This is a genomic window from Paragemmobacter ruber, assembly GCF_009908315.1.
Taxonomy (GTDB): domain Bacteria; phylum Pseudomonadota; class Alphaproteobacteria; order Rhodobacterales; family Rhodobacteraceae; genus Paragemmobacter; species Paragemmobacter ruber.
Map to the genome: position 1 here is coordinate 1237072 of NZ_JAAATW010000001.1, position 225614 is coordinate 1462685.

At 66.0% G+C, this 225614-nt stretch carries 214 protein-coding genes and 2 tRNA genes (2 of these 216 only partly in view); 99 read left to right on the forward strand and 117 right to left on the reverse strand.

Annotated elements, in window-relative coordinates; translation table 11 throughout:
- Both rfbF and GU920_RS06050 read right to left on the reverse strand, forming a co-directional pair.
- Nucleotides 1-481, reverse strand: partial view of a glucose-1-phosphate cytidylyltransferase gene (gene rfbF, locus GU920_RS06045; RefSeq protein WP_161766032.1) — the 5' portion only. 287 nt of this gene lie to the left of the window's left edge; only the first 481 of its 768 coding nucleotides appear in the window; the start codon lies at nucleotides 479-481; the stop codon falls past the left edge of the window.
- A 69-nt stretch (nucleotides 482-550) separates the two neighbouring features.
- Nucleotides 551-1885: a glycosyltransferase family 2 protein gene (locus tag GU920_RS06050; RefSeq protein ID WP_235933082.1), complete on the reverse strand. Its 1335-nt coding sequence runs from the start codon at nucleotides 1883-1885 to the stop codon at nucleotides 551-553.
- A 20-nt stretch (nucleotides 1886-1905) separates the two neighbouring features.
- Here GU920_RS06050 and GU920_RS06055 point away from each other — a divergent pair, with 20 nt between their 5' ends.
- Entirely contained in the window at nucleotides 1906-2742 is an 837-nt protein-coding gene (locus GU920_RS06055; protein ID WP_161766034.1) for a glycosyltransferase family 25 protein, read from the forward strand.
- Here GU920_RS06055 and GU920_RS06060 read toward each other — a convergent pair.
- Entirely contained in the window at nucleotides 2735-3394 is a 660-nt protein-coding gene (locus tag GU920_RS06060; protein WP_161766035.1) for a peroxiredoxin, read from the reverse strand. The two genes, GU920_RS06055 and GU920_RS06060, sit on opposite strands and share 8 nt — an antisense overlap.
- Before the next feature lie 274 nt (nucleotides 3395-3668).
- Here GU920_RS06060 and GU920_RS06065 point away from each other — a divergent pair, with 274 nt between their 5' ends.
- From GU920_RS06065 to GU920_RS06075, 3 genes are all read left to right on the forward strand, one after another.
- Complete coding sequence (locus GU920_RS06065) at nucleotides 3669-5117, forward strand: aldehyde dehydrogenase family protein (RefSeq protein WP_161766036.1); 1449 nt, start codon at nucleotides 3669-3671, stop codon at nucleotides 5115-5117.
- A 183-nt stretch (nucleotides 5118-5300) separates the two neighbouring features.
- Nucleotides 5301-5627, forward strand: a complete 327-nt coding sequence (locus GU920_RS06070) for a DUF1330 domain-containing protein (RefSeq protein ID WP_161766037.1) — start codon at nucleotides 5301-5303, stop codon at nucleotides 5625-5627.
- A 130-nt stretch (nucleotides 5628-5757) separates the two neighbouring features.
- Nucleotides 5758-7737: an oxidoreductase gene (locus GU920_RS06075; RefSeq protein WP_161766038.1), complete on the forward strand. Its 1980-nt coding sequence runs from the start codon at nucleotides 5758-5760 to the stop codon at nucleotides 7735-7737.
- A 128-nt stretch (nucleotides 7738-7865) separates the two neighbouring features.
- Here GU920_RS06075 and GU920_RS06080 read toward each other — a convergent pair whose 3' ends face one another.
- The 8 genes from GU920_RS06080 to hspQ form a co-directional block, all read right to left on the reverse strand.
- Nucleotides 7866-8516, reverse strand: coding sequence for an RluA family pseudouridine synthase (locus GU920_RS06080; protein WP_161766547.1), 651 nt, complete (start codon nucleotides 8514-8516; stop codon nucleotides 7866-7868).
- A 5-nt stretch (nucleotides 8517-8521) separates the two neighbouring features.
- The gene (locus GU920_RS06085) at nucleotides 8522-9418 is read right to left on the reverse strand and encodes a homocysteine S-methyltransferase family protein (RefSeq protein ID WP_161766039.1); all 897 of its coding nucleotides are present in this window, start codon (nucleotides 9416-9418) and stop codon (nucleotides 8522-8524) included.
- 86 nt (nucleotides 9419-9504) lie between these two features.
- A complete protein-coding gene (locus tag GU920_RS19465) occupies nucleotides 9505-10314 on the reverse strand; it encodes a GFA family protein (protein WP_235933085.1) in 810 nt (269 codons plus the stop codon).
- Nucleotides 10314-10784 carry a GAF domain-containing protein gene (locus GU920_RS06100; RefSeq protein WP_201743978.1) on the reverse strand — a complete coding sequence of 157 codons (471 nt, stop codon included), beginning with the start codon at nucleotides 10782-10784 and terminating at the stop codon, nucleotides 10314-10316. The genes GU920_RS19465 and GU920_RS06100 overlap by 1 nt, the downstream gene beginning before the upstream one ends.
- A gap of 12 nt (nucleotides 10785-10796) precedes the next feature.
- Nucleotides 10797-12374 carry a gamma-glutamyltransferase family protein gene (locus GU920_RS06105; protein ID WP_161766040.1) on the reverse strand — a complete coding sequence of 526 codons (1578 nt, stop codon included), beginning with the start codon at nucleotides 12372-12374 and terminating at the stop codon, nucleotides 10797-10799.
- A 228-nt stretch (nucleotides 12375-12602) separates the two neighbouring features.
- The gene (locus GU920_RS06110) at nucleotides 12603-13013 is read right to left on the reverse strand and encodes an ATP-binding protein (RefSeq protein ID WP_161766041.1); all 411 of its coding nucleotides are present in this window, start codon (nucleotides 13011-13013) and stop codon (nucleotides 12603-12605) included.
- Entirely contained in the window at nucleotides 13000-13335 is a 336-nt protein-coding gene (locus GU920_RS06115; protein ID WP_161766042.1) for an STAS domain-containing protein, read from the reverse strand. Before GU920_RS06115 ends, GU920_RS06110 begins: the two co-directional genes overlap by 14 nt.
- An 81-nt stretch (nucleotides 13336-13416) precedes the next feature.
- Nucleotides 13417-13743, reverse strand: coding sequence for a heat shock protein HspQ (gene hspQ, locus GU920_RS06120; RefSeq protein ID WP_161766043.1), 327 nt, complete (start codon nucleotides 13741-13743; stop codon nucleotides 13417-13419).
- Between the two features lie 84 nt (nucleotides 13744-13827).
- On the opposite strand from hspQ, the gene GU920_RS06125 reads away from it, so the two are divergent.
- Both GU920_RS06125 and GU920_RS06130 read left to right on the forward strand, forming a co-directional pair.
- Nucleotides 13828-14709, forward strand: coding sequence for an AEC family transporter (locus GU920_RS06125; protein ID WP_161766044.1), 882 nt, complete (start codon nucleotides 13828-13830; stop codon nucleotides 14707-14709).
- A gap of 76 nt (nucleotides 14710-14785) precedes the next feature.
- On the forward strand, nucleotides 14786-15370 hold the full coding sequence (locus GU920_RS06130; RefSeq protein WP_161766045.1) for a transglycosylase SLT domain-containing protein: 585 nt from the start codon (nucleotides 14786-14788) through the stop codon (nucleotides 15368-15370).
- Between the two features lie 54 nt (nucleotides 15371-15424).
- Here GU920_RS06130 and GU920_RS06135 read toward each other — a convergent pair whose 3' ends face one another.
- Nucleotides 15425-16039 (reverse strand): LolA family protein, encoded by a 615-nt coding sequence (locus tag GU920_RS06135; protein WP_201744049.1) that lies wholly within the window; start codon nucleotides 16037-16039, stop codon nucleotides 15425-15427.
- A 354-nt stretch (nucleotides 16040-16393) separates the two neighbouring features.
- On the opposite strand from GU920_RS06135, the gene GU920_RS06140 reads away from it, so the two are divergent.
- Nucleotides 16394-17695 (forward strand): D-amino acid dehydrogenase, encoded by a 1302-nt coding sequence (locus GU920_RS06140; RefSeq protein ID WP_161766046.1) that lies wholly within the window; start codon nucleotides 16394-16396, stop codon nucleotides 17693-17695.
- A 181-nt stretch (nucleotides 17696-17876) separates the two neighbouring features.
- On the opposite strand, the gene GU920_RS06145 is transcribed toward GU920_RS06140, so the two are convergent.
- From GU920_RS06145 to GU920_RS06160, 4 genes are all read right to left on the reverse strand, one after another.
- Nucleotides 17877-18917 (reverse strand): lysine-2,3-aminomutase-like protein, encoded by a 1041-nt coding sequence (locus GU920_RS06145; RefSeq protein WP_161766047.1) that lies wholly within the window; start codon nucleotides 18915-18917, stop codon nucleotides 17877-17879.
- A 101-nt stretch (nucleotides 18918-19018) separates the two neighbouring features.
- Nucleotides 19019-22123 carry a DNA translocase FtsK gene (locus GU920_RS06150; protein WP_161766048.1) on the reverse strand — a complete coding sequence of 1035 codons (3105 nt, stop codon included), beginning with the start codon at nucleotides 22121-22123 and terminating at the stop codon, nucleotides 19019-19021.
- A gap of 11 nt (nucleotides 22124-22134) precedes the next feature.
- Entirely contained in the window at nucleotides 22135-23313 is a 1179-nt protein-coding gene (locus tag GU920_RS06155) for an aminotransferase class I/II-fold pyridoxal phosphate-dependent enzyme (protein WP_161766049.1), read from the reverse strand.
- A 134-nt stretch (nucleotides 23314-23447) separates the two neighbouring features.
- Nucleotides 23448-24779, reverse strand: a complete 1332-nt coding sequence (locus GU920_RS06160; protein WP_161766050.1) for an amidase — start codon at nucleotides 24777-24779, stop codon at nucleotides 23448-23450.
- Nucleotides 24780-24863: 84 nt separating this feature from the next.
- Here GU920_RS06160 and GU920_RS06165 point away from each other — a divergent pair, with 84 nt between their 5' ends.
- Nucleotides 24864-26093, forward strand: coding sequence for a UbiH/UbiF/VisC/COQ6 family ubiquinone biosynthesis hydroxylase (locus GU920_RS06165; RefSeq protein WP_161766051.1), 1230 nt, complete (start codon nucleotides 24864-24866; stop codon nucleotides 26091-26093).
- Here GU920_RS06165 and GU920_RS06170 read toward each other — a convergent pair.
- The 3 genes from GU920_RS06170 to trxA (GU920_RS06180) are packed head-to-tail and all read right to left on the reverse strand — an operon-like array spanning nucleotide 26090 to nucleotide 27846.
- Entirely contained in the window at nucleotides 26090-26272 is a 183-nt protein-coding gene (locus tag GU920_RS06170; RefSeq protein ID WP_161766052.1) for a Trm112 family protein, read from the reverse strand. The genes GU920_RS06165 and GU920_RS06170 overlap by 4 nt on opposite strands.
- Complete coding sequence (locus tag GU920_RS06175) at nucleotides 26269-26913, reverse strand: LON peptidase substrate-binding domain-containing protein (RefSeq protein ID WP_161766053.1); 645 nt, start codon at nucleotides 26911-26913, stop codon at nucleotides 26269-26271. The genes GU920_RS06170 and GU920_RS06175 overlap by 4 nt, the downstream gene beginning before the upstream one ends.
- A gap of 27 nt (nucleotides 26914-26940) precedes the next feature.
- Entirely contained in the window at nucleotides 26941-27846 is a 906-nt protein-coding gene (gene trxA, locus GU920_RS06180; RefSeq protein ID WP_161766054.1) for a thioredoxin, read from the reverse strand.
- Nucleotides 27847-27977: 131 nt separating this feature from the next.
- Between trxA (GU920_RS06180) and GU920_RS06185 the strand changes: the two genes are divergently transcribed.
- The 5 genes from GU920_RS06185 to rfbA are packed head-to-tail and all read left to right on the forward strand — an operon-like array spanning nucleotide 27978 to nucleotide 31976.
- Nucleotides 27978-28616 carry an SGNH/GDSL hydrolase family protein gene (locus tag GU920_RS06185; protein WP_161766055.1) on the forward strand — a complete coding sequence of 213 codons (639 nt, stop codon included), beginning with the start codon at nucleotides 27978-27980 and terminating at the stop codon, nucleotides 28614-28616.
- A 39-nt stretch (nucleotides 28617-28655) separates the two neighbouring features.
- Nucleotides 28656-29216: a dTDP-4-dehydrorhamnose 3,5-epimerase gene (gene rfbC / locus GU920_RS06190; RefSeq protein WP_161766056.1), complete on the forward strand. Its 561-nt coding sequence runs from the start codon at nucleotides 28656-28658 to the stop codon at nucleotides 29214-29216.
- Nucleotides 29213-30253: a dTDP-glucose 4,6-dehydratase gene (rfbB, locus tag GU920_RS06195; protein ID WP_161766057.1), complete on the forward strand. Its 1041-nt coding sequence runs from the start codon at nucleotides 29213-29215 to the stop codon at nucleotides 30251-30253. The genes rfbC and rfbB overlap by 4 nt, the downstream gene beginning before the upstream one ends.
- A complete protein-coding gene (gene rfbD, locus GU920_RS06200; RefSeq protein ID WP_161766058.1) occupies nucleotides 30250-31104 on the forward strand; it encodes a dTDP-4-dehydrorhamnose reductase in 855 nt (284 codons plus the stop codon). The genes rfbB and rfbD overlap by 4 nt, the downstream gene beginning before the upstream one ends.
- On the forward strand, nucleotides 31101-31976 hold the full coding sequence (rfbA, locus tag GU920_RS06205; protein ID WP_161766059.1) for a glucose-1-phosphate thymidylyltransferase RfbA: 876 nt from the start codon (nucleotides 31101-31103) through the stop codon (nucleotides 31974-31976). The genes rfbD and rfbA overlap by 4 nt, the downstream gene beginning before the upstream one ends.
- Nucleotides 31977-32139: 163 nt before the next feature.
- Here the strand turns inward: rfbA and GU920_RS06210 are convergent, their stop codons facing one another.
- The 7 genes from GU920_RS06210 to GU920_RS06240 all read right to left on the reverse strand — a co-directional run bounded on the left by GU920_RS06210 (nucleotide 32140) and on the right by GU920_RS06240 (nucleotide 39269).
- Nucleotides 32140-32376, reverse strand: a complete 237-nt coding sequence (locus GU920_RS06210) for a formate dehydrogenase subunit delta (RefSeq protein WP_161766060.1) — start codon at nucleotides 32374-32376, stop codon at nucleotides 32140-32142.
- The gene (gene fdhD, locus GU920_RS06215) at nucleotides 32366-33166 is read right to left on the reverse strand and encodes a formate dehydrogenase accessory sulfurtransferase FdhD (RefSeq protein WP_161766061.1); all 801 of its coding nucleotides are present in this window, start codon (nucleotides 33164-33166) and stop codon (nucleotides 32366-32368) included. The genes GU920_RS06210 and fdhD overlap by 11 nt, the downstream gene beginning before the upstream one ends.
- Nucleotides 33166-36045: a formate dehydrogenase subunit alpha gene (fdhF, locus tag GU920_RS06220; RefSeq protein WP_161766062.1), complete on the reverse strand. Its 2880-nt coding sequence runs from the start codon at nucleotides 36043-36045 to the stop codon at nucleotides 33166-33168. The genes fdhD and fdhF overlap by 1 nt, the downstream gene beginning before the upstream one ends.
- 1 nt (nucleotide 36046) lies before the next feature.
- Nucleotides 36047-36262 (reverse strand): DUF4287 domain-containing protein, encoded by a 216-nt coding sequence (locus tag GU920_RS06225; protein ID WP_161766063.1) that lies wholly within the window; start codon nucleotides 36260-36262, stop codon nucleotides 36047-36049.
- On the reverse strand, nucleotides 36259-37788 hold the full coding sequence (locus tag GU920_RS06230; RefSeq protein ID WP_161766064.1) for a formate dehydrogenase beta subunit: 1530 nt from the start codon (nucleotides 37786-37788) through the stop codon (nucleotides 36259-36261). The genes GU920_RS06225 and GU920_RS06230 overlap by 4 nt, the downstream gene beginning before the upstream one ends.
- Nucleotides 37788-38258 (reverse strand): formate dehydrogenase subunit gamma, encoded by a 471-nt coding sequence (locus tag GU920_RS06235; RefSeq protein ID WP_161766065.1) that lies wholly within the window; start codon nucleotides 38256-38258, stop codon nucleotides 37788-37790. The genes GU920_RS06230 and GU920_RS06235 overlap by 1 nt, the downstream gene beginning before the upstream one ends.
- 111 nt (nucleotides 38259-38369) lie before the next feature.
- Nucleotides 38370-39269: a LysR family transcriptional regulator gene (locus tag GU920_RS06240; RefSeq protein ID WP_161766066.1), complete on the reverse strand. Its 900-nt coding sequence runs from the start codon at nucleotides 39267-39269 to the stop codon at nucleotides 38370-38372.
- Between the two features lie 112 nt (nucleotides 39270-39381).
- Between GU920_RS06240 and GU920_RS06245 the strand changes: the two genes are divergently transcribed.
- The 4 genes from GU920_RS06245 to uvrC all read left to right on the forward strand — a co-directional run bounded on the left by GU920_RS06245 (nucleotide 39382) and on the right by uvrC (nucleotide 43366).
- Nucleotides 39382-40176 (forward strand): S49 family peptidase, encoded by a 795-nt coding sequence (locus tag GU920_RS06245; RefSeq protein WP_201743979.1) that lies wholly within the window; start codon nucleotides 39382-39384, stop codon nucleotides 40174-40176.
- A 37-nt stretch (nucleotides 40177-40213) separates the two neighbouring features.
- Complete coding sequence (locus tag GU920_RS06250) at nucleotides 40214-40369, forward strand: hypothetical protein (RefSeq protein WP_235933089.1); 156 nt, start codon at nucleotides 40214-40216, stop codon at nucleotides 40367-40369.
- A 1-nt stretch (nucleotide 40370) separates the two neighbouring features.
- Nucleotides 40371-41147, forward strand: coding sequence for an SDR family oxidoreductase (locus tag GU920_RS06255; protein ID WP_161766068.1), 777 nt, complete (start codon nucleotides 40371-40373; stop codon nucleotides 41145-41147).
- Between the two features lie 323 nt (nucleotides 41148-41470).
- On the forward strand, nucleotides 41471-43366 hold the full coding sequence (uvrC, locus tag GU920_RS06260) for an excinuclease ABC subunit UvrC (RefSeq protein ID WP_161766069.1): 1896 nt from the start codon (nucleotides 41471-41473) through the stop codon (nucleotides 43364-43366).
- A gap of 5 nt (nucleotides 43367-43371) precedes the next feature.
- On the opposite strand, the gene rbfA is transcribed toward uvrC, so the two are convergent.
- Complete coding sequence (rbfA, locus tag GU920_RS06265) at nucleotides 43372-43794, reverse strand: 30S ribosome-binding factor RbfA (RefSeq protein ID WP_161766070.1); 423 nt, start codon at nucleotides 43792-43794, stop codon at nucleotides 43372-43374.
- A 98-nt stretch (nucleotides 43795-43892) separates the two neighbouring features.
- Between rbfA and dapB the strand changes: the two genes are divergently transcribed.
- Nucleotides 43893-44702 (forward strand): 4-hydroxy-tetrahydrodipicolinate reductase, encoded by an 810-nt coding sequence (gene dapB, locus GU920_RS06270; protein ID WP_161766552.1) that lies wholly within the window; start codon nucleotides 43893-43895, stop codon nucleotides 44700-44702.
- A gap of 54 nt (nucleotides 44703-44756) precedes the next feature.
- Entirely contained in the window at nucleotides 44757-45182 is a 426-nt protein-coding gene (locus GU920_RS06275) for a dihydrodipicolinate reductase (RefSeq protein WP_235933091.1), read from the forward strand.
- Between the two features lie 33 nt (nucleotides 45183-45215).
- Here GU920_RS06275 and GU920_RS06280 read toward each other — a convergent pair whose 3' ends face one another.
- Nucleotides 45216-45395, reverse strand: coding sequence for a DUF1674 domain-containing protein (locus GU920_RS06280; protein WP_161766072.1), 180 nt, complete (start codon nucleotides 45393-45395; stop codon nucleotides 45216-45218).
- Nucleotides 45396-45464: 69 nt separating this feature from the next.
- Between GU920_RS06280 and GU920_RS06285 the strand changes: the two genes are divergently transcribed.
- On the forward strand, nucleotides 45465-46715 hold the full coding sequence (locus tag GU920_RS06285) for an RsmB/NOP family class I SAM-dependent RNA methyltransferase (RefSeq protein WP_161766073.1): 1251 nt from the start codon (nucleotides 45465-45467) through the stop codon (nucleotides 46713-46715).
- 52 nt (nucleotides 46716-46767) lie between these two features.
- On the opposite strand, the gene GU920_RS06290 is transcribed toward GU920_RS06285, so the two are convergent.
- From GU920_RS06290 to GU920_RS06310, 5 genes are read right to left on the reverse strand one after another with little or no spacing between them, the layout of a single operon-like run.
- Nucleotides 46768-47505 carry an SDR family NAD(P)-dependent oxidoreductase gene (locus GU920_RS06290; RefSeq protein ID WP_161766074.1) on the reverse strand — a complete coding sequence of 246 codons (738 nt, stop codon included), beginning with the start codon at nucleotides 47503-47505 and terminating at the stop codon, nucleotides 46768-46770.
- Nucleotides 47506-47526: 21 nt separating this feature from the next.
- Complete coding sequence (locus tag GU920_RS06295) at nucleotides 47527-48087, reverse strand: DUF3833 domain-containing protein (RefSeq protein ID WP_161766075.1); 561 nt, start codon at nucleotides 48085-48087, stop codon at nucleotides 47527-47529.
- Nucleotide 48088: 1 nt separating this feature from the next.
- Nucleotides 48089-49348, reverse strand: a complete 1260-nt coding sequence (locus GU920_RS06300) for an MFS transporter (RefSeq protein WP_161766076.1) — start codon at nucleotides 49346-49348, stop codon at nucleotides 48089-48091.
- On the reverse strand, nucleotides 49345-50097 hold the full coding sequence (locus GU920_RS06305) for a DUF1365 domain-containing protein (RefSeq protein ID WP_161766077.1): 753 nt from the start codon (nucleotides 50095-50097) through the stop codon (nucleotides 49345-49347). Before GU920_RS06305 ends, GU920_RS06300 begins: the two co-directional genes overlap by 4 nt.
- A complete protein-coding gene (locus GU920_RS06310) occupies nucleotides 50094-51389 on the reverse strand; it encodes an NAD(P)/FAD-dependent oxidoreductase (protein ID WP_161766078.1) in 1296 nt (431 codons plus the stop codon). The genes GU920_RS06305 and GU920_RS06310 overlap by 4 nt, the downstream gene beginning before the upstream one ends.
- Nucleotides 51390-51653: 264 nt before the next feature.
- Between GU920_RS06310 and GU920_RS06315 the strand changes: the two genes are divergently transcribed.
- The 3 genes from GU920_RS06315 (at nucleotide 51654) to GU920_RS06325 (ending at nucleotide 53929) form a co-directional block, all read left to right on the forward strand.
- Complete coding sequence (locus tag GU920_RS06315; protein WP_161766079.1) at nucleotides 51654-52199, forward strand: sigma-70 family RNA polymerase sigma factor; 546 nt, start codon at nucleotides 51654-51656, stop codon at nucleotides 52197-52199.
- A 14-nt stretch (nucleotides 52200-52213) separates the two neighbouring features.
- A complete protein-coding gene (locus GU920_RS06320) occupies nucleotides 52214-52858 on the forward strand; it encodes a ChrR family anti-sigma-E factor (protein WP_161766080.1) in 645 nt (214 codons plus the stop codon).
- A 138-nt stretch (nucleotides 52859-52996) separates the two neighbouring features.
- Complete coding sequence (locus GU920_RS06325) at nucleotides 52997-53929, forward strand: phosphatase PAP2 family protein (protein ID WP_161766081.1); 933 nt, start codon at nucleotides 52997-52999, stop codon at nucleotides 53927-53929.
- Here GU920_RS06325 and GU920_RS06330 read toward each other — a convergent pair.
- The 14 genes from GU920_RS06330 to GU920_RS06395 form a co-directional block, all read right to left on the reverse strand.
- Nucleotides 53926-54471, reverse strand: a complete 546-nt coding sequence (locus GU920_RS06330) for a HutD/Ves family protein (protein ID WP_161766082.1) — start codon at nucleotides 54469-54471, stop codon at nucleotides 53926-53928. The two genes, GU920_RS06325 and GU920_RS06330, sit on opposite strands and share 4 nt — an antisense overlap.
- Nucleotides 54468-55625, reverse strand: a complete 1158-nt coding sequence (locus GU920_RS06335; protein WP_161766083.1) for a DNA recombination protein RmuC — start codon at nucleotides 55623-55625, stop codon at nucleotides 54468-54470. Before GU920_RS06335 ends, GU920_RS06330 begins: the two co-directional genes overlap by 4 nt.
- On the reverse strand, nucleotides 55622-57469 hold the full coding sequence (gene mutL, locus GU920_RS06340; RefSeq protein WP_161766084.1) for a DNA mismatch repair endonuclease MutL: 1848 nt from the start codon (nucleotides 57467-57469) through the stop codon (nucleotides 55622-55624). The genes GU920_RS06335 and mutL overlap by 4 nt, the downstream gene beginning before the upstream one ends.
- A gap of 75 nt (nucleotides 57470-57544) precedes the next feature.
- Nucleotides 57545-58867: a M16 family metallopeptidase gene (locus GU920_RS06345; protein ID WP_161766085.1), complete on the reverse strand. Its 1323-nt coding sequence runs from the start codon at nucleotides 58865-58867 to the stop codon at nucleotides 57545-57547.
- On the reverse strand, nucleotides 58864-60201 hold the full coding sequence (locus GU920_RS06350; RefSeq protein WP_161766086.1) for a M16 family metallopeptidase: 1338 nt from the start codon (nucleotides 60199-60201) through the stop codon (nucleotides 58864-58866). Before GU920_RS06350 ends, GU920_RS06345 begins: the two co-directional genes overlap by 4 nt.
- 92 nt (nucleotides 60202-60293) lie before the next feature.
- Nucleotides 60294-60833, reverse strand: coding sequence for a DUF3035 domain-containing protein (locus GU920_RS06355; RefSeq protein ID WP_161766087.1), 540 nt, complete (start codon nucleotides 60831-60833; stop codon nucleotides 60294-60296).
- 53 nt (nucleotides 60834-60886) lie between these two features.
- Nucleotides 60887-61417, reverse strand: coding sequence for a signal peptidase II (gene lspA, locus GU920_RS06360; RefSeq protein WP_161766088.1), 531 nt, complete (start codon nucleotides 61415-61417; stop codon nucleotides 60887-60889).
- Nucleotides 61418-61430: 13 nt separating this feature from the next.
- Nucleotides 61431-63017 (reverse strand): bifunctional phosphoribosylaminoimidazolecarboxamide formyltransferase/IMP cyclohydrolase, encoded by a 1587-nt coding sequence (gene purH / locus GU920_RS06365; protein ID WP_161766089.1) that lies wholly within the window; start codon nucleotides 63015-63017, stop codon nucleotides 61431-61433.
- A 30-nt stretch (nucleotides 63018-63047) separates the two neighbouring features.
- Nucleotides 63048-64772 carry a heparinase II/III family protein gene (locus GU920_RS06370; protein WP_161766090.1) on the reverse strand — a complete coding sequence of 575 codons (1725 nt, stop codon included), beginning with the start codon at nucleotides 64770-64772 and terminating at the stop codon, nucleotides 63048-63050.
- Between the two features lie 123 nt (nucleotides 64773-64895).
- Nucleotides 64896-66041, reverse strand: a complete 1146-nt coding sequence (locus GU920_RS06375) for a saccharopine dehydrogenase family protein (protein ID WP_161766091.1) — start codon at nucleotides 66039-66041, stop codon at nucleotides 64896-64898.
- Between the two features lie 88 nt (nucleotides 66042-66129).
- The gene (locus GU920_RS06380) at nucleotides 66130-67179 is read right to left on the reverse strand and encodes a saccharopine dehydrogenase (RefSeq protein WP_161766092.1); all 1050 of its coding nucleotides are present in this window, start codon (nucleotides 67177-67179) and stop codon (nucleotides 66130-66132) included.
- 78 nt (nucleotides 67180-67257) lie between these two features.
- Nucleotides 67258-68046: an exodeoxyribonuclease III gene (locus GU920_RS06385; RefSeq protein WP_161766093.1), complete on the reverse strand. Its 789-nt coding sequence runs from the start codon at nucleotides 68044-68046 to the stop codon at nucleotides 67258-67260.
- Nucleotides 68047-68115: 69 nt separating this feature from the next.
- A complete protein-coding gene (locus tag GU920_RS06390; protein WP_161766094.1) occupies nucleotides 68116-68427 on the reverse strand; it encodes a hypothetical protein in 312 nt (103 codons plus the stop codon).
- A 281-nt stretch (nucleotides 68428-68708) separates the two neighbouring features.
- Entirely contained in the window at nucleotides 68709-69395 is a 687-nt protein-coding gene (locus tag GU920_RS06395; RefSeq protein WP_161766095.1) for a response regulator transcription factor, read from the reverse strand.
- 147 nt (nucleotides 69396-69542) lie between these two features.
- Here GU920_RS06395 and ribA point away from each other — a divergent pair, with 147 nt between their 5' ends.
- Genes ribA through GU920_RS06410 form a run of 3 tightly spaced genes read left to right on the forward strand, consistent with a single transcriptional unit; the run spans nucleotide 69543 to nucleotide 73099 of the window.
- Entirely contained in the window at nucleotides 69543-70649 is a 1107-nt protein-coding gene (gene ribA / locus GU920_RS06400) for a GTP cyclohydrolase II (RefSeq protein WP_201743980.1), read from the forward strand.
- Nucleotides 70650-70690: 41 nt separating this feature from the next.
- Nucleotides 70691-71155: a L,D-transpeptidase family protein gene (locus GU920_RS06405; protein WP_161766554.1), complete on the forward strand. Its 465-nt coding sequence runs from the start codon at nucleotides 70691-70693 to the stop codon at nucleotides 71153-71155.
- A 60-nt stretch (nucleotides 71156-71215) separates the two neighbouring features.
- Entirely contained in the window at nucleotides 71216-73099 is a 1884-nt protein-coding gene (locus GU920_RS06410) for an amylosucrase (RefSeq protein ID WP_161766096.1), read from the forward strand.
- A gap of 27 nt (nucleotides 73100-73126) precedes the next feature.
- On the opposite strand, the gene GU920_RS06415 is transcribed toward GU920_RS06410, so the two are convergent.
- Entirely contained in the window at nucleotides 73127-73780 is a 654-nt protein-coding gene (locus GU920_RS06415) for a YggS family pyridoxal phosphate-dependent enzyme (RefSeq protein WP_161766097.1), read from the reverse strand.
- Between GU920_RS06415 and GU920_RS06420 the strand changes: the two genes are divergently transcribed.
- Nucleotides 73779-73928 carry a hypothetical protein gene (locus GU920_RS06420; protein ID WP_161766098.1) on the forward strand — a complete coding sequence of 50 codons (150 nt, stop codon included), beginning with the start codon at nucleotides 73779-73781 and terminating at the stop codon, nucleotides 73926-73928. The genes GU920_RS06415 and GU920_RS06420 overlap by 2 nt on opposite strands.
- A 48-nt stretch (nucleotides 73929-73976) precedes the next feature.
- On the opposite strand, the gene GU920_RS06425 is transcribed toward GU920_RS06420, so the two are convergent.
- Both GU920_RS06425 and GU920_RS06430 read right to left on the reverse strand, forming a co-directional pair.
- A complete protein-coding gene (locus tag GU920_RS06425; RefSeq protein WP_161766099.1) occupies nucleotides 73977-74903 on the reverse strand; it encodes a porin in 927 nt (308 codons plus the stop codon).
- 559 nt (nucleotides 74904-75462) lie between these two features.
- Complete coding sequence (locus GU920_RS06430; protein ID WP_161766100.1) at nucleotides 75463-76395, reverse strand: porin; 933 nt, start codon at nucleotides 76393-76395, stop codon at nucleotides 75463-75465.
- 362 nt (nucleotides 76396-76757) lie between these two features.
- Here GU920_RS06430 and GU920_RS06435 point away from each other — a divergent pair, with 362 nt between their 5' ends.
- The 4 genes from GU920_RS06435 to holA all read left to right on the forward strand — a co-directional run bounded on the left by GU920_RS06435 (nucleotide 76758) and on the right by holA (nucleotide 81457).
- A complete protein-coding gene (locus tag GU920_RS06435) occupies nucleotides 76758-77312 on the forward strand; it encodes a DUF3576 domain-containing protein (RefSeq protein ID WP_161766101.1) in 555 nt (184 codons plus the stop codon).
- A 77-nt stretch (nucleotides 77313-77389) separates the two neighbouring features.
- Nucleotides 77390-79945 (forward strand): leucine--tRNA ligase, encoded by a 2556-nt coding sequence (gene leuS, locus GU920_RS06440; RefSeq protein WP_161766102.1) that lies wholly within the window; start codon nucleotides 77390-77392, stop codon nucleotides 79943-79945.
- Nucleotides 79932-80444 (forward strand): LPS assembly lipoprotein LptE, encoded by a 513-nt coding sequence (gene lptE, locus GU920_RS06445; protein ID WP_161766103.1) that lies wholly within the window; start codon nucleotides 79932-79934, stop codon nucleotides 80442-80444. The genes leuS and lptE overlap by 14 nt, the downstream gene beginning before the upstream one ends.
- Entirely contained in the window at nucleotides 80441-81457 is a 1017-nt protein-coding gene (gene holA / locus GU920_RS06450; protein WP_161766104.1) for a DNA polymerase III subunit delta, read from the forward strand. Before lptE ends, holA begins: the two co-directional genes overlap by 4 nt.
- Before the next feature lie 51 nt (nucleotides 81458-81508).
- On the opposite strand, the gene GU920_RS06455 is transcribed toward holA, so the two are convergent.
- On the reverse strand, nucleotides 81509-82522 hold the full coding sequence (locus GU920_RS06455) for an AbrB family transcriptional regulator (RefSeq protein ID WP_161766555.1): 1014 nt from the start codon (nucleotides 82520-82522) through the stop codon (nucleotides 81509-81511).
- 99 nt (nucleotides 82523-82621) lie between these two features.
- Here GU920_RS06455 and GU920_RS06460 point away from each other — a divergent pair, with 99 nt between their 5' ends.
- Genes GU920_RS06460 through tcuB form a run of 3 tightly spaced genes read left to right on the forward strand, consistent with a single transcriptional unit; the run spans nucleotide 82622 to nucleotide 85765 of the window.
- Complete coding sequence (locus GU920_RS06460; RefSeq protein WP_161766105.1) at nucleotides 82622-83290, forward strand: GntR family transcriptional regulator; 669 nt, start codon at nucleotides 82622-82624, stop codon at nucleotides 83288-83290.
- Complete coding sequence (gene tcuA / locus GU920_RS06465) at nucleotides 83287-84678, forward strand: FAD-dependent tricarballylate dehydrogenase TcuA (RefSeq protein ID WP_161766106.1); 1392 nt, start codon at nucleotides 83287-83289, stop codon at nucleotides 84676-84678. Before GU920_RS06460 ends, tcuA begins: the two co-directional genes overlap by 4 nt.
- A 1-nt stretch (nucleotide 84679) precedes the next feature.
- Nucleotides 84680-85765: a tricarballylate utilization 4Fe-4S protein TcuB gene (gene tcuB, locus GU920_RS06470; RefSeq protein WP_161766556.1), complete on the forward strand. Its 1086-nt coding sequence runs from the start codon at nucleotides 84680-84682 to the stop codon at nucleotides 85763-85765.
- 6 nt (nucleotides 85766-85771) lie between these two features.
- On the opposite strand, the gene GU920_RS06475 is transcribed toward tcuB, so the two are convergent.
- The 7 genes from GU920_RS06475 to GU920_RS06505 all read right to left on the reverse strand — a co-directional run bounded on the left by GU920_RS06475 (nucleotide 85772) and on the right by GU920_RS06505 (nucleotide 93675).
- The gene (locus GU920_RS06475) at nucleotides 85772-85957 is read right to left on the reverse strand and encodes a hypothetical protein (RefSeq protein WP_161766107.1); all 186 of its coding nucleotides are present in this window, start codon (nucleotides 85955-85957) and stop codon (nucleotides 85772-85774) included.
- 110 nt (nucleotides 85958-86067) lie between these two features.
- Entirely contained in the window at nucleotides 86068-87495 is a 1428-nt protein-coding gene (locus GU920_RS06480; protein WP_161766108.1) for an MmgE/PrpD family protein, read from the reverse strand.
- Nucleotides 87486-89096, reverse strand: a complete 1611-nt coding sequence (locus tag GU920_RS06485; protein ID WP_161766109.1) for a rhodanese-like domain-containing protein — start codon at nucleotides 89094-89096, stop codon at nucleotides 87486-87488. The genes GU920_RS06480 and GU920_RS06485 overlap by 10 nt, the downstream gene beginning before the upstream one ends.
- A complete protein-coding gene (locus GU920_RS06490; RefSeq protein WP_161766110.1) occupies nucleotides 89093-90604 on the reverse strand; it encodes an MmgE/PrpD family protein in 1512 nt (503 codons plus the stop codon). The genes GU920_RS06485 and GU920_RS06490 overlap by 4 nt, the downstream gene beginning before the upstream one ends.
- The gene (locus GU920_RS06495) at nucleotides 90601-92109 is read right to left on the reverse strand and encodes a tripartite tricarboxylate transporter permease (RefSeq protein WP_161766111.1); all 1509 of its coding nucleotides are present in this window, start codon (nucleotides 92107-92109) and stop codon (nucleotides 90601-90603) included. The genes GU920_RS06490 and GU920_RS06495 overlap by 4 nt, the downstream gene beginning before the upstream one ends.
- 33 nt (nucleotides 92110-92142) lie before the next feature.
- The gene (locus tag GU920_RS06500; RefSeq protein ID WP_161766112.1) at nucleotides 92143-92685 is read right to left on the reverse strand and encodes a tripartite tricarboxylate transporter TctB family protein; all 543 of its coding nucleotides are present in this window, start codon (nucleotides 92683-92685) and stop codon (nucleotides 92143-92145) included.
- 15 nt (nucleotides 92686-92700) lie between these two features.
- The gene (locus GU920_RS06505) at nucleotides 92701-93675 is read right to left on the reverse strand and encodes a Bug family tripartite tricarboxylate transporter substrate binding protein (RefSeq protein WP_161766113.1); all 975 of its coding nucleotides are present in this window, start codon (nucleotides 93673-93675) and stop codon (nucleotides 92701-92703) included.
- Between the two features lie 152 nt (nucleotides 93676-93827).
- Here GU920_RS06505 and GU920_RS06510 point away from each other — a divergent pair, with 152 nt between their 5' ends.
- Complete coding sequence (locus GU920_RS06510) at nucleotides 93828-95189, forward strand: MmgE/PrpD family protein (RefSeq protein ID WP_161766114.1); 1362 nt, start codon at nucleotides 93828-93830, stop codon at nucleotides 95187-95189.
- Nucleotides 95190-95224: 35 nt separating this feature from the next.
- On the opposite strand, the gene GU920_RS06515 is transcribed toward GU920_RS06510, so the two are convergent.
- Nucleotides 95225-95986, reverse strand: a complete 762-nt coding sequence (locus GU920_RS06515; protein WP_235933093.1) for an SDR family NAD(P)-dependent oxidoreductase — start codon at nucleotides 95984-95986, stop codon at nucleotides 95225-95227.
- A gap of 144 nt (nucleotides 95987-96130) precedes the next feature.
- Here GU920_RS06515 and GU920_RS06520 point away from each other — a divergent pair, with 144 nt between their 5' ends.
- The 11 genes from GU920_RS06520 (at nucleotide 96131) to GU920_RS06570 (ending at nucleotide 107592) form a co-directional block, all read left to right on the forward strand.
- A complete protein-coding gene (locus GU920_RS06520; protein ID WP_161766116.1) occupies nucleotides 96131-96838 on the forward strand; it encodes an FCD domain-containing protein in 708 nt (235 codons plus the stop codon).
- Nucleotides 96835-98220 (forward strand): MmgE/PrpD family protein, encoded by a 1386-nt coding sequence (locus GU920_RS06525; protein ID WP_161766117.1) that lies wholly within the window; start codon nucleotides 96835-96837, stop codon nucleotides 98218-98220. Before GU920_RS06520 ends, GU920_RS06525 begins: the two co-directional genes overlap by 4 nt.
- Nucleotides 98221-98235: 15 nt before the next feature.
- A complete protein-coding gene (locus GU920_RS06530; protein ID WP_161766118.1) occupies nucleotides 98236-99603 on the forward strand; it encodes an MmgE/PrpD family protein in 1368 nt (455 codons plus the stop codon).
- Nucleotides 99597-100358, forward strand: a complete 762-nt coding sequence (locus tag GU920_RS06535; protein WP_161766119.1) for a sulfite exporter TauE/SafE family protein — start codon at nucleotides 99597-99599, stop codon at nucleotides 100356-100358. Before GU920_RS06530 ends, GU920_RS06535 begins: the two co-directional genes overlap by 7 nt.
- Nucleotides 100359-100482: 124 nt before the next feature.
- A complete protein-coding gene (locus GU920_RS06540) occupies nucleotides 100483-100923 on the forward strand; it encodes a GAF domain-containing protein (protein ID WP_161766120.1) in 441 nt (146 codons plus the stop codon).
- Nucleotides 100924-100999: 76 nt separating this feature from the next.
- Nucleotides 101000-101902 (forward strand): LysR substrate-binding domain-containing protein, encoded by a 903-nt coding sequence (locus GU920_RS06545; protein WP_161766121.1) that lies wholly within the window; start codon nucleotides 101000-101002, stop codon nucleotides 101900-101902.
- A gap of 238 nt (nucleotides 101903-102140) precedes the next feature.
- The gene (locus GU920_RS06550) at nucleotides 102141-103304 is read left to right on the forward strand and encodes an ABC transporter substrate-binding protein (RefSeq protein ID WP_235933096.1); all 1164 of its coding nucleotides are present in this window, start codon (nucleotides 102141-102143) and stop codon (nucleotides 103302-103304) included.
- A gap of 81 nt (nucleotides 103305-103385) precedes the next feature.
- Nucleotides 103386-104393 (forward strand): ABC transporter ATP-binding protein, encoded by a 1008-nt coding sequence (locus GU920_RS06555; protein WP_161766122.1) that lies wholly within the window; start codon nucleotides 103386-103388, stop codon nucleotides 104391-104393.
- Nucleotides 104390-105334, forward strand: coding sequence for an ABC transporter permease (locus GU920_RS06560; RefSeq protein ID WP_101919528.1), 945 nt, complete (start codon nucleotides 104390-104392; stop codon nucleotides 105332-105334). Before GU920_RS06555 ends, GU920_RS06560 begins: the two co-directional genes overlap by 4 nt.
- Complete coding sequence (locus GU920_RS06565; RefSeq protein WP_161766123.1) at nucleotides 105324-106130, forward strand: ABC transporter permease; 807 nt, start codon at nucleotides 105324-105326, stop codon at nucleotides 106128-106130. The genes GU920_RS06560 and GU920_RS06565 overlap by 11 nt, the downstream gene beginning before the upstream one ends.
- A gap of 37 nt (nucleotides 106131-106167) precedes the next feature.
- Nucleotides 106168-107592, forward strand: coding sequence for a gamma-aminobutyraldehyde dehydrogenase (locus tag GU920_RS06570; RefSeq protein ID WP_161766558.1), 1425 nt, complete (start codon nucleotides 106168-106170; stop codon nucleotides 107590-107592).
- A 97-nt stretch (nucleotides 107593-107689) separates the two neighbouring features.
- On the opposite strand, the gene GU920_RS06575 is transcribed toward GU920_RS06570, so the two are convergent.
- On the reverse strand, nucleotides 107690-108832 hold the full coding sequence (locus tag GU920_RS06575; RefSeq protein ID WP_161766124.1) for a TIGR03862 family flavoprotein: 1143 nt from the start codon (nucleotides 108830-108832) through the stop codon (nucleotides 107690-107692).
- Nucleotides 108833-108888: 56 nt separating this feature from the next.
- On the opposite strand from GU920_RS06575, the gene GU920_RS06580 reads away from it, so the two are divergent.
- Entirely contained in the window at nucleotides 108889-109179 is a 291-nt protein-coding gene (locus tag GU920_RS06580; protein WP_161766125.1) for an HNH endonuclease, read from the forward strand.
- A 3-nt stretch (nucleotides 109180-109182) separates the two neighbouring features.
- Here the strand turns inward: GU920_RS06580 and GU920_RS06585 are convergent, their stop codons facing one another.
- Both GU920_RS06585 and GU920_RS06590 read right to left on the reverse strand, forming a co-directional pair.
- Nucleotides 109183-109788: an enoyl-CoA hydratase/isomerase family protein gene (locus GU920_RS06585; protein WP_161766126.1), complete on the reverse strand. Its 606-nt coding sequence runs from the start codon at nucleotides 109786-109788 to the stop codon at nucleotides 109183-109185.
- Nucleotides 109785-110531, reverse strand: coding sequence for an SDR family oxidoreductase (locus GU920_RS06590; RefSeq protein ID WP_161766127.1), 747 nt, complete (start codon nucleotides 110529-110531; stop codon nucleotides 109785-109787). Before GU920_RS06590 ends, GU920_RS06585 begins: the two co-directional genes overlap by 4 nt.
- 170 nt (nucleotides 110532-110701) lie before the next feature.
- Between GU920_RS06590 and GU920_RS06595 the strand changes: the two genes are divergently transcribed.
- From GU920_RS06595 to GU920_RS06605, 3 genes are all read left to right on the forward strand, one after another.
- A complete protein-coding gene (locus GU920_RS06595) occupies nucleotides 110702-112249 on the forward strand; it encodes a DUF2125 domain-containing protein (RefSeq protein ID WP_161766128.1) in 1548 nt (515 codons plus the stop codon).
- A gap of 155 nt (nucleotides 112250-112404) precedes the next feature.
- Nucleotides 112405-113748 (forward strand): TldD/PmbA family protein, encoded by a 1344-nt coding sequence (locus GU920_RS06600; protein ID WP_161766129.1) that lies wholly within the window; start codon nucleotides 112405-112407, stop codon nucleotides 113746-113748.
- Between the two features lie 4 nt (nucleotides 113749-113752).
- Nucleotides 113753-114535, forward strand: coding sequence for a 3'(2'),5'-bisphosphate nucleotidase CysQ (locus tag GU920_RS06605; RefSeq protein WP_161766559.1), 783 nt, complete (start codon nucleotides 113753-113755; stop codon nucleotides 114533-114535).
- A gap of 48 nt (nucleotides 114536-114583) precedes the next feature.
- Here the strand turns inward: GU920_RS06605 and GU920_RS06610 are convergent, their stop codons facing one another.
- Nucleotides 114584-117013 carry a DEAD/DEAH box helicase gene (locus GU920_RS06610; protein ID WP_161766130.1) on the reverse strand — a complete coding sequence of 810 codons (2430 nt, stop codon included), beginning with the start codon at nucleotides 117011-117013 and terminating at the stop codon, nucleotides 114584-114586.
- A 267-nt stretch (nucleotides 117014-117280) separates the two neighbouring features.
- Here GU920_RS06610 and GU920_RS06615 point away from each other — a divergent pair, with 267 nt between their 5' ends.
- The 3 genes from GU920_RS06615 to lpxK are packed head-to-tail and all read left to right on the forward strand — an operon-like array spanning nucleotide 117281 to nucleotide 119726.
- On the forward strand, nucleotides 117281-117526 hold the full coding sequence (locus GU920_RS06615) for a DUF4170 domain-containing protein (RefSeq protein WP_161766131.1): 246 nt from the start codon (nucleotides 117281-117283) through the stop codon (nucleotides 117524-117526).
- Nucleotides 117527-117540: 14 nt separating this feature from the next.
- Entirely contained in the window at nucleotides 117541-118737 is a 1197-nt protein-coding gene (locus GU920_RS06620) for a 3-deoxy-D-manno-octulosonic acid transferase (RefSeq protein WP_161766132.1), read from the forward strand.
- A complete protein-coding gene (gene lpxK / locus GU920_RS06625) occupies nucleotides 118737-119726 on the forward strand; it encodes a tetraacyldisaccharide 4'-kinase (protein ID WP_161766133.1) in 990 nt (329 codons plus the stop codon). Before GU920_RS06620 ends, lpxK begins: the two co-directional genes overlap by 1 nt.
- On the opposite strand, the gene GU920_RS06630 is transcribed toward lpxK, so the two are convergent.
- From GU920_RS06630 to GU920_RS06640, 3 genes are read right to left on the reverse strand one after another with little or no spacing between them, the layout of a single operon-like run.
- Nucleotides 119723-120850, reverse strand: coding sequence for a CaiB/BaiF CoA transferase family protein (locus tag GU920_RS06630; protein WP_161766134.1), 1128 nt, complete (start codon nucleotides 120848-120850; stop codon nucleotides 119723-119725). The genes lpxK and GU920_RS06630 overlap by 4 nt on opposite strands.
- Before the next feature lies 1 nt (nucleotide 120851).
- On the reverse strand, nucleotides 120852-121487 hold the full coding sequence (locus GU920_RS06635) for a DsbA family protein (RefSeq protein WP_161766135.1): 636 nt from the start codon (nucleotides 121485-121487) through the stop codon (nucleotides 120852-120854).
- Nucleotides 121488-121501: 14 nt separating this feature from the next.
- Nucleotides 121502-122026, reverse strand: coding sequence for a DUF721 domain-containing protein (locus tag GU920_RS06640; protein WP_161766136.1), 525 nt, complete (start codon nucleotides 122024-122026; stop codon nucleotides 121502-121504).
- A gap of 79 nt (nucleotides 122027-122105) precedes the next feature.
- Here GU920_RS06640 and GU920_RS06645 point away from each other — a divergent pair, with 79 nt between their 5' ends.
- Both GU920_RS06645 and GU920_RS06650 read left to right on the forward strand, forming a co-directional pair.
- Nucleotides 122106-123167 (forward strand): A/G-specific adenine glycosylase, encoded by a 1062-nt coding sequence (locus GU920_RS06645; RefSeq protein ID WP_161766137.1) that lies wholly within the window; start codon nucleotides 122106-122108, stop codon nucleotides 123165-123167.
- 70 nt (nucleotides 123168-123237) lie between these two features.
- Nucleotides 123238-124362 carry an alkane 1-monooxygenase gene (locus tag GU920_RS06650; protein WP_161766560.1) on the forward strand — a complete coding sequence of 375 codons (1125 nt, stop codon included), beginning with the start codon at nucleotides 123238-123240 and terminating at the stop codon, nucleotides 124360-124362.
- A gap of 15 nt (nucleotides 124363-124377) precedes the next feature.
- Here GU920_RS06650 and GU920_RS06655 read toward each other — a convergent pair whose 3' ends face one another.
- From GU920_RS06655 to GU920_RS06670, 4 genes are all read right to left on the reverse strand, one after another.
- Nucleotides 124378-125001 carry a TetR/AcrR family transcriptional regulator gene (locus GU920_RS06655; protein ID WP_161766138.1) on the reverse strand — a complete coding sequence of 208 codons (624 nt, stop codon included), beginning with the start codon at nucleotides 124999-125001 and terminating at the stop codon, nucleotides 124378-124380.
- Nucleotides 125002-125226: 225 nt separating this feature from the next.
- A complete protein-coding gene (locus GU920_RS06660) occupies nucleotides 125227-126351 on the reverse strand; it encodes a site-specific DNA-methyltransferase (RefSeq protein WP_161766139.1) in 1125 nt (374 codons plus the stop codon).
- A gap of 88 nt (nucleotides 126352-126439) precedes the next feature.
- A complete protein-coding gene (locus GU920_RS06665) occupies nucleotides 126440-127081 on the reverse strand; it encodes a ribonuclease HII (RefSeq protein ID WP_161766140.1) in 642 nt (213 codons plus the stop codon).
- 142 nt (nucleotides 127082-127223) lie between these two features.
- Nucleotides 127224-127769, reverse strand: a complete 546-nt coding sequence (locus GU920_RS06670; RefSeq protein WP_161766141.1) for a hypothetical protein — start codon at nucleotides 127767-127769, stop codon at nucleotides 127224-127226.
- A gap of 244 nt (nucleotides 127770-128013) precedes the next feature.
- Between GU920_RS06670 and GU920_RS06675 the strand changes: the two genes are divergently transcribed.
- The gene (locus GU920_RS06675; protein WP_161766142.1) at nucleotides 128014-128304 is read left to right on the forward strand and encodes a hypothetical protein; all 291 of its coding nucleotides are present in this window, start codon (nucleotides 128014-128016) and stop codon (nucleotides 128302-128304) included.
- The gene (locus GU920_RS06680; protein WP_161766143.1) at nucleotides 128276-128980 is read left to right on the forward strand and encodes a winged helix-turn-helix domain-containing protein; all 705 of its coding nucleotides are present in this window, start codon (nucleotides 128276-128278) and stop codon (nucleotides 128978-128980) included. Before GU920_RS06675 ends, GU920_RS06680 begins: the two co-directional genes overlap by 29 nt.
- Before the next feature lie 145 nt (nucleotides 128981-129125).
- Here GU920_RS06680 and GU920_RS06685 read toward each other — a convergent pair whose 3' ends face one another.
- Together GU920_RS06685 and GU920_RS06690 are read right to left on the reverse strand one after the other, a co-directional pair.
- Nucleotides 129126-129590 (reverse strand): DUF2214 domain-containing protein, encoded by a 465-nt coding sequence (locus GU920_RS06685; protein WP_161766144.1) that lies wholly within the window; start codon nucleotides 129588-129590, stop codon nucleotides 129126-129128.
- The gene (locus tag GU920_RS06690) at nucleotides 129590-129985 is read right to left on the reverse strand and encodes a DUF6152 family protein (RefSeq protein WP_161766145.1); all 396 of its coding nucleotides are present in this window, start codon (nucleotides 129983-129985) and stop codon (nucleotides 129590-129592) included. The genes GU920_RS06685 and GU920_RS06690 overlap by 1 nt, the downstream gene beginning before the upstream one ends.
- Before the next feature lie 226 nt (nucleotides 129986-130211).
- On the opposite strand from GU920_RS06690, the gene GU920_RS06695 reads away from it, so the two are divergent.
- The 3 genes from GU920_RS06695 (at nucleotide 130212) to GU920_RS06705 (ending at nucleotide 133575) form a co-directional block, all read left to right on the forward strand.
- Nucleotides 130212-131306, forward strand: coding sequence for a carboxynorspermidine decarboxylase (locus GU920_RS06695; protein WP_161766146.1), 1095 nt, complete (start codon nucleotides 130212-130214; stop codon nucleotides 131304-131306).
- 42 nt (nucleotides 131307-131348) lie between these two features.
- Nucleotides 131349-132587 carry a saccharopine dehydrogenase family protein gene (locus GU920_RS06700; protein ID WP_161766147.1) on the forward strand — a complete coding sequence of 413 codons (1239 nt, stop codon included), beginning with the start codon at nucleotides 131349-131351 and terminating at the stop codon, nucleotides 132585-132587.
- An 82-nt stretch (nucleotides 132588-132669) separates the two neighbouring features.
- Nucleotides 132670-133575: an HAD-IIA family hydrolase gene (locus GU920_RS06705; RefSeq protein WP_328799238.1), complete on the forward strand. Its 906-nt coding sequence runs from the start codon at nucleotides 132670-132672 to the stop codon at nucleotides 133573-133575.
- Between the two features lie 11 nt (nucleotides 133576-133586).
- On the opposite strand, the gene GU920_RS06710 is transcribed toward GU920_RS06705, so the two are convergent.
- Both GU920_RS06710 and GU920_RS06715 read right to left on the reverse strand, forming a co-directional pair.
- Nucleotides 133587-133745 carry a hypothetical protein gene (locus tag GU920_RS06710; protein WP_161766148.1) on the reverse strand — a complete coding sequence of 53 codons (159 nt, stop codon included), beginning with the start codon at nucleotides 133743-133745 and terminating at the stop codon, nucleotides 133587-133589.
- 100 nt (nucleotides 133746-133845) lie between these two features.
- A tRNA-Lys gene (locus GU920_RS06715) sits at nucleotides 133846-133921 on the reverse strand.
- A 132-nt stretch (nucleotides 133922-134053) separates the two neighbouring features.
- Here GU920_RS06715 and dapF point away from each other — a divergent pair.
- From dapF to GU920_RS06730, 3 genes are all read left to right on the forward strand, one after another.
- On the forward strand, nucleotides 134054-134857 hold the full coding sequence (gene dapF, locus GU920_RS06720; RefSeq protein ID WP_235933101.1) for a diaminopimelate epimerase: 804 nt from the start codon (nucleotides 134054-134056) through the stop codon (nucleotides 134855-134857).
- Nucleotides 134854-136119: a tRNA (N(6)-L-threonylcarbamoyladenosine(37)-C(2))-methylthiotransferase MtaB gene (gene mtaB / locus GU920_RS06725; protein WP_161766150.1), complete on the forward strand. Its 1266-nt coding sequence runs from the start codon at nucleotides 134854-134856 to the stop codon at nucleotides 136117-136119. Before dapF ends, mtaB begins: the two co-directional genes overlap by 4 nt.
- Nucleotides 136120-136215: 96 nt before the next feature.
- Nucleotides 136216-137253, forward strand: coding sequence for a methyl-accepting chemotaxis protein (locus tag GU920_RS06730; protein WP_161766151.1), 1038 nt, complete (start codon nucleotides 136216-136218; stop codon nucleotides 137251-137253).
- 3 nt (nucleotides 137254-137256) lie between these two features.
- On the opposite strand, the gene GU920_RS06735 is transcribed toward GU920_RS06730, so the two are convergent.
- From GU920_RS06735 to GU920_RS06745, 3 genes are all read right to left on the reverse strand, one after another.
- Nucleotides 137257-138288 carry a LacI family DNA-binding transcriptional regulator gene (locus tag GU920_RS06735; protein ID WP_161766152.1) on the reverse strand — a complete coding sequence of 344 codons (1032 nt, stop codon included), beginning with the start codon at nucleotides 138286-138288 and terminating at the stop codon, nucleotides 137257-137259.
- A gap of 222 nt (nucleotides 138289-138510) precedes the next feature.
- Nucleotides 138511-138780, reverse strand: coding sequence for a Txe/YoeB family addiction module toxin (locus tag GU920_RS06740; RefSeq protein WP_161766153.1), 270 nt, complete (start codon nucleotides 138778-138780; stop codon nucleotides 138511-138513).
- Nucleotides 138781-138783: 3 nt separating this feature from the next.
- The gene (locus GU920_RS06745) at nucleotides 138784-139038 is read right to left on the reverse strand and encodes a type II toxin-antitoxin system Phd/YefM family antitoxin (protein WP_161766154.1); all 255 of its coding nucleotides are present in this window, start codon (nucleotides 139036-139038) and stop codon (nucleotides 138784-138786) included.
- A 111-nt stretch (nucleotides 139039-139149) separates the two neighbouring features.
- On the opposite strand from GU920_RS06745, the gene GU920_RS06750 reads away from it, so the two are divergent.
- Nucleotides 139150-139225, forward strand: a tRNA-Arg gene (locus GU920_RS06750).
- Nucleotides 139226-139256: 31 nt separating this feature from the next.
- Here the strand turns inward: GU920_RS06750 and gyrB are convergent.
- The 16 genes from gyrB to GU920_RS06830 form a co-directional block, all read right to left on the reverse strand.
- Complete coding sequence (gyrB, locus tag GU920_RS06755; protein WP_161766155.1) at nucleotides 139257-141707, reverse strand: DNA topoisomerase (ATP-hydrolyzing) subunit B; 2451 nt, start codon at nucleotides 141705-141707, stop codon at nucleotides 139257-139259.
- A gap of 82 nt (nucleotides 141708-141789) precedes the next feature.
- Nucleotides 141790-142410 (reverse strand): LysE family translocator, encoded by a 621-nt coding sequence (locus GU920_RS06760; protein WP_161766156.1) that lies wholly within the window; start codon nucleotides 142408-142410, stop codon nucleotides 141790-141792.
- The gene (locus GU920_RS06765; protein ID WP_161766157.1) at nucleotides 142407-142841 is read right to left on the reverse strand and encodes a VOC family protein; all 435 of its coding nucleotides are present in this window, start codon (nucleotides 142839-142841) and stop codon (nucleotides 142407-142409) included. Before GU920_RS06765 ends, GU920_RS06760 begins: the two co-directional genes overlap by 4 nt.
- Complete coding sequence (gene recF, locus GU920_RS06770; protein WP_201743983.1) at nucleotides 142838-143941, reverse strand: DNA replication/repair protein RecF; 1104 nt, start codon at nucleotides 143939-143941, stop codon at nucleotides 142838-142840. The genes GU920_RS06765 and recF overlap by 4 nt, the downstream gene beginning before the upstream one ends.
- A 27-nt stretch (nucleotides 143942-143968) precedes the next feature.
- Nucleotides 143969-145087, reverse strand: coding sequence for a DNA polymerase III subunit beta (dnaN, locus tag GU920_RS06775; RefSeq protein WP_161766158.1), 1119 nt, complete (start codon nucleotides 145085-145087; stop codon nucleotides 143969-143971).
- Nucleotides 145088-145310: 223 nt separating this feature from the next.
- Nucleotides 145311-146480, reverse strand: coding sequence for an HlyD family efflux transporter periplasmic adaptor subunit (locus GU920_RS06780; protein WP_161766563.1), 1170 nt, complete (start codon nucleotides 146478-146480; stop codon nucleotides 145311-145313).
- Nucleotides 146481-146482: 2 nt separating this feature from the next.
- Nucleotides 146483-148642 carry an ATP-binding cassette domain-containing protein gene (locus tag GU920_RS06785; RefSeq protein WP_161766564.1) on the reverse strand — a complete coding sequence of 720 codons (2160 nt, stop codon included), beginning with the start codon at nucleotides 148640-148642 and terminating at the stop codon, nucleotides 146483-146485.
- A gap of 62 nt (nucleotides 148643-148704) precedes the next feature.
- Nucleotides 148705-150066, reverse strand: coding sequence for a TolC family protein (locus GU920_RS06790; protein WP_161766159.1), 1362 nt, complete (start codon nucleotides 150064-150066; stop codon nucleotides 148705-148707).
- Nucleotides 150067-150077: 11 nt separating this feature from the next.
- On the reverse strand, nucleotides 150078-152288 hold the full coding sequence (locus GU920_RS06795) for an Ig-like domain-containing protein (RefSeq protein WP_328799245.1): 2211 nt from the start codon (nucleotides 152286-152288) through the stop codon (nucleotides 150078-150080).
- A 24-nt stretch (nucleotides 152289-152312) separates the two neighbouring features.
- Entirely contained in the window at nucleotides 152313-153350 is a 1038-nt protein-coding gene (locus tag GU920_RS06800; RefSeq protein ID WP_161766161.1) for a BapA/Bap/LapF family prefix-like domain-containing protein, read from the reverse strand.
- Between the two features lie 208 nt (nucleotides 153351-153558).
- On the reverse strand, nucleotides 153559-154557 hold the full coding sequence (locus tag GU920_RS06805; protein WP_161766162.1) for an ABC transporter ATP-binding protein: 999 nt from the start codon (nucleotides 154555-154557) through the stop codon (nucleotides 153559-153561).
- An 11-nt stretch (nucleotides 154558-154568) separates the two neighbouring features.
- A complete protein-coding gene (locus GU920_RS06810) occupies nucleotides 154569-155597 on the reverse strand; it encodes a Gfo/Idh/MocA family protein (RefSeq protein ID WP_161766163.1) in 1029 nt (342 codons plus the stop codon).
- Entirely contained in the window at nucleotides 155594-156433 is an 840-nt protein-coding gene (locus GU920_RS06815) for a carbohydrate ABC transporter permease (protein ID WP_161766164.1), read from the reverse strand. The genes GU920_RS06810 and GU920_RS06815 overlap by 4 nt, the downstream gene beginning before the upstream one ends.
- Before the next feature lie 9 nt (nucleotides 156434-156442).
- Nucleotides 156443-157360: a carbohydrate ABC transporter permease gene (locus GU920_RS06820; protein ID WP_161766165.1), complete on the reverse strand. Its 918-nt coding sequence runs from the start codon at nucleotides 157358-157360 to the stop codon at nucleotides 156443-156445.
- 122 nt (nucleotides 157361-157482) lie between these two features.
- Nucleotides 157483-158733 carry an ABC transporter substrate-binding protein gene (locus tag GU920_RS06825; protein ID WP_161766166.1) on the reverse strand — a complete coding sequence of 417 codons (1251 nt, stop codon included), beginning with the start codon at nucleotides 158731-158733 and terminating at the stop codon, nucleotides 157483-157485.
- The gene (locus tag GU920_RS06830; protein ID WP_161766167.1) at nucleotides 158730-159650 is read right to left on the reverse strand and encodes an N-acetylmuramic acid 6-phosphate etherase; all 921 of its coding nucleotides are present in this window, start codon (nucleotides 159648-159650) and stop codon (nucleotides 158730-158732) included. The genes GU920_RS06825 and GU920_RS06830 overlap by 4 nt, the downstream gene beginning before the upstream one ends.
- Before the next feature lie 157 nt (nucleotides 159651-159807).
- Between GU920_RS06830 and GU920_RS06835 the strand changes: the two genes are divergently transcribed.
- From GU920_RS06835 to nagA, 4 genes are read left to right on the forward strand one after another with little or no spacing between them, the layout of a single operon-like run.
- Nucleotides 159808-160635 (forward strand): BadF/BadG/BcrA/BcrD ATPase family protein, encoded by an 828-nt coding sequence (locus tag GU920_RS06835; RefSeq protein WP_161766168.1) that lies wholly within the window; start codon nucleotides 159808-159810, stop codon nucleotides 160633-160635.
- Complete coding sequence (locus tag GU920_RS06840) at nucleotides 160635-161405, forward strand: GntR family transcriptional regulator (RefSeq protein ID WP_161766169.1); 771 nt, start codon at nucleotides 160635-160637, stop codon at nucleotides 161403-161405. Before GU920_RS06835 ends, GU920_RS06840 begins: the two co-directional genes overlap by 1 nt.
- The gene (locus tag GU920_RS06845; RefSeq protein ID WP_161766170.1) at nucleotides 161402-162424 is read left to right on the forward strand and encodes an SIS domain-containing protein; all 1023 of its coding nucleotides are present in this window, start codon (nucleotides 161402-161404) and stop codon (nucleotides 162422-162424) included. Before GU920_RS06840 ends, GU920_RS06845 begins: the two co-directional genes overlap by 4 nt.
- Nucleotides 162424-163542, forward strand: a complete 1119-nt coding sequence (nagA, locus tag GU920_RS06850) for an N-acetylglucosamine-6-phosphate deacetylase (protein ID WP_161766171.1) — start codon at nucleotides 162424-162426, stop codon at nucleotides 163540-163542. Before GU920_RS06845 ends, nagA begins: the two co-directional genes overlap by 1 nt.
- On the opposite strand, the gene GU920_RS06855 is transcribed toward nagA, so the two are convergent.
- Nucleotides 163539-164501, reverse strand: a complete 963-nt coding sequence (locus GU920_RS06855) for a magnesium transporter CorA family protein (protein WP_161766172.1) — start codon at nucleotides 164499-164501, stop codon at nucleotides 163539-163541. The genes nagA and GU920_RS06855 overlap by 4 nt on opposite strands.
- A gap of 68 nt (nucleotides 164502-164569) precedes the next feature.
- A complete protein-coding gene (locus GU920_RS06860; RefSeq protein WP_161766173.1) occupies nucleotides 164570-165199 on the reverse strand; it encodes a TetR/AcrR family transcriptional regulator in 630 nt (209 codons plus the stop codon).
- A gap of 122 nt (nucleotides 165200-165321) precedes the next feature.
- Here GU920_RS06860 and GU920_RS06865 point away from each other — a divergent pair, with 122 nt between their 5' ends.
- Nucleotides 165322-167358 carry an NADH:flavin oxidoreductase gene (locus GU920_RS06865; RefSeq protein ID WP_161766174.1) on the forward strand — a complete coding sequence of 679 codons (2037 nt, stop codon included), beginning with the start codon at nucleotides 165322-165324 and terminating at the stop codon, nucleotides 167356-167358.
- 138 nt (nucleotides 167359-167496) lie between these two features.
- Here the strand turns inward: GU920_RS06865 and GU920_RS06870 are convergent, their stop codons facing one another.
- Entirely contained in the window at nucleotides 167497-168114 is a 618-nt protein-coding gene (locus tag GU920_RS06870) for a TetR/AcrR family transcriptional regulator (RefSeq protein WP_161766175.1), read from the reverse strand.
- 118 nt (nucleotides 168115-168232) lie between these two features.
- Between GU920_RS06870 and GU920_RS06875 the strand changes: the two genes are divergently transcribed.
- Genes GU920_RS06875 through speB form a run of 6 tightly spaced genes read left to right on the forward strand, consistent with a single transcriptional unit; the run spans nucleotide 168233 to nucleotide 173612 of the window.
- A complete protein-coding gene (locus tag GU920_RS06875; RefSeq protein WP_161766176.1) occupies nucleotides 168233-169285 on the forward strand; it encodes an extracellular solute-binding protein in 1053 nt (350 codons plus the stop codon).
- Between the two features lie 31 nt (nucleotides 169286-169316).
- Nucleotides 169317-170144, forward strand: a complete 828-nt coding sequence (locus tag GU920_RS06880; protein ID WP_161766177.1) for an ABC transporter permease — start codon at nucleotides 169317-169319, stop codon at nucleotides 170142-170144.
- Nucleotides 170145-170147: 3 nt separating this feature from the next.
- A complete protein-coding gene (locus GU920_RS06885) occupies nucleotides 170148-170915 on the forward strand; it encodes an ABC transporter permease (protein WP_161766178.1) in 768 nt (255 codons plus the stop codon).
- Nucleotides 170912-171910 carry an ABC transporter ATP-binding protein gene (locus tag GU920_RS19880; RefSeq protein WP_161766179.1) on the forward strand — a complete coding sequence of 333 codons (999 nt, stop codon included), beginning with the start codon at nucleotides 170912-170914 and terminating at the stop codon, nucleotides 171908-171910. The genes GU920_RS06885 and GU920_RS19880 overlap by 4 nt, the downstream gene beginning before the upstream one ends.
- On the forward strand, nucleotides 171910-172641 hold the full coding sequence (locus tag GU920_RS06895) for an MBL fold metallo-hydrolase (protein ID WP_161766180.1): 732 nt from the start codon (nucleotides 171910-171912) through the stop codon (nucleotides 172639-172641). The genes GU920_RS19880 and GU920_RS06895 overlap by 1 nt, the downstream gene beginning before the upstream one ends.
- Nucleotides 172638-173612, forward strand: a complete 975-nt coding sequence (speB, locus tag GU920_RS06900; protein ID WP_161766181.1) for an agmatinase — start codon at nucleotides 172638-172640, stop codon at nucleotides 173610-173612. Before GU920_RS06895 ends, speB begins: the two co-directional genes overlap by 4 nt.
- Before the next feature lie 67 nt (nucleotides 173613-173679).
- Here the strand turns inward: speB and GU920_RS06905 are convergent, their stop codons facing one another.
- The 3 genes from GU920_RS06905 to GU920_RS06915 are packed head-to-tail and all read right to left on the reverse strand — an operon-like array spanning nucleotide 173680 to nucleotide 178785.
- Nucleotides 173680-176952 carry an efflux RND transporter permease subunit gene (locus tag GU920_RS06905; protein WP_161766182.1) on the reverse strand — a complete coding sequence of 1091 codons (3273 nt, stop codon included), beginning with the start codon at nucleotides 176950-176952 and terminating at the stop codon, nucleotides 173680-173682.
- Between the two features lie 13 nt (nucleotides 176953-176965).
- Nucleotides 176966-178135 (reverse strand): efflux RND transporter periplasmic adaptor subunit, encoded by a 1170-nt coding sequence (locus tag GU920_RS06910; protein ID WP_161766183.1) that lies wholly within the window; start codon nucleotides 178133-178135, stop codon nucleotides 176966-176968.
- Nucleotides 178136-178149: 14 nt separating this feature from the next.
- Nucleotides 178150-178785: a TetR/AcrR family transcriptional regulator gene (locus GU920_RS06915; protein WP_235933102.1), complete on the reverse strand. Its 636-nt coding sequence runs from the start codon at nucleotides 178783-178785 to the stop codon at nucleotides 178150-178152.
- 549 nt (nucleotides 178786-179334) lie between these two features.
- Between GU920_RS06915 and GU920_RS19305 the strand changes: the two genes are divergently transcribed.
- Complete coding sequence (locus GU920_RS19305) at nucleotides 179335-179772, forward strand: hypothetical protein (RefSeq protein WP_235933103.1); 438 nt, start codon at nucleotides 179335-179337, stop codon at nucleotides 179770-179772.
- Nucleotides 179773-180104: 332 nt separating this feature from the next.
- Nucleotides 180105-180563, forward strand: coding sequence for a hypothetical protein (locus GU920_RS19310; RefSeq protein ID WP_201743985.1), 459 nt, complete (start codon nucleotides 180105-180107; stop codon nucleotides 180561-180563).
- Between the two features lie 95 nt (nucleotides 180564-180658).
- On the opposite strand, the gene GU920_RS06930 is transcribed toward GU920_RS19310, so the two are convergent.
- Both GU920_RS06930 and GU920_RS06935 read right to left on the reverse strand, forming a co-directional pair.
- Entirely contained in the window at nucleotides 180659-181300 is a 642-nt protein-coding gene (locus GU920_RS06930) for a transglutaminase-like cysteine peptidase (protein ID WP_161766186.1), read from the reverse strand.
- A gap of 155 nt (nucleotides 181301-181455) precedes the next feature.
- Entirely contained in the window at nucleotides 181456-183357 is a 1902-nt protein-coding gene (locus GU920_RS06935; protein WP_161766187.1) for a heavy metal translocating P-type ATPase, read from the reverse strand.
- Between the two features lie 167 nt (nucleotides 183358-183524).
- Between GU920_RS06935 and GU920_RS06940 the strand changes: the two genes are divergently transcribed.
- The 3 genes from GU920_RS06940 to GU920_RS06950 all read left to right on the forward strand — a co-directional run bounded on the left by GU920_RS06940 (nucleotide 183525) and on the right by GU920_RS06950 (nucleotide 189779).
- The gene (locus GU920_RS06940; protein WP_161766188.1) at nucleotides 183525-187169 is read left to right on the forward strand and encodes a PAS domain S-box protein; all 3645 of its coding nucleotides are present in this window, start codon (nucleotides 183525-183527) and stop codon (nucleotides 187167-187169) included.
- Nucleotides 187170-187313: 144 nt separating this feature from the next.
- Complete coding sequence (locus GU920_RS06945) at nucleotides 187314-187709, forward strand: response regulator (RefSeq protein WP_161766189.1); 396 nt, start codon at nucleotides 187314-187316, stop codon at nucleotides 187707-187709.
- Nucleotides 187710-187739: 30 nt separating this feature from the next.
- Entirely contained in the window at nucleotides 187740-189779 is a 2040-nt protein-coding gene (locus GU920_RS06950; protein WP_161766190.1) for a PAS domain-containing hybrid sensor histidine kinase/response regulator, read from the forward strand.
- A 9-nt stretch (nucleotides 189780-189788) separates the two neighbouring features.
- Here GU920_RS06950 and GU920_RS06955 read toward each other — a convergent pair whose 3' ends face one another.
- Together GU920_RS06955 and GU920_RS06960 are read right to left on the reverse strand one after the other, a co-directional pair.
- A complete protein-coding gene (locus GU920_RS06955) occupies nucleotides 189789-190121 on the reverse strand; it encodes an Hpt domain-containing protein (RefSeq protein ID WP_161766191.1) in 333 nt (110 codons plus the stop codon).
- Nucleotides 190118-191071, reverse strand: a complete 954-nt coding sequence (locus GU920_RS06960) for a response regulator (RefSeq protein ID WP_161766192.1) — start codon at nucleotides 191069-191071, stop codon at nucleotides 190118-190120. Before GU920_RS06960 ends, GU920_RS06955 begins: the two co-directional genes overlap by 4 nt.
- Before the next feature lie 360 nt (nucleotides 191072-191431).
- Between GU920_RS06960 and GU920_RS06965 the strand changes: the two genes are divergently transcribed.
- Nucleotides 191432-192031 carry a TRAP transporter small permease subunit gene (locus GU920_RS06965; RefSeq protein ID WP_161766193.1) on the forward strand — a complete coding sequence of 200 codons (600 nt, stop codon included), beginning with the start codon at nucleotides 191432-191434 and terminating at the stop codon, nucleotides 192029-192031.
- On the forward strand, nucleotides 192028-193854 hold the full coding sequence (locus GU920_RS06970; protein ID WP_161766194.1) for a TRAP transporter large permease: 1827 nt from the start codon (nucleotides 192028-192030) through the stop codon (nucleotides 193852-193854). Before GU920_RS06965 ends, GU920_RS06970 begins: the two co-directional genes overlap by 4 nt.
- A gap of 66 nt (nucleotides 193855-193920) precedes the next feature.
- Here GU920_RS06970 and GU920_RS06975 read toward each other — a convergent pair whose 3' ends face one another.
- The 4 genes from GU920_RS06975 to GU920_RS06990 form a co-directional block, all read right to left on the reverse strand.
- Nucleotides 193921-195018 (reverse strand): TRAP transporter substrate-binding protein, encoded by a 1098-nt coding sequence (locus GU920_RS06975; RefSeq protein ID WP_161766195.1) that lies wholly within the window; start codon nucleotides 195016-195018, stop codon nucleotides 193921-193923.
- A 191-nt stretch (nucleotides 195019-195209) separates the two neighbouring features.
- Nucleotides 195210-196694: a heme biosynthesis protein HemY gene (locus GU920_RS06980; protein WP_161766196.1), complete on the reverse strand. Its 1485-nt coding sequence runs from the start codon at nucleotides 196692-196694 to the stop codon at nucleotides 195210-195212.
- A gap of 13 nt (nucleotides 196695-196707) precedes the next feature.
- The gene (locus tag GU920_RS06985; RefSeq protein WP_161766197.1) at nucleotides 196708-197865 is read right to left on the reverse strand and encodes a COG4223 family protein; all 1158 of its coding nucleotides are present in this window, start codon (nucleotides 197863-197865) and stop codon (nucleotides 196708-196710) included.
- Between the two features lie 68 nt (nucleotides 197866-197933).
- On the reverse strand, nucleotides 197934-198635 hold the full coding sequence (locus GU920_RS06990) for a uroporphyrinogen-III synthase (RefSeq protein WP_235933104.1): 702 nt from the start codon (nucleotides 198633-198635) through the stop codon (nucleotides 197934-197936).
- Nucleotides 198636-198707: 72 nt separating this feature from the next.
- Between GU920_RS06990 and tsaD the strand changes: the two genes are divergently transcribed.
- Genes tsaD through GU920_RS07010 form a run of 4 tightly spaced genes read left to right on the forward strand, consistent with a single transcriptional unit; the run spans nucleotide 198708 to nucleotide 201456 of the window.
- On the forward strand, nucleotides 198708-199802 hold the full coding sequence (gene tsaD, locus GU920_RS06995) for a tRNA (adenosine(37)-N6)-threonylcarbamoyltransferase complex transferase subunit TsaD (RefSeq protein WP_161766199.1): 1095 nt from the start codon (nucleotides 198708-198710) through the stop codon (nucleotides 199800-199802).
- Nucleotides 199799-200761, forward strand: a complete 963-nt coding sequence (locus GU920_RS07000) for an NAD(P)H-dependent glycerol-3-phosphate dehydrogenase (protein ID WP_161766200.1) — start codon at nucleotides 199799-199801, stop codon at nucleotides 200759-200761. The genes tsaD and GU920_RS07000 overlap by 4 nt, the downstream gene beginning before the upstream one ends.
- Nucleotides 200762-200764: 3 nt before the next feature.
- Nucleotides 200765-201037 carry a YciI family protein gene (locus GU920_RS07005; RefSeq protein WP_161766201.1) on the forward strand — a complete coding sequence of 91 codons (273 nt, stop codon included), beginning with the start codon at nucleotides 200765-200767 and terminating at the stop codon, nucleotides 201035-201037.
- Nucleotides 201037-201456, forward strand: coding sequence for an EVE domain-containing protein (locus GU920_RS07010; protein WP_161766202.1), 420 nt, complete (start codon nucleotides 201037-201039; stop codon nucleotides 201454-201456). Before GU920_RS07005 ends, GU920_RS07010 begins: the two co-directional genes overlap by 1 nt.
- A 224-nt stretch (nucleotides 201457-201680) precedes the next feature.
- Here the strand turns inward: GU920_RS07010 and GU920_RS07015 are convergent, their stop codons facing one another.
- Entirely contained in the window at nucleotides 201681-202022 is a 342-nt protein-coding gene (locus GU920_RS07015; RefSeq protein WP_161766203.1) for a DUF2853 family protein, read from the reverse strand.
- A gap of 186 nt (nucleotides 202023-202208) precedes the next feature.
- The gene (gene ahcY, locus GU920_RS07020) at nucleotides 202209-203597 is read right to left on the reverse strand and encodes an adenosylhomocysteinase (protein WP_161766204.1); all 1389 of its coding nucleotides are present in this window, start codon (nucleotides 203595-203597) and stop codon (nucleotides 202209-202211) included.
- Between the two features lie 109 nt (nucleotides 203598-203706).
- On the opposite strand from ahcY, the gene GU920_RS07025 reads away from it, so the two are divergent.
- A complete protein-coding gene (locus GU920_RS07025) occupies nucleotides 203707-204315 on the forward strand; it encodes an HD domain-containing protein (RefSeq protein ID WP_161766205.1) in 609 nt (202 codons plus the stop codon).
- Here GU920_RS07025 and GU920_RS07030 read toward each other — a convergent pair.
- Nucleotides 204300-204452 carry a hypothetical protein gene (locus tag GU920_RS07030; RefSeq protein ID WP_161766206.1) on the reverse strand — a complete coding sequence of 51 codons (153 nt, stop codon included), beginning with the start codon at nucleotides 204450-204452 and terminating at the stop codon, nucleotides 204300-204302. The genes GU920_RS07025 and GU920_RS07030 overlap by 16 nt on opposite strands.
- A 98-nt stretch (nucleotides 204453-204550) precedes the next feature.
- On the opposite strand from GU920_RS07030, the gene GU920_RS07035 reads away from it, so the two are divergent.
- Complete coding sequence (locus GU920_RS07035) at nucleotides 204551-205426, forward strand: LysR family transcriptional regulator (RefSeq protein ID WP_161766207.1); 876 nt, start codon at nucleotides 204551-204553, stop codon at nucleotides 205424-205426.
- Here GU920_RS07035 and GU920_RS07040 read toward each other — a convergent pair whose 3' ends face one another.
- The 3 genes from GU920_RS07040 to GU920_RS07050 all read right to left on the reverse strand — a co-directional run bounded on the left by GU920_RS07040 (nucleotide 205427) and on the right by GU920_RS07050 (nucleotide 207048).
- Nucleotides 205427-205741, reverse strand: coding sequence for an H-NS histone family protein (locus GU920_RS07040; protein ID WP_161766208.1), 315 nt, complete (start codon nucleotides 205739-205741; stop codon nucleotides 205427-205429). It abuts the gene before it with no gap.
- 69 nt (nucleotides 205742-205810) lie between these two features.
- A complete protein-coding gene (locus GU920_RS07045) occupies nucleotides 205811-206365 on the reverse strand; it encodes an ActR/PrrA/RegA family redox response regulator transcription factor (RefSeq protein WP_161766209.1) in 555 nt (184 codons plus the stop codon).
- A gap of 71 nt (nucleotides 206366-206436) precedes the next feature.
- Nucleotides 206437-207048, reverse strand: a complete 612-nt coding sequence (locus GU920_RS07050) for an SCO family protein (protein WP_161766210.1) — start codon at nucleotides 207046-207048, stop codon at nucleotides 206437-206439.
- A 92-nt stretch (nucleotides 207049-207140) separates the two neighbouring features.
- Here GU920_RS07050 and regB point away from each other — a divergent pair, with 92 nt between their 5' ends.
- The 8 genes from regB (at nucleotide 207141) to trxA (GU920_RS07090) (ending at nucleotide 218700) form a co-directional block, all read left to right on the forward strand.
- Nucleotides 207141-208529, forward strand: a complete 1389-nt coding sequence (gene regB, locus GU920_RS07055; RefSeq protein WP_235933105.1) for a sensor histidine kinase RegB — start codon at nucleotides 207141-207143, stop codon at nucleotides 208527-208529.
- A 170-nt stretch (nucleotides 208530-208699) separates the two neighbouring features.
- Nucleotides 208700-209833 carry a PAS-domain containing protein gene (locus tag GU920_RS07060; protein ID WP_235933106.1) on the forward strand — a complete coding sequence of 378 codons (1134 nt, stop codon included), beginning with the start codon at nucleotides 208700-208702 and terminating at the stop codon, nucleotides 209831-209833.
- A gap of 58 nt (nucleotides 209834-209891) precedes the next feature.
- Nucleotides 209892-210368 (forward strand): tRNA (adenosine(37)-N6)-threonylcarbamoyltransferase complex ATPase subunit type 1 TsaE, encoded by a 477-nt coding sequence (gene tsaE / locus GU920_RS07065; RefSeq protein WP_201743986.1) that lies wholly within the window; start codon nucleotides 209892-209894, stop codon nucleotides 210366-210368.
- Nucleotides 210365-211381 carry an aminoglycoside phosphotransferase family protein gene (locus GU920_RS07070; RefSeq protein WP_161766213.1) on the forward strand — a complete coding sequence of 339 codons (1017 nt, stop codon included), beginning with the start codon at nucleotides 210365-210367 and terminating at the stop codon, nucleotides 211379-211381. Before tsaE ends, GU920_RS07070 begins: the two co-directional genes overlap by 4 nt.
- Entirely contained in the window at nucleotides 211357-212055 is a 699-nt protein-coding gene (locus GU920_RS07075; RefSeq protein WP_161766214.1) for a nucleotidyltransferase family protein, read from the forward strand. The genes GU920_RS07070 and GU920_RS07075 overlap by 25 nt, the downstream gene beginning before the upstream one ends.
- The gene (gene addB, locus GU920_RS07080; protein ID WP_161766215.1) at nucleotides 212052-215012 is read left to right on the forward strand and encodes a double-strand break repair protein AddB; all 2961 of its coding nucleotides are present in this window, start codon (nucleotides 212052-212054) and stop codon (nucleotides 215010-215012) included. The genes GU920_RS07075 and addB overlap by 4 nt, the downstream gene beginning before the upstream one ends.
- Nucleotides 215009-218314, forward strand: coding sequence for a double-strand break repair helicase AddA (addA, locus tag GU920_RS07085; protein ID WP_161766216.1), 3306 nt, complete (start codon nucleotides 215009-215011; stop codon nucleotides 218312-218314). Before addB ends, addA begins: the two co-directional genes overlap by 4 nt.
- A gap of 59 nt (nucleotides 218315-218373) precedes the next feature.
- The gene (gene trxA / locus GU920_RS07090) at nucleotides 218374-218700 is read left to right on the forward strand and encodes a thioredoxin (RefSeq protein ID WP_161766217.1); all 327 of its coding nucleotides are present in this window, start codon (nucleotides 218374-218376) and stop codon (nucleotides 218698-218700) included.
- Nucleotides 218701-218776: 76 nt separating this feature from the next.
- On the opposite strand, the gene GU920_RS07095 is transcribed toward trxA (GU920_RS07090), so the two are convergent.
- Nucleotides 218777-220591 (reverse strand): calcium-binding protein, encoded by a 1815-nt coding sequence (locus tag GU920_RS07095; RefSeq protein ID WP_235933107.1) that lies wholly within the window; start codon nucleotides 220589-220591, stop codon nucleotides 218777-218779.
- A 171-nt stretch (nucleotides 220592-220762) separates the two neighbouring features.
- Here GU920_RS07095 and hslV point away from each other — a divergent pair, with 171 nt between their 5' ends.
- The 3 genes from hslV (at nucleotide 220763) to GU920_RS07110 (ending at nucleotide 223794) form a co-directional block, all read left to right on the forward strand.
- On the forward strand, nucleotides 220763-221320 hold the full coding sequence (gene hslV / locus GU920_RS07100; protein ID WP_161766219.1) for an ATP-dependent protease subunit HslV: 558 nt from the start codon (nucleotides 220763-220765) through the stop codon (nucleotides 221318-221320).
- A 3-nt stretch (nucleotides 221321-221323) separates the two neighbouring features.
- A complete protein-coding gene (gene hslU, locus GU920_RS07105; RefSeq protein WP_161766220.1) occupies nucleotides 221324-222622 on the forward strand; it encodes an ATP-dependent protease ATPase subunit HslU in 1299 nt (432 codons plus the stop codon).
- 71 nt (nucleotides 222623-222693) lie between these two features.
- A complete protein-coding gene (locus tag GU920_RS07110; RefSeq protein ID WP_161766221.1) occupies nucleotides 222694-223794 on the forward strand; it encodes an alpha/beta hydrolase in 1101 nt (366 codons plus the stop codon).
- Between the two features lie 21 nt (nucleotides 223795-223815).
- Here GU920_RS07110 and GU920_RS07115 read toward each other — a convergent pair whose 3' ends face one another.
- The 3 genes in view from GU920_RS07115 to GU920_RS07125 are tightly spaced (each overlapping or abutting the next) and all read right to left on the reverse strand, a layout consistent with a single transcriptional unit that may run on beyond the window.
- The gene (locus tag GU920_RS07115) at nucleotides 223816-224430 is read right to left on the reverse strand and encodes a Smr/MutS family protein (protein ID WP_161766222.1); all 615 of its coding nucleotides are present in this window, start codon (nucleotides 224428-224430) and stop codon (nucleotides 223816-223818) included.
- On the reverse strand, nucleotides 224430-225449 hold the full coding sequence (gene mltA, locus GU920_RS07120) for a murein transglycosylase A (protein ID WP_161766223.1): 1020 nt from the start codon (nucleotides 225447-225449) through the stop codon (nucleotides 224430-224432). The genes GU920_RS07115 and mltA overlap by 1 nt, the downstream gene beginning before the upstream one ends.
- Nucleotides 225449-225614 carry the final stretch of a Tim44/TimA family putative adaptor protein gene (locus tag GU920_RS07125; RefSeq protein WP_161766224.1) on the reverse strand. It continues 500 nt past the right edge of the window, so only the last 166 of its 666 coding nucleotides appear in the window; the start codon falls outside the window, past its right edge; it ends in the stop codon at nucleotides 225449-225451. Before GU920_RS07125 ends, mltA begins: the two co-directional genes overlap by 1 nt.

Below are 225614 nucleotides of genomic sequence, written 5' to 3' on the forward strand. Positions count from 1 at the left end.
CGCCATAGCGACCGGGGGGCTGGATCGCGGTCACCGTGGCGGCACAGCCCTCGGCACGGTGATGGGCGACCAGCGCGGTCACATCCACATCCGCCACCCCATCGCCGTAGGTCAGGCAGAAGGGGCCGTCGATGTAATCCGCAACCCGCCGCAACCGCCCGCCGGTCATCGTGGCCTCGCCCGTATCGACCAGCGTCACCCGCCAGGGTTCGGCCTTGCGGTGATGCACCTCCATCCGATTCTCGGCCATGTCGAAGGTGACATCGGACATGTGCAGGAAGTAGTTGGCGAAGTATTCCTTGATGACATAGCCCTTGTAGCCGCAACAGATCACGAAATCGGTGATCCCATGCGCGCCGTAGATCTTCATGATGTGCCACAGGATCGGCCGCCCCCCGACCTCGACCATCGGCTTGGGGCGCAGGTGCGATTCTTCACTGATCCGGGTTCCAAGGCCCCCGGCAAGGATTACGGCTTTCATCTCCGACTAGCCCTAGCATCTATGGGCTGCGCCGTCGCCAGAGCAGGCGAAAACACAGCTGGATTACAGTTACACGCGCTCTGACCAAGCTCGAAGCACCGTACGGCACAGCCTGTACGAATGAGAAGCAACCGAGCTTGTAGGACTGGGCGCCCCCTGCCCTGCGACCAGATGATCTACAAAGTTAGCCGCCTTGGAGATGTCCTGCATATGCGCACCTCCCGCCAATCTCAGCGAAGTTAGACGAAACTTCCTGCTCTCCGCTTCGGCTTCAGGCGATTTTTCTACATTGTTAGTGGTGGCGGCGTTCTCTGGCGGTATCACAATCTCTTCCCCCAGATGAGGATCACCAAGAAGTTCTCTGGCGAATTGAATGTGCTTGCCGACATCTGCAGGGGCGAGTCCCATGATGTCCCGTTTGACCCGCGACCACCAAGCTTGAGTATTTATCTCATCAGGAAAGCCATGACGCCGACACACATGCAAGAATGCATCAAGCTCCATCAGTGAAACCGAACGGCAGCCAGCAGGAAGAAATGAACCAATCTTGTCGCTTGCGGCCTCGGAAACAAACCTTGCAAATTCGCCACTCCCCTTCAGGTTGCTTGGCTGGACTCCGTCAGCGCCATTAGACCGCGGCGATGCGCCGCCTATTGAAATAGGAAATTTTGCGCGCACCATTCTGTTCTCTGCAAAGAACAGGTTTTGAAAGGATGCATAAACGTCAGGAACAACCGCATGAAAATAGGGCGCGCCATCTTTTGACACAGCCTGGTCTATCAGGCTTCGCGAAACAAATCCGTGATAAACATTTCCTCCAACGTGATAGTCAAAGAAATTGGCATCCCGTACACGCTGAATGATCTGGGCTGTGTTCACCGCTTCATAAAGACCGGTGACTTCTGCAAATCGAATCTTGATCGTACCACCGCTCTTTGGTGGCCAAGAATAGTTCATTTGGGGCCACTGAACGACAAGCGCATCGGTCGCATCAAGCAGAGCGTCCAAATAAGCCAGTCCATTGACGCTCACGGCATCATCGTCGCCGATTATGCATACATGGCTCCCAGTCGATGCGTCGAGAGCCCGCTCAAAGTTTGCCCGCATGGAAAGACGCTGCTCGGACCGGAGCCATCGCACATGCGTCGAACGAAAGCCCTCCATGACTTCGGCTGTTTCGTCCTCGCTGGCGTTGTCCGCGACAACCACCTCGAAGTCGCACCCTGACTTCCGGCCCGCGATCAAGGCAGATGTGATCGCGTGCCCAAGATATGCTGCCCGCGAACGCGTCGGTATCAGGATGCTGTACTTCCGACTGGACACCGAAACCTCCGACCTGAACGGGCTAGCCTGTGGACGGCCCACGGCTTCCTTACTACACAGGTTTTCCGGACGAGCAAACATCGGGCTGAGCGGAGGCCGAAATGACAGCGGGATATGTCTTCATCAACCTTGACCGCGAAGTGGACCGTTGCGCCCTGATGCTTCGCAGCGCGGCCGCTCTTGGGCTTCGCTTTGATCGCGTTTCTGCATGCGACCTCGCCACGCTTTCCACAAAACCGCCCATGGAATACGTGCCTTTCCAATTCAGAAACGAACGCTGGGCCCTGCGCCCATTCGAAACTGCGGTCTTTGAAAGTCACCGAAAAGCGTGGAAGGCCTTCCTGAGCACCGACAATCTCTTTGGTGTCATCATGGAAGATGACATCCTGTTCTCCCGGAACTTCGCCGATGATATGAAATCAATCACAAGTTCGGGTTTTGACTTTGACGTATTGAAAATCAACCACTCGATCCAGACACGCCGTATGGGGCCGCCACGGGCCATGGCAGGGGGCTTGAGTGTGCGCATGATTTACGAAAATATTGCTGACGCTGGCTGTTACATGTTGACCAGAAAGGCGGCAGAAGCGCTTCTTTCACAATCCCGAACCTATTCCTCTCACCTGGACGACTTCGTTTTCTCGCCTGATCGGAAATTGAAGACGTTTCAACTCTTTCCACCGAACTGCGCCCAGCTGATCTACTTTGACTCGGAACATCAGTCTCCTCAGATCTCAATAAGCACGCGCCTAAAGATTAAGGAAAGCATGCCGAAGGGTCCGCTGACCTTCCGTGTCTGGAAAGAACTTCGCCGTTTGGGTAAGCGCAGCCTGATCCGGCTGCGCTCATCACTGAACGGTGGAGAGGCCGTCGATCTCGCCGCGCTCCTGTCGGAATTCAAACCGATACAGACAGAACACGGCGAGCGGCTTACTTGACCCCCACCTTCGCAAACCGCAGATACGGCAGCTTGATATCCAGCGCGCCGAACCGCTCCTGCGCCTGTTCGTTGTTCAGGGACAGCGCAACGATCATGTCCTGACCGGGCACCCAGTTGGCAGGCGCGGCCAGCGGCACGCCGTCGGTCGCGCGCACCGCATCCAGCGCGCGCAGGATTTCGGCGAAGTTGCGGCCCACGCTCATCGGATAGGTCATGGTCAGCCGAACCTTCTTGTCCGGCCCGATGATGTAGACGGTCCGCACCGTGGCCGAATGGGCGGGCGTGCGCCCCTCGGTCGGCAGGTAGTAATCGGCAGGCAGCATGTCATAGGCCTTGGCCACCGTCAGGTCGCTGTCGTCGATGATCGGAAAATCCGCAGGCGCGCCGCCGAAGGCCTCGATGTCGCGCTTCCATTTCTCGTGGTCGGCCTTGCCGTCCACGGACACGCCGATCACCTTGGTGTTGCGCGCGGTCCATTCAGCGGCCAATTGCGCCACGGCGGCGAATTCGGTCGTGCAGACGGGGGTGAAGTCGCGCGGATGGCTGAAGATGATGCCGTAGCTGTCGCCAAGCCATTCATGGAACCGGATGGTCCCGGCGGTGGAGTCGGCGGTGAAGTCGGGCGCGGTGTCGTTGATGCGAACGGCCATGGGATTTCTCCTGTCGGTGTGACTGGCCCTTTAGATACGCGATAAGGAACAAGGTTTCACCCCCTGCCACCATCTTACCGCCAAAATAGGAAGGCGTTCCATGATTGATGCCCCCGGTAGACCATCCTTCTCTCTCCCCTCCGATGCAACGGGCCAACTTTCACGCCGCCCGGCACCTGCGCCATAGCCAGTCCGTCCGCGACAGTTTCTGTCGGTCTGCGGCTTGCCTCTGCCGCACCGCCCTGCCACCTTCCGCCCAACCCCGGAGGATTCCATGCTCATCAAGCGCGATTTCTACATCAACGGTCGCTGGACCGCCCCCCTCGCCCCGAATGACTGCGCGGTGATCGACCCCTCGACAGAAGACACCTGCGCCATCATCTCGCTTGGCTCGGCGGCCGATACCGATGCCGCCGTCGCCGCGGCCAAGGCCGCCTTCCCGGCCTGGGCCGCCACACCGCCCGCCACCCGCAAGCGTTATGTCGAGGCGATCCTCGCCCAGTACGAGGCGCGGGCCGAGGAAATGGCGCAGGCCATCTCCCTCGAAATGGGCGCCCCCATCGACATGTCGCGCAGCGATCAGGCGCCCTGCCTGCCGTGGCACCTGAAGAACTTCCTCACGGCCTTCGACCATATCGAATGGGTGCGCCCCCTCGGGCCCCATGCGCCGAACGACCGGATCGCGCTGGAACCCATCGGCGTGGTGGGCCTGATCACCCCGTGGAACTGGCCCATGAACCAAGTCACGCTGAAGGTGATCCCGGCGCTTCTTGCCGGATGCACCTGCGTGCTGAAACCGTCCGAGGAATCGCCGCTCTCCTCGCTCCTCTTCGCGGAATTCGTCCATGATGCGGGCGTGCCCGCGGGCGTGTTCAACCTTGTGAACGGCGATGGCATGGGCGTCGGCGCGCGGCTGTCGGAACACCCGGATGTCGAGATGATCTCCTTCACCGGGTCCACCCGCGCGGGCAAGGCGATCAGCAAGGCGGCGGCAGAGACGCTGAAACGCGTCACGCTGGAACTGGGCGGCAAGGGGGCGAACCTGATCTTCGCCGATGCCGATGACCGCGCGGTGGAACGCGGCGTGCGGCATTGCTTCAACAATTCCGGCCAGTCCTGCAACGCCCCCACCCGGATGCTGGTGGAACGCCCGGTCTATGACCGCGCGATCGAGATCGCCAAGCAGGTCGCTGAAAACACAAAGGTCGCCTCGGCCCATGAACCCGGTCGCCATATCGGCCCCGTGGTGAACAAGCGGCAATGGGATCAGATTCAGGGCTACATCCAGAAGGGGATCGAGGAAGGCGCGCGCCTCGTCGCCGGTGGCCTTGGCCTGCCCGAGGGGATGAACAAAGGCTATTTCGTGCGCCCCACCGTATTCGCCGATGTCAAACCCGGCATGACGATCGAGAAAGAGGAAATCTTCGGTCCCGTCCTGTCGATCATCCCCTTCGACACCGAAGCCGAGGCCGTCCAGATCGCCAATGACACGCCCTACGGCCTGACCAACTATGTCCAGTCGCAGGATGGCGCCCGCCGCAACCGTCTGGCCCGACAACTGCGCGCGGGCATGGTCGAGATGAATGGCAAATCCCGCGGCGCAGGGTCCCCCTTCGGCGGGGTCAAGGCCTCAGGCCGCGCCCGCGAAGGCGGCGTCTGGGGGATCGAGGAGTTTCTGGAGGTGAAGGCCATCTCCGGCTGGGACTCGGCGGTCACGCCCTGATCCGGCCCCTGCCCGCACAGGACATAAGGGCGCGGCCACAGCCCGCCCTCCACCCTATACGGTAGGATATGGACCATTCATCATCATTGAAAAAAGCTGCGGTTGCGCTTTGATTCGCCTCCGCTGGCCGCCACAGGCTGGTGATCAGACCAGCGCCCTTGAAACAACGGCAGGGAGCCGCCCATGGTCACTGTTCTGGCTTTCGTCACGCTTGCGGAAGACGCCCCCGAGGCACTCGCGGCCTATTTTCGCATCACCGACCCGCTCCTGAAACAGGTCGGCGCCAGAATCGTGAAACGCTTTGCCATCAACGATGTCGTCATCGGGAAAAAGCCGTCGCAAACCGTCGTCATGGTCGAATACCCGGATCGCGATGCCGTCGACAGGGTGTTCGGAAGCCTGGAATACGCCGCCGCGATCAAATACCGCGATCGCGCCTTTCTGGATTACGCCATCACCGTCATCGACGATCTCGATACGCCCCCGCTGCAGCAGCCCGCCACCCCCTGACGCGCGGCTTGCAGCCCTGTCCTGCGCCACCCATGCTGGCGTTTTCCGCCATGCGATGTCGCCCGCGCCCCTCACGCTGCGCCCGAACCCTCCGCTAGGCTGACCGCGCCCGCGACAAGGACGCCCCGTCATGCCCAGCCAGCACCCCCACCTCACCTCGCCCATCACGCTGCGCGGCACCACGCTGCGCAATCGCATCGTCTTTGGCGCGCATACCAACAACATGTCCGACATGGGCCTCCCCGGCCCGCGCACGCGGGGCTACATCACGGAACGCGCCAAGGGCGGCGCGGGGATGATCGTGATGGAACCCGTCCCCGTCCACCGCACGGGCGTCCTGACCCGTGGTAACTACCTGCATGGCACCGACGACATCATCCCCGCCTTCCGCCAGGTGACCGAGGCAGCAAGGGCCGAAGGCACCGTCATCCTGCAACAGCTCTACCATATCGGCGCCCATGGCGATTCCGATCTGTCCTTCCAACCCCACTGGTCCCCCTCCGGCCATGCCAGCTACCATGACAGCGACGGCTCCCACCGCATGACGGAACGCGAGATCGAGGAACTCATCGACGCCCACATCACCGCCGCCATCCGCTGCCAGAAAGCGGGTTTTCAGGGCGTCGAAGTCTGGGCCGCCTACCATTCCCTGCTGGATCAGTTCTGGACGCCGTGGTCCAACACCCGCGATGATCAATGGGGCGGCAGCCTTGAAAACCGCACCCGCTTTTCCCGTCGCATCATCGACGGCATCCGCCGCGCCTGTGGCGAGGATTTCATCCTAGGCCTCGCCGTCTCCACCTCCGATGCGCATGACGTGACCCTGTCTGTGGAAAGCCTCACCGAAATCGTCGCCCTCCACGATGCGACAGGCCAGATCGACTATGTCACCTGCGGCCATGGCGGATACCTCGATTTCGAACGGCTCATGCCCACCTTCCTCTTCGCCGAAAAACTCACCGCCCCCGTGACCGAAATCCTGAAAGGCGTGGTCAAACACGCCAAGATCACGTCCGAGGCGCATGTGCGGACGCCGGACAATGCCGAAACCATCCTCGCCTCCGGTCAGGCCGACATGGTGTCGATCGTGCGCGGCCAGATCGCCGATCCCCACCTCGCCGCAAAAACCATGGCAGGGCGCACCGATGACATCCGCGCCTGCATCTCCTGCAACCAGATGTGCTGGGGCCGCCGCTCGCGCGACTACTGGATCTCCTGCCTCATCAACCCCAGCGCGGGCCGCGAATGGGAATGGGGCGGCGACCGCTTCACCCCCGCCGCGCAACCCCGCCACATCCTCATCGTCGGCGCCGGCCCCGCGGGGCTAGAGGCCGCCCGCGCCGCCGCCGAACGCGGCCACCGGGTAGACATCGCCGAGGCCGCCCCCCAGATCGGCGGCCAGTTCCGCCTCGCGGGACTGCAACCCCGCCGCGCCCAGATCCTCGACCTCATGGGCTGGTACGAACGCCAATTCGCGCGCCTCGGCGTCACCCTCCACCTCAACACCTTCCTCGACACGGCCGACATCGCCAATCACCCAGCCGACACCGTCGTCCTCGCCACCGGCTCCCTCCCCGATCCGAACGCGAAACAGCGCTGGCTCCCCGCCCTGCCCCGCCTTCCCGGGCTTGAGAACGGCAATGTCTGGTCGGCCGAGGATGTGATGCGCCGCGAGGCCCGCCTTGGCGACACCGTCATCCTCTATGACGAAGGCGGCAACTGGCGCGGCGTGGGTACGGCCTGGCACATGGCCGAACAGGGCAAGAAGGTCATCCTCGTCACCCCCGATCCTTATGTCGGTAAAGAGATCACCCGCACCTCCGCCGACGCCCCCGCCCGCCAGCGCCTCGCCCGGCTTGGCGCGCAATTCGTCACCGAACATGTCATCACCCGCTGGCACGGCAATGGCGCAACCCTGCGCTCCGGCCTGACGGGCGAGGAAACGGTGATCCCCGCCTCCGCCCTGGTGATGGCCACGACCAACATCGCCTTTGACCCCTTCCCCGAAACCTTCGCAGGCAAACACACCCACCGTATCGGCGATTGCGCCGCGCCCCGGCAGGCCGCTTTTGCCTTTCATGAAGGCCGGAAACTCGCCCTTACCCTGTGACCTTCATCTTGGCCCAAATACCCAAACCCGCCGCGGCCACCCCCACCTCGGTCGCCTGAAGGCGCCCTCCCCTCCCCCGGATCCGGGGGAGGGGCTGGGGGAGGGGGCTGCGGGAGGGGGAATTCGCCTCAGAACGGGCAATCCGCCGCGAATTCCACCCATCCCCCGCCATCGGGATGATGCAGCCCCAGCCTCTCCGCATGCAGCATCAGCCGCGCGTGATCCCGCGCCGCAACCTCGGCATAGATCGGATCGCCAAGGATCGGATGGCCGAGCGACAGCATATGCACCCGGAGTTGATGGCTTCGCCCGGTCAAGGGGAACATCCGCACCCGCGTCTCCCCCTCGCCCCGCGACAGCACTTCCCACTCCGTCACCGCAGGCCGCCCCCGCTCAAAATCCACCTTCTGGCGCGGCCGATACTCCCAATCCGCGCAAAGCGGCAGGTCCACCCGGCCCCGATCCGGCCCCATCACCCCGGCCACCCGCGCGACATAGCTCTTCTTCGCCCGGCGCTTTTCGAATTCCTGCCCCAGAAACCCCTGCGCCGCTTTGTCCCGCGCAAAGATCATCACCCCCGACGTGTCGCAATCCAGCCGATGCACCAGCAGCGCGCCGGGGCGGAACGCCTCCAGCCGCGCCATCAGGCAATCCTCCCGCCCCTCCAGCTTTCCCGGCACCGACAGCAGCCCTGACGGCTTGTCCACCACGATGATCCGGTCATCCTCGAACAGGATCACTGGATCGCCGGCAGGCGGGTCATAGCTGAACTCGGGCAGCAGGCTCACACCACCCGATGCCCCGCGGCCCGCAGAGCCGCCGCCAGCGCGCTGATATGCGCAGGCCCCACCTCGCAGCAGCCGCCCACGATCGTCGCCCCCTGCGCCACCCAGCCCATGGCGAAATCCACGTATTTCTCGGGCGTCAGGTCATGGCGATGGGTCAGCGCCGCCACCGTCGGCGCATCCTCCAGAAACCCGTCCGAAATATGGGTGAACCCGTTCGCATAGGCGCCAAAGGGCAGGCCGAAACCCTTCACCACCTCCATCGCCGCCGCCATCGCCTCGGGCACCGAACAATTCACCAGCACCGCCGCCGGACGGTATTCGTCCACGACCCGCTTCAGATCAGCCAGCGGCTCCTCCGACCGCAGGCGCGTGCCGTCCCGGTCATGCACGGTGACCGACAGCCAGACGGGCTTGCCCCCCGCCTGCGCGCCCTTCACGGCGCCTTCCGCCTGCGTCACGCTGGCCATCGTCTCGCACAGGATCACATCCACCTGCGGGCCAAGGATCGCAGCGATTTCGGCGTATTTCGGCGCGGCCTCCTCCACCGGCAGGGTCACGTCGGCCCGATAGGTGGCGACCAGCGGCCCCATCGACCCGGCCACCTGGCCCGATCCATGCGCCGCCCGCGCCGCCACCGCCTCGGCCACCGCCTTGTGATGCAGATCGCGGAACAGGTGATCCAGATCGAACCGCTCCAGCCGGTCATGATGGATGGCATAGGTATTCGTCGTGGCCACCGTCGCGCCCGCCGCGAAGTAATCGTCGTGGATCGCCCGCACCAGATGGGGATGGTCCAGCATCACTCGCGTCGCCCACAGCGGCGTCGGCTCATCCCCCGACCGCGCCACCAGTTCCTGCCCCATGCCCCCGTCCAGAAGCGTGATATCCGCCATGCTGCCATCTCCAGTGCTTTGTGCCACCTATCCCCGGCACGGGCCTGAGCGCAAGCCGCCACATCGGCGGGGGATGCGGGCGCAGATCAGCCCCAGCCCCCGAACTGTGGCAGGCCATCATCCAGCGCGTAATACGCCCCCTTCTCGGCCACGAAGATATGCGCCACCAGCCGCCCGCCCGTCGGCCCGTCCACCGCCCCCGCCTCTACCGAAAAGCCGCCATCCCCCGCACGGAACCACAGGCTCGACCCGCAGCCGGAACAGAACCCCCGCACCCCGCCGCCCGGCGTGCGATACTCGGCCAGCCCCTCCCGCGACACCCATTCCACCGCCGCCTCCTCCACATCGAACGACGCCGAATAATGCCCCGAAAGGCTGCGACACTGGTGGCAATGGCAGGCCGTGACATCCCCCGCAGGCCCCGGCAGGCTGAACCGGCAAGCCCCGCACAGGCAGGACGCCATCAGACGATCCGGCGCCACCGATGTCTTCGGGGGCGGCCCCTCGGGCGCATAGTAATCACCGGCATCCTCTGGATAGATATGGCCAGACACCCGGATGCCTGCCTCCCCCTCCAGCGCGCCGGGCGAAAAGCTGATCGCGTGCTCCTCGGGGGCGCCCCAGTCAAAGACCGCATCCGCCTCCGGCAGCCAGAACAGCGTCGCCCCACAGTCCCCGCAGAACCCCCGCTGGGCTATAGGCGAGGACCGATACCACCGCAGCCCCCGCGCCTCTGTCACCCGCCAGCGCGCCACGGGAACCGACGCCGCCGCCCAGTAATGCCCGCTCACCTTGCGGCACTGGCTGCAATGACAGGCCAGCGCATCGCGGATGGGTCCCTCCACCTCGAACCGCACCGCACCGCAGTGGCACCCGCCGGGAAAGACCTGCCCCATCAGACCGCCTCCCGGAACACCTCGGCCAGCAGGGGGACAAGCCACGCCTCGTCCGCCGCGGTAAAGGCCGCCGGCGTATCGCTGTCCAGGTCGAGCACGCCCAGCAACACCCCCGCCCCGTTCCAGACCGGCAGCACCAGCTCCGACCGGGTGGAAGACGAACAGGCGATGTGATCGGGAAACGCCTCCACATCCGGCACGTTCTGAACCTGCCCAGTTCGCGCCGCCGCCCCGCAGACGCCGCGCGAAAACGGGATGACCAGACAGCCATGCCCGCCCTGATACGGCCCGATCTTCAAAAGCTCCGGCCCGACCACGCGGTAAAACCCCGTCCAGTCGGCATAGGGGTGGTGATGGTGGATCTCGCACACCACCGTCGCCATCAGCGCCACCGTATCCGTCTCGCCCGCGCACAGCGCCCGGATGGCCGTCGTGATCGCCTCATAATCCACCTTGTTGCCGTCCAGCATCCGAAGCCCCCGTCAATAGCCCAGCGCGCAGCCATCCTTGCGGGGGTCCGATGCCCCCACCAGCACCCCATCCGCCCCGATCAGGATCGCCTGACAGCCCCCGATCGGCTCTTCCGGGATCGACACGGCATGGCCCATCTCCGCCAGCCGCGCGCGCACGGCATCGGAATAGCCCCGCTCTACCAGCATCCCATCCACCCCGGTAAAGCAGCGCGGCGCATCGTTCGCCTCCTGCGGTTCCAGACCGTAATCCACCATATTGGTGACAAAACGCGCATGTCCGCAGGGCTGATAGGCCCCGCCCATCACACCAAAGGGCATGATCACCCGCCCGTCGCGCTTCAACATGCCAGGGATGATCGTGTGCATCGGCCGCTTGCCCGGCCCGGCCTCATTGGCATGGCCCGCCTCCAGCGTGAAGCCCGCCCCCCGGTTCTGGAAATTGATCCCGAACCGATCCGACGCCAGCCCCGACCCGAACCCCCAGAAGATCGAATAGATCAGGCTGACCGCCATCCGATCCTTGTCCACCACGGTGATATAGATCGTGTCCTTGTGCACCGCCTCCGTCAGCGGCGCAGCCGCGGGCATCGCGCGATCCATGTCGATCAGCGCCGCCAGCCGCGCCGCCGTTTCGGGGGCAAGCATATGGGCCAGCCGTGTGGTGTGATCGGGGTCCGCGATAAAGCGGTTGCGCGCGTCATAGGCCAGCTTGGTGGCCTCGGCCTCGATATGGGCGCGCTCGGCCCCGAACGGGTCCATCGCGCCCAGATCGAAATGCTTCAGGATGTTCAGCATCAGGATCGCCGTCGCGCCCTGCCCGTTCGGCGGATGCTCGACCAGATCCACCCCCTTGTAATCGCCGATCACGGGGCTGGTATAGTCGCAGGCCACGCCCGCGAAATCCTCCAGCGTATGGCTGCCGCCCAGCGCGCGAAGCGACGCGACCATGTCCTCGGCCACCTCGCCCTCATAGAACCCCTTCCGCCCGTCGCGCGCGATGCGGCGCAGCACCTCGGCCTGTCCGGGGGCGCGGAAGATCGCGCCCACCTTGGGCGCGGCCCCGTCGATCAGGTAATGCTTGCGCGCCGCGCCCTGCAGGTGGTCGGAATCGCCCGCCCAGTCAAAGGCCACGCGCGGGGCGACCGGCACGCCCTCTTCGGCATAGCGGATCGCCGGCGCCAGCACGGCATCCAGCCCCAGCTTGCCCCAATCCGCCGACAGGCGGCAAAAGGCATCCACCGCGCCGGGCAGGGTGACAGCCTCCACCCCATTCGTCGGCACCACCGTCATGCCTTTGGCGCGCATCGCCTCTGCCGAAAGGCCCGCCGGGGCGCGGCCAGACCCGTTCAACGCGATCACATCCTCGCGCCCTGCGGGTTTCAGCAGGACAAAGCAATCGCCGCCGATCCCCGTCATCTGCGGCTCGCAGATGCCCAGAAGCACCGCGCCTGCAATCGCGGCATCCACCGCATTGCCGCCCCGCTCCAGCACATCGACCGCCACCTTCGCCGCCAGCGGGTGCGACGTCGCGCACATTCCGTTGGCGGCATGAACGGCCGACCGGCCCGGCATCTGAAAATCGCGCATCCTGTTCCTCCTCATCTTGAGGGAAACTAGGCCCCGCGCGCCGGGATGCCAAGCCGAAGATCAGGCCCCCGTTCTGGCCCCCGTTCTGGGCCGCTTACTGGGCCGCTTACTGGCCGGGATTGCCGCTTCCGCATCTGCCACCCGACAGCCATCCCCTGCCGCCTGCCAGACCGCACAGATTACGCCGCCCTTTCACCCGCCCATCCCCACGTCACGGCGGGATGCCCGTTACAGGCGCGCCGGCCGCACCTGCACCGTCACTACGTTGAACCCCCCTCGGCGCCGCAGTTCCAGCCGGTCCGTCAACGCCCGGATCAAGGGCCAGCCAAAGCCGCCCTCTGCTGCCACCTCGGGCATGGCCGCGCCAAGACAGGCGGATGGCGGCGGATGCAGGGCGCGATCCACGATCCGCCAGTCCCGCCCACTGCGCTGCAACCCGGGGCTCACCCCGATCCATCCCGGATCGCCGCCATAGCCGTGTTCCACCACATTGTTCAGCACCTCTGCCAGCACCAACAGGGTGCAGTCCCGCTCCTCCTCGCTCAGACCGGCGAGCTCGGGCCCCTCCGCCAGCGCCGTCAGCAGGGCGCGCACGGCCCCGGGGTCGGCGGCAATGACGTGACGCTCACGCCGTCGCACGCAGCGCATCGCCCAGCCCGGCGTGGATGGTGAACATGCGGTCCATCCGCGTCAGCCGGAACACCCGCTCCACCGCCGTGGTCAACCCGGCCAGTTCCAGCACCTGCCCCTGTCGCAGGAACCGCTGCACGGCGACCACCGCGCCCAGCCCGCTCGAATCCAGAAATCCCACGGCCGACATGTCCAGCACCACCCGGGCCTGTCCCGCCTCCAGCGCCGATTTCATCGCATCCTTGAACATCACCGCCGCCATGGCATCCAGCCGCGCCCCGGCCGGGCGCACGATGGTGACCGCCCCTTCACTCGTGACAGAAAGCTCCATCCCTCAGCCCCTTTGATCGCATCGGGGACAGCAAAACCGGAAATGATGAAAAGCTGGTAAGCGGCCCCGGGCGGCGCGCGATCAGTTCAGCTGGAACTGCAGGGGATAGCGCCCATCCTCGAAATCGCCGAACAGATCGGGCAGATCGGGATGGCCAACCGGCTCGCCCGTCTCGTCGGGCAGAAGGTTCTGCTCGGACACATAGGCGATGTAATAGCTCTGCTCATTCTCAGCCAGAAGATGATAGAAGGGCTGATCCTTCGAAGGACGGCTGTCCTCGGGGATCGCGTCATACCATTCCTCGGTGTTCGAAAACCGCGGATCGACATCAAAGATCACGCCGCGGAAGGGATGCTTCCGATGCCGGACCACCTGCCCGATGTGAAATTTTGCCGCCGCAGTGAACATGACATTGCTTCCCTTGAATTCATTTACTAATCCCTCACCCGGTCGCTTGTCCATCCGGCAGGTGGACCAGCAGGGAAACAGTCTGTGAACCTTGTCCTTACAGTGCTCGAGATCGTGGCCCCCGTGGGGCTGCTTGGTCTGGTAGGCTTTGTCTGGGTGCGCGCAGGCTTTGAATACCGGATGGAGTTCATCACCCGCCTGTGCATGACGCTCTCCGTCCCGGCCCTCGTCTTCACCGCGCTGATGAAGACCGAGATCGACCCCGCCGCCCTGACCTCGGTCGTCTTTGCCGCCGCGCTAGCCTATGGCGCGCTGACGCTAGCCTTCTGGGGGCTGACCGCGATCATGGGGCTGGATCGCCGCACCTTCCTCGCCCCGCTCATCTTCGGCAATACGGGCAATGTCGGCCTGCCGCTCGCGCTTTTCGCCTTCGGGCAGACGGGGCTCGGCTACGCGGTCGTCGTCTTCGCCGTGATGATCCTGTGGAGCTTCACCTTCGGCGTCTGGATCGTGGCCGGGGGCGGATCACCCGCGCGCCTGTTGCGCGAACCGATCATGGGCGCCACGCTGCTGGGGGGCCTGTTCCTCTGGCAAGGCTGGCAGACACCCGCCTGGCTGACCAACTCTCTCGATCTGATCGGCCAGATCGCCATTCCCCTGATGCTGATCACGCTGGGCGTCGCCGTGGCCCGGCTGAACGCGCGCCGCCTTGGCCACGCGCTCTGGCTCTCGGCCCTGCGCTCGGCCATCTGCCTTGGCATCGCGCTTGGCGCGGGGCTCCTCTTCGGCCTGCCGCCGGTGGCTTTGGCCGTGCTGATCCTGCAAGTCACCACCCCGGTTGCGGTGACCTCCTACATGCTGGCCGAAAAATACGGCGCCGATGCCGAATCCGTGGCAGGCCTTGTCATCGCCTCCACCCTCCTGTCGGTGATCACACTTCCGCTCACTCTCGCCTTTCTGATCTGAAAGGCCGCGATCCGGCATTCCCCCCGGGCGGCTTTTGCCTTATTCTCCCCGCAAAATATAAAAGTGCGAGGGGCAAATGAGCAGACTTCTTCGCGCGTCGATCCTGTTGATGTTGCTGGCCTCCTGCGGGGGCGGCAACTATTCGGCGCCACGCAACCTGGACAACGCCTGCGCCCTCGTGGCCGAGCGTCCGGCCTATTTCCGCGCCATGAAGGATACCGAACGCCGCTGGGGCATCCCGGTCCATGTCCAGATGGCGACCTTCCATCAGGAATCCAAATTCATCGGCAATGCCCGCACCCCCCACCGCTATGCCTTGGGCGTCATTCCGATGGGGCGGCAATCCTCGGCCTATGGCTACAGCCAGGCGCTCGACGGCACATGGGAAGAGTATCAGGAGGAACAGCGCAGGTTCCGCGCGCGCCGCGACCGGATCGACGATGCCGCCGATTTTATGGGCTGGTACATGAATGCCTCTACCGAACGGCTGGGCATTTCCAAATGGGATGCACAGGCGCAATACCTCGCCTATCACGAAGGGCGCACGGGTTACGCCAACCAGTCCTACCTGAACAAGCCATGGCTGATGGACGTGTCGGCCCGCGTCGCCGAACGGGCCGAGATGTACCGCGCCCAACTGGCCAGCTGCGGACGCGCCTAAGAACGACGCCTGAACCCCGGGGCCTCAACCCCGGGTGCTCCCCCGCCCAGTGGATCAGCGCGTCTTGCGCCGGTCCACCTCGGCCGCGATGTTGAACAGCGACGGCGGCAGGTTGCCGCCCAGAACCATGCGGTCCAGCACGACGGTCGTCCGGCTGCCCAGATCATCGGTGATGATCCACTGCGCCAGCGTGACGGGATTGTTCAGAAACACCAGCTCGATCGTCCCGTATTCGGGATAGTCGGGATCCTGCGCCACCACGCGCGTGGTGTTGTCGGCCTCGTAATGCCCCACCACCATCCGCGCCCGCCCCAGATCCACCCGCTCCGCCAGGATCAGGTTCAGCGGCGTCCGCCGCAGCGGATATTGCTCGGGCGGCTGGTTCGACTTGGAATCGAAGATCGCCACCTGCCCGCCCCCGGCCAGCACAAGGCTGCGATCCGGCGGGGCATATTCAAACCGCACCCGTCCCGGGCGCCGGATATACAGCTTCCCCTGCGACCGCGACCCGTCGGCATTCACCTGCGTGAAATCGGCCTCGGCCGTCGTCAGGCTGTTCAGGTAATCGCTCAAGGCCGCAAGCGGAACGGGTTCCGCCCGGGCGGGAAGGCCAAGCATGGCAAGGGCAAGCGGGGCGAACGGGGCCACAAGGGCAGTACGACGGTTCATCATCATGCCTGCAATATATCGCCTCGGCCCCGCGCTTGCATCCCCGGCAGGCGGGATGTTGCGATCTTGTGCCGATGCTGTGAAGCGGCGTGACACCAGATGTTCGGCAGTTTTCACGCGCGATTGCCGATTCTCTGGGCAGATTATGAACGCAGAAACATCCGCCAAGACCGACATTCGCCGCAGATCGTTCGCGAATTTATGGCTTAGAATGAAGATTTCTTCGACTATTACTGAAAATTAGATGAATTTCTTGCATCCACCCCCTCTCCGCCCCCAATTTTCACAAGCACCTTCCGCATCGCCTGCGGCATCTTCTGTCCATCCCGGAAACCCCTTGATGGAGCGGCGAAGATGAAGGTCGTGGTACTTGGCGCAGGCGTGATCGGCGTGACTTCGGCCTGGTATCTGGCGCGTGCCGGCCATGACGTGACGGTGATCGACCGTCAGCCCGGCCCGTCGCTGGAAACCTCCTTCGCGAACGCGGGCGAAATCAGCCCCGGCTATTCCTCGCCCTGGGCCGCGCCCGGCATCCCGATGAAGGCCATCAAGTGGATGTTCATGAAACACGCCCCCCTGATCATCCAGCCGCGCCCCGATCTGCACAAGCTGGGCTGGATGGCGCGGATGCTGGCCAATTGCACCACCGCCGCCTATCAGGAAAACAAGCGCCGCATGGTGCGCTTGGCCGAATATTCGCGCGATTGCCTGATCGACCTGCGCGCCGAAACCGGCATCACCTATGACGAACGCACCCAAGGTACGCTGCAACTGTTCCGCACGCAGAAGCAGGTGGACGGCGCCGCCAAGGATATCGAGGTGCTGCGCGCCGATGGTGTCCCGTTCGAGGTGCTGGATCGTGACGCCTGCATCAAGGCCGAACCCGGCCTCGCCGCCGCCCGCGACAAGATCGCCGGGGGCCTGCGCCTGCCGGGCGATGAAACGGGTGACTGCTTCAAATTCACCAACGCGCTGTCGGACATGGCCGCCGCCCTTGGCGTGACCTTCCGCTACGGCGTCTCCATCGACGGGCTGGAACAGGAGGCAGGCCGCATCAGCGCCGTCCACACCTCCGCGGGCCGCATTACCGCGGATGCCTTTGTCGTGGCGCTGGGCAGCTATTCGCCCTTCCTCGTCGCGCGCTTCGGGATCAAGCTGCCGGTCTATCCGGTCAAGGGCTATTCGATCACCGTCCCGATCGTGGATGCAGACCGCGCCCCCGTCTCCACCGTGATGGACGAAACCCACAAGATCGCCATCACCCGGCTGGGCGACCGTATCCGCGTGGGCGGCATGGCTGAAATCGCGGGCTTTGATCTGTCGCTGAACCCCAAGCGCCGCGCGACGCTGGAACATTCCGTCGAAGACCTGTTCGGCGGCGCGGGCGATCAGTCGCGCGCCAGCTTCTGGACGGGCCTGCGCCCGATGACGCCCGATGGCACCCCCATCGTCGGCCGCTCCACGATCCCCAACCTGTTCCTGAACACCGGCCACGGCACGCTGGGATGGACCATGGCCGCAGGGTCGGGCCGGGTGCTTGCCGATATCCTCTCGGGCAAGATGACCGAGATCGAAAGCGCCGATCTGGGTTACGGGCGCTATCTCAAGGCCCGCGCGGCAAAGCCCGCGGGCTTCGGGGCGGCTCAACCGGCCTGACCCTTTCCCCGCGCGCAGCGTTTCCCCATCGCGCCCCTCCCTCCCCCGGCACGGGGGAGGGTCGGGGAGGGGGTATCAGCATCCCCGCGACCAGTTTAACCTTTACGCGCCCTTCGACCACCGCCCGCTGCGTGCATACGCTTTGCTGCACTGCGCTGCTGCACCAGTGGCTGCACGCCCGTCACCGCTCGGGATCGTGGTAAACATGCACGCCACCCTGCCAGTCGGTGATCCGCCAGCGCCCCCCGCCCAAGGGCTCCGCATGATCCCGCACCAGCGGCACTTTTCCAAAACCACCGGGGATATCAATCACATAAGTCGGCAACAGCGTCCCGCTCACCCGCCCCCGCAGCCCGGCCATCAGGGCCTGCCCTTCGGCAATCGTGGTGCGAAAATGCGATGTCCCCTTCGCCAGATCGCAATGGTGCAGATAATAGGGCTTCACCCGACACCCGATCAGCTTCCGGAACAACCCTTCCAACGCCGCCACGCTGTCATTCACCCCACGCAGCAGAACCGATTGGGAAAGCAGGGGAATTCCCGCCTCTACCAGCCGGGCCAGCGCCGCCTCGGCGCACGCGGTGATCTCTTGCGCATGGTTCGTATGCACCACGATCCAGACCGAAGCCCGCCCCTTCAGCGCCGAAACCATCGCATCCGTTACCTTTTCTGGCGCGACGACGGGTATCCGCGTGTGAATCCGCACCACATCGACATGGGCAATATCGCCCAGCCGATCCATCAACCCCTTGATACGGCGTGCAGAAAGCACCAGCGGGTCACCGCCCGTCAGGATCACCTCGCGGATCGCCGGATTAACCGCGATGTAATCCAGCGCGGCCATAAGGTCACTTTCCGGCAGGCTCCCCTCTTCACCCACCGCCTCACGACGAAAACAGAAACGGCAATAGACCGCGCAGGTCTTGGTCACATGCAGGATCACGCGATCCGGGTAACGATGTGTTAACCCTTTCACCGGGGCATGGGCCTCGTCGCCGATGGGATCGGCCAATTCCTCGTCGCGGATGGTCAGTTCCGCGACATCCGGCACGAACTGCCGCGCCACGGGATCATCCGGCGCGGCCATGGCGGCCTGCATCGCGCCGGTCACCCGGATGCGGAAGGCCGCCTCCACGGGTGCAAGGGCCGGCGCGGCGGTGGCCGGAACCAGCCCCGCCCCCACCATGTCCTCCAGCCCGTTGATCGCCCGCAAGACCTTCATCGCACGCCCTTTTCCTGCAAGCGCCGCACCTAGCAACAGGTCAGGAAAAGCACAAGGCCGCCCCGAAGGACGGCCCTGTGTTAACGAATCCTTAATGGATTTCAGGCCTCCGGCACCAGAATCTCGCGCTTGCCCACATGGTTCGCGCGGGTCACGACGCCCTGCTCTTCCATCTGCTCCACCAGACGCGCGGCCTTGTTATAGCCGATCCCCAGCTTGCGCTGGATGTAGCTCGTGGAACATTTCCGATCCTTCGCCACGATGGCCACGGCCTGATCATACAGCGCGTCATCCCCGCCGCTTTCCCCGCCCCCAAGGCCGAGGACAAGGTCAATGTCATCCGCACGGTCATCCTCGGGCCCCTCAACGACGCCCGACATATAGGCGGGCGGACCGAAGCTCTTGAGGTGATTGACGATTTCCTCGACCTCTTCATCGCTCACAAACGGCCCGTGAATGCGGGTGATCCGCGCCCCACCCGCCATGTAGAGCATGTCGCCCATCCCCAGCAGCTGCTCCGCCCCCTGTTCGCCAAGGATGGTGCGGCTGTCGATCTTGCTGGTTACCTGGAACGAAATCCGGGTGGGGAAGTTCGCCTTGATCGTGCCGGTGATCACGTCCACCGAAGGCCGCTGCGTCGCCATGATCAGATGGATGCCCGATGCCCGCGCCATCTGCGCCAGACGCTGGATGCAGGCCTCGATCTCCTTGCCCGCGACCATCATCAGATCGGCCATTTCATCAACGATCACAACGATATAGGGCAGGGTGACGGGGGCAAACTCCTCGGTCTCGAAAACCGGCTCGCCGGTATCCTCGTCAAACCCGGTCTGGATCGTGCGCTTGAACATCTCGCCCTTGGCCAGCGCCTCGCGCACCCGGCCGTTATAGCCTTCGATGTTCCGCACGCCCATCTTGGACATCTTGCGATACCGTTCCTCCATCTCGCCCACCACCCATTTCAGGGCGACGACGGCCTTCTTCGGATCCGTCACGACGGGGGAAAGGAGATGCGGAATCCCGTCATAGACCGACAGTTCCAGCATCTTCGGGTCGATCATGATCAGGCGGCATTCCTCGGGCGTCAGCTTGTAGAGAAGCGACAGGATCATCGTGTTGATGGCCACCGACTTGCCCGAACCCGTGGTCCCGGCGATCAGAAGGTGGGGCATCTTGGCAAGGTTCGCCACCACCGGCTCGCCCCCGATATCCTTGCCCAGCGCAAGCGGCAAACGCATGTTGCTGTCGCCAAAGTCCCGCGCCGAAAGGATTTCCCGCAGCACGACCTTTTCGCGATGGGCGTTCGGCAATTCGATCCCGATCACCGTGCGGCCGGGAACCGTGGAAACGCGGGCCGACAGCGCCGACATGGACCGCGCGATGTCATCGGCCAGCCCGATCACGCGGGATGCCTTCAGCCCCGGCGCGGGTTCCAGTTCGTACATCGTCACCACAGGGCCGGGGCGGACACTGACGATCTCGCCCTTCACGCCGTAATCATCCAGCACGCTTTCCAGCATGCGGGCGTTTTCTTCCAGCGCCTCATCCGACAGGGCGGAACGCTCTGCCTTGACCGGCGCGGTCAGCAGCGACAGGGGCGGCAGTTCATAGACGGATTGCGTGTCTTCAAAGCGCAGGCGCGGCTGCGCCTCTGCCATGGCCTGACGCGACGGGGCGACCGGCTTTTTCGCCACATGCTGCACGACAGGGCGGCGGTCGGCCACCACAGCCGCGCGCGGGGCCGGGGCGGCGATGTAGTCCGGCTCGATCTCATCATCGAATTCGGGCGACCAATCCTCGGCCAGTTCATCGCGGAACATGTTTTCTGCGGTCGGCCAGTCCTCGGCCTCTGCCTCGGGCACCTGTGCGGGATTGGAAACGGGCATGGGCATGTCCATGCCTCGCAGCGCGGCGCCAAGCGGCGGCACGACAGGGGCGGCCGCGACGGCCCCGGCAAAGACCGGCGGTTCGGGCGGCAGGGGCAAGGATGCGGCCTGCGGCTCGGGCTTGAAGATCAGCGGCTGCGGGCCGCGCCGCAGGGCGGGCTCGCGCCGCGCAACGGCGGCCTGCACCGCCGAAACAGGGCCGCCGGGGTTGCGGATGCGCGACTTGATCACATCCGAGATGCGGGCGCGGATCCGATCCTCGTCAGGCTGGAAGTCGTCGGCATAGGCGATATGGGCAGGTTCCACCAGTTCCGGCTCGGGCTCGGCCAGACGGCGCATCAGGTTAGGCATGCGGGCCAGAAGGCCAAGCTTTTCCCGCGGCGGCGCGTAATGCGGCGCCTCGGCCAAGGGCGCGGCATAGCGCGGCTCGGCCCTCAGTTGCACCGGGCGGCCCCAATCGGCAGAGCCCTGTGCCGGGGGTGCGGCGGGTTCGGGCATCGGGCGGCGGACCATGCCGCCGCGCGGCAGCGGCTGCGGTTCGGCCATCGCCGGGGCGTTCATGGGGGCATTCATGGGGGCGTGGCGGCGCGCGTCGGCCGCCTGCTGGCGCATTGCCATCGTGGCGCGGCGGCGATCCTGCATCGCTTGCGCCGCGCGGGCGGTGGATTGCGCGCCACGACCGGCCAGCGCCATGCCCTGCGAATAGGCCAGCACCGATCCCACCATCAGGAAACGCCCGATCTGGCGCAGCTCGGGCAGGTCGAACCCGGTCACGAACAGAAGCATGGCGATCATGCCCAGCCCGACCAGCAGCGACACGATCTTCAGGCTGATCCCGGCACCGCCCGGCACGATCCCGATCAAGGCGCCCAGCACCGTATCGCCGAACAGGCCACCCAGACCAAAGGAATGGGGCCAGCCCGCACCCGGCACGAGCGACGCAGCATAGACCGAACACATCGCCACCGCGATCACCGCGAACACGATCCGGCCCAACGCCCGTTCCGACCCGCGATGCAGCAGGAACCGCAGCCCCCACGCCCCGATGATCAGCGGCACAGCCCAGACACCACGCCCCGCGATGATGATCAGCGTCGAAGACAGCGCCGCGCCGAAACGGCCCAGCGCGTTCTTGGCCGGTTCATCGGTCGCCACCATCCAGCCCGGATCATCCGGCGAATAGGTCCACAGCATCAGCACGAAACAGAACGAGACGACCAGCAGCACCAGCCCCAAAAGCTCGCGCCCGCGCCGTTCCAGCATCGCCTGCATGTTCTGATCCAGAAGGGGATCCCGCTGCCGCGCCTGATAGGATGCCATACTGTCGTCCCTCACCCATATAGGCAGTCGCGAAGCCGGATCAGGCCGCGCTGCATCTCGTCTTTTGGGGCCACCAAGGCGACCCGGATATATCCCTTGCCGGGGTTCTGCCCCCCAGCGTCGCGCGAAAGATAGGCGCCGGGCAGGACGCGCACGCCCGCCTGCTGCCACAGCTTCAGCGCTGCCGCCTCGCCATCTTCGACCGGCAGCCAGAGGAAGAAGCCGCCTTCGGGGTTCTGGAACCCCTGCACGCCGGCGAAAACCTCATCCGCGATGCGGAACTTTTCCTGATAGAGCGCCAGATTGGCCGCCACATGCGCCTCATCACCCCAGGCGCGTTCGCTGACGCGCTGGATGGGCAGGGGCAGCGGCGCACCGGCAAAGGCGCGCAACTGGCGGATACGGGCGATGCTCTGCACCCCACCCGCGACGAAACCCGACCGCAGGCCCGGCAGGTTCGACCGCTTGCTCAGGGAGTGGAACACGCAGAGCCGCTCAGGGTCCGCGCCGATCTCTTGCGCCACCTCCAGCCCGCCCGGGGGCGGCGCATCGCGCCAGATCTCGGAATAACATTCGTCGGACAGGACGCGGAAATCATGCGTCTCGGCCAGCCGCAGCAGCGTTGCCAGATAGGCGCGCGACGCGATCGCCCCCTGCGGATTGGCGGGCGAGCAGAGATAGGCAATCGCCGTGCGATCCAGCACCTCGCGCGGCAGGGCGGCGTAATCGGGCAAAAACCCGGTCGCCGCCGTGGCCAGCACATAGACAGGCTCTGCCCCCATCGCCAGCGCGGCCACTGCATAGACCTGATAGAACGGGTTCGGCATGAGGACGACCGGCCGCTTGCCGCCCTTGGTTTCCGGGCACAGCGCGACGGCGGCGTTGAACAGCCCCTCGCGCGTGCCGTTCAGCACCATCAGCCGCTCCTCGCCCAGCGTCACGCCATAGCGGCGCGCGATCCAGCCCGAAATCGCGGCCAAAAGCTCGGGCGTGCCATCGTTCGGCGGGTAGATGCCAAAGCCTGCGTTGTTCTCGGCCAGGACGGGCGCCACGAAATCCGGCATCGGATGGCGCGGCTCGCCGATCGTCATGGTAATGGGATCGGCCCCCGGCGCGTGGGGGTCGAGCAATTTCCGCAAACGCGGAAATGCGTAATCCGGCAGGCTCGAAAACCGCTCAGGAAACTGCATTCATGCCTCAATATCGGGGTCGTATCGCCCCGTTTGGTGTCACGATAACCAACCGGCGCGCGGCGGTCCAGAAAAAGGCAAGCGTCGGGGCCACTTGGCCCGGGCGGCTGTGGCTTTTCCGACCCGTCCGCCGCCTAGCGCAGCGCGCGCGATGCCGCCGCGCCCAACCGCAAGAGGCGCTCTTCCTGCAGGGGCGCGCCCAGAAAACTGATCCCGCAGGATGGCTGCATCGTCGGCAGCGTCAGCCCGCACAGCCCCATCAGGTTGCCGATCCGGGTATTGCGCAAGGCGAGCAGGTTTTCGGTCACATAGTAATTGTCATCCGTCATCAGCCGATCCGCCTGCGGTGGCAGGATGGGCGATGTGGGCAGGATCACTGCGTCATAGGCCGCCGTCCTGTCTGCCCACAGCTTGCGCAGCACCTCCAGCCGCCGCCAGCCGGCGACGTAATCCGCGCCAGAGAAGGCCGCGCCGGACCGGAACCGTTCGAGGATGCGGGGAAACATCTTCTGCGGGGCCGCTTCGATTGCGTCACGCCAGATCCCATAAGCCTCGGCCGTGAACAGTGCTGCGGCGAGACCCATCGCCTCGGCCACCTCGGGGATCTTGGCGTGGTGCAGGGTGGCCCCCGCCGCCGAAAGGCGGGCGCAGGCATCCTCAAACCCTTGCGCAGGCCTGTCGCGCAGATCGTCCAGCGCCACGGTTTCCAGCACCAGAAGCCGCGCGCCCGACAGGCTTGCCCCGCCCAGATCGGTGGGCCGCCCGCCCTCCATCGCTGCCAGAAGATGGGCGCAATCCTCTACCGTCCGGGCAATCGGCCCCACCGTATCGAACCTTTCGCACAGCGGCACCGCGCCGCGCAGCGACAGGCGGCCCGCCGTCGTCTTCAACCCCACCAGATCGTTCCACGCGGCCGGGATGCGTACCGATCCGCCCGTGTCGGATCCGATCGCCGCCGGGGCCAACCCATAGGCGACCGAAGCCGCCGCCCCCGAGGATGACCCGCCCGGAACCGCCGCTTCGTCATTGATGCAGGGCGGCGTGGCCGTCACAGGGTTCAGGCCAAGGCCGGAAAAGGCCAGTTCCGACATATGCGTCTTGCCAAGACAGACCAGCCCGCTTTGCGTGGCCACTTCCAGCACCTCGGCATCGCGGGCGGGGGTGCGGCCTTTCAGAAGCGCCGATCCCGCCTCGGTCGGCACGCCTGCCGTATCGAACAGGTCTTTCCAGCTGACCGGCACACCATCCAGAAGGCCGCGCCGAAAGCCGCGCCGGGCGCGGCCATGGGCGGCCATCGCCTCGGCCCGGGCGCGGGTGGCGGTCAGGCGCGCATAGATCCGGTCAGCATGGGGGTGGCGGTTGATCGCCTCAAGATGCAGTTCGGCCAGATCGACGGGGTTGATCCGCCCGGCCCCGATCTCGCGCCCCAGTTCCGCTGCCGTCAGGTTCTGCCAGCTTTTCGCCATGCGCCCTTGCCCCCCTCGTTTCACAAGGACCGTAGCGGCAAGGCGGCGCATGGACAATCCCGCCCGCCCGGCCATATTTGGCCCATGACACCCGATGCCGATATCCTGATCGTTGGCGGTGGCCTGAACGGCCCCGCGCTTGCCCTTGCCCTTGCCCAAGGGGGCCTGCGCGTGGCCGTGATCGACAACCGCCCTGCCCCGGCGCGCGCCGAGGCGGGTTTCGACGGGCGGGCCTATGCGCTGGCCATCGCGTCCAAACGGTTGCTGACGGTGACAGGCATCTGGCCGCGCGTCGGCGACAAGGCCCAGCCGATCCACAAGATCAAGGCAACCGACGGGCTGGCCGGTCAGGGCCCGGCGCCGTTCTTCCTGACCTTCGACGCCGCCGAGATCGAGGAAGGCCCCATGGGCTTTCTTCTGGAGGACCGCTTCCTCTACGCCGCGTTCTGGCAGGCGATGGCCGAGACGCCGAACATCACCCTCTTGTCAGGGGAAAACGTGGTGGCGCAGGAGACGGGCGCGCAGGGCGCATCCGTCACGCTGGCCAGCGGCAAGACGCTGACCGGGCGGCTTTTGGTGGGGTGCGACGGGCGCGGCAGCGGCACCGCCGCGCGGGCCGGCATCCGGCGCGTGGGTTGGGGCTATGGCCAGACCGCGCTGGTGACCGCGATCCGGCACGACGGCGACCATCAGGGGATCGCACATCAATTCTTCATGCCCGAAGGTCCGCTTGCCATCCTGCCGCTGAAGGGCGGGCACCATTCCAGCATCGTCTGGAGCGAGACCACCGAAAATGCCGCGCGGATTCAGGCCCTGCCGGATGCGGACTATCTGGCCGCGCTGCGCCCGCGTTTCGGCGATTTTCTGGGCGAGATCGCGCTGGCCGGGGACCGCTTCACCTATCCCTTGTCGCTGTCACTGGCCGAGCGCTTCATCGCGCCGCGCGTGGCGCTGGTGGGCGATGCCGCTCATGGCGTGCATCCCATCGCCGGGCAGGGGTTGAACCTTGGCCTGCGCGACGTTGGTGCCTTGGCGCAGGTGGCGATCGAGGCCGCCCGTCGGGGCGAAGATATCGGCAGCCAGACAACGCTCGAGGCCTATCAGCGCTGGCGCCGCTTTGATGCCACGACGCTGGCGCTGGGGATGGATACGGTCAACCGGCTGTTTTCCAACGACAACCCGATCCTGCGCGCGGGGCGCGACCTTGGCCTTGGCATCGTGAACGCCCTGCCGGGCCTGCGCCGCCGGTTCATCCGGCAGGCGGCGGGGTTGCAGGGCGATCTGCCGCGCCTCTTGGCCGGGCAGGCGATCTAGTCGATCTTCCGCGCCTCGCCCACCAGCATGATGGGGATGCCGTCGCGGATGGGAAAGGCCAGCGCCGCCGCCTTGGAGACAAGCTCCTGCCGGTCCGCATCATAGGTCAGCGCGGCCTGCGTGACGGGGCAGACCAGCGCCTCCAGCATGCGGCGGTCGATCACGGTGGCGTCGGTCATTGCATCATCTCATCACCCGAACCGCCGCGCAGGGCGAATTCGATCAGTGTGACCAGCGTTTCGCGCCGGGTGGTCAGTGACGGCGCCTCCAGCAGCGCCTGCTTGTCCTCGGGGCTGAAGGGGCAAAGCATGGAGAGCGAATTGATCAGCAACTCCGTCTCGGCCTCCTTGAGGCTGGACCAGTCAGTGGACAGGTTCATCGCGGTGAAATACCGCCCCAGCAGCGCGAGGAAATCCGCGCGCTGGAAACCTTGGTCTTCCTCCACCGGGCCAAGATCGCGCTGGAACCCCGCCCAATCCACCGTGCAGCGGCGATAGGGCGTGAAGCCCTGCACCTCTTCGCGCACACGAAAGCGCGACACACCCGCCAGCGTGATCATGTAGCGCCCATCATCGGTTTCCGAAAAACCGGTCAGACGGCCCGCACAGCCGATGGCATTCAGCCGCTTTTCGCCCGTTCCCGGCACCTCGCGCGGCTGGATCATGCCGATCAGGCGATGCTTGGTCTTCATGCAATCCTCGATCATCGCCAGATAGCGCGGTTCAAAGATGTGCAGGGGCAGTCGGCCACGGGGCAACAGCAATGCTCCGGGCAGCGGGAAGACGGCGATCGTTTCCGGCAGGTCGGTCACTTTCATCATGACTGTGGACTTAGGCCGCCCCGGGGATCAGGCAAATATCATCGACGAAAGCCTGCGCCGGCCCTTCAGAACGATGGGATCGGTGGGCTTGAGCGCGTCGAAGATCGTCATCAACTGCGCCTTGGCGGCGCCGTCGTTCCATTCCCGGTCCAGCCGGAACAGATCGAGCAAGGCATCCACTGCCTCATCCACCTTGCCGGCGGCGTGCAGCGCCAGCGCAAGATCGAACCGCGCCTGCCGGTTCTGGGGGTCCGCCTCGACCGCGGCACGCAATTCCTGCTCCGGCCCCGCACTGGCGGCCTGCCGCGCCAGTTCCAGTTGCGCCCGCGCGGCCTCGATCTCCTTGGCGCGGGCCATGGCGGCGGGGGTGGCACCCAGCATCGCCTCGGCCTCGTCCAACTGGCCCAGCGCCAGATGGCAGCGGATCATCCCGGCATAGGCGACGGCGTTCTCCGGTTCTTCGCCCAGAATTGCGGCGAAGGTTTCGGCGGCATCGGCCACCGCACCCTCGGCCAACATCTGCTCGGCGGCTTCCAGCGCCTCGGCCAATCCACCATCATCGCCGGTCAGGGCGGAAAGCTTGTCGACGAAGACCTTGATCTCCGACGCCGGGATCGCACCTTGGAAGCCATCCACCGGCTGGCCCTGCCAGAAGGCATAGACCGTGGGGATCGACTGGATCCGCAGCTGCGCGGCGATCATCTGGTTCTTGTCGACATCGACCTTTACCATCCGCACCTTGCCCTTGGCGGCCTTGACCGCCGCCTCCAGCGCGGGGCCCAGCGTGCGGCACGGACCGCACCATGTGGCCCAGAAATCGACGATCACAGGCACCTCGCGGCTGGCCTCGATCACATCCTGCATGAAGGTTGCTTCGGTGCCGTCCTTGATCAGGTCGCCCTGCGGCATCGTCTTTTCTTCCATACCGAACATCGCAATCCCCGTCGCGTCGCTGTCGCCGCCCTTATATGCGCGCCGGGGATGCAAAGGCCAAGGGGCAAAGCCGCTTTACCTGCGGCGATGCGCGCCATAGCCTGCGCCCCGATCCCGACCAAGGAGCCGAAATGCCCGTTCTTCTGACCTTTGGCGACAGCAACACCCATGGCACTCCACCGATCATCGACCGCGCCGAATACCGCCGCTTCGGCCCGGGCATCCGCTGGCCGACGGTGACGCAGGCCGCGCTTGGCGCGGGCTGGGACCTGGTCGAGGAAGGCCTGCCCGGCCGCACCGCGCAATATGACGACCCGGTGATGGGGGCCATCATGAACGGCCGCCCGGCCCTGCGCATGGCGCTGCAATCCCATGGCCCGATCGACGTGATGACGCTGATGCTTGGCACGAATGACGTGAAGACACGGTTCGCGACATCGCCCGAGCAGGTGGTGGCGGGGGTGGCCGGGCTGATCGACGTGGCGCAGTCGCTGGAATATCAGACGCGCCATGGCGGCTTCCGCATCCTGCTGATCTGCCCGCCCCCCGTGGTGGAAACCGGGCCGATCCGGCTGGAATTCTGGGGCGGCGCGGCGCGGTCACAGGCGCTGGCCCCGCTCTATGCCGATCTGGCGCAATCGCGCGGGGTGGGTTTTCTGGATGCGGGACAGGTGATTTCCGTTAGCCCCGTCGATGGCGTCCATTTTGACGAATCTGCCCATGCCAAGCTTGGCCACGCCGTGGCAGATGCCATCAAGGCGCTGATCTAATGCCCAAATCCTGCCCTTAAGAGATGCGACCTGCTGCCCATGATGATTGAACCCACAGATTTGCCCGGTGTCCTGATCCTGACCCCGCAGCGCTTTGGCGATGCACGGGGGTGGTTCACCGAAACATGGAACGCCGCGCGCATGGCATCGGCGGGCCTCGATCTTGCCTTCGTGCAGGACAACCATTCCTTCTCGGCCCAGGTCGGCACGCTGCGCGGCCTGCATTATCAGGCCCCGCCCCGCGCGCAGGACAAACTGGTCCGCTGCTCCCGCGGTGCGATCCGCGACATCGCGGTGGACGTGCGCCGGGGATCACCCAGCTATGGCCGTTGGGTCGCCGTGGACCTGACGCCAGAGAATGGGCGTCAGCTGCTGGTCCCCAAGGGTTTTCTCCACGGCTTCGTCACGCTGCTGCCCGATACCGAGGTGCAGTACAAATGCACCGATGTCTATGCGCCGGATTGCGATGGCGCGGTGCGGTGGGATTCGCTTGGCATCGACTGGGGCCTGACGGCCGATCCTGTCCTGTCTGCCAAGGACACCGCCGCCCCCGCCTTTGCCGACTGGACCTCACCCTTTGCCTATGAAGGTGCTGCATGAAGATTCTTGTGACGGGTGGTGCGGGATTCATCGGATCCGCCGTCGTCCGGCTGGCCATCGCGCGGGGACATTCGATCGTGAATGTCGATACGCTGACCTATGCCGCCTGCCTTGAAAACGTGGCCTCGGTCGGAAACGCGCCGGGCTATGCCTTTGAAAAGGCCGATATCCGCGACCGCGCCGCGATGGACCGCATCCTTGCCGCGCACGATCCCGACGCCGTGATGCACCTTGCGGCCGAAAGCCATGTCGACCGGTCAATCGACGGGCCGTCGGATTTCATCGAAACCAATGTGAACGGCACATTCACGCTGCTGGAGGCAACGCGGGCCTTCTGGCAGGCCAAGGGGCGGCCCGCCGATTTCCGCTTCCACCACATCTCCACCGACGAGGTCTTCGGATCGCTCGGCCCCACCGGCAAGTTCACCGAAGACACGCCCTATGATCCGCGCAGCCCCTATTCGGCCTCGAAGGCGGCGTCCGATCACCTTGTCCGGGCGTGGCACGAAACCTATGGCCTGCCGGTGGTCCTGACGAATTGTTCCAACAATTACGGCCCCTTCCACTTTCCCGAAAAGCTGATCCCGGTGGTGATCCTGAACGCGCTGGCGGGCAAGCCCATCCCCGTCTACGGCAAGGGCGAAAACGTGCGCGACTGGCTTTATGTCGAAGATCACGCCGATGCCCTGCTGACCGTGCTTGAGAAGGGTCCGGTCGGGCGCAGCTACAACATCGGCGGCGAGAATGAGGCGCGCAACATCGACATCGTCCGCACCATCTGCGCCCTGCTCGACGAGATGCAGCCAGCGGGCGCGCCGCATGACCGGCTGATCACCTTCGTGACCGACAGGCCCGGGCATGACCTGCGCTATGCCATTGATCCCACGCGCATCCGCACCGAACTGGGCTGGCGCCCGTCGGTGACGCTGGAAGAAGGCCTGCGCCGCACCGTGCGCTGGTATCTCGACAACGAGGCGTGGTGGCGCCCCCTTCAGGCGCGGCAGGGCGTCGGGCAAAGGCTGGGGGTCAAGGCGTGAAGCTTCTGGTCTTTGGGCAAACCGGGCAGGTGGCCCGGGAACTGGCCCGCAGGTTGCCCGCGGGGGCCGAGGCGGTGTTCTTGGGCCGTGACCGGGCCGACCTAAGCGATCCCGCCGCCTGCGCCGCTGCCGTTGCGGCACATCCGGCAGATGCCGTGATCAACGCCGCCGCATGGACGGCGGTGGACAAGGCCGAGGCAGAGGAGAACGCGGCCACCGTGGTGAACGGCGAAAGCCCGGGCGCCATGGCGCGGGCCTGCGCGGCGCGGGGCCTGCCGTTCCTGCACATCTCGACCGATTATGTTTTTGATGGGCAGGGCAGCGCAGCCTTCACCCCCGATCACCCGACCGCGCCGCTGAACGCCTATGGCCGGTCAAAGCTGGCGGGGGAAAACGCGATCCGGGCCAGCGGTGCGCGGCACCTGATCCTGCGGACAAGCTGGGTGGTGTCGGCGCATGGCCAGAACTTCGTGAAAACCATGCTGCGGCTCGGGGCGGAACGGGCCAGCCTGAACGTCGTGGCCGATCAGATCGGGGGCCCAACCCCCGCTGCCGCCATTGCCGACACGCTGTTCGTGGCGGCAACGGCGCTTTGCGACGGTGCGGCTGGCGGGACGCATCATTTCGCGGGCGCGCCCGATACCAGCTGGGCCGATTTCGCCCGCGCCATCATGGCAGACGCCGGACTGGACTGCACGATCAACGATATTCCGTCATCGGCCTATCCCACCCCCGCCGCGCGCCCGCGCAACTCGCGGCTCGATTGTTCCCGCCTGACCGAAAGCTACGGCATCCCCCGGCCCGACTGGCATCAGGGCCTTGCCGACATCCTCAAGGAGCTTCGCACATGACCAGACGCAAAGGGATCCTGCTGGCCGGCGGATCAGGCACGCGGCTCTGGCCCATCACGATGGGCGTGTCAAAGCAGTTGCTGCCGATCTATGACAAGCCGATGATCTACTACCCGCTTTCGGTGCTGATGCTGGGCGGTATCCGCGACATCGCAATCATCACCACGCCGGAAGATCAGGCGCAATTCCAAAGGCTTATGGGCGATGGGGGCCAGTGGGGCCTGTCCTTCACCTATATCGTCCAGCCCTCGCCCGACGGGTTGGCGCAGGCCTATCTTCTGGCGCGCGACTTCCTTGCCGGGGCGCCGTCGGCCATGGTTCTGGGCGACAACATCTTTTTCGGCCACGGCTTGCCGCAGGCGCTGGCCACGGCGGATGCGCAGGCGACGGGGGGCACCGTCTTTGGCTACCGCGTCGCCGATCCTGAACGCTATGGGGTGGTGGATTTCGATACCGATGGACAGGTCCGCGCGATCATCGAAAAGCCGGCGCAGCCGCCTTCGAACTATGCGGTGACCGGGCTTTACTACCTTGACGGGCGCGCGCCAGAGCTTGCCGAAAGCATCCGCCCCTCGGCGCGGGGCGAACTGGAAATCGTTGATCTGCTTGAAAAATACCGCGCCGAAGGGTCCCTTCAGGTGGAACTCATGGGGCGCGGCTATGCTTGGCTGGATACAGGAACGCATGGGTCCCTGCTGGATGCCGGGAACTTCGTGCGCACCCTGACCGACCGGCAGGGATTGCAGGTGGGCAGCCCGGATGAAATCGCCTGGCGGGCCGGTTTCATCACCCGCGACGATCTGCTCAAGCGGGCAGAAACCTTCCGCAAGAATGATTACGGGCGCTACCTGCTGGGGATCGCGTCCGAGTAATCACCCGGTCAGCACGGGGTGCAGACGGCCAGTGCAGCAAAGCGTCTGCACGCCGCGCCCCCCGTCTTCAGGCCGCGTTAAGGTTAACGCCCCCTGCACACAGAGGAGGCGCGCAGGCGGCCCGCGACTGAAGGGGAACGCGGCGGAACGCCGCTCCGCCGGATCAGGCGTGTTCGGGGGTGGGACGGCGGATGCTGCACGTGGCTTCCAGCACCAGCGGGCGCAGGCCCGCGCCACCGGCATCCACCACCTCGAACAGGTACCGCCGCATCCGGGGTTCCCAGAAATCGTTGATATGGGCGGCGATGCCCGCCACGCCTTCGGCATGGGGCTTGGATTCGAAGAATTTCGAAATCTGGTTCGCCATGTAGATCAGCTTTTCATGCGCATCAGCGGACATGGGCGGTCTCCATCAGTCGGTCGGAATGGGTGAAAACCTCGAACCGGTCAGGCCGGGCGAGGGCGATCAGGGTCAGACCCGCCTCTTCGGCAAGGTCCACGGCAGGGGCCGTGGGGGCCGACACGGCGATCAGGATCGGTGCGCCAAGGGCGCAGACCTTCTGCACCATGTCGATGGACACACGGCTGGTCAGCACCACTGCGCCCTGGGCATAGCCTGCGCGGATCACATGGCCTGCCAGCTTGTCCAGCGCGTTGTGGCGGCCCACGTCTTCGCGGGCCACGACGATGCCTTCCGCCGTCCAATAGGCGGCGCAATGGGCGGCGCGGGTGTAGTCGTGCAGCGGCTGCCGATCGGTCAGCGCGGCCACCGCCCGCATCACCTGCGCGGGCGTCATGCGCAGGGGGGATGGCGCGATCTGTGCCACGGGGCGCATGGCCTGTTCGATGCTGTCGATCCCGCAGAGGCCACACCCCACCGGCCCCGCCATGCTGCGGCGGCGCGCGGCAAGGCGCTGTTCGGCATCGTCCCTCAGCCAGATCTGCACGTCGATCCCGTCACCGGCGGGGACGATCTCGACACTGTCGATCTGATCGGGGGTGGCGATGCCTTCGGTCAGGGCGAAGCCATAGGCGAAATCCACCAGATCATCCGGCGTGGCCATCATCACCGCCTGCGTGGACCCGTTGAAGGAGAGCGCGACCGCCACCTCTTCGGGCAGGGGGCGCGACCCCTGCTCGATGCCGCCAGAGGCAAAGCTCAGGCGCGGAAGGCGGCGGGCGGTCTCCATCACTCGGCCGCCAGGATGCGGCGCGAGGCTTCGGCCTGTGCGGCGTATTCCTCTTGCCATTCGGTGGGCCCGTTGGAGGGCGACACCTGCACCGCTGTCACCTTGTATTCCGGGCAGTTGGTCGCCCAGTCCGAGAAATCGGTGGTGATGACATTGGCCTGCGTCGTCGGGTGGTGGAAGGTCGTGTAGACCACACCGGGCGAGACGCGATCCGTGATCTTGGCCCGCAGCGAGGTTTCGCCAGAGCGGGACGCAAGTTTCACGAATTGCCCATCGCGCACGCCGCGCAGTTCGGCATCATGGGGGTGGATTTCCAGCACATCCTCGGCATGCCAGACGACATTCTCCGTCCGCCGCGTCTGCGCGCCCACGTTGTATTGCGACAGGATCCGCCCTGTCGTCAGCAGCAGCGGGAAGCGCGGGCCGGTCTTTTCATCCGTCGCCACATATTCGGTGACGATGAACTTGCCCTTGCCGCGCACGAACCCGTCGATGTGCATCAGCGGCGTGCCTTCCGGCGCCTTCTCATTGCAGGGCCATTGCACCGATCCCAGTTCTTCCAGCCGCTCATAGCTGACGCCCGCGAAGGACGGGGTCAGCAGGGCGATTTCGTCCATGATCTGGGACGGGTGGGTATAGTGCCAGTCGGCGCCCATGGCTTGGGCGAACATCTGCGTCACTTCCCAATCGGCATAGCCCTGACGGGGCGCCATCACCTTGCGCACGCGGTTGATGCGGCGTTCGGCATTGGTGAAGGTGCCGTCTTTTTCCAGGAAGGAGGAACCGGGGAAGAAGACATGGGCATAGTTTGCCGTCTCGTTCAGGAAGAGGTCGTGAACGATGACGCAATCCATCGCCGCAAGGCCCGCCGCCACATGTTTCGTGTCGGGGTCGGATTGCAGGATGTCTTCACCCTGGCAGTACAGGCCCTTAAAGGTGCCTTCCACCGCCGCATCCAGCATGTTGGGGATGCGCAGGCCGGGTTCGTTGTCGATCTTCACGCCCCAGAGGGATTCAAAGACTTCACGGACCTGATCGTTCTTCACATGCCGATAGCCGGGCAGTTCGTGCGGGAATGACCCCATGTCGCAGGAGCCTTGCACGTTGTTCTGCCCGCGCAGCGGGTTCACGCCCACGCCGGGGCGGCCGACATTGCCCGTCAGCATGGCAAGGTTGGCGATGCCGATGACGGTGGTGGAGCCTTGGGAATGTTCCGTCACGCCAAGGCCGTAATAGATCGCCCCATTGCCGCCCTTGGCATAAAGCCGGGCCGCGGCGCGCAGTTCATCCGCCTTCACGCCGGTCAGGAATTGCGTGGCTTCGGGCGAATGGCGGGGGTCAGAGACAAATTCGGCATAATCCTGGAATTCATCCCAGTCGCAGCGGTCACGGATGAAGGCCTCATCAAACAGGCCTTCGGTGACGATGACATGGGCCAGCGCGGTGACCACGGCCACATTGGTGCCCGGCGTCAGGGCCAGGTGTTGGGCGGCCCGAATGTGGGCGGAGTTATCGACAAGGTCGATGCGGCGCGGGTCGATCACGATCAGCTTGGCGCCTTGCCGCAGCCGCTTCTTCAGGCGGCTGGCAAAGACCGGGTGGCCGTCGGTCGGGTTCGCGCCGATCAGGATGACGACATCGGTCTGTTCGACGCTGTCGAAATCCTGCGTGCCGGCGCTGGTGCCGAAGGTCTGGCCCAGACCGTATCCGGTGGGCGAATGGCAGACGCGGGCGCAGGTGTCGGTGTTGTTGTTCTGGAACACCGCACGGGTCAGTTTCTGGACGAGATAGGCCTCTTCATTCGTGCAGCGGGACGAGGTGATGACGCCCACCGAATGACGCCCGTATTTCGCGATGATGCCTTTCATGCGGTTGGAGGCGAATTCCATCGCCTCGGCCCATGTCACCTCTTGCCACGGGTCGTTGATGCTGTCGCGGATCATGGGCGACAGGATGCGGTCCTTGTGGCTGGCATAGCCATAGGCGAAGCGGCCCTTGACGCAGGAATGGCCACGGTTGGCCTTGCCGTGCTTGTAGGGCGTCATGCGGACCAGTTCATCGCCGCGCATTTCCGCCTTGAAAGAGCAGCCGACGCCGCAATAGGCGCAGGTGGTGATGACCGACCGGTCGGGGGTGCCGATGTCGATGACGGATTTCTCTTGCAGGGTGCCGGTCGGGCAGGCCTGCACGCAGGCCCCGCAGGAGACGCAGTCGGAGGTGAGGGCCGTGTCGGTCTTGGCGCCGAAGGACACGCGGCTGTCGAAGCCGCGGCCTTCGATCGTCAGGGCGAAGGTGCCCTGGATTTCCTCGCAGGCGCGGACGCAGCGCGAACAGACGATGCATTTCGCCGGGTCATAGGCGAAGTAGGGGTTGGAGTCGTCCTTGGGCAGCCAGTTGGGGTTCTTTTCGCCCGAGGTGTTGCGAACCTCGAAATGGTTTTCGCCCGCCTCATAGCGCACGTCGCGCAGGCCGACGGCGCCTGCCATGTCCTGCAATTCGCAATCGCCATTGGCGGCGCAGGTCAGGCAGTCGAGCGGGTGGTCGGAGATATAAAGCTCCATCACGCCACGGCGCAGCTGTTTCAGCTTGGCATTCTGGGTGTGGACCTTGATCCCCGGGGCGACAGGCGTCGTGCAAGAGGCGGGGGTGCCGTTGCGGCCTTCGATTTCCACAAGGCAAAGGCGGCAGGAGCCGAAGGCATCGAGGCTGTCGGTCGCGCAGAGTTTCGGGACGGAGATCCCGATTTCGGCGGCGGCGCGCATGATGGAGGTGCCTTCGGGGACCGTGACGTCGAAGCCGTCGATGGTGAGGGTCACCATGGCCTTGGATTTCGCGGCGGGTGTGCCGAAATCGCGGTCGGGGATGATGAAGTCTTTCATCTCAGGCACCCTTCTTCTTCTGGGCAAGCTGGTGGGCGACGATGGCATTGGCATGGCCGTGGCCCATCGCGTGGGTTTCCTTCAGGAAGGAAACGATCTGCATATGCGGGCGGTCCAGCATCGCGGCGATCTGGTCGAACCAGTGCTGCATCGGCTGGCCGTATTTCGCCTCGATGGAAGGGAAGTAGGACGCGGGTCCCTGCACCTTTTCGGTCATTCCGCCGCCTCTTTCATCGCGGGGCTGAAGTCGTCGGGGAAGTGGGTGAGCGCGGACATCACCGGATAGGGGGTGAAGCCGCCCAGCGCGCAGAGCGAGCCGGATTTCATGGTGTTGCAGAGATCGGTCAGCAGCGGGATCGCGCCCGTGTCGCCCTTGGCGATGCGGTCCACGGTTTCCACGCCGCGCACGGCGCCGATGCGGCAGGGGGTGCATTTGCCGCAGCTTTCGATGGCGCAGAATTCCATCGCGAAGCGCGCCTGTTTCAGCATGTCGGCGGTTTCGTCAAAGATGACGAGGCCGGCATGGCCGATGAGCCCCTCTTTCGCGCCGAATTCTTCATAGCCGAAAGGGGTGTCGAACAGGCTGCGGGGGAAATAGGCACCCAGCGGGCCACCCACCTGCACGGCCTTGACCGGGCGGCCCGTGGCGGTGCCCCCGCCGATCACATCGACGATCTCACCCAGGGTCAGGCCGAAGGCCACCTCGAACAGCCCGCCATGTTTCACGTTGCCCGCGATTTGCAGCGGGATGGTGCCGCGCGACCGGCCAAGGCCGAAATCCTTGTAGAAGCCTGCGCCCTTTTCAAAGATCACCGGGATGGTGGCCAGCGAGATGACGTTGTTCACCACCGTCGGCTTGCCCATGAAGCCTTGCAGCGCGGGCAGCGGCGGCTTGGCGCGGACGATGCCGCGCTTGCCTTCCAGCGAATTCAGAAGCGAGGTTTCCTCGCCGCAGACATAGGCGCCCGCGCCGGTGCGGATCTCCATGTCGAAGGCCTTGCCCGAACCGAGGACGGAGGGGCCGAGGAGACCTGATTGCCGGGCGATTTCAACGGCGGCGGTCATCACCTCGATCGCATCCGGGTATTCGGAGCGGAGATAGACGAAGCCCTTGGTCGCGCCGGTGCCAATGCCTGCGATCGCCATGCCTTCGATCAGGGTGAAGGGGTCGCCCTCCATCAGCATCCGGTCGGCAAAGGTGCCGCTGTCGCCTTCATCCGCGTTGCACACGATGTATTTCCGGTCGGCCTTCGCCTCGGCCACCGTTTTCCACTTGATGCCGGTGGGGAAACCCGCGCCGCCCCGGCCGCGCAGCCCGCTTTCGGTGACCTCGGCCACGATGGCGGCGCTGTCCATCGTCAGCGCGCGGCGCAGGCCGACAAGCCCGCCGTGGGATTCGTAATCCGCCAGCGACAGGGGGTCGATCACGCCGACGCGGGCGAAGGTAAGGCGGGTCTGTTTCGCCATCCAGGGCAGCGCCTCGGTCAGGCCGAGCGCCTTGGGGTGCTGCGCGAGATCGGCAAAGAGCGCGGGCACATCGGCGGGGGTCATGGGACCAAAGGCAAGGCGGCCGGCATCGCTGGCAACCTCGACCAGCGGTTCCAGCCAGACCATCCCGCGCGATCCGTTGCGGATGAGTTCGACGGGGATGTTGCGCTTTCCCGCCTCGGCCAGAATCGCGGCGGCGACGTCATCGGCACCAAGGCCACGGGCGGCGGCGTCGCGGGGGACGTAGATCTTCATCAGCGCACCCCTTCGATGATCGCGTCAAGGCGGGCCTCATCCACGCGACCCACCACCTTGCCATCCACCAGCGCGGCAGGGGCGCAAGCGCAAAGGCCAAGGCAGAACACAGGTTCCAGCGTAATGCGGCCATCCTTGGTGGTTTCGTGCCATTCGATGCCGAGGCGGTTCTGTGCGTGTTGCGCCACGCGGTCGCCGCCCATGGCCTGGCAGGCCTCGGCCCGGCAGAGCTTCAGCACATGCTTGCCCGCCGGATCTTCGCGGAAGTCGTGGTAGAAGGACATCACGCCATGCACCTCGGCCCGGGTCAGGTTCAGCCGTTTGGCGATGATGGGCAGGGCGTCGCGGGGCACATAGCCATAGGCGGCCTGGATGGCGTGGAGGATCGGCAGAAGCGCGCCCTCCACCCCCTCATGCGCGTCAAGGATTTCCCCCACCCGCGCGGCGATTTCGGTGCTGGTCTGCGTCATCGGCGGCCTTCCTCGGTAGCTGTATACCGGGATATACCAAGCGATAGGGAAATCAATATAGAGTTCCCGTTGTTTGATAGATGCTGTCTATCAAATCCAGGCTGGGGTTTGTCAGTTGGAAGGGTTGGTTGTCTTGGCGAAGCGCTCTGCCTCGGCGATCAGGGCGGCGAGGACGGGGGTGAGGGGGTCGCGGCGGGCGGTGATCAGGCCCACCAGATGTTCCACCTCTGGCTCCACGATGGGGATGGAACGGAGCTGCCCCCCCGCCGTGAACATCTGCGCGAGTTGCCGTGGCACGATGGAGGCCCAGCGCCCGGTCAGCACATGGCTGGTCAGCGCGATGGTGGAGTTCGATTCGATCTGCGGGACCACGGCCGCCCCGGCCTCGGCCAGATGCTGGTTGACGATGCGGCGGTTCTGCATGTCGCCCGTCAGCAGGCAGAGCGGTTGTTCGGTCACTTCCGACCACGACACCTGATCGCGGTCGGCCAGCGCGGTGCCGGGGGCGCAGAGATAGCGGTAGAATTCGGCGTAAAGCGGCACCTGCGCCACCCGCCCCAGCGGTTCGTTGTCGAGATAGGTGATCCCGGCATCCAGATCGAGGGATTCGATCCCGGTGAGGATTTCGGCACTGGTGCGCGACAGGATGGAGACGCGGACATTCGGATGCCGCGCGGTGAAGGGGGCGGTCAGGCCCGCGACCATGGGCAGGGCCGTGGGGATGACGCCCAGCCGGAGGTTGCCCGACAGCCCGGCGCGGACGGTGCGCATTTCGTCCTTCAGCGCGCGCATGTCGCCCACGATGCGGCGGCCCCAATCCAGCACGCGCTGGCCTTCCGGCGTCAGCCCCTGAAAGCGGCTGCCGCGAAAGACAAGCTGCACGCCCAGCTGATCCTCTAGTTGCCGGATGGCGGAAGAGAGGGTGGGTTGGGTCACGCCGCAGGCTTCGGCTGCGCGGCCGAAATGGCGTTCCTGGGCGAGGGCGATGAACATTTCCAGCTTGTCGATCATGTGACGAGCCTGCCGTCATTCGCCCCCGCACTGCAAGCGCCCCTTGAGCAGCCCGAAAGCGCCCCTCAACCACCCCTTGTCCGCATGGCGGGGGAGGCTTAGCTGTTGGGACATGAAACGCTTCATCCCCTTTATCCCGAAACCGGCCATGGTTCCCGTGATCCGCCTGCAAGGCGCGATCGGCATGGGGACGCGGGGCCTGAACGACCAGACGGTGGCGCCGCTGATCGAGCGCGCCTTTGCGCGGGGCAAGCCTGCGGCGGTGGCCTTGGTCATCAACTCGCCCGGCGGATCGGCGGTGCAGTCGTCGCTGATCGCGGCGCGGGTGCGGCGGCTGGCGGAGGAGAAGAAGATCCCCGTCCATGCCTTTGTCGAGGATGTGGCGGCATCGGGCGGCTATTGGCTGGCCTGTGCGGCGGATGACATCTGGGTGGATGCGTCCTCCATCGTGGGGTCGATCGGGGTGAGCTTTGCGTCCTTCGGATTTCCTGAATTCATGGCGCGGCAGGGGATCGAGCGGCGGGTGGTGACGGCGGGCAAGTCGAAAAGCTTTGCCGATCCCTTCCTGCCCCAGAAGCCCGAGGATGTGGAGCGGCTGAAGCGGTTGCAGGAGCCGATCCATGCCGCCTTCATCGACCATGTGAGGGCGCGGCGCGGGGCGCGGCTGGATATGACGGCAGACCTGTTCAACGCCGATGTCTGGGTGGGGCAGAAGGCGGTGGAGGTGGGGCTGGTGGATGGCGTGGCCCATCTGCGGCCCAAGCTGATGGAAATGTACGGCGAGAAGGTCCGTCTCGTTCCCTATGGTCAGAAGCGGGGGTTGTTGCAGCGCCTTGGCATGGCGGCGACGGACGGGCTGCTTCAGGGCGTGGAAGAGCGCGCGCTTTGGGCGCGGTTCGGGCTGTAGGATGCTGATCAAGGTCTTTATCCTGTTTCTGGGGGGCATGGCGCTGATCGGGCTGATCGGGAAATGGCTGTTTCCCGGGGCGATAAACCGGGCGATTTCAAAACGGGCCGTTCTTGCGAAACCCTCTCGCTGCCGGGACTGCGGGCGCTATCTCATCGGCAAGGGCGGATGTGATTGCGGCAAGAAGGGCTGAGATGCGGGCATTGGTAACGGGGGCGGGGCGTCGTCTGGGGCGCGCGATGGCGCTGTATCTGGCGCAGCGCGGGCATGATGTGGCGGTGCACTATGCCGGAAGCGCCACCGAGGCCGAGGCAGTGGCGGCCGAGATCCGCGCGATGGGACGGCAGGCCGTGACGCTGGACGCCGATATCCTGATCGAGGCGCAGACCGAGGCGCTGGTCGGGCGGGCGGCGGCGGCGCTGGGCGGGCCGCTGAGCGTGCTGGTCAACAATGCGTCGATCTTTGAACATGACAGCTTCGAGACGGCGACGCGCAGCAGCTGGGACCGGCATGTCGAATCCAACCTGCGCGCGCCGTTCGTCCTGATCCAGCGCTTTGCCGCGCAGGCGCCCGATCCCGTGACGGATGCGGCGGGGGAACCCGTGGCGCAGGCGCTGGTGGTGAACATGGTGGATCAGCGCGTCTGGAAGCTGACGCCGGAATTTGCCAGCTACACGGTTGCGAAAGCCGGGCTGTGGGCGCTGACACAGACGGCGGCGCAGGGGCTGGCGCCACGGGTGCGGGTCAATGCCATCGGCCCGGGGCCGACGCTGCAGGGCGGCCGCCAGACGGCCGAGGCCTTTGCCCGCCAGCGCGCGGCGACGGTCCTGAGGCGGGGCGCGAACCCCGGCGATATCACGGCGGCGCTTGGATTTTTCCTCGATGCACCCGCCGTGACGGGGCAGATGATCGCGGTGGACGGGGGGCAGCATCTGGCGTGGCAGACGCCCGATGTGGTGGATGTGGAGTAGGCATGACAGCGGGTTGTCAGGTGACTTTGGCAAAGTTGTCCACTTCTCTCGATATGGTTACTGATCCGTTACAAAATCCCTAAGTTTTTCAGGTATTTGCCGCCCGATCAAAATTCTTTCATTTGATTTCAATAGGTTAAGTTTTTGCCCTTTTTTTAGGCAGATCTAGGAATCCAGCGAAAAACAAGGGAAAATCCGCCATGCCAAAAACTTTCCCGCAGACTTATCCACAAAAAGCGTGGACAGCTTTGCTCTTGCTCTTGGCCCTTGGCCGTTGCAGCGAGAACGCAGAATCGTTGCCATCGGAATAGACTGTAAACCCCATGTCGGACGAACCGCAGGACAGCGCATCGGCAGAGATCGAAGCGGGCCAGAAGGTGCCGCTCGGCCATGATGTGATCCAGGGCTATCTGCGCACGCTGGACGCATCGCCGGGCGTCTATCGGATGCTGAACGCCAAGGCCGAGGTGCTTTACGTCGGCAAGGCGCGCAACCTGAAGGCGCGGGTGTCGAACTATGCGCGCCCGTCGGGCCATTCGGGGCGCATCGCGCGGATGATTTCAGAAACCGCGTCGATGATGTTCCTGACCACGCGGACAGAGACCGAGGCGCTGCTTCTGGAGCAGAACCTGATCAAGCAGCTGAAGCCGCGCTACAACGTGCTTTTGCGGGATGACAAGTCTTTCCCGAACATCCTGATCGGCAAGGAACATACCTTTCCCCAGATCAAGAAGCATCGCGGCAAGCGGAGCGAGAAGGGAAGCTATTTCGGCCCCTTCGCCAGTGCGGGGGCGGTGAACCGCACGCTGAACCAGTTGCAGAAGGTGTTCCTGTTGCGGAACTGTTCGGATGCGATGTTCGAAAGCCGCACGCGGCCCTGCCTTCTGTTCCAGATCAAGCGCTGTTCCGCGCCCTGCGTGGGGCGGGTGACGCCTGCGCAGTATCAGGCGCAGGTGTCGGATGCCGAACGGTTCCTTGAGGGCAAATCGACCGAGGTGCAGGCGCAACTGGCCAGCCAGATGGCCGAGGCGTCAGAGGCGATGGAATTCGAACGCGCAGCGGCCTTGCGCGACCGCATCCGCGCGCTGACGCAGGTGCAATCGGCGCAAGGCATCAACCCGCGCGGGGTGCCCGAGGCAGATGTGATCGCGCTGCATCTGGAAGGCGGGCAGGCCTGCGTGCAGGTCTTCTTCATCCGGGCGAACCAAAGCTGGGGCAACCGGGATTTCTATCCGCGCACGGGGTCAGGCGCGGAGGAGAGCGAGATCCTTGAGGCGTTCGTCACCCAGTTCTACGACGACAAGGATCCGCCGCGCCTGATCCTGCTGTCGCATCCCGTGGAGAATGAGGATCTGGTGGCCGCCCTGCTGGCCGAACGGGCCGGGCGCAAGGTGGAACTTGCGGTCCCCCAGCGTGGCGAGAAGGCCGAGCTGGTGGAAAACGCCGCGCGCAACGCCAAGGAATCGCTCGCGCGGCGGATGGCCGAGGGGGCGGCGCAGTCCAAGCTGCTGGCCGGGCTGGCCGAGGCCTTTGATCTGGACGCACCGCCCCGGCGGATCGAGGTTTATGACAACGCGCATATCCAAGGGGCGGATGCCGTGGGCGGCATGATCGTCGCGGGGCCGGACGGGTTCAACAAGGGGCAGTATCGCAAGTTCAACATCAAGGGCGCGGCGGGCAAGGCGGGCGACGATTTCGGCATGATGAAGGAAGTGCTGACCCGGCGCTTCGAGCGGCTGCTGAAAGAGGACCCGGAGCGCAAGACGGAAGGCTGGCCCGATCTGCTGCTGATCGACGGCGGCGCGGGGCAGGTGTCGGCGGTGGGCGAGATTCTGGCCGAACTGGGCGTGGACGATGTGCCCTATATCGGGGTGGCCAAGGGGATCGACCGCGATGCCGGGAAAGAGGAATTCCACCGCCCCGGCGAGCCGCCCTTTGCCCTGCAGCGCAATGACCCGGTCCTGTATTTCGTGCAGCGTCTGCGGGACGAGGCGCACCGCTGGGCCAATGGCGCGCATCGCGCCAAGCGGGCAAAGGCGGTGGGTGCCACGCCGCTGGACGAAATCCCGGGGGTGGGCGCGACGCGCAAGCGGGCGCTTCTGGCGCATTTCGGCAGTGCGAAGGCCGTGTCGCGGGCGGGGCTATCGGACCTGATGGCGGTGGACGGGATCAGCGAAGCGATGGCGCAGGCGATCCACGACTTCTTTCACGACAGGTGACGGGGTTACGCTTCGGGCTCGTCGTCCTCGGGCGCGGCGAGATCGCGTTTGACCTTTTCATCCGAAAAGAGGCGGCGGGTTTCATCCAGCCGGTCAAACGTCTCATCGGGCCGGAAGCGCAGGTCGGGGGCGTATTTCAGCGTCATCTCGGCGCTGACGCGGCGGCGCAACTCGGCCTTGTTGCGGGCCAGCGCGGCGATGGCATCCTCGACCGGGACAGAGCCCATCAGGGGCATGACATAGACTGTCGCCACCTTGAGGTCGGGGGAACAGGACACCTCGCCCACGGTGATGGACATGCGGTTCAGGTCGGGATCGTGAATCTCGGCCCGGTTCAGCACATCCGACAGCGTGCGGCGAATAAGTTCGCCCACGCGAAGCTGGCGTTGCGAAGGGCCATTGCCCGAGGTGAAGCGCTTGTTCGACATAAGGCCCCACATAGGCGCTTTGCGATGCGCCCGCAACGGCGGGCTTTCACGGGGGGCGATCAGCGGCTAAAGGGGCGGGAAATGCCGTGGAGGATGTGATGGCCGATCTGCCGGGAATCGTGGTGACGGGCGCCTCGGGGCGCATGGGGCAGATGCTGGTGCGCACCATCGCGGCGTCCGGCAAGGCGCGGCTGGTGGGCTGTGTGGAACGCGCGGGGCATGGCTGGATCGGGCAGGATATCGGGGTGGCCATGGGGGGCGGGCCGCTGGGCGTGGCGGTGACGGATGACCCGCTGGAGGCCTTTGCCCGGGCGCAGGCGGTGATCGACTTCACCGCCCCCGCCGCGACGGTGGAATTTGCCGCGCTGGCCGCGCAGGCGCGGGCGGTGCATGTGATCGGCACAACAGGGCTGGAAGCGGCGCATCTGGCGAAGATCGAGGCAGCGGCGCGCCATGCGGTGGTGGTGCGGGCGGGGAACATGAGCCTTGGCGTCAACCTTCTGGTGCGGCTGACGCAGAAGATCGCCGCCGCACTGGACGAGGATTGGGATGTGGAAATCGTCGAGGCGCATCACAGGATGAAGGTGGATGCGCCGTCTGGCACGGCGCTGATGCTGGGCCGGGCGGCGGCCGAAGGGCGGGGCGTCGATCTGGACGCGGCAATGGACAGCGGGCGGCACGGGATCACCGGCGCGCGGCAACGGGGCGCGATCGGAATCGCCGCCGTGCGGGGCGGCGATATCGTGGGCGAACATGACGTGATCTTCGCCGCCGATGGGGAACGGGTGATCCTGCGCCATGTCGCGACCGACCGGGCGATCTTCGCGCGCGGGGCGCTGCGGGCGGCGCTGTGGGGACAGGGCGCGAAGCCCGGGCAGTATGACATGATGGATGTGCTGGGGCTGTAGGCCGACATAAACCTTCACTACAGCGTGAAATTGACAGGTCATGCGGATCGGATATTGATCCGCTCACAAGCCCGCGTCGTAACGCCTTGGTCCTATGTGTTCGGAGCCATCGCCATGCTGAACCGCGTCTTCGTCTCTGCCCTGATCGCCTGCGCCGGGATGCCCGCGCTGGCCGAAGGCTTTTCCCGGATCAGCGACCGTTCCGAATTCGTCCAGACCGTGCAGGACAAGGAACTGCGTCTGGGGATGTTCGGCATCTCGCTGACCGTGGAAGAGGATGGCGAAATCAAGGGACGCGCCCTGGGCTGGGATGTGACCGGCACCTGGGAATGGCGGGATGGGTATTTCTGCCGCGAGATGGATTGGTCGGGCTATCCGATCCCGCAGAACTGCCAGCTGGTCGAGGCGCGCGGCGGGGAAGAGATCCGCTTTACCGTAGACAAGGGCGCGGGCGATTCGGCGTCGTTCAAGTTGCGCTGACGCAGGCCGGGCCGCTGCCGGGCAGGCCTGCGATCAGAAGTCGATGGCCAGGCCCTTCTTTTCCCAATCGCCATAGCGCACGGGTTCCGGCCCATCGCGCCCGCCCAGTTCGGTAGGCAGGGGCTGTGTCTTGGCGTTCTTGCGACGCTCTTCCGCTTCGGCAAGGGCGCGGAGCGCTTCGGGCGGAAGGTCGGGGCGCGCGGTGTCGGTCATGGCAAGGGTTCCCTGTTCGTCATGGTTGATATACGCCCGAACGCCAAGGGAACAAGGGGCGCCGGGGTCATGGCATCAGAGGGTTTGGCGGCACGTATGGCAGCGGTGGGTCTGCTGGGGGCCGTGTTGGGCGAAGGGCGGCTGATGGCGCAGGTTCTGGCCGATCCGCAGGGGCCGCTTGCCGGCCTGCCGCCGGGGGATCGCGCGCGGGCGCAGCGCCTTGCCCTTGCGGTGCTGCGTCATGTGGAACCTGCCGATCAGGTGCTGGCCCCCCATCTGCGCAAATCCCCTCCACGTCTGGTGCGGGATGCGATGCGGCTGGCGGTGGTGGAAATCGCCCTTGGCGGCGCGGCGCATGGCGCGGTGAACGCGGCGGTCGAGATCGTGCGGCGCGGCAAGCGCACCGCGCCTTTTGCCGGGCTGGTGAATGCCGTGCTGCGCAAGGTGCCTGCCGATCCCTTCGCGGGATTGCCCCCGCAGCGGATGCCGCGCTGGCTGCGCCAGCCGCTGGTTCACGCCTATGGGCGGGACGGGGTGACCGCGATGGAGGCGGTGCAGGCCATGACGCCCCCGCTCGACCTGACGCTGCGCGCGGGCGCCGAGGCGCCGGAGGGTGCGGTCCTGCCGACCGGCACGCTGCGGCTGGAGGAGAAGGGGCAGGTCTCTGCCCTGCCCGGTTATGCCGCGGGCGGCTGGTGGGTGCAGGATGCCGCGGCGGCGCTTGCGGTGGGGCTGCTGGCACCGCAGGCGGGCGAGCGGGTGCTGGACCTGTGCGCGGCACCGGGGGGGAAGACGCTGCAACTCGCCGCGGCCGGCGCGGCGGTGACGGCGGTGGACCTGTCAGAGCCGCGCATGGCCCGGCTGCGCGAGAATCTGTCGCGCTGCGGGCTGGCGGCGGACCTGATCACCGCGGATGCGTTGGAGTGGCAACCCGATCAGGCCTTTGACGCGGTGCTTCTGGATGCGCCCTGCTCGGCCACTGGGACGATCCGGCGGCATCCCGATCTGCCCTTTGTGAAGGACGGATCGGAACTGCCCGCGCTGGTGGAGTTGCAGGCGCGGCTGCTGGACCGGGCGCTGGGGATGGTGCGGCCCGGGGGGCGGGTGGTGTTCTGCACCTGCTCGCTGCTGCCTGACGAGGGCGAGGGGCAGCTTGCGGCGGCGCTTGCACGGCATCCGGGGCTGCGGGTTGAGCGCGTGGCGCTGCCGGGGGTGGATGAGGCGTGGTGGACAGCCGAAGGCGGGCTGCGCCTGCGCCCCGATCTGTGGGCGGATCGGGGCGGGATGGACGGGTTCTTCATGGTGCGGCTGGGCCTGTGAAGGCCAAAATCCTTTGAAGGATTTTGCAAATTTCTTCGAAGAAATTTGGTCCTTACTTGGGTGCAAAGAGGCGGTAATAGGCCCAGTTCGGCAGGAATTGCGACAGCCGGAATACCCAGGCGAAGGGCACGGGAAAGCTGTTGGAGAAGTGGTCGGTGGTCATGTGTTCATACATGATCTGCGCCGCCTGCCCCGGTTCCATGATCTGCGGCATGCGGAAATCGTTCTTGTCGGTCAGGCGCGTCTTGATGAAGCCGGGATTGCACAGCTGCACGTCGATCCCCGATCCGCGCAGGTCGCAATACATCGACTCCGCCAGCGACATGGTGCCAGCCTTGGACGCGCAGTAACCGATGGCGCCCGGCAGGCCGCGAAAGCCCGACAGCGACCCGGTGATCACGATATGGCCCGATCCCCGCGCCACCATCTGCGGCACCACGGCGCCCATGACGCGGGCGCAGCCCGTCAGGTTGATGTTGCACATCGCCTCGACCGCGTCGGCATCCCATTCCTGCGCCTTGGTGGGCCAATAGACCCCGGCCAGAAAGACCACCCCATCCACGGGGCCGATCTGATCCGCCGCCTTGCGGACGGAGTCCGTCGATCCGACATCGACCGGGACAGGAATGGCACGACCGGGCAGAAGGGCGATCGCCTCGGCCAGACGGTCACCCGAACGTGCCGACAGGACAAGATCCGCCCCCGCATTCGACAGGCGCTGCGCCAGAGCAAGGCCCAGCCCTTCGGACGCCCCCACGAGCCAGTAGCGTTTGCCGCGAAACTCTCTCATCCCAGAACCCCTTTGCCTTGGTCAGCGCGGCACGCGCCGCATCGTGGCCACCAGTTCCGCCACGGTGATGCCGAACTTGGTGAACTGGCTGCGATTCATGATGGTGCCGTTCTCCATCAGATACATCCAGTCGGTCACGTTCAGGACATGGCCTCCGGCCTCGTCATCCAGCTTGATGCGGTAGCGCAGTTGCACGCCTGCGCCCTCTGCCCGCCCTTCGCCGGGACCGACGACATCATCCGCCTCGGCCCGGATCATCCCGTCATTGGACAGCATCAGCCGCCATTCCCGGTCTTGGATCCGGCCGGAATCGTAGTGGAATCGTTCCTTCAGCACGCCGGAGTTGCCCTCCCACACCCCTTCCATCTCGGCCACGAAGCGGGATGCCACGCGCCCCGTGGGGCCGTAGATCACCCCTTCGCACAGGATCGGACCGGAAAGATGGGTGCGCAGGTCAAAGCGGGGGGCCGTTCCGGCCAGATCGGCAGGCCGCTGGCTGCGAAAGCCGATATAGCGGCTTTTGACCGCCAAAAGGGCCAGTGTCAGCAGAACGCCAAGAAGCACAAGCATCGTCGATGTCATCTCAGACCTCAGGGATCCTGGTGGCCGCCAAAAGCGCGATGGCCAGCAATTTCAGCGCGCAGGGAACCAACGCGTAAAAGGCAGATAGGGCGAAAAGCGCATCCGGCGCGTTTTCCGCGCCCGGCGTGAAGCCGGCCGCCTGAAGCGCGGGCAGCAACGTCGCCGCGGCGAGCGCCAGCGAGAGTTTCGAGACGAAAGACCACAGGCCGAAGGCGGCCCCTTCGCCGCCCTGCCCCAACTCGCCCAGACGCCGGGCAAAGATCGCGGGCAGAAGCACCATATCCGCCCCGAGGGCCGCGCCTGAGGCCGCGCAGATCACGGCGAAGGCCAGCGTGTCGCCCGCCCCCAGCGTGGCCGCCCAGAGAAAGCTCGTGATCGCAAGGACCATGCCGCACAGAAGCGCGGGACGGGCGCCAAAGCGCTGTGCCGCGCGCGACCAGAGCGGGGTGGATATGGCGGCGGACAGGAAGAACAGCAGAAGGAGCGGCCCCTCCATCCCAGCGGCCATCAGGCGGCTTTCGACGAAGAAGAGGAACAGCGTGGATGTCACCGCCACCGGCGCGGCGTTCAGCAGCGCGATCAGCAGCAGGCGCCGCGCCAGCGGGTCGGCCAGCGCCGGGCGGAACACGGCCAGCGGGTTTGACACGGCCGCGCCACCGCCCGCCCATTGCCCGCGCATGGCCAGCGTGGCGGCCACCGCCAGCACGGCGAAGATCAGGGCGAACACGGTGAAGGGCTGATCGGTCAGGGCGGCCAGCGCGACAGGGGCGACGGCGGCAAGGCAGACCCCGGCCAGCGATCCACCCTCACGCCAGGCGGCCAGCCGCAGGTGCCCCTTTTCGCCAAGCGTGGCCGCCTTGGCCACGCCTTCGGCGTAGAAGGCGATGGTCAGGAAGGAGAAGGCCGAAAACAGCAGGGTCAGCGTCAGCGCGAACCACAGAAGCGGGGCCACTGGCGGCGTCACGGCGAAAAGCCCGATCATCGCCAGCGCCATCAGCGCGGCAGCGATGGCGACAAGCATGCCGCGCCTTGCCCGGCCCACCTCGGCCAGCCAGCCGAGCAGCGGGTCCTGCACCACGTCGATCAGCCGCAACAGCGCCAGCACCCCGCCCAGCGCGGCAAGGCTGGTGCCGTAGGTATCGACATAGAATTTGGGTGCGTGGATATAGATCGGCAGGCCTGCCATCGCGATCAGCGCGGCAAACAGGCTCCACCCCGCAAGCCCTGCCCGGGGCGCGGAAACAGGCAGGACGGCGGTCATCTGGTCACTTCCTCGGGCGGCGGGGTCGGGCGGTGGCGGAACTTCACGCCCTTTACCGCCAGCTTCAGCGCCTGCCAGTGGATCAGCGCCAGCACGCGGCGGCTGCCCAAGGGGCGGCGGAGCGTGGCGCGCAGGATCTCAAGATTGGTCAGCGGGACGCGCGGGCCGATCAGGTTGGTGAACAACCCGCCATCCTGCGTGGAATAGTCGATCCAGATGCCCACCCGATCCGGCCGGATGTCGAAGCGGAAGGCATAACCCCCTTCGATCGGCTGAAAGGGCGAGACGTGGAAGATCTTGCGCGCGGTGATCGTGTCGCTGCGGGTGATCGGGGCCAGATCATCGCGGTGGCACAGATAGGAATGGCGGTCGCCATAGGTGTTCGTCACCTCGGCGATGACGGTGCGCAGCTGGCCCCGGTCATCGTGGCAGAGCCAGAAGCTGACCGGGTTGAAGACATGGCCAAGCACGCGCGGCTGGCCGAGGAGCAGGATCTGATCCGCCCCCGGCAGGCCATGCGCGGCCAGCACCTCGCGCACCCAGGCCGTGCCGCGGCCCTGCCCCGGCGGGCCGCCGAAATCGGCGTCATGGATCGCGGTCAGGTTGCCACGGTTGCGCGAGAAAAGCCCCGGCCCCTCGGCGCGGTCGGGATCGAGCAGCACATAATCCACGGTGTAGCGAAAGCTGTTCGCGACCGCGCCCTTACGGCCATGAAACGTCTCACCCCGGATCAGTTCGACGGCGCTCATGCCGCCAGCGCCCTTTCACGGGCGGAGGCCCGCATCGCATCGACCACATCCACCGCTGAGGCGAAGCCATCCTCGTGAAAGCCGTTGCGCATCCAGGCCCCGGCGAACCACGTGTTCTGCGTGCCGTTCATGGCCCGCACCTTCGCCTGCGCCTCGATCGCGGCCAGATCGTAGACCGGGTGATCGAAGGTCACTACGTCGTCGATCAGCCGTTCATCGATGCCGCCGTTGGAGTTCAGCGTGACGAAAAGCGGATCGTCCATCGGGATGGGTTGCAGCGAGTTCATCCAATAGGTCAGGTCGATCCGCCCGCGCGGCCCGCCCGCCGCTTCCACATAGACCCACGAGGACCAGCATTTGCGATTCTTCGGCATGACCGACGGATCGCGGTGCAGGATCGCTTGGTTCGGCTGATAGCGCACGGCACCCAGCGCGGCGCGTTCCGCAGGGGTGGCATCGGACAGGAGCGACAGGCTGATGTCGGAATGGGTGGCGAGGATCACCTCATCGAAGAGTTCCCACTCATCCCCCTGCACCCGCACCATGACGCCGCCTTCGGTGCGCCGGATGCCCGCGACGGCCGCGCCGAGGCGGATATCGACCCCCCGGCCGACGAGCGATGCCTGCAGGCGGCGGACATATTCGATGGATCCACCCTTCACGGTGTACCATTGGTGCTGGCCTTCGTAGTCAAGAAGGTTGTGGTTTTCAAAGAACCGCACGAGGGCATGGGCAGGGAAATCGAGGATGCCCTTGGTGGGCGTGGACCAGATCGCCCCGGAAAACGGCGTGATGTAGTAATCGCGGAACCAGTCGCCCGTGCCCAGCGCCGCGAGGAGATCGCGGATCGTCATGTCCGGGCGCACCACCGACAGGGCGTTCTTGTTGAAGCGCAGGATATCGGTGAGCATCCCGAGAAAGCGGGGCGACAGGGCGTTCTTGCGCTGTGCGAAGATCGTGTCGAGCGAGGCCAGCCCGTATTCCAGCCGCCCCCCGCCGATGGATGCGCCGAAGGACATGCTGCTTTCGACGTAAGGCACATCGAGACGGTCGAACATCCGCAGCAGGTTTGGATAGTTCACCTTGTTGAAGACGATGAAGCCCGTATCGACCGGCTGATCCTTGTTCTTGCCCGCGATCACGGTGCGGGCATGGCCGCCCAGCCGCGGTTCGGCTTCGAAAAGGACCACCGTGTGATCATCGGCCAGAAGATGCGCGGCGGCCATGCCAGAGATGCCCCCCCCGATGACAGCGACACGACGGGGAACGGAACCGAGGGTTTCGAAAGGCATGAATAGGCGCACTCCTGCTGGTCTTTGGCGGTTCTACGCGACCGCGAACGGATTGGATCAACCTGTCAGCATTTCTTTACATTGATAGGTTGACATCGGTTTTCGTCAGAACATTTAGCCCTGTGTGATCCATCCGACAGCATGTCACGTAAATGTTCCATGATGTTCGATGTACACAGGGCCGAAATTATCGGATGCGCCTTTGATCGCGTGGCAATATGCTGCGACGGAACAGAAGGTTAGGCGCCGGAAGGAAAGCTCTGCGTGCAGGCGGATGAGGTTGACACGGATTGGGCGGCACTGGTCAGTCGTGTGCGCGACCATCAGGACAAGGCGGCGTTTGCCGCCCTGTTTAGGCACTTTGCCCCAAGGGTGAAGGCCTTTCTGATGAAGTCGGGCGCCGATGCAGCGCTGGCCGAGGAATGTGCGCAGGATGTCATGGCGACGCTGTGGCAGAAGGCGGCGCTCTTTGATCCGTCGCGGGCTTCGGTGGCGACCTGGGTCTTCACCATTGCCCGCAACCGGCGAATCGACGCGTTGCGCAAGGCGCGGCGGGCCGAACCGGAAGAACTGCCCTGGGGGCCCGAGCCTGAACCCGATCAGGCAGAGGTGCTCGAGGCGCAGCAGGATACTGAACGGCTGGGAGCCGCGCTCTCTCAGTTGCCCGAAAAGCAGCGCGCCTTGATCGAAAGGGCCTTCTATGGCGATCTGTCGCATAGCGAGATCGCCGCAGAAACGGGCCTTCCACTGGGAACGATCAAGTCGCGCATTAGATTGGCGTTGGAGCGGCTGCGCCAGCAGATGAGTTGAAGGCAAGACGACGGATGACGATCAGGCACCACCTTACCGACCAGCTCCTGATGGCCTATGCGGCAGGCGAACTGCCCGAAGCCTTCAATCTGGTTGTGGCCACCCATGTGTCACTTTGCGACGAATGTCGCGCGAAGCTGGCCGCGTTCGAAGCGGTTGGCGGCGCGATGATGGAAATGACCGACACGGTGGCGATGTCGGATGATAGCCTCGCGGCCTGTCTGGACCGGATCGACGGGCTTTCGCAGGCGAATGCGCGGCGGCCCCTGCGGCGGGCTGGGGTGTTTCCGGCGCCCCTCGCCGATTATGTCGGCGGTGGGCCGGAGAAGGTGAAATGGCGGGCCGTCGGGATGGGCGTGAAGCAGGCCATGCTGTCCACCGGGCGCGGTGCGTCTGCGCGGCTTTTGTACATTCCCGGGGGGCAGGCCGTGCCTGACCACGGGCATCGCGGGATGGAACTGACGATGGTGCTGCAGGGTGCCTTCCGCGACGAGACCGACCGCTTCGGTCGGGGCGATGTGGAAATCGCCGATGCGTCGATGCAGCACACGCCGATCGCCGAGAATGGCGAGGTCTGCATCTGCCTTGCGGTGACGGACGCCCCGCTGCGGTTCAACGCGATCATCCCGCGTCTGGCGCAGCCCTTCCTCGGGATCTGATCCGGCGCGCGCGCGCGCCCCGTGCCTTTGGGCAGGGGTCGGCCTGTAAGGCGCGCGCGCTGCCCTGTTAGCGAGTGAAAGAGGGTATCCTTTTCGCACGCAGACGGGGTCATGCTTTTATTCTCGGCGCGATATGTGATGTTTGCATTGGCCTATTGGGCCTTTGCATCGCTTATCTATTTCCTGTGCTTTGGCACCGTCGCGAATTTCTCGGCCAGCTTTGTTGAAAGCGCGTCCAGTGTTTTCGACATCGGCCCCGTGGTCGCCGCGACAGGGCTTGGCTTGCTTCTCTTCTGCATCTTGCGCGGGTTCTTTGATCGGCGGCGGCTGCTTGCCGTGCTGATCATTGCCAGCGCGCAGGTGCCGTTCTTTGCCGGCTTCCACATGATCAAGGTCTGCATCCCGCAGATCACGGTCTTCTGGGCGGATGACGCCTTTGCCCGGCTGGACCGGGTTCTGCATGGCAATCAGGATGCGTTCTTCCTGTATCATGGGCTGCTGGGGGAGGTGATCCCCAACGCGGCGGTGGTCACGGCGTATTTTCCCGTCTGGCTGACGATTGCCTATGTCTATCCCGCCATCGTCGCCGCCTTCGAGCCGAATGAGGCCCGCGCCATGCACCATATCCGGCTGCATTTCATCAGCTGGGTCATGCTCGGGACGGTGGTGGCGCTGATCTTTGCCTCTGCCGGGCCGATCTATGTGGCGCTGCTGACCGGCGCGGATGATTTCGCCTATCTGGATGCATTCCTGCAGGCGGATCAGGCCGCCTTTGCGGGGGTGATCCATCTGCAGATGGAGTTGTGGACCGAACATTCGACCGGCGCGCTGGGATCGGGTATCAGCGCCTTTCCCAGCCTGCATGTCGCGGCGGCCACCTTGCCCGTGGTCTGGATGGTGGAACGCTTTGGCCGGTATGGCCTGATCAGCGCCCTTTTTCCCGCGGTGATCCAGTATGGCTCTGTCCTGACCGGGTTTCACTATGCGGTGGACGGGTATGCTTCGGTGATCGTGGTGGTGCTTTGCCATGTGCTGATCCGGCAGCATGGCGGGCGGGCGGTAGTGGCCTAGGGATATCCACCCGGCGGCAGCCCCTGCAGGCGCACCAGAAGCGCAGGGCCGGGGGTTTCCATCTCCAGCGGGCCTGCGGCAAGGATCAGGTCATGCCGGCCCAGCGCGCGGCCTGACAGGCGAAGCGGCGACAGCGCCAGCAGCGCCAACAGCCCGCCCGCGGCAATCGGCCCGGCCCCGTTCAGGACCTGCACATCCGGGCGCAGCAGATGGCGCGCCGTCATCACGTTGAAATCTTCGGACACCTGCCCGCCCGTGCCTTCCGCCGCCACGGCCACATCGCCCGGAAAGGCGACAGGCCCGAACGGCAGGCAATCCAGCGACAGGCCCGCCCCCACCAGCCGGAAGCCGGGGCCAGAGATCACGGTCAGATTGCGTTCGATGCCGGGGAAAAGGGAGAAGGGCCCGTCTTCGGCCACCGTCGCCATCGACAGCCGCCACAGCAGATCGCCCCCCGCATCGGCCCGGGCGAGTTCGACGGTCACGCCCTTGCCGTTCTTCCAGGGCTGGCGGATGTAATCGGCGGGGGTGAGGTGCTTCATTCCGCGGCCTGCGGTCCGATCAAGGGGCCTGTGTCCGACGCGATCTCTTCGAAATCGAAGTTGTCCAGCCGCCGCGCGCGCCGCGTGGCCTTTTCGCTGGAGATGCGGATTTCCTCGATATCCTTTGCCGCCTGACCGAAATGCCGATCCAGGTTTTCCACCCGCGCGCCCAGCCGTTCCACATCGGCGTAAAGCAGGGCCAGTTCCTTGCGGATCGCCCCGGCCTGTTCGCGCATCCGCGCGTCTTTCAGAACGGCGCGCATGGTGTTCAGCGTGGCCATGCAGGTGGTGGGCGACACGATCCAGACCTTGGCGGCAAAACCTTCGCGCACGACATCGGGGAAATTGGCATGCAATTCAGCATAGACCGCCTCGGACGGCAGAAACATCAGCGCGCCGTCGGCGGTTTCGCCTTCGATGATGTAGCGTTCGGCGATGGCGCGGATATGGGCGCGCAACGCCCCCCGCATCAGACGCTGTGCCTCGGCCAATTGCTGCGGCGTATCGGCGCGGCGCAGCGCCTCATAGGCCTCCAGCGGGAATTTCGCGTCGATCACGATGGCGCCGGGGGGTTTCGGCAGGTGGATCAGGCAATCCGCCCGCCGCCCGTTCGACAGCGTGGCCTGCATGGCATAGCTGTCGGGCGGCAGCGCCTTTTGCACGATGTCGTGCAACTGAATCTCGCCAAAGGCGCCGCGCGTCTGCTTGTTCGACAGGATATCCTGCAAGGACAGCACATTTCCCGACAGCTTTTCGATATTCGCCTGCGCGCGGTCGATCGTTTCCAGCCGCTGTTGCAGATCGCCCAGACTGCGCGCCGTGCGGGTAGAGGTGCCGTGCAGCGCCTCGGTCATCTGGCGCTGCACATCGGCCAGCCGCTGTTCCATCAGCTTCAGCATCGACGACTGGCTGACGGCCTGCGCTTCGGACACATGATGCAGGCCGCCGGCCAGCCGTTCCTGACCGTCAGACAAGGATTGAACGCGGTGCGTCATCCATTCCATCTGCCGCATCAGGGGTGCCGCCATGCGCGCCGACCGCACCGCCGCGCGCAGCGTCAGCAGCAGGATCAGCAGGACGGCACCCAAAACCGCCCCGCCGATCAGCACGACCGGATCGTTCCACGCATAGGGGATGCCGCCGATGGTGATCATCGCCGCCCGAACAGCCGTTCGATATCGGCCAGCTTCAGTTCCACATACGTGGGCCGCCCATGGTTGCACTGGCCGGAATGGGGGGTTTCCTCCATCTCGCGCAAGAGGGCGTTCATCTCTTCCGCCCGCATCTGGCGCCCGGTGCGCACCGATCCATGGCAGGCCATGCGCGACAGCACGGCCTCGATCCGGGCCTGCACAAGCTGGCTGTCGCCAAGATCGGCCAGTTCGTCCAGCACATCACGGATCAGCGCAGCGCCGTTCACCGCGCCAAGGATCGCGGGCGTTTCGCGGATCGCGATGGCCGATCCGCCGAAGGCTTCGATCACCAGCCCCATCCGGGCCAAGGGCGCGGCGTGATCGAGCAAGCGCGCCGTATCGCCGGGCGACAGATCGACGATCTCGGGGATCAAAAGCGCCTGCGCCGCGATGCCGTTCTCCACCATCTGCCGCTTCAGCGTTTCATAGACCAGCCGTTCATGTGCGGCATGGCTGTCCACGATGACGATCCCGGTTTCGGTCTGGGCGATGATGTAATTCTCATGCACATGCGCGCGGGCAGCACCCAAGGGACGTGCGGCAGCGTCATCTGCGGGGTGGGCCGGTTCCACCCGGGCGGCAGGCGCTTCGGCAAAGCCCAAGGGCGCGGCGGCAGCCCCCGCCAAGGGGGCCTGAAAGGCGAAGCTGCGCGCAAGGCCGGGCTGTGAGGGGCGATCCATCTGATAGATGCGCGGCGCCTCGGGGCGCAGGGCGGCCAGCGTGGCATCGGCGACCGTGCTGCTGGCGCGGTGGCCCGCACCCGACAGGGCCGCGCGCAGGCCCCCGATCATCAGGCTGCGCACAGCTTCGGGCTCGCGGAAGCGGACCTCGGCCTTGGCGGGGTGGACGTTCACATCCACGCGTTCCGGATCACAGGAGATCGTCAGCACCGCCGCCGGGTGGCGATCCCGGCTGAGGAAATCGAAATAGGCGGCCCGCAGCGCGCCGAACAGCATGCGGTCCAGCACGGGCCGCCCGTTGACGAAGACAAACTGCTGGACCGACGATCCGCGCGAATAGGTGGGCAGGGCGGCAAAGCCCGTCAGCCGCAGGCCATCGCGTTCGACATCAATCCGCAGCGCGTTGTCGATGAATTCGGCCCCCAGAACGCCGGCCAGACGGGCATGGAGGGCATCGAAGAAATCCCCGCCATTCGGATCGGCGCGGAACATGACCCTGCCCTCCCCGCCGCCCGACACGTCGCGCAGGGTGAAGCCCACGGTCGGCTCGGCCATGGCCAGACGTCGCACCACATCGGCAATCGCCTGCGCCTCGGCCCGGTCAGAGCGCAGGAATTTCAGCCGTGCCGGAGTGGCGAAGAACAGATCGCGCAACTCGACCACCGTGCCGCGCGTCAGCGCGGCGGGTTTCACGCCGGAGGCGCGGCCCCCGGCCACGGTCAGGGTGGCGGCCTCGGCCCCTTGTGCGCGCGAGGTGATGGTCAGGCGCCCCACCGCGCCAAGGCTGGGCAGGGCTTCGCCGCGAAAGCCGAAACTGTGGATGTTCAGCAGATCGGTGCCGTCGATCTTGGACGTGGCATGGCGCGACAGGGCCAGCGGCAGGTCATCCGGGGCCATCCCGCAGCCGTCATCGGTGACACGGATCAGCGTCTTGCCACCGTCGGCATAGTCCACGGTGATCCGCGCCGCCCCGGCATCAAGGGCATTTTCCACCAGTTCCTTCACCGCCGATGCCGGGCGTTCCACCACCTCGCCCGCCGCGATGCGGTTGATCGCCGCCTCATCCAGCTGGCGGATCACGGGGCGGCCGGAGGGGCCGGTTATCTTGGGGGCGGGCGCATTCATGCGCCTATATCTAGCACCAGACCGGCGGCAGGACCACAGATTCGGGGCCGATCCCGCCACATCCCATCGCAGGCTTCAGTTCGTGCCGGTCACGCCCACGGGTTCGCCCACGATGACAAAGCGCAGGTCATCGGCGCGGAACAGCGTGGCGGCCACGCGTTTGACATCCTCGATCGTCACCGCGTTGACCTTGTCATTCCTTGTCTTGGGATAATCGGCGGGCAGACCGATCAGCTGCATGTTTACCATGATCTGCGCAAGCGGCCCGTTGCCATCGAACCGCAGGGGATAGGCCCCGGTCAGATAGGTTTTCGTCGCGGCGAGTTCCGCTTCGGTGATCCCGTCGCGGGCGATGCGCGCCCATTCAGTGCGGATCACCTCGACCGCCTCGGCCACGCGGTCATTCGCCACGGCGGCCTGTCCCATCACCAGCTCGGACCGGTCATATCCCACAAGCGACGTGCCGATCCCATAGGTCAGCCCGCGCTTTTCGCGGACCTCGGACATCAGCCGCGAAGAGAAGCGGCCACCGCCGAGAACCTCGTTCAGGATGGTGGCGGCAAAGAAATCGGGATCGTCCCGCTTGATGCCGGAATGGCCGAACAGGACCACCGATTGCGGGCCGGGAAAGGCCTCGACCGTGATGCCGCCGGTCAGGGCGGGCGCAATCTCGGGGGGCAGGGCGGGGCCGGTCGCCGGAAGATCGCCCAGAAGCGTGTCGAGCAGCGTGCCAAGCTCTTCGGCCGAGATGTCCCCCGCCGCCGCGACATAGACACGGTCGCGGGTCAGCGTCGCCTTGTGCGCGGCCATCAGATCGTCGCGGGTCAGCCCGGGCACCGTATCCAGCCGCCCGTCGCCGTTTTCGGCATAGGGATGGCCGGCAAAGGCCTGCTGCCGCAAAAGGCGGTTGGCGATGCTGCCCGGATCCTTTTCATCCGACCGCAACCCCGCCAGAACCTGCCCGCGCACCCGTTCGATGGCATCGGGATCAAAGCGCGGCACGGTGATCGCCTGCCGCAGCAGGGCCACGGCCTGATCGCGGTTCTCGGTCAGAAACTGCGCCGACACGGCAACCGTGTCGATATCGGAGGAAAACCCGAAAGACGCCGCCAGCCCGTCCCGCGCGGCGGCAAAGGCCTGCGCGTCCATGTCGCCCGACCCTTCCTCGATCAGCGCGGTCATCAGGTTGACCGCGCCTTCCTTGCCCGCGGGATCAAGGCTCGATCCGCCCCGGAAGCGGATTTCCAGCGCGGTGAAGGGCAGTTTTTCCTCTTGCACCAGCCAGGCGGTGATGCCCCCGGGCGAGGTTACGGTCTGGATGTCCACCGCCGCGCGCACCGGCAGGGCGAAAAGCAGCAGGGTCAGGGTGGCGGGGATCAGGCGGGAAAGCAGGGTCATTGGGCGGCCTCTTCACGCATCAGATAGCCGGTCACGGCCTTGCGGCGATCCAGCACAAGTTTGGCGGCCGCCACCACATCTTCGGGCGTGACCGCGTTCAGAACCTCTGGCCAGTTTTTCACATCCTCGATCGACAGGCCGTTTGCCAGACCTTCGCCATAGCGGCGGGCCAGACCGTTGGAATCGTCGCGGGCATAGATTTCCGAGGCGCGGATCTGCGTCTTGATACGGGCAAAGGCATCGGGATCGGGGCCATTCGCGATGAAATCGGCAATCGCCGCGTCCATCGCCGCCTCGGCCTGTTCCAGCGTGGTTTCGGGCGTGGGCACCACGATGAAGTTGAAGGTCGTGTCGTCCACCGTCGATCCGTCATAGAAGGCCGCCGTATAGACCGCCTTCTGCTGGTCGAACTGCAAGGCGCGGGCAAGGACGGACGTCGTGCCGCTGCCACCCAGAAGTTCGGCAAGGATCGTCAGCGCGGCGGCGGTCTCCTGATCGCCCGGATCGCGCTCTGGCGCGAGATAGCTGCGCGAGATGTAGGGTTCGGACACGCGCGGATCCGCCATGGCGATCCGCCGTTCGGCCAGTTGCGGCGGTTCCGCCACCCGGTTGCGCGGGCGCAGATCGGGCGCGGCGGGAATCGGGCCGTAATGCTTTTCCGCCAGCGAGCGCACCTGATCCGGGGTCACGTCGCCGGCCACGACCAGCACCGCGTTGTTCGGGGCGTAATGCGCCTTGTAGTGATCAATCGCGTCCTGCTGGGTCAGCCCTTCCATCTCGTGCCGCCAGCCGATGATCGGGATGCCGTAAGGGTGATTGAGGAACTGCGCCGCCCGCATCTGTTCGCCCAGCAGCGCGCCGGGGCTGGAATCGGTGCGCTGGCTGCGCTCTTCCAGAATGACCTGCCGTTCGGTGGCGACATCCTCTGCGTTCAGTTGCAGATCGGTCATCCGGTCGGCTTCCATCTGCATCATCAGATCCAGCCGATCCGCCGCCACGCGCTGAAAATAAGCGGTGTAGTCATAGCTGGTGAAGGCGTTGTCATTGCCGCCCTGCGCTTCGACGATCTCCGAAAACTCGCCGGGGCCAAGCTCATCGGTGCCTTTGAACATGAGATGTTCAAGGAAATGCGCGATGCCGGATTTGCCGCGCGGCTCGTCTGCCGATCCCACCTTGTACCACAGCATCTGCACCACGACGGGGGCGCGGTGATCTTCGATCACCACCACCTGCAATCCGTTTTCAAGGGTGAAGCCCGTCACGTCTTCGGCGGCCCGCAGGGGTGCGGCCATCAGCAGCACCCCCATCAGGGCAAGGCCCGGCAATTTCGGCATCCTGTCCTCCGCTAGGGTCTGCGGCAGCAGGCCCGTTTACAGCGCAAGGTGTGCCGCGCAGGCGGCAGGCGCAAGCCGCCCCTACGCGCTTGTTACTCGTCCTCGCCCGCTTGCGGAGGGGGTGCCGACGGCGTGGCCGCACCGGCACGGCGCCAGCGCCACAGTTCGGCCTGCTGATCCAGCGACTGATCTTCATAAGCGCGGTAGTAGACGTTCACGTTGAACAGCCGTTCAAGCAGGCGGCCATTGTTTTGGCGGCGGTATTCCAGATCCTCGGCCGCCAGCGTCTGGCGGATGTCCTGCGTCACGCCGTACCGCGCGGCATAGGCGTAAAGGCCCGAATGTGCGCTGTTCACGCCCTCACGCGGGCCAAGGTTGCCGCCCAGCGCAGCCACGGCTTCGGCCTGCGGATCGCGGTCGGTGCGGTTCAGACCGCCCGGCGTCGGTTCGGGCAGCGCCGCCAGATCCTGCGGCAGTTCCAGCGGCTTGGGCGGGATGATCCCGAATTCGTCAGGGCCCGCGGTGGTAGAGCGCACATTCATCAGCGACGGCACCGCGTCCCGGTCGCCGCATGCTGCAAGCGTCAGCACCATCGCCATTGCGATGGCGGGGAAACGCCGTTTTGCCTGCATGCCTGCCTCCGTCATCCGTCTTGCCCCCGTCTTAGCGCATGTCGGCGCGCGCGTCACGGGGTCTTTCCCGTGCCCCTGCCCCGCGCCGATTTCCGCGCCGATTTCCCCCCGGCATCGGGTTTGTCCTTGCCCCCGGTAAAGAGGACCAGACCGAAGGCCCCGGCAAAGATCGAGATGTCGGCCACGTTGAAGGCATAGGGATTCTCGATCCCGCAGCAGGACATGTTCAGGAAATCCGCCACAGCCCCGTAGACGATCCGGTCGATCACATTGCCCAGGGCGCCACCGATCAGGAGACCGGCCGAAATCTGCGCCCAGCGCCCCGCCCCTTCGCGCCGGATCCAGATCCAGACCCAGGCGGAAATCACCAGCGCCACCACGATCAGCACCCAGCGCATGAAATCGGCCTGATTGCTAAACAGGCCGAAATTGATGCCCGTGTTCCACGCCATGCGGAAGGTCAGGAAGGGGGGCAGAACCTCGATCACGCCGCGTTCGATCAGGTTCATCCACTGCACGACGATCAGCTTGGTCACCTGATCAAGCACGAAGATGATGGCGGCCGTCACAAGGGTTATGCGCATCGCCATCCCCCCGTCAGTGCCGGAAATGCCGCATGCCGGTGAAGACCATGGCAAGGCCTGCCGCATCGGCGGCGGCGATCACCTCGTCATCGCGCATGGATCCGCCCGGCTGGATGATCGCGGTCGCGCCTGCCTCGGCCGCGGCCAGAAGACCGTCGGCAAAGGGGAAGAAGGCGTCTGATGCCACCACCGAACCGTGGGTCAGCGGCGCGGGCAGACCCAGCGCCTCGGCCATGTCCTGCGATTTGCGGGCAGCGATGCGGGTGCTGTCGATCCGGCTCATCTGGCCTGCGCCCACGCCCACGGTCGCGCCCTGCCGGACATAGATGATGGCGTTGGATTTCACATGCTTTGCCACCTTCCACGCGAACAGAAGATCGGCCAGCTCGGCGTCAGACGGGGCGCGTTTGGTTACGACGCGCAGATCGGCGGGCAGCAGCGATCCGGCATCCCGGTCCTGCACCAGAAAGCCGCCCGCCACCTGTTTGAACGCCGTGCCCTTGGCGCGCGGATCGGGCAGCGCGGCGGTCGTCAGAAGGCGGAGGTTCTTCTTAGCGGCAAAGATCGCCCGCGCCTCTTCGGATGCGCCGGGTGCGATGACGACCTCGGTAAAGATCTCGGTGATGCGTTCCGCCGTCGCCGCATCCAGCGGCTGGTTCAGCGCGACGATGCCGCCAAAGGCAGAGGTGCGGTCACAGTCATAGGCGCGGGCATAGGCCTCGGCCAGCGTGGCCCCGGTGGCCACGCCGCAGGGATTGGCATGTTTGATGATCGCGCAGGCGGGGGCGCCGCCGCCAAATTCCGCCACCAGTTCGAAGGCGGCGTCGGTGTCGTTGATGTTGTTGTAAGACAACTCCTTGCCCTGCCACTGCCGCGCGGTGGCCACGCCTTCGCGGCGCGATCCATCGGTGTAGAAGGCCGCCCCCTGATGCGGGTTCTCGCCATAGCGCAGACCCTGCGCCAGCTTGCCCGCGAAAGACCGATAGCGCGGCGCGGTCTCACCAATCTCGCCCGCCAGCCAGTTCGACACGGCGGAATCATAGGCGGCGGTGCGGGAATAGGCGGTCAGCGCCATCTTCTGGCGGAAGGCCAGCGTCGTGGCACCATCATGCGCGGCCAACTGATCCAGCAGCGGCTGGTAATCGGCGGGATCGGTCAGCACGGTGACGAAACGGTGGTTCTTCGATGCGGCGCGGATCATGGCCGGGCCACCGATATCAATATTCTCGATGCAGGTGGCGTGGTCGGCGCCTTTCGCCACGGTTTCCTCAAACGGGTAGAGGTTCACGATCAGAAGGTCGATCGGTTCGATCCCATGCGCCGCCATGGCCAAGAGATGTTCGTCATCGTCCCGCAGGGCCAGCAGCGCGCCATGCACATTCGGGTGCAGCGTCTTGACCCGGCCATCCATCATCTCGGGGAAGCCGGTCACATCCGATACATCCCGCACTGTCAGCCCGGCCGTGCGCAGCATCCCCGACGTGCCGCCGGTGGAGATCAGCTCCACCCCCCGCGCGGCCAGCGCGCGCGCAAGGTCAAGCAGGCCGGACTTGTCGGAAACCGAAATCAGCGCGCGGCCGATGGGAACAAGGTTGGTCATGGGCGGAACCCCTTGGGTCTACGGATACGGTCAGTCCGGAACCGCCAATTCCTCACGGTCCAGATCGCGGATGGCGAGCGGAGTATCCTGTGCCTTGGCCAAGGTCCAGCCGATCCGGGTTTCAAAGCCCACCGCTGCGCTGGAAAGCACGATTTGCCGCGCCGCACGCGGCTGCAATCGCCCTTTTTCCAGATAGACCGATGGATCAAGCGTCAGTTTGCCAATCCCGTCGTGGCGAAAGACCCAGATCTCGCCGGATTTCAGCGCCATGGAAACGGCATTCCCGCCCATGTCCAGCGCCACATCCACATCGGGGTGCAGATGGAAGCGGATCGCGAAACCGATCCCTTCGGGCTGCTGGGCCAGTATGGCGGCAAGCCGCCGGCGATCGCCCGCACCGCGCGCCTCGAGCATGTCGGTGCCGGTCACGCGCCGCCCCTGCGGATCCAGCGTCAGGATTCGGGCATGGATCAGCCCATGGCTGGCCTGCCATCCGGCATGGGCCACCGACAGGTGATGGCCGCCCGCATCCTGCGCCATCTGCACCTGCGTGACCATGGCACGCGCCACGAATTCCGGGCCCTCCTTGCCCAGCCGCGACGATGACGATCCGTCCAGCGCAAGGGTGGAATGGGACGCGGTCGCCCGGCCCGCCAATTGCCAATCCGCGCCGAACGGCTGGCCCGACCCGCAGCTGACGATCATCGGGCGGCGGCCCGAGGTCAGTTCGAACGCAAGGGTGGAGGCGTGCGCCTCGCCCCCGGCGCGGCCTTCGGGGGGGGCGGCGGCGTCGATGATCACGCTGGTGCGGCCAGAGGCCAGCCGCGCGAAGCCCATGGCAGGCCGCCCCTGCACCGCCGGGGCCTTGATCCCCGATGCCGCCAGCGCGGCGTCCAGACGCCCCTCGATCCCGCGCCCGCCGCCATGGAACCGCGCAAGCCCGCCATCGGCATGGCGCAGCGCCCGCAGCGTGGGCGCGATGCGGGCGATGGCTTGCGTCACCGCGGGTGGAATATCGCGGCCTGCCTCGCGCAGGGCCTGCGACGCCCAGTTGAGCAGGGTGAACACGTCCAGCAGATGTTCGGGATTGCGCGTCGGGATGCCGCCTTCGGCATCCACCTCGCTGCGGCAGTCGCGCGCCAGCGCGGCAATGGCGGACCGCACCAGCCCTGCCTTCCCCTCCAGCGCCAGCGCCGCCACGATCAGCCCGGTCAGCGCCTCGAACCGGGGCAGGCCGGGCGCCGCGCGCGACCAGCGCCGCGCCAGATAATGCGTCTGCACCGTCAGCGCGCGGAAATAGGCATCCGCCGCCGCCTTGTCCTGCCCCTGCAGCAAGAGCATCGCGTGGTTGACCCAGCGGATCAGGCGCCGCCCCGTCAGATCGGGCGTCCAGCCCGGCCCCTGACCCCGCCCGAACCGCGCGATCCAGCCCTGCGTCCAGTCCTGCGCACGCTTGCGCGCAGCGCCGTCACCGAAGGCCGCCAGATCATCCAGCCAGACAAAGCCATGCATCTCGGCCGAAAAGGCCGCATCCGGGGCCGCCACGTCCCAGATCACCGTGCCGGGGGCCTGCACCAGCTTGCCCGCAAAGAGGAAATTGCCGGCAACGATCTGCCGCCCGCGCGCGAACAACCCGATGGAGCGTGGTTCCGGCTGCGACCGAAACGCCAGCGCCGGGCGGGCAAGACCGGCCCGCCACACGGCAAGGCGGTTGCCAAAGCTTCCCGTCGGTCTGTCATGCGTGATGACGGCCATGCCTCGCCCGTATCTTCGTGCTGCCCGGTCTTGCGACTCTGCCCGGCTGTCCCCCGGATCTTGGCAGCAGTGTACCCGGGCCGGGGGGCGGATGTCACCTCACATCCGCCCGACCCTGACCCGTCACTTCGCCAGATGATCCACCCGCTCCAGATACTGGGCCAGGCCGCGGATCTGCCCCATCCAGGCGTCGATCAGCCGGGGATCATGCGGCGCGGCGTGCACGCCTGCCGGAATTTCGCGCGCAAGCACCGATTCGACCGCCATCGACACCGGCACCGACACCAGCCGCGCCATCGCCGTGCCGCGCGCGTCGCCCCAGGCATCCATCGCCCATTCCTCGTGCCAGACCACCCGCCCGTCACGCTCTGCCTTCAGCGCAACGAAAAGAACCACGCGATCGGGTTCGCCTTCGTCATAGGAGTTTTCGGCCCAGAACTGCGCCGCCATCTCGGCCAGGCGGGCATCGCCTGCGGGGCCTTCCAGCGTTTCGATCTCGCGGAACACCGGCCCCCACGCCTCGGCCCAGCCGTTCAGGCGGATCGTGCCGCGCACGAAATCGCGCACCTGCCAATCGGGATCAAAGCGGTAATCCGCCATGAAGGGATAGCTGTCGCGGTTGGGATAGACCTCAAAACTTTCAGGGGTGGGCAGCGGCGCGTCATAGGCGGTGATCGCGTCCCATGGCCGGTTGACCCGCAATTCGCTGAAATTCCGCAAGCTGCGCGACGGCGAGCGCAGCGCCTTGAGCACACCCAGCGGCGACCAGCTGAACTTGTAGCGGAAGGCGTTCGGGATCTTTGGCACCCCGCCGCAATAGGAGGTGAAGGAAAGCACATTCTTCGCGTCATAGGCCGCGGCAGCGCGGTAGCGGGCCACAAGATCATGCGCCATCAGATGGTCGATGCCGGGGTCAAGGCCCACTTCATTGACCGAACACAGGCCCTTTTCGCGAAACTCCCCATCCAGCGCCCGCATCTCCGGCGCGATGTAGGAGGAAGAGACGAAATGCGCCCCCCGCGACAGGCAGGCCTTGGCGATACCCACATGCTGATCGGCAGGCAGCATGGAGATGGCCAGATCGCCGGGTTCCAGCGCGGCGGTCAGCGCCTCAAGGCTGTAGGGGCGGATGTCCTGCGTCAGATCGCCCACCGCCTCGCGCGCCTTCTCGACCGTGCGGTTCCACACCACCACCTTTTGGCCGCCCTCGATCAGCCGCCGCAGGCCGGGAACCGAGGAAAGCCCTGTGCCGCACCAATGGATCGTCATCTCTTCACCCTCCTGCGCGGGGCGCCTGCCCCGCAAAAATCTTCAAAGATTTTTGCAAATTCCTTGAACGGAATTTGTTCCCCAAGCGTCACAGCCCCGCGCTGTGCCGGTCGTATTCGGCCTTTGCCCGCCCCCAGACGCCCGCCGACAGGTCGGTCAGCGTCCGAAGGCTGGGCAAAAGCTGGCCTGCGTAATCCTCGCTGCTTTCCACCGGCAGGAGCGAGGGCAGGTTGTCGATGGCCGTCACATCCAGCGGCGGGTTGTCGGCCACGCGCAGGGCGGGCGCCGCCCAATCCGTGGCGCGGTCATACACCTTGATGGGCGAGAAGTCCGACGTCGGATCGCAGGCGATATCCCCGATCACGGTCAGCTTGCGCGGGGCGGTCTTGGCGGTTGCGGGCACGAAGACCGGGCAACCGGGGCGCGCAAGGATGCAGTTGAGGAAAATCTCATGCTCCAGCACCTGCGGGAACGGGCCGCCGCTGGCGGTTTCGGCCATGTCCCATTTCGTCACCGCGACACCCATCTGGGTGCAGAGGTCCGCCGCCCCCGTCCCCACGCGCCCCAAGGCACCGATGACGATGGCGCGTGGCCGCGCCATGCCCGCCAATTCCTGCGTCAGATCGGCGATCAGCGCCGCGCGGCCAGGATATTTGGCAACCGGCCCGGCGATGCCGCCCCGCTGCTGCGCCGCCCAGCATTTCAGGCTGACCGCCGCCCCCGCGAACCCCGCCCAATAGCCAAAGGCCGCCACGCGCCGCCCATTTTCATCGACCAGATATTCCAGATCATACAGCGTGCCGCCCCCGGCCTTGAACCGCTTCAGCAGTTCACGCCCCGCGGGCTGCCCCTTGTAGGCGTGGCCGAACATGATGTGGCGATGGGTCAGGGGCGTGCCATCCTCGGGCAGTTCCTTCAGGCCGAAGATGATGGCATCGGCAGGGGCGTAGGGCCACAGGTTTTCGGCCACGATATCGCAACCGGCCGCACGGTAGCCGTCAATCGCGATGGCGCGCACCGATGACTGCTCGACCGTCACGCGGATGCCCGCCCGGATCAGCGCCGCCGCACCATCCGGCGTCAGGCCCACCCGTTCTTCATTCGGGCGCTGTTCCGCCCGGACCCAGAGATGTGTCATGTCCTGCCTTTCGTCTTCTGGCGGACAGCCCTATCAGACTGGGCCGCCGGGAAAAGATGGGCCGCCGGGAAAAGCGCGTCAGAGATCGAAGGTCGCAAAGACCGGCACATGATCGGACGGCTGATCCCACCCCCTGCAGGGGCGCAGGATGCGGCTGCCATGGCCTGCGCTCGCGATGTCGGGCGTGGCCCAGATGTGATCAAGCCGCCGCCCCTTGTCGGCCGCATCCCAATCCGCCGCGCGATAGGACCACCAAGAATAAAGCAGGCCCTGCGGGATGTCCTGCCGGGTGATATCCACCCAGCGTCCCGCCTCTTGCGTCTGGGCAAGATGCTCCACCTCGATCGGCGTATGGCTGACGATCTTCAAAAGCTGCTTGTGCGACCACACGTCATCTTCGCGCGGGGCGATGTTCAGATCGCCCACAAGGATGGATCGCTCTGGCCTGTCGGCGTGGAACCTGTCGCGCATGTGCGTCAGGAAATCGAGCTTCTGGCCAAACTTCTCATTCTCGGTGCGGTCCGGAATGTCACCGCCCGCGGGGACATAGCAGTTGTGGATCACCACCCCGTTCTCCAGCCGCGCCGCCACATGCCGGGCATGGCCCAGACCCGCGAAATCGTCCGACCCCGCATCGGTGATCGGCAGCTTCGACAGGATCGCCACGCCGTTATAGCCCTTCTGCCCGCGCGCAACCATGTGCGTGTAGCCCAGCGCCTGAAACTGTTCGAAGGGGATCTTCTCGACCGGGCTCTTGCACTCTTGCAGGCAGAGGATATCCGGCCCCTCTTCGCGCATCAGCCGTGCGACCAGCCCCTCGCGCAGGCGGACCGAGTTGATGTTCCAGGTGGCGAGGGTGAAGGGCATGGCGGGCTCCGGCTTTTGGGACGGCAGACCCTAGGGCCGACCGTCCCAAGGCTCAAGTCCGCAATCGGATCAATCGCTGATCGTGAAGGTGTTGATCTCGCACAGGTTCTGCGACTTGCTGGCTTCGGTGCCATCATCCGCCACGAACCGCAGATCATAGTCGCAGACGTCCAGCCCGTCCGCGATGGTGACGTCGCCCGACATGCCCGGTTCCACCGCATCGACCGTCAGGATGTTTTCACCCCAAAGCTCTTCATCGACGGGCGAGACGTTCATTTCCACGATGGTGTAGGAGCTGTCATTGACAAGGGTGAACACAAGATCTTCCGCAAGGGCAGGCGTGGCGACAAGGGTCGCAAAAGCCAGTAGTCCGATACGCATGAGGCACTCCGGTTACATGCAGCCGCACCCTCCGTGCGGCCTGCAAGCCATAGCGCAAGTTATGGCCGGAAATGTGTCTTGTTTTGCGATACGAACGTATAGGATTGCCCGTCATGCGCGGGCGGAAGAAGGACGGGTAAAAAAAGGCCGGGCGCAAGGCCCGGCCAAGTCCAACAGGGAGGATGCCGTGCCATAACCCCGACACGGCAAGGGGAACCTTGGGTGAGACAAACGTCTCACATCAGCCTGAATAGAACATGAATCAGGCCAATTTTTGAAGATCACGCGACCAATCTGTAACCACCGCTTTCCGTCACCAGCAGGCGGGCATTCGACGGATCGGGTTCGATTTTCTGCCGCAGCCGGTAGATGTGGGTTTCCAGCGTGTGGGTTGTGACCCCCGCATTGTAACCCCACACCTCGTGCAGCAGCACGTCGCGTGCGACCACGCCCTGCTGCGCGCGGTACAAGTATTTGAGAATATTGGTTTCTTTTTCGGTGAGACGAATCTTCTTTTCCTTTTCGTCCACCAGCATCTTCTGGGCGGGCTTGAAGGTGTAGGGGCCAAGCTGGAAGATCGCGTCTTCGGACTGTTCATGCTGGCGCAGTTGCGCCCTGATGCGCGCAAGCAACACCGGGAACTTGAATGGCTTGGTCACATAGTCATTCGCCCCCGCATCCAGCCCGAGGATGGTGTCGGCATCCGAATCATGCCCCGTCAGCATGAGCACGGGGCATTTGACCCCTGCCTTGCGCATCCGGCGGCACAGTTCCCGCCCGTCCGTATCCGGCAGACCCACGTCGAGGATCACCAGATCGTAAAGGCCGACCTTTGCCTTTTCCATTCCTTCGGCACCCGTGCGGGCCTCGAAGACATCGAAGTCTTCGGTCATCACCAGCTGTTCGCTCAGCGCCTCGCGCAGATCGTCATCATCATCGACCAGCAGGATCTTTCGCAGGGTGCCCATGGAAGCCTCCGTATTCGTCTTCTGCGGTCCACATGCGCCCCGGTCGCGGCGGCGACAAGAATTGCAACGCGGATTTCACGCGGTCGTGTCGCCCTGTGTGGGAATGTTTCAATTTTCTGCGCTTAGGCCTAGATAGGGGCAGAGGACATGATGAACACCACCCGCCCCACCCTTGCGCCCACCATCGTCGAACGCCTGTCGCGGGCGCGGGGCGACCTGCGCATGGGCGTGCCCGTGGTGATGACGGGGGATGGCCGCGCCATGCTGGTGGTGGCGGTCGAGGCGCTGGATACCGCCCGGCTGACGGCGCTGCGCGGCCTTGGTCAGCCGGAACTGGCGCTGACGGCGCGGCGGGCCGAAACGCTCAAGACCCCGGCCTATGACGGCGACATCGCCCGCATCCTGGTGCCCGAAGGCATGGGGGTGGATTGGCTGCGCGCGCTGGCCGATCCGGCGGATGATCTGCGCATGCCATTGAAAGGGCCGCTGCGCGCGCTGCGGGACGGATCGTCGGCGCTGCACCGCGCGGCGCTGCAGCTGGTGAAATCGGCGCATCTTCTGCCTGCCGCGTTGCTGGTGCCTGTGACCCACGGCCTGACGCTGGCCGAGGAAAACGCCCTGACCCTGCTGCCGCTGGCCGAGATCGCGCCGGAACTGGCGCGCATGTCGCCGCTGCATCCCGTCGTAAATGCCCGCCTGCCCATGCAGGCGGCGCAGGCGGGGCGCGTGCATATCTTCCGCCCCGAGGATGGCGCCGAGGAACATTACGCCATAGAGATCGGCAAGCCTGACCGCAGCCAACCCGTGCTGGCGCGGCTCCATTCGGCCTGTTTCACCGGCGATGTGCTGGGCAGCCTGAAATGCGACTGCGGCCCGCAGCTGCGCGCCGCACTGGCGCAGATGGGCGAGGAAGGGGCGGGCGTTCTGCTCTACCTCAACCAAGAGGGGCGCGGGATCGGGCTGGCCAACAAGATGCGCGCCTATTCGTTGCAGGATCAGGGTTTCGACACGGTCGAGGCAAACCACCGCTTGGGCTTTGAAGATGACGAACGCGATTTCCGCATCGGCGCGGGCCTTCTGCGCAGGATGGGGTTTTCAGCGGTGCGGCTGTTGACGAACAACCCGCGCAAGATCGCGATGATGGAATCCTGCGGTGTCGCGGTGGCCGAGCGGGTGCCGCTGAAAGTGGGCAAGACGCGCGAGAACGCCGCCTATCTGGCGACCAAGGCCGCGAAGTCCGGGCATCTGCTGTGAAGCCGTCCGATCTCGTTGTCACGCGCTGGGGCGCGCGCTTCATGGGGCGAAGGTTTCCCTGCTCCATCGGCAGGGGCGGCATCCTGCCCGCCCGGGCAAAGCGCGAGGGCGACGGTGCGACGCCCACCGGGGTGCATCGGTTCGTGGGCATGCTCTACCGTCCTGACCGGCTATCGCAGACGCAGCTGCCCGACTGGGCGCTGCCCTTCGGCCCCTCCGACCTGTGGTCGGATGACCCGCGCGATCCCGATTACAACCTGATGGTCCGCGCGCCGCATGGCTGGTCGCATGAACGGCTGACCCGGCCCGATCCGATGTATGACCTGATCCTCCTGACAGACTGGAACTGGCCGCAGGCCGAACCGGGGCGCGGATCGGCGATCTTTGTCCACACCTGGCGGCGCCCCCGGCACGCCACGGCGGGTTGCGTGGGCTTTTCGCGGGCCGATCTCCTGTGGATTGCAAACCGCATAAGGCATGAAAGCCGGTTGATCATCCGCGCCTGAACAGGCTTTCCAAAACGCTTTGGAAGACCTAATCTCCCCTCGGACCGCGGGGAGGGGATCATGGTGCGCAAGCCATCGCCGGATGACGACATCTTTGATCTGCGCCTCGCCCGCAGTGCGCCCGACCTCTGGCCGATGCTAACGGCGCTGTATTCCGGCCACCCCGGCTATGCCGCCTTTTGCACGGCGCTGGAAAAGGCGATGCGCAAGGCCTGGGCCGACCGCGCGCCCGATCTGAAACGGTTGGATCTGAAGCGCGATCTGGAACCCGACTGGTTCCAGCGCCCCGATATGGCGGGCTATGTCTTCTACATCGACCGCTTTGCCGGCACCCTGCCCAAGGTTCTGGAAAAGCTGGATTATCTGGAAGAACTGGGCATCAGCTACGTGCATTTCATGCCCTGCCTGAAGCCCCGCCCGGGCGACAGCGACGGCGGCTATTCGGTGATGGACTACCGCGCCATCAACCCCGCCTACGGCACCATGGCGGATTTCGAGACGGTCACCGCAGAACTGCGCAAGCGCGGCATTTCTGTCTGCATCGACCTTGTCCTGAACCACACCGCCAAAGAGCACGCCTGGGCGAAGAAGGCCGCGAAGGGCGATCCGACCTATCAGGATTACTACCTGATGTTCGACAGCCCCGATCTTCCAAAGCGCTATGAGGAAACGTTGGTCGAGGTTTTCCCCGATAACGCGCCCGGCAATTTCACCCATTACCCCGCTTTCGGGAAATGGGTCTGGACCACCTTCAACGAACATCAGTGGGATCTGAACTGGGCCAATCCGCAGGTGTTTCTGGAGATCGCGGAGATCATGCTCTTCCTCGCCAATCGCGGCGTGGATGTGCTGCGGCTGGATGCGGTGGCCTTCATGTGGAAGCGGATGGGCACCCGCTGCCAGTCGGAGCCCGAGGTCCACATGCTGCTGCAGGCCCTGCGGGCCGTGTGCCGGATCGCCTGCCCTGCCGTGATCCATCTGGCCGAGGCCATCGTCGCGCCCGCCGAGATGCTGCCCTATCTGGGGCGCGGGCGGCATGATGGCAAGGAAGGGAACCTTGCCTATCACAACAGCCTCATGGTGCAGTTCTGGTCCGCGCTCGCCACCCGCGACACGCGGCTGATGACCCATGTGATGGGCACCCATTTCCCCGACCGGCTGACGAACGCGACCTATGCCACCTATATCCGCTGCCATGACGATATCGGCTGGGCCGTGACGGATGAGGATGCGGCGGCGCAGGGGCTGTCTGGGCCCGCGCACCGGGCCTTCCTGTCGGATTTCTACGACGGCACCTTCCCCGGCAGCTTCGCCCGTGGCGCGCTGTTTCAGGAGAACCCGGCCACCGGGGACAAGCGGATATCGGGCAGTTTCGCCAGCCTCGCCGGGCTGGAAAAGGCCATCGCCGAAGGCGATCCGGCAGGGGCGGATCTGGCCGTGCAGCGCATCCTGATGGGCCACGCGCTGATCGCCGCTTGGGGCGGCATCCCGCTTGTCTATATGGGCGATGAACTGGCCCTGCTGAACGATCACGGCTATCGCGATGTGGCCGAACATGCCCATGACAGCCGCTGGATCCACCGCCCGCGCATGGATTGGCAGGCGGCAGAGGGGCGGCATGACGGGCAGACACCCGCCGCCCGCGTCTGGCGGGGGCTGCGCCACATCCTGGCCCGGCGCCGCGCCATCCCCGCCCTTCACGCCGCGCATCCCATCCGCGTCGTGCCGTGCGAGGTGCCACAGCTGTTCGCCTTCCGGCGCGACGCGCCGACAGGCACGGTGCTCTGCCTGTTCAACTTCGCCGAAAGCTGGGCCCATCTGCCCGAGGGTTTCGCGCGCGCACAAGGTGCCGCGCGGCTGCATGATCTTCTGTCAGATAACCCGGTGGAGGCGCATCACGGCAACATCGCCCTGCCGCCCTATGGGCGGGTCTGGCTGGCGTAGGATGGGCAGCATTGCCCATCCTACCGGTCAGCCATAATTCCGCGCGCCAAAGATCGCCGAACCCACCCGCACATGGGTGGCCCCTGCCGCGATCGCCGCTTCGAAATCCCCGCTCATCCCCATCGAGAGGCCGGTCAAACCGTTCCGCGCCGCCATTTCGGCCAGCGTGGCGAAATGCGGGGTGCTGTCGTCGCCCTCGGGCGGGATGCACATCAGGCCCCGGATGGGCAGGTCCATCGCGATGCAGCTCGCCAGAAACCCATCCACATCCCCCGGCAGGACGCCCGCCTTCTGCGGCTCCTCCCCTGTGTTGACCTGCACGAACAATGCGGGGCAGCGTCCCCGATCCTGTGCCAGACGGGCCAGCTTTTCCGCCAGCGAGGGGCGGTCCACCGTGTGGATCGCATCGAAAAGATCCACAGCCACCTTCGCCTTGTTCGTCTGCAACGGGCCGATCATGTGCACCTCCACCGCCCCGAACCGCGCGCGCAGGTCGGGCCATTTGCCCGCCGCTTCCTGCACGTAGTTTTCGCCAAAGATGCGGTGGCCCGCCTCGAGCACCGCGACCACCCGTTCCAGCGGCTGCACCTTGGATACGGCGATCAGCGTGACCGATCCTTCGGCCCGCCCTGCCGCGCGCTCTGCCGCGCTGATCCGCGCGCTGATCTCTGCCAGTGCCATGAAACCCTCCGTGCCTTTGTCGCATCTGGATCATAGCGCCGCGCGGAAGGGAAGCGAGGATGCGGCCCGCGGGGCAGATGATCCGGGCCGTCGCGCCATCACGGGGGCGCCGACCGACAGGCTGTCGCGCAGGCATCGCCGCACGTGAAAAGAGCGGGCTTTCGCCCGCTCTTTTACATGGGCCAAAGGGGCCGGATCAGAAGTTGAAGCGGACGCCCAGGTCGGCAGCGGTGTTGCCGTTGAAGTCGCCCTGGATCGAACCCGACAGACGGGCGCCTTCACCCAGCGCATAGTCGGCACCGATGCCGTAGGCGGTGTCCGGGTCGTTTTCACGATCCGACAGGTAGGCGCGCACGGTGGTCGCCCCGAAGGTGTAGTTCCCGTAGATGGTCGCCTGGTTGCCACGGTCAACGCCACCGGCCGTGGTGCCGTTGTCGTAGTAGTTCAGGCCGACATTGGCCGCATCGTTGATCGCATAGGCCGCGCCGATGAAGGCGATGTCGTTGCCGACGATGCCCGCCGCGTCCGAGGTGAAGGCAGCAGCCACGGTGAACTGGCCAGCGGTGTAGTCAGCCGCGATGCCGATTTCTTCCGAAATGCCTACCGGCAGCGTCGAAACGGTCTGGTCGGGGTTCACGTACGAGAAGTACAGGTTCGCGCCGCCGAAGGAGTAGGTCGCCGACACGCCCATATAGTTAGCCGGGCCAACCTTGCTGTTATAGGCAAAGAAGGCGGCTTCGCTGTCGCCGAAGGACGAGTCCTGATAGCCCATTTCCGAGTTGTAGGTCAGCGCGACCGAGTCGAACGCGGTGTCGACGTTGCCGACCGAGACCGTGAAGCCCGAGAAGCTGGCGCTGAAGCGGGCGTTGTTGCCGACCGTGGCGACGTCGCCGTCATCGTTCTGGAACCGCAGGCGGGCGCCGAAGGTCACGCCGGCATCGGTTTCGGTCGTGGCGTCGATGTTGAAGCGCAGACGCGACGAGATGATGGTGTCGGACAGGCCGGCGCCACGGTTTTCAACATACTCGGCACCGAAACGGCCGTAGCCCGAGATGGTCACTTCGGCGGCGGCGGCCGATGCACCGGCGACGAACATCGTCGTCGCAAGCAGCACTTTTTTCATTGGTATTCTCCTTACTAGGTAATGAAGCGATGGGGGGAACCTACTCTTGCTTGGCTGGAATGATAAAGCGTTATGGATCGGACTGTGTTGATTAACAATTGTTAACGATGCATTCCCGCCACAGTGTTGCCACAGGACAGGGGGCAGAACGGCCTCTCTGCAGCGGGGAAACACTGGATTCATGTCGTTATTTCAATGCCTTGCCGGTTTCCGGGCTGGGTGGCCGGCCTGATGCCGGCGCACCCTGCCCCGGACGATCCGCCCGCGGTCAGGGTGCTGGCCCAGGTCACAGATACGCAGATCCCGTGATCCTGCGGATGATTCCCGTCATGATTGCATGTCGTGCAGAATGATTGCGCGTGAAGGGGGCAGATCGCGGGCGCCCGTCCCGAGATGCGCCCGCCCATGACACGCCCGCGACGGGGCTGACGCCACCACTGCGCCGCCACTTGCCGGCCAAAGCCTGTGCGATGCCAGCGTACCCCTCCCCGAAAGCAGGGGCAGAAATGCAGAAGAGCGGGCTTTCGCCCGCTCTTCAAACTTGGCCTAGGCCATCAACTCAGAAGTTGAAGCGCACGCCCAGGTCGGCAACGGTTTCGCTGGCGAAGCCCGACTGGATCGAGCCCGACAGACGGGTGCCTTCGCCCAGCGCGTAGTCAGCGCCGATGCCGAACGCGGTGTTCGAAGCGCCTTCCAGATCCGACGCGTAAGCGCGGACGGTGGTCGCACCGAAGGTGTAGTTGCCGTACAGGGTGACCTGGTCGCCAACGTCAACGCCAGCGATCGTGCCGTTGTCGTAGTAGTTCAGGCCGACGTTCGCCACGTCGCTGATCGCGTAGGCAGCGCCGAGGAAGGCGATGTCGTTGTCAGCGATGCCAGCCGCGTCAGCGGTGTAGGCAGCAGCGATCTTGAACTGGCCGACGCTGTAGTCGAAAGCCAGACCGACTTCTTCGTTGGTGCCGACGGGCAGCGTCGAAACGCGCTGATCCGGGTTCACGTACGAGAAGTAGAAGTTCGCATCGCCGAAGGAGTAGGTCGCGGCAACGCCCATGTAGCCAGCGGCACCAGCCGGGATCGCCTTCGACGCATAGGCGAAGAACGACGCTTGGCTATCACCGAAGGACGAATCTTCGTAGCCCATTTCCGAGTCGTAGGTCAGCGCGACCGAGTCGAACGCGGTGTCGACGTTGCCGACCGAGACCGTGAAGCCCGAGAAGCTGGCCGAGAACTTGGCGTTGTTGCCAACGGTCTGGGTGTCGCCGTCATCGTTCTGGAAACGCAGACGGGCGCCGAAGGTCACGCCGGCATCGGTTTCGGTCGTGGCATCGACGTTGAAGCGCAGACGCGACGAGATGATGGTGTCGGACAGGCCGACGCCACGGTCTTCAACGTATTGCGCACCGAAACGGCCGTAGCCCGAGATGGTCACTTCGGCGGCGGCGACGCCGGCGGTGGCGACCAGCATCGTGGTAGCGATCAGAGTCTTTTTCATCGTTTTCCCTCGTTGACTTAAGGAATGCCCAACCAAGGGGAATCCGGGTTGGGGATGAATTGTTAATCATTCCTAAAGCCCCCGATTGCAACGACAGACGCTTTACGAAAGTTAATCCCAAGTTTCGTGGTGCAGTCTTGCCACAGTGTATTTCACGGTACACCGTGCCGCCCGGCCCGCCCTGCCGGACCGGGCGTAGGGGGCCTTTTGGGGCCACTTCGCGCGTTTGCGCGCGCGGCATCCCCTTTTGCGCGCGCAAACTGTGGCGGCGCAGCGGGTGCGCGGCGCGCAGTTTCGGGGAAAGGCCTTGGCACACCCGTGGCGGTGGGCTAGACAACGACCAAGGGCATACGGGGGCATATATGAACGTGCATCGTTTGGCAGGGTTGGCGCTGGCCGGTGTCGTGGCGGTTTCGCTGTCCGCGTGCGGCAGCGGCATCGCCAGTGGCGACAGCGGGCTTTTCCGGCGCAACGCAGCCGCGGCTCCGGCGCAGGAAACGGCCGAGACGCGCCAGCGCGCCGCATCGCAGCGCGCCGCGCAGGATCGCACGGTGCGCGGACAGACGGACAGTTCTTCGATCTTCAACCTGTTCCGCAACGGCGACAATCCGAACACCACGGTCGAGGTGAACAAGTACCTCTGGGTTGCCGCGCAGGATGTGCTGAACTTCCTGCCCATCGAATCGGTCGATCCCTTCACCGGCGTCATCGTCACCGGCTTTGGCACGCCCCCGGGCGGTGGCCGCGCCTACCGTGCGACGATCTATGTGCAGGACCCGGCGCTGGATGCGCGCAGCCTGAAGGTGGCGCTGCAAAGCTCGGGCGGTGGTGCGGTTGATCCCGGCACCGTGCGAGCGATCGAGGATGCGATCCTGACCCGCGCGCGCCAGCTGCGGATTCAGGACGCCAACCTGTAAGCCGCCCTCCCGCGATCACTGGACCTTGGCGGCGCGCCTTGTATAACGGCGCGCAGCCAGAAGTCTGGGGATCACCAATGTCGCGCTACGAACCCGCCGTCACCGAACCGAAATGGCAATCCGCCTGGGATCAGGCCGGGGCCTTCACGGCGCGGCGCGATCCGGCCAAGCCCAAATATTACGTGCTGGAGATGTTCCCCTATCCGTCGGGGCGCATCCACATGGGCCATGTGCGCAACTACACGATGGGCGATGTGGTGGCGCGGCAGAAGGCGGCGGCGGGGTATTCCGTGCTGCATCCGATGGGCTGGGATGCCTTCGGGATGCCTGCCGAGAACGCCGCGATGGAACGCGGCGGCCACCCCAAGGACTGGACCTATTCCAACATCGCCGACATGCGCGCGCAGATGAAACCGCTGGGCCTGTCCATCGACTGGAGCCGCGAATTCGCCACCTGCGACCCGGAATATTACGGCCAGCAGCAGGCCATGTTCATCGACATGATGGAAGCCGGGCTGATTTACCGCAAGAACGCGGTGGTGAACTGGGACCCGGTCGATATGACGGTGCTCGCCAACGAACAGGTGATCGACGGCAAGGGCTGGCGGTCCGGCGCGGCGGTGGAGCGGCGCGAACTCACCCAGTGGTTCTTCAAGATCTCCGACTATTCCGAAGAGCTGCTCACCGCGCTGGATGGCCTGACCGACTGGCCCGAGAAGGTGCGGCTGATGCAGGCCAACTGGATCGGCAAGTCGCGCGGGCTGCAATTCGGCTTTGAAACCGTGGGCGCGCCCGCGGGCTTTGACCGGCTTGAGGTTTACACCACCCGCCCCGATACGCTGATGGGCGCGTCCTTCGCCGCCATCAGCCCGGACCACCCGCTGGCCAAGGCGCTGGAACATGACCCCAAGGTCGCAGCCTTCGTCGCCGAATGTCGCAAGGGCGGCACCAGCGCGGAAGAGATCGAGACGGCGGAAAAGATCGGCTATGACACGGGCATCCGGGTGAAGCACCCGCTCGACCCGGCATGGGAACTGCCGGTCTGGATCGCCAACTTCATCCTGATGGATTACGGCACCGGCGCCATCTTCGGCTGTCCCGCCCATGACCAGCGCGATTTCGATTTCGCCACCAAGTACGGCCTGCCGATCAAGGCCGTCTTCGTCACCGAAGGCACGCCGGACACCCCCCTAGCCGAGGCGTTCGTGCCGATGAAATCCGAACGGGTTTCCTACGTCCGCGGCTTTGCGGGCAGCGAAACCCAAACCGGCGAAGAGGCGATTGCTGCCGCCATTTCCCACGCCGAAACAAACGGTTACGGTAAGGGCGTGACAAAGTATCGCCTGCGCGACTGGGGCATCTCGCGCCAGCGCTATTGGGGCTGCCCGATCCCGGTGATCCATTGCGCCACCTGCGGCGTGGTGCCAGAGCGGAAAGAGAACCTACCCGTCACCCTGCCCGATGACGTGACCTTCGATCAGCCGGGCAATCCGCTGGATCGCCACCCCACATGGCGCGATTGCACCTGCCCGAAATGCGGCGCGGCCGCCCGGCGCGAAACGGACACGATGGATACCTTCGTGGATTCAAGCTGGTATTACGCCCGCTTCACCGCGCCGCGCGCCACCACGCCGACCGTGGCGGAAGATGCCGATTACTGGATGAACGTCGATCAGTATATCGGCGGCATCGAACACGCGATCCTGCACCTGCTCTATTCCCGCTTCTTCGCCCGCGCGATGGCCAAGACCGGCCATCTGCCGCCCAAGGCGGTGGAGCCGTTCAACGCGCTGTTCACCCAAGGCATGGTGACGCATGAGATCTACCTCACGCGCGATGCCGCAGGGCGGCCCGTCTACCACCTGCCCGAGGACGTGATCCGCAGCGAGGCGGGCGCCACGCTGAAGGACGGCACGGCGGTCGAGATCATCCCTTCGGCCAAGATGTCCAAGTCGAAGAAGAACGTCGTCGATCCCATGAACATCATCGCCCAGTTCGGCGCCGATACCGCGCGCTGGTTCGTGATGTCCGACAGCCCGCCCGAACGCGATGTGGAATGGACGGCATCGGGGGCCGAAGCCGCCTACAAACACCTCAACCGCGTCTGGCGCATCGCCGATGAGATCGCCCGCAGCGATGCCCCGGCCAACACGGCCGAGGATGCAGCGCTGGCCCGCGCCACCGCCCGCGCGGTGGATGAGGTGACGAAGGGGATCGAAGGCTTTGCCTTCAACAAGGCCATCGCCAAGCTTTACGAATTCACCAACGCCCTGCAACGCTCGCAGGCGGGTGCCGCCGCCAAGTGCGATGCGATGCGCGTGCTGGCGCAGCTCATGCAACCCATGACACCCCATCTGGCCGAAGAGGTCTGGTCGATGCTGGGCGGGGCAGGTCTGGTGACCCAGACCGCGTGGCCCAAGGCGGACCCTGCCCTTCTGGTGGATGACAGCGTCACCCTGCCCATCCAGATCAACGGCAAGCGGCGGGCGGAAATCACCGTTCCCAAGGACATGGCCGCCGCAGAGGTTGAAAAGATCGCGCTCGCGGATGATGCTGTGATCAAGTTCCTCGCCGGGCAGCCGGTGAAGAAGATCATCGTGGTTCCGGGGCGCATCATCAATGTCGTGGTCTGACCAACACTCGCTGCCCGGCCGCCGCCTGTTTCTGATGGGCCTTGCCGCCCTGCCGCTGGCCGCCTGCGGCTTTACCCCGGCCTATGGGCCGGGCGGTGGCGCAGGGGCCTTGCGAGGCCGGGTCGCGGTGCAGGCGCCAGTGACGAAGGCGGATTTCGATTTCGTCGCCCGCCTCGAATCCCGGCTCGGCCGTGGCGAGGCCCCGGCTTACGATCTGGGCTACGCCATTTCGGCCACGCGCCAATCGGGCGGGATCACCGCCGATAACGAGACCACCCGCTACACCCTGCGCGGCACCGCGACATGGACACTGACCGACCGCGCCACCGCAACCCGCGTGGCGGGCGGCGAGGTCAGCGCCTTCACCTCATGGTCTGCCACAGGGACCACGGTCGCCGGCCTGTCGGCCGAAGATGACGCCGCGCGCCGCCTGTCGGTCATGCTGGCCGATCAGGTGATGATCCGCCTTCTCGCCGCCGCAGCCACGCTGGCGCGATGATCCTCAAGGGCATCGAGGCCACGCGCTATTTTGCGCGCCCCGATCCGGGCAAGGCGGGACTGCTGATCTTCGGCGCCGATACGATGCGCGTGGCCCTGCGGCGGCAAGAGGTGATCGCCGCCCTGATCGGCCCAGAGGGCGAGGCCGAGATGCGCCTAACCCGCATCCCCGCCGCCGACCTGCGCAAGGATGGCGCGCTGCTTCTGGATGCGATCAAGGCGCAGGGCTTCTTCCCCGGCCCCCGGGTCGCCTTTGTCGAAGACGCGGCCGATGGCCTGACCCCCACCATCACCACGGCGCTGGCCGAATGGCGGCCGGGCGATGCGCAGATCATCGTCACCGCAGGCGGGCTGACGGGCAAATCCGCGCTGAAAACCCTGTTCGAAAAGCACCCCGCCGCCTATGCCATCGGCCTTTACGATGATCCCCCCTCGCGTGAGGAAATCGAAGACGCCCTGAAACGCGCGGGCCTCACCGCCATCGACCGCGAGGCGCTGACCGATCTGAACGCCTTGGGCCGCGCGCTGGATCCAGGCGATTTCCGCCAGACGGTGGAAAAGATCGCGCTCTACAAGTTCGGGGATGCCACACCGCTGACGCCTGCGGAAATCGCGGCCCTCGCCCCTTCGACGGTCGAGGCAGAGGTGGACGATCTGGTTGTCGCCGTCGCCGACCGCAAGGCGCAGGAGATCGGCCCGCTGCTGCGCAGGCTGGAAGGGCAGGGCACACTGCCGGTGACCCTGTGCATCCAGACGATGCGCCACTTCCGCGCCCTGCACATGGCCGTCAGCGAACCGGGCGGCGCGGCGGCGGCCATCGGCCGGATGCGCGGCATCCCCTTCAAGGCGCGCGACACCCTGATCCGGCAGGCGCAGAACTGGTCACGCGACCGTCTGGAAGAGGCGATCGCCCATCTTCTAGAAACCGATCTGACGCTGCGATCCGCGTCGCGCGCGCCGGGGATGGCCGTGATGGAACGCGCCTTGATCCGGCTGGCCATGATGCGCGGCTAGCCCGGGCATTGCCCGCGATCCCTGTCCTGTCGCACCCACGCTTTCGCGGCGCTACCTGCCACGCCCATTCGCGCGCAGCACCCTGCGCACCAGCGGCGCGCCCACGATCACGGTCACAATGCGCACCAGATGGTGCAGGATCACAAAGCCCAGATCTGCCCCCGCCACCAGCGCCAGAACCGTCATTTCCGCCTGCCCACCGGGCGCAAAGGCCAAGAACCCCTCGACCGGCGCGGCCAGCCCGCTCAGGACCGCGATCTCGGTGAACAGCGCCGCCAGCACGGCCAGCACCGCCACAAAGGCCAGCCCCGACAGCACATAGCCCCGCAACTCGCGCAGCGTCACACCCACATACTGCACCCCCACACCCAGCCCGATGAACAGTTGCGCCACCAGAATGGCCTCTGTCGGCGGGCGCGCATGGATCAGCCCTGTCAGGGAAAGCACCGCCGCCGCGATCATCGGCCCAAGGATCGCCGCCCCGAACAGACCCGCCCGCTCGGCCCCTTTCCAGCCGACGACCGCCGCCACCCCCATCAACGCCAGTTCCGACAGGGGGATGTCCCGCGCCGGTTCACCGATGGCCCCGCTCAGGCTGGCGCCATAGAGAAACACAAGGATCAGGGGGGCCAAGGTCACGATCATCAGCACCCGCGTGGCATGGATCAAGGCCAAGGCGCGGACATCGCCCCCCGCTTCCTGCCCGAAGGCCAGCATGTCCGACAGCCCGCCCGGCATCGCCGCGAACCATGCGGTGGCCGGATCATGGCCCAGACGTCGGAAGAAGGGATATCCCACCGCCCCGATGGCGGCGACATAGACCGGCACCAGCGCCACGCTGCCCGCCATCTGCGGGATGCGCTCCACCACCTCGGGCGTGATGGACGCGCCGACCGCCACGCCAAGGATTGTCCGCGCCGCCTTTGACAGGGGCCCCATCCCGCGCAGTGGCGCCCCCATCAGCGCCACCAGAAGACAGGCCAGCATCGGCCCGAACAGGAACGGCAGCGGCAACCCCGCCAGATGGAACAGCCCAGCGCCCAGCAGGGCAATCCCAAGGGTCATCCCGCGGCGGGCCAATTGATCGGGCACGATCACACTCCTTGCCCTGATATGTATCCAACTGTATACACATGGACACACCGCAATCAAGCGAGTCGTCTGATGCGCGAACCCATCGAAGGACCACAGGGCCAGGGCGCCTATCGCCGCCTGCTGGACGACATTCGCGACGGCCGTCTTCTGCCCGGCACTCGCCTGCGCGAAACCGATCTGGCCGATCGGCTGGGCATCAGCCGCACCCCGGTGCGCGAGGCGATCCGCCAGCTTGAAGCCGATGGTCTGGTCATCCACCTGCCCCGGCAGGGGGCCACCATCCGCAGCCTCGACTATGCCGAGGTGATCGAGCTTTACGAGATGCGCGCCGTGCTGGAGGGCACCGCCGCCCGGCTTGCCGCCCGGGTCGCGTCAGAGGTGGAGCTTGCCGAACTGACATCGCTCAACACGGCGTTGGCCAGCGATCCCGCCGGGCCAGAGGCCCAGCAGATCAACCGCCAGTTCCACCGCACGCTTCTCGATGCCGCGCGCAACCGGTTTCTGGTGAAATCCATGAACGCCCTGCGCAAGACGATGATGATCCTCGGCCCCACCACCCTGTCCGATCCCGCCCGCGCCGCAGAGGCCGTGGCAGAACACGCCACTCTCCTTGCCGCCCTTCAGGCCCGCGATGCCGCCGGGGCCGAGGCCGCCATGCGCACCCATGTCGAACACGCCCTCTCTGCCCGCATCCGGGGGATGCGCGGGCGCGAACTGCCCGATGAGGATGACACATGACGCGCTGGCCCGAAGTCTTTGATCTGGCCGTCGTGGGGGGCGGCAATGCCGCCCTTTGCGCCGCCATAACGGCGGCCGAGGCCGGGGCAAAGGTGCTGATCCTTGAAGGGGCGCCCTTGGCCTATCGCGGCGGCAATTCCCGCCACACCCGGAATTTCCGCTGCATGCACAGGGGGCCGATGTTCCCCCTGACCGGCGCCTATGAGGAAGAGGAGTATTTCAACGACCTACTCCTCGTGACCAAGGGCAAGACCGACGAACACCTCGCCCGCATGGTGATACGCGCCTCCGAGGAATGCCTGCCGTGGATGCAATCCCACGGCGTGCGCTTTCAGCCGTCGCTGTCCGGCACGCTCAGCCTGTCGCGGACCAATGCCTTCTTCCTTGGTGGCGGCAAGGCGCTGGTGAACGCCTATTACCGCACCGCCGCCGATCTTGGCATCGCCATCGCCTATGAGGCGCAGGTCATCCATGTGCATCGCGACGGCGACCGCATCACCCATCTGGAAACCGAAATCGCGGGCCAGCCCACCACCGTGCGCGCGCGGGCCTTCGTCCTTGCCTCGGGTGGCTTTCAGGCCGATCTCGACTGGCTCGCCCGCGCTTGGGGGCCCGCCGCGCGCAATTTCCTGATCCGCGGCACCCCCTACAATCGCGGCGTGGTCCTGCGCGACATGCTGGATCAGGGGGCCGAATCCGTGGGCGACCCCACCCAATGCCACGCCGTCGCCATCGACGGCCGCGCCCCGAAATATGACGGCGGCATCGTCACCCGGCTGGATTGCGTGCCCTTCTCCATCGTCGTGAACCGCGACGGCGACCGCTTCTATGACGAGGGCGAGGATGTCTGGCCCAAACGCTATGCCATCTGGGGCCGCCTGGTGGCCGCCCAGCCCGATCAGGTGGGCTATGCGATCATCGACCACAAATCCATCGACCTGTTCATGCCTTCGGTCTTTCCACCCGTAAAGGCCGACACGATCGAAGGCCTGGCCACCCAGATGGGCCTTGACCCCACCGCCCTGCGCCGCACGGTGGATGGCTTCAACGCCGCCTGCCAGCCCGGCCCCTTCCACCCCACCGAACTGGACGGTCTGCGCACCCAAGGGCTGAACGTGCCCAAAACCAACTGGGCGCGGCCCATCGACACCGCCCCCTTCTACGGCTACCAGCTTCGCCCCGGCGTGACCTTCACCTATCTGGGGCTGAAGGTGGACACCCGCGCGCAGGTCCATGCTGCAGAAGGCCCGATCCGCAATCTCTGGGCGGCGGGCGAGATCATGGCCGGCTCCATCCTCGGGCAAGGCTATCTTGCCGGTTTCGGCATGACCATCGGCACCGTTTTCGGCCGCATCGCAGGACAGGAGGCCGCCGCCCATGTCGCTTGACATGCCCCCCAAAATTGCACCGCAGGCCGAGGCGCGCCGCCAGATGGAAATCTGCAACGCCTGCCGCTATTGCGAAGGCTTCTGCGCCGTCTTCCCCGCCATGACGCGGCAAAAGGCCTTTGCAGATGGCGACCTCACCCATCTGGCGAACCTCTGCCACAACTGCCGGGGGTGCTATTACGCCTGCCAGTATACCGAACCGCATGAATTCGCCCTGAACATCCCCGCCGCGCTGGCCGAGGTGCGGGCGGACAGCTGGGAACGCCTCGCCCGCCCCCGCGCGCTTGCCCGGCTGTTCCAGACCCACGGCACCGCCATGGCCGCGCTGGCCGTCGTGGCGCTGGCCTTCTTCTTCTGGGCGCTTGCGGCGCTGCGGCCCGCGGAGGGCGCGGGCTTTTACGCCCATCTCGCCCACAACACGATGATCGCCATCTTCATCCCGGCCTTCCTTGCCCCCCTTGCCCTGATCGCGCTGTCGCTGCGCGACTACTGGCATGAGGTGGGCGGCGGCCGCATCCGCCTGTCCCACCTGTTCCAAGCCCTCCACGCCGCCGCCCGGATGAAGAACCTCTCGGGCGGACATGGAGAGGGGTGCAATTTCGAAGACGCCGACCGCTTCTCCGACCGCCGCCGCCAGTTCCATCACCTGATGATGTACGGCTTCCTGCTGTGCTTCGCCTCCACCGCCAGCGGCACGGTGATGCACTACGCCTTTGCGTGGGAAGCCCCCTATCCCCTCTGGTCCCCGCCCAAGCTGCTGGGCATCCCCGGCGGTCTCATGATGGTGGCAGGCGCCGCCGGTCTGGCCTGGCTCAAGACCAAGGCCGATCCCGCCCTCGGTGCCGCCCGCGTCTGGGGGGGCGAGATGGCCTTCATCCTGCTGCTGGGATCCGTCGCCCTTACCGGCCTTGCGCTCTATGCCGCCACCGGGACGGGCCTAGTCGGCCCGCTTCTGGCCATCCATCTGGCGACGGTGCTGGTCCTGTTCCTGCTGATGCCGTTTTCCAAGATGGTCCACGGCTTCTATCGCCTTGCCGCCCTGGTGGCCGAGGCGGGCAAACCCGCCCCTGCAGGCGGCGGCGAATAGCGGCGGTCAAGCCGCCATGGCCCCGGTCGCCGGCGCCGCTGCCACCGGCAGGCGCGCCTCACCCGCCATCAACGCCTCGACTGCGCGCAGCTGCTGCGCCGGGGTCAGGCACCCCTCTTCGATCCGCGCCGACAGCGCCGCCGCACGGGCGCGAAAGGCCCAAAGATCAGACAGATAACGGATAACGGACATGGCTGTTCCCTGCATCGCTTGCAGGAAACAGCCCTAAGCCCGACGCAAGATTTCTGCAACTGCGAGGGGCGCATAGCTGCATTGCAGCAACGCCCACCCTCGCAGGCTTGTCACGGCAGGAGCGACACCATCCGCGTGCCATCCGCATCGTCAGTGATGCCCCAGATCGCCGCGATCAGCCGGTCCTGTCCCGCAGTGTCGATCACACCCTCGCAGCAGGAGCGCAGCTTCGCCTCCACCTCGGCGTCGCTCATCGGATTGTCGGGGCCACCGCGATAGCGCTCATCCGCCCAGCCCGACACTTCCGTCCCGTCCTTGCGCCGGATGGTGATGCGCGACCGCACCTTGTCGAACCCCATCGCCTCGATCGCCGGATCGTGCTCTGTCCGCACCCGGCGCTGCATCGCCTGCATCTCGTCGGATGCGACAAAGGCATCCGAGAACTCGCGCTTGCCCGCCGCCCGCACCAGCGCGATCATCGACACTTCGGCAGGAAGCGAGAATTTCGCCTCCAGATGGTTCGACGCGATGGGATAGCGGATCGGCTTCAGGATGTTCGTCCCGGCATGAATGGTGATCGTGTCGATCTCCTGCGGCTTCACATCCGCCTCTGTCACCAGCCGCAGCATCAGATCCATCGTCGGATGCGTCAGGATCCCGCAGGGATAGGGCTTGATCGACACGCCCGGATCGGTGATCGACCACGTCTTTCCAAACCCCTGCGCCATCTTTTCGGGCGTCACCCCGCCGCCCATCACGGCCATGAACCCCCACGGCCCGTCAAGCGCTGCCGGATCGGCACCGAACCCCCGCTTGGCCAGCAGCGCCGCCGTCACCCCGTTCTCGCTGGCGCGGCCCACATGCAGGGGCTTGGTCATCGTCCCGAAGTTGCAGCGGATGCCTGCCGCAAGGCTGGCCGCGATGCCGAAGCCCTGCCGCAGCTCTGCCCCGCGCAGCCCCAAAAGCCAGGCCGCCGCGGCAAAGGCCCCGAAGGTGCCCACCGTGCCCGAGGAATGTTTGCCGCTCAGATAATGCTGCGGCAGCATCCATTCCGATATCTTGCTCTCCACCTCGACACCCACCTGAAACGCCGTCATCAGCGCCCGCCCGTCGATCCCGCCCAGCATCTGCCCCACACACAGCGCCGCCGTCAGCGGCGGGATGGTCGGATGGGTAAGCAGCCCGTAAACATGCGCCGGATCGACCGACACCTGCGTGTCGTCCCAGTCATGCGCATGACCTGCCGTCCCCAGCACCCGCGCCGCGATCCCGACCGGCACCCGGATCCCGTCACCACCCAAGAGCCGCGCATCGCCGCGCCCGCCCGTCTCGCGCGCCTCGTCAATCAGGATATGGACGGAATGTTCCTCGCTGCCCGCCGCATAAAGCCCCGCCGCATCCAGCATGCAGCGCCGCCCGATCTGCAACGCGTCGGCCGGAATGTCCCCGTAGCGGGTCGCCTCGATAAAGCTGGCCGCATCCTCGGTGATCGTCATCCCCTCGGGAATACGGGCGAAATCGTTATTGGTCACGGCCATGCTCGGGCTCCTGCGGTCTTGCTGTGAAAAGTCGGATCGGCGGGCCAAGGGTTCAGCCCCGCTTCGGAAAGTCGGTCCAGAAGCCCGGTCTCCCAGGCCAGATAGGCGCGGGCGTCATCAAGGTTGCCCCGATGCCGCCCGGCGCAGAAACGCACCACATCAATGTCACGCGCCGGGTCATCCTGCGCCTCGGTGGCCAGCGGCAGCCCTGCCATCCGCCAGGCCTCGGGTCCGTCCCGGTTCACGCCAAGGACCGACACCCCCATCCCATGCAGGTCCGTCGCCGCTGCACCGGCCAGCGCCGCATCCCCCGCGATCAGCGCCACCCGCGCCCCGCGTGCCAGGCCGATCCTGTCCAGCCTCGGGCGCAGGGCGCGGATCGCCCCCGCCACATGCCCGGCGCGAAACGCCGATGCCGAGCGCAGGTCCAGCAGAACCGCCCCCCCGGCCCGCGCCTGCGCAAGGGCCGGGGCCGCGATGACGGGCGGCTCTGCCACCGCGATCCGACGGGCGGCAGGCGCGATCTCCGGCGGCGCCTCGCGCAGCACATGCGCATCAATCCCCATCCGGCAAAGCCACAGCGCGGCAAAGGCCGCCCGCACCAGATCGGGGTCCCACAGCACCACGCGCGCGCCGCGCACCGCGATGAAACGGTCGGTCTGCTGCACCAGCACCGTGCCGGGTGCGCGCTGGAATCCGGGCGGGGTTTCGCCCTCGTCCTCTGGCCTTGGATCGAAAAGATAGGTCGTCAGCCCGTCATCCCGCAGCCAGCGCCCCAGCGTGGACGCCGCCACTTCGGGGATGCCGTATCGCGCCATCACCGCCTGCGCCCGCGCCCTGCCCGCCGCGCGCGCCGCCGCATCCACCGCCGCATCCAACAGGGGCGCCGCGCGGGCCGCCCCCATCTCGCGCGCGCGTCCCGAAAGCTCCCACCCTTGGGTTCCGTCGCGCAGCGCCATCACCTGCGTCGCCAGACCGAAATCCCGCACCGACTGCGCACCGATGATCGACCGGGTCCGCCCGGCGCAATGCACCACCACGCTCTGCCCGGCCTGCACCATACCGGGCAGGCGCAGCCCAAGCTCGGCATTGGGGCAATTCACCGCCCCGGGCAGGGTAAAGGCGCAATGCTCGGTCCAGGGCCTGCCGTCGATCAGCGCGACGGATGACCCTTCCTGCATCCGGGCCGCCAGCGCCTCTGGCCCGATCTGCGGCACCTCAAAGGCGTGCTCGACCCATTCGCCAAAGGCTTTGGAGAAGCTGTGCTCTCCCTTGAACAGGGGCAGGCCCGCCGACACCCAGCCGGGCGCACCGCCCGCCACGATGGCCACATCGCCCCAGCCCGCACCCGCCATCCGCGCCGCCGCACGCGCAGCGACACCATCCCCGGCATCTAAAAGCACGACCTCCACGCCCCGGCGCGGCAACAGCGCAGGCAGCCGCGCCTCCAGCTGACTGTAGGGCAGGTTGACCGAACCGAAGGGATGCCCCTCTGCGGCTTCGCCCGCCTCGCGCAGGTCGAGAAAGGCCCATTCCCCCGGCCCCCCTCCGCCCCGCAGGCGCTGCATCACCGCAAGAGGCGGGATCTGCGCTGCACTCATCCCCGCACCTGCTCGAACAGGCCGGCAGGCCCCGGCACGATCGGCATCAGGTCGGCCTCGATCCCCAGATCCGCCAAAGCCACCGCCGACAACCCCATCAGCCCGTCCGCCGCCGCAAGAAAAGCCTCCCCCGCCGCAGGGGACACCAGCCCCTCGCTCAGGGTGCGGAACTTGGCGCGATAGTCCTCACCCCCCCACGGGGCCGCGCCGCGCGGATGCGAATCCGCGACCGCCAGCTCCTGCTCGATGATCCGGCCCCCCGCCAACTGGATCACCGCCCGCGCGCCATGCGCCTTGTCAAGCGGGAGCGCCGCATCGAACCGGCGGTTCCATCCGGCATCCTCAACCGTCTGCACCTTGCGCCAGAACGTGACAAAGGCAGGATCGGCGATGCGAACCGGGTCATAGCTCCGGTCGTGATGCCACCACCCATCCACCAGGGCGCGCGCGAACTGGAACGGGGCGGAATGATCCAGCGTCTCGCGCGAGGCTGCGGGATCCCATTTGTCGGGATCGCCCGACCCCGATCCCATCACCATATGGGTCATCCGCTTGGTGTAGAGTTGCACCGACACGACATCGCCCACGTCCCCCACCAGACCGTGCAACCGCAGCGCAAGGTCGATGATCGCCTGCCCGTGATACCCCGCCGAATGGGCCTTTGGCAGGGTGTCGAGGATCGCCCTGCAGGGCTGATCCGGCGCGGGCAGGGTGACCTCGCCGCCCTGGCCCTTCAGAAGCACGGCCAGAATTCCGTAATCCCCTTCATAGATCGGGGATGGCGCGCTTTCACCGCGCATCGCGCGATCCACCGCCTCGATGGCGGTCTTGCCGATATGGCCCGGCGCCGCGGCCTTCCATGTTGAAATCCGCCCCTTGCGGATCTGCCGCGTGGACAGCGACAGATGCGCGGCAAGGTTCACCGCCTCGTAGATCACCGCCACGGGCAGGTGCAGCATCGCCCCCAGCCCCGCCGCCACGGCAGGCCCAAGATGCGCCACATGGTCGATGCGATGGGCCTGCAGGGGCAGCGCCCGCACCAGCGCGGTCTGCACCTCGTAGGCGGTGACGATCCCCCGCACCAGATCGGCCCCGCTGCGCCCCACCTGCTGCGCCACCGCCAGAAGCGGCATGATGCAATCGGCCGGATGGCTTGAATCCAGCGCGAAATAGCTGTCGTGGAAATCCAGTTCCCGCACCGCCGTCGCGTTGGCCATCGCGGCCCATGTGCAATCCACCTGCACCGCTGGCGGCAGCCCGATCACCCGCGCGCCCCCCGCACGCGGGAAACACAGCGCCTGCGCCCGTGCCGCCGCCACCGGCGCGCGGTTCAGCGACGCCACGGCCACCGCCATGTTGTCGATCAGCCGCCAGGCGGCCAGATCGGCCGCCGCAGGGTCCACGGGCCGCGCCGCCGCCGCCAGTTCCGCCAGCTTCCACGCCAGCTGATCCTGCGCGGCGGGCCGCGCCTCGGGGCGGCAGACGCGGACCGGGAAGGTCAGGCTCATCCCTGCGCCCCTTCCGCGACCTTCTTCGCCGCCTTGCGCGCCACAAGGATATCGCGCACCGCCGACCCGACCAGGAACAACACTGCCGCACTCAGCAGCCCGAGCGAGATCGGGGTCTCCCAGAAGATGCGGTGATCGCCCGCCGTCAGTTCCAGCGACCGGCGATAATTCGCCTCGACCAGATAGCCCAGCACAAGTCCGAGGACCAAAGGCAGGAACGGAAAGCCGAACACCCGCAAGAGATAGCCAACCACCCCGAACAGAAGGACCAGATACAGGTCATAGGTGGAATTGTGGATCGAATAGATCCCCGAAAACACCAGCGCAAAGATCGCCGCCATCAGATAGGGCTTTGGCCGGTTCACCAGCCACAGCGCCGGGGTCATCATCAGGATGCCAAGGAAAAGCTGCGAGATATTGGCCACCGCAAGCCCGCCGAACAGGCCATAGACGAATTCGGGTTCCTTCTGGAACAGCATCGGCCCCGGCGTCAGCCCATGGATCAGCATCCCCCCCATCAGAATGGCGGCCGAGTTCGACCCCGGGATGCCAAAGCTCAGCACCGGCACCAGCGCCGTGCAGGCAACGGCGTTGTTCGCCGCCTCGGGCGCGGCGATGCCCTCTTCCGACCCCTTGCCGAATTTTTCGGGCTCTGACGACCAGCGCTTCGCCTCGTTATAGGACATGAAGGCCGCGATGGATCCGCCAGCGCCCGGCATGACGCCTTCAAAGATGCCGACGCCGCTGCCGATCCCCTGCGCCTTCCAAAGCTTGCGCCATGTCTTGAAGCTGGGCAGCTTGATCCGCGTCTGCTTGCCGTCGGTCTTGCCCCAATCGGGCGTGTTCGCCGTCATCATCAGTTCTGACATGGCGAACACGCCGACCATCACGATCACATATTCGATCCCGGTCAGCAGTTCCGGCTCGCCAAAGGTGAAGCGGGTCACACCCGACAGGGGATCGGTCCCGATGGTGGCGATCATCAGCCCCAGCGTGGCCGCCATCATGCCCTTGATCAGCGACCCGTTCGACAGCGACACGATCACCGACAGCCCAAGGATGCCCAGCGCGAAATAGGCCGGGAAGTTGAAGGCCAGCGCCACGCGCGACAGGGGTTCGGTGAACACGATCAGGAAGATCAGCCCGATCAACCCGCCGATCACCCCCGATTGCAGCGAAATGCCCAAGGCCTCGCCGCCCCGCCCCTCGCGGTGCATGTAGTAGCCGTCCACCACCGTCGCCGCCGCCGCATTGGTGCCGGGCGTGTTGATCAGGATGGCCGGGATCGACCCGCCATATTCCGCCCCCACATAGGTGGCCCCCAGCAGAACGATGGCCGTGATCGGATCCATCCCATAGGTGAAGGGCAGCAGAAGCGCCAGCGCGATGGACGGGGAAATCCCCGGCAGCGCGCCCCCGATGATGCCCCAGGCCACCCCGCCGATCGCGGCAAAGATCGCCGGCGTCGTCGTAAGCACGTTGAAGGCGGTGGAAATACCGTCCATGTCGTCAGACCTTTTCAGATTGGGGAAAGGGGATCAGCCCAGAAGCGAAGGCCAGAGCCCCGCAGGCAGCGGGATCGCCAGAAGCTTTACGAACAGCAGGTAGTAAACCAAGGCCACAACCACGGCCACGCCCAGCGTGTAAAGCCCGGCCCGCGCGCCGATATAGACCGCCGTTCCCGCCACCAGCAGCGTGGCGCTCAGCACATAGCCCAGCCACGGCAGGATCAGCAGGTAGACGATGCCGATCACCACAACGCCCGCCGCCTTCAGATGCTCTTGGCGGGTGAAGCGGATGCCCTCTTCCTCGGGGCGTTCGGGCGCGACCGTGGCCGCCGCCCTGCGCGCGGCCCGCAGGAACATCGCCTCGATCAACAGCGCGCGCAGGATAAGCAGGACGCTGAAGAGGATCATGGCAACGGCCAGCATCCGCGGCAGGGCGGCGGCGTTCACCACCCCGTCCAGCGGACTGATCGGAATGTCGCCGGCGGCCCGCCAGTACCACACGCCCAAAGCCAGGGCCGCAAGCCCGATCCACACATCGCGCGGAATACGGAAACGGATCGCCGACGACTGCATCACATATCCCTCCGCTTACTGTTGCAGGATGCCGTACTGGATCAGGAAGGCCTTCTGCTCTTCGGCAAAGGCGGCGAGGAACGGCTCATACTCGGCAGCGGGCATCAGCCGGGGGATCAGGCTCTGCTCCATGTACCAGGCCTTGAAATCGGGGTCCTCCAGCACCTTTGCGATACCCGCAGCCCAGAGATCCTTCACCTCTTGCGGCAACCCTTTCGGCCCGGCGATCCCACGGAATTTCGTCACCACCAGATCGACGCCCTGTTCGCGCGCCGTCTGCAGGTCGGGCAGGTTCGGCAGGCGCTCTTCGGTATAGGACGCCAGCAGGCGGATTTCCCCGGCCTCGATCTGCGGGCCCAGTTCCTGGATCTCGCCGATCGCCACCGCCACCGTGCCGTTCAGCACGGAGATCAGCAGTTCACCGCCGCCGTCATGCGTGATCACGGGCGAGGTCACGCCGGTGATCTCCTTGAACTGCTCCATCACCTGCCGGTCCAGCGATCCGGGCGTCGTCACGCCAAACGGCACCGACGTCGGGTCGGCCTTGGCCGCCTCGATCAGGTCGGCCAGCGTCTGATAGGGGCTGTCGGCCTTCACGAACACGATCTGCGGATCAAGGAACACGTTCACCACGCCTTCCATGTCGGTGAAGTCATATTCCGGGTTCGAAAGCAGCGACGTGTTGATGTAGGTGGGCGTCGTGCCATAGAAGATCGACCCGTCCGCAGGCGAAGTGGCCAGCTTCGCCATGGCATTGGCACCCGAACCCCCGGTCACGTTCTCGACCACGAAGTTCACGCCCATCGCCTTGCCCAGAAAACCCGACATCTCGCGCAGGAACACATCGGTCCCGCCGCCCGCCGACGAATGGGTGACCAGCGTCACCGTGTCATGCGGATAGTCCTGCGCGGAAACCGCCCCCGCCACACCGAACGACAGTCCGGCGGACAGGATCGCGGCACCCGCGATTCGCCCCAATTCAAAACGCATCTTCTCTCCTCCCATGCCGAAACCTACAGCCCCACTCCGCTGCCCATTCCGGACAGTCCCCCACGGACAACGGTGGCTGTTGCGCTTCATCCTGCACCGATCTATCAAAATGTCAATCGTAGACAATCTGCGATCTGCAAAAGAGGCCCCGCATGTCCTGCCCACAGACCGCCCGCGTCGCCGATCACATCGCCACCGCCCTTGCCACCCCCCTCCCGCCCGAGGTGGAGGAAAAGGCAAGGCTCCACCTTCTCGACACGCTGGCCGCCATCCTGTCGGGCGGGCATCTGCCCGCAGGCATCGCCGGGGCGCGCCTCGCCCGGCGTCTGGGTGGCCCGGCCGAGGCGCTGGTGATCGGCTCCGACACCCTTGCCGGGGCTCCGCAGGCGGCGCTGGCCAATGCCATGGCCGCCCATGCCGACGAAACCGATGACAGCCATGTCGGCGGCCGCTTTCACCCCGGTTGCGCCATCGTCCCTGCCGCGCTGGCCATGGCCGAAACGCAAGGCGCAGGCGGCACCGCGCTGTTGCGCGCGATCACGCTTGGCTACGATATCGGGGCCCGCGCCGTCATGGCGCTGGGCGTCCGCTCGGCCGATACCGCGCGCTTTTCCACCCATACGATCGGCGGCAATTTCGGCGCCACCGCCGCCGCCGCCGCCCTTGCCGGGCTGGGCACACGCGGGGTGATGCACGCCCTTTCTTACGCCGTGCAACAGACCTCGGGCGTCCCCTACTGGCGGCGCGACGCCGACCATATCGAAAAGGCGTTCGATTTCGGCGGCCTTGGCGCGCGCAACGGCGTGATGGCCGCGCTGATGGTGCAGGAAGGCTGGACCGCCGTCGAAGGCGTGCTGACCGGCACGCCCTCCTACCTTTCTGCCTTCGCCGAAATGCCGCAACCTGACGCGCTGACCGATGGCCTCGGCACCCGCTACGAAATCATGGGGGCTGCGATCAAGAAATGGTGCGTCGGCTCCCCCATCCAGGCCGCGCTCGATTCGGTCATCGCCCTGATCGAGGCGCACGCGCTGACCGCCGATGACGTGGCCGAACTGCGCGCCATCATGCCCGATGACCGCCTGCACATCGTCGATAACCGCGACATGCCCGATGTCTGCCTGCAGCATCTTCTGGCCATCGCCCTGATCGACGGCACGGTGGGCTTTGCCGCCGCTCATGACCGCGCGCGCATGGCCGATCCCGCCATCCTCGCCCTGCGCAGCCGCATGAAAGCCATTCCAAGCAAGGACTTGACAGAAGCAAGACCACCCCGGCAGGCGATCATCGAGATCGACACGAAGGATGGACGCAGCCTGCGCCATCACACCCGCGCGGTGCTTGGCACGCCCGCCAATCCGATGACCCGCGCGCAGGTCGTGGCGAAGGCGCGCGATCTGATCGAACCCGATCTCGGCCCCGCGCTGACCGGCGCCCTGATCGACGCCATCCTCCAGATCGACCGCCTGCCCGACATCCGCGCCCTGCGCCCGCTCCTGGGCGCTGCCGGCTAAGGGCGGGGGGGGCAACAGCCCCCCCCGCACCCCCCTCAGGGCATATACATCCCGCCGCTCACATGCACCGTCTGCCCGGTCATGAACCGCGCCTCCGGCATGCAGAGCGACAGGATGACAAAGGCCGCCTCGTCAATCTCGCCCTCACGCCCCAGGATCGGGCCGCCCGATCCCATCTCGGGCGAGGCGCCCGATGTGGCCGACCGCTTGCCGCCAATCTTGCCCGGCGCCACGCAATTGGCGGTGATGTTGCGGTCCGCGAATTCCACCGCGATGGATTTCGTCAGCCCGATCAGCCCCGCCTTCCCCGCCGCCACATGCGCCCGCCGCTTGGCGCCCACATGGGCCGACACGCCACCCAGATTGATCACCGTGCCGCCGCCACGCTCCACCATGCTACGCAGCGCCTCGCGGCTGCACAGAAAGGCCCCGTCCATGATCACCGAATTGGTCTGCCGCCACTCCTCCAGCGTCATCTCCAGAAACGGCTTCTCGCCCCGGATGGCGGCGTTGTTGATCAGGATGTCCACCCCGCCAAACGCCTTGCGCGCCACATCGAACACGGCCATCACCTCGGCCTCGACGGTGACATCCCCCAGCGCCACGGCGGCGCGCCCGCCCATGGCGCGGATCTCTGCCGCCACCGCCTCCACCTCGTCCCGCGATTGCCGCGCATGGACGACGACATCCGCCCCCGCCTGCGCCAGGCCCAGCGCCACGGCCCGCCCGATCCGGCGCGATGCCCCCGTGACCATGGCCACCTTGCCCTGCAACGGCCTGTCGGTCCTGTTCAACATTCCCATCCTCCCTGATGCCCGGCGCGCCACATCCCGCGCGCGATCCGTCACCTTTCACTTGCGCATCATTGCCAATTGTTGACAATAGGCAATAACAAGGCACGGCAAGGCAAGGCAGCCGGCACAGAGTTTCGGAGAAAAGGTATGGCAATGATCGCGCGCGGTTCCCTCGACACATCCGAAGCCCTCGACGTGCTTCGCACGTCATCCCTCACCCGCGTGGTGCAAGAGGAAATCGAACGCATCATCCTCTCCGGTGCCTATGCGCCGGGCGAGAAGCTGAACGAAAAGACCCTCGCCGATCAGCTCGGCGTCAGCCGCGGCCCGGTGCGCGAGGCGTTTCAGGCGCTTCACGTGCGCGGTCTGGTCGAGATGATCCCCAATCGCGGCGTCTTCGTGCAGCGCATCTCGCGCCATGACGCGGTGGCGATCTACGATGTGCGCGCTGGCCTCTTCGGCACCGCCTGCCGCCTTCTGGCCGAACGCATTACGACAGCCCAGAGCGCAGAACTCCACGCCCTGATCGCCCAGATGGACGTGGCCGGAAAGAAGCGCGACCTTGATGCCTATTTCCCGCTGAACATCGCCTTTCACACGGCCATCGTTACCGGCACCGACAACCGGATCCTGTCGGAAACCTATTTCGGCCTTGTCTCGCGGCTGCAGCTGTTCCGTGCGCGCGGCCTTGTCCATGGCGGCGGGTTCGAATCCTCCAACATCGAACACCGCGCCATCGTGACCGCGCTGGATGATCGCAACCCGCATGCCGCCTTCGAGGCGGGCTTCGCCCATGTGCAGGCCGGCAAGGCGCGCATCCTCGCTTCGGGCGATCCGCAACAGGGCCGGACATGACGGCCCACCCGCCCCCGCCCGGCGGCGCGCTGGCCGAAACCTACGCCGCCTGGCTCTGTAACCTCACGCTCTCCGACATCCCCGCCGCCATGCAACAGGTCGCCACGCTCGACCTGATCGACGCTGCGGGCCTGTGCATCGCCGCGCGGGGCGAGCCCTACATGGCACAGGCCACCGCCGGCTGGGATACGGATGGTCCGTGCACCGCGCTCGGCCATACCCGCCGCCTCGATGCCGCGGGCGCGGCCTTCGCCAACGGCATCGCCATCCATGGCGAGGATTTCGACGACACGCTCGAAGGCGCGCCGATCCGCGTGGGCGCCATGACGATCCCTGCCGCGCTTGCCGCCGCGGAACGCTTCAACCTGCCCGGCGAACGCGCCACGCTGGGCATCATCGCGGGGCTGGAAACCGTCTGCCGCCTGAACCACATCGCCCCCGGCGCGATCCATCGCGCGGGCTTCCACCCCGTCGGCGTGATCGGCGCCCTCGGCGCGGCAGCGGCGGCGGGCAAGACGCTGGGCCTTGACGCCGCCCAGCAGGCCGCCGCCTTTGGCATCGCGGGCAGCATGGCATCGGGCATCCTCGAATACCTGTCCGAAGGGGCGTGGACCAAACGCCTCCACCCCGGCTGGGCCGCCCAATCGGGCCTGCGCGCCGCCCTGCTGGCCCGCACGGGCTTTTTCGCCCCGCGCACCGTGCTCGATGGCGCGCACGGCTTTTTCCACGCCTTCGCCCCCACCGCCACGCCCGATTTCACCCACCTGACCCGCGATCTGGGGCAGGATTGGTATGCCCAGCGCATCGCCTTCAAACCCTATGCCTGCGGCACGATGATCCACCCCTATATCGACTGCATGATCCGCCTCGCCGCCACCGGCATCCGGGCCGATCAGATCCGCGCGATCACCTGCCCCACCGGCGAAGGCCTCGTCCACCGCCTGTGGGAGCCACTGCCCGCCAAGCACCGCCCGCCCTCGGGCTATGCCGCGAAATTCTCGATGCCCTTCTGCATGGCCGTGGGCTTTTTCGATGGCGATGCGGGGCTGGCCCAATTCACCGATGCCCGCGCCGCCGACCCGGCCGTCCTGTCTCTGGCAGCAAAGATCACCTATGTCATTGATCCCGCGAACGAATACCCGCGCAACTATTCCGGCCATATCCGCGTGGACACCACCGATGGCCGCCACATCGCGCTGGATCAGCCGCATATGCGCGGCGGCGTCCGCGAACCGCTGACCGACAGCGACATCCGCGCCAAGGCGCTGGCCAACTGCCGCCACGGCGGCTGGTCCGACGCGCAGGCGCACCGCCTGATCGACTGGGCCGCCACCCTCGCCACCCAGCCCGACATGACCAGCCTTTCGGCCTTTGCCAGCTAATCCACGGGAATACAGATGACCGATCTCACCGTCTCCGAACGCCTCGCCGACTGGCTGGCCGATTTCGACCTTTCCACCGTCCCCGCCGCCGCCCGCCGCGCCGCCGCCGACACCATCCTCGATACCGTCTGCCTGACCGTCGCCGCGCTGGAAACCGATTACGGCCGGTCCGTCCGCGCGGCCTTTCCCGATCCCGGCCCCGCCACCGTCTGGGGCCTGCCCGAGGGCCGCGCCCCCGAAGCCGCCGCCGTGATCAACGGCACCTGCGGCCATGGCGAGGATTACGACAACACCTTCGAAGGCTGCCCCGTCCATTCCGGCGTGGTCATCATTCCCGCCCTCCTCGCCGCCGCCGAACGCTACGGCCTTTCGGCCACCGACACCGCCCGCGGCATCGTCGCGGGGATCGAGGTGATGTGCCGCCTCGGCCTTGTCGCCGACAAGGCGGTCCACAAGGCAGGCTTCCACCCCACCGCCGTCCTCGGCGCCATGTCCGCCGCCGCGGGCGTGGCCACCGCCCTGCGGCTGGATCGCACCGCCATCCGCAACGCGCTTGGCGTGGCGGGCTCCACCGCCTCGGGCATCATCGAATATCTCGCCGATGGCAGTTCCACCAAACGCCTGCACGCCGGATGGGCGGCACAGGCCGGGATGCGCGCCGCCGCACTGGGGGCGGCAGGCTTCACCGGCCCCACGACCGTGTTCGAAGGCGATCATGGCTTCTTCTACGCCTTCTCCACCCCCCGCGCGACCGACTTCGCCCCGCTGGTGGATGACCTCGGCACCCGCTGGGAAGCCGCCCGCCTCGCCTTCAAACCCTTCGCCTGCGGGACCATGACCCAACCTTACGTCGATGCCGCCATCGCACTGGCCCGCCGCGGCATCCGGCCCGAAGATGTGGTCCGCATCACCTGCGACGTGGGCGAAGGCACCGTCCACCGCCTGTGGGAACCGCTCGCCCTGAAACAGCAGCCACCCACCCCCTATGCCGCCAAATTCTCCGGCCCCTACTGCCTTGCCGCTGGATGGGTCTGGGGCGATGCGGGGCTTGCGCAGTTCACCGAAACCTCCGTCCGCGATCCCCGCGTCCTGTCGCTGGCGGCCAAGGTCAATTTCCGCATCGACCCGGCCAACGAATACCCCGCCAATTACACCGGCCATATCAAGGCCGAACTGGCCGACGGCACCATCGCCGAATCCTTCATCCCCTGCCTGCGCGGCGGCGCCCGCGCGCCCATGACGCGCGAGGACCTCTTGGTCAAGGCCCGCGCCAACCTCGCCTTCGCGGGCCGCGACAGCGCTGCCGCCGACCGCCTCGCCAGCTGGGCCGACGCGCTGATGGAGGGCACAGGCACCCCCACGTCGGGCCTCTTGCGGTGCTGACCGAGGCGCAACTTCTCGCCGGCCAGATCACCCCCGCCATCGCGCTCGCCGGGATGGTCGTCTGCTTCTTCGCGGGTATGCTGGGGGGGTTGTCGGGCTATGGCGCGGGGTTGCTGGTCACGCTTTTCATCGCCCCCATCGTCGGGCCAAAGGCGCTGATCCCGATGATGTCGGTCCTCATGCTCGTGAACAACGCCAGCCGCGTGTGGTTCTATCGCCACGCGCTCGACCTGCCCACCGTCGCCAAGATTTCCGCCATCGCCATGCCCATGTCCTGGCTGGGGGCCGAGCTTTACGTCCGCCTCGAGTCCGAGATAATCCAGACGATCCTCGGCATCGTGCTGATCCTGTCGGTGCCGCTGCGCCGCTGGATCGACCGGGCCCAGATCAAACCCGGCCCCGTCGCCGTCTACGGCATCGGCGCGACCTATGGCTTCCTCGCCTCGCTCATTGTCGGCGCGGGCATGCTGATCGTGCCCATGCTCATGGGCATCGGCTTTGCGGGGCCTGCGCTTCTTGCCACCGATGCTGCCATCGCGGTGGTGACCAACCTCTTCAAATCCGTGGTCTTCGGCGCGCTCGACGCGCTGTCGCTGGCGCATTTCGTGCTCGCCCTGATCCTCGGCCTCTGCACCATTCCCGGCACGGCCTGCGCCGCGTGGATCGTGCGCCGCACCAGCCTCAGGCTGCACACCTTCCTGATCGAAGGGCTGATCCTCGCAGGCGGCATCGCCATGGTCGCGGGCCTGATCTGACACCCGCCGCCGCGATCCGCCCCGACCCACATAATCGCGCCTGCCCCGACCGATCCGTGATCCGCGGCCCGACCCATGCCTCGCCGCCCTAGACAGGGACGCCCGCGCATGGCGTTATGGCGCCATGTCCGATGTCTTTCTCGCCCTGCAACAGGCCTGCACCGCGCTCGGGACGCGGCTCTTCACCATCACAACCCATGACCTGCCCCAGGCGCTCTTCCGCCGCGCCCACAGTTCGCACCCGGTGGAATATCCCACTCACGGGACCAAGCCGCTTCTCCGCGACGCGTGGTATGACCTCTGCATCCTTCAGGCGCGCCCCTTCATCGCCAATACGCCTCAGGCTTTCGCAACCGTCTTCTTCGATCACGCCCTGATCACATCCATGGGCCTCGGCTCGGCCGCCAACCTGCCCGTCGTCGCCGCCGGTGGCACCGTCCCCGGCACTGTCAACCTGCTGGCCGAAGCCCAGCACTTCACCCCCGCCCGCCTTGCCGCTTACACCACCCTTGTCGAACGGCATCGCCCCGCCCTTCTGTCCGACCCGTCCTTCATCTTGGCCTGAAATACCCCGCGTGGGTCCGGGGGCGCGCAGCCCCCGGGGGCCCGCCACCCCAAGGCAACGCCGCAGTCCGATCACCATGGCCTTCACCCTCCGCCAGTTGCAGTTCTTCGTCGCCGCCGCCGAGGCGGGCAGCGTCTCGGGCGCGGCGCGCGCCCTGTCCATCTCGCAATCCTCGGTGACCGAGGCCATCCGCACGCTCGAAGATGATCTGGGTGTCATCCTCTTCGACCGTCAGGCGCGCGGCCTTCTGATCACCCACAAGGGATCGGCCTTCCTGCGCCACGCCCGTCAGATTCTTGCCGATGTCGCCACCGCCCGCACCGCCTTCCGTGACGAATCCGAGGCCGCCACAGGACGGCTGTCGCTGGGCGTCACCTCGCTGGTGGCGGGCTATGTCCTGTCCGATATCCTGTCGCGCTTTCGCCGCGCCTTCCCGCAGGTCGATCTGAACGTGATCGAAGATAACGGCGACTACCTCCAGCACCTGCTGATCGGCGGGGAGCTTGATGTGGCCGTCCTGCTGACATCCTCGGTCAAGGATCGAATGGCGCTGCAGGTGGAAACCCTGCTCGTCTCGCCCTATCGGCTCTGGCTGCCGCTCGGCCATGCGCTTGCCCAGCAAGAGGCGATCGCGCTGGAGGAACTGGCCGGGTTGCCGCTGATCCAGTTGATGGTGGACGAGATCGAGGAAAGCACCCGCCGCCTGACCGCCGCCCTGCCCGTGAAGCCCGAGATTGCCTTCCGCACCCGTTCCGTCGAAGCCGTGCGCAGCCTTGTCGCCACGGGCGCCGGGTTGGCCATCCTGCCCAGCCTCGTCTACCGCCCCTGGTCGCTGGAAGGCGACCGGATCGAAATTCGCGATGTCGGCGGCGATCTGCCCACCGTGCAGGTGGGCCTCGCCTGGCGTCGTGGCGCCCCGCTCAGCGCGCCTGCGCTGAACTTCGTCCGCTCGGCCCAGACCAGCGTGCCCAACCGCTAGACCCTGCCAATCGGTAAAGGAAATCCCGCACCAGCGCCCGCTGCGTGCATACACTTTGCTGCACTACGCTGCTGCACCCGCTGCTGCACGGCCCTTGCGGGCCGCCAGCCATCGGAAAAACCGAATGCACCCATCAGCGTTTTGATATTGCGATTTATCGGCAGGGGCATACCGTTCACGACCATGACCGGAAAACCGGCTGACCGCGCCTGCGGTGCTCTCACAGGGAGACTTCTGGATGCTACTGAAAACGATGAAACTGACCGCCACCACCGCCCTCGGCCTGATCGTCGGCCTCACCCCTGCCCTTGCCCAGATGACCGAGGTCGGCGCGGGCGAAGGCGAACTCTCCATCGTCGCCTGGGCGGGCTATATCGAGCGCGGCGAAACCGATCCCGGCTTTGATTGGGTCACAAAGTTCGAAGAATCAACAGGTTGCAAGGTCAGCGTCAAGACGGCCAACACCTCGGATGAGATGGTCGCCCTGATGAACGAAGGCGGTTTCGACCTTGTCACCGCCTCGGGCGATGCGTCGCTGCGGCTGATCGCGGGTGGCCGGGTGCAGGAAATCAACAAGGACCTGATCCCGTCCTGGTCCACTATCGACCCGCGCCTTCAGGATGCCCCGTGGCACACCGTGGACGGCAAGCATTACGGCGTACCCTATATGTGGGGGCCGAACGTCCTGATGTACAACACTGAGGTGTTCAAGGAACCGCCCACCTCGTGGAACGTGGTCTTCGAAGAACAGACCCTTCCCGACGGCCAGTCGAACAAGGGCCGGGTGCAGGCTTATGATGGCCCGATCCACGTCGCCGATGCCGCGCAATACCTGATGTTCCACAAGCCGGAACTGGGCATCACCTCGCCCTACGAGTTGAACGAAGATCAGTACAAGGCCGCGCTCGACCTTTTGCGCGGCCAGCGCGAACTGGTCAGCCGCTACTGGCATGACGCCTTCATCCAGATCGACGATTTCAAGAACGAAGGCGTGGTCGCCTCCGGCTCCTGGCCGTTCCAGGTGAACCTGCTCAAGGCGGGCGGGGCGCCCGTCGCCTCGACCATCCCGCAGGAAGGTGCCACGGGCTGGGCCGATACGACGATGCTGCATGTCGATTCGGAACATCCGAACTGCGCCTATATGTGGTTCGAACATCAGCTGGCATCGAACCTGCAATCCGACCTGTCGGTCTGGTTCGGGGCGAACCCCTCGGTTCCCGCCGCCTGCACCGACGGGCGCGGCAAGCAGACCGCCGAGGGCTGCACCACCAACGGCATGGACGACTTTGAAAAGATCCGCTTCTGGACCACCCCGGTCGCTGACTGCGCGCAGGGCGAAGATACCTGCGTGCCCTATTATCGCTGGGTGTCCGACTATATCGGCGTTATCGGCGGCCGCTGACCGGCCCCTTCCCGACCAAGCAGGGTGCGCGCCCTTGCGCGCACCCTTCCCCTGCCTTTGCCTGTCGGAGCCCTCCCCTCCATGACCGCCGCTGTCGAATTCCTGAATGTTTCCCGCCATTTCGGCCCCGCCTCCGCCCCGGTAAAGGCGGTGGATGGCGTCGATCTGACCATCGCGGAAGGATCGTTCTTCGCCATGCTCGGCCCCTCTGGCTCTGGCAAGACAACCTGCCTGCGCCTGATTTCGGGGTTTGAAAAACCCACCGGCGGCACGATCCGCATCTTCGGGCAAGATGTGGGCGATATCCCCCCGAACCGGCGCAACGTGAACACGGTCTTTCAGGATTACGCGCTGTTTCCGCACATGAACGTGCGCGACAACGTGGGCTACGGCCTGATGGTCAAAGGCGTGGACCGCCGCACCCGCGATGCCCGCGCCGAAGAGATGCTGGCGCTGGTAAAGCTCGAAGGCTATGGCGACCGCAAACCCGCACAGCTTTCGGGCGGCCAGCGGCAGCGTGTGGCGCTGGCACGCGCCCTGGTGAACGAACCCAAGGTGCTGCTCCTCGACGAACCGCTCGGCGCGCTGGACCTGAAACTGCGCGAGGCGATGCAGGACGAACTCAAGGCCCTGCAATCCCGCCTCGGCATCACCTTCGTCTTCGTCACGCATGATCAGGGTGAGGCGCTCAGCATGGCCGACAGCCTTGCCGTCTTCAACGAAGGCCGCATTGCCCAGATCGGCACCCCGGCCGCAGTCTATGCCCACCCCCGCACCCGTTTCGTGGCCGATTTCGTGGGATCCTCCAACGTCCTGCCGCCCGAGGTGACGCGCGCATTCGGCGGGCCGATGAAATGGGCCTCGCTCCGCCCTGAAATGCTGCGCGTGACCGCCGCCGATGGCGTGGCGCTGGCAGGCACTGTGACCGGCATCCGCTACCTTGGCGCAGGCTCGCGCCTCTCCGTCGCGCTGAACGGCACGGAAGTGGCGGCCCTTCTGCCCGCGGGCCAGCCCGTGCCGGAACCGGGCGCGACCGTCGGCCTCGCCTTCGACCCTGCCGCGCTGCATGTGATGGAGGGCGAGGGATGACCTCCCCCACCCCCGCCATCCTGCCCGAACGCGGGCTGGCCGACCGGCTGACCGCGCTGTTCTGGCGGCACCCGCGCCTGTTGCTGGCCGTCCTCCTGACCCCGCCGCTCCTCTGGCTGGGGGTGGTCTATCTCGGCTCGCTTTTCGCGCTGCTGCTGCAATCCTTCTATTCGATCGACGAATTTTCCGGCGTGGTGAAAGAGGAATTCACGCTCAAGACCTATGCCGAGCTCTTCCGCGCCCAGAACCTCGACATCATCATCCGCACGCTGGTCATGTCCGCCGCCGTCACCATCGGCTGCGCGCTGATCGCCTTCCCCATCGCCTATTACGCCGCCCGCTTCGCGCGGGGGAAATGGAAGGCCGTCTTCTACCTTGGCGTCATGCTGCCGCTCTGGTCCTCCTACCTAGTCAAGGTCTATGCGTGGAAACTGATCCTTGCGAAGGAAGGGATCATCACCTGGGCCGCCGAAGGCGTGGGCCTGTCGATGATCCTGAACGCCATCCTCGCCATCCCGGGCATCGGCGGGAACAGCCTTTCCACCAGCCCGCTCGGCACCTTCATCGTCTTCGTCTATGTATGGCTGCCCTACATGATCCTGCCCATGCAGGCCGCGCTGGAACGCGTGCCCACCTCGATGCTGGAGGCGTCTGCCGACCTTGGCGCATCGCGGGCACAGACCTTCCGCACGGTGATCCTGCCCCTTGCCATGCCGGGCGTCATTGCCGGGTCGATCTTCACCTTCTCGCTGACGATGGGCGATTACATCATCCCGCAGATCGTCGGCACCTCGGCCCGTTTCATCGGGCTGGCGGTCTATCAGTTGCAGGGAACCGCCGGGAACATCCCGCTGGCCGCCGCCTTCGCCGTGGTCCCCATCGTGATCATGCTGATCTATCTGACCATCGCGAAACGGAAGGGGGCCTTCGATGCACTCTGACCGCGCCTCGCTGGGATTGAAGATCGCAGCCGTCGGGGGCCTTCTCTTCCTGCACCTGCCGATCCTTCTGATCTTCCTCTACGCCTTCACGACCGAGGACAAATCCTATCAGTTCCCGCCCCCCGGCCTGACCACAGAGTGGTTCGGCGTGGCCTGGAACCGCGAGGATATCTGGCCGCCCCTGTACCTGTCGCTCTGGGTCGCCACGATTGCCACCTTCCTCGCCATGATCCTCGGCACGCTGGTTTCTGCCGCCATGGCGCGCGCCTCCTTTTTCGGGCGCGAACAGATCAGCCTGCTGATCATCCTGCCCATCGCCCTGCCCGGCGTCATCACCGGCATGTCGCTGCGGTCGGCCTTCTCGATCATGGACATACCGTTTTCGACATGGACCATCATCCTCGGCCACGCGACCTTCTGCATCGTCATCGTCTATAACAACGCCGTCGCCCGCTTCCGCCGCCTGTCTGGCGGGATATTGGAGGCCTCTGCCGACCTTGGCGCCAACAGCTTCCAGACCTTCCGCTACGTTCTGCTGCCGAACCTCGGCACCGCCCTTCTGGCAGGCGGGATGCTCGCCTTCGCGCTGTCGTTTGACGAGGTGATCGTCACCACCTTCACCGCGGGCCAGCAAAGCACCCTGCCCATCTGGATGCTTCAGGAACTGGTCCGTCCGCGGCAGCGGCCTGTGACCAATGTGGTGGCCATCGTCGTCTTCACGGCCACCTTCGTTCCCATCCTCATCGCCTATTACCTGACCCGCGGCGGGTCCGAGACCGCCGGTGCGGGCAAATGACCAAAGGGAGGTCCCTATGGACAGTGCACTCATGACCATCGACACCCATCTCCTGATCGGGTCCAGCTTCGAAGCCGGGCAGGAGGCCAAGGAACAGATCCTCAACCCCCGCACCGGCGGCCTGATCCTTGAGGTGCCCGAAGCCTCCACGGCACAGGTGGACCGCGCCGTCGCCGCCGCCCGCAAGGCGTTCGAGACGTGGTCCCGCACCACCCCCGCCGAACGCGCCGCCGCCCTGCTGCGCATCGCCGACCGGGTGGAGGCCGAGGCAGACAGCTTCGCCGCGCTGGAGGCGCTGAACTGCGGCAAACCCATCAACGCCGCCCGCAATGACGAAATTCCCGCCATCGTGGATTGCTACCGCTTCTTTGCAGGCGCGGTGCGCTGCCAGCATGGCGCAGTGGCGGGCGAATACCTGTCCGGCCACACCTCCATGATCCGCCGCGATGCGATCGGCGTCATCGCCTCTATCGCGCCGTGGAACTATCCGCTGATGATGATGGCCTGGAAACTCGGCCCCGCCATCGGCGGCGGGAACACCGTGGTGTTCAAGCCCTCGGAACAAACCCCGCTGACCGCACTGAAGATGGCGCGGATCCTGGCGGAAGAATTGCCCGAAGGCGTGGTGAACATCGTCACCGGGCGCGGCCAGACCGTCGGCAACTACCTCATCAATCACCCGCAGGTGGACATGATCTCGCTCACCGGCGATGTGGCCACGGGCAGGAAGATGCTGGATGCCGCCGCCAAGACGGTGAAACGCACCCATCTGGAACTGGGCGGCAAGGCCCCTGTCATCGTCTTTGATGATGCCGATGTGGGCGAGGTGGTCGATGGCCTGCGCGCCTTTGGTTACTACAACGCCGGGCAGGACTGCACCGCCGCCTGCCGCATCTACGCCGGGAAAAAGGTCTATGACCGTCTGGTCGCCGACCTGACCTCGGCCGTCTCCACCATCGCCCTGGGCAACGAGGATGACAGCACCAACGAAATCGGCCCCCTGATTTCCCTCCGCCAGCGCGACCGCGTCGCCTCCTTCGTCAACCGCGCGCGCGAGGTGAACCATATCGAGATCACCACAGGGGGCGAAGTGATGGATCAGGGCTTCTACTACCGCCCCACCGTCATCGCCGGCGCGAAACAGGAAGACGAGATCGTCCGGCGCGAGGTCTTTGGTCCCGTCGTCTCCATCACCCCCTTCTCCGATGTGGATATGGCGGTGAACTGGGCCAATGACAGCGATTATGGCCTCGCCTCCTCGGTCTGGACCCGGGATGTGGGCCGTGCGATGGCGACCGCCGCGCGGCTGCGCTACGGCTGCACCTGGATCAACACGCATTTCATGCTGACCAACGAAATGCCCCATGGCGGGCTGAAACAGTCCGGCTATGGCAAGGACATGTCGGCCTATGCGCTGGAGGATTACACCGTCGTCCGCCATGTCATGATCAAGCACGGCTGATCGCAAGCTACGGGTTTCCGGGCCGTGATGAAGGCCGCCTCCTTCATCTTGGTGCCAAATACCCCGGGGGTCCGGGGGCTGGCCCCCGGCCGACGGTTCAGCCGCGTGCTGCCGCCCGCCCGGCCCAGCGCCCGGTCGCCCAGCAGGCGGTCAGCAGATAGCCCCCTGTCGGCGCCTCCCAGTCCAGCATCTCGCCGCAGGCAAAGACGCCGGGCAGGGCGCGCAGTTCCAGATCCTCGGTCAACGCGGCGCGGGTGATGCCGCCCGCGACCGAGATCGCCTCGTCCAGCGGACGGGGGCCGGTCAGCGGGATGGGCAGGGCCTTGATCGCTTCGCTGGTCGGAAGACCCCGCCCGAATTCCATCACCAGCGCGCTGGCCACGGGGGAAAGACCCAGCTTGCGCAGGCGATTGGACAAGGTTTCGGCGGGTTTCAGGCGGGCAAGGCGGGCCGCCAGGTCCGGCGCTGTGACATCTGGCATCAGGTCCAGCCGCAGGGATGCGCCGTCCCGCAGGTCACGGCTGACGGCATAGATGCCGCCGCCTTCCACACCCCTTTCGGACAGGACGAACTCCGCCCTGACCCGCCGATCCCCCACGATCAGCGCCGCGCCCTTCACGGGCTGGCCGAAGTGCCGGGGCATATGCGCCGACCACGCGACGCCAAAGCCCATATTGGCGGGCTTGAAGGGCGCGATTTCCACACCCCTGCCGCGCAGCCAGGGCACCCAGGCGGCATCCGACCCCAGCCGCGCCCAGCTTGCCCCGCCAAGCGCCAGAACCACCATGCGGGGGGACAGGGTGACAGGCCCGTCCGGCGTGTCAAAGCGCCAGCCCCCTTCTGCTAACCCGGTCCAGCGCCAGCGCAATCGCAGATCGACACCCGCCGCGCCCAGCCGCGCCAGCCAGGCGCGCAGCAGGGGCGAGGCCTTCATCACCGTGGGAAAGACCCGGCCGGATGTGCCGGTAAACACCTCCTGCCCCAAGGCGCGGCACCAGTCCTGCACCTGCGCGGGGCCGAATTCGGCCAGCATCGGCGCCAGCCAACCCGCGTCATAGGCGCGGGCGAAGATGTCGGCCGGTTCATCCTTGGTCACGTTCAGGCCGGACTTCCCGGCCATCAGGAACTTGCGCCCCGCCGTGGGCTTTGCCTCGCAGATCACGACATGGCGGCCAGCCGCGGCCAGTTCCTCTGCCGCCATCAACCCCGCAGGTCCGGCACCGATCACCAGCGCATCCATCTTGCCCCCGTCATCCCTTGCGCCATCCTTTGCCCGGAAAGCCGCGACAGGACAACATGGACCCGATCTGCCCGATCTGCCTGCGACCGATCCCGCCCGATGTGCCGCAGAGCCTGCACCACCTTGTGCCGAAGCTGAAAGGCGGGAAAGGCGGGCCGACGGTGATGGCCCACCACATCTGCCACAAAGAGATACACGCCCGCTTCACGGAAACCGAGCTTGCCCGGCAGTTCAACACCCCCGATGCGATCCGCGCCGATCCGCGGATGGAGGCGTTCCTGCGCTGGATCGCGAAGCGGCCACTGGGTTTCCTGTCCCGCGTGCCGGGCGGGCACCGCAAACGCTAGGGGTCAGAACATCGCCTTCATCCGGCGCACATGGCGCGGATCCGCGCCCAGCGCATCGGCGGCAAGGGCAAGCGCGCCGTCCACCGCATCTTCGGCAATCTGGTCGATCAGACCCCATTCAAGGGCGGTTTGCGCGCCGATGCGCTGCCCCGCCAGCAGGATCATCCTTGCCAGCGACGGGCCGATGAGCGCCGTCAGACGGGCGGGGTCCGACGGTTGCGGCAGGTAGCCGCGCTTCATCACCGGATAGAAGAATTCCGCCCCCGGCACCGCCACCCGCAGGTCGCAGGCCAGCGCCATGCCAAAGGCGCCGCCGGCCAGCGTGCCGTTCAGCGCGGCGATGGTCAGGCCGGGATAGGCCGCGATCCGGCGCGACAGGATCTCCCATTCCGGGGCATGGCCCAGACCCTGCGCCATGCCATCCAGATCCGCCCCGGCGGAAAAGACGCGGCCATGCGCTGTGATCACCAGCACCGCCACGCCGTCGGCGGCGGCTTGGGCCACCGCGCCATCCAGCATGGCCAGCATCTCCTGCGTCAGGGCGTTTGCTTTGTCGGCGCGGTCCAGCACCAGAAGACGCGCGCCACCCTGTTCCCGAACCGCGATCATGGGATCAGCCCGACCGCGCGGCGCACCGTTTCGTCGCGCAGGGAAATGTCGCGGCCCAGCCAGTCATCCGCCGCGGGGCCGCACATCCAGACCAGCGCGCGGGCCGGCCAATCAGCCGGGATATGGGTGGCAAAGTCGATCTGGCTGACAGGATTCACCCCGGATGCCTTGATCTTCACCTGCATGTCGGTGGCCACCGTCCCCGGCGATAGGCCAAGCACGCGGATGCCATGCGGCCCCTCTTCCAGATGGGCGGCCCGGGTCAGCATCAGGGCGCCCGCCTTTCCGGCGCAATAGGCGCTCCACCCTTCCAGCGGGTTGGTGGCCGCGCCGGAAGAGACGGTGATGATCGTGCCACCCCCTTGCGCCCGCATCACGGGCAGGACGGCGCGCATCCCGTGAAACACGCCCTTGAGGTTGATGTCGATGCTCTTGCCCCATGCATCCACATCCGCATCGGCCAGCCGGGCGATGGGTTCGATCACGCCGGCATTGTTCACCAGCACGTCAATGCGGCCAAAGCGGGCCTGCACCGTGCCGACCGCGGCCTGAACCGCGGCTGCATTCGCCACATCGCAGCCCAGCGCCATCACCTCCGGCCCCAGTTCATCGGCCAGGGCCGCGACTTGCGCCTCGGTCCGCGCCAAGGCGGCCACGCGCGCCCCTGCGGCGACGAAGGCCCGCACGGCAGCGGCGCCTATACCGCGGCTGGCCCCGGTGACGATGACAACCTTGCCATCCATCGAACTTCTCCCTTTCACAATTCCGGTCCGCGCAAAGGATCTGTGCGGCCTTCACAGTTTCGCCACTGTCTTAACGCATGCCAAGGCGGCGTTGGAAACCCTTGACCCCGCCCCACCGGGGGAGGATGCTCTTGGCGCAAAGATTTATTCGCATCTGAACGAGGTTGATTATGATCAGTCGCAGGCTGGCGGGCAGCACCGCCCTTGTCATGCTGTTGTCCACGCCGGCCCTTGCCGAGGTGACACCCGAGCAGGTTTGGGAAAACTGGCTGGCCTTCGCGAATGGCAGCGGCCAGACCGTGACCACTGAAAGCGTCGAACGCGACGGGGATACGCTGGTCGTCACCGGAATGACGATTGCGATTGACCAAGAGGGTGTCGTCGGTGGCGGGTCGATCGACGAGGTGCGCTTCCGCGACAATGGCGATGGCACCGTCGAGGTGACGATGTCCGAGACATATCCCTTCGAGATGACCTTCGACCCGCCCGAGGAAGATGGCGATCCGACCACGCTGACGATGGAAATCCGTCAGCCCGGGATGGTGATCACCGCCAGCGGGGATGCGGCGGAAACCGCCTATGATTACACCGCGCCCGAAATGACGGTGGCCCTGACCAGCATCGAAGGCGTGGAGGCCGAGGCCGTGGATGTGACGGCCGAAATCGCGCTGACCAACCTTACGGGCACATATCTGATGGCAGCCGCTGAAGGCGAACAGTCGCGCCTGACCTCGAACTTTGCTGCCGACAGTCTGACGCTCACGGCGGAAGGCACCGATCCCGACCCGTCGCCCGCCGAGGGTGAGGGCGGGCCGACCGGCCCTTCGACGCTGAAGCTGAACCTGACGATGGCCGATCTGACCGGCACGGGCAAAGGGACCTTCCTCGATTCGATGATGATGGCCGACATGTCCGCCGCGCTGAAAGCCGGATTTGCCAGCGAAGGCACCTTCAACAGCGGCGCGCTGACCTATGACATGGAGATCACGGATGCGACCGGCCTGACCAAGATCACCGGCGCGGGGGAAAGCAACACGCTGGTCTTTGCGATGGATGCCACCAAGCTTGCCTATTCGGGCGGGGCGACGGGCTTTAGCATGGCGATGTCGGCGCCGACCATTCCCTTCCCCGAGATGAAGCTGGCCTATCAGGAAGCATCCTTCGGGTTCCTGATGCCGGTCAGCGTGACGGAAGAGCCGCAGGATTTCTCGTTCCTGACTCGCATCGTCGATCTGACCGTGTCGGATGAGATCTGGGCGATGTTCGACCCGACCAATCAACTGCCCCGTGATCCGGCCACGCTGGTGATCGACACCAAGGGCAAGGCGAAGCTGCTGGTCGATATCATGGATCCGGCAGCGGTCGAGGCAGCGGGCGAGGCCCCGCCGGCCGAGTTGCACGCGCTCGACATTACCGCGTTGCAGGCCAAGATCGCGGGTGCGGAACTGACCGGCAATGGCGCGCTGACCTTCGACAACAGCGATCTAGTCACCTATGGCGGGATGCCTGCGCCCACGGGCAAGGTGGACCTGAAGCTGGTGGGTGGCAACACGCTGATGGACAAGCTGGTGGCGATGGGTCTGTTGCCGGAAGATCAGGTGATGGGCTTCCGCATGATGCTGTCGATGTTCGCCAATGCGACGGGCGAGGATGAGCTGACATCTACGCTGGAGTTCAAGGACGGCGGGTTCTTTGCCAACGGCCAGCAGTTGCAGTAACGCCTGCGGATCATGAACAGATAGCAAGGCCCCCGCTCCGGCGGGGGCCTTTTGCTTGGGGCGCGCGGGCCTGCGGCCCGGCGCGGGCGCCCTCTGCGCTTGCACTGACGGCTGCAGCGGACTACCTGCACAGGGCACCTGCCAGAGGACCGGCCATGACAGATATGCTTTCCAACCTGACCGACCGACTGCTCGACGCCGCCCGCAAGGCGGGGGCAGAGGCTGCGGATGCGCTGGCAGTGTCTGGCACGTCGCTGACGATCGACGTCCGGCAGGGCAAGCTGGAACAGGCCGAACGGGCAGAAGGCACCGAGATCGGGCTGCGCGTCCTGTTCGGGGGGCGGCAGGCCTGTGTTTCGGCCTCAGATATCTCGGACCGCACGATCACCGCATTGGCCGAGCGGGCCGTCGCCATGGCGCGCGAGGCACCCGATGACCCCTATGCCGGGCTGGCCGATCCGTCGCAGATTGCCCGCGACTGGGATCTTGCCGCGCTCGATCTGGCCGATCCGGCGCCGGAACCCGATGCCGCCGCGCTGGAGGCAGATTGCCGCGCGGTGGAGGCGGCGGCGCTGGCCGCACGCGGGATCACGCAGGTAGAGGCATCGGCGGGATATTCCCGCCGTGCCATGCATCTGGCCGCGACCAATGGCTTTTCGGGCGGCTATGCGCGCACCTCGCGATCGGTATCGGCGGTGGCCTTCACCGGCGAAGGCACGGGGATGGAGCGGGATTGGGCGGGCGAGGCGCGCACCTATCAATCCGATCTGCCGGGGGCCGAGGGGATCGGTGCGCTGGCCGCCGAACGGGCGCTGGCGCGGGCCGGGGCGGTAAAGCCGGTGACGGGCACCTATCCGGTGCTGTTCGATGAACGGGTGGCATCCTCGCTGATCGGGCATCTTCTGTCGGCCGTGAACGGGGCGGCGATTGCCCGGGGGGCAAGCTGGCTGCGCGATGCGATGGGGCAGCAGGTGCTGCCTGCCGGGCTGTCGGTGATCGAGGACCCGCACCGCGCGCGCATCTCATCGTCGCGCCCCTTCGATGGCGAAGGCCTGCCGACGCGGCGGCGGGCGATTGTCGAGGATGGCATCCTGACGGGCTGGACGCTGGACCTTGCCACTGCGCGCAAGCTGGGGCTGGCCAGCACGGGAAATGCCGCGCGGGGGACCAGTTCGCCCCCATCGCCCAGCACATCGAACATTGACCTGACGCAAGGGGCGGTCAGCCGCGCGGACCTGATCCGCGACATGGGGACAGGGCTTTACGTCACCTCGATGATCGGATCGACGATCAACCCGACGACGGGGGATTATTCGCGGGGTGCGGCGGGGTTCTGGGTGCAGAACGGCGTGATCTCGCATCCCGTGAACGAATGTACCATCGCGGGCAATCTGCGCGACATGCTGCTGCGTCTGGTGCCTGCGAATGACGCGCGGGCGCATCTGTCCACGCGGGTGCCGTCCTGCCTGATCGACGGGCTGACCCTTGCCGGTGCCTGATGCCGTGCCAGAGGATGACCTTGCCCTGCTGATCCGCGCGGCGCGCGAGGCCGGGCGGATCGCGCTGCGCTATTGGAAGCGGAACCCCCGGGTCTGGGACAAGGGCGACGAAGGGCCGGTGACCGAGGCGGATCATGCGGTGAATGACGCGCTGATCCGCACCCTGCGCGCGGCGCGGCCCGGCTATGGCTGGCTGTCGGAAGAGACGCCCGATGATGCAGACCGGCTGTCGCGCGAGGCGGTGTTCATCCTCGACCCGATCGACGGGACCCGCGCCTTCATCGCCGGTGAGGACAGTTTCAGCCATTCCTTGGCCGTGGCCCATCGGGGGCGGGTGACGGCGGGGGTGGTTTTCCTGCCCGCGCTGGACCGCATGTTTGCCGCCACGGCGGATGGTGCCGCCACGCTGAACGGGGCAGGGCTGCAGGCCAGCGCCATCGGCGGAACCGAAGGCGCCAATATCCTGACCCCCGCTGCCAACATGAAGCCCGAGTTCTGGCCCGGTGGCGTGCCCGAGGTGAAGCGCAGTTTCCGTGCCTCGGTCGCCTATCGGCTGGCGCTGGTGGGGCAAGGGCGGTTCGACGGGATGCTGAGCTTTCGGCAAGGCTGGGAATGGGACATCGCCGCGGGCAGTCTGATCGCCGCGCGGGCGGGGGCCGCGGTGACGGACCGGCATGGAAAGGCCCTGCGCTTCAACGCGCCGGTGCCAAAGGCGGATGGGCTGATCGCCGCCGCCCCGGCGCTGCACCGCGCGCTGCTGGACCGGCTGACGCCCCCTGCGGCATGAAGAAGGGCCGCCCCGGCGGGCGGCCCATCGACATGGTTTGGCAAGCGTTCACTTCTTCTTCGGCGGAACGAAACGCTTTGACGTGTCCTTCGGATCACCCTTGGGCGCGGCAGGTTTGGCACGCGCCGCGGGCTTTGCACCGCCACCGGGCTTGGCCCGGAAGGGGCGCTGTTCCGCGCCCTCTGCAGCGCGTGGCTTGTAGGCGGGTTTGCCGTCGCCCTTGGCCTTCCAGTCAGGCTTGGCCCCTGCCGCGCGCGGCGCGCGGGCGGGGGCATCGCCTTCGGCGCGCGGCTTGCGCGGGGCCCAGTCACCCTTGGGCTTGGCATCACCCTGCGCCGCGCCGTGCGACTTGAACCCTGCGGCGCGGGCGGGACGATCCGCCCCGGCATCGCCACCGTGGCTCTTGTAGCCGGCCGCGCGTGACGGGCGGTCGGGGCTGCCGCCGTGGGATTTGTAGCCCGCCGATTTCGGCGCCCCTTCCGCCTTCCAGCGCGGTTTGCGTTCTTCGGCGGGGCGATCCTCACGCGGGGCGTAGGGCTTGCGTTCACCGTCACCGCGCGGGGCATAGGGTTTGCGGGGGCCATCCTCGCGGGCGGCATAGGGCTTGCGGTCGCCGTCGCCGCGCGGGGCGTAGGGCTTGCGCGGGCCGTCTTCGCGGGCGGCATAGGGTTTGCGTGGGCGTTCCTCACGCGCGGCGGGGATGGGGGCAGAGGCATCGAGCGGCGACCATGCCGGTGCAGCCTCGGCGTCATCCTCGACCACGCGGGGCGGTTTGCCGGAATAGCTGGGCCGTTCGGCGCGCTCTTCGCGCACCGGTTTCGGCGTCACCCGACGCTCGGGCCGCTCGGCGCGGGCCGGGCGTTCGGGGCGGGCGGGACGTTCGGGGCGTTCCAGCGAGGGTTCGCCCTCCAGCCGTTCCATTATCAGGCCCGGTTCGATTTCCACCATCGCGCCAAAGCGCCCGGCCAGCGGTTCGGCGATCTGCACCAGCGTATGGTCCTGCTGCACCCGGATCGCGCCGATCCCATCCTTCGAGATGGAGCCGGTTTCGCAGATCTTGGGCAGAAGCCAGCGGGCCTCGGCCCGGCCGGTATGGCCGACCGAAAGGCGATACCAGACCGAGGGGCCGAACGCGCCCTTTTCGCGCTGCGGCAGGGCGGCGGGCGGCGGCAGGCTGTCGGACAGAACCTCAGGCGCGGAGCGGCCTTCGCGCCACAGCCGGATGAAGGCTGCGGCCACCTGTTCGGCGCCATACTGGCCCAGCAGGGTGGCGGCCATCTCGGCCTCGTCGCCCGGTTGCTGCGCAAGGGCGGGGTGTTCCATCAGGCGCAGGTCATCCTTGGCCTGCACCTCTTCGGCGCTGGGGGCCTTGCCCCATTCGGCCACAACCTTGGCGCCCTGCAGCAGGCGCTGTGCCTTGCGGAATTCGGCAGGCGGGACGACCAGCGCAGACACGCCCTTGCGCCCGGCGCGGCCCGTGCGGCCCGACCGGTGCAGCAGGGTTTCGGAGTTTGACGGCAGATCAGCATGGACCACCAGTTCCAGACCCGGCAGATCGATCCCGCGCGCGGCCACATCGGTGGCGATACAGACCCGCGCCCGACCATCGCGCAGGGCTTGCAGGGCGTGCATGCGTTCCTGCTGGCTGAGTTCACCCGAAAGCGCCACGGCCTGAAAGCCGCGGTTCGCCATGCGGGCGTAGAGGTGGTTCACATTCGCCCGCGTCTTGCAGAAGACGATGGCGGTCTGCGCCTCGTAGAACCGCAGGACGTTGAAGATCGCGTGTTCCTTGTCGCGCGCCTGCACCGACAGGGCGCGGTATTCGATATCGACATGCTGCTTCGCCTCGCCCTGCGCGGCGATGCGGAGGGCGTCCTTCTGGAAGGTGCCGGCCAGCTTTTCGATTTCCTTCGGCACGGTGGCCGAAAACATCAGCGTGCGCCGATCCTCGGCCGCGGCGGCGAGGATGAATTCCAGATCCTCGGCAAAGCCGAGATCCAGCATCTCGTCAGCCTCATCCAGCACCACGGCCTTGATGCCGGACAGATCGAGCGAGCCGCGTTCGATATGATCGCGCAGGCGGCCCGGGGTGCCCACCACGATATGCGCCCCCCGCTCCAGCGCGCGGCGTTCGTTGCGGTAATCCATGCCGCCCACGCAAGAGGCGAGGATGGCCCCCGCTTCGGCGTAGAGCCATTCGAATTCGCGCTGCACCTGTTGCGCCAGTTCCCGCGTGGGCGCCACGATCAGCGCAATCGGACGGTCGGCAAAGAGCAGGCGGTCATTGCCCGCCAGCACATCGGGCGCGATGGCAATGCCGAAGGCCACGGTCTTGCCCGAACCCGTCTGGGCCGAGACGAGAAGATCGCGTCCCGCGACCTCTTCGCTCAGCATGGCGGTCTGGACGGCCGTAAGGGTTTCATAGCCCTTGGCCGAAAGGGCCGCGGCCAGAGGCGCGGCAATCGTCGTATCGGTCATGTCATATCCTGAAGGGGCGGCGTGTTGCGCCCGTGAAGTACCTTGTGCCGGCACCTCATTCCCCTTCGCAGGACCGGCCTCCCAAAACCGCCGCCTGCCCCGGAATCGTCGGGCCGTAGGGCGGGGCATAGGGGAAAAGCGACCGGATGTATAGCAATGCTTTGCGGCAGCGCGCCAAAGACCCTGGCGGCGGTCCCTTGACCCGGCGGCCTGCGTCGCTACCCTGCGCGCGACTTTCACGACTCGCACCGATCGGAGCGGAGATCCATGACGCAGCGCCTGCACCTCGTCTTCGGTGGCGAACTGGTGACACCCGAGAAGAACGTCTTCCGGGATGTCAGCAAGATCCACATCGTCGGCATGTTCCCCGATTACGCCACGGCCTTCGCCGCCTGGAAGGCCGAGGCGCAGCGGACCGTGGACAATGCCCATATGCGCTATTTCATCGCGCATATTCACCGGCTGCGGGATGAGGAACAGGCCGGTTCCGCGACGGAAGCGCTGGGTCACTAAGCCCAAGCCAAAGAATGGCCTATTCCCTCGGCCTTACGCTTTACAATCTTGCGCACCGGCGCGAACCCGGGGCGGCGGTGGACCGGCCACCGCGCCCGGCAGGGCGGCTGGTGTGGCTGCATGCGCCGGGGCGCGATGCGGCGCGGTCGCTGTTGGAACTGGCCCGGCGGCTGGTTGAGGAAGACGCGGTTTCGGTCGTGCTGACCTGCCCTGATGCGCTGGCACCACGGCCGGGGGTGTTCATCCAGAAGCCACCCGCCGAGATGCCGCTGGAGGCGGCGGCGTTCCTCGATCACTGGCGGCCCGAACTGGCGGTGATGTCCGAAGGCGAATTGCGCCCCGCCCTGCTGCATGAAGCGGTGGAGCGCAAGCTGCCCCTTTTGATGGTGGGCGGGCGGAACCCCGGTTTCCTGAAGGAACGCGACGGGTGGTATCCCGGGCTGATGCGCGGGCTTCTCGGGGCCTTCCGCGCCGTGCTGACGCTGGACGAGGCATCGGCCCGGGCCTTCCGCAAGGCGGGCGCCCCGCCTTCGGTGGTGGAGGTGACGGGCAAGCTGGAAGAGGAAAGCGCCGCCCTGCCCTGCCTCGAGGCCGAGCGCGATGCCATGGCGCGGCAATTCGCGACACGCCCCGTCTGGCTTGCCGCGGCGCTGCCCGAGGCGGAAGAGGCCGCCGTGATCGCGGCGCATCGGGCGGCGCTGCGGCTGGCGCATCGGCTGTTGCTGATCGTGGTGCCGCAGGATCCGGCGCGCATCGCCCCCTTGGCCCATCGGATGGAAAAGGAAGAAGGCTGGACCGTGGCCCGCCGCGCCGAAGAGGAAGAGCCGGATGCCGAGACCGAGGTCTACATCGCAGATGCAGGGAACGAATACGGGCTTTGGTACCGGCTGGCGCCGATCACCTTCATGGGGGGCAGCCTGGCCGGGAACGGCTGTCTGCGTGATCCGCTGGAGGCGGCGGCGCTAGGATCGGCGATCCTGTACGGGCCACGACCGGGCGATTATGGCGTGACCTTCGGGCGGCTGGGCGCGGCGCGGGCGGCGCGGGCGGTTGGGTCGGCCACCGATCTGGCCGAAGCGCTGGCGGATCTGTTGTCGCCGGACCGGGCGGCGCGGCTGGCGCAGGCGGCTTGGGCCGTGGCGTCGGACGGGGCGGAAGTGACGGATCGCGTGATGGGCATGATCCGCCGCATCATGGATGGAGAAGGCTGATGCGGGCGCCGGGGTTCTGGTTCACGCCGCCCGACCGGCCTGCGCTAGCAGCGCGGCTGCTGGCGCCTCTGGGGGCCGTCTATGCGGCGGGAACGGCGCGGCGGCTGCGGGCGGCGGGGTATCGGGCGGGTGTCCCGGTGATCTGTGTGGGCAACCTGAATGTGGGCGGGACGGGCAAGACACCCACGGTGATCGCGCTGATCGAGAGGCTGGCCGCGCGTGGCGTGGCGGCGCATGTCGTGTCGCGCGGGCATGGCGGGCGGCTGGAGGGGCCGGTGCGGGTGGACGAACGCCGGCACGGGGCGGCGGAAGTGGGGGATGAGCCCCTGCTGCTGGCGGCCTTTGCGCCGGTCTGGGTGGCCAAGAACCGCGCGGCGGGCGCTCAGGCCGCCGAGGCGGCAGGGGCGCGGGTGATCCTGCTGGATGACGGGTTTCAGAACCCGTCGGTGCAAAAGGACCTGAGCCTGATCGTGGTGGATTCGCGGCAGGGGTTCGGGAACGGGCGCTGTTTGCCCGCAGGGCCACTGCGGGAACCGGTGGCGGTGGGCATGGCGCGGGCCGATCTTGTGCTGTCGATCGGGGATGCGGCGGCGCAGGCGGCGTTTACGGCGCAATGGGGGGCGACGGTCCGGGTGCCGCATCTTTCGGGGCAATTGATGCCGCTTCGGATGGGGATGGATTGGCAGGGACTGCGGGTGATCGCCTTTGCAGGGATCGGGCAACCCGAGAAGTTCTTTGCCACGCTGCGCGGCGAAGGGGCCGAGGTGATCCGCACCGTTCCGCTGGATGATCACCAGCCCCTGACCGATGCGCTGATGGCGCGGCTGGAGATCGAGGCGCGGGCCTTCAGCGCGCAACTGGTGACGACGGAGAAGGATGCCGTCCGCCTGCCTGCGGCGTTTCGGATGAAGGTGCTGACCCTGCCGGTCAGGCTGCGCCTTGCCGACCCGGCGCCGCTGGATGCGGCGCTGGCGCGGATCGGGGTTTAGCCCAGCACCTCGTCCTGATGTTCGCCCAGTTTCGGGGCGGGGCGATCCAGCGACAGGTCGGCATCGGAAAAGGTGAAGGGCGACCGCACGCCGGGGATGCCGCCCAGATCAAGCTGCATCTGGCGGGCGATGATCTGCGGATCGGCGAAAACCTCGGCCAGGTTGTTGATGGGGCCTGCGGGAACGCCGTTGTCTTCGCAGGCCTGCAGGAGATCGGCCTTCTTCCAGCGCAGGGTCGCGGCGGTGATCGCGGCGGTCAGCGGCACGCGGTTGCGGACGCGGTCCGCATTGGTCAGGTAATCGGGATGTTCGGCCATGCCATCAAGGCCAAGGATCGCGCAGAGCTTGCGGTATTGGCCATCGTTGCCGGTGGCAAGGATGATCCAGCCATCGGCGCAATCGAACACGGCATAGGGGGCAAGGTTGGGGTGGGCATTGCCCATCTTGGCCGGGGCCGTGCCGGTGGTGAGGTAGTTCATGTTCTGGTTGGCCATGATGGCGGTGGCCACATCCATAAGCGCCATGTCGATCTGCTGGCCTCGCCCTGTGACGCCGCGCTGGACCAGTGCGGCAAGGATGGCGGTGGCGGCATAGACGCCGGTGAACACATCGGTGACGGCGACACCCACCTTTTGCGGCTGGCCGTCGGGTTCGCCCGTCACGCTCATCAGCCCGGCAATGCCTTGGATGATGAAATCATAGCCCGCGCGGTGGGCATAGGGGCCGGTCTGGCCAAAGCCCGTGATAGAGCAATAGATCAGGCGGGGATTGATGGCCTGCAGGGACGGCCAGTCGAGGCCATACTTGGCCAGACCGCCCACCTTGAAATTCTCGATCACCACATCGGCATCGGCGATCAGGCGGCGCACCACCGCCTGCCCTTCGGCCGTGCGGAAATCGCAGGTGATGGATCGCTTGCCGCGATTGGTGGCGTGGAAATAGGCGGCAGAACGGTCGCCGTCCCGGTCGATGAAGGGGGGGCCCCAGCGGCGGGTGTCATCGCCTTCGGGCGCCTCGACCTTGATCACGTCGGCGCCCAGATCGGCCAGCGTCTGACCGGCCCAGGGGCCGGCCAGGATGCGCGCCAGTTCGATGACCCTGATGCCCTGAAGCGGCGCGGTCATCTTATTCGGCAAGCTGCGCGTCGATGATCGCCTTCATGTCATCGTAGGACATGTTGGAGTGCTTTTCGCCGTTGATGATGAAGGTGGGCGTGCCTTCGACCTGATCCGCGGCCATGTTCGCCTCGAAATGCGCGACCATGGCTTCGGCCTTGGCGCCGTCCTGCAGGCAGGCGTCCAGCGTGGCGTCATCCAGACCGGCAGTCTTGGCGATGGTGCGCAGGTTGCCGATCACCACATTCGGATCATCCGACGCGGCCCATTCCTGCTGCTGGTCAAAGATCATGTCGACGATGCCGAAATAGCGCATCTCGCCCCCGCAGCGGGCAACCATGGCGGCCCACAGACCGTAGCGGTCGAAATAGACCTCGCGATAGGTGAAGCGGACTTTGCCGGTATCGACATAATCGGCCTTGAGCTGCGGCCAGACATTGGCGTGGAAGGTCGCGCAATGGGGGCAGGTGAAGGAGGCGTATTCGGTGATCTGCACCTTGGCATCCGCCGGGCCGAGCGAGAAATCGGTGATCTCGACCGCAGTGGTCGTTTCCGGGGTGGTCGTTTCAGCCTCTTGGGCGGCGGCCGACAGCGGGAGAAGCCCGGCAAGGGCGATGGAGGCGGCTGCGGCGAGTGTCTTCAGCATCGGAATCTGCCTTTTCATGTTTTGCGGCGAGTTAAGATATTCTGGGCGAGGGCTTCAAGGGCGGCCTTGAGGCCCGGGTCGGCAATCGGCGCGGCGGAATCGCGCGCCTTGGCCATGACGTCGGGGCTGGGCGGGGGCGCGACCTTGGGCGCGGGGATGAATTCGGCCTGCCCTTCGGCAAAGCCGGTGGCGGCGGTCTGCGTCAGGCTGATGCGCGAGATGGCGCGATAGCCGTAGATGGCATTCACCTTTTCGATGATGCGGGGCAGTTGCATCTGCACCATCGGGGCATGGGCGGACGCGACAAGCAGCGTCAGCGTGGCGCCCATCCCTTCGCGGGTGTGGCCCATCTTTACCGGCCGGGTCATGCGGGCCAACTCCTCGCCCACCACATCGGGCCAGTGGGTCAGCAGGCGCGCCACGGCAAAGCCGCGGCTTTCGGTGGCGTTGCGGATGGGATCGCGCAGGAAGCCGGCGGCCGCCTCGAACCCGCGCATGCGGCGGGCAGGATCAGGAGGGGGGAGCGGCTTGCGGGTCATCTGGTCCTTCCGGCGTTGGCCGCTATTCTAGCCATGCGGGGCAGCGGTGCAAACCTGGGCGGAACAAAAGGCGTAAAGAATGCGTGACAGCGGTGAGAGCGACCTCTCAACCATCCTGCTGAACTGGTACGACCGTCACGCCCGGATCATGCCATGGCGCGTGCCCCCTGACCGCAAGCAGGCCGGGGAGCGGCCTGATCCCTATCGCGTCTGGCTGTCGGAGGTGATGCTGCAGCAGACCACGGTGGCGGCGGTGCGGGCCTATTTCCAGCGCTTCACGGATCGCTGGCCGACCGTGGCCGATCTGGCGGCGGCGGCGGATGGCGATGTGATGGGGGAATGGGCGGGACTGGGATACTATGCCCGGGCGCGGAACCTGCTGGCCTGTGCGCGGGCGGTGGTGCGCGATCATGGCGGGGTGTTTCCCGCAAACCGTGCAGGCCTGCTGGAGCTGCCGGGGATCGGCCCTTACACCGCGTCGGCCATTGCGGCGATTGCCTATGACGAGCCTGCCGTCGTGGTGGATGGCAATGTGGAACGGGTGATGGCGCGGCTGTGGCGGGTGGAGGAGCCGCTGCCCGGCGCCAAGACGGAACTGACGCGGCTTGCCGCTGTGCTGACACCCGTGGCGCGGCCGGGCGATTACGCGCAGGCGGTGATGGATCTGGGGGCAACGATCTGCACCCCGCGCAACCCCGCCTGCGGCATTTGCCCTTGGCGCGATCCGTGCCGGGCGCGGGCCGACGGCGTGCAGGCAACGCTGCCGCGCAAGGCCGAGAAGGCCGCCAAACCCGTGCGGCAGGGCGTGATCTGGGTGGCGCGGCGGGCGGATGGGGCGTGGCTGGCCGAGCGGCGGGCGGAACGGGGCCTGCTGGGCGGGATGCTGGGTTTTCCGGGCTCGGATTGGGACGGGGCCGGGGGCGCGGCGCCCCTGGCAGCCAACTGGGCCGAAGTGGGGGATGTGCGCCACACCTTCACCCATTTTCACCTGATCCTTCAGGTTCAGGTAACATCCGTGGCGCAGGATGCCGTTGCCTTGCGCGGCGAATTTCTTGCGCCCGCCGCCTTTCGGCCTGCGGACCTGCCGACGGTGATGCGCAAGGCGTTCGATCTGGCGAACAGCGCCCTTGCGCCGCCTTGAGGCGACTTGTCAGAAGGGTATGATGCAAGGGCGTATTGGTGATCTGGGTGAAGGAATGACGGCTGCGGCCATGACCATGACCAACCTTGTGCCGGCGCTGCCATTCTGGCTGTCGCTGGGGCTGGTGCCGATTGTCATCCTGGCCGCGCTCTGGGGCGGGTGGAGCCTGCTTCTGGTTCCGGCGGCCACGTGGTGGCTGTTCACCGTGCTGGACCGGCTGACCGGCAAGGAAGAACGCAACGCCGATCCGGCCACGCCCGAGGGGAGGCTGGGCTGGTACAAGGCCATCACGCTGATCTGGTTTCCGGTGCAGTTCGGGCTGCTGTGCTGGCTGCTGTGGTATGTCCCACGCGCCGCGCATCTGGGCGGGTTGGAGCGGATCGGGGTGTTCTTCGGGATGGGCGTCATCTCGGGCGCGGTGGGGATCAACTACAGCCATGAGCTGATGCACCAAAAATCACGGCTGGAACGCTGGCTGGCCGATCTGTTGCTGGCAAGCGTGATGTACAGCCATTTCCGATCCGAACATCTGCGGGTTCACCATATCTGGGTCGGCACGCCGCGCGACCCGGTGACAGCGCGGTATAATGAAGGATTCCACCGCTTTTTCCCGCGCGTTCTGGTGCAGTGCTTCCGTTCCGCGTGGAAGGCAGAGGTGGCGATGCTAGCCCGGCGCGGACGACCGTGGTGGGACCGGGCCAATCCCTATTGGCGCTATGCGGCGTTGCAGGGTGGGATGCTGCTGCTGGCGCTGATCTTGGGCGGCTGGACGGGGCTTGGGCTGTTCGTCGTGCAGGCCTTTGTGGCGATCTGGCAGCTGGAGCTGGTGAATTACATCGAACATTACGGCCTGACACGGCGGCATCTGGGCGACGGGCGGTATGAGCATGTGCTGCCGCGCCATTCGTGGAATGCGACCTACAAGGCTTCGAACTGGCTGCTGATCAACCTGCAGCGCCACTCCGACCACCATTACAAACCCGACCGCCGCTTTCCCCTGCTCCAGACCTACACCGAGGAAGAGGCGCCGCAATTGCCGATGGGCTATCCGGTGATGACGATCGCCGCCATGATCCCGCCTGTCTGGAAGCGGATCATGAACCCGCGGGTGAAAGCGTGGCGGCGGCGGTTCTATCCCGACATCACCGATTGGCACGCCTATAACAAGGCGTTGAACCCCACCCCGGGGCATTAACCGCGAGAAGCGGTGTCACGCGTCGGGGGCGTTCGCCTTGAGGAAAAGGCGCACGGCGCGGATGACATGGCGGCTGATCGTCTGGTCATCGGGCAGGGTGCCGCCGCAGAAGCGCCGCTCGATCGCATGGAAACCAAGCCAGAGCGCGAGAAGATCTTCGGCGGCACATTCAGGATCGTCCAGCGCGATCACGCCCTTCTCCTGTGCCTGCGACAAAAGTTGGGTGAGCATCGTGCGCACCTGCCCGGGCCCTGCTTCAAAGAAGCGCCGGCCGATATCGGGGTTGCGCTGCGCCTCGAGGCTTACGGCGCGGTCGAGGGCGAGGTGGCAGGGCTGGGTCAGCATGTCGATCAGGGCCATGCCGAACCGGGTGAGCGTGTCTTCCAGCCCGCTGCCGCTGGGCGCCTGGCAGAGCGATTGCTTCAGACGTTCGGTTTCGCGCTGGACGATGGAATCGAAGATCGTCGCCTTGTCGCCGAAATGGCCATAGACGGTGACCTTGGAGACGCCTGAACGCGCGGCGATCGCCTCGATGGGCACACCGTCGACGCCACGCTCTGCGAAAAGGGCCTGAGCGGCGTCGAGGATGGCCTCGCGCTTTTCAAGATCCTTGGGTCGGCCTGGCGACCGGAGCGTCATGTCAGCATCCCCGCACGGCTTGGGTTCCGTAGGGCAGGAAGCTACGCGGGGAACGATCCCTTCACAAGGGACCGACGGCGGCCCTTTCGTGCGGGGTGAGGGTGCGGGCGCCGTGGCCCGTGCTGCGCCTGAAAAGGAAAAGACCCCGCCATGACAAGCATGGCGGGGCAGTGGCACCGCGGGCGGACCACGGTGCAGGCGTAACCTTTGGCGATGCGGGTGGGATCAGTGCGGGCGGCCCTGATCGGCCTCCATCTCGGCGCGGATCTGCTGGCGCAGGATGTCGATGGGGATCATCTTGCCGTCGCGCTTGAAGTGCCAGTAGGTCCAGCCGTTGCAGGACGGCGCGCCTTCGTAATGCGCGCCCACCTGATGGATGGACCCCTTGATATCATTGCCGATCAGGGTGCCATCGGCGCGGACCTTGGCCTTGTAGCGGTTGCCGATGGAGAAAAGCTCCTCTCCCGGGCGGAGCATCCCGCGTTCGACCACCTGACCGAAGGGAACACGCGGTTCGGCGCGTTTGGAGCCGGTGATTTCAAGGGCAGAGGCATCGAACTTGCGGATGCGGGCGATGCGGTCTGCGGCGGCGCGGCGGTAGGCCTCTTCGCGTTCGATGCCGATGAAATCGCGGCCCAGCATCTTGGCCACGGCGCCGGTGGTGCCGGTGCCGAAGAAGGGATCAAGGATCACGTCGCCCGGATTGGTGGTGGCGATCAGGATGCGGTGCAAAAGCGCCTCCGGCTTTTGGGTGGGATGGGCCTTGTCGCCGTTTTCGTCCTTTAGCCGTTCATGCCCGGTGCAGAGCGGGATGACCCAGTCCGACCGCATCTGCACGCCTTCGTTCAGCGCCTTAAGCGCTTCGTAGTTGAAGGTGTATTTGGCGGCCTCATCCCGGCTGGCCCAGATCAGGGTTTCGTGGGCGTTGGTCAGGCGCTTGCCCTTGAAATTGGGCATGGGGTTCGACTTGCGCCAGATCACATCGTTCAGCATCCAGAAGCCCGCATCCTGCAGCGCGGTGCCGACGCGGAAGATGTTGTGATAGCTGCCGATCACCCAGATCGCGCCATTGGGTTTGAGCAGGCGGCGCGCGGCGGCAAGCCAATCACGGGTGAACTGGTCATAGGCGGCGAAGCTGCTGAACTGATCCCAATGGTCATCGACGGCATCGACGCGGGAATTGTCAGGGCGATGAAGATCGCCCTTGAGTTGCAGGTTGTAGGGCGGATCGGCGAAGATCAGGTCGATGGAGCCTGCGGGCAGGCTGTTCATCATCTCGATGCAATCGCCGGCAAGAATCTGGTTCAGCGGCAGCGATGCCGCCTCGGACGGGGTCGATCTGGTCTTCATCTCTGCCTCTGCCGCCGGCGGTTTTTCGCCGTGCTTGTTGATACAGAAGATGAGTCAGGAGCGATTCGCCGTCAAATTCTTTTTTGAATCAACTACTTACAGAAACTTCTTGATACAAGATGTTGTGGACGGGCCGGAATGAACGCCTATGGTGTGGGGTAATTCCAAAATCTAGAAGCGCCTGCAGATGCGCCGGAGTTGGGTAACCCGCGTTAACATTCCAGCCGTAGCCGGGGTATTGTTGCGCCAAATCCACCATGATCCGGTCGCGCGTGACCTTGGCCACGATGGAGGCGGCGGCGATCGACAGGCAGCGGGCATCGCCTTTGACCACCGCTTCGGCGCTGCAACGCAGACCTTTCGGGATCATGTTGCCGTCGATGAGAGCATGGTCGGGAAAGGTGACCAGTCCGCTAACGGCGCGTTCCATGGCGAGATGGCTGGCGCGCAGGATGTTGAGGCTGTCGATTTCTTCCACCGTGGCATGGGCGATGCTGACCTCGGCGCTGTCCATGATTGCGGTGAACAGCGCGTCGCGCCGGGCGGGGGTGAGCGCCTTGGAATCCGCCAGGCCTTCGGGGATGCGCGCGGGATCAAGCCGGACGGCGGCGGCGGTGACAGGGCCGGCGAGGGGGCCGCGGCCCACCTCATCCACGCCCACGACGACCGACAGGCCGCGGGCTTGGGCGGCGGTCTCGAACGTGAAATCGGGGCGGGTTTTCGTGGCCATGACCTTGGCCTAGCGGAAGGGTTGGCCGCGGGAAAGCGGGAAAAAGGGTGGGGATGGAGGCTGCTCACCCCTCCACCCCCGAAGTGGGCGCGGTCAGGGCAGACCGCCGCGCCCGAACGGGCCCCCTTGATCGCTACTGCGATCAGTAGCGGGCGCCCGCCACCCGGAAGCCTGCATCGCGCAGGCATTGATCCGAGTAGATGCGATCATTGCGCCCGTAGATGCGGGCGGTGCGGGCGCAGTATTCCGGCAGGCGGAAGTTGAAGCCCTGTTCGCGCAGGCAGCTTTCGCCATAGACGGTGGCAGTGCCGGAATTGCCCGCAATTTCAATGGCGCAGACCGAAGGCACGCGCGGGTGGCGCGTGGGTTGGGGTTGATGGTGGGGATAGGGATAGGGATCGTGATAGTGCTGCGCGCGGGCGCGTTCGCGTTCGCGTTTCTGCTTTGCCTCGTTCGCGATGATGCCCACGATGGCCAAGGCGGCCAAGGCCTTGGCCAGATCATCGCCATCGGCCCGGGCCGGCACGGCGGTCGAGGCCAGAAGGCCCAGCGCCGTGGCCCCGGCGGCGACGATGGCCACGAGGCGGCGGCTGATGCTGCGGGCGTCGCGCCCGCTGGCGCGGGGCAGGTTGCGGGTGATGACCATGGTTTCGGCCAGTGTTTCAGAGCGGTGCCCGGTGCTTGGCATGGTGGCCTCCTGTCAGGGTTTGGTCGCAGTCTTGGGTGTTTCTGCTGTGATTCTGTGGGGTTGGCCGGGATGTGCATCCATGGCCCGTTCACTGCGGACAGGGTGCCAGGACGGGGGGTGGACAGGCAATAACGCGGGTTTGTTATCGGATATCAGCGCTTTCGCGCGGGGCGTCGGGGCCAATGTCATTGCCTAGCGCGCGGGGGGCGGGCAATGTGCGGGGCGTGAACGAAGGGGACATTCGATGACACGCCTATTCCTTGCTGCGGCGCTGCTGCTGGCCCTGGGCGGGCAGGCCTTTGCCGAATGCTATGCCGATTACAAGGCGAAGCAGGACGATCCCCTGCGCCTGCATTATGGCGTGGCGCAGGTCAGCGATGCGGCCTGTGCGGGCGGGCCGGGGGCAGCGGCGGGCGAGTTGGCGCCGCGCCTTGCATCGGGCGGATGGACGCTGTTGAACGTGCTTTCGGTGTTCGGGCCGGAGGGATTGGGCGAAAGGAGATCGAGTGCAGGAGAATACTTCCTCCGCTTCTGACAGCCTGAGGGCGGGCAACCGGGTGGTTGCCGGGGGGATCGCGGCCATCGTGCTGATCCTGCTGGCGGCGGCGGTGTTTCTGTTCGTGAACCTGCCGGATGCCAATGCGTTCAACGCCAAGGTGGAACGGCTGTTCGTCGAGAATGACGACCTGACCAGTTTCGCCGACATCAAGCTGTTGGAAATACTGGCACAATCGGGGACGGCCTTTTCCGAGGTGCTGGCGTCCTATCGCATGGTGATCTTTGTGCTGCTGGTGTTTGCGACGGCGCTTCTGCTGGCGGCGCTGGTGTTTCTGGTGACGATCATCGCGTTGAACCGGCGCATTTCGGCGATCCAGCGGTCGGGGATACAGGTGGCGAGCCTGCTGATCAGCCGCGAGGGGCGGGCGGTGTATATCAACGACATGGAGTTCCAGCTGACCGAAGCCGCGCTGGAAACCATGGCGGTTCTGGCCGAGGCGCGGATGGATGACGAGGTGCTGACCGGCGCGCAGATCGAGGCGGTGATTTCGGGCCGGAACGAAGCCGATTGCGACGAAGCCGCCGGGGCGACGCGGGTGAAGCGGTTGCGCGATGCGCTGGGCAACCAGCTGGTGAGCGAATTGCTGGTCAAGACGATCGCGCGGCGGGGCTATGTGCTGGCGGTGGGCAAGGACAAGATCCGCATGGTCTAAGTGCCTGAGGGCGCTGGATTTACTGTTGGTTTTTGGGGCGTGGAGGCGTGCAACAACGGGTGCAGCACGCCAGTGCAGCGCGGCGTGCATACGCGCGTATGCATCATTGGGCGTTAACCACGATGTGGCGAATCGTTTCGGCCCGTCAGAGGAAGCCGATCCAGCGCCCGGCAAGAAGGGTGGACACCCACAGCAGCGCCGAGAGCGCGGCCATCAGGCGCAGCGCGGGGGTGGGGGCGCCGCCTGCCATCACCTGCACCCAGGCGGCAGAGCGGGTGACGAGGGCCGCGTTCAGGAGGGCGGCGGCGAAGAGCGCCAGCTTGATGCGGAAGGCGGCGTTGCCTGCGTATTCCGTGGGGTTGGCGGTGAAGAGGACAAGGCCCGTGGTCGCCGCCAGTGCCATGCCCGCCAGCGCCATGCCGCGCAGGATGGGCGCGATGGCGATGATGGGCGTGCGCGGGAAGGCCCCGGCAAGGCGCAGGTCGAGGGGCAGGATGGCCCCGATCAGAAGCGCGATGCCGAGGATATGGCTGGCATTGACCAGAAGGTAAGCCGTCCCCGATCCGCGTAGGAGCGCGGCAATCGGGGAAGCGGCCAGTGCATCGAGCATCAGGCGTCGATGCGTTCGGGGTAGAAGTCGTAATTCGTGCCGGCAAGCGTGATGCGGACGGCCTTCATCACCCGTTCCTCCGGGTTAAGCGAGCGGTTCCCGAGGATGGTGACGGCATCGCCCGGCTGCGCCGTGCCTTCGACAAAGCCCGCGCGGCTGGTGCGGCCGGGATTGCCCAGTTCGATCACCCATTCGCGGCCTTCGGCATCCGTGACGGTGAGTTCGGGGTGCGGAGGGTTGAGCGAGATGGCGGTGATGGTGGCTTCCATCACCACTTCCTCGGATTCCGCCCAGGACCAGCCGTGATGGGCCATGGCGGGCATGGCCAGCGTCACCGACGAGGCGGCCAGCGCCGAGGTGAGGAGGAGAACGCGAAAGGATGCGGGTTTCTTCATCGGAAAACTCCTGTCTTTGCAATCTTCATGGGCCACATGGTTGCCAAGGGGGGCGATGACAGGGAAATCACCGGGTGGTGAGCGCACCCTTTTGTTACCGCTTTGACATGATCCAACGCTAGGGCGTGGGCCGTGCAGACAGCGGGTACAGTCGGGGCTTGCGTGGGGGGGGGTATGCCCCTAAATACGCGCGCTCTTGTTTCCCTTTGGCCCCGGGGGGTTTCGGATGATCCAGACACCGTTCTATCTGATCGACCGCGCGAAGCTGGCGCGGAACATGGCCATCATGGATGAGCTGCGGGACGGGTCGGGGGCGAAGGTCCTGCTGGCGCTGAAATGCTTTGCGACCTGGCCCGTGTTCGACCAGATGCGGGCGCATATGGACGGGACGACGTCATCGTCCCTTTATGAATTGCGGCTGGGGCGCGAGAAGTTCGGCAAGGAGACGCACGCCTATTCGGTGGCCTGGGCCGAGAATGAGGTGGCCGAGGCGGTGGGCTATGCCGACAAGATCATCTTCAATTCCGTGGGCCAGTTGGAGCGGTTCGACAACCAGTCGGCCAGCATCGCGCGGGGGCTGCGGCTGAACCCGCGGTTTTCGACATCCGGCTTCGATCTGGCCGATCCGGCACGGCCGTTCTCGCGTCTGGGCGAATGGGATGCGGGCAAGATCGAGCGCGTGATGGACCGGGTGACTGGCTTCATGATCCATTACAATTGCGAGAACGGCGATTTCGATCTGTTCGACCGGCAGTTGACGCGGATCGAAGAGGAATTCGGCGGCCTGCTGGCGCGGCTGAAATGGGTGAGCCTTGGCGGCGGCATCCATTTCACGGGCGAGGGCTATCCGGTGGCGAAGCTGGCGGCGCGGCTGCGCGCGTTCTCGGACCGGTTCGGGGTGCAGGTCTATCTGGAACCGGGCGAGGCGGCGATCACGGGGGCGGCGTCGCTGGAGGTGACGGTGCTGGATGTGATGAACAACGGCAAGGATCTGGCGATCGTCGATTCCTCGGTCGAGGCGCATATGCTGGATCTGCTGATCTACCGCATCTCAGGGAAGATGGAGGTGGCGGGGGATCATCCTTACATGATCTGCGGCAAGTCCTGCCTGGCCGGGGATGTGTTCGGCGAGTTCAACTTTCCCGCGCCGTTGAATGTGGGCGACCGGCTGAGCATCGCGGATGCGGCGGGTTACACGATGGTCAAGAAGAACTGGTTCAACGGGGTGAAGATGCCGAGCATCGTCATCAAGGAGTTGGACGGGTCGATGACCGTGGCGCGCGAATTCGGCTATACCGATTTCGCGGGGAACCTTGGCTGATACTGCCGGATCATCCGGCCCTTTTGACGGGGGTGTTTTCGCATGAAACGCAACGTGTTGATCATCGGCGCAGGCGGCGTGGCGCAGGTCGTGGCGCATAAATGCGCGCAGGCCAATGACCGGCTGGGCGATCTGCATATCGCGTCGCGGCGGGTGGAGAAGTGCGAGGCGATCATCGCATCGGTGCAAAAGAAGGGCGCGATGAAGGTGCCGGGCGTCTTTGCCGCCCATGCGGTGGATGCGATGGATACGGCCGCCGTGGCGGCGCTGATCCGCAAGCTGGGCGTGGAGATCGTCATCAACGTGGGATCTGCCTTCGTGAACATGCCGGTGCTGGAGGCCTGTATCGAGACGGGCGTGGCCTATATGGACACGGCCATTCACGAAGACCCGGGCAAGATCTGCGAGACGCCGCCGTGGTATGGCAATTACGAATGGAAGCGGCGGGAGCGGTGCAAGGCGGCGGGGGTCACGGCGATCCTTGGCGTGGGGTTTGATCCCGGTGTCGTCAACGCATGGGCGCGGGTGGCGGAGGAGGAGTTCCTCGACACGATCACGAGCATCGACATCGTGGACATCAATGCCGGGTCGCACGGCAAGTATTTTGCGACGAATTTCGATCCCGAGATCAATTTCCGCGAATTCACGGGGACGGTCTACAGCTGGCAGAACGGGGGCTGGCAGTCGAACAGGATGTTCGAGGTGGGCCAGACCTGGGATATGCCGGTGGTGGGGCCGCAGAAGGCCTATCTGACCGGGCATGACGAGGTGCATTCGCTGTCGGCGCGCTATCCCGGGGCGGATGTGCGGTTCTGGATGGGGTTTGGCGACCATTACATCAACGTGTTCACGGTGCTGAAGAACCTTGGTCTTCTGTCGGAGAAGCCCGTGCGGACGGCGGAGGGGCTGGAGGTGGTGCCGCTGAAGGTGGTGAAGGCGGTGCTGCCCGATCCGGCCTCGCTGGCGCCGGGGTATACGGGGAAGACCTGCATCGCGACGATCGCGCGGGGGGTGAAGGATGGCAAGCCTGCCGAGGTCATGCTGTATAACGTGGCCGATCACGCCGAGGCCTTTGCCGAGGTCGGGTCGCAGGGGATTTCCTATACCGCCGGGGTGCCCCCCGTTGCCGCCGCGCTGCTGGTGGCGGACGGGGTCTGGGATGTGGGGACGATGGTGAATGTCGAGGAGCTGGACCCCCGGCCCTTCATGAACCTGCTGAACGGGATGGGCCTGCCGAACCGGGTGAAGAACGCATCGGGCGACCGGGAACTGGCGTTCTGAGAGGGGGACGCCCTGCGTAGGATGGGCAGGACTGCCCATCCTACGGGGTGCATCCTTACGGGCAGCGGGAAAGGGGCGGCGGGTGGTTGAGCGGTTGGCGGATGCCGAGGCGGCGTTCCGGCGCTATGAGGCGGTGCGGGCGCGGCTGCCTGCGGCGCGGTTTCCGGCGGCCCCGGTCTTTGCGCGCGATCTGGGCGAGGTGGCAGATCGCTGGGAGGGGTTCGTGCTGGATGCCTATGGCGTGCTGAACGTGGGCGAGACGCCCATTCCCGGCGCGGTGGCGCGGATGGCCGCGTTGCGCGCGCAGGGCAAGCGGCTGTGCGTGCTGACCAATGCGGCGAGCTATGGTCGGGCGGAGGCCCTGGCCAAGTATCGACGGCTGGGGTTCGATTTCACAGCAGAGGAGGTGGTGTCGAGCCGCGATGTTGCGATGGCGCGCATCGGGGCCTTGATGCCGGGGGCGCATTGGGCGGCGATCGCGGCGGCGGGCGACAGATTTGCCGATGTCCCCGGGCGGGCGGGGGATGCGGTGGCGGATCCCGGCCTGTTCGATGGGGCGGATGGGGTGTTGTTCCTGTCATCGCAGCGCTGGACGGCGGCCTTGCAGGCGCGGCTGATCGCGGCGCTGGCGCGGCGGCCCGTTCCGGTGGTGGTGGCCAATCCCGATCTGGTGGCGCCGGTCGAAGACGGGCTGTCGCAGGAGCCGGGGCTGTTTGCGCATGATCTGATGGATCAGGTCGGGGTGGCGGTGCATTGGTTCGGCAAGCCCTTTGGCGAAGGCTTTGCCGATGTCTGCGCGCGGATGGACATGGCGCCGGAGCAGTTGGCCATGGTGGGGGACACGCTGCATACCGATGTGCTGGGGGGCCGGGCGGCGGGCATGGGGGCGGTGCTGGTGGCCGATCACGGGCTGTTCGCGGGGCGCGATGTGCGGGGCTATATCGCGCGGTCGGGGATCGTGCCGGATGCGGTGGTGGCGACGACCTAGCGCCCCCTTTCCTAGCGACCCTGCGTCAGAAGGTAGAGGATCGCCAGCGCGGCGCCCCCGGTCACGGCAGAGGAGCCGAGCCAGAAAGCGAGACCCACGAGCTTTGGCAAGAGCCGCAGCGCGACAAGCGCCGCGAAGAGAAGGGTGCCGATGCCGATCAGAAATCCCATGACCACCCTCTGCCCGATGCGGAGCGCCCTTGTCGAGGCGCGGGTCGCGTGGTGGCGGTGTTTTGCCGGGGTCGCGACGGGATGGGGGGGGAGGTGTGGGTGGTGAGCCGGACAGGATTCGAACCTGTGACCCGCTGATTAAAAGTCAGCTGCTCTACCAACTGAGCTACCGGCCCCACGAGCGCGGTGATTAGTGGCGACGCGCGGGGGGGTCAAGGGCAAAAAAAGCGCGGGTCTGGATAAATCCCTGCCCCGGGCGTATATGGGCAGGCATGTTGGAAACGCGGCCCCCCGGTGGCCTGGCCTTCATGAAAATGCATGGGCTTGGCAATGACTTCGTCGTGATCGACTCGCGCGGGCGCGGGGCGGTGGTGACGCCTGCGCTGGCGCGGGCGCTGGGCGATCGGAACCGGGGTGTGGGATTCGATCAACTGGCAGAGATCCGCGATGCGGTGGGCGCGGATTTCGCGCTGGATTTCTGGAACAGTGACGGGACGCAGGCCGGGGCCTGCGGCAATGCCACGCGCTGCGTGTCGGACTTTGTGATGCGCGAGACCGGGCGGCAGGCGGTGACGCTGGTCACGGCGCGGGGCGGGTTGGCGGCGGTGCGGCGCGGGGATGGGCTGGTGTCGGTGAACATGGGGCCGCCGGTGCTGGACTGGCGCGAGGTGCCGCTGGCGCGGGAGGTTGACCTGCTGCATCTGCCGCTGGCGGGCGATCCGGTGGCGGTGGGGATGGGCAACCCCCATGCGGTGTTCTTCGTGCCGGATGCGGACGCGGTGGATGTGGCCGGATGGGGCGCGCGGGTGGAGCATGACCCGCTGTTCCCGGCGCGGACGAATGTGGAGTTTGCGTCGGTGGTTGGCCCCGACCATCTGCGGATGCGGGTGTGGGAGCGGGGGACGGGGATCACGCTGGCCTGCGGTTCGGGGGCCTGTGCCACGGCGGTGGCGGCGCATCAGCGGAGGCTGACGGGGCGGCGCATGGTGATGGATGTGGATGGCGGGCGGCTGGAGCTGGACTGGCGCGACGACGGCGTGTGGATGACCGGGCCGGTGGCGCATGTGTTTGACGGCTGGCTAAGCCCGGATTTCGTGGCGGCTGCCCGATGAATGTGCCGGTCTTTGCCACGCTGGGCTGCCGTCTGAACGCCTATGAGACGGAAGCGATGAAGGAGCTTTCCGCCGCTGCGGGGGTGGAAAATGCGGTCATCGTGAACACCTGCGCCGTGACGGCAGAGGCGGTGCGCAAGGCCAAGCAGGAGATCCGCCGCCTGAGCCGGGAACATCCGGGGGCCACGATCATCGTGACAGGCTGCGCCGCGCAGACGGAGCCCGAGACATTCGCCGCCATGCCGGAAGTGGCGCGGGTGATCGGCAACCATGAGAAGATGCAGGCGGAAACGTGGCAGGGGTTGCGTGCCCCAATTCCCGGTGCGGACCTGATCGGTGTGACCGAGAAGGTACAGGTCGATGACATCATGTCCGTCAAGGAAACGGCGGGGCATCTGATCGACGGGTTCGGGCGGCATCGGGCCTATGTGCAGGTTCAGAACGGCTGTGATCACCGCTGCACCTTCTGCATCATCCCCTATGGGCGGGGGAATTCGCGGTCGGTGCCGGCGGGCGTGGTGGTGGAGCAGATCAAGCGGCTGGTGGACAAGGGGTTCAACGAGGTGGTTCTCACCGGGGTGGACCTGACGTCCTGGGGCGCGGACCTGCCCGCGCAGCCGCGACTGGGCGATCTGGTGATGCGGATACTGCGGCTGGTGCCGGATCTGCCGCGGTTGCGGATCAGTTCCATCGATTCGATCGAGGCGGATGAGGCGCTGATGGGGGCGATTGCCACCGAGCCGCGCCTGATGCCGCATCTGCATCTGAGCCTTCAGGCCGGGGATGACCTGATCCTGAAGCGGATGAAGCGGCGGCATCTGCGCGATGACGCGATCCGCTTCTGCGAAGAGGCGCGGCGGCTGCGGCCCGACATGGTGTTCGGGGCGGATATCATCGCGGGCTTCCCGACCGAGACGGAAGAGATGTTTCAGCAGTCCATCGATCTGGTGCGCGACTGCGGGCTGACCTTCCTGCATGTCTTCCCGTTTTCGCCCCGCAAGGGGACGCCTGCCGCGCGGATGCCGCAGGTGCGGGGGCCGGTGATCAAGGACCGCGCCGCGCGGCTGCGGGCGGCGGGAGAGGCGGCGCTGGCCGCGCATCTGGCGGCGCAGGTGGGCGTTGCCCATAGCGTGCTGATGGAAGGGCCGCGCATGGGGCGGACGGAGCAGTTCACCGAGGTGCGGGTGGAGCGTGATTTGCCCGAGGGGCAGATCGTCGATCTGGTGATCCGGGGCGAGGATGGCGCCGCGCTTGTGGCGTGAGGGTCACATAACCCGGCGCGCGATCATTCGTTAACGGGATCCAAGTAAAAGAATCCGCCTTGTTCCGTTGTGCTGCGAAGGCTGACGGAGATTCACATGCGTGGAGCAGTGTTGAAGACGACGATCGACCAGATCTCGCGCAGGGTCGATTCGTTCGGGCGGATGAATGACAAGGTGGCGATGCAGTCGCATATCCTGGCCGTGAACTCGATGATCGAGGCGGCCCGGGCGGGGCAGCACGGGCGCGGCTTTTCGGTCGTGGCGGCCGAGATGAAGCAACTGTCGGATCAGACCAAGGACCATGCCGACCAGTTCCGGCAGGATGTCATGGCCATTGTGACGCAGGCGACGGAGGCGACGTCGGACCTGCTGGGGGCGCTGGACCGGGCGGCGGCGGATGAGTTGACCGAGAAGGCCCAGACCCTTGTGCAGCTGATCGTGCGGAACCTGTTCGAGCGGACGGCGGATGTGCGGTGGTGGGCCACGGATGCGGCCTTCTGGCAGGCGCTGGAGGCAGGCGATCCCGCGCGGGCGGCCGAGGCGCATCTGCGGCTGGGGACGATCCACCGCTATTACACGGTCTATACCGATCTGGTGCTGCTGGACCTTGAGGGGCGGATCGTCGCATCGGCGGTGGACGGGGTGCCGCGCATGGCGACCAGCCTGCCGGATGAGGGATCGGGCTGGTTCGGGCAGGCGGCGCGGTTGGCATCGGGGCATGACTATGTGGTGTCGGATGTCTATCGCAGCGGGCTGCATCAGGATCGCCGGGTGATCGTCTATGCCACGGCGGTGCGCGAGGGCGGCGCGGCAGAGGGCCGGGCGCTGGGCGTGCTGGCGGTGTATTTCGACTGGGAAAAGGAGGCGCGCACCATCGTGCGCGACGAGGCGGGGTTTTCACCCGCGCAATGGGAAACGCGGCGGGTGCTGTTGCTGGACAAGGACCGGCGGATCATCGCGGCGTCGGATGATGCGGGGTTCCTTGAGGCCTTTGCGGAAGGGCAGTTTTCCGCCGCGCGGGGCTGCGAGGCGCGGCCGGATGGCACGCGGATCGGCTATGCGCGGACGCTGGGTTATCAGGACTATGACGGGCTGGGCTGGTACGGGGTGGTTGTGGATCGGGCGGCACGGTGACCGTCAGCTGCCGCGGATCGTATCGCCCGGTTGCAGGGTGGGGAAAAGTTCGATCACCTCGCCGCCGATCACGCCTTCATGCTGGCCTGCGATGATTTCGGCCGCGCGGCGGCCGATCTGCAGGCGGCAGGCATCCATGGTGGCAAGGCGGCGGGGGAGGCCATCCAGCAATTCGACGCCGTTGAAACCGGCAAGTCCGATCCGGCCCGGCACGTCGATCCCCTTGTCGAGGCAGTAGAGCAGGCCCCCTGCCCCGATCATGTCGTTCGAGTAATACAGGAAATCGACATCGGGGGTGCGCTGGAGGACGGCCTCGGTCATTTCGCGCCCCTTCAGGAGGGCGGAGCCGCCGGAATAGAACTCGCGGTCGGCCAGCGTGAGGCCCGCCTTGGCGAGCGCCTCTTCGAAGCCTTCGAGCCGTTTCTTCGCGCGGTGGTCATAGGGCATCATCGTGCCGCAGAAGGCGATGCGGCGGTAGCCTGCGGCGATGATCGCCTCGGCCATCTGGCGCCCGGCGCGGCGGTGCGAGATGCCGACGGCGCTGTCCACCGGCGTGCCGTCGATATCCATGATCTCGACGATGGGGATGCCCGCCTGCGCCAGCATGGCGCGGGATGCATCGGAATGTTCCAGACCGGCGACGATCATGCCCGACGGACGCCAGGACAGCATTTCGTAGATCACCGTCTCTTCGCGTTCGGGCGAATAGTTGGTGACGCCGACGACGGGTTGCAGGCCCGTGTTTTCCAGCGTGTCGGAGATGCCGGTCAGCACCTCGGGGAAGACCATGTTGGAGAGCGAGGGAATCACCACGCCGACAAGGTTGACGCGCTGCGAGGCAAGGGCGCCCGCGATCTTGTTCGGGACATAGCCCAGCGCGCGGGCAGCCTCGAGCACGCGTTCGCGGGTGGCGTCAGACACGTCGCCCCGGTTGCGCAAGACGCGGCTGACGGTCATTTCGCTGACGCCCGAGGCTTCGGACACATCGCGAAGCGTCAGGGTGCGGCGGGGATCGAAACCGGGGGGTTTTGTCACGGGTCGGGGCGTCCTGCAATCACGCGTTGCGTTTCTTCTTTGACACAAACAACCCTCTTGTCCAAGGGCGGATCGTAAGGTATGTTACCGCTAACAGCCAGAGTCGGACTGACCCTGCTGGCGATATCCTGCGCGTCCTGCAAGCTCTCAACCCAGACGCAACGGACCCGAGGGGGGAGTGGTGGGCCAAAAATTCACTTCCCCCTTTTTCTTTTCCAGAGGTCAATAGTGATAGCGGAGTTGGCAGAGTTCCAGCGCCTGAGACCCGGCCTTTCCAGTCACGCGGTAGACCATGCGATGTTCGTCGGTGATGCGGCGGGACCACCAGCCGGACAGATCGCCCTTCAACGGTTCTGGTTTGCCGATACCGGCAAAGGGTGAGCGGGCGGTTTCCTTGATCAGCGTGTTGATGCGGTCAAGCGTCTTTCGGTCGGCCTGCGACTGCCAGAACAGATAGTCCTCCCACGCCTCATCCGAGAAGACGAGCCGCATCGGTCAGTCTTCGATGAGGGTGCGTTCGGTTCCCTTGCCTGCGTCAAGCTGCGCGATGGAGCGGCGCAGGCGGGCGGCATTCTTCGGGCTTTGCAGGAGGTGGAGGGTTTCGGAAATCGCATTCCATTCATCGAGGGACACGACCACGACCGCCTCGCCCTTGCGGCGGGTGACGATCACCTCGCTGCGGTCCTGAATGACGCGATCCATCACGTCTTTCAGGTTGGCGCGGGCATCGGTGTAGGTGATGACATCCATCGGGGGCTCCTCTATGGCCAAGATATGTACAGGAAGTTGTGCATGTCAAGGCGGCGGCGGGGATGGTAGAGGTTGCGCGCCTTCGCGTTTTCGCGCATCAAGGCGGCGTGTGGTCTCGTAGCTCAACGGATAGAGCGTCCCCCTCCTAAGGGGAAGGTTGCAGGTTCAAGTCCTGCCGGGATCACCAGTTTCCAGCAGACGTTTCCAGCAGACAAGGATCAGAAGTCGAGGTTTTCGACGTTCAGCGCGTTCTGCTGGATGAAGTCGCGGCGAGGTTCCACCACATCGCCCATCAGTTTGGTGAAGATGTCATCCGCTTCGGCCAGATCATCGACCTTGACCTGCAACAGGGTGCGGGCGTCGGGATCGAGCGTGGTTTCCCAGAGCTGTTCGGGGTTCATCTCGCCCAGACCCTTGTAGCGCTGGAGCGAGAGGCCCTTTTCGCCCTCAGTGAGGATGGATTTGAGCAGGTCGGTGGGACCGTGGACCATCTGTTCGCGGTCCTTGCGCATCAGGCGGGCAGGATCGCGGTAGTATTCGCGCTGGGGGCCGGAGATGGAGGAGAGCTTGCGCGCCTCGCCCGACCGCAGGACCGCGCCGTCGAGGGTGCGCAGCTCCTCGACCCCGCGCAGGATGCGCGAGAGGCGGATGCCGTGATCCTGGGTGATGCGGCCGGTCCAGCCTTTTTCATATTCGGCGGCCACCAGATCGAGGCGGCGGGCCACCTGATCGGCCACGGCTTGCAGATCGTCATCGGCGCGGCCGGGGTCGAAGGCGCCTGCGATGGCGGCCTGTTCGAGGATGTTGCGCGGGTAGTGGGTGGGGAAGGCATCCAGCACGCGGCGGAAGCTGCGCGCGCCTTCGACGACGCGGGCCAGATCGGCGCCCGCGATTTCCTGCCCGTCGTTCAGGCGCAGCACCGCGCCTTCGATGCCCATTTCGACGAGGTAATCTTCCAGCGCGGCCTGATCCTTCAGATAGACCTCGGACTTGCCGCGCGACACTTTGTAAAGGGGCGGTTGCGCGATGTAGAGATAGCCGCCTTCGATCAGTTCCGGCATCTGGCGGAAGAAGAAGGTGAGCAGAAGCGTGCGGATATGCGCACCGTCCACGTCGGCATCGGTCATGATGACGATCTTGTGGTAGCGGAGTTTCTTAATGTCGAACTCATCCCGCCCGATCCCGGTGCCGAGCGCGGTGATGAGGGTGCCGATTTCCTGCGACGACAGCATCCGGTCAAAACGCGCGCGTTCGACGTTCAGGATCTTGCCGCGCAGGGGAAGGACGGCCTGATTGGCGCGCGAGCGGCCCTGTTTGGCGGAGCCACCGGCGGAGTCCCCTTCCACGAGGAAAAGTTCGGATTTCGCAGGATCGCGTTCCTGACAATCGGCCAGTTTGCCGGGGAGCGAGGCCACATCCAGCGCTGTCTTGCGGCGGGTGAGTTCGCGCGCCTTGCGGGCGGCTTCGCGGGCGAGCGCCGCCTCGATGATCTTGCCGACGATGACCTTGGCAGGGCCGGGGTTTTCTTCGAACCATTCGGCCAGTTTTTCGTTCACGAGGTTTTCGACGGCGGGGCGAACCTCGGAGGACACCAGTTTGTCCTTCGTCTGGCTGGAGAATTTCGGATCGGGCACCTTGACCGACAGGACGCAGGTCAGGCCTTCGCGGGCGTCGTCGCCGGTGAAATCCACCTTCTCCTTCTTGGCGATGCCGGACGACTGCGCATAGGCGTTGATCGTGCGGGTCAGCGCGCCACGGAAGCCCGCAAGGTGGGTGCCGCCGTCGCGCTGGGGGATGTTGTTGGTGAAGGGAAGGACGGCCTCATGATAGCTGTCGTTCCACCACATGGCGACTTCGACCCCGATGCCGTTCTTTTCGCCGACCATGTAGATGGGTTCGGGCATGACCGAGGTTTTGGAGCGGTCGAGGTATTTGACGAATTCCTTCACGCCGCCTTCGTAGAACAGTTCGGTATGCAGCGGTTCGGCGGGGCGTTCGTCTTCGATGATGATGCGGACGCCGGAATTGAGGAAGGCCAGTTCCCGGAGGCGGGTTTCCAGCACCTTGAAGCTGTAATCGAGGTTCGAGAAGGTGCCATCGGGGCGGTTGGTCTTGGCAGAGGCTAGGAAGCGCACCTCGGTGCCACGCATGCCGGGGGCGGGGCCGACCGGGTGGACATGGACGGTACATTCGCCATCTTCGAAGCGGGCGCGATATTCGGTGTCGTTGCGCCAGACGGTGAGTTCCAGCCATTCCGACAGGGCGTTGACGACCGAGACGCCCACGCCATGCAGGCCGCCCGACACCTTGTAGGCGTTGCCGCCTTCATCGGTGTTGTTGAATTTTCCGCCGGCGTGAAGCTGGGTCATGATGACCTCGGCCGCTGAGACGCCCTCTTCGGGGTGGATGTCAACGGGGATGCCGCGCCCGTTGTCGCGGACGGAGACGGAGCTGTCGGCGTGGATTTTCACGGTGACGGCTGTGGCGTGACCGGCGAGCGCCTCATCAATCCCGTTATCGACGACCTCATAGACCATGTGGTGCAGGCCCGACCCATCGTCGGTGTCGCCGATATACATGCCGGGGCGTTTGCGGACCGCCTCTAACCCCTTGAGAACCTTGATGGAATCAGCGCCGTATTCGGCGGGTTTCTTCGCGGCTTCGGCCATAGGTCGGGCATCCCTTGAATTGCCCGCGATTTATAGCGGGGTGAGGGGGGAATGTCACGCCTTGGGCACAAGATATTGGGGCTCAGGTGAAGGGAATGACGAGCCCGACGAGGATCAGAAGGATGCCCGAGCCGATGTTCATCCGGCGGATGGCGGCAGGGCTGGAAAGCAGGCGGCGCGCGCGGTCGAGGAACCACGCAAGGCCGAGATTGCCGAGCATCGGGACGAAGGCCGAGATGGCGAGGATGGCGAGGATGTCGGGGGCGGTGAGGGCGCCGAGATCGAAGAAGCCGGGCAGCGCGCCCATGTAGAAGAGGATGGCCTTGGGGTTGCCGATCACCGCGGCAAGGCCCACCGAGAAGCCCGCCCAGAGGCCGGGGCGGGTAAGGCGCGAGTCTGCGTCCAGCGTGGCGGCGGGTTTGCGGATCAGCAGCACGCCCATGGCGATGAAGATCGCGGCGGCGACCCAGCGCATGAGGGCGAGGTAATCGCCCCACGCGCTTTCGATCCATGTCAGGCCGAGGATGGCCATGAGCGGCCAGACCAGATCGCCCAGCGCCACGCCCACGGCCAGGGGCCAGGCCCCCGCCATGCCGCCCGACAGCGCGCGGGCAGTGAGCGCCACCCAGACGGGGCCGGGCACGGCCCAGAGCGCCGCCATGCCGCCTGCGTAGAGAAGAAGCTGATAGGCGGTGACGGTCATTTCGGATCCGGAAGCGTGAGGGTGCCGTCGGGAGCGAGCGGCCAGAAGGGATTCATCGCCACTTCCCAGACATGGCCATCGGGGTCGGCCCAATAGCCGGAATAGCCGCCCCAGAACACCTTTTCGGGTGCCTTCAGTGCGGTTGCGCCTGCGGCAAGGGCGGCGGCGAAGGCGGCGTCCACCTCGGCCTCGGTGGCGAAGTTCTGGGCCAGCGTGGTGGCGCCGGTGCCAAGGGGGGCGCCGGGGCGGCCCTGATCGGCGGCAAGGTCGGACAGGCCGAACAGCGCCAGCGCCATGCCGTGCAACTGGAAGAAGGCGACGCCGGGCTGGCTTTCGGGATGTTCCTGCCAGCCGAGACGGGCATAGAAGGCGCGGGCGGCGGTCAGGTCAGCGACGCCGAGCGTGAGGAGGGTGATCCGCTGGGGTGTCATGTTTCGCTGACCCTGGACATGCCGCCGTGATCGACGACGGTGATGTTCTGCGCCCGGTTTCCCAGACTGTCAAACAGCCCCGGTTCGGTGCCGGTCATCAGGGCCTGCGCGCCCAGCGCGCAGATTTCATCATAAAGCGCGGCGCGGCGGTTCTGGTCGAGATGGGCCGCCACCTCATCCAGCAGAAGGATGGGGGGGGAGCCGAGGTCGGCCGCCAGCGCGCGGGCGTTGGACAGGATAAGCGAGATCAGGAGCGCCTTCTGTTCGCCGGTGGAGCATTGATCGGCGGGCGCGCCCTTGGCGGTGTAGATCGCGGCAAGATCGGCGCGGTGCGGGCCGATCAGGGTGCGGCCTGCCGCCATGTCGCGGCGGCGGTTGGCGGCCAGTGCGGGGGCGAGGTCATCGGGCAGTTCCCCGCCATCGGGCATGGTCAGCGACAGGTCGGCGGCGGGAAAGGCGGTTTCGGCGCCCGCCTGCGCGGCGGCGATGCGGGCCAGCGCGTGCTGGCGGTTGGCGGTGATCTGGGATGCGGCCTCGGCCATCTGGGTTTCGAGGGCCGTATACCAATGCGCGTCCTGCACCATGTCCTTGAGCAGGCGGTTGCGGTCGCGCATGGCCTTTTCATAGGCGAGCGTCACCTCGGCATGGTCGGGGGCAAAGCTCATCGTCATGCGGTCGAGGAAGCGGCGGCGGCCTTCGGCGGCCTCGATCCAGAGCCTGTCCATCGCGGGGACGAGCCAGAGGATGCGCAAGATGCGGCCGAGGGCGGTCTGCGGCGCGGCCTTGCCGTCGATGCGGGTCTGGCGCGTGTCGGTGCCTTCGGCGAAGGTTTCGAGATCGTGGAAGGGGTTGGCGGTTTCGGCCCGGATCTTCCAGCCGATGGCATCGGGTTTGCGGGCCAGTTCATCCGCACCAGCGCGGCGCAGGCCGCGACCGGGGGACAGAAGGGAGACGGCCTCCAATATATTGGTCTTGCCCGCGCCATTGGGGCCGGAAATGGCCACGGGCCGCCCGTCCAGTTCCAGCCGCGCGGCGCGGTGGCTGCGGAAGTGGGACAGGGTGAGTGTCGAGATGGTCAGGCCACCCACCCCATGCTCCATTCTTGATTGTCTTTGGATGGTCGGACGTTACACCCGCATCGGCATCACGACATAGACTGCGCTGGTGTCATTGCCTTCGCGCATCAGCGTCGGGTCGCCGCTGCTGTTGAACAGGAACACCGCATTCTCGCGGTCAACCTGGCTGGCGATTTCCAGCAGATATTTGGCGTTGAAGCCGATCTCGAGCCGTTCATCGCCATAGGCGACGGCAAGCTCTTCCTCGGCGGCGCCGCTATCGGGCGCGTTGACCGACAGGATCAGGCGGTCTTCGTCGAGGCTGAGCTTCACGGCGCGCGAGCGTTCGGAGGAAACGGTGGCCACGCGATCCACGGCCTTGGCGAATTCGGTGGCGTCCACTTCCAGACGGCGGGTGTTGCCCGTGGGGATGACGCGGGTGTAATCGGGGAAGGTGCCGTCGATCACCTTGGATGTCAGGGTGATGGCCGGGGTGGCAAAGCGCACCTTGGTTTCCGAGACAGAGACGGCGATGGCGGCATCGTCATCATCCAGAAGCTTGCGCAACTCGCCCACCGTCTTGCGCGGGACGATCACGCCCGCCATGCCCTGCGCGCCGTCGGGAAGGGCGGCGTCGATCCGGGCGAGGCGGTGGCCATCGGTCGCCACGCAGCGCAGGACGGGGCCATCTTCGCCGGTGGCGGTGTGCATGTAGACACCGTTCAGGTAGTAGCGCGTCTCTTCGGTCGAGATGGCGAATTTCGCTTTGTCAAAGAGGCGGCGCAGCACCCCGGCGGGGGCCGAGAAATTGGTGCTGTATTCGGATGAGGCCATCACGGGGAAATCCTCGCGCGGCAGGGTGGCGAGGCTGAAGGTGGAGCGGCCTGCGGTGATCGTCAGGCGGCCGGAGGCGGCATCTTCGGACAGGTTCACCAGCGCGCCATCGGGCAGTTTGCGCACGATTTCATGCAGCATGACGGCGGAAACCGTGGTGGCGCCGCTGCGTTCCACCATCGCGGGGGCGCGGTCCACGACTTCGATATCCAGATCGGTGGCGCGGAAGCTGACTTGCGCGCCGTCGGCTTCGATCAGCACATTGGCAAGGATCGGGATGGTGTTGCGGCGTTCGACAACGGATTGCGCCTGTGCCAGCGCCTTGAGCAGCGTGCCGCGTTCGATCGAGAGTTTCATCACACCCATCCCGTTGATCTTGCCCGGCGCAATCCAGCGCCCGGGGAGGCAGAAAGTAGCCAATTCCGGGCGGTTCACAAGCGGTTTGCCGCCCCGTGGCGCTGGTTTTTGCACAGGCGCGGCATGGATGTCTTGCGAAAAGCCATGGATGGCGCGCCTTGGGCCATGATCGCAGGCATCCGGGGGCCTGCGGGCCCCCGGACGATTTTTCGGAGGAAAATCGCTAGCGTTCGCGCAACGCTTCGGATCCGCGCCAGAGCGGTTTGGTCAGGTAGGTGAGGATGGTCTTGCCGCCGGTCTGGAACTCTACCTCGGCCTGCATGCCGGGGCGGATGGCGAGGGAGCGCTGCCGGTCGGTCAGCGCGTCCTGTTCCACCCGCAGCGTGACGCGGTAATGCGGCTCGGTGTCGCGGCTGCGTTCATCGCGGAAGGTGTCGGCCGAGACGAAGGTGACGGTGGCGGGCAGCGTGCCCCAGATGGCGTAATCATAGGCCGACAGCTTGATCGTGGCCTTCTGCCCTTCGCGCAGGGGGGCGATATCGGCGGGTTTCACCTTGGCTTCGACAAAAAGCCCGGTGTCGAGCGGGATGATCTGCAGGATTTCCTCGCCCGGGCGGACGACGCCGCCGATGGTGGTGACGGCGATGCGGTTGACGATGCCGCGCATGGGCGCGGTGAGGGTGGTGCGCGCCAGTTGATCCTGCGACAGTTTCAGGCGCTGGCGGAGGGAGGCGAGTTCGCCCTGCGTTTTGGCATAGTCATCGGCGCGGCTGAGATCAGCCTGCGTGGCGATCTCTTCCAGCCGCGCGCGGGCATCGGCAAGCGCCTTTTCGGCGCGGGTCAGTTCGATTTCCGGGGCAAGGCCACGATCCGCCATGCGGCGGATCATGTCTTCCTCCTGCGCGGCCTGATCCAGCACGGCACGCGCGCCGGACAGGCGGGAGGCAAGGTCGGTGCGGCGGGCGGTGAGCAGGGCCTGTTCAGAGGCCACGATATCTGGCACGCGGGCGGCCAGATCGGGCGGGGCGGTGAAACTGGCGGCATCGGCCTGTTCGGATTCGAGCCTGAGACGGCGGATTTCGAGGGCGGCGATCTGATCGGCCAGATCATCGACGGTGGATTGGTATTGCGTGCCGGAGAGACGGGCGAGCACCTGCCCCGCCTCGACGGTATCGCCCTCGGCCACGTTCAACTCGGCCAATATGCCGCCTTCGAGGTTCTGGATGATCTGCGGGCGCGAGGAGGGGACGATCTGGCCGGGGGCGCGGACGATTTCCTCGACCCATGCAAAGGCGGCCCAGATCAGGAAGGCGGCCACGGTGGCGGCGATCAGGCGCACGGTCCAGGACGGGTGGCGGGCGCGGCGGTCGAGGGGCGCGTCGAAGGTGGCCATGGTCATCTGGCGGCCTTGGCGAGATGGGCCAGCACGGCATTGCGGGGGCCATCCACGGCGAGGCGGCCGTTCTGCAGGATCAGCGTGCGGGTGGTGAGTTGCAGGATCGGCACGCGGTGGGTGGCGATGATGGCGGTGCGGCCATGAAGCCAATGCGACAGGCGCGAGACGAGGGTCGCCTCCAGCGTCTGGTCCAGCGCGGCGGTGGGTTCATCCAAAAGCACGATGCGCGGGTTCTGCAACCAGAGCCGCGCCCAGCCGAGCGATTGGCGTTGGCCCACCGACAGGCCTTCGCCCATTTCGCGAATCTCCAGATCCAGCCCGCGCGGGTGGCCGCGCACGAATTGGCCCAGACCGGCGAAATCCAGCGCGGCGAGAAGGCGGTCATCGTCGCGTTCCAGATCGGACATGGTGAGGTTGTCGCGCAGCGTGCCGGAGAAGAGCCGCACCTCCTGGCCCAGATAGCCGATATGGCGGCGCAGGTCGCGGGGGTGGATCTGCGACAGATCCACCCCATCGAGCATGATGCGCCCTGCCCCGGGCTCGTAGAGACCGGCAAGCAGTTTCAGAAGCGTGGATTTGCCCGATCCGTTGGCCCCCAGAATGGCGGCGTGCTGACCCGCGGGGATGGCCAGCGCCGGGACATCGACGGTGGGCGCGGCGTCGGGGCTGTAGCGGAAGGTGACCTCGCGCAGGTCGAACTGGCCTGAGATGGTTTCGCGGCGCAGGTAGCGGCGGGCGGGGTCTTCGGCCTGTTGCGATGCGGCGATCGCCTCCAGCCCCGTGAGCGCGGCCTTGACCTGCGACCAGCGGGCTAGGGTGGCGGACAACTGGGTGAGGGGCGCGAGGGTGCGGGCGGTGAGCATGGAGACGGCGATGATGGTGCCCACGGTGAAGTTGCCCGCGAAGACCATGTAGGTGCCGATCAGGATGACGGCGATATAGGTAGCCTGTTGCACCGATTGCGCCCACGATCCCAGAAGCGTGGTGAGGTGGCGCTGGTCTGACGCGCGCAGGGCCGAGAGGGCGACGAGTTCCCCCCAGAGACGGCGCACGCGATCCTGCCCGCGCTGGGTGGTGAGGGTTTCGTGTTCGAAGACCGCCTCATACAGCAGTTTCGCGGCCTTGGTGTTCGCGCCTTGGGTGGAGTTCGTGAGCGCGACCATGCGGGATTGCAGCAGGAAGCCGGGGGCGACCATGACGATGCCGCCGAGGATGAGGACCCAGACAAGGTTGCCCCCGATCATCGCGACAAGGGCGAGGAAGATGATCAGAAAGGGCAGATCGGCCAGCGTGCCGATGGTGGAGGCGGTGAAAAACTCGCGCACCGATCCGAAATCGCGCATCGCGGCGAAAACCTGCGACGGCTGGCGTTCACCCGGGGCGGCCCGCATGCCGAGCAGGCGCTGCATCAGCCTGTCTTGCACGGCCAGTTCAATCTTGCGCCCCGTGTTGTCCATCAGCGCGGCGCGGGCGATGCGGAGGGCACCATCGAACAGGATGGCCAGAAGCGCACCGAGGGTGAGCACCCAGAGTGTGGGTTCGGATTGGTTGGGGATCACCCGGTCGTAGATCTGCAGCGCATAGAGGGCGATGGCGGTGGCGAGGATATTGGCGGTGAGAGAGGCGGCGGCGACCTCGATCATCGGGCGGCGGTGGTGGCGGAATTCGGACCAGAACCAGTGGGGCGCGGCCTCAGGCTCGGCGTGGCGGGCCTCTACTTCCGCAAAGGGGAGGCGGACACGGAGCACCCAGCCGCTGTGATGGGCGGCGAATTCCGACAGGGGGACGTCGGCGCTGCGGTCATCGGTGGTGGGATCGTAGATCGACAGGCTATCGCTGTTGCGCGACAGGATCAGGACGATCTGGCCCGTGGCCATTTCGGCCAGCGCGGGCAGCGCGCCCAGCGCGGGATCGTGGTCGAGTGCCACGGAATAGCCCGCGCGGCGGAAGGCGGCGGAGAGGTGATCGAGCCCGGGGCGGTCCGGCGCGCCGGTGGTGGTGAGCAGATCGACGACATCCGAGGTCAGAAGCCGACCGCCCAAGCGCGACGACAGCATGGCGGCCAGTTCGGCGCGGGCGCGCAGGGGGGCGGGGGCCGGGGCGGGCTGCACGGGCGCGAAGGGCGCGGCGGGGGGCTGGGCCGCGCGGGCGGGGTGCATGTCGAAGGAGATGACCCTTGGCGCAGAGGGGGGCGGCGTTACAGGCTTTGTCACGGGTTCCGTCACAGGCGGCCCCCGTCGACCAGGGCGCCTGCGTCGCGGGCCAGTTCCAGCTCCAGCCGGGCGATTTCATAGGGGAAGGCGGCCTGATCGCGTTCCAGCCGTGCGGCGGCGGCGGTCTGGGCGGTGAGGTCGGTCAGGCTGCGGCGGCCGATGCTGTATTGTTCGACATAGAGTTCGAGGTTGTCGAGCGTCTGACGCAGGACGGCGGCGCCTTCCAAATGGCGGGTGCGCAACTGGGCGATGCGGCCCTGCAGTTCGGTCGCGCGGCGGGCGGCGGTCTGCTGCGCCTCGGCCGTCTGGCGGGCGACGAGATCGGGGGTGGCATCGGCAGCGGCCAGCGTGGCAGGGCTGCCAAGGCCAAGGCGCACGCCGCCAAGGCCAAGGCCGGGGGTGAGGCCATCGTCGGACACCGTGGCATTGGCGGACAGGCCGGGCAGGGCATTGGCGCGGGAGATGCGCGCCTCGGCCAGCGCCTTGGCGCCTTTGGCGCGGGCGGCGAGGACGGCGAGCGGTTCGCTGGCCGGGGGGGCGGGCAGCGGAGTGGTTCCGGTCAGATCCGGCGGCAGGGCGTTGCCGGTGAGCGCGGCGAGATCGGCCAAGGCCTGCGCGCGGGTCTGGGTATCGGCGGCGAGGGTGGCCTGCATCTCGGCCATGGTCTGGGCGATGATCTGGGCTTCGCTGCGGTCGGACAGGCCGCCCTGGATACGGGCCTGCACGATATCGTGCAGGTTGGACAGGCGCGTGGCGGCGCGGGCGGCGACGGCGCCCTGCGCGCGGGCCTGTTCGGCGGTGAGGTAATGGGACAGGCCTTCGTGGATGCGGGCGTTGCGGCGGGTGGCAAGGGTGACGGCGGCGGCGTCCACCTCGGCCGCGGCGCGCGCGCGTTCGGCGGCGCGGCGGCCATGGTCGAGGAGCGGCTGGTCGATCACCAGTTGCGCGGCCAGCCCGGCGAGGCTGTCAAGCGTGAGGGCGGGGGTGAGGGTCGGCCAGCGGTTGCTGGCCGCCGCCTCGGCCCGCAGGCGGGCGAGGCCCAGTTCGGCGGCGTCCGCCCCGGGATCGGCGGCAAGCACCGCATCGGCCACCCGGGCGAAGGGCGTGCCGAGGGCCAGCACCGATGGGCGGGCGGCCAGATCGGCGATCAGGGGGGAGGCGGCGGTGCCGCTTTCAGGGGCAAGACGCTGGCGCAGGGCGGGATCGGCGGGCGATTGCCCGCGCCCGATGGCCAGCATCGCGGGCGGCTGCAACCCGCCCTGACAGCCCGAAAGCAGCACCGCCACGGCCAGAAGCGCCCCGAAAGACAGGCGGGGTAAGGTGAGCGGTGCCGCTCTGGCCGATGGGATGGGATGGCGGGCGGGAACCATTACGCCTGCCTTCAGATCACCGTTCGCGTCAGATCATCCTCGAGCAGCACCTGCGCGCCCGAAGAGCCGAGGGTGTAGATGTCGTAGACCGCGCCGTTGACGGTGACGTTCTGCTGCACGCCCGTCACATTGGCGAGGGTGACCTGATCCGTCGCTTCGCCCTTGATCACCAGCGTCTGGTCCGGGCCGGTGAGGGCGCGGAGCTGGTCTTCGGTGATCGAGAGGCGGGCATCGGGCGCGCGGGTGAGGTCGATCGCCGTAAGGTCGAAGGCATCGAGCCCGTCGCGGTTAAGATCGACCGACACGCCGGTGGCGGTGTTCTTGATGAAGAGGGTGTTCGCCTCGTTCCCGGCCGCGTCGCGGGTGTTGATGACAAGGTAGCTGCCATCGGGGACCGTCTGGCCGTTCTGGAAGCGGAAGAGATCCTCGTTCCAGACCGGATCATGGGTTTCGGTCGCCGTCAGGGCGATGGCGGGGCCGGTCGCATCGACGCGGTGGAAGCTGTAGCTGTCATCGCTGGCCGCGGTGGTCAGGCCGCGCATCGCGCCCGCCACATCCTGCGTTTCGATCACGGTGGGCGTGCCGGGGGCGACGGTATCCACCCCATAAGTCACGGTGAAGGGGCCGCTGGTGTTGCCTGCCGTATCGGTGGCAGTGACCGAGACGGGGATGTTGCTGCGTTCGCCGGTGGGCACCTGATCGGGGGTAAAGGTCAACGACCATTGCCCGGTGTCGCCCACCAGCGCGGTGCGGGTGTGGCCGTTCATGGTGACGGTGACGGTGGACCCGGCTTCGCCCTGACCCGAGACGGGGAGGCCTGCGCCATGTTCGGTGGCGTTCAGGATGTTGTCCGTGCCGGTGCCGAGGCGGATGCTGGAGGCGTTGAAATCGGCAACGACCGTGTCGATTGCGATGGTCTGGCTTTGCGGGGGGGCGGTGTTGCCCAGCGCATCGGTCGCGGTGGCGGTGATCGTGGCGCTGGCGGCGGCGCCCTGCGGCAGGGCGTCGGCCGGCAGGGTGACGCGCCATGTGCCGCCTGCCGTCTGATCAGCGGGGATCGTGGTCGTCCAGCCGGTTTCGGCCACGGTGATGCGGACGGTGGCGCCGGGTTCCACGGTGCCTTGGGCGATGATACCCGCGTTGCGTTCCACCGCGTTCAGGACAGACGGGTCGCGCGGGCCGTCATTGACTGTGCCGGACAGATCGGGGGCGGCGAAGGTGAAGCTGCCGACGGTGGTATCGACGGTGAAGCTGCGGGTTTCGGTCGCGCTGCGGTTTCCGGCGGTGTCGATGGAATAGGCGGTAAGCGTGCCGCCCTGCGCATCGGTCAGGCCCGCAAGCGCGGCGGGGGTGAAGGTGTAGGACCACAGCCCGTTCGCATCGGCGGTGATGGGGCCATGGGCCGTGCCGTTGAGCGCCAGATAGACGGCGGCGCCAGGTTCCGCCGTGCCGTCGAGGGTGAAGCCCGCGCTACGTTCGGCACCCGACAAGATGCCGTCGGCCCCCACGGGCTGCGGCTCTACCGTGATCGCGGTTTCAAGGTCGATGCGGATGGGGCGCGTAGCGGTTTCGCTGTTGCCTGCCGCATCCCATGCCGTGACGGTGATCGTGCTGTCGCGGGTGATGCTGCCCGCCGCGCCTGCGGGGAACTGGATGGACCATGTGCCATCGCCGTTCAGCGTGGCGGGGATGGGTTGGCCGTTCCACTGCACCTCGACCCGCGTGGCATCGGCGGCGGCGGTGCCGCTGAGCGTGAGGGTGCCGCCCGCCTCGGCCAGGTTCACCACGTTGTCGGTGGCGAAGGGGGCGGGGTTGATGGCGACCGACATTTCCGTGTCGATGTTGATCGTGCGGGTGACGGTGGTGGGGTTTTCCGCCGCGTCCATCGTGGTGGCGGTGACCGTGCGGGTATAGGTGCCCGGCGGGAAGGTGCCTGCGGGCAGGCTGTGGGACCAGTTGCCGTTGGCATCCGCCGTCACAGTCACGGTTCCGGCGATGCCTTCGATGGCCAGCGTGACGGTGGTGTTGGCGGTCGCCGTGCCGCCGATGGTGAGGGCGGACTGGCTTTCCGTTCGGTTGATGAGGTTGTCGCCCGCGATGGCATTGACCGCGAGCGGCGGGGCGATGGTATCGAGGACGATGGTTTCGGTGATGCTGCGCGTGTTGCCGAGCGGGTCGGTCGCGACAATGGTGACGGTCTGGCTACGCTCGCCGCCCGCGATTTCCTGCGGGGTGAGGGTGAGGGTTCATGTGCCATCGGCATCGACCGTGGCAGGGCGGGTGATGGCGTCGGGCGTGCCGGGGGTGCCAAGCGTGACATTGACCGTGGCGCCCGGTTCGGTGGTGCCGCCGATCGTGACGCCATCGGCGTATTCAGCAAGGTTTTCGACATCGCCCGAGGATTGCACGCCATCGGTGGCGGCCACGGGGGGTGGCGTCATGTCGATGACGAAGGCGCCGCCTGTCAGCGTGGCGGTGGTCCCGTTGCCGGTGAAGACGGCGGTGGCGGTGTGGGTGCCGTCGGCGGGCAGGGTGGGGCCAGAGAAGCCCGCCGTCCATGTGCCATCGGCGGCAACCGTGACGGTCTGGGTCTGGGTGCCGATGGTGACGGCGACGCTGTCGCCCGGCTGGCCGGTGCCGGTGACGGTGATCGCGGGCGTGTCTGTGTTCGTGGTGATGGTGGTGGTGGTGCCATTGCCATCAATGCTGCGGGTATAGGTGGGGCCGCCGCCGCCACCACCGCCACCACCACCACCACCACCGCCACCGATGATGACCCCGCCGCCCACGATCGCGGCCCCGGCCAGACCGGCGCCGCCCCAGCCCAGCAGGGCGGGGGCGAAGATGCCCATGCCGGCGGGATCTTCTTCGCCCGTGCCGGCGAGGGTGACGACGGGATCGCCATCGTCGAAGCGCAGATCGTCGAGCGGGCTCCACTTCTCGGCCCCGGCGGCGAGCGAGAAGTTCGCTGCCAGCACGCCGTTTCCGGCATCGGAGAGCTGCACCTCGGTCACCATGCCATCGCTGGAGAGGTAGAGGCGGTTGGGGTTATCGGCGGGGGCGTCGAACCAGTCGGCCACGGTGATGGTGCGCCCGTCGGACAGTTCGATCAGCAGGTCGTTGCCCTGCCGGGTATAGCCGATCACGCTTTGCGGCGTGAGGTTCAGCGACAGGCTGTCGCCCAGGCCTGACTGAATGAAGCTGCTTTCGCCTGCGCCTGCCACATGGCCGTAGGTCGTGCCGCCCGCAGCCGTGCGGACGGCGAAATCAATCGCCGAACTCATTACATCTTCTCCGCCTCAACCGCCGGAAAATGTGCCGGCGCACCGCTCTTGATTGGCCCTATTTGTGGGCCTTGCAAAAACGCATAGCCTTAAACCGGCCACATTTCCAGCACTTTTCGAACATGTTCCCGGGAAGGTTGCGGCCTGCGGGTTGGCTATGGCGAAAATGACTCAGTCTGCGACGGGATGGGCCGCGACGGGACGGGGATCACCGCAGGCGCTGGCCTGCGGCATCGAAGTGGAAGGCGCGGGTGGCGTCGGCGGTCAGGTGGACGGGTTCATCCACCGTATAGTTGTGTTCGCCGAAAAGCCGCACCGTCAGCAGGCCGTGGGGTTCGGTGCGGACATAGACCAGCGTTTCGCCGCCCAGTTTTTCGACATGGCTGACGGTGCCGGGGATGGTGCCTGCCTCGCGCGACAGGGTAAGGTGTTCGGGACGGATGCCCGTGGTTTCGCCGCGCTGGCCGAGGGCGGCAGATTTCAGGAAGTTCATCTGCGGGCTGCCGATGAAGCCCGCAACAAAGGTGTTGGCGGGGTTGTTGTACAGTTCCATCGGCGATCCCACCTGTTCCACGATCCCGGCGCGCAGGACGACGATCTTGTCGGCCAGCGTCATCGCCTCGACCTGGTCATGGGTGACATAGACCATCGTCGCGCCGAGTTCGCGGTGCAGGCGGGCGATTTCGATGCGGGTCTGCACGCGCAGCGCGGCGTCGAGGTTCGACAGCGGTTCGTCGAAGAGGAAGAGCTTTGGCGTGCGCACGATGGCGCGGCCGATGGCGACGCGCTGGCGCTGACCGCCCGACAGTTCGGCGGGCCGGCGGTCGAGGTAAGGTTCCAGCGCCAGCATGGCGGCAGCGCGGGCGGTGGCCTGGTCGATCTTTGCCTTTGGCTCGCCAGCCTGTTTCAGGGCAAGGCTCATGTTGTCGCGCACCGTCAGGTGGGGGTAGAGCGCGTAGGTCTGAAAGACCATGGCAATCTCGCGCTTTGCCGGGGCTTCATCCGTGATCTCGCGGGAATCCAGCGTCACAGTGCCGGAGGTGACATCCTCCAGCCCCGCGATCATGCGCAAAAGGGTGGATTTCCCACAGCCGGAGGGGCCGACGAAGACGCAGAATTCGCCTTCGCCAACGTGGAGATCCACGCCTTTGATGACCTCGGTCTTGCCGAAGGATTTGGTGACTTTGGACAGCGTCAGCGCACCCATGGATAACCCCTTTACAGTTTGACGGGCTGGCCGGACCGAACGCTTTCGTCGGCGGCAAGGCAGATGGCGAGGGATTGGACCGCGTCTTCCATGTGGCGGGTGAGATCGAGGTCTTCGGTGATGGCGCGGGCCATATAGGCCTGTTCGCGTTCGCAGAGGTCCTGATGGCCGGGTTCGTCAGCCATGGATAGATCCTCATCCGGCTGGCCCACGCGGTGGACGCGGATGGTGGCGGTTTTGGTGTGGGTGTCATGGTCATCCGACCGCGCGCTTTCCGGCATGCGGATGGAGACGGCGCCGTTCGGGCTGACCACATCCTTCACGAAGAAGGCGGTATCCGACATCATGGGGCCCCAGCCTGCCTCATACCAGCCCACCGACCCATCGGCGAACAGCACCTGGAAATGGCCGTAATTGTACATGTCGGGCGCGATTTCGTTCGACAGGCGCAGGCCCATCCCCCGCACCTCGACCGGTTTGGCATCGGTGATCTGGCACATGACATCGACATAATGGACGCCGCAATCGACGATGGGCGATGTGGTCTGCATCAGGGTCTTGTGCACCTCCCATGTGGGACCTGAGGATTGCTGGTTCAGGTTCAGGCGAAAGACGTAAGGCCCGCCCAGGGCGCGCGCCTCGGAAATCAAGCGCATCCATGACGGGTGGTGGCGCAGGATGTAGCCCACGACGAGCTTGCGCTTGTTGGCCCGGGCGCAATCGACCACGCGGCGGGCATCAGCGACGGTGGTCGCCAGCGGCTTTTCGACGAAGACATGCGCCCCCTGTTCCATCGCCATGCAGGCGTAATCGGCATGGCTGTCGGAATAGGTGGAGATGTTGACGAGATCGGGTTTCAGCCTTGTTAGAGCCTGTTTGTAATCCGGTTCGATGGTGTAGCCGTCCATCGACGGATCGAGCTTTGGCGTGGACCGGTTCACCAGACCGACCAGATCGAAGGCCGGATTGCGGTGATAGGCCAGCGCGTGGCTGCGGCCCATGGTGCCAAGGCCTGCGACAAGCGTGCGGATGGGGGTCATTTGACGGCTCCGGCGGTGATGCCGCGGATCAGCTGGCGCGAGAAGATGAGGTACAGCACCAGCACCGGGACGATGGCGAGGGAGAGGGCGGCGAGGACGGCGTTCCAGTTGGTGACAAACTGGCCGATGAAGACCTGTGACCCAAGGGTGATGGTCTTCGTTCCCTCGCTTGGCGCAAGGATCAGGGGGAACCAGAGGTCGTTCCAGATCGGGATCATGGTGAAGACGGCGACGGTTGCCATGGCGGGGCGGACCAGCGGCAGGACGAGGGTGAAGAAGATGCGGTATTCCGACAGGCCGTCGATGCGGCCTGCATTCTTCAGGTCATCCGACACCGACCGCATGAACTCCGACAGGATGAAGACGGCAAGCGGCAGCCCTTGGGCGGTGTAGACGAGGATGAGGGCGGTCAGGGTATTCACCAGACCGGCCGAAACCATCATTTCGAGGATCGCCACGGTTCCGAGGCGGATGGGGATCATGATGCCCAGCGCGAGGTAAAGGCCCATCAGCAGGTTGCCGCGGAAGCGGTATTCCGACAGGGCAAAGGCCGCCATCGCGCCAAAGAGCAGCACGAAGAACAGGCTCGCGACCGTGACGATCATGGAATTCTGGAAATACAGGAAGAAATCCCCCTGCTTCAGCACCGTCTGATAGCCCACCAGATCCCAGTTGCCGGGCAGGGGCGGCATCAGCGGTTCGGCAAAGATGGCCCGGCGGGATTTGAAGCTGTTGATGACGATCACGAAGACCGGGAAAAGCGCGATCAGCGTATAGGTGATCAGGATCGCATGGGCGGCGATGCTGCGTCCGGCGTGGCTGCGGGTCTTGGCCATGATCGCCCCCTAGAATTGATAGCGGCGCAGCCGCGTCTGGATGCCGAAGAGGTAAAGGCAGACCCCGACAAGGATGATCGCGAACATGGCGGTGGCGATGGTCGCGCCCATATGCGGGTCGCCCAGTTGAAGCTGGAAGCCAAAGAAGGTGCGGTAGAGGAAGGTGCCAAGGATATCCGTGCTGAAATCCGGCCCGGCCAGCGCCCCCTGCGAGACATAGATCAGGTCGAAGGCGTTGAAATTGCCGACAAAGGTGAGGATAGAGATGATCCCGATCGACGGCAGGATCAGGGGCAGCTTGATCTTCCAGAACTGGCTCAGGCCGGTGAGCCCGTCCATTTCCGCCGCCTCGATCACGTCATCGGGGATCGACAGCAGCGCGGCGTAGATCAGCATCATGGGGATGCCGACGAACTGCCAGACGGAGATGAGGGCGAGGGTGGTTAGCGCATATTCCTCGCGCCCCAGCCAGGGCGCGAACAGGGATTTGAGCCCGACCGCATCCAGCATCCCGGGCGCGATGCCCCAGATGGGCGACAGGATCAGCTTCCACACGAAGCCCACGATCACGAAGGACAGGATGGTGGGGATGAAGATCGCGGTGCGGTAGAAGGCCGCCATGCGCAGGCGGGGGGAGGAGAGCAGCGCCGCCAGCAGGATGCCGATGGGGTTCTGGATGGCCATGTGGACAAGGAAGAACCAGCAATTGTTCCACAGCGCGTTCCAGAAGGCATCCGACCAACGCGGATCGCCGAAAAGCGTGGCGAAATTCGCCAGCCCCACGAAGATGCGGTTCTGCCCTTCCAGATTGTAAAGCGACAGGTTGAGCGTCCCGAAAAGCGGGATGATCATGATGGCGGTATAGACCAGCACGGCGGGCGCAAGGAATACGCCGATATGCCAGCGGAAAGGCTTGCGTGAAGCCATCGGCCTGCCTCCTTCATCTTGGCGAAAAATACCCATGCCAGCCTCCCCGATCCGCGATGCGGCCTGAGGGTGAGGGATGGGGGGGGTCCGGGGGGCCGATGCGGCCCCCCGGCGCTGCGGGTTTACTGCTGCGGGGCGTACCAGCTGGCCAGCCCGTCCTGCAGGCGCTTGGCCGCGTCTGCCGGGGTTTCGCTGCCGCGGATCACGTTGGCCGAGGCGTTCCACGTCTCGTTCTCAAGGTTCGGCGTGCCGCGCGACAGGATCTGATAGGTGGAGCGGATCGTCGGTTGGCACTTGCCGCGCCACGACACGAATTCCTGCGCCAGCGGGTCCTGCATTTCCACCGGGGTGGAGTTCAGGCTGAAGAAGCCCGGCAGGGCGTTGGCATAGAGCGTGGCAAATTCGGCGCTGCCCACCCATTCCAGGAACTTGGTCGCGGCCTCGGCATTGGGCGACTTGGCGTTCAGGCCGATGGCGATGTCGGTGTGATCCGAGATGTAGCAGGTATCGCCTGCCGCGGCGACCGGGGGCGGGAAGGCGCCCATCTTGAAGCCCGCCTGCGCGTTGAAGCCCGAGATTTCCCACGAACCGGCCGGGTAGATGGCGGCACGGCCAAGGGTGAAGAGGTTCTGGCTGTCGGGGTAGGTCTGGGCCTCGAACCCGTCACCCAGATAGTCCTTCCAGCGGGCCAGCTCTTCGAACGGGGCAACCCATTGCGGATCGGTCAGGCTCTGTTCGCCCGCGATCAGGGCGAGGCGGCCTTCTTCGCCCTTCCAGTAGTTCGGGCCGATGTTGTTGTACCCCATCGTGGCGGCTTCCCACTGGTCGTTGGTGCCCATCGCCATGGGGATGTAGGTGCCGTCGGCCTTGATCGCGTCGAGCACGGCGAAGAATTCGTCGCGCGTGGTGGGAACCGACAGGCCCAGTTCGGCGAAGGCATCGGCGTTGTAGATGAAGCCGTGGATGACCGAGGCCATGGGCACGCAGAAGGTGGCGCTGCCGTCATCCGTCTGCCAGGCGGATTTCGCGACGGGCGAGAAGTTGGCCATCGCGGCCAGACCCGAGAGATCTGTCAGGTGGCCCTGATTGTACAGTTCCAGCGAAGCATCGAAGGGGCGGCAGGTGATCAAGTCACCGGCGCTGCCTGCGGCGAGCTTGGAGTTGAGCGCGGCGTTGTATTCGGCGGGCGCGGTGGGCGCGAAGACGACCTTGATGCCGGGGTTCTGCGCCTCGAACGCGGGGATCAGCGTGTCCTGCCAGATGGTCAGGTCATCGTTGCGCCAGCTTTCGATCGTCAGCGTCACATCCTGCGCCGAGGCCGCCCCGCCCAGAAGCGTGGAGGCGAGAAGCGCGAAGCGGAATGTTCTGGTCATTGAGATACTCCCTGTTGGTGGCCTTGTGTTGTGCAAGCGGCGAGAGCCGGGCCGATGGCCCCGTCGCTGTTCTTCAGGTGGGCCGCGGCCTGTGCGGCCGTGGCCCCGGCGGCGATCAGGATCGCCGGTTTTACCGCGCCGCCCGTCTGGGCCAGCGCGGCCTGCGCGGCGGCCATGTCGCAACGGGCGATCCCCGCCACGATACGCGCCGCGCGCTGGGCAAGCTTGGCGTTATCCGCCACGACGTTGACCATATAGCCATCATGGACATGGCCAAGCAGAATCCCCACGCGCACCGACAGCATGTTCAGCGCCACCTTCTGCGCCGTCGCCGCCCCCATGCGGGTGGAGCCGTTCACGACTTCGGGCCCGGTGTCGAGAAGGATGGAAATGTGGCTCTGTTGAAGCAGGATCGACCCTGCGACATTGGCAAGACCGACCACCGTCAGCCCGGCATCGCGCGCCATTTTGGCAAGGGCGCAGGTGTAGGGCGTGCCGCCAGAGGCAGAGAGGCAAAGCATCGTGTCGCCCCGCGACAGGCCAGCGCGTTGGAAATCGGCCCCGGCCAGAGCGGGATCATCCTCGACCGCGCCGGTCATGTGCAGCAGCGCGGCGGCGCCCCCTGCGAAAAGGGTTGGCGTGCGGTCGGGCGGGATGCCGAAGGTGCCCGCCAGTTCCAGCGCATCGGCCAGTGCCATGAGGCCAGAGGACCCAGCCCCGGCATAGGCCAGTTTTCCGCCTGCGCGCAGGCTGGCGGCGGCGGCGGTGGCCGCCTGGTCGATCATGGGGATGGCAGGCCGCACCATGGCCAGCGCGGCCAGCTGCGCATCCAGTAGATGGGACAGCGCCGCCGCGCCCGGCAGGGCGTGGATGCCTGCGGATTTCGGATGACGGGCCTCTGTCGGGCGGTCTGCCATGTGATTCCCTTCCTGTTTGTCTGATAATGCCAAACTAATACCAATTAGTAAAGCATCTTCTGATTTCACGCGGAAATGGCCCGGTTCTCTGCCAGTTTTGCAAAGGTTCTTTCCATTTGGTATTGTTTTGGTATCTTGTGGGTGAAGAGGATTCGCCATGCAACTTTTTCTGGGAATTGACGGGGGCGGCACGGGGTGCCGCGCGGCTGTGGCGGATGCTGCGGGCGTGATCCGTGGCCGTGCGGCGGTGGGGCCTGCCAATATCGCATCCGATCCTGTCGGGGCGGCGGCGAACATCATGGCAGCGGCAGAGGCGGCGCTGGCAGCAGCGGGCGGCGGCGTGGTGGTCGCGGCGGGGCTGGGGCTGGCCGGGGCCAATGCGGCCGGGGCGCCGGAACGGTTGCGCGCGGTTCTGCCATGGTCGCGGATGGCGGTTGTGACGGATGCGATCACAGCGGTGAAGGGTGCGCTGGGCGATGGCGATGGCGTCGTGGCGGCGTTGGGGACCGGGTCGGTCTTTGCGGTGCAGCGGGCGGGAGCGATCCGGCAGATCGGCGGGCGCGGGCTGGTGCTAGGGGATGAGGCGAGCGGGGCCTGGATCGGGCGGGCGATGCTGACGGCCGCCCTGCGCGCGGTGGACGGGTTCACGGCGATGACGCCCCTGCTGGCGGGACTGGTGGACGAAATGGGGGGGCCGGATGGCGTGGTGGCCTTTTCCCTGCGCGCCCGGCCTGCGGATTTCGCGGCGCTGGCGCCAAGGGTGGTGGAAAGCGATGATCCGGCCGCCGTTGCGGTGATGGACCGGGCCGAGGCGGATGTGGCCGAGGCGGTGGCAGTGCTGCGCGGGGCGCAGGATCTGCCGGTCGTGTTTTTGGGCGGTTTAGGGACTGTTTTCGCCCAGCGCATGGCAGGACGGTTCCCGATCCGGGCGCCGGCGGGGACGGCGCTGCACGGGGCGCTTCTGCTCGCGCGGGAGGTGGCGTGATGGAGCAGCTGTTCTCGTCCGCCGGGTTTGAGGACGTGGGAGGCGGGCCGCTTTACCTGCAACTGCAGCGGCGGATCGGCGAAGCCATCGCGGCAGGCCGGTTGAAGCCCGGCGACAGCCTGCCGCCCGAGCGGGACATGGCGGCGATGACGGGGCTTTCGCGGGTGACTGTGCGCAAGGCCGTGGAAGGGTTGGTCGGATCCGGCCAACTGGTGCAGAAGCGGGGATCGGGCACCTTTGTCGCGCAGCGGGTGGAGCGGCTGGAGCAGGCGCTGAGCCTGCTGACAAGCTTTACCGAAGATATGGCGCGGCGGGGCAAGAACGTGGAATCGGTCTGGCTGACGCGCGGGCTGCACGCGCCTGCGCCGGAAGAGGTGATGGCGCTGGGTCTGGGCGCCGGGGACCGGGTGGCGCGGCTGGAACGGGTGCGGCGGTCGGACGGGGTGCCGCTGGCGATCGAACGCGCCTCGCTTTCCGCGGCGGTGCTGCCGGAGCCGGAAGGGGTAGAGGCGTCGCTTTATGCGGTGCTGGAGGCGCGGGGGATGCGGCCCGTGCGGGCGGTGCAGCGCATTTCAGCGGCCAATCTGGGCGCGCGGGATGCGGAACTGCTGCATGTGCCACCGGGGGCGGCAGGGCTGCGGATCGAACGGATCGGATACCTGCCGGATGGGCGGGTGGTGGAATTCACGCGGTCGCTCTACCGGGGCGACGCCTATGATTTTGCGGTGGAGCTGAAGCTGGCACCGGATACGGAAAGGAAAGATCCATGACGAGCCATATGCTGCGCGAAGTGCAGGAGATTCCGCAGGTTTCGAGACGATTTCTGATGGAATCGCAGGGGGCGCTGATGGCGGCGGCAGCGGCGATGCGGGCCGCCGATCCGGGGCTGATCGTGACGGTGGCGCGGGGGTCTTCGGACCATGCGGCGACCTATCTGAAGTATGCGGTGGAATTGCTGGCGGGGGTGCCGGTGGCATCGGTCGGGCCATCGGTGGCGTCGGTCTATGGGCGGCCCTTGCGCCTGAATGGGGCGGCTTGCGTGGGGATTTCCCAGTCGGGCCGCAGCCCGGACATCGTGGAGATGATGCGGGCGGCGGGGGTCGGGGGTGCGCTGTCGGTGGCGATCACGAATTTCGATGACAGCCCGATGGCGGCGGCGTCTGCCCATTGCCTGCCGCTGCGGGCGGGGGTGGAGCAGTCGGTGGCGGCGACCAAGACTTTTGTGACATCGGTTCTGGCCGCGCTGGCGCTGGTGGCGGAATGGCAGGAGGATGCGGCGCTTCGGGCCGCAATAGAGACGATTCCCGAGGCGTTTCAGGCGGCGCTTGCGCTGGACTGGTCGCCCCTTGCCGCGCGGATGGCGCGGGCGCAGCAGGGTTATGTGCTGGGGCGTGGCCCGGCCTTTGCGATTGCCTGCGAAGCGGCGCTGAAGCTTAAGGAAACCTGCGGTCTGCATGCAGAGGCCTATTCGGCGGCGGAAGTGCTGCATGGGCCGAGCGCGATCGTGCAGGCGCAGTTCCCCGTTCTGGCGCTGGCGGTGGAGGATGCGGCACAGGCGGGCGTGGTCCAGACCTGCGAAAGGCTGGCGGCGCAGGGGGCGGATGTCTTTGTCACCGGGGCGGAAGCGGCGGGCTGCGAAATGCTGCCGTCGGTCGGCGGGCTGCACCCGCTGGTGGCGCCTTTGGTGCTGGCGGTGGGTTTCTACGGGTTTGTCGAGGCGCTGGCCCGGCGGCGGGGGTTTGACCCCGACACGCCGCCGCATCTTCGCAAGGTGACGGAGACGGTGTGATGGCGCGGACTTCATACACCGGGGCGCGGGTCTTTGACGGGGCGCAGTTCCGGGACGGCGCGCTGATCGTGGAAGATGGCATGGTCGCGGGGATCGGCACGCCGGAGGGGCGGGTGGTGGACCTTGGCGGCGGGGTGCTGGCGCCGGGCTTTGTGGACCTGCAGATCAACGGGGCGGGCGGGTTCGCGGTGGATGAAGCTACCGATCTGACCGTGTTAGAGACGATTTGCGCGGTTCAGGCGCAGTTGGGGGCAACGGGATGCCTGCCCACGCTGATCACCGATACCTATACCGCGACCGCGCGGGTGGTGGAGGCGGGGATCGCGGCGACCAAGGCGCAGGTGCCGGGCTTTCTGGGCCTGCATCTGGAGGGGCCGCATCTGGATGTGCGGCGCAAGGGGGCGCATGACGCGGGCCTGATCCGGCTGATGGAGGCGCGCGATCTGGCGCTGGTCATCGAGGCGGCGGCGGAATTGCCGGCGCTGATGGTGACGGTGTCGCCCGAAAGCGTGACGGCGGACCAAATCGCCGCGATGGCGGCGGCGGGGGTGATCGTGTCGCTGGGACATACGGATTGCCGCGCGGCAGAGGCGCAGGCGGCGATGGCGGCGGGCGCGCGCTGTGCCACCCATCTGTTCAACGCCATGAGCCAGCTGGGCAACCGCGAGGCGGGGTTGGTGGGGGCGGTGCTGGCCGGCGATGGTTTCGCCGGGCTGATCGCGGATGGCATCCATGTGGACCCAGTGACGATGAAGGTGGCGCTGGCGGCAAAGCGGGAGGGCGTCTTCCTTGTGTCGGACTGCATGGCGCTGGCCGGAACGACGGCGACGGAGTTCCATCTAGGCGGGCGGCGGATTCTGCGGTCGCAGGGTCGATTGACGCTGGAAGATGGCACGCTGGCGGGGGCGGATCTGACCCTGCCGCGGGCGGTGCAGGTGTTGGTCGATGCGGTGGGGATCGCGGCACAGCGGGCGCTTGCCATGGCATCGGCAATCCCTGCGGCGGTGATCGGGCGGGGCGATCTGGGGCATCTGCGGCCCGGCGCGCGAGCCGATATGGTGCATCTGGGGCCGGACTGGGCCTTGCGCGGCGTGTGGCGCGGGGGCGTGGCCGTCTAGAGCCAGTTCTTCCAGCGGAAATAGAGATAGGCGATGAGCGAGGCCGCGAGCATGGACAGGAGCGCGGCGGGATAGCCCCAAGGCTGTTGCAGTTCCGGCATCACGTCGAAGTTCATCCCGTAGATCGAGGCGATGAGCGTGGGGGGCGAGAAGAGCACCGCCACGACCGAAACGATGCGGACGGTGGAGTTCTGTTGCAGGTTGATCATGCCAAGCGTGGCATCGGAGGCGAGGCCCACGCGTTGCGACAGGAAATCGGTATGCACCTCGAGCGCGTCCATATCGCGCATGAGGTTGGCGACAGATGCGGAAAGCCCTTCGTCGCCGATGCGTTCGCGGGCGGTCTGGGTGTAAAAGCCCAGCGCGCGGTTCAGGGTCAGAAGGGCAAGGCGGATATTGCCGAGCAGTTCCGCCTCGCGCCCGATCTGGCGCAGCGCGACTTCGAGCCGTTTCTGGTTCTGGCCGCGCTTGCCGGGGACATAGACGGTGCGCGAGACGTGATCGAGACTGCGGCCCGAGGATTCCAGCAGATCGGCGAGGCGGCCGACGATTTCTTCGATCAGCGACAGGAAGATGCCATTGGCATTGGTGCAGCCGGGACCGACCTTGTCGGCGCGGGTGGGGTAGGTTTCGAAGGGGCGGCTGTCGTGGTGGCGGACGGTGACCAGGCGGCTGGACGAGAGGATGAAGGTGACGGGGCCGGAGATGGGGCCATGTGTTTCGGAATGGCCCGTCAGTTGGACCGTGAGGTAATCGGTGCCGCCTTCGCGATAGAGGCGGTTGGAGATTTCGATTTCCTCCATGTCGTCAAGGGTGGGGACATCGAGGCCGAGGGCGGTGACGGCGGCGGCTTCGTCATCGGTGGGGCGGAGGAGGTCGATCCAGACCGCGGTGGAAAGCGGTGCCTCAGGGGCGAGGCGGATCAGGCGGCCTTCGACTTCACGATAGGCGGTGAGCATGGCGGGCCCCTTCCCCTGTCTTTGCGCGCGGAAGGTAGGCGGGCCGTGCCCGGGCCGCAAGGCGGCAGCTAGGCGGTGAAGCCGTGGCGGGCATGGAAGCGCGCGAGTTCGCGGGGGCCGGGCGCGGCATCGGTGAAGAGTTCGACGTAAGAGGGGATACGGGCCATGCGGGTGGCGAGGGATTCGGTGACCTGCATGGAGATGTAGCCGATCTGCGTGAGATAGACGGCGCGGGCGCGGGTGTCGGCGTCCACCCCGGTGATGCCCCAACGGTGGTAGAGCGCGGTGAGGGCGGCGATGCGCGTGTCATCCTCGGCATGGAGGCGGGCGGTGATGGCGGGATCCTGCAACGCCCAGGCGCGGACGGCATGTTCGAGGCCGCTGTCGAAGGCGGTGTCGTCGAGAAAGCAGGAGATGACGTTCAGCATCGCCTCGGCCCGGCTTTCGGCATAGGCGGCGCAGGCGGCGACAAGGCCGGTGGTGGTGCGGGCGACCCAAGCCTCGGCCATGGCGGAGAGCAGGGTGTCGCGGTCGGTGAAGTGCCAGTAAAAGCTGGTGCGCGCGATCTTCAGCCGTTTGGCAAGGGGCTGGATGCGGACGGCGTCGATCCCACCTTCGACGAGCAGGGCGAGGGCGGCGTCGAGCCAGACCTCGGGCGAGCCGCGCCATCCGGTTTCGGGTTGAGTGTCCTGCGTCATGGGGGAAGGGTAGCGGCTGGGGGATGCGGTCGCAAGGAAATGTTCACAGGTGATTGCAAACTTGACAGGTGTGAACATTTTGCAGGATGCTGCCCTGATGCCACGCCCGGAGGCCGCGCCCCATGTCGAACGATCCCCTGTTGCAGCCCTATCGGTTGAAGCATCTGACCCTGCGCAACCGGATCATGACGACGAGCCATGAGCCCGCCTATACCGAGGACGGGATGCCGAAGGATCGCTATCGGCTGTATCATCTGGAGCGGGCGAAGGCGGGCGTTGCCATGGTGATGACGGCGGGGTCGGCCAGCGTCAGCCGCGACAGCCCGCCTGCCTTTGGCAATGTGCTGGTCTGGAAGGATGAGGTGGTGCCGTGGATGCGGCGGCTGGCCGATGACTGCCACGCGGCGGGCGCGGCGGTGATGATCCAGATCAGCCATCTGGGGCGGCGGACGCGCTGGGACAAGGGCGACTGGCTGCCGGTGGTGGCGCCGGGGAAATCGCGGGAACCGGCGCATCGGGCCTTCCCCAAGATCATCGAGGATTGGGATATCGCGCGGATCATCCGCGACTATGCCGATGCGGCGGAGCGGATGAAGGCAGCAGGTCTGGATGGGGTGGAGTTCGAATGTTACGGCCATCTGATGGACCAGTTCATCAGCCCGCTGACCGCGGCGGCGGATGGGCCTTATGCGGGCACTCTGGACAACCGGTTGCGCTTTGCGATGGAGGTGCTGGCCGCCTGCCGCGAGAGGGTGGGGCCGGAGTTCCTGCTGGGGGTGCGCTATGTGGCGGATGAGGATGAGCCGGGCGGCATCCCCCCGGAAGAGGGGATCGAGATGGCGCGGCGGTTCCGGGATTCGGGGCTGGTAGATTTCCTGAACATCATCCGGGGGCGGATCCATACCGATGCCGCGCTGACGGATGTGATCCCGGTGCAGGGGATGCGCGCCTCGCCCCATCTGGATTTTGCGGGGCGCGTGCGGGCCGAGGTGGGGCTACCCACCTTCCACGCGGCGCGCATCCCCGATGTGGCGACCGCGCGGCATGCGGTGGCGACCGGGCAGTTGGACATGGTGGGGATGACGCGGGCGCATATGGCGGACCCGCATATCGTGCGGAAGGTGATCGAGGGGCGGGAAGAGGATATCCGCCCCTGCGTGGGGGCGACCTATTGCCTTGACCGCATCTATCAGGGCGGCATGGCGCTGTGCATCCACAACCCGGCGACGGGGCGGGAAGAGACGATGCCGCATGTCATCACGCGGGCCGCAGGGGCGCGGAAGGTGGTGGTCGTGGGCGCGGGGCCGGCGGGGCTGGAAGCCGCGCGGGTGGCGGCGGAACGGGGGCACCGCGTGGTGGTGTTCGAGGCGGCGGATCAGCCTGGCGGGCAGGTGCGGCTGACGGCGCAATCGAAGCGGCGGGCCGAGATGATCGGGATCATCGACTGGCGCATGGCGCAATGCGCGGCCCGGGATGTGGAGTTTCGGTTCAACACATGGGCCGAGGCCGCGGATGTGCTGGCCGAGCGGCCGGATGTGGTGATCGTTGCTACGGGCGGGATGCCCGAGACCGAGGTGCTGGAGGCGGGCAACGAGCTGGTGATCAGCGCGTGGGATATCCTGTCGGGCGATGTGAAGCCGGGGGCGAATGTGCTGCTTTATGATGATGCGGGCGACCATACGGCGATGCAGGCGGCGCAGCTTCTGGCGGAAAGCGGGGCGGTGGTGGAGGTGATGACACCCGACCGCACCTTCGCGCCCGAGGTGATGGGGATGAACCTTGTTCCTTATATGCGGGCGATGCAGGACAAGGCGGTGACCTTCACCGTGACCTACCGGCTGCTGGCCGTGGCGCGGGATGGCAACCGCCTGAAAGCGGTGATCGGGTCGGATTACCGGCGCGACCTGCGGCAGGAGCGGACGTTCGACCAGATCGTGGTGAATCACGGGACGCAGCCCTTGGCGCAGATCTATTTCGATCTGAAACCGCTGTCGGTGAACCTTGGCGCGGTGGATTACGAGGCGCTGATCGAGGGGCGCCCGCAGGAGATGACGGGCGGGCCGTCGGGGTTCCAGCTGTTCCGCATCGGGGATGCGGTCGAGGCGCGCAACACCCATGCGGCCATATATGATGCGCTGCGGCTGGTGAAGGATCTGTAACGCCGGCCCCTGGCTTTTCCGGACGAACGCCCCCCTCCCCGGCCCCTCCCCCGCCAGCGGGGGAGGGGAGGACGCCTTCAGGCGGCCGGGGTGGGGGTGGTGCGGGTGGAATTGGGTATTTGGGCCAAGATGAAGCGGCTAGCCTTTGGCCAGAAGCTCGGCCACGGGGGCATTCTGGCGGGCGGTCGCGGCATGGAGGGCGGACAATGTCATCGCCTCATCCTTTACGAATTCGGTGAACATCTGATTGAGGTTGTTGAACAGAAGCTGGCCCACCGCCTGCGCATCCACATCGGCGCGGGCATAGCCGCGGCGCTGCAATTCGTGGATCAGGTCGCAGACCTGTGCGGCCAACTGGCCATCGAGTTCGGTGTAGCGGGCGGAGAAGGGGGTTCCCGGCGCTTCGATCGAGATGGCCATGGCGGTGCGCCACATCTCTTTCGACAGATAGTAGAGGGAATGGTCGAAATAGATGCCGAGCAGCGCGCCCAGCGTGCGGGCGATGTCATCTTGCGGATCGGCCACGATCGCCTTGCCAGCCTCGAGGACCTCTTCCACCTCCATCGACACGATGGCGAGGAGGAGATCGCCCTTGTTGGTGAAGTAGTTGTAGAGCGTGCCGACCGACACCTCGGCCGCCTGGGCGATATCCTCGATCCGGATGGCGCCATAGCCGTGGTCGCGGAACAGCCGCGCGGCCGCCTCGATGATGCGGCGGGTGCGGTCGGCCTTCTGTCTTTCACGCAGTCCAGTCATCGTTGCCGTTCGTAAATTGCCCGAATTTTGACATTGACTTCAAAATTGAACGAACTCAATTCTTTTTCGTGATCGCGCCGCAGAGAAGCGCTGCACGGACCCCGACATGGAGAGAGACATGGCCCAGATTTCGACCCTTCCGCTGACTGCGGTCGCCTTGCTTGCGGTGGCGAGCCCGTCCTTTGCACAGGAACTGAACGCGCTGGTGTGGTGTGACCATACCGATCCGGCGCTGATCGAGCCGTTCGAAGAGAAGTTCGGCGTGACGGTGAACCTGAAGGAATATGAGGGCACGGCGGCGGGTCTGGCGATCCTGGAGCAGTCGCAGCCCGGGGATTGGGATGTGCTGGTGATCGACGCGGTGGATGTGGGCCGCGCGGTGGAGGCGGGGTATCTGGCAGAACTGCCGGCGGATCAGTTGCCGACGGCGGATTTCTTTCCCGAAGTGGTAATGGCCGAGAACAATACCGTGGACGGCAAGACCTATGCCGTGACGGAGAAGTTCGGCTACAACACGATCTCTTTCGACAAGACCAAGGTCGATCCTGCCGACATGGAGGACATGGCCGCGCTGACGAGCGGCAAGTATGACGGGCGGATCGGGATCTATGACTATTACCTGCCGGTGCTGGGCCTTGTGGCGCTGGGTCAGGGGATCAACACCGCCGATATCACGGCAGAGAACCTGCCCAGCCTGCGCGACCCGCTGATGGCGCTGCGGGCGGCGTCGAAGCAGGTGTCGGATGTGGTATCGGCGCAGACGGCGCTGGCCACGGGCGAGGTGGATATCGTCGTGGGCGGGGGCGAATGGCTGACGGCGGTGCTGGCGGCGGACAATCCCAACCTTGACTGGACGATCCCGAAGCAGGGCGGCCTCCGCTGGGCGCAGTCGATCGGGGTGGTCGCCGGGTCGACCCAGCCGGATCTGGCGCTGGAATTCGTGAAATACATCGTGTCGCCCCAAGGTCAGGCGAGGCTGGCAACGTCGTCCTGTTATTGGGGGATGCCTGCCAATGCCAAGACGGGCGACGCCCTGACAATGGAAGAGCGGGCGGTGCTGCGCTGGAACGAGCAGACGGAGTATCTGCAGCGGGCGCAGCTTTACCCGATCCCGGATGCGGCGCTGGATACGGCGATGCAGGATCTGTGGACCGAAATGCTGAACCAGTGACGCCGTGACGCTGGCAGCACGGGAAAGGCGGATGGGTTGGGGCCTTGTGGCCCCTGCCCTGCTTTGGACGGCGGCGTTCTTCGTGCTGCCCTTCGCCGCCATGGTCGCGCTGTCCTTCGCCCACATGGAGGGGCGCGAGGTGGTGCGGGGGTTCGACCCCGGCAATTACATCCGCATCTTCACCGACTGGACGATGCTGAAGGCGTTGATCAACAGCCTTGAGATCACGGTGGTGGTGACGGTGGTATCGGTCGTGCTGGCCTATCCGCTGGCCGCGATCATCGCGTTCCGGGTGCCTGCGCGGTGGCAGCGGCTGGCGCTGCTGCTGGCGGTGCTGCCGTTCTGGACGTCTTATGTGGTGCGGTCCTATGCGTGGCTGTTGGTGCTGGGCCAGAACGGGGTGGTGAACAAGGCGCTCTTGTCGCTGGGTCTGATTACGGAACCGTTGGAGATTGCGGCGACGCGCACGGCGACGGTGATCGGGTTTGTCCATTTCTTCGTGATGCTGCTGACGCTGACGATCTATGCGAACCTGATCCAGTTGTCGCCCAACTATGCGCGGGCGGCGGCGGATCTGGGGGCGGGGCGGTGGCAGACCTTCCGCCATGTGATCCTGCCCCTGACGCTGCCGGGGGTGGTGACGGGGGCGTTTCTGACCTTCGTGCTGTGCATCGGGGATTATATCACGCCGCAGATTCTGGGCGGCAATGCAGAGCTGACGCTGCCGCAGTTGATCATGCTGCAATTGGGGCGGAGCGGGAATTTCCCGCTGGCTTCGGCCCTTTCGGTGGTGCTGATGGCGGTTGTGACGCTGGCCTATTTCGCCAGTAGCCGCTGGCTGCGGCTGGATCGGGTGTAGATCATGCGCGCGTTGTCATGGGCCTATCTGGCGGTGGCTTATGCCTTTGTATTCCTGCCGGTGGTGGTGCTGGTGGCCTTTTCCTTTCAGGATGGCCGCCTGCCGGTGCCGCCCTTTCAGGGGTTTACGCTGGACTGGTACGGGCGCGTGCTGGGCGAGCGGGACCTGATGGAGGCCTTGGTGAATTCGGCGCTGGTGGCGGCGGTTTCGTCCCTGATCGCGCTGATCTTGGGGTTTCTGGCGGCCCATGCGCTGGCGCGGGTGCGGCTGCCGGGATCGGTGCTGATGCGCGGGGTGCTGATCGCGCCGATGACGGTGAGCTATCTGATCATCGCGCTGGGTCTGCTGACGCTGTTCAATCAGGCGGGGGTGCGGCTGTCGCTGTGGACGGCGGGGGTGGGGCATGTGGTGATCAACCTGCCCCTGTGTTTCGCCATCACCTATGCGGCGATGGGCGACCAGCAGCGGAACGCCGAACGCGCGGCGCGCGATCTGGGCGCGCCGGAGTGGAAGGTCTTGGCCTTGGTCTCGGCGCCGATGCTGGCGGCGCCGTTGGCGGCGGCCTTTTTCCTGTCGGTCACCTTCAGTTGGGATGAGTTCATCATCGCCTTCCTGCTGACGCGGTTCGACGTGACCTTGCCGGTGGAGATCTGGTCGATGCTGCGGTCGGGGATTTCGCCTGCGACCAATGCGGTGGGGTCGCTGGTGTTCCTTGTATCCGTGACGCTGGTGATCCTGCTGGAGGTTTTCGTGTTTCGGAGGGCGAAATGACGGCCGGTGTATCCATCCGCGCGGTGACGCAGCGCTATGGCAGCGCGCTGGCGCTGGATGCCGTCGATCTGGAGATCGCGGCGGGGGAGTTCGTGGTGCTGCTGGGGCCTTCGGGATGCGGCAAGACCACGCTGTTGAACATCATCGGCGGGTTTGCCGAGCCGACTTCGGGCAGCGTGCTGATCGGCGGGCGGGATATGGCGGGGGTTGCGCCCAAGGATCGGCCCACGACGACGGTGTTTCAGGATTACGCCCTGTTTCCCCACATGACGCTGGCCGAGAATGTGGGGTTCGGGCTGCGGATGCGGGGGGTTTCGCGCGCAGCGCGCGACGCCAAGGCCGAGGAGATGCTGGCGCTGGTGGGGCTGGAGGGGCGCGCGGCGCGGCGGCCGCATGAGTTGTCGGGCGGGCAGCGGCAGCGGGTGGCGCTGGCGCGGGCCTTGGCGGTGGAGCCGGATGTGCTGCTGTTGGATGAGCCGCTGGGGGCGCTGGATCTGAAGCTGCGGCGGGCGATGCAGGATGAGTTGAAGGCGATCCAGCGGCGGGTGGGAACGACATTCGTGCATGTCACGCATGATCAGGAAGAGGCGATGGCGATTGCCGATCGGATCGTGGTGATGAATGGCGGACGGATTGCCGATGTCGGCCCCCCGCGCGAGCTGTATCTGCGCCCGAAAAGCCTGTTTTCGGCAGGGTTCATGGGTGAGGTGAACAAGGTTCCCGTAAAGGGCGGCGCGGCGGCCTTTGGCCCGGTGGCGGTGCCGGACGGGGTGCTGTGCATCCGGCCCGAGGCGATATCAGAAGGGGGCCGCTTGCGGATCGGCCCCTGCCGCGTGGTGGAGACGGTGTTCTTTGGCACCTATCTGCGCGCCCATGTGGCGCCTTTGGCCGCGCCGGACCTGCGGCTGGTGGTGCATCTGCCGCAGGGGGCAGAGGTGGCGGCGGGGGCCGTGATGGACCTTGGCGCGCAGGATTTCACGGTGCTGGAGGCGTGATGGAGCGGGCAGGACCGGGGGATTGGTGGCGCGTGCGGCGGCTGGAGGACGGGGTGACCTGGATCGACGAGCCGCATATCCGCGAATTCTATCGCTGCAATGTCTGGCATGTGCGCGGGCGGGATGGCGACATGCTGGTGGATAGCGGGATGGGCGTGGTCTCTTTGCGCGACTGGGTGCCGCTGGTGACGGAGCGGCCCGTGCAGGCGGTGGCAAGCCATACGCATTTCGACCATATCGGGTGCCATCATGAGTTTGACTGCCGCCTCTGCCATGGCGCGGAGGCCGAGATGATGCGGAACCCGACGCGGGCGGCGACGCTGGCCGATCCCTATGTGACGGACGAGATTTTCACGGCGATGCCGCCCTTGCCCTATGCTTCGGTCACCTATCAGGTGAAGGCGGCGCCTGCGACGCGGCTGCTTTGGGATGGGGATGTGGTCGATCTGGGCGACCGGCAGTTCGAGGTGATCCACACGCCCGGCCATTCGCCGGGGGGGATCGCGCTGTGGGAGGCGGCGACGGGCATCCTGTTTTCGGGCGATATCGTCTATGATGGCGAATTGATCGAGGACACCTATCACGCCAATGCCGCCGATTATCACCGCAGCATGGTGCGGCTGTACGATCTGCCGGTGCGGGTGGTGCATGGTGGCCATTTCCCGAGTTACGGGCGCGCGCGGCATCGGCAGATCATCGGCGACTGGCTGAAGGCGAAGGAAAAGGCATGAAGACGTTCAACCAACCGCTGGGCGGGAACGAGATGGCACGCTTTGGCGGGCCTGCAACGATGATGCGCCTGCCGGCGGCGGCATCGCCCGAGGGGCTGGATGTGGCCTTCATCGGGATACCGATGGATCATGGCACGTCGAACCGCTCCGGCACGCGGCTTGGCCCGCGGCAGATCCGGGATGAAAGCCGGATGCTGCGGCCCTATAACATGGCGACGGGGGCGGCGCCGTTCGATCATTTGCAGGTGGCCGATCTGGGCGATGTGCCGATCAACACCTTTGATCTGAAAAAGACGGTGGACATCATCACCGACCATTACCGGGGGGTGCTGGCGGCGGGGGTGATCCCCTTGACGCTGGGGGGCGACCATACGCTGACATGGCCGATCCTGCGGGCGATGAAGGAGAAGTACGGGCCGGTCGCGTTGATCCATATCGACGCCCATGCCGATATCAACGAACACATGTTCGGTGAGACGGTGGCGCATGGCTGCCCGTTCCGCCGGGCGTGGGAGGATGGCTGCCTGATCAATGATCGCGTGTTCCAGATTGGGCTGCGCGGCACGGGCTATGCGGCGGATGATTTCGACTGGGCGCGCGGGCAGGGCTGGACCGTGGTGCAGGCCGAGGAGTGCTGGGGCAAATCGCTGGTGCGCCTGATGGAGATCGTGCGCGAGAGGGTGGGCGAGATGCCGGTCTATATCAGCTATGACATCGACAGTCTGGACCCCGCCTTTGCACCGGGGACGGGGACGGTGGAGCCGGGCGGCCTGTCCACCTGGCAGGCGCTGGAGATCATCCGGGGCTGCGCGGGGCTGAACATCGTGGGGGGCGATCTGGTGGAGGTGTCGCCGCCCTATGATCCGTCGGGCAATACGGCGCTGATCGGGGCGAACCTGCTGTACGAGATGCTGTGCGTGCTGCCCGGCGTGCCGCAGCGGCCGTCGCGGTTTTCGGGGCTGACGTTCTAACCAGCGGTGCGCACGCCCGTAGCAAAAAGGCCCGGCGCTTGGCCGGGCCTTATTGGTTTTAGGATAATCACTCGGCCACGTGGAGCGTGGGCGTAGGACGGGGGGGCGGGCGGTCGTCGAGCCGCGCCTCGATCGCGTTGATCCGTTCGGCAAGGACGCTGGCAGGCGGTTCTTCCGGCTCATCCTCCTTGGGGCCGATGACGCGGCTGAACAGGCGGGTGAGGAGGCGCGACAGATCATCCATGATCAGGAAGAAGGCCGGCACGATCACCAGCGACAGGATGGTGGACACGATGATGCCGCCGATCACCGCCGTCGCCATGGGCGCGCGGAAGGATCCGCCTTCGCCCACGCCCAGCGCCGAGGGCAGCATCCCCGCCGACATGGCGATGGAGGTCATGACGATGGGGCGGGCGCGTTTGTGCCCGGCCTCGATCACCGCTTCGAACCGCGACATGCCCTGATTGCGCATCTCGATCGCGAAGTCGATCAGCAGGATGGCGTTCTTTGTCACGATGCCCATCAGCATCAGGATGCCGATCAGCACGGGCATGGAGACGGCAGAGTTCGTCAGGATCAGCGCCGCCGCCACGCCCCCGATGGCGAGGGGGAGGGAGAAGAGGATGGTGAAAGGCTGGATCACCGATTTGAACAGAAGGATCAGCACCGTCAGCACCAGCATCAGGCCAAGGATCATGGCATTGCCGAAGGCGGCGGTCAGTTCCTGCTGCACCTCGGCATCGCCCGCCTCTTGCACGCGGACGCCCGGCGGCAGGTCAACGCTGGCGATCACCTCGTTGAAGCGGGCGGCGGCGGTGCCCAAGGCCACGCCCACGGGAAGGTTCGCGCCGATGGTGGCGCGGCGTTCACGGTTGAGGCGGTCAACCATCGACGGGCCTTCGGCGATGGCGATATCGGCCACAGCCGACAGCGGCACGGTCGCGCCGGTGGCGGTGGTCAGCTTAAGCGCGCCGATGCGGCCCAGATCTTCGCGGCTGGCATCGTTCAGGCGGACACGGACGGGGATCAGCCGGTTGTCGATGGACAGTTTGGCCAGCGCCGCATCCACATCGCCGATGGTCGCCACGCGGACAACCTCGGCGATCTGGGCGGTGGTGATGCCCAGACGCGCGGCCTCGTTCGCGCGCGGGGTGATCTGGATTTCCGGGCGCGGCAGGGCGCCTTCGGAGGCCACGTTGGCCAGCAGGGGATCGCCCGACAGCGCCTCTTCCAGCGTCGCGACGGCGGTGTTCAGGTCGGCCTCGTTATCGGCGAGGATCGAGAAGGACAGGTCACGTTCGCCCCGGTCGTTCAGCTTGAAGGCGCGGATGTCGGGGACGGCGGCGAGACGTTCGAAAATCTCGGCCTCGACCTGGTTCTGCGGGATGCTGCGGCCGGTGTTTTCCACATCGGGGACGATCAGGCCGACGACGGGGATGGCATTGGCGATCTGCGACAGTTTCAGCAGCAGCGAATGATCCAGACGCTGCAGCAGGACGGTGACAGAGGCGCGGCGGATGTCGCGGTCCCCCGTGGGGGACGAGCCGCCGAGGACGAAGACATTCTCGACCCCTTCCACATCGCGGATGACGTTGACCATGGCCTGCGTGGTGCGGTCGGTTTCTTCCAGCGTGGTACCGGGCGGCAATTCGACCGAGATCGGGATACGGCTGACGTCTTCGGGCGGGATGAAGCTGCCGGGGATCCGGATCATGAAGAAGACGGACACGGCCAGCACGGCGATGGCGCCGACAAGCGTGAGATAGCGGGCCGGAATCTTGAGGAAGTGGCCAGAGGTGGTGGCACTGACGACCTTGAGATAGCCCTTCATCACAGGGCCGTCTTCGGCATGTTCCTCTTCGGCGTCCTTGGCGCGCATCAGGTAGGCGGCCATCATCGGTGTGATCAGGCGGGCCACGATCAGCGAGAAGATCACCGCGATGGCGACGGTCAGGCCGAATTGCCGGAAATACTGCCCCGGGATGCCGGGCATAAAGGACACCGGCACGAAGACCGCCACGATGGTGAAGGAGGTGGCGATGACGGCAAGACCGATTTCATCGGCGGCGTCGATGGCGGCGCGATAGGGTGTCTTGCCCATGCGGATATGCCGGGCGATGTTTTCCACCTCGACGATTGCGTCATCGACAAGGATCCCGGTGGCCAGCGTGATGGCGAGGAAGCTGACAAGGTTCAGCGAGAAGCCCAGAAGATCCATCACGAAGAAGGTGGGGATGGCCGAAAGCGGCAGGGCCACAGCAGAGATCAGCGTCGCGCGCCAGTTCTTGAGGAAGGCCAGCACGACGAGAACGGCAAGGATCGCGCCTTCGATCAGGGTGTGTAGCGCGGCTTCGTAGTTGCCATAGGTGTAGAAGACGGTTTCATCGACCAGTTCGATCTGCACCTCGGGGTTGTCGGTGCGCAGGATGGCAAGCTGTTCGTTCACCACCTCGGCCACCGACACCTCGGACGCGCCCTTGGCGCGGAACACGGCGAAGGTGACGACCTGTTCACCGTTCAGCCGCGAGAAGGAGCGGAGCTCTTCATAGGTGTCGTTGATCTGGCCCAGTTCCGACAGGCGCACATGGCGCCCGGAGGGCAGGGCGATGGTGGTGTTGGCAAGGTTTTCCACCGTCTGGGCATCGCCCAGCGTGCGGATCGCCTGTTCGCCCGCGCCCAGTTCCGAACGGCCGGAGCCGAGATTGGCGTTGGTGGCGCGCAGTTGCGCGTTCACGGCGCTGGCGGTGATGCCGTAACTGTCAAGCTTGACGGGATCAAGCTCGATACGGATTTCGCGGTCGGCGCCGCCATAGCGATCCACGCGCCCGATGCCGGGGCGGCCCTGTAGGCTGCGGATGATCGTGTCATCGACGAACCATGACAGTTCCTCGATCGTCATGTCGGGCGCGCTGACGGCGAAGGTCATGATCGCCTGACCTTCGACGTCGATCCGGGTGACGACGGGCGCCTCGATGGAGCCGGGCAGATCGCCGCGGATCTGGTCGATGGCATCCTTGGTATCCTGCACCGCCTTGTCGGTGGGCACTTCCATGCGGAATTCGACCACGGTGGTGGAGACGCCGTCGGTGACGGTGGAGACCACATTCTTGACGCCGGTGATGCCCGCGACGGCATCCTCGATTTCCTTGGTGATCTGGGTTTCCATCTCGGCGGGGGCGGCGCCGGACTGGTTCACCGTGACCGCGACAAGGGGAACGTCGATATTCGGGAAGCGGGTGATTGGCAGGCTGTTGAAGCTTTGCCAGCCGAGGATCAAGAGCAGGACAAAGGCCAGAAGCGGCGCGACCGGGTTACGGATGGACCAGGCGGAGAAGTTCATCTGTGATCCCCGATCAGTTGGTCGCAGCGGCGACAGGGTTGATGCGGTCGCCATCGCGGACGAAGGCGCCTGCCTTCGTCACCACGGTATCGCCCGCGCTGATGCCTTCGATGATTTCGACCCAGCCACCGTCGCGGATGCCTGTCTTGACGACGACACGGCTCACCTCGCCCTCGGTGACCTTCATCACGGTGCTGCCCGCGGGGGACGAACCCACAGCGGTGACCGGCACGGCGATGGTTTCGCGTTCCGCCGCCAGAACCTCGCCATCCATGAACATGCCCGCGCGCACGCCTTCGGGCGTGTCGATGGTGATGCGGGCGCGGCCAAGGCGGGTGGTGGTGTCGATGGTGGGTTCGACAAGCCGGATGGTGCCGGTCAGCCGTTCGGGCGCGCCGACGGCGATCATGCTGACGGTCTGGCCAGGGGCAAGGCGCATCAGGTCGATCTCGGCGACATCGGCGGACAGTTCCAGCGCGCCGTCGCGGATCATGGTGAACATGGGTTGGCCGGCAGCCGAGGCGATGGCGCCGATGACGGCGTTGCGGTGGGTGATTTCGCCGGCGACGGGGGCTTTCACCTCGGTCCGGGCGAGTTGCAGATCGACATTGGCGAGCTGCGCCTCGACCAGCGCGACCTGTGCGCGCGCAGCCTCGAGCGATTGCTGGGCAACCGTGACGCGGGCGGTGGCGGCAATGGCGTTGGCGCTGGCCTGATCGGCGGCGGCCTGCGAGGCGGTGCCTTGTTCGCGCAGCGCGGCGGTGCGTTCGTTCACGCGGGCGGCCTCATCCGCGGCGGCCTGCGCCTCGAGCAGCTGGGCCTCGGCCTGCGCGATGGTGGCGCGGGCGGAGGCGAGCGAGGCGGTATACTGGCTGCGCTGCAACTCCAGCGTCGTCTTGGACAGGGTGGCCAGAACCTGCCCCGCTTCGACCCGATCGCCCACATCGGCGAGTAGGGTTTCGATGGGCTGGCCTTCGATCAGGGGAGCGACCTGCACCTGTTCCACAGGATTGACCAGACCGGAGACGATCACCCGGTCGCGCAGAAGGCGCGTTTCGGCGGGAGTTACGGTTATGGCGGGCAGCGTGGGGGCGGCAGGTTCGGCGGGGGCCTCGTCCTGCGCGTGCACCGGGGCCGCGAGTGCGAGGGAAATCAGGGCAGGCAGGAGCAGGGCGGCACGCATGATCTTACCTTCATCTAACCTTTCAGATCATCGGTTTCGATTTCATCCAGAACGCGGTTCAGTGTACGCGTCAGCAGCGCATGCAGTTCACTCTGCGCTTGCGGGTTTTCGGGGCGGTGCATGGCGCTGGCCTTGATCATCATCACGATCAGGCTGGCATGGGCGGCAAAGCGGTGGCGGGCCTCTTCGGCATCAATGCCGCGCACCTGAGCGAAGACGATGGTCAGGTAACGCGACACCTCCGCTTCCATCTGGCGGGTGAGGTCGGCGATTTCCGGTTTGCGCAACGCGGCGGCCATCATTTCGGCCCAAAGAAGGCCGTCATTGGCGCAGGAATCTTCGCGGATGCGAAAAGCGAGGGCAGCGCGCAGGGTAGCCATGGGATCATCGCTTTCGATGATCTGGCTGAATTCATGCCCCACTTCCGCCAGATCGCGGGTGACCAGCGCGGCGACGATGGCGGCCTTGGACGGAAAGTAGCGGTAGAAGTTCCCCACGCTCATGCCGCAGGCGCGGGCAAGATCCTGCATCGAGGCGCCGTCGAACCCCTTTTCGGCAAAGGCCATCCGAACGCCTTCGAGGATCTCGACAGCGCGGTGTTCGGCCTGGGGTGGCGTGCGGTCAGGCTGGTTCACGGGGAGGAGTTCCAATAAGCAACGCCGCAGTGCGGCACGAGAATGAACGTTCATTCACACATACCGCAGGGTGGAACCTCGTCAAGCGGAATGTGGGTGACATTGCAAAAGAGATGGCATTTCGGGCCGAGGCGGGCGCAAAGTGATGCCTGCGGTGCACGGGGCCGTGGCATCGTGATGCGCGCGGACGGCGCCGGGGGCCATCGGCGGGTGCGGCTGACCGGGGGGGCGGGCTGCAGTGACGCGCGGCCTGCAGGCGGCCGATCATCGGAACTTGTTGTTTTTCATATACTTGTGGGCGATCTGGCCAGACAAGACGGACATTCCGACAGTTGAATTTGATTCGTTTCCGAAGGCGATTTCGATTGTTTTTTGCCAGTCAACGACGAACAACCCAAGCGTGTGCATTTTGGCCGTCAACTACCCCCGGGCGTGAAATGCGGCGGAAAATGGGGCGGAAGCGGACGAAAAAACGGCAAAAATTTGACCATTAACAACAGGGTGCGTTAACGAAGGTTAATGCAATCCAGCTTTTCTGGATGCGTTTTGTCCAGGAGTAGGATGATGACGGACAGCCGTATACGTGTGACCTTCGGGCGGAATTTGATGCCCGGCCTTTTCATCGCGACCCTTTCAGCAGGTGCCTTCGTATCGACGACCGACAGCGCGGCCGCCAAGGTGCGGGCCGAGCGGATGTCTTATGGCATCTGCGAAGCGCTGCGGCAGGATCCGCCGGATCCGGCGCTGATTGCCAGCCTGCAGGCGCGGCCGGATTTTGCGCAGATCGTGGATTTCGTGGAAACGAACTGCGGCGGTCTAATTGATGCGCTCGTCGGCCCGACCAACACGATCACCGGCGCCACGCCCGACAACACCAAGAGCGGCAACCGCCCGACTGCCGATACGCCCGAGGACGAGCCCGAGCCGGAACCCGAGCCCGAGCCGGAACCCGAGCCCGAGCCCGAGCCCGAGCCCGAGCCGGAAACGCCCCCGGAGAAGTGACGCGGACGGAATCGCACGCCTGACGAAGCGTTCCGAAATCACGGTCATCGCGCGCTGCACCGCGCGCGGTGACCCCCCGGATGCGAAAATCAGTGAAGGATGGCCGTCGTTGCGATCCATGGCAGGCGGCTGTAGCTGTGCCTTTTCCAAAGGCGCGCAACCCGCGGATAGGAACGCACGCGGTAAATCAATCGCGGGATGCGAAATGTGGCCTAAAGACGACAGAAGATGGCGTCATTGGGGCGTAAAATTGACCTTGGGGACGAGAAGCAGTAATAAAAGTTAACGCGCTGAGGCCATGAGGCCCGGCGGCGTCATGTGGAGTGTTCATAATGAACCATCGCCTTTCACACCTGCCTCTGCGTTCGGGCGCCTGCCTTGGCGCCGCGCTGGCGGTTCTTTCTTCGATTGCAACGACGGGTGACGCGGTCGCACAGACCCGCGTCATCAACCTGCCCGGCGACATGTGCAACGTGCTATCGGAAGCGCCGGTGAACGAGCGCATCCTTTCGGATGTGCGCGCGCGCGCCAATTTCGGCGACATCCTTGCCTATGTCGAAGCGAATTGCGGCGACCTGGCAACCCTTCTGATCGGGCCGACGGGATCTATCGCGGCGCCGGGCGGCGGCAGCCCCGGCGAGGGCGACCCGGATTTCGGTGGCGACCCGGATGATGGCGGCGAGGGGGACGGCGATGGTGGCGACGATGTTGATACGCCCCCGGATCGCCCTGATGATCTGGGGGAAACCCCGGTCGATCCCGGTGATTTCCCGGATATCGACAACTTCTGATACACGGGCGGCGTGATCCGCCTGATCGGAACGGTGAGACATGCAGAAAGCCCGCGCTGTGACGCGGGCTTTTTCATGCGTACGTCTGGGATGCGTCAGGAACCGCTGCCGCCCATGATCCCGCCGGCAAGGACGGATACCCAGCGTGTGGGCTGGCGCGGGTCCTGCATCCGCAGGAAGGTGTAGCCGGTCTTGTTCCACGGCACGATGCGGCTGGTCAGATTGTCGAGCACCAGATCCTGCGCCCCGGTGCGCAGCACCAGAACGGCATGGGATTGGCGCTTGCGGTCCAGCACGGTGGCGATCAGCAACTGTTCGGGCGGGAAGCCCGCCTTGATCAGTTCAAGCTTCTTGTAGATCGCGTAATCCTCGCAATCGCCGCCGCGCGCCGTGGGCAGGGCCCAGCGTTCAGCAACCCGGTATTGCTGCATGTCGCTGATGGAACGGACGCTGCGATTGGCGCGCGCGTTGATGGCGCGGACAACATCCATCGCTGCGGCGTCGATCGCCATCCGGCGCCCGGTGCTGGCGCAGGCCCAGTCGAGCGTCTGGCACAGGTGGCTGGCACCCGCAGGCGCGGCGGCCGCGCCGCGGATCGGCACCATCGCCGCATCGGGGCGGCGCGCATCCACGGCGCCCGCGGGCGGTGTGGCGGCAAGAACCCCCGCCAGAGCAAGCGAGGCAACGCCAAGGCGGCGCGCAAGCCCGTGGCGAAGGCGAACTCCGTCTCTTTGCATGCTGTTCCCCCAAAGATCAGCGATCAGACTGAGAGTGAAAGAAACAGCCAGTGTTGTTCAGGATTGGGCCGAAGCAGGGCATTTTTGGGCAAGCCGCCCCGCAACCGCCATGATCGGGGCAGATATCCGCCCTGCCCGCCGCTTCAGTTTTCCGGTCAGTTGCGCCGGTCGCTGCGGATCGGATCGGCGAGCAGGCGCAGGCCGTTCAGCACCACCAGAAGCGTGCCGCCTTCATGGCCGATCACGGCCAGCGGAAGGGGAAGATCAAAGAAGGCGCCGCCGATCACAAGCACCAGCATCGCGCCCAGCGCGAAGAACAGGTTCTGGCGGATGATCCGCACCGTGCGCCGGGCCAGACGGTGGGCGGCGGCAAGCCGTTCCATATTGTCCGACAGAAGCGCCACCTCGGCCGCCTGAAGCGCGACCTCGCTGCCCGCAACGCCCATGGCGATGCCCACATCAGCGCGGGCCAGCGCGGCGGCGTCATTCACGCCATCGCCCACAAAGGCCACGCGCCCGTCGCGCGACAGGGCATCGACAAGGCGCACCTTATCGCCCGGCAGAAGATCGGCGTGGATGTCCTCTGTGCGCAGGCCAAGACGCTGGCCCACGGCCAGCGCCACGGGGCGGCGGTCGCCCGTCATCATCACCAGCCGTGCGATACCCGCGCCGCGCAGCGCATCGAGCCCCGCGCGCGAGGTTTCGCGCGGCTGGTCGGCGACCGTGATCGCGCCCAGAAGCCGCGCGCCGCGGCCCAGATAGACCACCGTCGCCGCGCCGTCGCGGAGGTCAGAGAGCGACCCGAGTGAGATATCGGCCCCCATGCGCGCGGCCATGCGCGGATTTCCGGCCCAGACCTCACCCTCTGCGTCATGGCCGGTGATCCCCTCGCTGGGGTGGGCCGTGACATCGGCAATGGCGCGGGGCGTGCAGCTACGTTCGGCGGCGGCGCTGCGGATGGCGGCGGCGATGGGGTGTTCGGACTGCGCCTCGATCCCGGCGGCGAGGGAGAGAAGCGCCTCTTCATCGCCCTCGACGGGGCGGATGGCGGTCACCACGGCCTTGCCGGTGGTGAGCGTTCCGGTCTTGTCGAAGGCGAAGGCGCGCACATCGGCCAGCGTTTCGAGCGCGGCGCCACCCTTGAACAGAACGCCACCCCGCGCGGCGGCGGACAAGCCGGACAGGATGGCAGCCGGAACCGAGATGACCACTGCGCAGGGGCTGGCCGCGACAAGGACGGTGGCCGCGCGGTAGAGCGCATCATCAATCGTCCAGCCAAGGCGGATGAAGAGAAGGAACAGCAGCACCGAACCCAGCAGCACGGCGACGGTGTAGCGCTGGCCGAACCAAGCGGAAAACCGTTCCGAGGGGGCCTTCATCGACTGTGCCTCGGTCACCAGCGCGATCATCCGGGCGACGGTGGATTCGGCGATCCCCCGCTCCACCCGCAGGGCGAGGACGGCGTTCAGGTTCACCGTCGCCTCGCTGAGCGGAGCGCCGGGGCCTTTTCGGACGGGCAGGGATTCGCCGGTGATGGAGGATTCGTCCACCGCGCCTTCGCCTTCGATTAGGGTGCCGTCCACCGGCACGCGGGCGCCGGGGCGCAGGATCACCACATCGCCCGGGGACAGGGCGGCGATCGCCACCTCTTCGGTGCTGCCATCGGCCAGGCGGCGGATGGCGCTTTCGGGGCGCAGTTCCATCAGCGCCTCAACCGCGCGGCGGGCCTTTCCCATGGCGCGATGTTCCAGCGTGGAGGACAGCGAAAACAGCGTGAGCAGCACCGCCCCTTCCAGCGCCGCGCCCACGGCAGCGGCGGCCAGCGCGGCAACCACCATGAGCAGGTCGATATCAAGGATGCGCTCGCGCCAGAGCGCGCGCAGGGCAGAGATCGCGGCGGGCACGCCACCCGCCAGATAAACGGCGCCCAGCGCCACCGCCCCCGCAGGCGGCGGCAGCGGCAGAAGGAACGCATCCACCACTGCCGTCGCCATCCCCACAAGGGTGACTGCGGTCAGCGTGGCATCGAGGCGGTCAGACGACACATGATCGGACATGGGGCAACCATATCGGCTTTGCGGCAGGCTACAAGAATGGCCCCATCACCGCCCAACCTTTGCCCCATAGAACCATGAAGACATTGTGCTTGTGGGTTTGTTAAGGAATATGAGCGATAGGGGTGAAGCGGTCGGTGCTCCTCCGTCTGTGTCGCGGGAGGTGATGTTTGCCCGACGAAATCTCGATCGTTCGGATGCTCAACGAGCTGGTGCGAACGCCCCTGTCCGAGCTTGACCAGGCGGTGACGCGCATGATCGGCAGTCTGTGCACCCATATCGGCGCGGGGTGGAGCGCGCTGTTCCGTCTGGACGGGCAGATCCTTGCGGCGACGCATCATTTCACCCGGCCGGACCTGCCGCCGCTGACCTGCCGCGCGGATTATGCGCTGGGCGCGGGACGGGCGGTGCTGGAGCGGAATCAGCCGCTGCTGATCCCCGATCTTTCGGTTCTGCCTGCGGATTCGCCCCTGCGGGCCGAACCTTGGGCCAAGGCCCTGCTGGCCGTGCCGGTGAATGGCGATGGTGGCCTGATCGGGGTTTTGGCCTTTGCCTTTCCGACCGAACAGCATGATCTGGACGCGGAAACACAAGACCGGGTGAAGGCGGCGGCCGAGGTTCTGGAAACCGTCATCGCGCGCCGCGAGATCGAGCGTCAGCATCTGGATACCGCCCGCCGCCTTGAGGCGACGCTGTCCGCCCTGCCCGACCTGCTGTTCGAGGTGACGCCCGACGGACATTTCGCGGAATTCGCGGCAGGGCCCGTTGATCTGATGGCGGCGCCGCCCGAAAGCCTGCGAGGGCAGCACTTTTCGGCGTTTCTGCCGCCCGACGTGAACCGTGTGGTGGATCAAGCGCTGCGAACCGCGCTGGAAAACGGGCGGGTGGAAGGGGTGCGCTATCGGCTTGATCTGCCGGATGGGCCGCACTGGTTTGAACTGACCGGCGCGATGAAACCTGCGCCACTGGTCGAGCAGCAACCCAACGTGATCTTTCTTGTCCGCGATGTGACCGCCGACATGCGGATGCGCGATGAACTGGTCCAGTTGGGCAAGATCGTCGAGGCGATGTCGAACCTCGTCTGCATCACCGATCTGGAAGAGAACGTGGTCTGGTGCAACGCGGCCTTCGAACGGCAGACCGGCTGGAAGCTGGACGAAATCCGCGGCCGCTATCTGGGCGATGTGGTCCGCATCCCGGGGCATGATCGCGGCAACCAATCCGCCGTGGCCGAGGCGATCCGCCAGCGTAAGGCCTATAGCGGGCAGACCATGAACCAGGATCGCCATGGCAGGCGCTACTGGATTGATTTCAACGTCCTGCCCCTGCACGATGCCGCGGGGGAACTAGCCGGCTTTGTTACGATCGAGACCGACGTGACCAAGCTGAAGGAGCAGGAGGCCACGCTGGCCCAGCTGGCCCAGACCGCGACGGACGCGCGGGAGCGGCTTGAAAACGCGATCGACGCCCTGCCGGATGGTGTGATCATCCTTGATGATGCCGACAAGATCGTGGTGGCGAACCGCGCCTATTACGACCTGTTCCCCGAGATGCGGGCCTTCGTCCAGCCCGGCGAACGGCTGGGCGCGATTCTGGCCAAGGGGGTGGAGCTGGGGGTCTATGGCCCGACCGACGGCAAGACCACGGCCGCGGAATGGGTTGCTGGTCGCCTGCGGACCTATCGCGAGGCGTTCGATATCGATGAGGTGCCCCTGCCGGACGGGCGCTGGTTGAAGCGCATCCATACCCGTACGACGGATGGCGGGATCGTCGCCCTGGCGATTGACGTCACGGCGCGGCACAACCAGCTTGCCGCGCTGGATGCCGCCAACCGCGAGCTTTCGGCCGCATTGGCCGAACGTGACCGCGCCGAGCGTCGCCTGCGCGGCATCATGGAAGGCGCGGATGTCGGCACATGGGAACTGGACCTGCGCAACAACACCCTGCATGTGGGCGGGCGCTGGGCGGATATGCTGGGCCGTCCGGATGGGGCGCCCGCGGATTTCGCGTTTTCCGATTTCCTCGACCTCGTGCATCCCGACGACCAGTCCAAGCTGGGCGATCCCCGCAAGGTCAGTGCCGAGATGGGCGACACCTTCAGCGAAATCGAATTCCGCATGCGCCATGATGAGGGGCATTACATCTGGATCCTGTCGCGGTCGCGCGTCACGGAACGGGGGCCGGACGGCACGCCCCATGTCATGGCCGGGGTGCATCTGGACCTGACGGATCGCAAACGGCTGGAACGCCAGTTGCAGGCCGGGCGGGCCTATCTGTCAGAGGTGATGGACACATCCATCGCCGCCCTGACCGTTCTGAACGAGGTGGGCGAGATCACCTATGCCAATCAGGAAGCCGAGCGCATCCTGCGGCTGGAGCGCAGCAATCTGCGCGGCCGCACCTATAACGACGCGAACTGGAGGGTTCAGCGGATTGATGGCTCGCCCCTGCCGGATGAAGACCTGCCATTCCGGCAGGCGCTGGCGAAGGGCGGCATCGTGCGGGATATCCGCTTTGCCCTGCATCTGGCCGATGGATCACGCCGGGTGCTTTCCGCCAATGCCGTGCCGTTGATGCCTGCGGATGGCGAACAGCATGTGGTGGTTTCCTTCTCGGACATCACCGATGAACTGGCCACGACCATCCGTCTGGAAGAGGCCCGCGCCAAGGCCGAAGAGATGAGCCGCGCGAAATCCATCTTCCTCGCGAACATGAGCCACGAGATCCGCACGCCGCTGAACGGGGTGCTGGGCATGGCGGAAATCCTGCAGGGGCTGGTGAGCACGCCCGAAAAGCAGCGCATGGTGGCCACCATCCGGCAATCGGGGGAAACCCTACTGACGGTGCTGAACTCCATCCTCGACATGTCGAAGATCGAGGCCGGCAAGATGGAACTGGAGAGCGTGCCCTTCGTTCTGGCCGATGTGCTGGGTCAGGTAGAGGCCCTGCATCGCGTGAAGGCCGAGGAAAAGGGGCTGGAGCTTTCGGTGCTGGTGAGTGCCGGGGCGGATCTGCCCCGCGTGGGGGATCCCCACCGCCTGACACAGATCCTGAACAACGTGTTGAGCAACGCCATCAAGTTCACCGAGGCGGGCAGCATCCGGCTGAAGCTGTCCTGTCGGCCGGGCAAGCCGGTAACGATCGACATCCGCGATACCGGGGTCGGGATGACCGAGGCGCAGCTTTCGCGCGTGTTCGAAAGCTTTGAACAGGCCGACGGGTCGATGACGCGGCGCTTTGGTGGCACAGGGCTGGGCCTGTCGATCGTGCGGCAGCTGGTGCTGCTGATGGGGGGCATGATCACGATGCAAAGCCGCCCCGGCGAAGGCACCGAGGTGCGGCTGATCCTGCCCCTGCCAGAGGCAGACCCCGCGCTGCTGGCGCCCCCCGAACCCGAAGCCGTGCTGGACGTATCCGCGCTGGCGGGCCGCCGCCTTCTGATCGCCGATGACAATCTGACCAACCGGCTTGTCCTGTCAGAAATGCTGGCCCGGACGGATGTGAACATCACCATGGTGGAGAACGGGCAGGAGGCGATCGACGCCTGGGAAGCCGCCCTGAGGGATGGATCGCCTTTTGACCTGCTGCTTCTGGACATCACCATGCCGGTGCTGGACGGGATGCGTGCACTTTCGACGATTCGCAGCCGCGAGGCCGAGCGGAAGCTGCCCCCCGTGCCCGCCATCGCGGTAACCGCGAATGCCATGCCCAATCAGGTGGCCGACTACATCATCGGCGGCTATGACACGCATCTGGCCAAACCTTTCAAGAGAAAGGAATTGCTTCACGCGCTGAAGACCCTGCTGCGGGGATGAAGGACCGGGCGTAGAATCCCGCTTGAACGACGCGGGGATTCTGCTTCATCCTTAGTAAACATTTCTATCCCAGTTTTCACCATATTCTCGCCCATGAGTCGTGGTGCTTTCCAGATGTGCGAGAAATCGCGGTAGGGTTTGTAGATGAACGCAGGCGGACAACAGCAGAAGTATCGCGTCCTTCTTGCCGAGGATGACGAGATCAATCAGCAGATCGTCATGGCGTTCCTGTCGGGGGCGACGCATATCGAATTGACCGTGGTCGGCGATGGGCGTAGCGCGCTGGAGGCGGCGCTTGGTTCGAAATACGATCTGATGCTGTTTGATCACAACATGCCGCATATCACCGGCGACCGCGTGATCCGTTACCTTCGTTCGGGGAATTCCAGCAACGCGACGACGCCGGTCATCCGCTTTACCGCCGATGCAGACCGCGCCGACATTCGCACCACGGGTGGGCTGATTGATGCGACGCTGCCCAAACCGCTCAAGGCGGAAACATTCCTGTCCACAATCAACTCCATCCTGCAGGGCGAATAGCCGCGACCAGATATCGGTTGGGGAGGGCGGATGACGGAACAGCGAAAGACGGATATCCGCGACGGGATTGATCCCGGGGTCGCCGTCGTGACACCCGAAGCGCTGCTTCTGGCCGAGCGGCGGTTGCGCGATGTGATCGAAGGCGCGCAGGTCGGCACGTGGACGTGGGATTTCGATGCCGTCGGCCAGATCGTGAATGATGTCTGGGCGGCGATGCTGGGCTATGAGCTGTCTGAGATGTCCACGATCACCTATGACACGTGGAGCACGCTGATCCATCCCGACGACAAGGATTGGGTTGAAGAAGAATTGCGCCGCTGCACATCAGGGCTGGATGACGGCTATGAGGCAGAATACCGGATGCGGCACCGGGCCGGGCATTGGATCTGGGTGCTGGATCGGGCCCGGGTCGTGCGGCGAAAGGCGGATGGATCGCCCAAGGTGATGGCGGGCATCCAGATCGAGATATCGGAACTGAAATCGCGCGAGGCCGCGCTGATCCGCGCGAAGGCCGAACTGGAAAAGGCGCTGGCCCTGCGGGCGAGTGCCGAGCGGCGGTTTTCCGACATTGCCGCCGTCACCGACGGCTGGCTGTGGGAACAGGATCAGGACCTGCGGTTTACTTACCTGTCGGGCACCGAACATGTGGAACAGCTGGGCCTGACGAGCAACAATGTCCTTGGCAAGACCCGCACGGAATGGCTTTCAGAGCATCCCGAGGTCTTGATCAGCGCCGATTGGGACATCGTTCTGAATGCCCAGCGCGACCGTCTGCCCTTTCGCAACTTTGTCTATCGCGCGCCGCATGCGCGCGACGGCGTGGAACGATGGTTCCGGATTTCGGGCCAGCCTGTGTTCAACGATGCGGGGGAGTTCCTCGGTTATCGCGGGGTGGGGTCCGATGTGACCGAGCTTTACCTCGCCAAGGCCCGCGCCGAAGAGGCGAGCCGAACGAAATCCATGTTCCTTGCCAATATGAGCCATGAGATCCGCACCCCGATGAATGGCGTGCTGGGGATGGCCGAGGTGCTGGAGGCGGCGCTGACCGACCCCGAGCACAAGCGCATGATCGGCACGATCCGCAAATCGGGCGAAACGCTGATGAACATCCTGAACGACATCCTCGACATGTCGAAGATCGAGGCCGGCAAGATGGAGCTGGAGGATGTGGCCTTCAGCCCTGTCGAACTGGCGGAACGGGTGGAGGATCTGCACCGGCTGATGGCCGATGAGAAGGGGCTGGATTTCGAGGTTCTGGTCTCGACCGGCGCGGATGCGCGGCGGCGGGGCGATCCGTTCCGCGTGCAGCAGATCCTGCACAACCTCGTATCAAACGCGATCAAGTTCACCGATCACGGCGAGGTGACGGTCGAAGTGTCCGGCCGCCCCGGCAAACCGCTGACGATCGAAGTGCGCGACACCGGCATCGGCATGTCCGCGCAAGAGATCGAGCGTCTGCATGAAGAGTTCCGGCAGGCCGACAGTTCGGTGACGCGGCGCTTTGGCGGCACGGGCCTTGGGATGGCGATCACCCGCACGCTGGTGCATCGGATGGGGGGCGAGATCGCCGTGAAATCGGCCCCCGGCAAAGGCACCACCGTCCGCGTGAGCCTGCCACTTCAGGTGACGGAGGAAACATCGGAAGCCCCGCGCAGCCAGCCGCAGACGGCCGATGAGGGGCGGCTCGATGGCCTGCGGATCCTTGCCGCGGATGACAACGGCACCAACAGATCCGTTCTGGAACTGATGCTGACGCGCTGCGGCGCAGAAGTGACAACCGTGGATGACGGCCTGAAGGCCGTGAACGCCTGGGCGCCGGGCCGGTTCGATGCGATCCTGCTGGACATCGCCATGCCCGTGATGGACGGGAAGGCCGCGCTGCAGGCCATCCGCGAGATGGAGGAAAGGACCGGCACGCGCCGGGTGCCGATCATCGCGGTGACCGCGAACGCCATGTCACATCAGATCGTCGAATATCTGATGTGGGGGTTTGACAGCTGCGTGTCGAAGCCGCTGACGATGAGCGATGTCACAAAGGCCATCCGCACCATGGTGCAAGGCGCGGGCTGAAGAAGCGGTCTAATCGTCCAGAAGCTCGGCCAGACCCGCGATCAGCGGGCGCAGGGCGCGCAGGACATCGGATTTCCCGGCCCCTTCGATGGACAGGCGTTCCACCTCGGCCGCCTGATGCCCCAGGCCTGCATGGCCGAGCGAGGCCGCCGTTCCGGCAATCTTGTGCGCGACATTGCGGATATCTTCCATCGCCTCGCGGATGTTCTGCCCGCTGTCGAGCCGGACCCACGCACTGCTCAGCGTATCCAGCCGCTCCACCGCCATGGTGCGGAACAGCCGTTCGGCACGGGCCAGCGGATGTTCGGGCTGGTGGCCCGCCCATGTATCCATCGCCGTCATGCCACCATTTGCCCGTTCTTCGACCGCTTCTCGGGCGGGGTATTGGCGGATTGGATCGCGCGTTCAAGGATCCGGGTGGGTTTGGTGGGCGACAGGAAGGCGCTGCGCGCCGCTTCCCCCACGCGGACCTGCGGCACGGGCAGCCGGTCGGCGGCGTAGATGGTTTCGAAATCCATCAGGCCGATGTTGATGAGGATTTCCAGATCGTCGGGCGATTGGCCAAGGTCGCGTTCCGTCATGCAGACGAAGGTGCCGCTGCCGGCATAGGCGATCATCACGTCTTCGGTCTTGAGCGCATCCACGATCTGCGCGCCCACATCGCCCAGCATCTGCACATAGGTGGCACCGGATGCCTTGTTGAAGATGATGGCCGCGTTCTTCACATGGATGGCGAAGGCGGATGTGGAATACATCCGCTTCACGCCCAGCGTCAGAAGATAGTTCTCCATCGCCAGAAACTCGATCCCGCGCTCGAAACCCGGGATCAGGATAGGCGTCTCGAACTCGGCCTTGATTTCGGTCGCGGCGGCGCGCTGGCCCACGAGGCGGGCGAATTCCGCCAGACGGCGGCGTTCGGCCAGCAGGCGATCGACCATGCCGATCCGGGCGCGCAACTCGATGATGTCGAGCGGTTTGGTGATGTAATCGGTCGCCCCTGCGGCAAAGGCATCATCCACGGTGTTCTTGCCCGACATGGCGGTGATCATCAGGATGGGCGTCTGGCGATAGGCCGTGCGCTGGCGGATGGCGGCGGTCAGGGCGGCGCCGTTCATGTCGGGCATCTGCATGTCGGACAGGATGCAGTCATAGAGCATCCCCGAAAAATCCAGTTCATGCAGCGCGTGTTCACCAGAGGGCATGGTCGTGACCTGACCGTAGCCGATCATCTTGAGCATGCCGGCCAGCAGTTCGAGAAACACAGGATCGTCGTCGATCGCCAGTATCCTCATGATCTTCGTCCTGTACCCTTTTCGCGCCTCCTGCCGACGTCCGGCAGCCCGCGTCAATCTACATTAATCCCGAACTCCAAAATGCCCCTGAATAACGGCAGAAATAGGACCGCTTGGCGGTGATGATGGGCCAATCCTTTGTGCTGAAAAACCTTGTCTGCACAAGGCTTAGGCCATTGATTCCAATTCGTGCAAAGTCACGGTCCGGCGCGCCGGACAGTGCCGCCCCGAGGTGACGTAAGGGCAGAAATCGCCATCAGCTGCGCCGTTTCCGACATGCGCCGTTGACGCCGGGTGCGGGACCGCCCTACCTAGGGGACGAAGAGAAAGAAGCCGTCTACAACTGACAGGGGGGAACGGATGCGGGGCCTTTTAGGACTCTCGTCGATCATTGATCGCGTGAATGAGGTGATCGGGCGCACGATGGGGTGGCTGATCCTGATCGCCGTGCTGGTCAGCGCGACGAACGCCGTGATCCGCAAGCTGTTTTCCGTCTCGTCCAATGCGTGGCTTGAATTGCAGTGGTACCTGTTTGGCGCCGCGTTCCTGCTGGCTGCGGCCTATACGCTGCGCGACAACGGGCATGTGCGGATCGACGTCCTGTATGGCCGGGTGAGCGAGCGGACACGCCAATGGATTGATCTGCTGGGGCATCTGTTCTTTCTGATGCCCTTCTCGGTGCTGATGGTGGTCTACCTCGTTCCCTATACCGTGCAATCCTACACCAGCGGCGAGGTGTCCACCAATTCCGGCGGCCTGATCATCTGGCCTGCCAAGGCGCTGATGCTGGTGGGATTTGTCCTGCTGACGGTTCAGGGCATCTCGGAGATCATCAAGAAGATCGCGATCATGCAGGGGATCATCGAAGATCCCAATCCCTTCCACAACGCCAAGGAACAGGCGGAACTGGAGGCCCAGGCCCTGCTGGAACAGGCGATGAAGGAAGAGGTGCGCAAATGATCGAGTTCATCGCCATCAATCTGGCCCCGATCATGTTTGCCAGCCTCGTGATCTTTCTGATCCTTGGCTATCCGGTGGCCTTCGCGCTGGCCGCGAACGGGCTTTTGTTCTTTTTCATCGGGGTGGAGCTTGCCCCCCTGTCGAACGGGTCGATCACGCTGGACTGGCCCCTGCTCAAAACCTTGCCCAACCGCATCTGGGGGGTGATGTCGAACGAAACGCTGCTGGCCATCCCCTTCTTTACCTTCATGGGGATCGTGCTGGAACGATCCGGCATGGCCGAGGATCTGCTGGATACGATCGGGCAACTGTTCGGGCCGATCCGGGGCGGTGTGGCCTATGCGGTCATCCTTGTGGGGGCGCTGCTGGCCGCGACAACCGGGGTTGTCGCCGCCTCTGTCATCGCGATGGGGCTGATCAGCCTGCCGATCATGCTGCGCTACGGCTATGACCGCCGCGTGGCGGCGGGCACGATCGCGGCCAGCGGCACGCTGGCGCAGATCGTGCCGCCGTCGCTGGTGCTGATCGTGCTGGCCGATCAGCTGGGCCGTTCGGTGGGCGACATGTACACCGGCGCGATCGTGCCCGCGCTGATCCTGACGGCGCTGTACATGGTCTATATCTTCCTGCTGTCGATCTTCCGTCCCAATGCCGTGCCGGCCCTGCCGCCCGAGGTGCGCACGCTGGGCCGCGGGGTGAAATCGCTGATGGTGGCCCTCGCGGCCCTTATGGCCATCGGCTATGGCGCCCATGTCTGGCTTTACCCGACCCAAGGCGCGAACGCGGATATCCTTGGCGCGGTTGTGGGCGTGCTGGTGATTTATGCCTACACGCTGGCCGACAAGATGCTGGGCCTGAACACCATGTCGCGGCTGGCGCAGCAGGTGATCATGGTGCTGATCCCGCCGCTGGCGCTTATCTTCCTTGTGCTGGGGACGATCTTCATCGGTCTGGCCACGCCGACCGAGGCCGGCGCCATGGGCGCGGTGGGGGCGCTTGTGCTGGCGCTCCTCAAGCGGCGGCTGACCCTTGGGGTGGTGACGGGGGCGCTGACCGCCACCACGCGGCTGTCGGCCTTTGTCATGTTCATCCTGATCGGGGCGCGGGTGTTCTCTCTCACCTTCTATGGCGTGAACGGCCATGTCTGGGTGGAGCATCTGCTGACCTCGGTTCCGGGGGGTGAATACGGGTTCCTATTCGTGGTGAACCTCGTGCTGTTCGTGCTGGGCTTCTTCCTCGATTTCTTTGAACTGGTGTTCATCATCGTGCCGCTGATCGTGCCGGCGGCCGATGCGATGGGGATTGATCTGGTCTGGCTGGGGGTAATCCTTGCCATGAACATGCAGACATCCTTCCTGACGCCGCCTTTCGGCTTTGCGCTGTTCTACCTGCGGTCCGTGGCGCCCAAGTCGCGCTACAAGGATACGGTGACGGGCAAGCTGGAAGATCCGGTCAGGACCGATCAGATCTATGCCGGTTCGATCCCCTTCATCCTGATCCAGCTTCTGATGGTGGTGGTGGTGATCGTGTTCCCGCAACTGGTGATGCACTACAAGGGGCCGGTCGTGGACCCATCCACCGTGACGATCGAGATGCCGACGCTGCAGCCGCTGGGCGGCGGTCTTGGTGGGGGCTTGGGTGGTGGTCTCGGCGCGCCCGGCGGGTTGGGCGGTGGCCTGGGGCAGCCGCCCGGTCTGGCGCCCGAAGGCGGTGCCGCGCCTGCCCCCGCTCCGGGCGGGCTGGGCCAGCCGCCCGCGCTGCAACCGGGTGGCGCGCTGGGGCAGCCCCCGGCCGGATTGCAGGCCCCCGCCCCCAGCAACTGACGGAAGCACAACAAAAAACCCCCGGTCCTGCGACCGGGGGTTTTGCTTTGGCGTGATGCCCTGCGATCAGAGCTTTCCGGCGTTCTGCTGCAGCATCATGAAGGTGTCGTAGTTGTACTCCGCCACCTGCGCCCAGGTGTAGTTCTCCTTGCGGAAGGCCTTCACCGATCCCCACAGCTTGGCAAAGGCGGGGTTGGTCGCCTCCATCTCGGCATAGACTTCGTTGGCGGCGTTGAAGCAGGCCTCCAGAACCTCGGGCGAGAAGGGGCGCAGTTGCGCACCGCCTGCGACCAGCGATTTGATCGCGGTGGGGTTCTTGTAGTCATACATCTGCAGCATGTTGGCATCCGCCGCCTGGCAGGCCGTGCGCAGCAGCGATTGGTACTGCGGCGGCAGGCCGTCATACTGCGCCTTGTTGAACATGAAGTGGACCGTCGGGCCACCTTCCCACCAGCCGGGGTAGTAGTAGTAGGGCGCGACCTTCTGGAAGCCGAGCTTTTCATCATCATAGGGGCCGACCCATTCGGCCGCGTCGATGGTGCCCTTTTCCAGCGCCGGATAGATATCGCCACCGGCGATCTGCTGCGGCACGACACCCAGCTTTTCCAGAACCTTGCCGGCAAAGCCGCCGACCCGCATCTTCAGACCCTGAAGATCGGCCACGGTGTTGATTTCCTTGCGGAACCAGCCACCCATCTGCACGCCGGTATTGCCGCCCGGCAGGGCGAAGATGTTCTGCGTGGCAAGGAATTCGTTGTAAAGGTCGATCCCGCCACCGTGGTAGTGCCATGCGTTGATCCCGCGCGCCGAAAGCGAGAACGGCACCGCCGCGCCGACGGCCCAGCTGGGATCCTTACCCCAGTAGTAATAGCCCACGGTGTGGCAGGCCTCGATGTTCCCGGCGGTAACTTCATCGGCGGCCTGCAGGCCGGGGACCAGTTCACCGGCGGCAAAGACCTGAATGGTGAAGTTGCCCTCGGACGCATCGGACACCATGCGCGACAGGACCTCGGCCGCGCCGTAGATCGTGTCCAGCGATTTGGGGAATGACGACGTCAGACGCCAGGTCACCTTGGGGGCGGTCTGCGCGATGGCCGGGGCGGCCAGCGCGGCGGCACCAACACCACCGACAGTGGCCTTGGTCAGGAATGAGCGACGATCCATTAAAATCCTCCCGAATTTCCGTTTGTGGCACTCAGTTATGACGAAATTTTATTTCCGCAACGGGGGCGCGGCGCAAGACTTAATGTCGTGATGAGAGCAGATTTCCTTGCGGCGGCAAAAAGGTTAACCCTTGGTAAACACGGCCGTTTTATGCGGCATATGCCCATGGAACAGGCGCAGGCAACGGGCGTTCAGCCCCCCCTGCGCACAATCGCCTCAAGGTCGATGACTTCGGGCTCTTTCTCCGGCGCGGGGGTAGCGGTGGAGGCGGGGTCTTCCACCACCTCAGGCCCGGGTTTGGGGGGGGTCACCATCAGTGGCAGCAGTTCTGCCCCCGTCGAGGACGGGCCGCTGCGTTCGGGCGGCTCGCGCCAGGACAGCGTGTCGAACCCGCCGCAATTGTCGCAGATCGGATCCCAGATCGCATGCACGGCATGGCATTTGTCGCAGCACCATTGCGGGCCGCGCGGGGCGGTCAGCGCACGGGCGAGCCAGCCCCGCACCACCGCGTCATCGGCCCCTTCGCCGCGTTCGATGGCCGCCATGATCGCCATGGCACGCTGCGTGGGATGGGTCTGGATGATGTCACCCAGCGCGCGGCGCGCCTCGGGGAAATCCTCGGCGGCGATGTGCAGTTCGGCCATCAGAAGGCGGGTCTCTTCGTGCTGGGGGTGGTTGGCCACCAGCGTGCGGAACCGCTTGAGCCGCTGGGCAGGCGTTTCGTCCGGTTCGATATCGGCGAAGGCGGCGGCAAGATCGGGGTGCGGCTTGGCATCCCATGCCTTTTTCAGCACCCGCGTGGCCCCTTTCTTGTCGCCCTTGTCGGCCAGGGCCCGGGCGGCCATGGCGGCGGCGGGGATCAGATCGGGGGATTGGCGGTTCGCCTCGATCGCTGCTTCGCGCGCCTCGATGCTGGCGCCTTCGGCCATCACGCCCTGCGCCTGTTGCAGCGCCAGCACCGCATCGCGGCGGCGATAGACATCGCGCGGCAGGGCGCCTGCCTTCAGCTTGGCCCCGAGGGTGGACCGCGCACCCTTCCAATCACGGCTTTCGGCCTGCAGTTTCAGCAAGATATCCTGCGTCTCCAGATGCCGGGGCTTCAACTCCAGCGCCTTGGCGGCCAGCTTTTGCGCCGTCTCCGTATCGCCTTCGGCCAGTTTCTGCTTCAACAGCCCCCGGATCGCGACAAAGCGGGTGGTCTCGGACGACAGGAGTTCCTTGTAGGCCTCTGTCGCGCGGCGGGTGTCGCCCGCCGCCTCGGCCGCCTGCGCGACCAGCAGCGTCGTTAGATGCGGATCGGCAAGGTATTTCTCGGCCTTGATCGCGCGGTTCAGGGCCAGCCGCCCCTCGCCCGACGCCAGCGCGAGAAATCCTTCGGACAGGGCCTGAAACCCTTTGCGTTCGCGGTTGCGGTCGAAATAGCGGCTGATCGCGGTTTCATCCCCGTTCAGGAAGCGCAGCACCGCGACGATCAGCCCGACCAGCCGCATCAGAAGCCAGACCAGCACGATCATCACCAGAAAGGTGATCAGCGCCTGCAAGGGGCCAAGGGTGAATTCATAACCGGCGGCGGCGATGCGGATCCCGCCCCCGGTATCCAGCAGGATGCCCGCACCCAGTGTCAGCGCGGCCACGATGACAAGAAAGAGCAAAACCTTGGTGAGCGACCAGATCATCCCGCGCCCCCCATCAGTTCGCGGCCAGCGTGGCGACGGCGGCCTCGGCCTCGGCGCGCAGGCGGGCCTGCGCCAGCCAGTCCGACAGGGCGGGTTTGCCCGCCTCGGGCATCGCGTCCAGTTCGCCGATCGCATCGGCCACGCGGCCCTGCGCCAGCGCCGCCTCGGCCCGCGACAGGATCGCATCGGGATCGTTGCCTTCGCGCGGGGTCAGCGACCGCAGGCCGGTCTGGCTGCGCAGGAAATTCGATACGCGGTCCGTCCAGCTTTCGCCCATATTGGCCCGCAGCGCATCTTCCAGCGCGGCGCGGGCCACTTCGGGGAAGCTGTCGGCCAGTTCGGCCACGGTCGGCAGGCCGACGGCGGCATTGTCGGCCAGCACCGGCGGCGCATCACCGCCAAGCTCGGCCAAGGCCGAGGCATAGGGGGCGCCACTGTCCAGCGCCGCCGTGATCCGCCCGATGGCGGCGTTGCGCCGCGCTGTGGCGGCGGCGGCCTCGGCCTCGGCCGCCAGTGCCGCGGCGCTGGCCTGTGCCTCTTGCAGCCGCGCCTCGGCAGCCTCGGCTGCTGCGATCACATCGGCCGGAACGCTGCCCCCGGCGCTGAGCGTGGCAACCTGCGCCTTCAGCGCGTCAAGTTCCGCCACCAGTTCCGGCGCGGGGGCGCCCCCGGCCGAGGGGCGGGATTGCAGATCGGCCAGCGCCGCCTCGACCGCGGCGAGGCGCTCTTCCAGCGCGGGCGGCACGGGGGCGGTGGGCGCGGGGGCGGCCTCCAGCGCCGCCAGCCGTTCCGCGATCTGCGGATCAGGTGCGGGCCGTGCGGCAAGATCGGCACGCAGGGCGGCAATCTCTTCGGCCTGCGCGGCGACCGTGGCGGCAAGCTCTCCCTGCCCGCCCATCGGCAGGAGATCAGGCACCGCACGCGCAAGGCCGAAACCGGCACCCGCTGCCACCACACCACCCAGCACCATGCCAAAGAAGGCCCCTGCGCCGCTGCCACCCCGCGGGGCGGGGGGCGGCGATGCCGGCGCGTCGGCCAGTTTCTCCCGGGGTGCGGGTTCGGACGGGGCGTCGGTCACTGCCGCAGCTTGCGGATCGGTCGCGTCCACCACGGCCATCAGATCGGCATCATCCTGTGGGGGGGCGGGATCCTCGGTCTTGCCTTTGGCCATCGTCGGCTCCTTCTGCGCGCCGGACAGGGCAGCGTCATGCCCACCCTAATGCCCGGACCGTTGCAGGTTCAAGAAGCCGGATCGGAAATGAGCGACTCCACCGCATCCAGCATCGCCGCCGCATCCGGGCGGCCTGCCGTCACCAGACGGGTGGGGGCCAGGGCATCGGCCCGCGCGGCGGCGGCAGGGCTGATCGCCGCCACCAGCAGGGGGGCGGCAAAGGGGCCACGCTCTGCCAAGAGCGCCGCCGTGCGCGGCGAAAAGAGGGGAACGATCACCGCGTCTTGGCCCGCCAGCACGTGGCGGGCCGCATCGGTCAGGGGTTGCGCCTCTTGCGCGTAGACAATCGCCGCATGGGCCGGGCGGCCCTGCGCGGCAAGGCGGGGGGCGATGTCGCCCCGCGCATCGCGGCCCCGCAGATGCAGGAAGGGGCCAGATTCGCCAGAACCAAGGATATGGGCCAGCAGCGCCTCGGCATCGCCTTGGGCCGAGGTTGCGGAAAACCCCGCGGCCCGTGCGGCCTGTGCCGTGCGGTCACCCACGCAGATGGCACGGTCAGGCAGCGCCCGGCCCGCAGCGCGCAAGCGCGCCGCCGCCTCGGCCCCGGTTTCCGACGTCAGGATCAGGGCCGCATAGGGCGCATCGGGCCAATCCGGCGCCAGAAAGCGCGGCACCATCAGCGGGCTGATCACCGGGCGCAGGCGGTTGCCGAAGCGCGCGGCAAGGTCCTGCGCGAACCGCGCCGCCTGATCGGCGGGCCGTGTCAGCAAGATGGGAAGGGCGTGGTGTTGCGGGGCCATGCGCAGGGTGTTACCCCGGGTTGAACCCTGCGGGCAACGGATATGGCAACGCTCACCTTCCTTGGCATCGAATCGAGCTGCGACGACAGCGCCGCCGCTGTGGTGCGGCACGGGCCGGACGGAGCGCCGAAGGTGCTGGCCTCTGTCGTTCAGGGGCAGGTGGCGCTGCATGCCGATTTCGGCGGTGTCGTGCCGGAAATCGCCGCCCGCGCCCATGCCGAGCGGCTGGATCATTGCGTCGAACAGGCCTTGGCCGAGGCGGGGGTAACGCTGGCCGATCTGGACGGCATCGCTGTGACATCCGGCCCCGGGCTGATCGGCGGGGTGCTGTCGGGCGTGATGCTGGCCAAGGGTCTGGCCGCCGGATCGGGCAAACCCTTGCTTGGGGTGAACCACCTTGCCGGCCACGCCCTGACACCGCGGCTGACCGATGGCCTGCCCTTTCCCTATCTGATGCTGCTCGTCTCGGGCGGGCATTGCCAGTTCCTCATCGCGGACGGGGTGGACCGGTTCCACCGCATCGGCGGCACCATCGACGATGCGCCGGGCGAGGCCTTTGACAAGACGGCCAAGCTTCTGGGCCTGCCACAGCCGGGCGGCCCGGCGGTGGAGCGTGAGGCCGCGCAGGGCGATCCCGCGCGGTTCGCCTTTCCCCGCCCGCTGCTGGACAGGCCGGGCTGTGATCTGAGCTTTTCGGGGTTGAAAACCGCGCTGCTGCGGGCGCGGGATGCGCTGGTGGCGGAACAGGGCGGGATCACCGTGCAGGACCGCCGCGATCTTTGCGCCGGGTTTCAGGCGGCGGTGGCGGATGTGCTGGCGGAAAAGACGCGCCGGGCGCTGCTGGCGTATCTGGCGCTGAACCCTGCCGCGCCCGCGTTGGCCGTGGCCGGGGGCGTGGCCGCCAATGCGGCCATTCGGGCAGGGTTAGAGACTGTTTCAGCACAGCAGGGCGTGCGGTTCCTTGCCCCGCCGCTGCGCCTTTGCACCGACAATGCCGCGATGATCGCCTGGGCGGGGATCGAGCGGTTCCGCGCCGGTCTGGGCGGGGATGCGGATCTGGTCGCGCGCCCGCGCTGGCCGCTGGATGCCAGCGCGGCGCCGATGATCGGATCCGGCAAGAAGGGGGCCAAGGCATGATCGCCGTGATCGGCGCCGGGGCCTTTGGCACGGCGCTGGCCGTCGCACTGGCGCGGAACGGGCGTGCGGTCACGCTATGGGCGCGGGATGCGGCGCAGGTGCGCGACATGGGGGCGACGCGGGTGAACGGCGCGCGGCTTCCGGGTGTGGTTCTTCCCGAAAACGTCTCTGTTACAGCGGAAATCGCGGATCTTGCGGGGGCGGAAGCGGTGCTGCTGTCGCTGCCGATGCAGGCCTTGCGCGGGTTTCTGGCGCAGCAGGGGGCGACGCTGGTCGATGCCCCGCTGGTCGCCTGCTGCAAGGGGATCGACCTCGCCTCGCTGACCGGGCCGACGGCGGTGATCCAAGAACAGTGCCCGACCGCCACCGTTGCCCTGCTGACCGGCCCCAGCTTTGCCGCCGATATCGCGCGCAGCCTGCCCACGGCCCTGACGCTGGCCTGCGCCGATGCTGCGGCGGGCGAACGGTTGCAGCATCTGCTGGCAACACCGGTGCTGCGGCTTTATCGCAGCGACGATGTGACGGGGGCGGAACTGGGCGGCGCGCTGAAGAATGTGGTGGCCATTGCCGCAGGCGTGGTGATCGGCGCAGGTCTGGGTGACAGCGCGCGCGCCGCCCTGATGACGCGGGGGTATGCCGAAATGCAGCGACTTGCCCTTGCCTTGGGGGCGCGGGCCGAAACGCTGGCAGGCCTGTCGGGCTTTGGCGATCTGGTGCTGACCTGCACGTCGGCCCAGTCGCGCAACTTCCGCTTCGGCCATGCGCTGGGGGCAGGGCAGGGCTTTGATCCGACTGTGACGGTAGAGGGGGCTGCGACGGCGAAAGCCGTCTCTAACCTTGCTGAAAAGCGTGGATTGGATCTGCCCATCACCCGCATGGTCGCCCTGCTGATCGACGGTGCCGTTGACCTGCCCACCGCCATACAAAGCCTGCTTTCCCGCCCGCTGAAAAAGGAGTGACCCATGCGCGTTGCGCTGATCTGCATCGACAAGCCCGGCCATCTGCACATCCGGCAAGAAAACCGCCCCGCGCATCTGGAGCATATCCAGACCTCCGGCATCGTGGAAATGGCAGGCCCCTTCCTGACAGAGACGGGCGAAATGGCCGGGTCGCTGGTGATCCTGACGGTCGATACGCTGGATCAGGCGCGGGATTGGGCGGCCAATGACCCCTATGCCCGGGCCGGGCTGTTCCAGTCGGTCGATATCCGGGAGTGGAAGAAGGTCATCGGCTGATGGCGTATTGGCTGTTCAAATCGGAACCGGATGTCTTTGGCTGGTCGCATCAGACGGCCAAGGGAGATGCGGGCGAGGAATGGACCGGCGTGCGGAACTATCAGGCGCGCAACAACATGCGGGCGATGAAGGTGGGGGATCTGGGGTTCTTCTACCATTCCAACATCGGGAAAGAGATCGTCGGCATCGTAGAGGTGATCCGCGAAAGCGCGCCCGACAGCACGACCGATGATCCCCGCTGGGATTGCGTGATGGTGCGTGCCGTGAAAGCGCTGCCGAACCCTGTGACGCTGGAGGAGTGCAAGGTCGAACCGGGGCTGGAGAAGATGGCACTGGTGAACAACACCCGCCTGTCGGTGCAACCGGTGACGGCCGAGGAATGGGCCATCATCTGCCGGATGGGCGGGTTGCCCGCGTGAAACGAAATGGAGGGCCCCGCACCCCTACGGAACCCTCCATCCACCCCACGCGCTCCCCGTGCACCACGCGTGATCTGAAAAAGGGATCCGGACCTACTGCCCTGTTGTCACAGTGGCAGCACGGTCATGATTCGGCAAAGAAGAAGCCCCGGGCATTTTAGTCAAACCAAGAATGTCGGGCGCCCGCCCCATCGGCGCGGACGCCCGGCGTCATGGCAAGGCGGTCAGCCGTAGACCTTTTCCTTACCGAAATGCTTGACCAGCATGTAATAGACAACAGGGCGATACTTGTTCCGTTCCGACCGGCCATAGGTATCAATCACCGCGTTGATCGCTTCCATCAGCTTGGGCGAATCCGGCAGGCCGAGTTTCTTGATCAGGAAGTTCTTCTTCACCGTCTCAAGCTCGCCCGCATCGGAACCGGCCACGGTTTCACTGTCCGCGCTATAGATGGCGGGGCCACAGCCGATCGTTACCTTCTCAAGAAGCGCCATGTCCGGCACCATCTTGCACTTGGTCTTCAGATCCTCGGCATATTTCGCAATAAGTTCGGCTCGCTTGCTCATGGTCTTCAATCGCTCCCTGAATTCGGCGCAGTCCTGCCGCCGCCGACCATGGTTAAGGACGAAAGACCGTGCTGCAACAGGTTTCCGCCTCGGCCATGGACAAATCCGGGACGATCCCAGCAAAAACCCCCGTCGGCACGGGGCCAGACGGGGGTTTTCCGGGTGCAGTTCCGGCCAGACGGCCGATCAATAGCGATAGTGTTCCGGCTTGAACGGGCCTTCGGGCTTCACGCCGATATAGGCGGCCTGATCGGGCTTCAGCTCGGTCAACTTCACGCCGATCTTCTTCAGATGCAGGCGCGCGACCTTTTCATCCAGCGCCTTGGGCAGGATATAGACGCCCGGCGCATAGTCCTGCCCCTTGGTCCACAGCTCGATCTGCGCCAGCACCTGATTGGTGAAGGAGGCCGACATCACGAAGGACGGATGTCCCGTGGCGTTGCCGAGGTTGAGCAGACGCCCCTCGGACAGCAGGATGATGCGGTTGCCCGAGGGCATCTCGATCATGTCCACCTGATCCTTGATGTTCGTCCACTTGTGGTTGCGCAGGGCCGCGACCTGAATTTCGTTGTCGAAATGGCCGATATTGCCGACGATGGCCATATCCTTCATCTCGCGCAGATGCTCGATGCGGATCACGTCCTTGTTGCCGGTGGTGGTGATGAAGATGTCGGCGGTGGCCACCTCATCTTCCAGCAGCGTCACCTCGAACCCGTCCATCGCGGCCTGAAGGGCGCAGATCGGATCCACTTCCGTGACCTTCACCCGCGCGCCCGCGCCGCGCAGGCTGGCGGCCGAACCCTTGCCCACATCGCCATAGCCGCAGACGACGGCGACCTTGCCGGCCATCATCGTATCGGTCGCGCGACGGATGCCGTCCACCAGCGATTCCTTGCAGCCATACTTGTTGTCGAACTTCGACTTGGTGACCGAATCGTTCACGTTGATCGCCGGGAAGGGCAGCGCGCCGTTCTTGTGCAGTTCGTACAGGCGATGCACGCCGGTCGTCGTTTCCTCGGACACGCCCTTGATCGCGGCCTTGGTCTTGGTGAACCAGCCGGGGCTTTCCTTCATCCGCTTGTGGATCTGCTTCTTGATGACTTCTTCTTCTTCCGATTGCGGCACCGGCAGGATCTCTTCGCCCGCCTCGGCGCGTGCGCCCAGAAGAACGTACAGGGTCGCATCCCCGCCATCGTCAAGGATCATGTTCGCGCCTTCAGGGAACATGAAGGATTTGTCGAGGTAATCCCAATGCTCTTCCAGCGTCTGGCCCTTCACCGCGAAAACCGGGATCCCTGCCGCCGCGATGGCCGCAGCGGCGTGATCCTGGGTCGAGAAGATGTTGCACGAGGCCCAGCGCACATCGGCGCCCAGCGCCTTGAGCGTTTCGATCAGCACGGCGGTCTGGATCGTCATGTGCAGCGAACCCACGATCCGCGCACCCTTCAGCGGCTGCGATGGCCCGAACTCTTCGCGGCAGGCCATCAGGCCCGGCATTTCCGTTTCAGCGATGGTGAGTTCCTTGCGCCCGAATTCTGCCAGCGCGATATCCTTGACGACGTAATCCTTCGGCATGTGCCGTTGCTCCTTGAACCTTTGTTTGGGGCGCGAGATAGCATGTGAAGCCGTCTACGACAATGGAACGGTGGTTAACCTTGGTATGACAGGAAGGGGACAAAGGTCGATGAAACAGCCCCGCGCCTGGCAAAGGATGCTGTCCGGCCGCAGGCTGGATCTGCTGGATCCGACGCCGATGGATATCGAGATCGAGGATATCGCCCACGGACTTGCCTTCGTGGCGCGTTGGAACGGGCAGACACGCGGGGATTGGCCCTATTCCGTGGCCGAACATTCGCTGCTGGTGGAACAGATCTTTTCCCGCGCCCATCCGGGCATCGGCGTGCGGTGGCAATTGGCCGCACTGCTGCATGACGCGCCGGAATACGTGATCGGCGACATGATCAGCCCGGTGAAAGCGGCGGTCGGCCCCGGCTATGGGGCGCTGGATGAACGTCTGACGGCGGCGGTGCATCTGCGCTTTGGCCTGCCCACCGTGCTGCCCGCGCCGATCAAGAAGGCGATCAAGGCGGCAGACAAGGTTTCCGCCTGGCTGGAGGCGGTGCAGATTGCCGGATTTTCGACGGAAGAGGCGGATCGTTTCTTCGGCAAACCCGATGCGCTGATCCTGCGCGGTCTGGAAATCAGATTGCGTCCGCCCGCGGTGGTGCGGGCGGATTACGTGTCACGACATTCCGAACTGCTGGCAGCCTGCACGGTTCAACCACCCAGCTGATTGGGGGGCGTGTAGGGGCCGGGGCGTTCGGCACCGCGCGTGCCATCCTGCGGGGCGGGCTGACGCTTGTCGCGGCGGGGCTGGTCCGGCCGCTGGCCCGTGGCCAGAAGCAGGGCTTCGGCAAAGATCTGTAACATTTTCTGTTCCTTTCCTGACTGAGGATGCGCTTGAAATACAGCGTGCAGGTGATATCTCCGAGTCAGAAATCTTTCAGATATGTAATCTCAACTTTCATATGACCATCGACTGGCGCGATCTTCCCCCGCTTTCCGCGCTCCGCGCCTTTACTGCGGTGGCGGAACTTGGCGGCTTTTCGCAGGCGGCGCGCGCGCTGAATGTGACGCATGCCGCCGTGGCCCAGCAGGTGCGCGCACTGGAAGGGATGCTGGATACCCCGCTTGTCGCCCGTGACGGGCGCGGGATGGCGCTGACAGCCGAAGGGCAGCAACTGGCCCAATCTCTGGGCGATGGTTTCGGCACCATTGCCGCCGGTGTCGCCGCGCTGAAGGCCGGGGGGTCGGATCGCCCGGTGCGGATCACCCTGACAGCCAGTTTCGCCACACAATGGCTGATGCCCCGGCTCAAGGATTTCTGGGACCAGCATCCCGACATCGCCCTGTCGCTGCATCCCGATCCCCGGGTGTCGGATCTGAAGCGGGACGGCATGGATCTTGGCATCCGCTACGGCAATGGCGACTGGCCGGGGGTGACGTCGCGCTTTCTCGCCCCGGCGCGGATGGCCGTCGCCGCGGCGCCCGCGCTGCTGGAGGGGCAGCCCACGCTGACCCTGCCCGAGATGCAGGAAATGGACTGGATCCTTGCCCGCGACTGGCCGGAGCAGGAGAATTACCTTGCCAGCCTCGGCCTCGATCCGGCCCGGTTAAGCCGGACGGATTTCGTGAATGAGGAATTGTCGCTGGCGGCGGCGCGGCAGGGGCTGGGGCTGGTGGTGGAAAGCCTTGCCCTGATGGAGGATGATCTGGAAGAGGGGCGGCTGATCCTGCTGCATGACAGCAAGGATCACCTGCCCGCCTATTTCATCGTCACCGCGCCGGGGCCGCAGCGGGCCGCGACGCGGGCTTTCGTGAAATGGTTGCAGGCAGCCGCCTGATCAGATCGCCAGATCTTCGGGCTTGCGCCCTGCGGCCAGCGCCTCGGCGAACCAGCGCGGCTTGCGACCACGGCCCGACCATGTATCCGCCGGATTGGCGGGATTGGCAAAGCGCGCCGTTGCCGGGGCGCGCTTGCGCGGCGCGGTGGCGCCGGTCAATTCTGCCAGCGAAAAGCCTAGTTCGCGCGCCTTTTCTTCCAGCTCGGCAAGGGCCGCCTTCTTCTTACGATCCTCGAAATTCGCGATCGCCTTTGCCACCTGTCCCTGAAGTTCCTTCAATTCTTTCAAGGACATTGCATTCAGATCGACGTTCATTCCGATACACTCCGTAAATGGATATTTGCGCCCTTTTACGGAATTAAAATCCGGAATTCAACAAATCCGTTATTTCGGGCTGCGCTTTGCCAAAATCCGCTGCAATGTCCGCCGATGCATGCTAAGGCGCCTTGCCGTTTCCGATACGTTGCGATCGCACATTTCATAGACGCGCTGGATGTGTTCCCAGCGCACGCGGTCTGCCGACATCGGGTTTTCCGGCGGGGCGGGCAGGGCCTCGGTCCGCGACAAAAGGGCGTTCATCACATCATTGGCATCCGCGGGTTTCGACAGGTAATCCGTGGCCCCGATCTTGACCGCGGCCACCGCCGTGGCAATGGCGCCATATCCCGTCAGCACCACGATCCGGCAATCGGGCCGCCGTTCGCGCAGCGTTTCCACCACGTCCAGCCCGTTGCCATCCTCAAGCCGCAGGTCCACCACCGCATAGGCAGGCGGGCGTGATACGGCAATGGCACGCCCGGCCGCCACGCTTTCGGCGGTTTCCGGAATGAAACCCCGCTTTTCCATCGCCTTGGCCAGACGTTTCACGAAGGGTTCGTCATCATCGACAAGCAGCAAGGTCCGATCCGGCCCGAGATCGGCAATCAGGTCTTCAGCCATCGGTCACCCCTATTCTCTTGCTCCGCCCAACAAGTAGGCGGCTTTGGGGGTGTGGTCAAACGCAAGCCTCCCTACTGCGACAAGAAGCACGCCGTCCTTTCGGCCATCTGATCGGCGGTTTCCTCGCGGCGGAAGAAATCCACAAATCCGGTTTCCGGCAAAACGAGATAGGTGAACGTAGAATGATCAACCAGATAATAATCGGGATCATCCGCATCCTGTTTGCGGTAATAGGTGCGATAAGCCTGTGATGCGGCTTTCACCTGTTCTTCGGTGCCGGTCAGGCCGATCATATTGGGATGCAGGTTCGAGGCAAAATCACCCACCACCTCGGGCGTGTCGCGCGCGGGATCAATACTGATAAAGACCGGCGTCACGTCAAATCCGCGCTCTTCCAGAATATCCACGGCTTCGGCATTGCGGGCCATGTCCAATGGGCAGACATCGGGGCAGAAGGTGTAGCCAAAATAGACAAGGCTCGGTTTCGTGATCACGTCCTTGTCGGTCACCGTGCGGCCATCAGAGGCCTGCAGGGTGAAGGGCCCGCCAATATCGCCGCCCACGGTTCCCGCCCGGCACTGGGCGAAGGCGTCCTCAGGATCGGCAAGCTGGGCATAGGCGAACAGCCCGCCCACCATTCCGACAACCGCCGCCGCGGCCAGACCTGCGTAAAGCTTGCTCATGGTGAAAACCCCCTAGATCGTGGCGCCATTGATCGCGAAACATGCGCCGCTTAACAATGCGAAACTTGGTCACGCAGGAGGCCGTTCACAGGATGATGAACCCAAGCTTCGGCCTGCTGTCACGCGATACGCGCAGCGACTGGGTCCGTCTGCGCACGCTGATCCTGCTGCGCTGGATGGCGATCGCCGGGCAGCTTGCCGCCATCACCGTGGCCGACCGCATCTATGGCATCCAGCTGCCGCTTGGCCTGTGCTACCTGGCGGTGGGCGCCTCCATCATCGCCAATCTGATCTCGATCTTCGTCTATCCCGAAAACAAGCGCCTGTCCGAGTTCGAGGCGATGCTGACGCTGCTGTTCGATCTGTCGCAGCTGTCCTTCCTGCTTTACCTGACAGGCGGGCTGACCAATCCCTTCGCGCTGCTGATCCTTGCCCCGGTCACGATCTCGGCCTCGGCGCTGGAATTGCGCACGACGATCATCCTCGGCGTGCTGGCGATCCTGTTCACATCGATCATCGCGCTGGTCAATGTGCCGCTCTTCCTTGCGGATGGGCAAAGGCTGACCGTGCCGCTGGTGTTCGAATTCGGCTATTGGCTTGCCATCGTCATCGGGATCGTGTTCCTCGGGCTGTATTCGCGCCGCATCGCAACCGAAATCCGGTCGATGTCCGATGCGCTTTTGGCCACGCAGATGGCACTGGCGCGCGAACAGAAGCTGACGGATCTGGGGGGCGTGGTGGCGGCGGCGGCGCATGAGCTTGGCACCCCGCTCGCGACGATCAAGCTGGTCAGCGCCGAGATGATGGAAGAGCTGCAGGATCGGCCCCACCTTCTGGAAGACGCGCGGCTGATCCGGGAACAGGCCGACCGCTGCCGCGACATCCTGCGCAGCATGGGGCGGGCGGGCAAGGACGACCTGCATCTGCGGCAGGCGCCCCTTGGATCTGTCCTGCGCGAGGCGGCAGAGCCGCATATGGGCCGGGGCAAGCAGGTGGAGTTCGCCCTCTATCCCGGCCCCGGCGGCAGCGAACGCCAGCCGATGATCCTGCGCCGCCCCGAGGTGATCCACGGGCTGCGCAACCTGATCCAGAACGCGGTGGATTTCGCGCGCGGCACGGTGTGGATTGATGGCGAATGGACGGATCGAAGCATCACCGTCCGCATCGTGGATGATGGCGAAGGCTATCCGCCACAGGTGCTGGGCCGGATCGGTGATCCCTTCGTGCGGTCACGCCGGTCGGCGCAGGATCTGGGCAAACGGCCGGAATACGAAGGCATGGGTCTGGGCCTGTTCATTGCCAAGACGCTGCTGGAGCGGACGGGGGCGGAACTGTCCTTTGCCAATGCCTCTGACCCGTTCCTCGCACCCGAAGAGCGGACAGAGCGTTGCGGCGCCATCGTGGAACTGGTCTGGAAGGCGCCCGATCTTGTGGCGCCGGACGCTGCACCGCTTGGCGAAAACCGGCCGTTCGAAGTGTAGCGCCCCGCAGGGGCGGATACCCCCCTCCGGCCCCCTCAACCCTCCGGCGCGCATCTGGGGTGCGTGCAGCAGGCAGTCGGGTTTTACCCCCATGAATTGACCATCTGCTATTAACCATTTGTTAAGGTTACTCGCGCATGGGTTGAGAAATCCTGTTGCGCGGTGTGATGTTGTCCTTCTGGCTTTGGTTCGAATTCCTGACGATTGCCGCCTTGGGCGCGGCGCTCAGCTTGCTGATCCTGACCTTCGTCCCGCAACCGGCGGCGCATGGGGCGGACCCTGCCATCGTCGCACTGGCGGAACGCCTGCCCCTTGCCCTCTGGCGGCTGGACCCGGAGGGCAAGGTGATCTGGTCGAACGACGCCTACAGGGCGCTGGCCCCGGCGGCGGGCGATCCGCCCGGCGGCCTTGCCGAAGGACGCATCTCCCTGCCCATCGGGGGCGAGGCGCGGTGGTTCGAGGTGACGGTGCAAGACGGGATCGGGATGGCCCGGCCCCTCGATGATCTGGTGCGCGCCGAGGCGCATCTGCGCGACATGGTGCAGGCCATGGCCAAGACCTTCGCCCAACTTTCCACGGGCTTGGCCGTGTTCGATCACACCCGGCACCTGCAAAGTTTCAACCCGGCCTTGGCCGATCTCACAGGCCTTTCGCCCGAATTCCTGTCGCGCCGACCATCGCTGGTTGCCATGCTGGATGTCATGCGCGACCGCAACATGGTGCCGGAACCCAAGGATTGGAAGCACTGGCGCCAGCAGATCGCCGATATGGAGCGCGCCGCCGCCAGCGGGCAGTTCGAGGATACCTGGGCCCTGCCCGGCGGCCAGACCTACCGCGTCAGCGGACGGCGTCACCCGGATGGCGGCCTTGCGCTGATGATCGACGACATATCCTCCGAAATCATCCGCAGCCGCCGTTACCGCGCCGATCTGGAACTGTCGCAGCGCGTCGTCGATACGCTGGAAGAGGGCATCACCGTCTTTGCCCCGACCGGGCAGCTGGTGATGTCGAACCGGGCCTATGCCCTGCTCTGGGGCCATGATCCGGGCGAGCGGCTGGCCACCGTCAGCTTTTCCCAGCTTGCCGCGCATTGGCGATCCGTGTCGGCGCCCACCACGCTCTGGGCTGAGGCCGAGGAATTCGCTGCGCGCCTTGACGATCGTGCGGCATGGCAGGCCGAGGCGCGGCTTCTGGATGGTCGGCTGGTGCTGTGCCGGTTTGCGCCGCTGTCGGATGGCGCCACGCTGGCGGGTTTTCGTCTGGTGCAGGCCGATGCCGCACCCCGCGCGCTGATTGCCTCCTGATCCCCCGGCGTCGCGCGATCTGCTTGCGATGCCCGAAGGGCAGGGTAAGACTGCCGCCATGCGCCCCGACGATCCGCCCGAAACAACGATCCCCCTGCCCGATGCGGATGCCACCGCCGCCCTTGGGGAACGCCTTGCCGCGTGGCTGCGCCCCGGCGACAGCGTGCTTCTGGAAGGGCCGATCGGGGCGGGAAAATCCCACCTCGCCCGGGCGTTGATCCGGGCCCGGCTGGGCCGGATGGAGGATGTGCCATCGCCCACCTTCACCCTTGTGCAAACCTATGATGCCGACGGGATAGAGATCTGGCATGCCGATCTCTATCGCCTGACCCACCCGGATGAGGTGCTGGAACTTGGCCTTGATGAGGCTTTCTTGACGGCGATCTGCCTGATCGAATGGCCCGATCGGCTGGGCGCGCATGTGCCAGCGGGCGCGCTGCGCCTGCGGCTGGCCGCGCAGGGCGAAGGGCGGGTCGCCCATCTGTCCGGGGGCCGGGTCGATCTGCGCGCCGCGCTGGCCGGGGATGGCGCATGACCGACCGTCGCGCCCTGTCCACCGATTTCGTCGCCCGCGCCGGATGGGGCGCGGCCGCGCGGCGGCCGCTTGCAGGTGATGCGTCGGACCGCAGCTATGATCGGCTGTTCGCGGCGCAGGGGACGGCGGTGCTGATGGATGCCCCGCCCGACCGGGGCGACGACACCGCCACTTTCGCGGCCATCGCCCGGCATCTGGCCGCCATCGGCCTGTCGCCACCCGCCCTGCTGGCCGAAGACCACACCCATGGCTTCCTGCTGATCGAGGATCTGGGGGATGGGCTGTTCGCCCGCCTGATCGCGGGCGATCCGGCGCTAGAAATGCCGCTCTATGCGGCGGCGACGGATGTGCTGGTCCACCTGCACCGCCACCCGGCCCCGCCGGGCCTGCCCGATCTTTCGGCGCGCGACTGGGCCGTGGCGGCGGCCTTCGCGCTGGACTGGTATGCCTTTGCCGCCACGGGGCAGGCGCCCGATGACGCCGCCTTCGTGGATGTGCTGTCGGCCCTGCTGTCACGCCATGCCGATGGGCCAAGGGTGATGATCCTGCGCGACTATCATGCCGAAAACCTGCTCTGGTTGCCGGAACGGGCGGGCGTGGCGCAGGTGGGGCTTCTGGACTTTCAGCTCGCCCAGATGGGGCAGCCGGGATATGATCTCGTGTCGCTGTTGCAGGATGCCCGGCGCGATGTGGACCCCACAACCGAAGCCGCGATGATCGCCCGTTTCTGCAAGGCCACCGGGGCAGCAGCGGATGCTTTCGCCGCCGCCTATGCCGCGCTGGGCGCCCAGCGCGCGCTGCGCATCCTAGGCGTCTTTGCGCGGCTCTGCCTCAAGGCGGGAAAGCCGGGCTATCTGGCGCTGCTGCCCCGCGTCTGGGGGCAGTTGCAGCGCAACCTCTGTCATCCGGCGCTGGCCCCGCTGGCCGCGATTTGCCACGATCTGCTGCCCGAACCCACAGCCGACACGATCGAAAGGATCCGCGCGCAATGCGGCCTCTACCCCCACCGCTGATGCTCTTTGCCGCAGGGTTTGGCACGCGCATGGGCGCGCTGACGGCGCAGCGCCCGAAACCGCTGATCCCGGTCGCGGGCAGGCCGCTGATCGACCACGCGCTTGCCATCGCCGATGCGGCAGGGGTAGGGCGGATCGTGGCGAACACCCATTATCTGGCCGATCAGATCGCCGCCCACCTCGCCCCGCGCGGCATCGCCCTGTCGGCCGAGCGGGAGCGCATCCTCGAAACCGGGGGCGGGCTGAAGGCGGCGCTGCCGCTTTTGGGCGAAAGCCCGGTGCTGACGCTGAACACCGATGCCGTCTGGACCGGGCGCAACCCCCTGTCGCAGCTGATGGCGGCGTGGGATGGAGCGCGGATGGATGGCCTTCTTCTGCTGCTGCCCGCCGCGCAGGCGCGGGGGCATCACGGGACGGGCGATTTCCTTGTGGATGACGAAGGGCGGCTTACCCGCGCGATGGGCGCCCCTGCGCCGGTCTATCTGGGCGCGCAGATGCTGCGCACCGAAGGGCTGGCCGGGATCGGCGAGACGGTGTTTTCCCTGAACCTGCTGTGGGACCGCATGATCGCGGCTGGCCGCCTGTTCGGCGTGATCCATGACGGCGGCTGGTGCGATGTGGGCCGCCCCGAAGGCATCGCCGAGGCCGAGGCGATGCTGCAGGGGGCGGCATGATCCTGCCCGAACCCGCCCCGCGCGTCTTTGCCCTGCCGCCCGGCGTTGATTTCGCCGCCGCTCTGGTGGCCGGTCTGCGCCACCGCATGGCAGGCCAACCGCCCGAGGCGATGGCAGGCGTGACGCTCTACCTCAACACCAACCGGATGCGCGCACGGGTGCGCGATGCCTTTGCCGCCACTGGCCCCGGCTTCCTGCCCCGGCTGCATGTGCTTACCGATCTGGCCGAGGGAGTGGCGCTGCCGGGCCTGCCTGCCGCCGTATCGCCCCTGCGGCGGCGGCTGGAACTGTCGCAACTGATCGCAGGCCTGCTTGATGCACAGCCCGACCTTGCGCCGCGCGCCGCGCTTTACGATCTGGCCGACAGTCTGGCCACGCTGATGGACGAGATGCAGGATGAAGCCGTGGATCCCGCAACCGTGGCCGCGCTGGATGTGTCGGATCATTCGGCCCATTGGGCGCGGACCGGGGCCTTTCTTGGGATCGTGTCGCAATTCTTCACTGGCAGCACAGCGCCGGACAAACAGGCGCGCCAGCGCCTTTTCGTTGATCGCCTTGCCGCCCGGTGGCACAGCGATCCCCCGCCCGGCCCGGTGATCGTGGCCGGTTCCACCGGATCGCGCGGCACCACGGCGGCGCTGATGCAGGCCGTGGCCGCGCTGCCGCAGGGCGCGCTGGTCCTGCCGGGGTTCGATCCCCACATGCCGGGCTGGGTGTGGGATCGGCTGACCGATGCGATGACGGGCGAGGATCACCCCCAGTTCCGCTTCCGCCGCCTGATGGAACGGCTCGACATCCGCCACACCGACATCCGCCCCTGGACCAAAGACACCCCCCCGGCCCCGGCGCGGAACCGGCTGATCTCGCTCTCCCTCCGCCCGGCCCCCGTCACCGATCAATGGCTGACCGAGGGCGCCGCCCTGCCCGACCTGCGCGAAGCGACCCGCGACATCACCCTGATCGAGGCGCAAACCCCAAGGTCCGAGGCGCTGGCCATCGCACTGATCCTGCGGCAGGCGGCGGAAGACGGCACCTCCGCCGCGCTGATCACGCCCGACCGGATGCTGTCGCGGCAGGTCACCGCCGCGCTGGATCGCTGGGGCATCATGCCCGATGACAGCGCCGGTCGTCCCCTGTCGCTGTCGGCACCCGGGCGGCTGCTGCGCCATGTGGCGGCGCTGATGGGCCGCAAGCTGACATCGGATATGCTGCTCACGCTGCTCAAGCATCCCCTCGCCTTCACGGGCGGGGGCCGGGGGAACCATCTGCTGTTCACCCGGCGTCTGGAACTGGACCTGCGCCGCAAGGGCCCTGCCTTCCCCACCGGCCCCGCGCTGATCGCCTGGGCCAAGGCGCAGAAGGGCGACGGCATCCTTCCTTGGGCAACCGCCATCGCCAGCCTGATCGACATCGCCACCACTGCCGGCACGGCAAGCCTGACCGACCACGTCGCCACGCATGTCGCGCTAACCGAGGCATGGGCGCGCGGCACCGCCGCCGAAGGCGCAGGCACCCTATGGGACAAGGAAGCCGGGGCAGAGGCGATCAAGCTGATCTCCGCCCTGCAGGCCGATGCGGATGCCGGGGGCATCCTGTCCCCCGCCGAATACCGCGATCTGTTCGAGGCGCTGGTCGCCCGCGAAGTGGTGCGCGAATCCACCTCGCCCCATCCCCACCTTCTGATCCTTGGCCCGCGCGAGGCGCGCGAACAGGGGACGGAACTGGTCATCCTTGGTGGGCTGAATGATGGCGCATGGCCGCGCCTGCCGGAACCTGACCCGTGGCTGAACCGCCAGATGCGCAAGACGGCGGGGCTTCTGCTGCCCGAACGGCAGGTGGGCCTTTCGGCGCATGACTACCAGATCGCCATGGCCGCGCCGCGCGTGGTGCTGACCCGCGCCCTGCGCGACGCCGAGGCGGAAACTGTGCCGTCGCGATGGATCAACCGGCTGATGAATCTGATGGAGGGCTTGCCCGCCCAGCATGGCCCGGCCGCGCTGGCCGCCATGCGCGACCGTGGCCGCCACTGGCTGGCGCTGTCCGCCGCGCTGGAACTGCCCACGCCCGCGATGCAGGCCGATCCGCGCCTGCGCCCCGCGCGCCGCCCGTCGCCGCGCCCCCCGGTGACCGCACGCCCGAAAGAGCTTTCGCTGACCCGGATCAGCCTGCTGATCCGCGATCCTTACGCGATCTACTGCCGCTATGTCCTGCGTCTGAAACGCCTCGATCCGCTGCGCCATGAACCCGATGCCGCCCTGCGCGGGCAGATCCTGCACCTGATCCTTGAAGATTTCGTCAAGAACCGCCCCACGGGCGAAACGCTGCCTGCCGCCCGCGCCCGCCTGATGGATACCGCCGCCCGCATCCTTGACGATCAGGTGCCATGGCCTGCCGCGCGTGCGCTGTGGCTGGCGCGGCTGAACCGTGCGGCGGATTTCTTCCTTGCCATCGACGGGCGCGATCAGGGCACGCCCGTCGCACTGGAAGGCAAGGGCGGGGTGGACCTGACCCCGCTCAACTTCCGCTTGACCGGCACGCCCGACCGGATCGACCGGCTGCCCGATGGGCGGCTGCACATCATCGACTACAAGACCGGCACCCCGCCGACCGCCGCGATGCAAAAGGCCTTTGACAAACAACTCCTGCTGGCCGCCGCCATGGCGGAACGCGATGCCTTCAAGGGGCTGGAGGCATCCGAGGTGGCACGGATCACCTATGTCGGCCTTGGCACAAACCCGAAGGTCGAAGAAACCGAGATCACCCCCGCCATCACCGCCGAAGCCTGGGCAGGCCTGCACGCGCTGATCGCGCATTACAGCCATCACGGCGCGGGTTACACCGCCCGCCGCGCGGTGCAGAAGGAACGGTTCGAAGGCGATTACGATCACCTGTCGCGCCACGGCGAATGGGACACGACCGATCATCCCCACCCCGAAGCTGTGGGAGAGGCGCCATGACCGACGCCGCCTCGGAACGGCAGGTTCAGGCCGCGCATCCAACGGCCTCCACCTGGCTGTCGGCCAATGCCGGATCGGGCAAGACCAGCGTCTTGACCGACCGGGTGGCGCGGCTTCTCTTGGGCGGGGTAGAGCCGCAGCACATCCTCTGCCTGACCTATACCAAGGCCGCCGCAACCGAGATGCAGAACCGGCTGTTCAAGCGGCTGGGGGCATGGGCGATGAAGCCCGATGCCGATCTGCGCGGCGAATTGGCCAAGCTGGGCGCGGGCGCCCGTCTGGATGCCGACACGCTGGCGCAGGCGCGGCGCCTGTTCGCGCGCGCCATCGAAACGCCGGGCGGCCTGCGCATTCAGACCATCCATTCCTTCTGCGCCAGCCTCCTGCGCCGCTTCCCGCTCGAGGCCGGGGTATCCCCGCAATTCGTGGAACTGGATGACCGCACCGCCCGCCGCCTGCGCGACGAGATCATCGAAGAACTGGCCCAATCGCTGGCCCCCGATGTGATCGCCGACGTCGCCCGCGCCTGGACGGGCGAGGATTTCGGCACGCTGGTGCAACAGATCACCGGCCACCGCAGCCGCTTTGCCACGCCGCTGGATGCCGACGCCGCCCGCCGCCTGTTCGGCCTGCAGCCGGGCGACAGCGTGGCCGCGTTGCTGTCAGGCGTGTTTCTGGGCGATGAGGCGGGATGGATGCCCGACGTCATCCACGCGATGGAAAACGGCAGCGCCACCGATGTGAAGAACGCGGCAAAGCTGCGGACCTTGACGCTTGCCCAGCCCGACCTTGCCACCCTGACGGGGCTTGAGGATGTCTTCCTCACCGGTGCGGCGGCCAAGGAACCCTTCACCGCCAAACTGGGCAGCTTTCCCACCAAGGACACGCGCAAGGCCATCGCCACCCTCTTGGACCGGCTGGAAAACCTGATGCGCCGGGTGGAAGCCGCCCGCGCGACGCGGATCGCGCTCAACGCGATGGACCGCGCCCTGACGCTGCACCGTTTCGCGGCGGCCTTCCTTCCCGTCTACGAACAGCGCAAGGCAGAAAGCGGCTGGCTCGATTTCGATGACCTGATCACCCGGGCCTCTGCCCTGCTCACCGATCCGGCGGTGGCGGCGTGGGTCCTGTTCCGGCTGGATGGCGGGATCGACCATATCCTCGTGGACGAGGCGCAGGATACCAGCCCCGAACAGTGGCGCGTGATCGAATCCCTCGCCGCCGAATTCACCGCAGGGTCGGGCGCGCGCGACATTGACCGCACCCTTTTCGTAGTGGGCGACAAGAAGCAATCCATCTACTCCTTCCAAGGGGCCGACGTGGCCGCTTTCGGGGAAAAGCAGGCCGCCTTCCGCGCCCGGTTCGAAGCGGTGCAGCGCGCCTTCCAGTCGCTGGAACTGGAACATTCCTTTCGCTCCTCGCCCGCCATCCTGCGGGTGGTGGATGAAACCTTCGGCGACCGCTTTCCCGCCGCGCTTGGCGGCCATTCCGGCCATATCGCCTATTGGGATGCCATGCCGGGGCGCGTGGACCTGTGGCCCCTGGTGGAAAAGGCCTCCGCCAGCGATGCGGATGACTGGACCAATCCCGTTGACCTGATCACCGAAGAACATCACACCGCCCGCCTTGCCCGCCAGATCGCGGAAGAGATCGCCGCCATGATCCGCGACGGCGTGTCGATCCCGGTAAAGGGCGCGGCGCGGCCCGTCCATGCGGGGGATTTCCTGATCCTCGTGCAGCGCCGGTCGGACCTGTTTCAGGAAATCATCCGCGCCTGCAAGAAATGCAACCTTCCCATCGCCGGTGCGGATCGCCTGAAACTTGGGGCGGAACTGGCGGTCAAGGATATCACGGCGCTCTTGTCCTTCCTCGCCACGCCCGAGGATGACCTGTCGCTCGCCACCGTGCTGCGCTCCCCCCTCTGCGGCTGGATGGAGGACGAGCTTTACGCCCTCGCCCAGCCCCGCCCCGGCTATCTGTGGGAAGCGCTGCGCGACCGCGCGGCCGAATTTTCGACCACCCATTCGCTTTTGTCCGATCTGCGCGACAGCGCCGATTTCCTGCGCCCCTACGATCTGATCGAACGGCTCCTCACCCGCCACGATGGCCGCCGCCGCCTGCTGCAACGGCTTGGCCCCGAGGCCGAGGATGGCATTGACGAACTTCTGTCGCAGGCGCTGGCCTATGAACGCACCGATGTGCCCAGCCTGACCGGCTTCCTCGTCTGGCTGTCGTCGGACGAGGTAGAGGTGAAGCGCCAGATGGATAGCGAAGGCCACCGCATCCGCGTGATGACGGTGCATGGCGCCAAGGGGCTGGAGGCGCCGATCGTCATCCTGCCCGATACCGGCGACATCCGTCCGCAGGAACGCGACGAGGTGATCGAGGTGGACGCCACCCCCGTCTGGCGCACGCCCGCCGATGAAAGCCCCGCCCCCATCGCCGCCGCCCGCGCCCGCCGCAAGGAACGCGACGCCGAGGAACGGCTGCGCCTTCTCTATGTCGCGCTGACCCGCGCCCGCTGCTGGCTGATCGTCTGCGGCGCGGGCGAAGCGAAGCAGGATCAGTGCTGGTACAATCTTGTGGCCGCGGGCCTGCAGGCGGCAGGGGCAGAGGCGTTGCCTGCCGGACGGCTGCGCCACGCCTTTGGCCAATGGCCGGATCCCGAACCCCGCCCGACGCTGGCCGTTGCGCTGCCCGCGCTGCCCGACTGGGCCGCGCGCCCCGCCGCGACGGTCGCCCGCCCGCCACAACCCCGCTCGCCCTCTGATCTTGGGGGCGCCAAGGCGCTGCCCGGTGACGGGCTGGACGAAGACAGCGCCAAGGCGCGCGGCACGGCGCTGCATCTGCTCTTGGAACACCTGCCCGGTGTCCCTGCACCCGACCGCGCCGCCCTTGCCGCGGCGCTGATCCCCGACCCCGCGCTCTGCGCCGAACTTCTGGCCGAGGTTTCTGCCGTGATCACGGCGCTGCCCGCCCTCTTCGCCCGCCCGGCGCTGACCGAGGTGACGCTGACCGCCGATCTGCAAGGCCAGGTCCTGATCGGCACGCTGGACCGGCTGATCGTGGAACCCGGCCGCGTGCTGGCCATCGACTACAAGTCGAACCGCGTCGTCCCGCCCGGCCCGGCACAGGTGCCCGAAGGCATCCTGCGCCAGATGGGGGCCTATGCCCACGCCTTGGCGCAGATCTACCCCGATCGGCAGATCGAAACCGCCATCCTGTGGACATCCACGGCAAGCCTCATGCCGCTTCATCCCGATATCGTGAGGGATGCGCTGGCCCGCACCACGATCCCTTGACGATTCCGCGGCGGGTTCTTAGCTTCGATCCCTGACATTCCATTCAGGAGATATGTGAGATGGGCGCTGCAACTGTCGCCGTCACCGATGCCACCTTCGACGCCGAGGTCCGCAAATCGGACGTGCCGGTTGTCGTGGATTTCTGGGCCGAATGGTGCGGCCCGTGCCGCCAGATCGGACCCGCGCTGGAAGAGCTTGCCGCCGAATACGCAGGCAAAGTCAAGATCGTGAAGGTCAACGTCGACGAAAACCCCGACAGCCCGGCCCAATTGGGCGTGCGCGGCATCCCCGCGCTGTTCCTGTTCAAGGACGGTCAGGTCGTTTCCAACAAGATCGGCGCGGCACCCAAGGCGGCGCTGGCCAACTGGATCCAGTCGGCGATCTGAGCGATCCCGATCATGGGACGAATGAAATGGGCCCCCTCGGGGCCCATTCTCGTTTGGATCCCGGCGCGCCGGCGTGTCAGATGAAGAGGAAGTCCTCCGCGCTCAGCGTCGTCACCCCCCGCAATTCGACAAGGTTGACGCGCGCGCGTGCGCCGACGCCGTCGGGATCGAAACTCAGCATCCCGGTGGCCGTGTTGAAGAAAAAGCCGAAAGCCGCCGGATCAACTTCTGCGCCAGAGGTGACGGTGGCCGGCAGAAAGCTTGTCAACGGGGTGCGAAGCTTGTCCCCTTCGGCGCGCGAGAAATCGGTGATCACATCCACCCCTTCCAAGGAAGAGTTGAACAGGAACACATCCGCCCCACCGCCGCCCGTCAGCGTATCGCGCCCGGTGCCACCCAAAAGGAAATCGCGCCCGGCACCGCCGTTCAACTGATCATTTCCCGCGCCACCGCGCAGGATATCCGTGCCATCACCGCCGAACAGACGATCATTGCTGTCATCACCGAAAAGCTGATCCGTTCCGGCGCCCCCTTCCAGCCGGTCCCGGCCCCGACCGCCGATCAGAACATCCTGCCCGCCCGCACCGCGTAAAAGATCATTTCCGCCCGCGCCATCCAATCGGTCATCCAGTGCGCCGCCATCAATCGTGCTGTTGGTGTTGCGCCCCGTCACGACGCGGCCAAGACTTCCGTCGCCGTCAAACAGTTGCCCATCCAGCTGCTGGATCGTGCTGCTGCCCCGGGTGCCCAGCGCATAGGCCAGAAGGTCATCGCCCTGCGCCACCACCCCGATCAGCAGCCCCAGCGCGTTGAACCCGTCCACAGTATCAAGAAGCGGGAAGGGATTGGACAACACCTCGCCTTCGTCATCGAATATCTGCCCGAAGGACAGGCCCAGCGTCGTATCCGAAAACGCGACCGCGAAATTGCCGTTGCCCAAGGCTACGATGTCAAAGGCCATGAAGGCCTGATTGCCCGTGGTCGTCAGCGAAAAGGTCTCGCCGATCGGGGTGCCGGATCCGCTCAGGATCTGGCCACGATAGCCACCTGTCAGGCTGTCAAACCAGGTCGCAACCATGCGGCCGCCCTCCAGCACGATCAACTCGGGCAGGATGGATCCCGACGTCAGCGACGTAGGTCCCGCGATCTGCACCGGGCTACCGACGGCCGTTCCGGCAGGTGTCAGAACCTGAAACTTGATCGCGGCCGCGCCCGACGGTGTGGATTCCTTGTACAACAGCCCGATATTGCCGTTCCGCATCAGCACGGCCGAAGGATATTCCGGGTTCGTCTCCAGCCCCAGAATGGTGTTGATCACCGATTCGCCGATCACCTGCACCGGGTTGCCCACCAAGGCGCCGTTCGCGCCGAAGGTGGCCATCCGAATTCCGTTGGAAAGATTGGCACCAAACTGGCCGACCCCGGGTTCGGTGAAGAACGTCAGCGTCCGGCCATTGCCCAGAACGACCGACGAAAAGTTGTCAGTCGTGTTCTCGCCCGGGGCATCGGGGTTCACGGGGCGCGGCGCGCCGCGCGGCGCGGCACCATCATAGCGCTGCGTCGCCAGCGCAAAGTTCCCATCATTGTTGATATTCGCGTTAAACCAATGGGTTGTGATCACCGCATCGTCACCGCGCGCAGCATCTATTTCGATCCGCCGAAGCGTTGATGCAAACCCGCCGGTCCGCGCGATCACCTGCGTCGAGATTGCGCCCAGCGTATCGCCCGCCGTGTCCAGAAGGGCCGTGTAGATCACCGCGCTCTGCCCGCTTGCGCCGCCAAAGGCAACCAGAACGCCGCCATTCGCCAGAGCGGTTACATCCGCTGTCCGCATGTCCAGCCTGGCCGAATTCGTGAACCAGGTCCGAACGCCTTCAAGTGCATTTGCCATCATTACCACCAACAATTTACCAGCTAACGCGCTAAGTATGTCGCACCGCGGCCCTGCATGACAACAGGTCTGTTGCAGGCATGGCCCCGCGCGGCTTCGGCCCGCATTTCCGGCATTGTGTCCCCCCGTGGGTCTTCCCATATTGCGCATGGGATTGAAGGGGTTTGACACATGACCAGCGAAGGCAGCCCCGGCTGGCACGGGACAACGATACTCGCCATACGCAAGGGGGGGGAGGTCGTGGTGGCGGGCGACGGGCAGGTGAGCCTTGGCAACACTGTCATCAAGGGAACCGCCCGCAAGGTGCGCCGCCTGTCGCCGGGCGGGCGCGACGTGGTCTGCGGCTTTGCGGGGTCCACGGCGGATGCCTTCACCCTTCTCGAACGGCTGGAGAAAAAGCTGGAATCCCTGCCGGGGCAACTGGCCCGCGCCTGCGTCGAACTGGCCAAGGACTGGCGGATGGACAAATACCTCCGCAATCTCGAAGCGATGCTGATCGTGACCGACGGGCGCGATCTGTTTGTCATCACCGGCGCGGGCGATGTGCTGGAACCCGAACATGACGTCGCCGCCATCGGATCGGGCGGAAACTTCGCGCTGGCCGCTGCGCGCGGGCTGATGCACGCCGATCTTCCGGCCGAAGAGATCGCCCGCAAGGCCATGGCGATTGCGGCGGATATCTGCGTCTACACCAACGGCAACCTGACCGTCGAAACGATCAAGGGCTGATCCATGACCAACCTCACCCCGCGCGAGATCGTCTCCGAGCTTGACCGTTTCATCATCGGCCAGCGTGATGCCAAGCGCGCCGTCGCCGTGGCCCTGCGCAACCGCTGGCGGCGCAAGCAGCTGGGCGATGATCTGCGCGACGAGGTATACCCCAAGAACATCCTGATGATCGGCCCCACCGGCGTCGGCAAGACCGAGATCAGCCGCCGCCTTGCCAAACTGGCAAAAGCGCCCTTCCTGAAGGTGGAGGCCACGAAGTTCACCGAAGTGGGCTATGTCGGCCGCGACGTGGACAGCATCATCCGCGATCTCGTCGATGCCGCCATGATCGAAACCCGCGCCCGGATGCGCGATGAGGTGAAGGCCCGCGCCCAGCGCGCCGCCGAGGATCGGGTGATCGAAGCCCTGGCCGGGCGCGATGCCCGCGACCAGACCCGCGACATGTTCCGCCAAAAGCTGAAGCGGGGCGAGCTTGACAGCACCGTGATCGAGCTTGAGGTGCAGGATACCGCCATGCCCATGGGCATGTTCCCCGGCGGCAACGGGATGGAATTGCAGATGCAGGGCCTGCAAGACCTGTTCAAGGCCTTCGGTGGCCGCTCCACCCGCAAGAAGATGACCGTCGCGGAAAGCTATGACATCCTGATCGGGCAAGAGGCCGACAAGCTTCTGGATGACGATGCGGTCAAGGCCGCCGCGCTGGACGCCGTGCAGGAAAACGGCATCGTCTTTCTGGATGAGATCGACAAGATCTGCGCCCGCGCTGATGCACGCGGCGCCGATGTCAGCCGCGAAGGCGTGCAGCGCGATCTCCTGCCGCTGATCGAGGGGACGACCGTTTCCACCAAATATGGCCCGGTGAAAACCGACCATATCCTCTTCATCGCCTCAGGCGCCTTCCACATCGCCAAACCGTCGGATCTGCTGCCGGAACTGCAGGGCCGCCTGCCCATCCGCGTGGAACTGCAACCCCTGACCGAGGGCGACTTCGTCCGCATCCTGACGGAAACCGACAACGCCCTGACGCGGCAGTATTCCGCGCTGATGGCGACCGAAGATGTCGCCGTCACCTTCACCCAGGACGGCATCGCCGCCCTTGCCCGCATCGCGGCCGAGGTGAACGGCAGCGTGGAAAACATCGGGGCGCGCCGGCTCTACACCATCATGGAACGGGTGTTCGAAGAGTTGTCCTTCACCGCTCCCGATCGTTCGGGCGACAGCGTTCAGGTGGATGCGGCCTTTGTCGAGGCGAATGTCGGACAATTGGCAAGATCGGCGGATATTTCGCGCTATGTGCTCTGACGTGGTGCGAAGGCTTGACCGGCGGATCGGCACGGCGGATCACTGACCCAGCGTTTCTAAGGATCCCTGCATTGCGCCCGATTCGTTTCCTCGTCCTCGCGCTCTGCCTTGCTGCCTGCACCCCGCGGGGAACGATGGTCGTGGTGCCGCCGGAAACCGTGGAAGGCACGATCAACCGGGTCTTCGTCGGCTCCACCCGCGGGCTGGAAAGCACCGGGGTCTTCGGGGGTGGTCGGTCGGAAGAGATGCGCTTTGCCCGCTATGATGTGGCCGTCCCCCCGGATCGTGCGCCGGGCGAAATCAAATATGCCCGCCCCCGCAGCGCCAATGTCACCACGGATTTCGTGACCACGGGGCAACGCATCTATTCCGCTGATGCAGATTTCCGTTCCGACCTGCGCGAGGCGCTGGCCCAGAACGGGCGCGAGGCGATCATCTTCGTCCATGGCTTCAACACCACCTTCACCGAAGGGCTGTATCGCATCGCCCAGCTCAAGCACGATCTCGAGGTGCCGGGTGTGGCGCTGCACTATTCCTGGCCTTCGGCGGCAGAGCCGCTGGGCTATGTCTATGACCGCGATTCCGTGATGTTCGCCCGCGACGGCCTGCAATCCCTGATGCGCGAAGCGATCGCCGCCGGGGCAACCCGGGTGACGCTGGTCGCCCATTCCATGGGCAGCTTCCTGACGATGGAGGTGTTGCGCGACGTGGCCCTGCGCGATGGCGCGATCATGCCGCAACTGCGCGGTGTGGTCCTGATCTCGCCCGACATCGACGTCGAGGTGTTCCGCTCGCAGGCAAAGGATATCGGCACACTGCCGCAGCCCTTCCTGATCTTCGGATCCGACCGTGACCGCGTGCTGCGCCTGTCGGCGCTGATCACCGGGCAGCGCGGGCGGCTTGGATCGCTGGACAATGTCGATCAGCTTTCCGATCTCGAGGTGACCTATCTCGATGTAGGGGCCTTCTCGCAGGGGTCCGGCCATTTTGTTCCCGGCACCTCGCCGGGTCTGATCCGCCTGCTCAGCCGGATCAGCGATGTGGACACCGCTTTCGGCAATGATGCGGCCGGGCGTCCCGGCCTGTTGCCCGGCGTGATCCTGACCGCGCGCAGCGCCACGCGGATCATCCTGACGCCGGTCGCCGAAATCACGGGCGACGCGCTGAACTGACATTTCCGCGCGCGGGCGCGGCTATCGCCGCCGCAGATAAACGTAATAGGCCCCCGCGCCGCCATGCTTCAGATGCGCCTCGCTCACCTGCAGCACGACTGGGCCAAGCGGTGGCATGCGCAGCCATTGCGGCACCTGATGGCGCAACGCACCCATGCGCTGCGGGATCGGCCCCCAATCCTCGGCCCGCTTGCCCTTGCCGGTGATGACCAGAACCAGCCGCAACCCCGCCGCCTGCGCGTTCAGGACAAAGCGGATCAATTCGGGATGCGCCTCGGCCAGCGTCATCCCGTGCAGGTCGATCCGCGCCTCGGGGGCCAGCTTGCCGCGGATCATCCGGCCATGCTGCTTGGCATCCATCTGCACCGGGGCCGCCCGCAGCGCATCGCCCAAGGACGGTGCAAGGTCATGCCCCCGCGCCACCCGCGCCTTCTGGCCCAGACGGAACGGCTCCAGCCACGCCTTGGGGATTTCCGTTTCCGCAGGCTTCGCCTCGGGTGCCAGCGGATGGGGATGCACGGCCCCCTCCACCCGGTTCTGCGCTGCCTTGCTGCGCGGGTGCATCGGGCGCGCCGTCCGCGCGACGGATTGCCAAAGTTCCTCTTCCTCGGGGCGCAGGGTGCGGCGGCGCGTCATCACAGACCATCCGGCAGCATTGCATAGGCCCGGTCGATGGGCAGCAGCACCACCATGCGCCCGCCATCCTTGACCGTCCCCGCCGCATCGCCTGCCGCACGGCCCGTGCCATAGAAGATATCCGCCCGCTGCGCGCCCTTGATCGCACCACCGGTATCCTGCGCCACCATCAGGCTGCGGATCGGTTCGGCCCCGTCCTTCTCCACCCAGACCGGCGCGCCGAGTGGCGTGAAATCAGGATCAATCGCCACCGACCGAAAGGCTGTGATCGACCGCCCCATCGCCCCGATCGGCCCCTTTTCGGGCGGCACCTCATCCACGGTGCGGAAGAACACGTAAGACGGGTTGATGTTCAACAGTTCCGTCCCCGCCTGATTGCGCACATGGGCGGCGATCTCCTGCGCCGAAACCTGATCCAGCGTATGCGTGCCGCGCCGCACCATTTCCTGCCCGACAGAGCGGTAGGCATGACCGTTCCGCCCGGCATAGCCCACCCGCATCACCCGCCCGTCGGGCATCCGTATCCGGCCTGACCCCTGCACCTGCAGGAAATACACATCCACCGGATCATCCAGCCATGCCAGTTCCAGCCCGCGCCCGCGCAGCACGCCCCGCTCGATCTCGGCCCGGGTGTGATAGACTTGGCCCTCGCGCAGTTCCGGCGGGCGGCGATAGATCGGCCAGGCGAAGCGCGGGGTGCGTACCGGGGATCCTTCCAGTTCCGGCTCGTAATACCCGGTGAACAGCGCGGGCGGCGTGCCGATCACCACCGGGCGGAAGAACAGTTCAAAGAACTGCCGCGCCCCAGCGGCGCTGTCGCCCGCATCCTCGGCCAGCCGGCACAGCGGCACCCAATCCGCATCCTCCAGCAAGCCGCAGGTTTCCCGAAATGAGGAAAGGGCGGCCCGATGATCATCGGCCGCCCAACCGTCAAGTTCGGCAAAAGTCAGGATTTCGGCATGGCTGGGCGCGGTCGTCATCACGACCGCCAGCATAGCCGCTGCCAGCGCCGCGCGCATCAGTCTCCGGTGGCGACAAGTTGCCAGTTGGGATCGTCCGATCCCATCGTGCGGGCAAAGGTCCAGACATCCCGCTGACGCTTGATCTCGGTCGGGCTGCCCTCGACGATCTGGCCATTGGCATCCTTCACGACCGATGTCAGCTCGCCCACGAAGCGCACCGAA

Coding starts and splice junctions, on each gene's coding strand:
- GU920_RS06235 (WP_161766065.1), bottom strand. CDS start 38,258: ATGACGCAGACCAGCACCGAAATCGCCGCGCGGGTGGGGGAAATCCTT.
- GU920_RS06075 (WP_161766038.1), top strand. CDS start 5,758: ATGCCCAGCCAGCACCCCCACCTCACCTCGCCCATCACGCTGCGCGGC.
- lptE (WP_161766103.1), top strand. CDS start 79,932: ATGTCGTGGTCTGACCAACACTCGCTGCCCGGCCGCCGCCTGTTTCTG.
- GU920_RS06505 (WP_161766113.1), bottom strand. CDS start 93,675: ATGCGTTTTGAATTGGGGCGAATCGCGGGTGCCGCGATCCTGTCCGCC.
- GU920_RS06615 (WP_161766131.1), top strand. CDS start 117,281: ATGACGCAGCGCCTGCACCTCGTCTTCGGTGGCGAACTGGTGACACCC.
- GU920_RS06300 (WP_161766076.1), bottom strand. CDS start 49,348: ATGACCGCCGTCCTGCCTGTTTCCGCGCCCCGGGCAGGGCTTGCGGGG.
- speB (WP_161766181.1), top strand. CDS start 172,638: ATGAAGACGTTCAACCAACCGCTGGGCGGGAACGAGATGGCACGCTTT.
- GU920_RS06230 (WP_161766064.1), bottom strand. CDS start 37,788: ATGAAGATCTACGTCCCCCGCGACGCCGCCGCCCGTGGCCTTGGTGCC.
- GU920_RS06280 (WP_161766072.1), bottom strand. CDS start 45,395: ATGACCGACACCGCGCGCCCCGACCTTCCGCCCGAAGCGCTCCGCGCC.
- GU920_RS06640 (WP_161766136.1), bottom strand. CDS start 122,026: ATGACCCGCAAGCCGCTCCCCCCTCCTGATCCTGCCCGCCGCATGCGC.
- GU920_RS07030 (WP_161766206.1), bottom strand. CDS start 204,452: ATGTTACAGATCTTTGCCGAAGCCCTGCTTCTGGCCACGGGCCAGCGG.
- GU920_RS06595 (WP_161766128.1), top strand. CDS start 110,702: ATGATCAGTCGCAGGCTGGCGGGCAGCACCGCCCTTGTCATGCTGTTG.
- GU920_RS06985 (WP_161766197.1), bottom strand. CDS start 197,865: ATGGCCAAAGGCAAGACCGAGGATCCCGCCCCCCCACAGGATGATGCC.
- GU920_RS06455 (WP_161766555.1), bottom strand. CDS start 82,522: ATGACCCTTGGGATTGCCCTGCTGGGCGCTGGGCTGTTCCATCTGGCG.
- GU920_RS06100 (WP_201743978.1), bottom strand. CDS start 10,784: ATGCTGGACGGCAACAAGGTGGATTATGAGGCGATCACGACGGCCATC.
- GU920_RS06660 (WP_161766139.1), bottom strand. CDS start 126,351: ATGAAGACCAGATCGACCCCGTCCGAGGCGGCATCGCTGCCGCTGAAC.
- rbfA (WP_161766070.1), bottom strand. CDS start 43,794: ATGTCGAACAAGCGCTTCACCTCGGGCAATGGCCCTTCGCAACGCCAG.
- GU920_RS06485 (WP_161766109.1), bottom strand. CDS start 89,096: ATGAGTGCAGCGCAGATCCCGCCTCTTGCGGTGATGCAGCGCCTGCGG.
- GU920_RS06785 (WP_161766564.1), bottom strand. CDS start 148,642: ATGCACCCCGCCCGCGCGGCCCAGCCCCCCGCCGCGCCCTTCGCGCCC.
- GU920_RS06825 (WP_161766166.1), bottom strand. CDS start 158,733: ATGACCAGAACATTCCGCTTCGCGCTTCTCGCCTCCACGCTTCTGGGC.
- leuS (WP_161766102.1), top strand. CDS start 77,390: ATGTCGCGCTACGAACCCGCCGTCACCGAACCGAAATGGCAATCCGCC.
- GU920_RS06085 (WP_161766039.1), bottom strand. CDS start 9,418: ATGGCGGATATCACGCTTCTGGACGGGGGCATGGGGCAGGAACTGGTG.
- GU920_RS06240 (WP_161766066.1), bottom strand. CDS start 39,269: ATGATCGACAAGCTGGAAATGTTCATCGCCCTCGCCCAGGAACGCCAT.
- GU920_RS06305 (WP_161766077.1), bottom strand. CDS start 50,097: ATGAGCGCCGTCGAACTGATCCGGGGTGAGACGTTTCATGGCCGTAAG.
- GU920_RS06355 (WP_161766087.1), bottom strand. CDS start 60,833: ATGCAGGCAAAACGGCGTTTCCCCGCCATCGCAATGGCGATGGTGCTG.
- GU920_RS06590 (WP_161766127.1), bottom strand. CDS start 110,531: ATGGATGGCAAGGTTGTCATCGTCACCGGGGCCAGCCGCGGTATAGGC.
- GU920_RS06840 (WP_161766169.1), top strand. CDS start 160,635: ATGGAGCAGCTGTTCTCGTCCGCCGGGTTTGAGGACGTGGGAGGCGGG.
- GU920_RS06805 (WP_161766162.1), bottom strand. CDS start 154,557: ATGGGTGCGCTGACGCTGTCCAAAGTCACCAAATCCTTCGGCAAGACC.
- GU920_RS07040 (WP_161766208.1), bottom strand. CDS start 205,741: ATGAACGTCGATCTGAATGCAATGTCCTTGAAAGAATTGAAGGAACTT.
- tcuA (WP_161766106.1), top strand. CDS start 83,287: ATGACGCGCTGGCCCGAAGTCTTTGATCTGGCCGTCGTGGGGGGCGGC.
- GU920_RS06760 (WP_161766156.1), bottom strand. CDS start 142,410: ATGACCGTCACCGCCTATCAGCTTCTTCTCTACGCAGGCGGCATGGCG.
- GU920_RS06555 (WP_161766122.1), top strand. CDS start 103,386: ATGACCGCCGCTGTCGAATTCCTGAATGTTTCCCGCCATTTCGGCCCC.
- GU920_RS06585 (WP_161766126.1), bottom strand. CDS start 109,788: ATGATCGCGGTTCGGGAACAGGGTGGCGCGCGTCTTCTGGTGCTGGAC.
- GU920_RS06955 (WP_161766191.1), bottom strand. CDS start 190,121: ATGACGGCGATGGATACATGGGCGGGCCACCAGCCCGAACATCCGCTG.
- GU920_RS07010 (WP_161766202.1), top strand. CDS start 201,037: ATGGCGTATTGGCTGTTCAAATCGGAACCGGATGTCTTTGGCTGGTCG.
- GU920_RS06830 (WP_161766167.1), bottom strand. CDS start 159,650: ATGGCAGACCGCCCGACAGAGGCCCGTCATCCGAAATCCGCAGGCATC.
- GU920_RS06050 (WP_235933082.1), bottom strand. CDS start 1,885: ATGTTTGCTCGTCCGGAAAACCTGTGTAGTAAGGAAGCCGTGGGCCGT.
- GU920_RS06500 (WP_161766112.1), bottom strand. CDS start 92,685: ATGCAGTCGTCGGCGATCCGTTTCCGTATTCCGCGCGATGTGTGGATC.
- rfbA (WP_161766059.1), top strand. CDS start 31,101: ATGACCAGACGCAAAGGGATCCTGCTGGCCGGCGGATCAGGCACGCGG.
- GU920_RS06575 (WP_161766124.1), bottom strand. CDS start 108,832: ATGGATGCGCTGGTGATCGGTGCCGGACCTGCGGGGTTGATGGCGGCA.
- GU920_RS06155 (WP_161766049.1), bottom strand. CDS start 23,313: ATGCAGTTTCCTGAGCGGTTTTCGAGCCTGCCGGATTACGCATTTCCG.
- GU920_RS06475 (WP_161766107.1), bottom strand. CDS start 85,957: ATGTCCGTTATCCGTTATCTGTCTGATCTTTGGGCCTTTCGCGCCCGT.
- GU920_RS06870 (WP_161766175.1), bottom strand. CDS start 168,114: ATGACTGGACTGCGTGAAAGACAGAAGGCCGACCGCACCCGCCGCATC.
- GU920_RS06885 (WP_161766178.1), top strand. CDS start 170,148: ATGCGCGCGTTGTCATGGGCCTATCTGGCGGTGGCTTATGCCTTTGTA.
- tsaE (WP_201743986.1), top strand. CDS start 209,892: ATGCGCCCCGACGATCCGCCCGAAACAACGATCCCCCTGCCCGATGCG.
- GU920_RS06375 (WP_161766091.1), bottom strand. CDS start 66,041: ATGACGATCCATTGGTGCGGCACAGGGCTTTCCTCGGTTCCCGGCCTG.
- fdhF (WP_161766062.1), bottom strand. CDS start 36,045: ATGAAAGACTTCATCATCCCCGACCGCGATTTCGGCACACCCGCCGCG.
- ahcY (WP_161766204.1), bottom strand. CDS start 203,597: ATGCCGAAGGATTACGTCGTCAAGGATATCGCGCTGGCAGAATTCGGG.
- GU920_RS06645 (WP_161766137.1), top strand. CDS start 122,106: ATGCGTGACAGCGGTGAGAGCGACCTCTCAACCATCCTGCTGAACTGG.
- recF (WP_201743983.1), bottom strand. CDS start 143,941: ATGGAGCATGGGGTGGGTGGCCTGACCATCTCGACACTCACCCTGTCC.
- GU920_RS06425 (WP_161766099.1), bottom strand. CDS start 74,903: ATGAAAAAAGTGCTGCTTGCGACGACGATGTTCGTCGCCGGTGCATCG.
- GU920_RS06670 (WP_161766141.1), bottom strand. CDS start 127,769: ATGCCAAGCACCGGGCACCGCTCTGAAACACTGGCCGAAACCATGGTC.
- GU920_RS06320 (WP_161766080.1), top strand. CDS start 52,214: ATGACGATCAGGCACCACCTTACCGACCAGCTCCTGATGGCCTATGCG.
- GU920_RS06290 (WP_161766074.1), bottom strand. CDS start 47,505: ATGAGAGAGTTTCGCGGCAAACGCTACTGGCTCGTGGGGGCGTCCGAA.
- gyrB (WP_161766155.1), bottom strand. CDS start 141,707: ATGGCCGAAGCCGCGAAGAAACCCGCCGAATACGGCGCTGATTCCATC.
- GU920_RS06965 (WP_161766193.1), top strand. CDS start 191,432: ATGCGGGGCCTTTTAGGACTCTCGTCGATCATTGATCGCGTGAATGAG.
- GU920_RS06245 (WP_201743979.1), top strand. CDS start 39,382: ATGAAACGCTTCATCCCCTTTATCCCGAAACCGGCCATGGTTCCCGTG.
- GU920_RS06185 (WP_161766055.1), top strand. CDS start 27,978: ATGCCCGTTCTTCTGACCTTTGGCGACAGCAACACCCATGGCACTCCA.
- GU920_RS06875 (WP_161766176.1), top strand. CDS start 168,233: ATGGCCCAGATTTCGACCCTTCCGCTGACTGCGGTCGCCTTGCTTGCG.
- GU920_RS06790 (WP_161766159.1), bottom strand. CDS start 150,066: ATGGTTCCCGCCCGCCATCCCATCCCATCGGCCAGAGCGGCACCGCTC.
- GU920_RS06335 (WP_161766083.1), bottom strand. CDS start 55,625: ATGATCACCATCGGCGGCATCCCCTATGCGTGGAACGATCCGGTCGTG.
- hspQ (WP_161766043.1), bottom strand. CDS start 13,743: ATGTTCACTGCGGCGGCAAAATTTCACATCGGGCAGGTGGTCCGGCAT.
- GU920_RS06115 (WP_161766042.1), bottom strand. CDS start 13,335: ATGGAGCTTTCTGTCACGAGTGAAGGGGCGGTCACCATCGTGCGCCCG.
- GU920_RS07070 (WP_161766213.1), top strand. CDS start 210,365: ATGACCGACCGTCGCGCCCTGTCCACCGATTTCGTCGCCCGCGCCGGA.
- GU920_RS06460 (WP_161766105.1), top strand. CDS start 82,622: ATGCGCGAACCCATCGAAGGACCACAGGGCCAGGGCGCCTATCGCCGC.
- GU920_RS06150 (WP_161766048.1), bottom strand. CDS start 22,123: ATGGCATCCTATCAGGCGCGGCAGCGGGATCCCCTTCTGGATCAGAAC.
- GU920_RS06935 (WP_161766187.1), bottom strand. CDS start 183,357: ATGTCCGATCATGTGTCGTCTGACCGCCTCGATGCCACGCTGACCGCA.
- GU920_RS06540 (WP_161766120.1), top strand. CDS start 100,483: ATGTCCGATGTCTTTCTCGCCCTGCAACAGGCCTGCACCGCGCTCGGG.
- GU920_RS06330 (WP_161766082.1), bottom strand. CDS start 54,471: ATGAAGCACCTCACCCCCGCCGATTACATCCGCCAGCCCTGGAAGAAC.
- GU920_RS06695 (WP_161766146.1), top strand. CDS start 130,212: ATGATCCAGACACCGTTCTATCTGATCGACCGCGCGAAGCTGGCGCGG.
- GU920_RS06370 (WP_161766090.1), bottom strand. CDS start 64,772: ATGGCCGTCATCACGCATGACAGACCGACGGGAAGCTTTGGCAACCGC.
- trxA (WP_161766217.1), top strand. CDS start 218,374: ATGGGCGCTGCAACTGTCGCCGTCACCGATGCCACCTTCGACGCCGAG.
- GU920_RS07115 (WP_161766222.1), bottom strand. CDS start 224,430: ATGACGCGCCGCCGCACCCTGCGCCCCGAGGAAGAGGAACTTTGGCAA.
- GU920_RS06520 (WP_161766116.1), top strand. CDS start 96,131: ATGGCAATGATCGCGCGCGGTTCCCTCGACACATCCGAAGCCCTCGAC.
- lspA (WP_161766088.1), bottom strand. CDS start 61,417: ATGCGCATAACCCTTGTGACGGCCGCCATCATCTTCGTGCTTGATCAG.
- lpxK (WP_161766133.1), top strand. CDS start 118,737: ATGCGGGCGCCGGGGTTCTGGTTCACGCCGCCCGACCGGCCTGCGCTA.
- mtaB (WP_161766150.1), top strand. CDS start 134,854: ATGAATGTGCCGGTCTTTGCCACGCTGGGCTGCCGTCTGAACGCCTAT.
- fdhD (WP_161766061.1), bottom strand. CDS start 33,166: ATGGAGACCGCCCGCCGCCTTCCGCGCCTGAGCTTTGCCTCTGGCGGC.
- mutL (WP_161766084.1), bottom strand. CDS start 57,469: ATGAATGCGCCCGCCCCCAAGATAACCGGCCCCTCCGGCCGCCCCGTG.
- GU920_RS07025 (WP_161766205.1), top strand. CDS start 203,707: ATGAAACAGCCCCGCGCCTGGCAAAGGATGCTGTCCGGCCGCAGGCTG.
- GU920_RS07015 (WP_161766203.1), bottom strand. CDS start 202,022: ATGAGCAAGCGAGCCGAACTTATTGCGAAATATGCCGAGGATCTGAAG.
- GU920_RS06610 (WP_161766130.1), bottom strand. CDS start 117,013: ATGACCGATACGACGATTGCCGCGCCTCTGGCCGCGGCCCTTTCGGCC.
- dapF (WP_235933101.1), top strand. CDS start 134,054: ATGAAAATGCATGGGCTTGGCAATGACTTCGTCGTGATCGACTCGCGC.
- rfbC (WP_161766056.1), top strand. CDS start 28,656: ATGATGATTGAACCCACAGATTTGCCCGGTGTCCTGATCCTGACCCCG.
- hslU (WP_161766220.1), top strand. CDS start 221,324: ATGACCAACCTCACCCCGCGCGAGATCGTCTCCGAGCTTGACCGTTTC.
- GU920_RS06165 (WP_161766051.1), top strand. CDS start 24,864: ATGACACCCGATGCCGATATCCTGATCGTTGGCGGTGGCCTGAACGGC.
- GU920_RS06910 (WP_161766183.1), bottom strand. CDS start 178,135: ATGCGTGCCGCCCTGCTCCTGCCTGCCCTGATTTCCCTCGCACTCGCG.
- dapB (WP_161766552.1), top strand. CDS start 43,893: ATGGCCGATCTGCCGGGAATCGTGGTGACGGGCGCCTCGGGGCGCATG.
- GU920_RS06860 (WP_161766173.1), bottom strand. CDS start 165,199: ATGACGCAGGACACTCAACCCGAAACCGGATGGCGCGGCTCGCCCGAG.
- GU920_RS06140 (WP_161766046.1), top strand. CDS start 16,394: ATGAAGGTCGTGGTACTTGGCGCAGGCGTGATCGGCGTGACTTCGGCC.
- GU920_RS07050 (WP_161766210.1), bottom strand. CDS start 207,048: ATGAGCAAGCTTTACGCAGGTCTGGCCGCGGCGGCGGTTGTCGGAATG.
- GU920_RS06765 (WP_161766157.1), bottom strand. CDS start 142,841: ATGACACCCCAGCGGATCACCCTCCTCACGCTCGGCGTCGCTGACCTG.
- GU920_RS06600 (WP_161766129.1), top strand. CDS start 112,405: ATGACAGATATGCTTTCCAACCTGACCGACCGACTGCTCGACGCCGCC.
- GU920_RS06675 (WP_161766142.1), top strand. CDS start 128,014: ATGACACGCCTATTCCTTGCTGCGGCGCTGCTGCTGGCCCTGGGCGGG.
- GU920_RS06810 (WP_161766163.1), bottom strand. CDS start 155,597: ATGACCCCCATCCGCACGCTTGTCGCAGGCCTTGGCACCATGGGCCGC.
- GU920_RS06845 (WP_161766170.1), top strand. CDS start 161,402: ATGACGAGCCATATGCTGCGCGAAGTGCAGGAGATTCCGCAGGTTTCG.
- GU920_RS06295 (WP_161766075.1), bottom strand. CDS start 48,087: ATGACATCGACGATGCTTGTGCTTCTTGGCGTTCTGCTGACACTGGCC.
- GU920_RS06130 (WP_161766045.1), top strand. CDS start 14,786: ATGAGCAGACTTCTTCGCGCGTCGATCCTGTTGATGTTGCTGGCCTCC.
- dnaN (WP_161766158.1), bottom strand. CDS start 145,087: ATGAAACTCTCGATCGAACGCGGCACGCTGCTCAAGGCGCTGGCACAG.
- GU920_RS06815 (WP_161766164.1), bottom strand. CDS start 156,433: ATGGCCAAGACCCGCAGCCACGCCGGACGCAGCATCGCCGCCCATGCG.
- GU920_RS06960 (WP_161766192.1), bottom strand. CDS start 191,071: ATGAGGATACTGGCGATCGACGACGATCCTGTGTTTCTCGAACTGCTG.
- mltA (WP_161766223.1), bottom strand. CDS start 225,449: ATGCGCGCGGCGCTGGCAGCGGCTATGCTGGCGGTCGTGATGACGACC.
- trxA (WP_161766054.1), bottom strand. CDS start 27,846: ATGTTCGGTATGGAAGAAAAGACGATGCCGCAGGGCGACCTGATCAAG.
- GU920_RS06740 (WP_161766153.1), bottom strand. CDS start 138,780: ATGCGGCTCGTCTTCTCGGATGAGGCGTGGGAGGACTATCTGTTCTGG.
- GU920_RS06435 (WP_161766101.1), top strand. CDS start 76,758: ATGAACGTGCATCGTTTGGCAGGGTTGGCGCTGGCCGGTGTCGTGGCG.
- GU920_RS06745 (WP_161766154.1), bottom strand. CDS start 139,038: ATGGATGTCATCACCTACACCGATGCCCGCGCCAACCTGAAAGACGTG.
- GU920_RS06480 (WP_161766108.1), bottom strand. CDS start 87,495: ATGGCCGTGACCAATAACGATTTCGCCCGTATTCCCGAGGGGATGACG.
- GU920_RS06135 (WP_201744049.1), bottom strand. CDS start 16,039: ATGAACCGTCGTACTGCCCTTGTGGCCCCGTTCGCCCCGCTTGCCCTT.
- rfbB (WP_161766057.1), top strand. CDS start 29,213: ATGAAGATTCTTGTGACGGGTGGTGCGGGATTCATCGGATCCGCCGTC.
- GU920_RS06865 (WP_161766174.1), top strand. CDS start 165,322: ATGTCGAACGATCCCCTGTTGCAGCCCTATCGGTTGAAGCATCTGACC.
- GU920_RS06510 (WP_161766114.1), top strand. CDS start 93,828: ATGTCCTGCCCACAGACCGCCCGCGTCGCCGATCACATCGCCACCGCC.
- GU920_RS06855 (WP_161766172.1), bottom strand. CDS start 164,501: ATGCTCACCGCCTATCGTGAAGTCGAAGGCCGCCTGATCCGCCTCGCC.
- GU920_RS07095 (WP_235933107.1), bottom strand. CDS start 220,591: ATGGCAAATGCACTTGAAGGCGTTCGGACCTGGTTCACGAATTCGGCC.
- GU920_RS06390 (WP_161766094.1), bottom strand. CDS start 68,427: ATGCGTATCGGACTACTGGCTTTTGCGACCCTTGTCGCCACGCCTGCC.
- GU920_RS06420 (WP_161766098.1), top strand. CDS start 73,779: ATGAAACCCTCCGTGCCTTTGTCGCATCTGGATCATAGCGCCGCGCGG.
- GU920_RS06255 (WP_161766068.1), top strand. CDS start 40,371: ATGCGGGCATTGGTAACGGGGGCGGGGCGTCGTCTGGGGCGCGCGATG.
- GU920_RS06820 (WP_161766165.1), bottom strand. CDS start 157,360: ATGGCTTCACGCAAGCCTTTCCGCTGGCATATCGGCGTATTCCTTGCG.
- uvrC (WP_161766069.1), top strand. CDS start 41,471: ATGTCGGACGAACCGCAGGACAGCGCATCGGCAGAGATCGAAGCGGGC.
- GU920_RS06630 (WP_161766134.1), bottom strand. CDS start 120,850: ATGACCGCGCCGCTTCAGGGCATCAGGGTCATCGAACTGGCGCGCATC.
- GU920_RS06055 (WP_161766034.1), top strand. CDS start 1,906: ATGACAGCGGGATATGTCTTCATCAACCTTGACCGCGAAGTGGACCGT.
- GU920_RS06250 (WP_235933089.1), top strand. CDS start 40,214: ATGGCGCTGATCGGGCTGATCGGGAAATGGCTGTTTCCCGGGGCGATA.
- tsaD (WP_161766199.1), top strand. CDS start 198,708: ATGGCAACGCTCACCTTCCTTGGCATCGAATCGAGCTGCGACGACAGC.
- GU920_RS06905 (WP_161766182.1), bottom strand. CDS start 176,952: ATGAACTTCTCCGCCTGGTCCATCCGTAACCCGGTCGCGCCGCTTCTG.
- GU920_RS06545 (WP_161766121.1), top strand. CDS start 101,000: ATGGCCTTCACCCTCCGCCAGTTGCAGTTCTTCGTCGCCGCCGCCGAG.
- GU920_RS06145 (WP_161766047.1), bottom strand. CDS start 18,917: ATGAAGGTCTTGCGGGCGATCAACGGGCTGGAGGACATGGTGGGGGCG.
- GU920_RS06650 (WP_161766560.1), top strand. CDS start 123,238: ATGACCATGACCAACCTTGTGCCGGCGCTGCCATTCTGGCTGTCGCTG.
- GU920_RS06710 (WP_161766148.1), bottom strand. CDS start 133,745: ATGGGATTTCTGATCGGCATCGGCACCCTTCTCTTCGCGGCGCTTGTC.
- tcuB (WP_161766556.1), top strand. CDS start 84,680: ATGCCCCCCAAAATTGCACCGCAGGCCGAGGCGCGCCGCCAGATGGAA.
- GU920_RS07045 (WP_161766209.1), bottom strand. CDS start 206,365: ATGGCTGAAGACCTGATTGCCGATCTCGGGCCGGATCGGACCTTGCTG.
- GU920_RS06950 (WP_161766190.1), top strand. CDS start 187,740: ATGACGGAACAGCGAAAGACGGATATCCGCGACGGGATTGATCCCGGG.
- GU920_RS06395 (WP_161766095.1), bottom strand. CDS start 69,395: ATGGGCACCCTGCGAAAGATCCTGCTGGTCGATGATGATGACGATCTG.
- addB (WP_161766215.1), top strand. CDS start 212,052: ATGATCCTGCCCGAACCCGCCCCGCGCGTCTTTGCCCTGCCGCCCGGC.
- GU920_RS19880 (WP_161766179.1), top strand. CDS start 170,912: ATGACGGCCGGTGTATCCATCCGCGCGGTGACGCAGCGCTATGGCAGC.
- GU920_RS06700 (WP_161766147.1), top strand. CDS start 131,349: ATGAAACGCAACGTGTTGATCATCGGCGCAGGCGGCGTGGCGCAGGTC.
- GU920_RS07000 (WP_161766200.1), top strand. CDS start 199,799: ATGATCGCCGTGATCGGCGCCGGGGCCTTTGGCACGGCGCTGGCCGTC.
- GU920_RS06490 (WP_161766110.1), bottom strand. CDS start 90,604: ATGAGCCTGACCTTCCCGGTCCGCGTCTGCCGCCCCGAGGCGCGGCCC.
- GU920_RS07035 (WP_161766207.1), top strand. CDS start 204,551: ATGACCATCGACTGGCGCGATCTTCCCCCGCTTTCCGCGCTCCGCGCC.
- GU920_RS06160 (WP_161766050.1), bottom strand. CDS start 24,779: ATGGCGAAAAGCTGGCAGAACCTGACGGCAGCGGAACTGGGGCGCGAG.
- GU920_RS06635 (WP_161766135.1), bottom strand. CDS start 121,487: ATGCTGAAGACACTCGCCGCAGCCGCCTCCATCGCCCTTGCCGGGCTT.
- GU920_RS06170 (WP_161766052.1), bottom strand. CDS start 26,272: ATGACCGACGCCACCGTGATCGACCGCCGCATGCTGGAGGCGCTGGTC.
- GU920_RS19465 (WP_235933085.1), bottom strand. CDS start 10,314: ATGGGGCAGGTCTTTCCCGGCGGGTGCCACTGCGGTGCGGTGCGGTTC.
- GU920_RS06060 (WP_161766035.1), bottom strand. CDS start 3,394: ATGGCCGTTCGCATCAACGACACCGCGCCCGACTTCACCGCCGACTCC.
- GU920_RS06580 (WP_161766125.1), top strand. CDS start 108,889: ATGGACCCGATCTGCCCGATCTGCCTGCGACCGATCCCGCCCGATGTG.
- GU920_RS06430 (WP_161766100.1), bottom strand. CDS start 76,395: ATGAAAAAGACTCTGATCGCTACCACGATGCTGGTCGCCACCGCCGGC.
- GU920_RS06800 (WP_161766161.1), bottom strand. CDS start 153,350: ATGAGTTCGGCGATTGATTTCGCCGTCCGCACGGCTGCGGGCGGCACG.
- GU920_RS06665 (WP_161766140.1), bottom strand. CDS start 127,081: ATGGCCACGAAAACCCGCCCCGATTTCACGTTCGAGACCGCCGCCCAA.
- GU920_RS06620 (WP_161766132.1), top strand. CDS start 117,541: ATGGCCTATTCCCTCGGCCTTACGCTTTACAATCTTGCGCACCGGCGC.
- GU920_RS06930 (WP_161766186.1), bottom strand. CDS start 181,300: ATGCAAAGAGACGGAGTTCGCCTTCGCCACGGGCTTGCGCGCCGCCTT.
- GU920_RS06345 (WP_161766085.1), bottom strand. CDS start 58,867: ATGACCCTGCTTTCCCGCCTGATCCCCGCCACCCTGACCCTGCTGCTT.
- ribA (WP_201743980.1), top strand. CDS start 69,543: ATGATGAACACCACCCGCCCCACCCTTGCGCCCACCATCGTCGAACGC.
- GU920_RS06880 (WP_161766177.1), top strand. CDS start 169,317: ATGGGTTGGGGCCTTGTGGCCCCTGCCCTGCTTTGGACGGCGGCGTTC.
- GU920_RS06685 (WP_161766144.1), bottom strand. CDS start 129,590: ATGCTCGATGCACTGGCCGCTTCCCCGATTGCCGCGCTCCTACGCGGA.
- GU920_RS06530 (WP_161766118.1), top strand. CDS start 98,236: ATGACCGATCTCACCGTCTCCGAACGCCTCGCCGACTGGCTGGCCGAT.
- purH (WP_161766089.1), bottom strand. CDS start 63,017: ATGACCAACCTTGTTCCCATCGGCCGCGCGCTGATTTCGGTTTCCGAC.
- GU920_RS06970 (WP_161766194.1), top strand. CDS start 192,028: ATGATCGAGTTCATCGCCATCAATCTGGCCCCGATCATGTTTGCCAGC.
- GU920_RS06380 (WP_161766092.1), bottom strand. CDS start 67,179: ATGACACATCTCTGGGTCCGGGCGGAACAGCGCCCGAATGAAGAACGG.
- GU920_RS06655 (WP_161766138.1), bottom strand. CDS start 125,001: ATGACGCTCCGGTCGCCAGGCCGACCCAAGGATCTTGAAAAGCGCGAG.
- GU920_RS06495 (WP_161766111.1), bottom strand. CDS start 92,109: ATGGACGGTATTTCCACCGCCTTCAACGTGCTTACGACGACGCCGGCG.
- GU920_RS06550 (WP_235933096.1), top strand. CDS start 102,141: ATGCTACTGAAAACGATGAAACTGACCGCCACCACCGCCCTCGGCCTG.
- GU920_RS19310 (WP_201743985.1), top strand. CDS start 180,105: ATGAACCATCGCCTTTCACACCTGCCTCTGCGTTCGGGCGCCTGCCTT.
- GU920_RS06070 (WP_161766037.1), top strand. CDS start 5,301: ATGGTCACTGTTCTGGCTTTCGTCACGCTTGCGGAAGACGCCCCCGAG.
- GU920_RS06835 (WP_161766168.1), top strand. CDS start 159,808: ATGCAACTTTTTCTGGGAATTGACGGGGGCGGCACGGGGTGCCGCGCG.
- GU920_RS06560 (WP_101919528.1), top strand. CDS start 104,390: ATGACCTCCCCCACCCCCGCCATCCTGCCCGAACGCGGGCTGGCCGAC.
- GU920_RS06975 (WP_161766195.1), bottom strand. CDS start 195,018: ATGGATCGTCGCTCATTCCTGACCAAGGCCACTGTCGGTGGTGTTGGT.
- GU920_RS06385 (WP_161766093.1), bottom strand. CDS start 68,046: ATGCCCTTCACCCTCGCCACCTGGAACATCAACTCGGTCCGCCTGCGC.
- nagA (WP_161766171.1), top strand. CDS start 162,424: ATGGCGCGGACTTCATACACCGGGGCGCGGGTCTTTGACGGGGCGCAG.
- GU920_RS06285 (WP_161766073.1), top strand. CDS start 45,465: ATGGCATCAGAGGGTTTGGCGGCACGTATGGCAGCGGTGGGTCTGCTG.
- GU920_RS06415 (WP_161766097.1), bottom strand. CDS start 73,780: ATGGCACTGGCAGAGATCAGCGCGCGGATCAGCGCGGCAGAGCGCGCG.
- GU920_RS06065 (WP_161766036.1), top strand. CDS start 3,669: ATGCTCATCAAGCGCGATTTCTACATCAACGGTCGCTGGACCGCCCCC.
- GU920_RS06210 (WP_161766060.1), bottom strand. CDS start 32,376: ATGTCCGCTGATGCGCATGAAAAGCTGATCTACATGGCGAACCAGATT.
- holA (WP_161766104.1), top strand. CDS start 80,441: ATGATCCTCAAGGGCATCGAGGCCACGCGCTATTTTGCGCGCCCCGAT.
- GU920_RS07075 (WP_161766214.1), top strand. CDS start 211,357: ATGCGGCCTCTACCCCCACCGCTGATGCTCTTTGCCGCAGGGTTTGGC.
- GU920_RS06410 (WP_161766096.1), top strand. CDS start 71,216: ATGGTGCGCAAGCCATCGCCGGATGACGACATCTTTGATCTGCGCCTC.
- regB (WP_235933105.1), top strand. CDS start 207,141: ATGATGAACCCAAGCTTCGGCCTGCTGTCACGCGATACGCGCAGCGAC.
- hslV (WP_161766219.1), top strand. CDS start 220,763: ATGACCAGCGAAGGCAGCCCCGGCTGGCACGGGACAACGATACTCGCC.
- GU920_RS06405 (WP_161766554.1), top strand. CDS start 70,691: ATGGGGCGAAGGTTTCCCTGCTCCATCGGCAGGGGCGGCATCCTGCCC.
- GU920_RS06980 (WP_161766196.1), bottom strand. CDS start 196,694: ATGATCTGGTCGCTCACCAAGGTTTTGCTCTTTCTTGTCATCGTGGCC.
- GU920_RS06525 (WP_161766117.1), top strand. CDS start 96,835: ATGACGGCCCACCCGCCCCCGCCCGGCGGCGCGCTGGCCGAAACCTAC.
- addA (WP_161766216.1), top strand. CDS start 215,009: ATGACCGACGCCGCCTCGGAACGGCAGGTTCAGGCCGCGCATCCAACG.
- GU920_RS06690 (WP_161766145.1), bottom strand. CDS start 129,985: ATGAAGAAACCCGCATCCTTTCGCGTTCTCCTCCTCACCTCGGCGCTG.
- GU920_RS06350 (WP_161766086.1), bottom strand. CDS start 60,201: ATGCCGAAATTGCCGGGCCTTGCCCTGATGGGGGTGCTGCTGATGGCC.
- GU920_RS06225 (WP_161766063.1), bottom strand. CDS start 36,262: ATGACCGAAAAGGTGCAGGGACCCGCGTCCTACTTCCCTTCCATCGAG.
- GU920_RS07005 (WP_161766201.1), top strand. CDS start 200,765: ATGCGCGTTGCGCTGATCTGCATCGACAAGCCCGGCCATCTGCACATC.
- GU920_RS06895 (WP_161766180.1), top strand. CDS start 171,910: ATGGAGCGGGCAGGACCGGGGGATTGGTGGCGCGTGCGGCGGCTGGAG.
- GU920_RS06310 (WP_161766078.1), bottom strand. CDS start 51,389: ATGCCTTTCGAAACCCTCGGTTCCGTTCCCCGTCGTGTCGCTGTCATC.
- GU920_RS19305 (WP_235933103.1), top strand. CDS start 179,335: ATGACGGACAGCCGTATACGTGTGACCTTCGGGCGGAATTTGATGCCC.
- GU920_RS06175 (WP_161766053.1), bottom strand. CDS start 26,913: ATGATGAAAGTGACCGACCTGCCGGAAACGATCGCCGTCTTCCCGCTG.
- GU920_RS06105 (WP_161766040.1), bottom strand. CDS start 12,374: ATGCGCGATTTTCAGATGCCGGGCCGGTCGGCCGTTCATGCCGCCAAC.
- GU920_RS06565 (WP_161766123.1), top strand. CDS start 105,324: ATGCACTCTGACCGCGCCTCGCTGGGATTGAAGATCGCAGCCGTCGGG.
- GU920_RS06515 (WP_235933093.1), bottom strand. CDS start 95,986: ATGTTGAACAGGACCGACAGGCCGTTGCAGGGCAAGGTGGCCATGGTC.
- GU920_RS06780 (WP_161766563.1), bottom strand. CDS start 146,480: ATGGCCACCTTCGACGCGCCCCTCGACCGCCGCGCCCGCCACCCGTCC.
- GU920_RS06730 (WP_161766151.1), top strand. CDS start 136,216: ATGCGTGGAGCAGTGTTGAAGACGACGATCGACCAGATCTCGCGCAGG.
- GU920_RS06325 (WP_161766081.1), top strand. CDS start 52,997: ATGTTTGCATTGGCCTATTGGGCCTTTGCATCGCTTATCTATTTCCTG.
- GU920_RS06945 (WP_161766189.1), top strand. CDS start 187,314: ATGAACGCAGGCGGACAACAGCAGAAGTATCGCGTCCTTCTTGCCGAG.